This is a genomic window from Rhodococcus sp. 15-725-2-2b (genome assembly GCF_002259075.1).
Classification (GTDB): Bacteria; Actinomycetota; Actinomycetes; order Mycobacteriales; family Mycobacteriaceae; genus Rhodococcoides.
Map to the genome: position 1 here is coordinate 288358 of NZ_NPFL01000020.1, position 177207 is coordinate 465564.

Annotated in this window: 168 protein-coding genes, 2 tRNA genes, 1 other RNA gene and 1 pseudogene (1 of these 172 only partly in view); 56 read left to right on the forward strand and 116 right to left on the reverse strand. The window is 65.7% G+C overall.

The window, feature by feature from the left end:
* Together gatA and gatC are read right to left on the reverse strand one after the other, a co-directional pair.
* Nucleotides 1-1196: the 5' portion of an Asp-tRNA(Asn)/Glu-tRNA(Gln) amidotransferase subunit GatA gene (gatA, locus tag CH306_RS24105; RefSeq protein ID WP_094648114.1), read on the reverse strand. The gene continues 277 nt to the left of window position 1, outside the view; 1196 of the gene's 1473 nt are visible here — the first part of the coding sequence; its start codon is at nucleotides 1194-1196; its stop codon lies off the left edge, out of view.
* Nucleotides 1193-1492: an Asp-tRNA(Asn)/Glu-tRNA(Gln) amidotransferase subunit GatC gene (gatC, locus tag CH306_RS24110; RefSeq protein WP_032397745.1), complete on the reverse strand. Its 300-nt coding sequence runs from the start codon at nucleotides 1490-1492 to the stop codon at nucleotides 1193-1195. Before gatC ends, gatA begins: the two co-directional genes overlap by 4 nt.
* 340 nt (nucleotides 1493-1832) lie before the next feature.
* On the opposite strand from gatC, the gene CH306_RS24115 reads away from it, so the two are divergent.
* Entirely contained in the window at nucleotides 1833-2483 is a 651-nt protein-coding gene (locus CH306_RS24115) for an amino acid-binding protein (protein WP_032397744.1), read from the forward strand.
* A gap of 30 nt (nucleotides 2484-2513) precedes the next feature.
* Here CH306_RS24115 and ligA read toward each other — a convergent pair whose 3' ends face one another.
* The 10 genes from ligA to CH306_RS24165 all read right to left on the reverse strand — a co-directional run bounded on the left by ligA (nucleotide 2514) and on the right by CH306_RS24165 (nucleotide 13402).
* Entirely contained in the window at nucleotides 2514-4664 is a 2151-nt protein-coding gene (gene ligA, locus CH306_RS24120; protein WP_176459312.1) for an NAD-dependent DNA ligase LigA, read from the reverse strand.
* A gap of 55 nt (nucleotides 4665-4719) precedes the next feature.
* Entirely contained in the window at nucleotides 4720-4902 is a 183-nt protein-coding gene (locus CH306_RS24125) for a hypothetical protein (protein ID WP_032398339.1), read from the reverse strand.
* A 73-nt stretch (nucleotides 4903-4975) separates the two neighbouring features.
* Nucleotides 4976-6163 carry a GGDEF domain-containing protein gene (locus CH306_RS24130; protein WP_052050278.1) on the reverse strand — a complete coding sequence of 396 codons (1188 nt, stop codon included), beginning with the start codon at nucleotides 6161-6163 and terminating at the stop codon, nucleotides 4976-4978.
* Between the two features lie 132 nt (nucleotides 6164-6295).
* Complete coding sequence (locus CH306_RS24135; RefSeq protein ID WP_094631808.1) at nucleotides 6296-7315, reverse strand: methionine synthase; 1020 nt, start codon at nucleotides 7313-7315, stop codon at nucleotides 6296-6298.
* Nucleotides 7312-8400 carry a tRNA 2-thiouridine(34) synthase MnmA gene (gene mnmA / locus CH306_RS24140; protein WP_032397742.1) on the reverse strand — a complete coding sequence of 363 codons (1089 nt, stop codon included), beginning with the start codon at nucleotides 8398-8400 and terminating at the stop codon, nucleotides 7312-7314. The genes CH306_RS24135 and mnmA overlap by 4 nt, the downstream gene beginning before the upstream one ends.
* Entirely contained in the window at nucleotides 8400-9638 is a 1239-nt protein-coding gene (locus CH306_RS24145) for a cysteine desulfurase family protein (RefSeq protein WP_052050274.1), read from the reverse strand. The genes mnmA and CH306_RS24145 overlap by 1 nt, the downstream gene beginning before the upstream one ends.
* An 82-nt stretch (nucleotides 9639-9720) precedes the next feature.
* Nucleotides 9721-10641 carry a lysophospholipid acyltransferase family protein gene (locus tag CH306_RS24150; protein ID WP_254924400.1) on the reverse strand — a complete coding sequence of 307 codons (921 nt, stop codon included), beginning with the start codon at nucleotides 10639-10641 and terminating at the stop codon, nucleotides 9721-9723.
* On the reverse strand, nucleotides 10638-11456 hold the full coding sequence (locus tag CH306_RS24155; RefSeq protein WP_094631809.1) for a GNAT family N-acetyltransferase: 819 nt from the start codon (nucleotides 11454-11456) through the stop codon (nucleotides 10638-10640). The genes CH306_RS24150 and CH306_RS24155 overlap by 4 nt, the downstream gene beginning before the upstream one ends.
* A 146-nt stretch (nucleotides 11457-11602) precedes the next feature.
* Complete coding sequence (locus CH306_RS24160) at nucleotides 11603-12559, reverse strand: electron transfer flavoprotein subunit alpha/FixB family protein (RefSeq protein ID WP_032397739.1); 957 nt, start codon at nucleotides 12557-12559, stop codon at nucleotides 11603-11605.
* 42 nt (nucleotides 12560-12601) lie between these two features.
* Nucleotides 12602-13402, reverse strand: coding sequence for an electron transfer flavoprotein subunit beta/FixA family protein (locus tag CH306_RS24165; RefSeq protein ID WP_032397738.1), 801 nt, complete (start codon nucleotides 13400-13402; stop codon nucleotides 12602-12604).
* A gap of 155 nt (nucleotides 13403-13557) precedes the next feature.
* On the opposite strand from CH306_RS24165, the gene CH306_RS24170 reads away from it, so the two are divergent.
* The 3 genes from CH306_RS24170 to CH306_RS24180 are packed head-to-tail and all read left to right on the forward strand — an operon-like array spanning nucleotide 13558 to nucleotide 17197.
* Complete coding sequence (locus tag CH306_RS24170) at nucleotides 13558-14397, forward strand: class I SAM-dependent methyltransferase (RefSeq protein ID WP_094631810.1); 840 nt, start codon at nucleotides 13558-13560, stop codon at nucleotides 14395-14397.
* 23 nt (nucleotides 14398-14420) lie between these two features.
* Nucleotides 14421-15953, forward strand: a complete 1533-nt coding sequence (locus tag CH306_RS24175) for a 1,4-alpha-glucan branching protein domain-containing protein (RefSeq protein WP_094631852.1) — start codon at nucleotides 14421-14423, stop codon at nucleotides 15951-15953.
* Nucleotides 15950-17197, forward strand: coding sequence for a glycosyltransferase family 4 protein (locus CH306_RS24180; RefSeq protein ID WP_094648115.1), 1248 nt, complete (start codon nucleotides 15950-15952; stop codon nucleotides 17195-17197). Before CH306_RS24175 ends, CH306_RS24180 begins: the two co-directional genes overlap by 4 nt.
* An 11-nt stretch (nucleotides 17198-17208) precedes the next feature.
* Here the strand turns inward: CH306_RS24180 and CH306_RS24185 are convergent, their stop codons facing one another.
* Nucleotides 17209-17970: an acyltransferase gene (locus CH306_RS24185; RefSeq protein ID WP_032397734.1), complete on the reverse strand. Its 762-nt coding sequence runs from the start codon at nucleotides 17968-17970 to the stop codon at nucleotides 17209-17211.
* 149 nt (nucleotides 17971-18119) lie between these two features.
* On the opposite strand from CH306_RS24185, the gene CH306_RS24190 reads away from it, so the two are divergent.
* Entirely contained in the window at nucleotides 18120-19442 is a 1323-nt protein-coding gene (locus CH306_RS24190; RefSeq protein WP_094648116.1) for an outer membrane protein assembly factor BamB family protein, read from the forward strand.
* Here CH306_RS24190 and CH306_RS24195 read toward each other — a convergent pair.
* The 5 genes from CH306_RS24195 to CH306_RS24215 all read right to left on the reverse strand — a co-directional run bounded on the left by CH306_RS24195 (nucleotide 19430) and on the right by CH306_RS24215 (nucleotide 24287).
* Nucleotides 19430-20602 carry a THUMP-like domain-containing protein gene (locus CH306_RS24195; RefSeq protein WP_094648117.1) on the reverse strand — a complete coding sequence of 391 codons (1173 nt, stop codon included), beginning with the start codon at nucleotides 20600-20602 and terminating at the stop codon, nucleotides 19430-19432. The genes CH306_RS24190 and CH306_RS24195 overlap by 13 nt on opposite strands.
* 39 nt (nucleotides 20603-20641) lie before the next feature.
* Nucleotides 20642-21700 carry a class I SAM-dependent methyltransferase gene (locus CH306_RS24200; RefSeq protein WP_032397731.1) on the reverse strand — a complete coding sequence of 353 codons (1059 nt, stop codon included), beginning with the start codon at nucleotides 21698-21700 and terminating at the stop codon, nucleotides 20642-20644.
* A gap of 58 nt (nucleotides 21701-21758) precedes the next feature.
* Nucleotides 21759-22538 (reverse strand): enoyl-CoA hydratase/isomerase family protein, encoded by a 780-nt coding sequence (locus CH306_RS24205; protein WP_045195673.1) that lies wholly within the window; start codon nucleotides 22536-22538, stop codon nucleotides 21759-21761.
* Between the two features lie 11 nt (nucleotides 22539-22549).
* Entirely contained in the window at nucleotides 22550-23380 is an 831-nt protein-coding gene (locus CH306_RS24210; protein WP_094648118.1) for an NUDIX hydrolase, read from the reverse strand.
* A 64-nt stretch (nucleotides 23381-23444) separates the two neighbouring features.
* Nucleotides 23445-24287 (reverse strand): ABC transporter ATP-binding protein, encoded by an 843-nt coding sequence (locus tag CH306_RS24215; RefSeq protein WP_094648183.1) that lies wholly within the window; start codon nucleotides 24285-24287, stop codon nucleotides 23445-23447.
* A gap of 31 nt (nucleotides 24288-24318) precedes the next feature.
* Here CH306_RS24215 and glgX point away from each other — a divergent pair, with 31 nt between their 5' ends.
* Nucleotides 24319-26484 (forward strand): glycogen debranching protein GlgX, encoded by a 2166-nt coding sequence (gene glgX, locus CH306_RS24220; protein WP_094648119.1) that lies wholly within the window; start codon nucleotides 24319-24321, stop codon nucleotides 26482-26484.
* 11 nt (nucleotides 26485-26495) lie between these two features.
* On the opposite strand, the pseudogene yczE reads toward glgX, so the two are convergent.
* The 4 genes and pseudogenes from yczE to ctaD all read right to left on the reverse strand — a co-directional run.
* Nucleotides 26496-27251, reverse strand: a pseudogene (gene yczE, locus CH306_RS29960) (membrane protein YczE); the annotation flags it as partial.
* Complete coding sequence (locus tag CH306_RS24230; protein ID WP_094648184.1) at nucleotides 27143-27937, reverse strand: peptidyl-tRNA hydrolase; 795 nt, start codon at nucleotides 27935-27937, stop codon at nucleotides 27143-27145. The pseudogene yczE and the gene CH306_RS24230, both read right to left, overlap by 109 nt.
* A gap of 26 nt (nucleotides 27938-27963) precedes the next feature.
* Nucleotides 27964-29190 carry a phosphoserine phosphatase SerB gene (gene serB / locus CH306_RS24235; RefSeq protein WP_032398333.1) on the reverse strand — a complete coding sequence of 409 codons (1227 nt, stop codon included), beginning with the start codon at nucleotides 29188-29190 and terminating at the stop codon, nucleotides 27964-27966.
* Nucleotides 29191-29335: 145 nt separating this feature from the next.
* Nucleotides 29336-31126: an aa3-type cytochrome oxidase subunit I gene (ctaD, locus tag CH306_RS24240; RefSeq protein ID WP_032397727.1), complete on the reverse strand. Its 1791-nt coding sequence runs from the start codon at nucleotides 31124-31126 to the stop codon at nucleotides 29336-29338.
* A 347-nt stretch (nucleotides 31127-31473) separates the two neighbouring features.
* Here ctaD and CH306_RS24245 point away from each other — a divergent pair, with 347 nt between their 5' ends.
* The 4 genes from CH306_RS24245 to CH306_RS24260 all read left to right on the forward strand — a co-directional run bounded on the left by CH306_RS24245 (nucleotide 31474) and on the right by CH306_RS24260 (nucleotide 34210).
* Nucleotides 31474-32514 carry an ABC transporter substrate-binding protein gene (locus tag CH306_RS24245; protein WP_094648185.1) on the forward strand — a complete coding sequence of 347 codons (1041 nt, stop codon included), beginning with the start codon at nucleotides 31474-31476 and terminating at the stop codon, nucleotides 32512-32514.
* Between the two features lie 4 nt (nucleotides 32515-32518).
* A complete protein-coding gene (locus tag CH306_RS24250) occupies nucleotides 32519-32992 on the forward strand; it encodes an NUDIX hydrolase (RefSeq protein ID WP_032397726.1) in 474 nt (157 codons plus the stop codon).
* Between the two features lie 99 nt (nucleotides 32993-33091).
* Nucleotides 33092-34009, forward strand: coding sequence for an SPFH domain-containing protein (locus tag CH306_RS24255; protein ID WP_032397725.1), 918 nt, complete (start codon nucleotides 33092-33094; stop codon nucleotides 34007-34009).
* 3 nt (nucleotides 34010-34012) lie between these two features.
* Nucleotides 34013-34210: a hypothetical protein gene (locus tag CH306_RS24260; protein WP_032397724.1), complete on the forward strand. Its 198-nt coding sequence runs from the start codon at nucleotides 34013-34015 to the stop codon at nucleotides 34208-34210.
* 24 nt (nucleotides 34211-34234) lie between these two features.
* Here the strand turns inward: CH306_RS24260 and nrdF are convergent, their stop codons facing one another.
* The 7 genes from nrdF to CH306_RS24295 form a co-directional block, all read right to left on the reverse strand.
* Nucleotides 34235-35200 (reverse strand): class 1b ribonucleoside-diphosphate reductase subunit beta, encoded by a 966-nt coding sequence (gene nrdF / locus CH306_RS24265; protein ID WP_008717549.1) that lies wholly within the window; start codon nucleotides 35198-35200, stop codon nucleotides 34235-34237.
* A gap of 161 nt (nucleotides 35201-35361) precedes the next feature.
* Nucleotides 35362-36756: a DUF2252 domain-containing protein gene (locus CH306_RS24270; protein ID WP_094648120.1), complete on the reverse strand. Its 1395-nt coding sequence runs from the start codon at nucleotides 36754-36756 to the stop codon at nucleotides 35362-35364.
* Nucleotides 36757-36823: 67 nt separating this feature from the next.
* Nucleotides 36824-38989, reverse strand: coding sequence for a class 1b ribonucleoside-diphosphate reductase subunit alpha (gene nrdE / locus CH306_RS24275; protein ID WP_094648121.1), 2166 nt, complete (start codon nucleotides 38987-38989; stop codon nucleotides 36824-36826).
* Between the two features lie 36 nt (nucleotides 38990-39025).
* Nucleotides 39026-39487 carry a class Ib ribonucleoside-diphosphate reductase assembly flavoprotein NrdI gene (gene nrdI / locus CH306_RS24280; RefSeq protein WP_032397722.1) on the reverse strand — a complete coding sequence of 154 codons (462 nt, stop codon included), beginning with the start codon at nucleotides 39485-39487 and terminating at the stop codon, nucleotides 39026-39028.
* Nucleotides 39488-39511: 24 nt separating this feature from the next.
* A complete protein-coding gene (locus CH306_RS24285; RefSeq protein WP_032398330.1) occupies nucleotides 39512-39745 on the reverse strand; it encodes a redoxin NrdH in 234 nt (77 codons plus the stop codon).
* A gap of 411 nt (nucleotides 39746-40156) precedes the next feature.
* The gene (ykgO, locus tag CH306_RS24290; RefSeq protein ID WP_032397721.1) at nucleotides 40157-40279 is read right to left on the reverse strand and encodes a type B 50S ribosomal protein L36; all 123 of its coding nucleotides are present in this window, start codon (nucleotides 40277-40279) and stop codon (nucleotides 40157-40159) included.
* Between the two features lie 43 nt (nucleotides 40280-40322).
* Complete coding sequence (locus tag CH306_RS24295) at nucleotides 40323-40889, reverse strand: NAD(P)H-dependent oxidoreductase (RefSeq protein ID WP_045195685.1); 567 nt, start codon at nucleotides 40887-40889, stop codon at nucleotides 40323-40325.
* Between the two features lie 104 nt (nucleotides 40890-40993).
* On the opposite strand from CH306_RS24295, the gene CH306_RS24300 reads away from it, so the two are divergent.
* The gene (locus tag CH306_RS24300; protein ID WP_032397719.1) at nucleotides 40994-41593 is read left to right on the forward strand and encodes a TetR/AcrR family transcriptional regulator; all 600 of its coding nucleotides are present in this window, start codon (nucleotides 40994-40996) and stop codon (nucleotides 41591-41593) included.
* A 9-nt stretch (nucleotides 41594-41602) separates the two neighbouring features.
* Here CH306_RS24300 and CH306_RS24305 read toward each other — a convergent pair whose 3' ends face one another.
* Nucleotides 41603-42385 carry a fructosamine kinase family protein gene (locus CH306_RS24305; protein ID WP_094648122.1) on the reverse strand — a complete coding sequence of 261 codons (783 nt, stop codon included), beginning with the start codon at nucleotides 42383-42385 and terminating at the stop codon, nucleotides 41603-41605.
* Between the two features lie 61 nt (nucleotides 42386-42446).
* On the opposite strand from CH306_RS24305, the gene nadE reads away from it, so the two are divergent.
* Nucleotides 42447-43292: an ammonia-dependent NAD(+) synthetase gene (gene nadE / locus CH306_RS24310; protein WP_094648123.1), complete on the forward strand. Its 846-nt coding sequence runs from the start codon at nucleotides 42447-42449 to the stop codon at nucleotides 43290-43292.
* Between the two features lie 47 nt (nucleotides 43293-43339).
* Here nadE and CH306_RS24315 read toward each other — a convergent pair whose 3' ends face one another.
* The gene (locus tag CH306_RS24315) at nucleotides 43340-43594 is read right to left on the reverse strand and encodes a MoaD/ThiS family protein (protein WP_094648124.1); all 255 of its coding nucleotides are present in this window, start codon (nucleotides 43592-43594) and stop codon (nucleotides 43340-43342) included.
* The gene (moaA, locus tag CH306_RS24320) at nucleotides 43587-44645 is read right to left on the reverse strand and encodes a GTP 3',8-cyclase MoaA (protein WP_094648186.1); all 1059 of its coding nucleotides are present in this window, start codon (nucleotides 44643-44645) and stop codon (nucleotides 43587-43589) included. Before moaA ends, CH306_RS24315 begins: the two co-directional genes overlap by 8 nt.
* Nucleotides 44646-44822: 177 nt before the next feature.
* On the opposite strand from moaA, the gene CH306_RS24325 reads away from it, so the two are divergent.
* The 3 genes from CH306_RS24325 to CH306_RS24335 are packed head-to-tail and all read left to right on the forward strand — an operon-like array spanning nucleotide 44823 to nucleotide 47417.
* Nucleotides 44823-46013: a molybdopterin molybdotransferase MoeA gene (locus CH306_RS24325; RefSeq protein ID WP_094648125.1), complete on the forward strand. Its 1191-nt coding sequence runs from the start codon at nucleotides 44823-44825 to the stop codon at nucleotides 46011-46013.
* Nucleotides 46010-47011 (forward strand): bifunctional molybdenum cofactor biosynthesis protein MoaC/MoaB, encoded by a 1002-nt coding sequence (gene moaCB / locus CH306_RS24330; RefSeq protein ID WP_094648187.1) that lies wholly within the window; start codon nucleotides 46010-46012, stop codon nucleotides 47009-47011. Before CH306_RS24325 ends, moaCB begins: the two co-directional genes overlap by 4 nt.
* Nucleotides 47004-47417 (forward strand): molybdenum cofactor biosynthesis protein MoaE, encoded by a 414-nt coding sequence (locus tag CH306_RS24335; RefSeq protein ID WP_094648126.1) that lies wholly within the window; start codon nucleotides 47004-47006, stop codon nucleotides 47415-47417. Before moaCB ends, CH306_RS24335 begins: the two co-directional genes overlap by 8 nt.
* A 4-nt stretch (nucleotides 47418-47421) precedes the next feature.
* Here CH306_RS24335 and CH306_RS24340 read toward each other — a convergent pair whose 3' ends face one another.
* Together CH306_RS24340 and CH306_RS24345 are read right to left on the reverse strand one after the other, a co-directional pair.
* Nucleotides 47422-48462, reverse strand: a complete 1041-nt coding sequence (locus tag CH306_RS24340) for a CobW family GTP-binding protein (protein WP_094648127.1) — start codon at nucleotides 48460-48462, stop codon at nucleotides 47422-47424.
* 11 nt (nucleotides 48463-48473) lie between these two features.
* On the reverse strand, nucleotides 48474-49556 hold the full coding sequence (locus CH306_RS24345) for an N-acetylmuramoyl-L-alanine amidase (protein ID WP_094648188.1): 1083 nt from the start codon (nucleotides 49554-49556) through the stop codon (nucleotides 48474-48476).
* A gap of 537 nt (nucleotides 49557-50093) precedes the next feature.
* Between CH306_RS24345 and CH306_RS24355 the strand changes: the two genes are divergently transcribed.
* Nucleotides 50094-50438 (forward strand): histone-like nucleoid-structuring protein Lsr2, encoded by a 345-nt coding sequence (locus CH306_RS24355; protein WP_094648189.1) that lies wholly within the window; start codon nucleotides 50094-50096, stop codon nucleotides 50436-50438.
* A gap of 115 nt (nucleotides 50439-50553) precedes the next feature.
* Here CH306_RS24355 and CH306_RS24360 read toward each other — a convergent pair.
* From CH306_RS24360 to prfB, 19 genes are all read right to left on the reverse strand, one after another.
* Nucleotides 50554-50626 (reverse strand) — tRNA-Ala (locus CH306_RS24360).
* Between the two features lie 127 nt (nucleotides 50627-50753).
* The gene (locus CH306_RS24365) at nucleotides 50754-51500 is read right to left on the reverse strand and encodes a DsbA family protein (RefSeq protein ID WP_254924069.1); all 747 of its coding nucleotides are present in this window, start codon (nucleotides 51498-51500) and stop codon (nucleotides 50754-50756) included.
* Nucleotides 51501-51510: 10 nt separating this feature from the next.
* Nucleotides 51511-52764 (reverse strand): MFS transporter, encoded by a 1254-nt coding sequence (locus CH306_RS24370; protein ID WP_371828391.1) that lies wholly within the window; start codon nucleotides 52762-52764, stop codon nucleotides 51511-51513.
* The gene (pgm, locus tag CH306_RS24375; RefSeq protein WP_094648128.1) at nucleotides 52761-54401 is read right to left on the reverse strand and encodes a phosphoglucomutase (alpha-D-glucose-1,6-bisphosphate-dependent); all 1641 of its coding nucleotides are present in this window, start codon (nucleotides 54399-54401) and stop codon (nucleotides 52761-52763) included. Before pgm ends, CH306_RS24370 begins: the two co-directional genes overlap by 4 nt.
* A 71-nt stretch (nucleotides 54402-54472) precedes the next feature.
* The gene (locus CH306_RS24380) at nucleotides 54473-55273 is read right to left on the reverse strand and encodes a DUF1295 domain-containing protein (protein ID WP_094629879.1); all 801 of its coding nucleotides are present in this window, start codon (nucleotides 55271-55273) and stop codon (nucleotides 54473-54475) included.
* Complete coding sequence (locus CH306_RS24385) at nucleotides 55261-56586, reverse strand: SAM-dependent methyltransferase (RefSeq protein WP_094648129.1); 1326 nt, start codon at nucleotides 56584-56586, stop codon at nucleotides 55261-55263. The genes CH306_RS24380 and CH306_RS24385 overlap by 13 nt, the downstream gene beginning before the upstream one ends.
* Nucleotides 56583-57884: an SAM-dependent methyltransferase gene (locus tag CH306_RS24390; protein ID WP_176459087.1), complete on the reverse strand. Its 1302-nt coding sequence runs from the start codon at nucleotides 57882-57884 to the stop codon at nucleotides 56583-56585. Before CH306_RS24390 ends, CH306_RS24385 begins: the two co-directional genes overlap by 4 nt.
* Nucleotides 57881-58660 (reverse strand): DUF1365 domain-containing protein, encoded by a 780-nt coding sequence (locus CH306_RS24395; RefSeq protein WP_094648130.1) that lies wholly within the window; start codon nucleotides 58658-58660, stop codon nucleotides 57881-57883. The genes CH306_RS24390 and CH306_RS24395 overlap by 4 nt, the downstream gene beginning before the upstream one ends.
* Entirely contained in the window at nucleotides 58651-59940 is a 1290-nt protein-coding gene (locus CH306_RS24400) for an NAD(P)/FAD-dependent oxidoreductase (RefSeq protein ID WP_373453539.1), read from the reverse strand. Before CH306_RS24400 ends, CH306_RS24395 begins: the two co-directional genes overlap by 10 nt.
* Nucleotides 59919-60614, reverse strand: a complete 696-nt coding sequence (locus CH306_RS24405) for an alpha/beta hydrolase family protein (RefSeq protein ID WP_094648190.1) — start codon at nucleotides 60612-60614, stop codon at nucleotides 59919-59921. The genes CH306_RS24400 and CH306_RS24405 overlap by 22 nt, the downstream gene beginning before the upstream one ends.
* 115 nt (nucleotides 60615-60729) lie before the next feature.
* Nucleotides 60730-61100, reverse strand: a transfer-messenger RNA (tmRNA) gene (ssrA, locus tag CH306_RS24410).
* 65 nt (nucleotides 61101-61165) lie between these two features.
* Complete coding sequence (locus CH306_RS24415) at nucleotides 61166-62617, reverse strand: SDR family NAD(P)-dependent oxidoreductase (protein WP_254924073.1); 1452 nt, start codon at nucleotides 62615-62617, stop codon at nucleotides 61166-61168.
* A 31-nt stretch (nucleotides 62618-62648) separates the two neighbouring features.
* Entirely contained in the window at nucleotides 62649-63503 is an 855-nt protein-coding gene (locus CH306_RS24420; protein ID WP_094648131.1) for a DMT family transporter, read from the reverse strand.
* Between the two features lie 8 nt (nucleotides 63504-63511).
* Nucleotides 63512-63985, reverse strand: a complete 474-nt coding sequence (gene smpB, locus CH306_RS24425; protein ID WP_032397704.1) for an SsrA-binding protein SmpB — start codon at nucleotides 63983-63985, stop codon at nucleotides 63512-63514.
* An 83-nt stretch (nucleotides 63986-64068) separates the two neighbouring features.
* On the reverse strand, nucleotides 64069-64974 hold the full coding sequence (gene ftsX, locus CH306_RS24430; protein WP_045195704.1) for a permease-like cell division protein FtsX: 906 nt from the start codon (nucleotides 64972-64974) through the stop codon (nucleotides 64069-64071).
* Between the two features lie 66 nt (nucleotides 64975-65040).
* Complete coding sequence (ftsE, locus tag CH306_RS24435) at nucleotides 65041-65730, reverse strand: cell division ATP-binding protein FtsE (protein ID WP_027496574.1); 690 nt, start codon at nucleotides 65728-65730, stop codon at nucleotides 65041-65043.
* A gap of 86 nt (nucleotides 65731-65816) precedes the next feature.
* Nucleotides 65817-66263, reverse strand: a complete 447-nt coding sequence (locus CH306_RS24440; protein ID WP_094648132.1) for a hypothetical protein — start codon at nucleotides 66261-66263, stop codon at nucleotides 65817-65819.
* Nucleotides 66260-67159, reverse strand: coding sequence for a mechanosensitive ion channel family protein (locus CH306_RS24445; RefSeq protein WP_032397701.1), 900 nt, complete (start codon nucleotides 67157-67159; stop codon nucleotides 66260-66262). Before CH306_RS24445 ends, CH306_RS24440 begins: the two co-directional genes overlap by 4 nt.
* Nucleotides 67160-67197: 38 nt before the next feature.
* The gene (prfB, locus tag CH306_RS24450; RefSeq protein WP_032398321.1) at nucleotides 67198-68310 is read right to left on the reverse strand and encodes a peptide chain release factor 2; all 1113 of its coding nucleotides are present in this window, start codon (nucleotides 68308-68310) and stop codon (nucleotides 67198-67200) included.
* 224 nt (nucleotides 68311-68534) lie between these two features.
* On the opposite strand from prfB, the gene CH306_RS24455 reads away from it, so the two are divergent.
* Together CH306_RS24455 and hisN are read left to right on the forward strand one after the other, a co-directional pair.
* A complete protein-coding gene (locus CH306_RS24455; protein WP_094629871.1) occupies nucleotides 68535-69026 on the forward strand; it encodes a beta-class carbonic anhydrase in 492 nt (163 codons plus the stop codon).
* A gap of 58 nt (nucleotides 69027-69084) precedes the next feature.
* Nucleotides 69085-69876 carry a histidinol-phosphatase gene (gene hisN / locus CH306_RS24460; RefSeq protein WP_094648133.1) on the forward strand — a complete coding sequence of 264 codons (792 nt, stop codon included), beginning with the start codon at nucleotides 69085-69087 and terminating at the stop codon, nucleotides 69874-69876.
* Nucleotides 69877-69883: 7 nt separating this feature from the next.
* Here hisN and CH306_RS24465 read toward each other — a convergent pair whose 3' ends face one another.
* A complete protein-coding gene (locus CH306_RS24465) occupies nucleotides 69884-70252 on the reverse strand; it encodes a DUF1304 domain-containing protein (protein ID WP_094648191.1) in 369 nt (122 codons plus the stop codon).
* 143 nt (nucleotides 70253-70395) lie between these two features.
* On the opposite strand from CH306_RS24465, the gene CH306_RS24470 reads away from it, so the two are divergent.
* The 4 genes from CH306_RS24470 (at nucleotide 70396) to CH306_RS24485 (ending at nucleotide 74913) form a co-directional block, all read left to right on the forward strand.
* Entirely contained in the window at nucleotides 70396-71805 is a 1410-nt protein-coding gene (locus CH306_RS24470; RefSeq protein WP_094648192.1) for an acyl-CoA dehydrogenase family protein, read from the forward strand.
* A 45-nt stretch (nucleotides 71806-71850) separates the two neighbouring features.
* On the forward strand, nucleotides 71851-73071 hold the full coding sequence (locus tag CH306_RS24475) for an acyl-CoA dehydrogenase family protein (protein WP_032397698.1): 1221 nt from the start codon (nucleotides 71851-71853) through the stop codon (nucleotides 73069-73071).
* Nucleotides 73072-73256: 185 nt separating this feature from the next.
* Nucleotides 73257-73601 (forward strand): YciI family protein, encoded by a 345-nt coding sequence (locus CH306_RS24480; protein ID WP_032397697.1) that lies wholly within the window; start codon nucleotides 73257-73259, stop codon nucleotides 73599-73601.
* Between the two features lie 16 nt (nucleotides 73602-73617).
* Nucleotides 73618-74913, forward strand: a complete 1296-nt coding sequence (locus tag CH306_RS24485) for an RNA polymerase sigma factor (RefSeq protein ID WP_094648134.1) — start codon at nucleotides 73618-73620, stop codon at nucleotides 74911-74913.
* Here the strand turns inward: CH306_RS24485 and CH306_RS24490 are convergent.
* Complete coding sequence (locus CH306_RS24490; protein ID WP_094648135.1) at nucleotides 74886-75431, reverse strand: GNAT family N-acetyltransferase; 546 nt, start codon at nucleotides 75429-75431, stop codon at nucleotides 74886-74888. The genes CH306_RS24485 and CH306_RS24490 overlap by 28 nt on opposite strands.
* A gap of 51 nt (nucleotides 75432-75482) precedes the next feature.
* On the opposite strand from CH306_RS24490, the gene CH306_RS24495 reads away from it, so the two are divergent.
* Nucleotides 75483-75680, forward strand: a complete 198-nt coding sequence (locus CH306_RS24495; RefSeq protein ID WP_235387136.1) for a hypothetical protein — start codon at nucleotides 75483-75485, stop codon at nucleotides 75678-75680.
* 177 nt (nucleotides 75681-75857) lie between these two features.
* On the opposite strand, the gene CH306_RS24500 is transcribed toward CH306_RS24495, so the two are convergent.
* Both CH306_RS24500 and CH306_RS24505 read right to left on the reverse strand, forming a co-directional pair.
* Nucleotides 75858-76370, reverse strand: a complete 513-nt coding sequence (locus CH306_RS24500; RefSeq protein ID WP_094648136.1) for a putative immunity protein — start codon at nucleotides 76368-76370, stop codon at nucleotides 75858-75860.
* A 110-nt stretch (nucleotides 76371-76480) separates the two neighbouring features.
* Nucleotides 76481-76557 (reverse strand) — tRNA-Met (locus CH306_RS24505).
* 502 nt (nucleotides 76558-77059) lie between these two features.
* On the opposite strand from CH306_RS24505, the gene CH306_RS24510 reads away from it, so the two are divergent.
* A complete protein-coding gene (locus CH306_RS24510; RefSeq protein ID WP_032397693.1) occupies nucleotides 77060-77623 on the forward strand; it encodes a transglycosylase family protein in 564 nt (187 codons plus the stop codon).
* A 152-nt stretch (nucleotides 77624-77775) separates the two neighbouring features.
* On the opposite strand, the gene CH306_RS24515 is transcribed toward CH306_RS24510, so the two are convergent.
* Nucleotides 77776-80736 (reverse strand): UPF0182 family protein, encoded by a 2961-nt coding sequence (locus tag CH306_RS24515; protein ID WP_176459168.1) that lies wholly within the window; start codon nucleotides 80734-80736, stop codon nucleotides 77776-77778.
* 277 nt (nucleotides 80737-81013) lie between these two features.
* Between CH306_RS24515 and CH306_RS24520 the strand changes: the two genes are divergently transcribed.
* Nucleotides 81014-81592 (forward strand): PPA1309 family protein, encoded by a 579-nt coding sequence (locus CH306_RS24520; RefSeq protein WP_094648193.1) that lies wholly within the window; start codon nucleotides 81014-81016, stop codon nucleotides 81590-81592.
* Nucleotides 81593-81605: 13 nt separating this feature from the next.
* On the opposite strand, the gene CH306_RS24525 is transcribed toward CH306_RS24520, so the two are convergent.
* Entirely contained in the window at nucleotides 81606-82631 is a 1026-nt protein-coding gene (locus CH306_RS24525) for a YlbL family protein (protein ID WP_094648137.1), read from the reverse strand.
* Between the two features lie 146 nt (nucleotides 82632-82777).
* Here CH306_RS24525 and CH306_RS24530 point away from each other — a divergent pair, with 146 nt between their 5' ends.
* The 3 genes from CH306_RS24530 to CH306_RS24540 all read left to right on the forward strand — a co-directional run bounded on the left by CH306_RS24530 (nucleotide 82778) and on the right by CH306_RS24540 (nucleotide 86595).
* Nucleotides 82778-84175, forward strand: coding sequence for a zinc-dependent metalloprotease (locus CH306_RS24530; RefSeq protein ID WP_094648138.1), 1398 nt, complete (start codon nucleotides 82778-82780; stop codon nucleotides 84173-84175).
* A 123-nt stretch (nucleotides 84176-84298) separates the two neighbouring features.
* Complete coding sequence (locus CH306_RS24535) at nucleotides 84299-85192, forward strand: hypothetical protein (protein ID WP_032398315.1); 894 nt, start codon at nucleotides 84299-84301, stop codon at nucleotides 85190-85192.
* 92 nt (nucleotides 85193-85284) lie between these two features.
* Nucleotides 85285-86595, forward strand: a complete 1311-nt coding sequence (locus tag CH306_RS24540; RefSeq protein WP_032398314.1) for an ABC1 kinase family protein — start codon at nucleotides 85285-85287, stop codon at nucleotides 86593-86595.
* Between the two features lie 33 nt (nucleotides 86596-86628).
* On the opposite strand, the gene CH306_RS24545 is transcribed toward CH306_RS24540, so the two are convergent.
* The 3 genes from CH306_RS24545 to CH306_RS24555 all read right to left on the reverse strand — a co-directional run bounded on the left by CH306_RS24545 (nucleotide 86629) and on the right by CH306_RS24555 (nucleotide 89666).
* Nucleotides 86629-86949 carry a WhiB family transcriptional regulator gene (locus tag CH306_RS24545; RefSeq protein ID WP_037189857.1) on the reverse strand — a complete coding sequence of 107 codons (321 nt, stop codon included), beginning with the start codon at nucleotides 86947-86949 and terminating at the stop codon, nucleotides 86629-86631.
* Between the two features lie 153 nt (nucleotides 86950-87102).
* Nucleotides 87103-87408, reverse strand: coding sequence for a hypothetical protein (locus CH306_RS24550; RefSeq protein ID WP_032397689.1), 306 nt, complete (start codon nucleotides 87406-87408; stop codon nucleotides 87103-87105).
* 143 nt (nucleotides 87409-87551) lie between these two features.
* On the reverse strand, nucleotides 87552-89666 hold the full coding sequence (locus CH306_RS24555; RefSeq protein ID WP_373453994.1) for an ATP-dependent DNA helicase UvrD2: 2115 nt from the start codon (nucleotides 89664-89666) through the stop codon (nucleotides 87552-87554).
* Nucleotides 89667-89782: 116 nt separating this feature from the next.
* On the opposite strand from CH306_RS24555, the gene CH306_RS24560 reads away from it, so the two are divergent.
* A complete protein-coding gene (locus CH306_RS24560) occupies nucleotides 89783-90052 on the forward strand; it encodes a mycoredoxin (protein WP_032398313.1) in 270 nt (89 codons plus the stop codon).
* A gap of 7 nt (nucleotides 90053-90059) precedes the next feature.
* Here CH306_RS24560 and nudC read toward each other — a convergent pair whose 3' ends face one another.
* Nucleotides 90060-90962 (reverse strand): NAD(+) diphosphatase, encoded by a 903-nt coding sequence (nudC, locus tag CH306_RS24565; protein WP_032398312.1) that lies wholly within the window; start codon nucleotides 90960-90962, stop codon nucleotides 90060-90062.
* A 24-nt stretch (nucleotides 90963-90986) separates the two neighbouring features.
* Nucleotides 90987-92054 carry a potassium channel family protein gene (locus CH306_RS24570; protein WP_032398311.1) on the reverse strand — a complete coding sequence of 356 codons (1068 nt, stop codon included), beginning with the start codon at nucleotides 92052-92054 and terminating at the stop codon, nucleotides 90987-90989.
* Nucleotides 92055-92159: 105 nt separating this feature from the next.
* Here CH306_RS24570 and CH306_RS24575 point away from each other — a divergent pair, with 105 nt between their 5' ends.
* Nucleotides 92160-92546: a DoxX family protein gene (locus tag CH306_RS24575; RefSeq protein ID WP_094648194.1), complete on the forward strand. Its 387-nt coding sequence runs from the start codon at nucleotides 92160-92162 to the stop codon at nucleotides 92544-92546.
* Here CH306_RS24575 and CH306_RS24580 read toward each other — a convergent pair.
* From CH306_RS24580 to CH306_RS24595, 4 genes are all read right to left on the reverse strand, one after another.
* Nucleotides 92509-95922, reverse strand: a complete 3414-nt coding sequence (locus tag CH306_RS24580) for an ATP-dependent helicase (protein ID WP_094648140.1) — start codon at nucleotides 95920-95922, stop codon at nucleotides 92509-92511. The two genes, CH306_RS24575 and CH306_RS24580, sit on opposite strands and share 38 nt — an antisense overlap.
* Complete coding sequence (locus tag CH306_RS24585) at nucleotides 95919-99236, reverse strand: ATP-dependent helicase (protein WP_094648141.1); 3318 nt, start codon at nucleotides 99234-99236, stop codon at nucleotides 95919-95921. Before CH306_RS24585 ends, CH306_RS24580 begins: the two co-directional genes overlap by 4 nt.
* Before the next feature lie 64 nt (nucleotides 99237-99300).
* Nucleotides 99301-99945: a response regulator gene (locus CH306_RS24590; RefSeq protein WP_094632483.1), complete on the reverse strand. Its 645-nt coding sequence runs from the start codon at nucleotides 99943-99945 to the stop codon at nucleotides 99301-99303.
* Nucleotides 99942-101063: a sensor histidine kinase gene (locus tag CH306_RS24595; RefSeq protein ID WP_179272767.1), complete on the reverse strand. Its 1122-nt coding sequence runs from the start codon at nucleotides 101061-101063 to the stop codon at nucleotides 99942-99944. Before CH306_RS24595 ends, CH306_RS24590 begins: the two co-directional genes overlap by 4 nt.
* 136 nt (nucleotides 101064-101199) lie before the next feature.
* On the opposite strand from CH306_RS24595, the gene CH306_RS24600 reads away from it, so the two are divergent.
* From CH306_RS24600 to CH306_RS24625, 6 genes are read left to right on the forward strand one after another with little or no spacing between them, the layout of a single operon-like run.
* Entirely contained in the window at nucleotides 101200-101931 is a 732-nt protein-coding gene (locus tag CH306_RS24600; RefSeq protein ID WP_094648195.1) for an ABC transporter ATP-binding protein, read from the forward strand.
* The gene (locus tag CH306_RS24605; RefSeq protein ID WP_094648143.1) at nucleotides 101928-102704 is read left to right on the forward strand and encodes an ABC transporter permease; all 777 of its coding nucleotides are present in this window, start codon (nucleotides 101928-101930) and stop codon (nucleotides 102702-102704) included. Before CH306_RS24600 ends, CH306_RS24605 begins: the two co-directional genes overlap by 4 nt.
* Nucleotides 102705-102727: 23 nt before the next feature.
* Nucleotides 102728-103504 (forward strand): alpha/beta hydrolase, encoded by a 777-nt coding sequence (locus tag CH306_RS24610; protein ID WP_045199959.1) that lies wholly within the window; start codon nucleotides 102728-102730, stop codon nucleotides 103502-103504.
* Entirely contained in the window at nucleotides 103505-103846 is a 342-nt protein-coding gene (locus CH306_RS24615) for an MGMT family protein (protein ID WP_032397686.1), read from the forward strand. It begins immediately after the preceding gene.
* Nucleotides 103843-104289, forward strand: coding sequence for a PaaI family thioesterase (locus CH306_RS24620; protein WP_045195734.1), 447 nt, complete (start codon nucleotides 103843-103845; stop codon nucleotides 104287-104289). The genes CH306_RS24615 and CH306_RS24620 overlap by 4 nt, the downstream gene beginning before the upstream one ends.
* A gap of 13 nt (nucleotides 104290-104302) precedes the next feature.
* Nucleotides 104303-106087 carry an NTP transferase domain-containing protein gene (locus CH306_RS24625; RefSeq protein WP_094648144.1) on the forward strand — a complete coding sequence of 595 codons (1785 nt, stop codon included), beginning with the start codon at nucleotides 104303-104305 and terminating at the stop codon, nucleotides 106085-106087.
* On the opposite strand, the gene CH306_RS24630 is transcribed toward CH306_RS24625, so the two are convergent.
* The 6 genes from CH306_RS24630 to CH306_RS24655 form a co-directional block, all read right to left on the reverse strand.
* Nucleotides 106041-106769 (reverse strand): sirohydrochlorin chelatase, encoded by a 729-nt coding sequence (locus CH306_RS24630; protein ID WP_094632493.1) that lies wholly within the window; start codon nucleotides 106767-106769, stop codon nucleotides 106041-106043. The two genes, CH306_RS24625 and CH306_RS24630, sit on opposite strands and share 47 nt — an antisense overlap.
* Complete coding sequence (locus tag CH306_RS24635; protein ID WP_094632495.1) at nucleotides 106769-107974, reverse strand: uroporphyrinogen-III synthase; 1206 nt, start codon at nucleotides 107972-107974, stop codon at nucleotides 106769-106771. Before CH306_RS24635 ends, CH306_RS24630 begins: the two co-directional genes overlap by 1 nt.
* Nucleotides 107971-108363, reverse strand: coding sequence for a nitrite reductase small subunit NirD (gene nirD, locus CH306_RS24640; RefSeq protein WP_032398305.1), 393 nt, complete (start codon nucleotides 108361-108363; stop codon nucleotides 107971-107973). Before nirD ends, CH306_RS24635 begins: the two co-directional genes overlap by 4 nt.
* 121 nt (nucleotides 108364-108484) lie before the next feature.
* Nucleotides 108485-110980 carry a nitrite reductase large subunit NirB gene (gene nirB / locus CH306_RS24645; RefSeq protein WP_094632497.1) on the reverse strand — a complete coding sequence of 832 codons (2496 nt, stop codon included), beginning with the start codon at nucleotides 110978-110980 and terminating at the stop codon, nucleotides 108485-108487.
* A gap of 61 nt (nucleotides 110981-111041) precedes the next feature.
* Complete coding sequence (locus CH306_RS24650; protein ID WP_094648196.1) at nucleotides 111042-112445, reverse strand: nitrate/nitrite transporter; 1404 nt, start codon at nucleotides 112443-112445, stop codon at nucleotides 111042-111044.
* A gap of 224 nt (nucleotides 112446-112669) precedes the next feature.
* Nucleotides 112670-113911, reverse strand: a complete 1242-nt coding sequence (locus CH306_RS24655; protein WP_045199967.1) for an MFS transporter — start codon at nucleotides 113909-113911, stop codon at nucleotides 112670-112672.
* 81 nt (nucleotides 113912-113992) lie between these two features.
* On the opposite strand from CH306_RS24655, the gene CH306_RS24660 reads away from it, so the two are divergent.
* Nucleotides 113993-114703 carry a FadR/GntR family transcriptional regulator gene (locus CH306_RS24660; protein ID WP_032397682.1) on the forward strand — a complete coding sequence of 237 codons (711 nt, stop codon included), beginning with the start codon at nucleotides 113993-113995 and terminating at the stop codon, nucleotides 114701-114703.
* Here CH306_RS24660 and CH306_RS24665 read toward each other — a convergent pair.
* The 3 genes from CH306_RS24665 to CH306_RS24675 form a co-directional block, all read right to left on the reverse strand.
* The gene (locus tag CH306_RS24665; protein WP_032398302.1) at nucleotides 114693-115547 is read right to left on the reverse strand and encodes a TIGR02569 family protein; all 855 of its coding nucleotides are present in this window, start codon (nucleotides 115545-115547) and stop codon (nucleotides 114693-114695) included. The genes CH306_RS24660 and CH306_RS24665 overlap by 11 nt on opposite strands.
* A 58-nt stretch (nucleotides 115548-115605) precedes the next feature.
* On the reverse strand, nucleotides 115606-116772 hold the full coding sequence (moeZ, locus tag CH306_RS24670; protein ID WP_032398301.1) for an adenylyltransferase/sulfurtransferase MoeZ: 1167 nt from the start codon (nucleotides 116770-116772) through the stop codon (nucleotides 115606-115608).
* A 93-nt stretch (nucleotides 116773-116865) separates the two neighbouring features.
* Nucleotides 116866-117945 (reverse strand): DUF3152 domain-containing protein, encoded by a 1080-nt coding sequence (locus CH306_RS24675; protein WP_032397681.1) that lies wholly within the window; start codon nucleotides 117943-117945, stop codon nucleotides 116866-116868.
* A 300-nt stretch (nucleotides 117946-118245) separates the two neighbouring features.
* Here CH306_RS24675 and CH306_RS24680 point away from each other — a divergent pair, with 300 nt between their 5' ends.
* Complete coding sequence (locus CH306_RS24680; RefSeq protein ID WP_032397680.1) at nucleotides 118246-118899, forward strand: TetR/AcrR family transcriptional regulator; 654 nt, start codon at nucleotides 118246-118248, stop codon at nucleotides 118897-118899.
* Nucleotides 118900-118972: 73 nt separating this feature from the next.
* On the opposite strand, the gene CH306_RS24685 is transcribed toward CH306_RS24680, so the two are convergent.
* Together CH306_RS24685 and CH306_RS24690 are read right to left on the reverse strand one after the other, a co-directional pair.
* Nucleotides 118973-119200, reverse strand: coding sequence for a DUF3107 domain-containing protein (locus CH306_RS24685; protein WP_032397679.1), 228 nt, complete (start codon nucleotides 119198-119200; stop codon nucleotides 118973-118975).
* A 106-nt stretch (nucleotides 119201-119306) separates the two neighbouring features.
* Nucleotides 119307-120038, reverse strand: a complete 732-nt coding sequence (locus CH306_RS24690) for a ferritin-like fold-containing protein (protein WP_032397678.1) — start codon at nucleotides 120036-120038, stop codon at nucleotides 119307-119309.
* A 284-nt stretch (nucleotides 120039-120322) separates the two neighbouring features.
* Between CH306_RS24690 and CH306_RS24695 the strand changes: the two genes are divergently transcribed.
* Nucleotides 120323-122002, forward strand: coding sequence for a DEAD/DEAH box helicase (locus tag CH306_RS24695; protein ID WP_094648197.1), 1680 nt, complete (start codon nucleotides 120323-120325; stop codon nucleotides 122000-122002).
* Nucleotides 122003-122011: 9 nt separating this feature from the next.
* Nucleotides 122012-123256 (forward strand): Rv3212 family protein, encoded by a 1245-nt coding sequence (locus tag CH306_RS24700; protein WP_094648145.1) that lies wholly within the window; start codon nucleotides 122012-122014, stop codon nucleotides 123254-123256.
* 21 nt (nucleotides 123257-123277) lie between these two features.
* On the opposite strand, the gene CH306_RS24705 is transcribed toward CH306_RS24700, so the two are convergent.
* On the reverse strand, nucleotides 123278-124072 hold the full coding sequence (locus CH306_RS24705; protein WP_032397676.1) for a ParA family protein: 795 nt from the start codon (nucleotides 124070-124072) through the stop codon (nucleotides 123278-123280).
* Between the two features lie 59 nt (nucleotides 124073-124131).
* Nucleotides 124132-125598 carry a DHA2 family efflux MFS transporter permease subunit gene (locus CH306_RS24710; RefSeq protein ID WP_045195748.1) on the reverse strand — a complete coding sequence of 489 codons (1467 nt, stop codon included), beginning with the start codon at nucleotides 125596-125598 and terminating at the stop codon, nucleotides 124132-124134.
* 180 nt (nucleotides 125599-125778) lie between these two features.
* Here CH306_RS24710 and CH306_RS24715 point away from each other — a divergent pair, with 180 nt between their 5' ends.
* Both CH306_RS24715 and CH306_RS24720 read left to right on the forward strand, forming a co-directional pair.
* Entirely contained in the window at nucleotides 125779-126420 is a 642-nt protein-coding gene (locus CH306_RS24715; protein ID WP_094648146.1) for an acid phosphatase, read from the forward strand.
* Nucleotides 126417-126893, forward strand: coding sequence for a GNAT family N-acetyltransferase (locus tag CH306_RS24720; RefSeq protein ID WP_094648147.1), 477 nt, complete (start codon nucleotides 126417-126419; stop codon nucleotides 126891-126893). Before CH306_RS24715 ends, CH306_RS24720 begins: the two co-directional genes overlap by 4 nt.
* Nucleotides 126894-126911: 18 nt before the next feature.
* Here the strand turns inward: CH306_RS24720 and CH306_RS24725 are convergent, their stop codons facing one another.
* The gene (locus CH306_RS24725; RefSeq protein ID WP_045195754.1) at nucleotides 126912-127331 is read right to left on the reverse strand and encodes a hypothetical protein; all 420 of its coding nucleotides are present in this window, start codon (nucleotides 127329-127331) and stop codon (nucleotides 126912-126914) included.
* 159 nt (nucleotides 127332-127490) lie between these two features.
* Between CH306_RS24725 and CH306_RS24730 the strand changes: the two genes are divergently transcribed.
* Both CH306_RS24730 and CH306_RS24735 read left to right on the forward strand, forming a co-directional pair.
* On the forward strand, nucleotides 127491-128444 hold the full coding sequence (locus tag CH306_RS24730) for a diacylglycerol/lipid kinase family protein (RefSeq protein ID WP_032398298.1): 954 nt from the start codon (nucleotides 127491-127493) through the stop codon (nucleotides 128442-128444).
* Between the two features lie 265 nt (nucleotides 128445-128709).
* Entirely contained in the window at nucleotides 128710-128964 is a 255-nt protein-coding gene (locus tag CH306_RS24735) for a WhiB family transcriptional regulator (RefSeq protein WP_032366305.1), read from the forward strand.
* 110 nt (nucleotides 128965-129074) lie between these two features.
* Here CH306_RS24735 and CH306_RS24740 read toward each other — a convergent pair whose 3' ends face one another.
* The gene (locus tag CH306_RS24740) at nucleotides 129075-130553 is read right to left on the reverse strand and encodes a sensor histidine kinase (protein WP_032397672.1); all 1479 of its coding nucleotides are present in this window, start codon (nucleotides 130551-130553) and stop codon (nucleotides 129075-129077) included.
* A gap of 21 nt (nucleotides 130554-130574) precedes the next feature.
* Nucleotides 130575-130790: a biotin/lipoyl-binding carrier protein gene (locus CH306_RS24745; RefSeq protein WP_008717734.1), complete on the reverse strand. Its 216-nt coding sequence runs from the start codon at nucleotides 130788-130790 to the stop codon at nucleotides 130575-130577.
* A gap of 119 nt (nucleotides 130791-130909) precedes the next feature.
* Between CH306_RS24745 and CH306_RS29870 the strand changes: the two genes are divergently transcribed.
* Nucleotides 130910-130984, forward strand: a complete 75-nt coding sequence (locus CH306_RS29870) for a 50S ribosomal protein bL37 (protein WP_370878772.1) — start codon at nucleotides 130910-130912, stop codon at nucleotides 130982-130984.
* A 71-nt stretch (nucleotides 130985-131055) separates the two neighbouring features.
* On the opposite strand, the gene rsrA is transcribed toward CH306_RS29870, so the two are convergent.
* Both rsrA and CH306_RS24755 read right to left on the reverse strand, forming a co-directional pair.
* A complete protein-coding gene (gene rsrA, locus CH306_RS24750) occupies nucleotides 131056-131364 on the reverse strand; it encodes a mycothiol system anti-sigma-R factor (RefSeq protein WP_179272768.1) in 309 nt (102 codons plus the stop codon).
* Complete coding sequence (locus CH306_RS24755) at nucleotides 131361-132143, reverse strand: sigma-70 family RNA polymerase sigma factor (protein WP_230596997.1); 783 nt, start codon at nucleotides 132141-132143, stop codon at nucleotides 131361-131363. Before CH306_RS24755 ends, rsrA begins: the two co-directional genes overlap by 4 nt.
* Nucleotides 132144-132233: 90 nt before the next feature.
* Between CH306_RS24755 and ybaK the strand changes: the two genes are divergently transcribed.
* From ybaK to rsgA, 3 genes are read left to right on the forward strand one after another with little or no spacing between them, the layout of a single operon-like run.
* Nucleotides 132234-132725 (forward strand): Cys-tRNA(Pro) deacylase, encoded by a 492-nt coding sequence (ybaK, locus tag CH306_RS24760; protein WP_094632507.1) that lies wholly within the window; start codon nucleotides 132234-132236, stop codon nucleotides 132723-132725.
* Between the two features lie 6 nt (nucleotides 132726-132731).
* Entirely contained in the window at nucleotides 132732-134048 is a 1317-nt protein-coding gene (aroA, locus tag CH306_RS24765) for a 3-phosphoshikimate 1-carboxyvinyltransferase (RefSeq protein ID WP_094632509.1), read from the forward strand.
* Nucleotides 134000-135034 (forward strand): ribosome small subunit-dependent GTPase A, encoded by a 1035-nt coding sequence (rsgA, locus tag CH306_RS24770; RefSeq protein WP_052050252.1) that lies wholly within the window; start codon nucleotides 134000-134002, stop codon nucleotides 135032-135034. Before aroA ends, rsgA begins: the two co-directional genes overlap by 49 nt.
* A gap of 50 nt (nucleotides 135035-135084) precedes the next feature.
* Here the strand turns inward: rsgA and CH306_RS24775 are convergent, their stop codons facing one another.
* The 5 genes from CH306_RS24775 to CH306_RS24795 form a co-directional block, all read right to left on the reverse strand.
* Complete coding sequence (locus CH306_RS24775) at nucleotides 135085-136335, reverse strand: fatty acid desaturase family protein (protein ID WP_032397669.1); 1251 nt, start codon at nucleotides 136333-136335, stop codon at nucleotides 135085-135087.
* A gap of 122 nt (nucleotides 136336-136457) precedes the next feature.
* Nucleotides 136458-137759 carry a fatty acid desaturase family protein gene (locus tag CH306_RS24780; RefSeq protein WP_032398294.1) on the reverse strand — a complete coding sequence of 434 codons (1302 nt, stop codon included), beginning with the start codon at nucleotides 137757-137759 and terminating at the stop codon, nucleotides 136458-136460.
* Between the two features lie 108 nt (nucleotides 137760-137867).
* Nucleotides 137868-138983, reverse strand: coding sequence for a ferredoxin reductase (locus tag CH306_RS24785; protein WP_032398293.1), 1116 nt, complete (start codon nucleotides 138981-138983; stop codon nucleotides 137868-137870).
* A 124-nt stretch (nucleotides 138984-139107) separates the two neighbouring features.
* Nucleotides 139108-139632: a DUF6912 family protein gene (locus CH306_RS24790; protein ID WP_094648148.1), complete on the reverse strand. Its 525-nt coding sequence runs from the start codon at nucleotides 139630-139632 to the stop codon at nucleotides 139108-139110.
* Nucleotides 139633-139643: 11 nt separating this feature from the next.
* Nucleotides 139644-141089, reverse strand: a complete 1446-nt coding sequence (locus tag CH306_RS24795) for a WS/DGAT/MGAT family O-acyltransferase (protein WP_094632545.1) — start codon at nucleotides 141087-141089, stop codon at nucleotides 139644-139646.
* Nucleotides 141090-141274: 185 nt separating this feature from the next.
* On the opposite strand from CH306_RS24795, the gene CH306_RS24800 reads away from it, so the two are divergent.
* Nucleotides 141275-141850, forward strand: coding sequence for an Rv3235 family protein (locus CH306_RS24800; RefSeq protein ID WP_094648149.1), 576 nt, complete (start codon nucleotides 141275-141277; stop codon nucleotides 141848-141850).
* A gap of 37 nt (nucleotides 141851-141887) precedes the next feature.
* Here CH306_RS24800 and secA read toward each other — a convergent pair whose 3' ends face one another.
* The 14 genes from secA to CH306_RS24870 all read right to left on the reverse strand — a co-directional run bounded on the left by secA (nucleotide 141888) and on the right by CH306_RS24870 (nucleotide 160607).
* The gene (gene secA / locus CH306_RS24805) at nucleotides 141888-144794 is read right to left on the reverse strand and encodes a preprotein translocase subunit SecA (RefSeq protein WP_094648150.1); all 2907 of its coding nucleotides are present in this window, start codon (nucleotides 144792-144794) and stop codon (nucleotides 141888-141890) included.
* Between the two features lie 307 nt (nucleotides 144795-145101).
* A complete protein-coding gene (gene hpf / locus CH306_RS24810; RefSeq protein ID WP_032397665.1) occupies nucleotides 145102-145770 on the reverse strand; it encodes a ribosome hibernation-promoting factor, HPF/YfiA family in 669 nt (222 codons plus the stop codon).
* A gap of 201 nt (nucleotides 145771-145971) precedes the next feature.
* Nucleotides 145972-146655, reverse strand: coding sequence for a ComF family protein (locus CH306_RS24815; protein WP_094648151.1), 684 nt, complete (start codon nucleotides 146653-146655; stop codon nucleotides 145972-145974).
* A gap of 46 nt (nucleotides 146656-146701) precedes the next feature.
* The gene (gene lpqB / locus CH306_RS24820) at nucleotides 146702-148444 is read right to left on the reverse strand and encodes an MtrAB system accessory lipoprotein LpqB (RefSeq protein ID WP_052050429.1); all 1743 of its coding nucleotides are present in this window, start codon (nucleotides 148442-148444) and stop codon (nucleotides 146702-146704) included.
* 35 nt (nucleotides 148445-148479) lie between these two features.
* A complete protein-coding gene (gene mtrB / locus CH306_RS24825) occupies nucleotides 148480-150165 on the reverse strand; it encodes an MtrAB system histidine kinase MtrB (protein WP_032397663.1) in 1686 nt (561 codons plus the stop codon).
* Nucleotides 150162-150839, reverse strand: a complete 678-nt coding sequence (gene mtrA / locus CH306_RS24830; RefSeq protein WP_027496508.1) for an MtrAB system response regulator MtrA — start codon at nucleotides 150837-150839, stop codon at nucleotides 150162-150164. The genes mtrB and mtrA overlap by 4 nt, the downstream gene beginning before the upstream one ends.
* 4 nt (nucleotides 150840-150843) lie before the next feature.
* A complete protein-coding gene (locus tag CH306_RS24835) occupies nucleotides 150844-151509 on the reverse strand; it encodes a dTMP kinase (RefSeq protein ID WP_045195774.1) in 666 nt (221 codons plus the stop codon).
* Nucleotides 151510-151530: 21 nt separating this feature from the next.
* Entirely contained in the window at nucleotides 151531-153015 is a 1485-nt protein-coding gene (gene ahcY / locus CH306_RS24840; RefSeq protein WP_032397661.1) for an adenosylhomocysteinase, read from the reverse strand.
* Nucleotides 153016-153136: 121 nt separating this feature from the next.
* Nucleotides 153137-154240, reverse strand: a complete 1104-nt coding sequence (locus CH306_RS24845; RefSeq protein ID WP_045199982.1) for an alkane 1-monooxygenase — start codon at nucleotides 154238-154240, stop codon at nucleotides 153137-153139.
* Nucleotides 154241-154506: 266 nt separating this feature from the next.
* Nucleotides 154507-156024 carry an amino acid permease gene (locus tag CH306_RS24850; RefSeq protein ID WP_032398289.1) on the reverse strand — a complete coding sequence of 506 codons (1518 nt, stop codon included), beginning with the start codon at nucleotides 156022-156024 and terminating at the stop codon, nucleotides 154507-154509.
* A gap of 150 nt (nucleotides 156025-156174) precedes the next feature.
* On the reverse strand, nucleotides 156175-157404 hold the full coding sequence (gene manA, locus CH306_RS24855) for a mannose-6-phosphate isomerase, class I (RefSeq protein ID WP_082322644.1): 1230 nt from the start codon (nucleotides 157402-157404) through the stop codon (nucleotides 156175-156177).
* Nucleotides 157404-158546, reverse strand: a complete 1143-nt coding sequence (locus CH306_RS24860; protein ID WP_032397659.1) for a hypothetical protein — start codon at nucleotides 158544-158546, stop codon at nucleotides 157404-157406. The genes manA and CH306_RS24860 overlap by 1 nt, the downstream gene beginning before the upstream one ends.
* A gap of 71 nt (nucleotides 158547-158617) precedes the next feature.
* Entirely contained in the window at nucleotides 158618-160000 is a 1383-nt protein-coding gene (locus CH306_RS24865) for a phosphomannomutase/phosphoglucomutase (RefSeq protein ID WP_094648198.1), read from the reverse strand.
* 196 nt (nucleotides 160001-160196) lie between these two features.
* Nucleotides 160197-160607: a DUF3499 domain-containing protein gene (locus CH306_RS24870; protein WP_176459173.1), complete on the reverse strand. Its 411-nt coding sequence runs from the start codon at nucleotides 160605-160607 to the stop codon at nucleotides 160197-160199.
* Between the two features lie 72 nt (nucleotides 160608-160679).
* On the opposite strand from CH306_RS24870, the gene CH306_RS24875 reads away from it, so the two are divergent.
* Entirely contained in the window at nucleotides 160680-161159 is a 480-nt protein-coding gene (locus CH306_RS24875; protein WP_037189920.1) for a metallopeptidase family protein, read from the forward strand.
* Between the two features lie 30 nt (nucleotides 161160-161189).
* On the opposite strand, the gene CH306_RS24880 is transcribed toward CH306_RS24875, so the two are convergent.
* Nucleotides 161190-161423 (reverse strand): WhiB family transcriptional regulator, encoded by a 234-nt coding sequence (locus tag CH306_RS24880; RefSeq protein ID WP_027496498.1) that lies wholly within the window; start codon nucleotides 161421-161423, stop codon nucleotides 161190-161192.
* A gap of 713 nt (nucleotides 161424-162136) precedes the next feature.
* Between CH306_RS24880 and cofD the strand changes: the two genes are divergently transcribed.
* From cofD to CH306_RS24895, 3 genes are all read left to right on the forward strand, one after another.
* Nucleotides 162137-163111: a 2-phospho-L-lactate transferase gene (cofD, locus tag CH306_RS24885; RefSeq protein WP_032397657.1), complete on the forward strand. Its 975-nt coding sequence runs from the start codon at nucleotides 162137-162139 to the stop codon at nucleotides 163109-163111.
* Nucleotides 163108-164478: a coenzyme F420-0:L-glutamate ligase gene (locus tag CH306_RS24890; protein ID WP_094648152.1), complete on the forward strand. Its 1371-nt coding sequence runs from the start codon at nucleotides 163108-163110 to the stop codon at nucleotides 164476-164478. The genes cofD and CH306_RS24890 overlap by 4 nt, the downstream gene beginning before the upstream one ends.
* Before the next feature lie 108 nt (nucleotides 164479-164586).
* Nucleotides 164587-165048: an NUDIX hydrolase gene (locus tag CH306_RS24895; protein ID WP_082074002.1), complete on the forward strand. Its 462-nt coding sequence runs from the start codon at nucleotides 164587-164589 to the stop codon at nucleotides 165046-165048.
* Between the two features lie 13 nt (nucleotides 165049-165061).
* Here CH306_RS24895 and CH306_RS24900 read toward each other — a convergent pair whose 3' ends face one another.
* From CH306_RS24900 to rfbD, 3 genes are read right to left on the reverse strand one after another with little or no spacing between them, the layout of a single operon-like run.
* Complete coding sequence (locus CH306_RS24900; protein WP_032397655.1) at nucleotides 165062-166156, reverse strand: sugar phosphate nucleotidyltransferase; 1095 nt, start codon at nucleotides 166154-166156, stop codon at nucleotides 165062-165064.
* Nucleotides 166146-167057 (reverse strand): glycosyltransferase family 2 protein, encoded by a 912-nt coding sequence (locus tag CH306_RS24905; protein ID WP_032397654.1) that lies wholly within the window; start codon nucleotides 167055-167057, stop codon nucleotides 166146-166148. The genes CH306_RS24900 and CH306_RS24905 overlap by 11 nt, the downstream gene beginning before the upstream one ends.
* A 34-nt stretch (nucleotides 167058-167091) precedes the next feature.
* Entirely contained in the window at nucleotides 167092-167946 is an 855-nt protein-coding gene (gene rfbD, locus CH306_RS24910; protein ID WP_094648153.1) for a dTDP-4-dehydrorhamnose reductase, read from the reverse strand.
* A 442-nt stretch (nucleotides 167947-168388) separates the two neighbouring features.
* On the opposite strand from rfbD, the gene CH306_RS24915 reads away from it, so the two are divergent.
* The gene (locus CH306_RS24915; protein WP_094648199.1) at nucleotides 168389-169813 is read left to right on the forward strand and encodes an LCP family protein; all 1425 of its coding nucleotides are present in this window, start codon (nucleotides 168389-168391) and stop codon (nucleotides 169811-169813) included.
* Nucleotides 169814-169872: 59 nt separating this feature from the next.
* On the forward strand, nucleotides 169873-170598 hold the full coding sequence (locus tag CH306_RS24920; protein WP_032397652.1) for a TIGR03089 family protein: 726 nt from the start codon (nucleotides 169873-169875) through the stop codon (nucleotides 170596-170598).
* Here the strand turns inward: CH306_RS24920 and CH306_RS24925 are convergent.
* From CH306_RS24925 to CH306_RS24935, 3 genes are read right to left on the reverse strand one after another with little or no spacing between them, the layout of a single operon-like run.
* Nucleotides 170586-170975: a hypothetical protein gene (locus CH306_RS24925; protein ID WP_373453995.1), complete on the reverse strand. Its 390-nt coding sequence runs from the start codon at nucleotides 170973-170975 to the stop codon at nucleotides 170586-170588. The two genes, CH306_RS24920 and CH306_RS24925, sit on opposite strands and share 13 nt — an antisense overlap.
* A complete protein-coding gene (gene purE / locus CH306_RS24930; RefSeq protein ID WP_094632527.1) occupies nucleotides 170972-171478 on the reverse strand; it encodes a 5-(carboxyamino)imidazole ribonucleotide mutase in 507 nt (168 codons plus the stop codon). The genes CH306_RS24925 and purE overlap by 4 nt, the downstream gene beginning before the upstream one ends.
* The gene (locus CH306_RS24935; RefSeq protein WP_373453997.1) at nucleotides 171471-172673 is read right to left on the reverse strand and encodes a 5-(carboxyamino)imidazole ribonucleotide synthase; all 1203 of its coding nucleotides are present in this window, start codon (nucleotides 172671-172673) and stop codon (nucleotides 171471-171473) included. The genes purE and CH306_RS24935 overlap by 8 nt, the downstream gene beginning before the upstream one ends.
* 198 nt (nucleotides 172674-172871) lie before the next feature.
* Between CH306_RS24935 and CH306_RS24940 the strand changes: the two genes are divergently transcribed.
* On the forward strand, nucleotides 172872-173432 hold the full coding sequence (locus CH306_RS24940) for a GtrA family protein (RefSeq protein WP_179272769.1): 561 nt from the start codon (nucleotides 172872-172874) through the stop codon (nucleotides 173430-173432).
* 5 nt (nucleotides 173433-173437) lie between these two features.
* On the opposite strand, the gene CH306_RS24945 is transcribed toward CH306_RS24940, so the two are convergent.
* Genes CH306_RS24945 through CH306_RS24960 form a run of 4 tightly spaced genes read right to left on the reverse strand, consistent with a single transcriptional unit; the run spans nucleotide 173438 to nucleotide 176967 of the window.
* A complete protein-coding gene (locus CH306_RS24945; RefSeq protein WP_032397649.1) occupies nucleotides 173438-174757 on the reverse strand; it encodes a sensor histidine kinase in 1320 nt (439 codons plus the stop codon).
* Between the two features lie 6 nt (nucleotides 174758-174763).
* On the reverse strand, nucleotides 174764-175444 hold the full coding sequence (locus CH306_RS24950) for a response regulator transcription factor (protein ID WP_032398281.1): 681 nt from the start codon (nucleotides 175442-175444) through the stop codon (nucleotides 174764-174766).
* 39 nt (nucleotides 175445-175483) lie between these two features.
* Nucleotides 175484-176083 (reverse strand): PH domain-containing protein, encoded by a 600-nt coding sequence (locus CH306_RS24955; RefSeq protein WP_256981248.1) that lies wholly within the window; start codon nucleotides 176081-176083, stop codon nucleotides 175484-175486.
* A gap of 47 nt (nucleotides 176084-176130) precedes the next feature.
* Complete coding sequence (locus CH306_RS24960) at nucleotides 176131-176967, reverse strand: biotin--[acetyl-CoA-carboxylase] ligase (protein WP_045200001.1); 837 nt, start codon at nucleotides 176965-176967, stop codon at nucleotides 176131-176133.
* Nucleotides 176968-177207 lie beyond the last annotated feature (240 nt).

Consider the following 177207-nt stretch of genomic DNA (forward strand, 5'->3'; position numbering starts at 1 on the left):
GCGTCGAAGTCACGGGCGATCAGGGTGCGCACCTTCAGGGCAGAGCCGTAGTAGGCGTCGTAGTATCCCGCGGAGAGGGCATAGGTCCCGATCATGATGCGACGCTTGACTTCCGGTCCGAACCCCTGTGCGCGCGTGGTGGCCATGACCTGCTCGGCGCTGTGTCTGCCGTCGTCACCCGCCCGCAACCCGTACCGCATGCCGTCGAACCGAGCCAGGTTGGACGACACCTCCGACGGAAGAATCAGATAGTAGGCGGCCAGTGCGTGCACGAAGTTGGGGCACGACACCTCGACCACCTCGGCACCGAGTTCGGTCAGTGTCGCCACCGCGGCGTCGAAGGACGAGATGACACCGGGCTGGTACTTGTCCGAGTGCAATTCCTTGACGACACCGACACGCACTCCGGTCAGGTCACCGCGAGCACCCTCTCGTGCCGCCTCGACCACCGGTCGAACTGCAGTCTCCACCGACGTGGAGTCGCGCGAGTCGTAGCCGGCGATGACCTCGTGCAGCAACGCGGTATCGAGCACGGTTCGACCGCACGGGCCACCCTGATCGAGAGAGGAGGCACAGGCGATCAGTCCGTAGCGCGAGACGCTGCCGTAGGTCGGCTTGGTTCCCACGGTGCCGGTGAGCGCCGCCGGCTGGCGGATCGATCCTCCGGTGTCGGTGCCGATGGCCAGCGGGGCCTGGTACGACGCTAGCGCCGCAGCACTGCCGCCGCCCGAGCCACCGGGGATGCGGGTGGTGTCCCAGGGGTTCTTGGTCGGTCCGTAGGCCGAGTTCTCGGTGGACGAGCCCATCGCGAACTCGTCCATGTTGGTCTTGCCCAGCACCGGAATGCCCGCGGCCCGCAGCTTCGTGGTGAGCGTCGCGTCGTACGGCGACATCCACCCGTCGAGAATCTTCGATCCGGCCGTCGTCGGCATGTCGGTCGTGGTGAACACGTCCTTGAGGGCCAGCGGCACGCCTGCCAGAGCCGAAGCAGGTGCGTGTCCGGCGGACAATCCCGCATCGACGTCGGTCGCCGCTGCGAGTGCCTCGGATCCTGCGACGTGCAGAAAAGCGTGCAGGTCACCATCGACCTCGGAGATCCGGTCGAGATGCGCCTGAGTCACCTCGACGGCGCTGACCTCACGCGCATGGATTCGGGTGGCGAGCTCGGACGCGTCGAGCTTCGTCAGGTCGGTCATTCGCTCTCTCCCAGAATCTGCGGCACCGCGAAACGGCCCTCCTCGGCGTTCGGTGCGCCGGACAGTGCCTGTTCCGGCGTCAGGCCTGGAACGATCACGTCGGGACGCGTCACGTTCACGATGTCGCTGGGGTTGGCGGTCGGTGGGACGTCGTCGGTTGCCACCTCCGCCACCGTCTTGACGTGATGAAGAATCGAATCCAACTGGCCGGCGAACTCGTCGAGTTCGGCGTCGCTGAGAGCCAAGCGCGACAGCCGGGCGAGGTGAGCGACCTCGTCGCGGGAGATGTCTGGCACCGCGTAGACCCCTTTCGGACATAGGAGCGGAGCCTGCAGAAGCGGCCCCGTATTCGTGCAGAGCGAACCTCGTGGGTTCGCGAACGCGGTCCAGCCTAGTGCGCAGCATTACGCGGACTTCACTCACGCCTCGCGGCCGCGTGGAGTGTCGGAATTGTCACGGCCCGCGTTGCGCGACGTACCCGACGGGTCGAAGATGCAAGGATTGCTCGCGCCGGGGTGCACAGTGTTCCCAGGAGCGGAGCCTGCCGAACGACCCAAGAGCGGCACGCTACTCGCCAGCAACGACCGATGACGCTGGGGTGGCCGAAATACGCCAGAAGTCGAAAGGGAGCGTGACATGTCCTACCTGCTCCGCGTCCAACTGCCGGATCGGCCGGGCAGCCTCGGATCGTTGGCCGTCGCGCTCGGTTCGGTCGGGGCGGACATCCTCTCCCTCGACGTCATCGAACGCGGTGACGGTTACGCAGTCGACGATCTTGTGGTCGACGTCGCTCCGGGGTCGCTTCCCGACACGCTCATCACTGCGGCCGAGAACCTGACCGACGTTCGGGTCGATTCCATCCGCCCGTACACCGGCGTCCTCGATACGCACCGAGAACTGGAACTGATCGATCGGGTCGCGGCGGCGTCCGACGACCGACTTCAGGTGCTCGTCGACGGAGCCCCCCGCGTTCTGCGGGTGGGGTGGAGCACAGTCGTTGCCACCAACGCACACGGCCCGTTCCGTCTGGTGGGCAGCTCGGGGGCTCCCGAGACGCACGCCGCCGAGCTGCCCTGGTTCCCACTGAACGCCCCTGCCGCTCTGGACTCGGACGCCGACTGGGTGCCCCAGGTCTGGCGGGACATGGACACCAAGATCGCCGCGGCTCCCCTCGGTACCACCGGAACCGTGCTGATGTTGGGCAGGCCCGGGGGCCCGGAGTTCAGGCCCTCGGAGATCGCCCGACTCGGGTATCTCGCCGGCATCGTCGCGACGGTTCTGAACTGACGCGTCCGAACCGACGAGTTCCCGGCCCGATCAGTCCGAGGATTCGGGTTCTGCGTCGGTCGGAGCCACGGCATCGGGGCCCTCGGTCAGAAGCAGGGTGAATCCCTCTTCGTCGAGCACCGGCACGCCGAGCTCGATCGCCTTGTCGTGCTTGGACCCCGGAGCGTCGCCGACCACAACGAACGCCGTCTTCTTCGATACCGAACCTGCAGCCTTGCCACCGCGCAGCAGAATCGCTTCCTTGGCCTCGTCACGCGAGTACGACGTGAGCGACCCGGTGACCACGATCGACAGTCCCTCGAGATTGCGCTCGATGGACGCGTCCCGCTCGTCTTCCATGCGCACGCCCGCGGCCTGCCACTTGTCGACGATGGCGCGGTGCCAGTCGACCTCGAACCACTCGGAGACTGCGGCTGCGATGGTGCCGCCCACCCCGTCGACCGCCGAGAGTTCCTCGACCGACGCTGCCCGGATTCGGTCGAGGCTGCCGAACTCCCCTGCCAATGCGCGCGCTGCCGAGGGACCGACGTGCCGGATGGACAGACTGACCAGCACCCGCCACAGCGGCTGGTTCCGTGCGGTGGCCAGGTTGTCGAGCAACTTTCGACCGGTGGCGGACAACGCCCCGGACTTAGTGCGGAAGATCGCCGTCTTCATCAGATCGTCCTCGGTGAGCGAGAACAGGTCACCTTCGTCCTCGATGGCCCCGGTGGCCAACAGGTCGGATGCGGCCTCGTAGCCGAGTCCCTCGATGTCGAATCGCTGCCGCTCGGCCACGAAGAACACCCGCTCGCGACGTTGCGCCGGGCAGAACTGCGAGTTGGGGCAGCGCAGGTCGGCGTCACCCTCCTTCGCCGGGGCCAGAGGCGTCGAGCACTCCGGGCACTCGGTGGGCATGACGAACTCGGTCTCGGCACCGGTCCTGGCGTCGACGACGGGGCCGAGAACCTCCGGAATGACCTCTCCCGCTTTGCGAATGGTCACCGTGTCGCCGATCAGAACGCCTTTGCGCTTGACCTCCGACCCGTTGTGCAGCGTCGCCAGCGACACCGTCGAGCCGGCCACGAGCACCGGCGTCATGTAGGCGAACGGCGTCACTCTGCCCGTGCGGCCGACGCTGACCCGGATGTCGAGCAGCGTCGTGGTGACCTCCTCGGGTGGGTACTTGTACGCGATCGCCCACCGCGGCGCGCGAGACGTCGTCCCCAGTCGACGATGCAGCGACATGTCGTCGATCTTGACGACCAGGCCGTCGATCTCGTGTTCGACGTCGTGTCGGTGCTGGTCCCAGTAGACGACCTTCTCGATGACGGCGTCGACGCCCTGCACTCGGGTCGTGTGGGTGGAAATGGGCAGACCCCAGGCGCGGAGAGCCTCGTAGGCGTGCCATTGCGACTCGGGCGTGAAACCCACCATGCGACCGAAGCCGTGGCAGATCATTCCCAGACGCCGCTTGGAGGTGACCGCCGGATTCTTCTGTCGCAGCGACCCTGCCGCCGAATTTCGTGGATTCGCGAACGGGGGCTTGCCCTCCGCCACCAGTGCGGCGTTGAGCGCCTGGAAGTCCTCCAGCCGGAAGAAGACCTCGCCGCGCACTTCCAACAGCTCCGGGACGGGGTACTGCTCGCTCCCGGTCAGGGTGTCCGGGATGTCGTCGATCGTGCGCGCGTTGAGCGTCACGTCCTCCCCGGTACGTCCGTCACCTCGGGTGGCGCCGCGCACGAGCGTGCCGTTCTCGTACACCAGATTCAATGCGACGCCGTCGATCTTGACCTCGCACAGATACTCCAGATCCGGCCCTGCTTCGGTCTCGACCCGTTTGGCCCAGGCTCGTAGCTCGTCGTGATCGAACACGTTGTCCAAGCTCAACATTCGTTCCAGGTGGTCCACGGCGGTGAATTCCGTGGCGAAGCCGCCCCCGACGAGTTGGGTCGGTGAATCCGCCGTGCGCAGATCCGGATGCGCCTCTTCCAGCTCGTTCAGCTCGCGCAGCAGGGCATCGAACTCGCCGTCGGACACGATCGGCGAATCTCGGACGTAGTAGCGAAACTGGTGCCCGCGAACTTCCTCGGCCAGCGTCTGCCATCGCTCGCGATCGGCAGAGGACGCAGCATCGAGTTCAACACCGACCGTCCCTGCGCTGTCGTCGGTTCCTGCGGGTGATTCGGTCGGCTCGGGCACGTATCGAAGATTATCCGACCCCACCGACAGTGCCCCATCGGCCGACACCGTGCGGCTAGCGACCCATGAGTCCCAGCAGCAATGTCGCGGCGACGATCGCCACCGCGCAGATTCCGGCGGTCAGAGCGAAGCCGGTCACGAAAGAGTCCGCGTAGATGCCGCCGAGCACGGACGCCATCACCGACAACAGCACTCCGGCGGGTAGTCCACGTCGCTGGGCATCCGATAGCCGATACATCGCACGATCATCGCAGAGGTCGCACCCGAGCACACCGGCGCATCGACGCATCGACGCACGTCGGTTCGAGGCCTCAGATCTCTTCGACGACCAAACTGTTTCCACCGGACTGTTTGGACCGGTACATCGCCGCATCCGCCGTACGGGCTGCTCTGCCGACGACGGACGTACCGACGTCCCACAGAGCCGAGTCCTCGCGCAGCAACGCCATTCCCACGCTGACGGTGACGGGGATGTCGTCGCGGCGGTCCCAGAGGACCCGAACGATGTCGAAGCCGAGATCGACCATCCCCCGCGCATCACCGACCATGGCGACGAGGAACTCTTCGCCACCGGTTCGAGCGAGCACTCCCCCCTGATGCCGGACCACGCGGCGCAGCCGATCTGCGACCCGCACGATCACTTCGTCGCCGCGGCTGTGCCCGAATCGGTCGTTGACGGCCTTGAACTTGTCGATGTCGACAACCAGGAAAGCCATGGACATGCCGCGCTTACCGGCTTCGTGCCACAAGTCCAGCAGTTCACTGTCGATGCCGCGCCGGTTGTACACCCCGGTCAGGGGATCGAGAACCGACCGCTTGGCGTCGTTGGACAGCGTCGTCCAGGCCACCTGAGCGAACACCGGTACTCCCACCGTCGCCAGGAGCAGAACCACCGTCGCCGTCACCACCGCGGGCCCGTCGATGTAGTCCACCTCGTCGCTCGTCACCGACAGGAAGGTGCGGATACCGAAACCGACGATGAACGTTGCGGTCCACACCAGATGCGCCACCAGCAGTCGCGGACTGAGGAAGTAGGTGCAGAACGCTCCTGTGACGGCGAACAACACCGTTCCGATCAGGGACGCGACAGGCGCGTACAGAATCAACACCGAGGTCGTGAGAATGTCCCCGAAGGCCAGGAACGCGACGAAGAACTTCTTTCCCGGGATCGGGCCGAGCACGCACCGGGCGGCGACGAACACCTGAGTGACCAGAACGAAGAGGACCCAGCCGATGGCCGTCGGTCCCTGCGGCCCGAGATCGCTGAACAGCATCAAGATCGAGGTGACGGCGTACATCAGCGTGGCGGTGCCGAACACCACGCGGATGATCCCGGTCAGCGGACGGGTCGATCTGTGATTGATGATCCACTCGAAATCGTGCGGCGCTCGGTACCAGTCGGAGGTGGCCGCGGCCAGTTTCGCCACGAGTCCTCGACGGTGCCTGCCGGAACGCCGGAGGGAGGCGACCTCGTCGAAGTCGCGACCACCTGATGCCATTTCCGAACTCCCGCGTGTTCAACAGACCCCCGACGGCCATGTGAATAGTGTCACACCTGTTCGGCGTCCTAACAGCAGTGGGTTCGATCGGCCCGAAGTCGACAGCGTTTCACTCCGAGCGGCTGTGTGATCTCACAACGAATCGGGGGAATCCGCGAACGCGGCAGCCACGTCGCGGGCGAGTCCTGTTGCGCGACGGGCCCACTCCGGTGTACTTCCGGACAATCCACATGCAGGCGTCACGGAGATATGGGAGGCGAGAATCGATCTGTCGAATCCGAGTCGGTCGATCAACGTGACGCCCGGCTCGGCCAGTTCGCGCCAATGCGGTGGCCGCTCCGGCGTTTCGGACGGAATCAACCCGAGCATCAGTGTCTTGCCGGATTGCAGCAGCTCGCCGACTCCGTCGAAATCGCTGCGGCGCAGCGCAGTCGCGTCGACGGCGACTGCGACCGCGCGCGAACGGCGAAGCAGATCGAACGGAACGTCGCCGGCACAACAGTGGACGGCAACGGGACGATCGATCGTCTCGATCAACGAATCGAGCAGGTCGAGAACATCCGGTTCCGGGACTGCCCGCACAGAATCGAGCCCGGTGATGCCCGTCAGGCTGCCGGCCAGAACGGCTGCGAGACTGGGTTCGTCGAGCTGAACGAGGACGTCGACTCCGAGCCGACGCGTCACTTCCGCGCAGTGCAGGCGCAGTCCCTCGCCGAGGGATTCGGCGAAATGCCGCAGCGCACCGCGATCGGTCAGGGCCCGATGCCCGTGCCGAAGTTCGACCTGCGCCGCCATCGTGAACGGACCGGCCGCCTGGACCTTGATGGTGCGGCCGCTGCCGCGAAGCCCCGACACCTCCCACAGTTCCTCGAGCACGTCGAGGTCCTCGGCCAGGAAATCGGTCGCCCGCCGGCCGGCGAGCATCGGGCGTGGCACGACGCGATAACCGGAGGTGCGCACGTCGAGCTCGACGTCGACCATGATGGCTCCGGTGCGTCCGATCATGTCCGCACCGAGGCCGCGAGCCGGAAGTTCGACGACGTGTGGGAGCTCGGTGAACTCCCCGACGACGACCGCAGCGGCCTCACGGATGTCGGTGCCCGGCCACGAACCGATGCCGGTCGCCAGTCCAGCGAAGACGCCCGGGGTCACTCGCGCTCGGATCGAGTACCCGAGATGGTCGAGCTGCCGATGACGATGTCGCCGTGAATGTCCTTGCGGTACAGCACCGCAGCCTGGCCCTTGGCCACACCGGTCAGTGGAGCCCGCAGTTGGATCTCCATGCCGTCACCCGCTGCCTCGGCGACCGCCTCGGTCAGTCCGCCGTGCGCACGGACCTGGACGACGCACTCGATGGGGCCGGTCGGGGCGGTACCTTCGGTCCATACCGCGCGATCTCCACTGATCGCCCAGACGTCGAGCTTCTGTGCCGAGCCGACCATGACGGTGCCACTGTCGGGTTCGATCGACGTCACGTAGCGGGGACGGCCGTCCGCGGCCGGGCCTTCCACGCCGAGGCCCTTGCGTTGCCCGATGGTGAACCCGTGCACGCCTTCGTGATCGGCCAGTTCGGCTCCGGTCTCGGAGTCGACGACCTTGCCCGGGCGTACGCCGATCCGCGCGCCGAGGAATGCGCGAGTGTCGCCCGACGGGATGAAGCAGATGTCGTGACTGTCCGGCTTGTCGGCGACGGCCAACCCACGCTCGGCAGCCTCCTCGCGAATCTCGGACTTCGGAGTGTCCCCGATGGGGAACATCGCACGCGAGAGCTGGGCCCGGTTCAGCACGGCCAACACGTACGACTGATCCTTGTCCGCGTCCACGGCACGTCGCAGCACTCCGTCGTGCAGTTGCGCGTAGTGCCCGGTCGCGACGGCATCGAAGCCCAGTGCGAGAGCGCGGTCGGCCAGAGCGGAGAACTTGATCTTCTCGTTGCAGCGCAGGCACGGATTCGGGGTCTCACCTGCGGCATAGGACGCGACGAAATCGTCGATGACGTCCTCTTTGAAGCGATCCGCGAAATCCCATACGTAGAAAGGGATTCCGAGTACGTCGGCAGCTCGACGAGCGTCACCGGCGTCTTCCTTGGAGCAGCAACCACGTGAACCGGTGCGCAGAGCGCCGGGAGCGGTCGACAGAGCCAGGTGCACACCGACGACGTCGTGGCCCTCGTCCACGGCACGGGCCGCGGCAACGGCCGAGTCGACTCCCCCGCTCATAGCAGCCAGAACACGCATCAGCGATTTCCTCCTCGAGCTCCGACGCCGGCCAATCCGGCGGCACGAGCGCGTTCGACGACCTGCGGCAGAGCCGCAAGCACAGTGGTGACGTCCGATTCGGACGAGCCGGTTCCCAACGAGAACCGCAGTGATCCGCGGGCGACGGCCGGATCGCACCCGAGCGCGATCAGAACATGACTGGCGCTGGCCACGCCGGCAGTGCACGCCGAGCCCGTCGAGCATTCTATGCCTGCCGCATCGAGCAACATCAACAGCGAATCACCCTCGCATCCGGGAAAGGTGAAGTGCACGTTCCCGACCAGCCGATCGTCGCCTTCCGGCCCGTTGAGGACGGCGTCGGGAACGGCGTCTCTGATCCCGACGATCAACCGGTCGCGCAGTGCTCTCAGTTCGGCGCGGTGCCGCGACGAGTTCTCGACGGTCGTACGCAGCGCAGCCGCCATGGCCACGACGCCCGCAGTGTCCGGAGTGCCCGATCGAACGTCTCGCTCGTGCCCCCCGCCGTGGAAGAGCGGAACGCACGGGACCTGGCGGCCGAGCAGAAGTGCACCGACCCCCTGCGGTCCACCGAACTTGTGTGCCGCGATGCTGAGCGCGGACAGACCGCTCTCGGCGAAGCCGACGGGCAGATGCGGCACCGCCTGGACCGCGTCACTGTGCATCGGAACTCCGTATTCGGCGGCCACGGCCGCGAGCTCGGCGACCGGCATGACGGTTCCGATCTCGTTGTTGGCCCACATCACGGTCACGAGCGCAGTCTCGTCGGCATGCAGGGCCAGCTCGGCGCGCAGCGCGTCCGGAGTGACTCGCCCCTCTGTGTCGACCGGGAGCCAGGTGACGCTCGCACCTTCGTGTGCGACGAGCCACTCCACCGCGTCGAGCACCGCGTGATGCTCCACCGAACTGGCGATGATCCTGGTCAGTGCGGGGTCCGAATCGCGCCGGGCCGCGAAGATGCCCTTGACGGCGAGGTTGTCGCTCTCGGTACCACCGGAGGTGAAGATCACCTCGGACGGGCGCGCGCCGAGGTCCGCAGCGATCGACTCGCGCGATTCCTCCACTCGGCGCCGAGCGGACCGCCCGGAGGTGTGCAGCGAGGACGCGTTGCCCACCGTGGCGAACACAGCGGTCATCGCCTCGATCGCGCTCGGCAGCATCGGGGTCGTCGCTGCGTGATCGAGGTACACCGGTGGCCGCGGCGGGACGGAAGCAGTCGTACTGCGCACTGAAGGCATAACAGGCTAGACGATACCCGCTGCCGTGACCGCGGACCTACCTGCGCGAGGCGGGTCCGCGGTCACGGTGATCGATGCTCGTTCAGGCCGCCGCAACCGTCGGCGGCATCGGCCTGCGTTCGGACTCGGCCATCACCTCGTGCACGGTGGGGTCGAAGACGTCCTTCCCGTATCGTTCCGCAAGCTCCACTCCGTCGCGTCGAATCGCCACCTCGCATCGTCGAGCGAGGTCGCGTCGATCGCCACCGGGTGCCTCCGGGGCGGTGAACTCCACCTCGGCACGCAGGCCTCGCAATCGGAAGATCCGGCCGATGGATGCGCCGATCGTCTCGTCCCCCACGAAGCACGTAGCGGTGGTCTGTTCGCCGGTCCGGTCGAGGTAGCGCAGTCGAATCGGCTGTACCCAGGTCTCCGAATCGATCGCGGCCTGAAGCAGCGCAGGCCGAAGCGAGCCGTACGCGCGACCACACCAGGTGGTGGCTTCGGGGAAGACGACGACCGATCCGCCTGCGCGGACGCGATCGGCCACCTGATCGACGACGCCGGGGAGCTGATGCAGTCGAGCTCGATCGATCGGAAGTACCTTCATGGCCCGCGCGAGGCGGCCGAGCACCGGCCAGTCGATGAGGTCGGCACGCGCGACGAAGGTCGACGGCTGTACCGCAGTGAGTACCACGACGTCGGTCCAGGAGATGTGACCGGCGACGTGCAGTGCGCCTGCAGCGGTTCGGGAGCGTTCCCGCTCCGAGCGGGCGTCGAGCACGGTCAGGTCGATTCCGATCGCGAACAGCAGGGTCCGAGCGCCGATCCGCGTCAGCGAACGGCGAACCCGCGGGAACGGGACCCCGAGGACGACCAGCACCGGCAGTAACCCGAACGCGGCCAGCGCCAGTACGACTCGCAGCACGAGGACGATTCGTCCCACCGTCGGTGGGTTCTTCGGCAGACAGCCGTCACTGCACGGCGACGACGGCATCCACGCGTGCTCGATCGGTCGAGTCACCGGACACCCGACTCGAACGTCGTTGCTGCCGAGCGCAAGCGGTCGAGATAGCGAGTGTTGGCCTCGTGCAGGCCGAGCACCGCGACGAAGTCCGCGACACCGAATTCGGGATCGTGGGCGGGCTCACCACAGATGGAGGCACCGAGCCGAAGGTAGCCGTTCATCAACGGCGGCATCGTCGTTCGCGTCGCGGGTTCGATGTCGATCAGGTCCACCCCGTCGACGACGACCGGAGAGTACGGCCTGACCCGACGGTCGAGCGGCGTGGCGTGCTTGCTCAACAGGCGGTCTCGAACACTGCGAACGTTGGCCCCGATGGGGTCCCCCGGTGCCGACTGCATGGGCACCGACACGCAGCCCATCACCCACTCGTATCCCGTCACATCGAGGTAGTGCAGGATTCCTGCCCACATGAGCCCAAGGACGGATCCGGACCGATGATCGGGATGAACTGCAGCCCTTCCCATTTCGACGATATTCATGCCGACGGGATCGAGTGCGGATATATCGAATTCGGTTGCCGTGTAATACCCACCGGCAGAGACGGCGGCCTGCGGCGGCAACATGCGGTAGCAGCCGACGAACGTGTCGGTCCACTGGTCACGAACGAGCAGGTGATCACAGAATTCGTCGAACCGATCGGCGTCGAGGCCGTCGGTATCGGTGGGAACGGAAAATCCCGGCTCGGAAGCGAACACCTCGTAGCGCAGACGCTGCGCGGCGAGTCGGTGCTCCGGGTCGGTGGACAACACGAGCGAGTAGCGGTCGGTGGCCGGGACGATCGATGCAGTCGAGCTCATGACGGAAGTGGTCATGAGGTGTGTCTAACGATCGGGGAAGGCCACCGGGCATCGTCGGGGAAACGTGTCGGAAGAGTTTGCGTGAACAAGGTTGCGCCGATCGACACGACAGGCCCTCACCGCGCGGGCGGTGAGGGCCTGTCGGGGAACAGCGCTCAGAGCTATCCCTTGTGCTTCTTGACTGCCTCGGTCAGCTGCGGTGCGACGTTGAAGAGGTCACCGACGATGCCGTAGTCGGCGATCTCGAAGATGGGCGCTTCCTCGTCCTTGTTGACAGCGACGATCGTCTTCGAGGTCTGCATGCCTGCACGGTGCTGGATGGCTCCGGAGATACCCAGTGCGACGTACAGCTGCGGGGAGACGGTCTTACCCGTCTGACCCACCTGGAACTGGCCCGGGTAGTAGCCGGAGTCGACAGCGGCGCGCGAAGCACCGACTGCGGCACCGAGCGAGTCGGCCAGCTCCTCGACGACGGAGAACTTGTCGGCACTGCCGACACCGCGTCCACCGGACACGACGACCGACGCCTCGGTGAGCTCCGGACGGTCGCCGCCGACGATCGGGTCACGCGAGGTGACCTTGACGGCCCCTTCTTCCTGCGCGGGGACCTCGACGGTTTCGCGGGTGCCCGCTCCGGCCTTCGGCTCGGCCTCGACTGCACCGGGGCGCAGCGAGATGACCGGAACGTCGCCGTTGGCCTTGGCCTCGACGGTGAACGCGCCACCGAAGATGGAGTAGACGGCACTGCCGTCGCCGTTCAGTGCGACGACGTCGTTGTGGTAGCCCGAGCCGAGGCGTGCTGCGAGTCGACCCGCAACTTCCTTGCCCTCGATCGTGGCTGCGGTGATGATCGCCGCAGGCGAGACCGACTCCGCAAGAGCCGACAGCACGTCGACCTTCGGGGTGACCAGGAATCCGTCGACCGCGTCGGATTCGGCGGCGTAGATCTTCTCGGCACCGGCTTCGGTCAGCGCGTCGGCGACCTTGTCGGTGGTGCCGACCGGGCCGGTGACGACCGCGGACGGCTCACCCAGCGCACGAGCGGCGGTGATCAGCTCGGTGCTGACCTTCTTCAGTGTTCCCTCGACGTGCTCCACGAGCACGAGTACTTCTGCCATGACTTGCTCCTCGTTTGTCTTCGATTGCTCGGTGGGGCGGGATCAGATGATCTTCTGGCCGACGAGGTAGGTGGCGATCTTGTCGCCGCCGTCGCCCTCGTCGGTGAGCCGCTCGCCTGCAGTCTTGGGAGGCTTGGGGGTGGACGACGTGACGGTCGTTCCCGCGTTGTCGACGCCGACGATGCCGTCCTCGACACCGATGTCGGCCAGCGTGATGGTCTGCACCGTCTTCTTCTTGGCGGCCATGATGCCCTTGAACGACGGGAAGCGCGGTTCGTTGATCTTCTCGGTGACGCTCACGATGGCGGGCAACGCGGCTTCGAGGCCGAAGATGCCTTCGTCGGTCTCCCGCTCGCCGGTGACCTTGCCGTCCGCGACGGTGAGCTTGCGCAGCTGCGTCAGGGCCGGGATCTGCAGGTATTCGGCGATGATCGCCGGAACGGCACCGGTGCGGCCGTCGGTGGCCTCGTTGCCTGCGATGATGAGATCGGCCGGCTCGTCGTTCTCGAATGCGACGTTGCCGAGCGCTGCGGCCAGCGCGTACCCGGTCTGGATCGCGTCGGAGCCGTGCAGGGTCGGGTCGTTGAGGTGCACTGCGCTGTCTGCACCCATCGACAGGGCCTTGCGGATGGCATCGGTGGCGCGATCGGGGCCTGCGGACAGAACCTTGACCTCACCGCCCTGGGCTTCCTTGATGAGCAGTGCCTCTTCGACGGCCCGCTCGTTGATCTCGTCGAGGACGGCGTCGGCAGCCTCGCGATCGAGGGTGTAGTCACCGTCGGTGAGCTTGCGCTCGGACCACGTGTCTGGAACCTGCTTGATCAAAACAACGATGTTCGTCATGGGTCTGCGTCGACCTCCTGGTCATGTTCTGCTGATCGTGAGTGTTCTAACGGTTCGTGCAGTTCTACGGTCTGGGACGAGGTTACCTCACCGTAGTTACCCGTGGGTAACATACCTCCCTGCCTGTCCGACCATACATCTGTACCCCGACTGTTATGGAGACCACGTTGGCTTACCTCCCCCGCGTCTCCACTAACCTTTCGTCGGTGAACGATTCATCGGCTCAGGCACCGGCACCGGCACCACTGCCCCTCACCGGGGAGCGCACCGTGCCCGGCATCGCCGAGGAGAACTACTGGTTCCGCCGCCACGAGGTGGTCTACCGCGCACTCGTCGAGCACTGCCGCGACCGAACGGTGCTGGAAGCGGGATCGGGAGAAGGCTACGGAGCCAACATGATTGCCGATGTCGCGACGACAGTCCTCGGTCTCGACTACGACAGGTCGGCCGCCGCGCACGTGCACGCCCGCTACCCGAGGGTGACGATGCTGCGCGGCAACCTCGACCGCCTCCCGGTCGCCGATTCCTCGATCGACGTCGTCGTCAATTTCCAGGTGATCGAGCACCTCTGGGATCAGGGTGCGTTCCTCGCCGAGGTGCACCGAGTGCTTGCGCCCGGCGGCATTCTGTTGATCAGCACGCCCAACCGCATCACGTTCTCGCCCGGACGCGACACCCCGCTCAACCCGTTCCACACCCGCGAACTCGACGCGGCCGAACTCACCGAGCTTCTCGTGGACGCTCGGCTCGAGGTCGACGAAATCACCGGAGTCCGGCACGGACGCACGCTGGCCGCACTCGACGCCAAGCACGGCGGTTCGTTCATCGACGCACAGATCGAACGGGCCCTGGCCGGTGAGCCCTGGCCGGCCGAACTCACCGAGGACGTCGCGGCCATCTCGATCGAGGACTTCGACATCGCCGCCGACCGCATCGACGACAGCCTCGATCTGGTCGCAGTCGCCCGCAAGAGTTCGAGCGCGGTGATCGGGTGACATCCGGTGCCACCGTGCCGGGCATGTTCTCCCTCGTGCTGCACTCCCACCTGCCGTGGCTGGCCAATCACGGGCGCTGGCCCGTCGGCGAGGAATGGCTGTACCAGTCCTGGGCGGACTGCTATCTACCGATCACCGAGGCGCTCGAGCGGCTGGCCGATGACGGCCACGGCAACGTGCTCTCGCTGGGGGTCACCCCGGTATTGGCCGCTCAACTCGACGATCCACACTGCCTGTCCGGAATGCACCACTGGCTCGGGAACTGGCAGCTCAGAGCCCACGAGGCGACAGACCGAGACCTGTCCGTTCGGGAACACCGAGGTTCTGCCGCCGCGCTCGATCGATTCGAGACCCGGTGGCGGCACGGCGGGTCCGCGGTCCTTCGACCGCTGATCGACACCGGAACCGTCGAACTGCTGGGTGGACCCTTGGCGCACCCGTTCCAGCCGCTGCTCGATCCCCGACTCCGCGCCTTCTCGCTCCGAGAAGGACTGCTCGACGCCCACACCCGCTGGGGCACAACGCCCCGAGGGATCTGGGCACCCGAATGCGGATTCACCCCGGGCATGGAAACCGAGTACGCCGCGGCCGGGGTCTCGCACTTCATGGTCGACGGTCCGGCAATGCGCGGAGACACCTCCCTCGGCAGGCCGGTGTGGGACTCCGACGTCGTCGCGTTCGGACGCGATCTCCCGGTCAGCTACCGCGTGTGGTCACCGAAGTCCGGCTATCCCGGCCACGGTTCCTATCGGGATTTCCACACCTACGATCACGCCACCGGTCTCAAACCGGCCCGGGTCACCGGCCGCTCGGTCGCGTCGAACGACAAGGCTCCCTACGACCCCGAACGGGCCGCGGCGACGGTGGACCGTCACGTCGCCGACTTCGTCGATGTGGTGCGCAGGCGGTTGATCTCCGAATCCGAGCGCATCGGACGCGACGCCCTGGTCGTCGCAGCATTCGACACCGAGCTGTTCGGGCACTGGTGGCACGAGGGCCCACAGTGGCTCGGCAAGCTCATGCGCGCGCTTCCCGCCGCAGGCATCACCGTCGGCACGCTGAACGACGCCCGCGAGCAGGGTTACGTCGGGGCACCGCTCGAACTGCAGGATTCGTCGTGGGGATCGGGCAAGGACTGGCGCGTGTGGGCGGGCGACGACGTAGCCGATCTGGTCGCGCTCAATTCCGAGGTGTCCCGGGCCGCTCTCGACGCCGTCGATACCGCCCGAGACGCTCGGCGTCGCGCCGGTGGACCCGAACTACGCAATCGCGTCAACGATCAGATACTGCGTGAGACACTGATGGCCGTGGCCAGCGACTGGGCATTCATGGTCAGCAAGGATTCCGCCGCAGGCTACGCGCGGGAACGGGCGCACGTCCATGCACATGCGCTGCGCGAGATCGCTGCCGCGGCCGCAGCTGGATCACCCGTCCGTGCAGACGAGTTGGCTCGGCAATGGAACCGCGCGGACGGACTGTTTCCTGCGTTGGATGCGCGCCGGCTGCCCGGTGCACACGGTGGCCGCGAGCGAGAAGGTGCAGGGGGGCGTCGATGAAAATCCTGATGGTGTCGTGGGAGTACCCACCCGTTGTGGTCGGCGGACTCGGTCGGCACGTGCACCACCTGGCAACCGAGTTGGTTCGATGCGGGCACGAGGTCGTGGTTCTGTCGCGTCGCCCCACCGGAACCGACGCCGCCACCCACCCGACGTCTCACCACATCGAGGACGGGGTGCTCGTCGTCGCCGTCGCCGAGGACCCGGCCCACTTCGTCTTCGGGGAGGACATGCTCGCATGGACCCTCGCGATGGGGCACGCCATGGTTCGCGCCGGCGTCGCGCTGGGAAAGCCCGGTCTGGGCGACGGTTGGCAGCCCGACGTCGTTCATGCCCACGACTGGCTCGTCGCACACCCGGCGATCGCACTCGCCGAGTTCTACGACGTACCGCTCGTCTCGACCATCCACGCCACCGAGGCCGGACGCCACAGCGGGTGGATATCCGGTCGCGTCAACCGCCAGGTGCACTCCGTCGAGTGGTGGCTCGCCAACGATTCCGATGCGGTGATCGCCTGCTCGACATCGATGAAGGACGAGGTCACCACCCTGTTCGGAGTATCGGAGTCGTCGGTGACGGTGATTCGCAACGGAATCGACCGCTCCACCTGGCACTTTCGGCGACGAGAGCCTCGATCCGAGCCGGCCAAGTTGCTCTACGTCGGCCGCCTCGAGTACGAGAAGGGCATCCAGGATGCCATCGCAGCTCTGCCCCGCATCCGACGGAGCCACCCGGGTACCACCCTGCACATCGCCGGCGAAGGAACACAGTTCGCCTGGTTGGCCGGGCTGGCGCGCACGCACCGGGTTGCCCGCGCTGTGTCGTTTCTGGGCAATCTCGACCACACCGAACTCCTCGGCTGGCTGCACGGAGCCGACGCCATCGTTCTGCCCAGTCTGTACGAACCTTTCGGCATCATCGCGCTCGAGGCCGCGGCCGCGGGCACCCCGCTGGTCGCGTCCACGGCAGGCGGTCTGGGTGAAGCGATCGTCGACGGCGTGACCGGCCTGTCCTTCGAGCCCGGCGACGTCGGCGGGCTGGCCGCTGCCGTGCGGCGCGTTCTCGACAATGCGGACGCCGCACAGGAGAGGGCCGTGGCCGCCCGCGAACGCCTCACCGTCGACTTCGACTGGAAGCACGTCGCCGAGACGACCGCCCAGGTCTATCTGGAAGCGAAACGCAAAGTTCGGCATCCGTTGGCCCGACCGCACATCGTCGAGCGCGCTCTGCCCGGCCGTACCTGAGACCAGCAGGGTCAGTTCTCTCGTGCCGCCTCGGCCTGTCCGAGCGCCTTCTTGCGAGCGATGTCCTCCAGCGCGGCAATGTATTTCGCGCGTTCGGCGGCACCGGCTTCCCAGGCGACCTTGCGATTGCGGACGACCTTGGCCGGGGCACCGACCGCGATGCTGTAATCCGGGATCTCACCCTTGACCACGGCATGGGCTCCGAGCACGCAGCCCCGGCCGATCCGGGTCTCGCGCAGGATCGTCACCTTGGCCGCGATCCACGTGTCCGGCCCGATTCTCACCGGCCCCTTCACGATTCCCTGATCCTTGATCGGCATGTTCACATCGTCCATCCGATGATCGAAATCGCAGATGTAGCACCAGTCGGCCACCAGCGTCGACGCGCCGATCTCGATGTCGAGATAGGTGTTGACGACGTTGTCCTTGCCGAAGACCACCTTGTCGCCGATCCGCAGCGAACCCTCGTGGCAGCGAATGGCATTGCCGTCGCCGATGTGCACCCAGCGCCCGATCTCGAGGCGCGAGAGCTCGGGAGTGGAGTGGATCTCGACGTTCTTGCCGAGAAACACCATGCCCTTGAGGATCACGTGCGGATTGGCCAGCTTGAACTTCGCGAGGCGGTAGTAGCGCACCAGGTACCACGGCGTGTACGCCTTGTTGGCGAGCACCCAGTCGAGGGACGCACGCGTGAGGAACCGCGCCTGGTCGGTGTCGCGTCGTCTCGACCCGCGCCAGCGTGTCCGCAGCGGCGCGTTCCACATACTCGTCATGGTGGTTCACCCTAGTTTCTCGTTCGCCCGCTCTCTGCCGCCACCCTCGCGCGGGCTAGGGTTGTCTGTCGACCGTTGCTCGTCGGCGGAACGAACACAGACGCCCCGGCACCGTGTCGGGCACGGACTCGAGTCATGGGGAGCGATCGATGCGCGGCGTCAGGGCCAACGGTAGGACCGGCAGAAAGGTCACCGCTTTCGCAGCAGCGCTGGCGCTGGTGACCGTGAGCGGCTGTGGTACCGACACCTCGGCGATAGAGCCGCTCTCTCCCGATTCGTGGCCTGCAGCGCACGCAAATTCCCACAACAGCGCCACCACCGGGGTGTCGGTGTCGACCCCACTGTCCCTGGACTGGACGCGCCCCACCGGCGGCACGGTGACCTCCCCGGTGTCCATCGGATCGACCGGTCAGATGTTCGTCACTGCCGCCACCGAATCCGGTTGCAACCTCTTCTCGTTCGAGATCGACTCCGCCCGTAAGCGCTGGTGCAATCGCGTCGGACCGTCCGTCGTCACTGCAACGCCGACGGTCGATTCGGCGATCAACGTCTACATCGGCGACGACGGCGGCATGAACTCGTACAACGACCACGGCCAACTACGTTGGCGCACAACGGTGTACGGAGTGCCCAAGTCCGCGCAGTTCCTCGGGGACGGCAGCGTGCTCTCGATCACCCAGATGGGGCAGGTCAGCGTTCTGGATTCGCAGAACGGGCAACTTCGAGTACCGATTCTCGATCTCGTTCCGACACCGAACTTCCTGACCGACCCGAATTCGGATTTTCTGCCGGTCGATACCGGACTCGACCGGTGCAGCTCGGGCGGATCCGAGTGCCCGGTACCCGCCGCACCCGCCGTCGACGCCGCGACCGGGTCGATCTACCTGACCCTGTGGCGTCCGGGTTCGATTGCACCGCAACTCGTTTCACTGCAGTACGAACGTGATGGCACGCCAGGGCTCGTCGAGCGTTGGTCCTCGGACCTGCTGCCCGCCGGGGTCGCGTCCAGTCCGGTGCTGTCCCAGGACGGATCGACGGTCTACCTGGCCGATGTCGACGGCAGGCTGACCGCGTTCGACACCGCCGACGGGCGACAGAAGTGGACCGAGGGTACCGGCCTCGGCATCGGTGCCGCTCCGTCGATCGCCTCGGACGGCACGATCGTGCCGTCGGGCGGCGACGGCACTCTCGTCGGCTTGCGCGACAACGGAGATTCGGCCGAGCGAGTCTGGGTTCGCGACGACGTTCAACAGGCAGGCACGGCAGCTCAATCCGCCGACGGGCGCGGCCACACCGTCGTGCGTGAGGACGACGGACTGGCGCTGCTCACGTTCGACGCGGCCACCGGTGAGACGGTGGATGTGCAGCCCGTTCCCGACGTCGTCGGCACCACCGTCGGAACGTCGATCGGCCCGGACGGCCAGGTCGTCACCGCGAGCTACCTCGGCGAGATCTTCACCTACACGGGCTGACCGACAGCCCCTGGCGCGCAGACGAACGCCACCGCGGACCGATCGACTCGGGCGATCACCACCGACAGTGCCACGGATCCCCGAAGTTTGAGCTTGGGCCGCAGCAGCGCCGGATCCACGTCGACTCCGCGGACCAGAATTTCCACCGAGCCGCAGTCCATCCGATTCAGTTGTTGCCGAAGCACCTTCTCCGAGAACTTGGCCTGCTCCAGAATCCGAAACCCGCGCACCCCGGCCGGGACCGTGTCGCCGGTCAGATACGCGATTCTCGGATCGAGTTGCCACAGACCGAATCTGGCACCGTAGTGCCGAACCAAACCGGCCCTGACCACCGCGCCGTCGGGATCGACGATGTAGCTGCCTGGGGGCCGAACCGGAATGTCGTCGGATTCCGAATCGGTGATCTCGAACACACCGCCGTCGGACCGAAGGACCGCAGCACGACGCCGAACACCGTTCTCGCTCAACCCTTCCGACCAGAGGCACGCCTCTCGCACTCCCCCGTCCAGCGAAACCACCTCGACCTCACCCGCCCAGTCGACAGAGTCGAAATCCAGACCGGGCGCACATTTGACGACCAGGTCTCGGCCTCGATAGGCGTCGAGCAGGTCCGGTAGCGGTGGTTGCAACGCCGCCGGGTCGTGGCGTCGCCGTCCACCTGCTCGGCGGCCGGGATCGGCGACGACGACGGTGTCACGCGTCGTCGGGGTCAGTGCGTCGGCGCGCAGTACGGTGGCGTCCGGGACGTTGTGTGCGGCCATCCGAAGCCGAATCGGGTCCAGATCGCTGCCCACCGCCAACTCCGCGGTGCCGATCAGGACCGACAGTTCGCTGCCGATCGAACACGTGACATCGTGCACCCGTCGTCCGGCGAGTCGAGCGGCCCGCCTGCGTGCGACGAGCGTCGGCGTTGCCTGCTGCACCGCCTCGTCGGTGACCCACCATCGGTCGGAGTCGAGTAGTTTCACCCGCGCCTTGCGGCGGACGGTCACGGTTTCGATCAGGGCACCCGCGTGGGCGGGGAATCGCTCCCGGATCGAGGAGATGTCTCGCACCGCTGTTCTCGTACCGAATTCGAGGCCGTCCGCAGCGTCGAGTGCCTCGATGCCGACCTCGCTGTGCATGAAGTCGAGGTCGGCATCGGTGAAGTCATATCCCACGGCAGGCCCCGCCGTCGACCCCTGCGGCGTGACTGCCTGTCAATCGCGAGGTGCAGGCTTGGTGCCGGTGATCATCACGTTGTAGAACAGCCCGCGCGGCACCACGTGTTGCAGCACGTTCTCGTCGACCCAGCTCAGTGTCTTCCAACCACCGAAGGCGAACTTGGCCCAGTTCCACCCCAACTTGCCCGCTGGCACTGCGGCCTCGAAGGTCCGCACCGGCCAGCCGAGGAGAGCGGCGGCGAACTCCTCGGTGTTGGCCTGCACGGACTCCGCACCGGCCGAGAGCGCGATGTGCTCGAGATCGGTCGGATCGAACGTGTGCAGGTCGACGACGGCTTCGAGTGCCGCTGCTCGCGAGGACTCGTCGAGCTCTTCCTGTGGCTTGCGCCAGCTCGCCAGGAACGGGAGCTTGGTTGCGCGGGTGGTGGCCTCCCACGTGATGCGTCCGAGCCAGCGTGCGTAGAAGTTGCCGACGGTGGTGGGTTCGCCCGCGAAGACGAAGCGACCGCCCGGCTTGAGCACCCTCAACACCTCACGCAGGGACTGTTCGACGTCCGGGATGTGGTGGAGGACGGCGTGCCCGACGACGAGATCGAACGTGTTGTCGTCGTACGGAATCGTCTCCGCGTCGGCGACGCGGCCGTCGACGTCCAGGCCGAGGTGCTCGGCGTTGCGAAGTGCGACCTTGACCATGCCGGGCGAGAGGTCGGTGACCGAGCCCTTCTCTGCTATCCCGGCCTGCATCAGGTTGAGCAGGAAGAATCCGGTACCGCAACCCAGTTCGAGCGCGCGGCCGTACGGCACGTCGGACTGTGCGGAGGCGTCACCGGAAACGGCCTGATCGAACCTGCCGCGTGCGTAGTCGATGCATCGCTCGTCGTAGGAAATCGACCACTTGTCGTCGTAGGTCTCGGCTTCCCAATCGTGGTACAGCACCTGCGCCAGTTTGGTGTCCGAGCGTGCAGCCTCGACCTGCTCGGCAGTGGCGTGCGGATTCGGGGCGGGATCGACCTGGCGGTCATCGGACTCGGCCGAGGCCAGGGACGTCGAGTTCGAGAGCGAGCGATCGACACCGTCGTGGGGGCTTGCAGTCATCAGGCGAGCCTACTATCCGGTAGCTGTGGAACAACTCTTCTCCGGCCGGGCCGGTGCTTCACCGCCCGGTGAAGGTCGCTTTTCCAGGGCCGTCGGCCACGAACGACGTCATGCCGACGGTGCGATCCTCGGTGGCGAACAGGGCCGCGAACTGCTGGGCCTCGATTCGCAGACCGGTGGTGAGATCGACGTCGAGCCCCTGGTCGATCGACGCTTTGGCCGCTGCGAGCGCTCGCGATGCACCCGTGGTGAACTGCATGGCCCAGGTGCGGGCGGCGTTGTACACCTCGTCCGGCGCCACCACCTCGTCCACCAAGCCGATGCGCAGCGCTTCCTCGGCACCGACGAAGCGGCCGGTGAAGACCATGTCCTTGGCACGGCTCGGGCCGATCAACCGGGCCAGCCGTTGGGTGCCGCCGCCGCCGGGGATGACGCCGAGCAGCACCTCGGGGACACCGAATTTCGCGTTGTCGCCCGCGATCCGACGATCTGCTCCCAGCGCGACCTCGAGCCCACCACCGAGTGCGTATCCGGTCACCGCGGCAACGACGGGCTTGGGAACGGTGCTCAGCGAGCCGAGAGCGGACTGCAGATCCTCGGCGATGGCAGCCATCTCGGCCGCGGACAACGACACCATCTCCTTGATGTCGGCACCGGCCGCGAACACCTTCTCGCCGCCGTACACGACGACGGCCTTGACCTCGGAATTCACGGTGGCCTCACGCGCCGCCGCGCGAATCTCCTCCTGCATCTGCCGGTTCAATGCGTTCATCGGTGGGCGATCCAGGCGGATGGTGCCGATACCGTCCGATACCTCGAGATTCACGAACTCAGCCATGGGCCGAAAGGCTACCGGGCCTCGTCCCGGCGATCGGACCAGGGATGTCGCGTTCCGGCGTAGTAGTCCTCGTCGCCGTCGAAGAGCACTCGTACGGTGCCGTCGTCTCGGGTCAGTACCGGCAGGACCGGGGTTACCTGGCGTTCGTGCGCAACGACCTCCGCGACCGTGTCGAACCGGGACAGCGCATCCAACTGGCTCCAGGTCGGCGGAAGCAGGATGGTGTTTCCGGAGCGCCAATCCGCCAGTGCATCACCGGTCGAGCGCCAGCTGACCGATGCCGCCTCGCTGGTTTCGCCGTCCGCATTCTGGCCCTCGGGCAGCACGGCGACGAAGAATCGGGTGTCGTACCGTCGCGCTTCACCGACCGGAGTGATCCAGTGCGACCAGGGCCGGAGGAGATCCGCTCGCAGTACGAGGTCGTGGGCGGTGAGAAATTCGGCGAACGAGATCTCGCGGCGCTCCAGCCGACCGCGCTCCGCAGCGAACGGAGCGGTATCGGCGACGATCGACTCCGGCGTCGAGCCGGCCAACAGCACCCCGCACTCCTCGAACGTCTCACGCGCTGCAGCACACACCAGGGCCTGCGCCCTGCCCTCGTCGGTTGCGAAGCGCTCGGCCCACCACGACGGCGGCGGACCTGCCCAGCGGACGTCCGCTGCCGCGTCCGCAGGGTCGACGCCGCCACCGGGAAACACCGTCATCCCTCCCGCGAACGCCATGCCGCCGACGCGTTCGAGCAGGAACACCTCGATGCCCGGCCGTGACAGACCGTCACGAATCAAGATGACGGTCGAGGCATCCCGCGCCTGCACGTGATCGGCAGCACCAGTCGAACTCATGAAAGGCAACGTACCGCTGCGCTGCGCAACGCCGTCGCTCGGTCCGCGCTATCGGCGGTGCGTGCTATCGACGGTGCGCGCCGGCAGCGCGGGTTCGCCGCGCGAAGAACCGACCGTCGACGCGATCGAGCGTGATCGACTGGCTGAACGCCTCGGTCAGGTTCTCTGCGGTGATGACGTCGTCGACCAGTCCCTGTGCCACCACCCCGCCTTCCTTGAGCAACAACGCGTGACTGAATCCCGGCGGAATCTCTTCCACGTGGTGGGTGATCAGCACGGTGGCGGGGGCATCGGGATCGGCTGCGAGGTCGGTCAGGCGTGCCACCAGTTCCTCGCGTCCGCCGAGGTCGAGGCCCGCCGCCGGCTCGTCCAGCAAGAGCAGTTCGGGATCGGTCATCAGGGCACGGGCGATGAGAACACGCTTTCGTTCGCCTTCGGACAACGTGCCGTAGGTGCGGGTGGCGAGATGTTCGGCACCGAGGCTCTCGAGCATCTCGACTGCGCGCTCGGTGTCGACCGCGTCGTATTTCTCTCGCCAACGCCCCAGTACCGAGTAGCCCGCGGACACGACCAGATCGGACACGAGTTCGTCGGCCGGAATGCGCTGCGCCAGCGAGGAGGAGGACAAGCCGATCCGCGGTCGGAGTTCGGAGACGTCGACCTTGCCCATGACCTCTCCGAGAACGTGGGCGACACCGGACGTGGGATGGATCTCGGCCGCAGCGATACGCAGCAGAGACGTCTTTCCGGCACCGTTGGGGCCGAGCACGACCCACCGTTCGTCCAGTTCCACCTTCCAGGTGACGGGTCCCACCAGGGTCGCACCGCCCCGGCGGACGACTACGTCGGTGAAATCTACGAGCAGGTCGGGATCCGGTTCAGACACGACGCCTATCTTCTCGCACATCGACCGCGCATTCACGGCAGGATGTGCACGCGTGTCGCCCAATGACGATCTACCCCGCACTTCCCGCCGGACCTCGGACCGGGAATCCGGCGCGAACCCACCCGGATCACCGTTCCCGCTGGGTGCCACTGCACTGTCGACTGGCACTCAATTTGCAGTCCATGCGCCCGAGGCCGATGGAGTCGAGGTGTGTCTGGTCGATCCGGACGGTGGTGAACGACGGGTGGAACTGACCACCCGCACGTTCGGAGTTCGACATGCCTTCGTGCCGGGCGTGCGGCCCGGTGACCGATACGGGTTCCGCGCCCACGGGAGGTGGGATCCGCACTCCGGACGACGGTTCAACGGCGCGAAGATTCTGCTCGATCCCGCAGCACGCCAGGTGTCCGGAACCTTCGGCGACCCATCGGCACTGCTCGCCTACGAGGACGATCCGTTCGGGGCACCCAGTTCTCGAGACTCGCTCGGACACCTCCCGCTCGGAGTGGTCCGCGCGGCCGCAGATCGCGTGGGCCGTCCCGCGCGCCCCGATGTGCCCTGGGACCGAACCGTTCTCTACGAGCTGCACGTGGGCTCGTTCACGGCCCGCAATCCCGCTGTGCCCGAGCATCTTCGCGGTACGTACCTCGGGCTCGCCCAGCCGGCGGTACTCGAACACCTCGCTCGCATCGGCATCACGTCGGTCGAATTGTTGCCCGTACACACCACATTCACCGAACCGGGCGTCCGCGCCCGGGGTATGCGAAACCACTGGGGGTATTCGACGGGTGCGTACTTCGCCCCGGATCCGCGCTTCGCCGCCGTTCCCGGTGCCGAGGTGGACGAGTTTCGCACCATGGTCGACGCGCTGCACGCTGCCGGGATCGAGGTGATCCTCGACGTGGTCTACAACCACACGTGCGAATCCGCGGTCGACGGCCCCTCGATCAGTTGGCGTGGGCTCGATGCGCCCGGCTACTACCTGCTGGACGGACGCGGATCGGACGTCGATCTGACCGGCTGCGGCAACACTCTCGATTCCGCTTCGCCCGCGGTGGTGCGGATGGTGTGCGACAGCCTTCGGTACTGGGTCGAGGACATGGGTGTGGACGGGTTCCGATTCGACCTGGCCAGCACCCTCGGTCGACCCGGTGGTTGGCGATTCGATTCTCGCGCACCGTTGTTGACGGCCGTTGCCACCGACCCGGTCCTGGCTCGGGTCAAATTGATCGCCGAGCCGTGGGACGCCACCGGTGCCGGCTATCAGGTCGGCAACTTCGGAGTGGCGTGGTCGGAATGGAACGATCGCTACCGCGACACGGTGCGACGCTTCTGGGCGGGCCAGCACGGCGTCCGCGAATTGGCCTCGCGCCTGGCCGGTTCGGAAGACCTCTTCGCAGGCAACGGACGCCTGCCGTGGGCGTCGATCAACTTCGTCACCGCGCACGACGGGTTCACCGCCCGAGACCTGGTGTCGTACGAGCGGAAGCACAACGAGGCCAACGGCGAAGAGAACAGGGACGGCACCGACAACAACTCGTCGGTCAACCACGGCATCGAGGGTCCGAGCGAGGACCCGTCGGTCGTCGAGGCCCGGGGACGCCATGTTCGGGCGCTACTGGCAACCCTGACGCTCTCCACCGGTACGCCGATGCTGCTCGCCGGCGACGAACTGGGACACACCCAGGGAGGCAACAACAATGCGTACTGCGTCGCCGAGAACGCTCCGGCGGCAGAGAGCTGGGCCATCGACTGGGACGGCGCGGATCAGAACATGATTCGCTTCGTGGGTCGACTGCTCCGCGTCCGAGCGAGCGCTCCGACCCTTCGTCAGCAGGAGTTCTTCACCGGCCGCGCGACACCGACCGGCCGACCCGATCTGGTCTGGTTCGATTCCGCCGGAATCGAATTCGACACGGACCGATGGAACGACGACTCGGTGCGCACCATTCAGGCCTGGGTGGACGGTTCCGACGTCCGCTCCTACGCCTCCGACGGTGGGCAGGTCGACGACGCGAGCTCGCTCCTCGTGCTCCATTCCGGTGGCCCCGCCGAGATCACTCTGGCGTGCCCGAGTTGGTCGTCGTCGCGGTTCGTTCCGGTCCTCGATTCCTCGTGCGCGGACGGAGTGCCCGCCGATACCACTGCGCTGGAACCGGGTTCGACGATATCGGTGACCGGATCGACTGTCCTGGTACTGCGCAGCGCAGGCAGGTGAGTCATGAACAGTTGTACGAGCGGACCGACTCCGAGCGCATAGAGAACCGTCCCGACGCCGAGCGTCCCGCCGAGCAACCAACCGGTGAGTACCACCGTCAACTCGATTCCGGTGCGGGTCAGGCGAATCGACCATCCGGTCCTGGCCACCAGACCGGTCATCAGTCCGTCTCGAGGCCCCGGGCCCATCCCGGCACCGATGTACAGCGCGGTGGCGAACGCGTTGAGCACGATGCCCGACACCATGGCAACGGTCCTGATCGGGAGTCCGTCGAGATGCGGCAACACCGCGGACGTCGCGTCCACGGCAACGGCGATCACCACGACGTTGCTCACGGTACCCAGGCCTGGACGTTGCCGCAGCGGGATCCACATCAGCAGTACGGCCACTCCGGTGATCGCGGTGATGGTTCCGAAACTCAGCGACAGGTGACGTTCGAGACCCTGGTGGAAGACGTCCCACGGGTTGACGCCCAGTCCACCCGCGATCATCGACGACATCGACGCCCCGTACAGCCACAGCCCCACGTAGAGGGCAGCCAACCGAGCGGGAAGCCGGCGACCGGCGACGACACGACGTGGTGAGGTGAACATGCCTCCAGTCTCGGGGCTACTGGATATGTTCGGCATAGCCACTTGTGCGACAATGGACCCCAGCTCTAGAGAACGGCAATCACCGTGGTCGAACCGGGTGCCACTTCGGTGAAGCCGGCATCCCGCACTGCGACGGCGCGCCCGGCGCGAACCTCGCCCAGTGCACGTGTCCATTGGTCCGGGTTCGCGGATCGGACCGAACATGCGTAGCCGGCCGCGGCCCACTCGCGGCATTCCTCCATGCCCATCGCACCCGCGAGCAACATCGACGCGTGCCCCACCTGAGCGGCCGCCTTGCCCACCGTCATGGACAGGGAAGCGTCGATCCACAGCACAGGGCCTGCCGAGACCGCAGGCTCGTCCTCGGCCGCCACGTCGGTCCCACCGATCTGCAGCCGCTTGATCCGCGGGTCCAGATCTCCGACCCGACCCGGCACGAAGGCGCGGGCCGACGCTCCCCCGACGTCGACCGTCACACCCGGAACGTCCTGCGCTGCGAGCCAGTGTGCACCGCGAGCCCGTCGAGCGACTTTTCGGATCCGAGCCGACGTCCATTCGGTGAAGGCCTCGTTCCACGACGCGCCGACGCCCACCCGTGGGTCCAGGCACAGCGACGCGGTTGCTCTGGCAGCCGCCTCGAGCAACTCGCTACGCCGGGGTGCATCGGATTTGGGGATGTGTAGCACCAACGGCATGGCCAGCACCTGTGACGGATCGGCCGGGTCCTCGGCTCCGCCGTACCCACGAGCGAGCTCGGCATGGCGCGAGGCGAACGTGTTGTCCGGTGAGAATTCCTCGGCCGCCGCCTCGGCACCGCCCAGGTCGTCCGGTCCGGCATCGGTCACCGGACCGTCGGTCATGTCGTCGCCGGTCGTGGGATCGCCGGTCATGGGATCGGGACGCGGCGGACTCCCCCGTCGACCGCGTCCGCAGCTTCGATCTCGTTGCGGGTGACACCGAGTATGAACAGAACCGCGTCCAGATACGGATGCGAGATGGCCGTGTCAGCGATCTCTCGCAACGCCGGCTTGGCGTTGAAGGCGACCCCGAGGCCCGCGGCCGTCAGCATGTCGATGTCGTTCGCTCCGTCGCCGACGGCGACTGTCTGCTCCATCGGCACTCCCGACTGTGCCGCGAACTCGCGCAGTGCCGTCGCCTTCGCAGCACGATCGACCACTTCTCCGATCACCCGGCCGGTGAGCTTGCCGTCGACGATCTCGAGGGTGTTGGCCTTGACGTAGTCGAGTTCGAGTTCGTGTGCGAGTCCCTCGATGACCTGTCGGAATCCTCCGGATACGACGCCGCAGGCGAATCCGAGACGACGGAGGGTACGAATGGTGGTCCTGGCCCCCGCCGTCAGCTCCAGGCTCTCGCCCACTTCGTCGATGACGGATTCGTCCAGCCCTGCCAACGCGGCAACTCGCTGTTCGAGCGACTCCGCGAAGTCGATCTCACCGCGCATGGCAGCTTCGGTGACCGCACGAACTTCGTCCTCTCGCCCGGCACGGGCAGCCAACATTTCGATGACCTCACCCTGGACGAGCGTCGAGTCGACGTCGAACACGATCAGTCGCTTGGATCGCCGTGCGATCCCGCCGCGCTGCACGGCGATGTCGACGCCGATGCCGGCTGCGATTCCCGCAAGGCCGGCACGCAGTTGCACATCGGCATCCGGCGAGGTGTCGGTTGCGGTCACCTGAAGTTCGAGGCCCGTGACGGGATAGTCGGCAATTCCGCGAATGGCGTCGATGTTCGCTCCCTGGCGGGCAAGCTCACGGGAGATGGTGCTGAAGGCACGAGCGGTCACGGGTCGGCCCAGAACGACGACGACGTGGGTGGCCAGGCTCTGCCCGCCGCCCCGCGCGGTGTCGATCTCGACATCGACGTGCACGCCGACCGTCGCCATCGCGTCCTCCAGCTCCTCCTGGAGCGCTTCGGGGTCACGGGGGCAGGACAGGAGAACGCCCAGAGTCAGCCTGCCGCGAATGACAACCTGCTCGACGTCGAGCAGGCTGACGTTGTGCCGTGACAGTGCCGCGAACAGCACCGATGTGACGCCCGGCTTGTCTGGCCCCGTCACCGTCACCAGCACTGCGGTGTCGCTCGAAGTCACCGGATCTCCCTTTCGCACACGGCCAGCGGCCGGATAGGTCTTCGTGTCACCTGTGGTGGACGAGCAAGCCCGAACACGCCACGAGATTGTCGCAAGCGAAGAGCCCCACCCGGTAGCCGGGAGGGGCTCTCGCTGCTGCTGTGGACTACTTGGGGTCCGGGTCTCCGGATCCTTCGTGATCGCTGGTGGCGATCGGAGCCCGGCGGGCCTGTTCGAGGACGGCGGTGGTCTTACCACCGTGCGCTCCCGGCCCGACGTGCGCTTCCGCGCGCATCCGTTCGACCATGTGCGGGTAGTGCAACTCGAACGCCGGACGCTCGGAACGGATCCGAGGCAGTTCGGTGAAGTTGTGTCGCGGCGGCGGGCACGAGGTGGCCCACTCCAACGAGTTTCCGTAGCCCCACGGATCGTCGACCGTGACGACCTCGCCGTATCGGTAGGACTTGAACACGTTCCACACGAACGGCAGTGTCGAGGCACCCAGGATGAAGGCACCGATCGTGGAGATGACGTTCAACTCGGTGAACCCGTCCGAGGGCAGGTAATCGGCGTAGCGACGCGGCATGCCCTCGTTTCCGAGCCAGTGCTGCACCAGGAACGTGGCGTGGAATCCGAAGAACGTCAGCCAGAAGTGCCACTTGCCCAGCGCCTCGTCCATCATCCGGCCCGTCATCTTCGGGAACCAGAAGTAGATGCCGGCGTACGTTGCGAACACCACGGTGCCGAACACCACGTAGTGGAAGTGGGCGACCACGAAGTACGTGTCGGTGACCTGGAAGTCGATGGGCGGCGAAGCCAGCAGAACACCGGTGAGTCCGCCGAAGACGAAGGTGATCAGGAACCCGATCGAGAACAGCATCGGGGTTTCCAGAGTCACCTGGCCTCGCCACATCGTGCCGACCCAGTTGAAGATCTTCACACCCGTCGGCACCGCGATCAGGAACGTCATGAAGGAGAAGAACGGCAGCAACACCGCGCCCGTGGCGTACATGTGGTGCGCCCACACCGCGATGGAGAGGGCGGCGATGGCGATAGTCGCGTAGATCAGACCCGAGTAGCCGAAGATCGGCTTACGCGAGAAGACGGGGAACACCTCGGAGACGATTCCGAAGAACGGCAGCGCGATGATGTACACCTCGGGGTGACCGAAGAACCAGAACAGGTGCTGCCACAACAGCACTCCGCCGGTCGCCGGGTCGAACAGATGCGCCCCCAGATGTCGGTCGGCCGCCAGCCCGAGCAACGCAGCCGTCAGCAGGGGGAATGCCAGCAGGATCAGGATGGACGTCACCAGGATGTTCCAGGTGAAGATCGGCATGCGGAACATCGTCATGCCGGGAGCACGCAGGCAGATCACGGTGGTGATCATGTTGACGCCACCGAGGATGGTGCCGAGACCGCCGACGGCCAGGCCCATGATCCACAGGTCCGCACCGACGCCGGGCGAGTGCAGAGCCGAGGTGAGCGGGGTGTACGCGGTCCACCCGAAGTCGGCAGCACCGCCGGGGGTGATGAATCCGGCCGTGGCGATCAACGCACCGAACAGGTAGAGCCAGTACGAGAACGCGTTCAACCGCGGGAACGCGACGTCGGGAGCGCCGATCTGCAGCGGAAGGATGTAGTTGGCGAATCCGAAGACGATCGGCGTCGCGTACAGCAACAGCATGATGGTGCCGTGCATGGTGAAGAGCTGGTTGTACTGCTCGTTGGACAGGAACTGCATTCCCGGAATGGCCAACTCGGCGCGCATCAGCAGCGCCATGAGTCCACCGATCAGGAAGAACGCGAACGATGTCGCGATGTACATGATTCCCAACACCTTGGGATCGGTGGTCGTCACCGCTTTGTGCAGGAACGACCCCTTCGGTCCCGTCCGCGGCGGGAACGGCCGAGCAGCATCCACCGCGGGAGCGGGCCTAGGCGCTAGGGCAGTCACAGATCCTCCTGATTGCGCGTCGGACCTCGAACCACGAGGCGACGTCATCTAGTCGTGCGCTCCTCGAATCGTAGACCGTCGGACCGACACTTGCCGAACCGGTCCTACCGTGTGTCGTATTGGCCCCGATCGAGCACGCCCACATCGCGCGATCTGCCTGCGCTGTCGGCCTTTCGGACGCATTCGACAACGCTTCGATCGTCGCCGATTCCGGACGCTCGACGGCGTCCGTTCGAGTGTTCTGCGACGGCCGCCTTCCGATACTGTGTGAGACCACCCGACCCGTCGAAGGAAGTCCCGCGTTGCCACTCCACCCACGACTCCCCCGTTCGTGTGCGCCGCGCAGGATGGGCGCCGTCGCCGCCGTGTGCCTTGCCGCCACCATGGCGCTGGTCGGCTGCTCCGATTCCGAAGCGCAGGACGACGCATCCACCATCATCCGCACCACCACGAACATCGCCGGTGCCGGAGTGGTCGGGAACAATCGGGACACCGTGGGACTGTGCCCCGCGCTCGCACCACTCGACCCGACCGGAATCGAGGGTGACACCCGACCCGTGGGACATGCCGAGGGGATCAGCGCCATTCCGGCCGACCCGCAGCGCATCGTCGTGCTCGACGCCGCCGGCCTCGACGCGAGCTGCGCGGTCGGAATCTGGGAGCGGGTCGTCGGAGCGGCCACGATCGACCCCGATTTCCGCGGTGACGGCGATCAACCGCTGTATCTGGGCACCGGATTGGCGTCCGTCCCGTCCGTCGGCCCGGTGGGTGCACCCGACATCGATGCCATCGCCGCCCTCGATCCCGACCTGATCCTGGGTGCCGATTCTCTCGGATCGAACACCTACGACGACCTGACGGCCATCGCCCCGACCGTCTTCACGGCGACCGGACAGGGGTGGAAGGACACGTTCCTGCAGTCCGCGGCTGCGCTCGGTCGCGGCCAGGCAGGATTCGAGGCACTCGCGTCGTTCACCGCGGATGCCGAGCGGGTCGGTCGCGAGATCGACGCCACCCAGACCCAGGCGTCCGTCGTTCGATTCGACGCGGACTCCATCGAAGTGGACGGTCCGAACTCCTTTGCCGGCCAGGTCATCGCCGAAGTGGGTGTCGCGCGACCGCAGAGCCAGCGCGACGCCGATCTCTCGGTCGAGGCGAACGATCTCTCGCCGGTGGAGGGAGACATCGTCTACGTGCGATTCGCAGGCCCCGACGGCGAGACGTTCGGCCGCGAGGTGATGGACAGCGACGCGTGGCACGATCTGGGCTCGGTCACCGACGGTCGTGTGTTCGCGGTGAACGACACGGTGTGGTCCGGCAGTGGGGTCGTCGCGGCTCGGGCGATTCTGGCCGATCTGTCCGCGTCGCTGAACGCCTACGTCTCCTGACGCGATGCCCATTCCCGAATTCGTGCAGGCGCTGCGCAGCGTCGTCGGCACGTCGCCGCTGTGGTTGTCCGGTGTCAGCGCGGTCGTCCTCGACGACGACCGGCGTGTGCTGCTGACTCTGCGCGCGGACAACAACACCTGGGCCGTGGTCTCCGGAATCCTCGAGCCCGGCGAGGAACCTGCTCCGGCCGCCCTGCGTGAGATCGGGGAGGAGACCGGCGTCGACGCCACGATCGTGCGACTGACGAGTGTCGACGTGACGGAGCCGATCACGTACCCCAACGGCGACGTCGCGCAGTATCTCGACATCACGTTTCTTGCTCGGTACACCGGCGGCATTCCTCACGTGGCCGACGACGAGAATCTCGACGTCGCCTGGTTCGCACTCGACGCGCTCCCGGAAAACCTCACGGCCACTTCGCGATTGCGAATCGAGAAGGCCATCGCCGATGAGCCGTCGGCGTGGTTCCGGCGCTGACTCCCCCGCCGAACGACAGTGAGCGGTTCCCAAGATTTCCGTGCTCGTCGATGCTTAATGTGATATCACTTTAGTATCACCATCGAGAGGGAGGTTCTCATGTCCGCACCTGCAACCGTCGCCGAGAAGCCGACGGGTACCCCGACCACCACCATCGCCGAGCGCCCGGGCTGGGATCTGCCCGGCTGGTCGATGCTCGGCATCGGTCTCGCGCTGTTCCTCGGCGGAATCGCCGCGTTCGCGCTCGGACTCGTGTTCACCGTCGTCGCACTGGTCGTGACCGGAGTCGTCCTGTTCGTCCTCTCCTTGCCCGCACTCATGGGCCTGACGCTGGTGCAGCCGAATCAGGCTCGCGTTCTTCAGCTTCTCGGGAGTTCGTACAGCGGCACCCTGCGGACGCCGGGGCTGCGTTGGACCAATCCGTTGACCTACCGCCGGGCCATCTCGACGCGAATCCGCAACCACGAGACCGGCCAATCGAAGGTCAACGACGCCGACGGCAATCCGATCGAGATCTCCGCCATCGTCGTCTGGCAGGTTGCCGACACCGCACTGGCATCGTTCCAGGTCGACGATTACGAGGAGTTCGTCGCCGTCCAGACCGAGTCTGCCGTCCGCCACATCGCCGGCAGCTATCCGTACGACGCCGAAGGACGAATGTCGTTGCGGGAGAACGCCGACGAGATCACCGCTGCCATGTCGGAGGAGGTGCACGCACGAGTGCGTTCGGCCGGTGTCGAGGTGATCGAAACACGAATCAACCGGCTGGCCTATGCCCCGGAGATCGCCCAGGCCATGTTGCGACGTCAGCAGGCCGGGGCGGTCATCGCGGCCCGTCAGCAGATCGTCGAAGGTGCCGTCGGAATGGTGGAGATGGCGCTCGGGAAGCTGGAGGAGAAGCACGTCGTCGAGCTCGACGAGGAGCGCAAGGCCACGATGGTGTCGAATCTGCTCGTGGTGCTGTGCAGCGACCGCGACACGCAACCTGTCGTCAACACCGGATCGCTGTATCAGTGAGCCATGGCCGTCGAACGTAAGAAGATTCTGCTGCGGTTGGACCCAACGGTGCACGACGCCCTCGCCCGTTGGGCCTCCGACGATCTCCGGAGCACCAACGCTCAGATCGAGTTCCTACTGCGTCGAGCATTGAGCGAGCAGGGCCGAATGCCGAAGGATGCACAGGACATTCGCGCGCCGGGACGCCCACCGAAAGAGTGAGCGGCCCGACTCGCGAACGAATCTCTAGAAGTCCCAGTCCTCGTCTTCGGTGTTGACGGCCTTGCCGATGACGTACGAGGAACCCGAGCCGGAGAAGAAGTCGTGGTTCTCGTCGGCGTTGGGTGAGAGCGCCGACAGGATCGCCGGGTTGACGTCCGTCTCGTCCTTGGGGAACAGGCCCTCGTAGCCGAGATTGTTCAGTGCCTTGTTGGCGTTGTACCGCAGGAACTTCTTGACGTCCTCGGTCAGGCCGATCTCGTCGTAGAGGTCCTGGGTGTACTCGACCTCGTTGTCGTACAACTCGAACAGCAACTCGAACGTGTAGTTCTTGAGTTCCTCGCGCTGCGCCTCGCTGACCTTCTCTAGACCCTTCTGGTACTTGTAGCCGATGTAGTACCCGTGCACGGCCTCGTCGCGGATGATCAGACGGATCAGGTCCGCAGTGTTGGTGAGCTTGGCCCGCGAGGACCAGTACATCGGCAGGTAGAAGCCGGAGTAGAACAGGAACGACTCCAGCAGCGTCGACGCCACCTTGCGCTTGAGCGGATCGTCACCGTGGTAGAAGTTCAGGACGATCTCGGCTTTGCGCTGGAGGTTGACGTTCTCCTCGGACCAGCGGAATGCATCGTCGATGTCGCGGGTGGAGCTGAGGGTGGAGAAGATGGAGCTGTAGCTCTTGGCGTGCACCGACTCCATGAACGCGATGTTGGTGTACACCGCTTCCTCGTGGGGAGTGATGGCGTCCGGGATGAGGCTGACAGCGCCGACGGTGCCCTGGATGGTGTCGAGCAGTGTCAACCCGGTGAACACACGCATCGTCAACTGCTTCTCGACGGCGGTCAACGTTGCCCACGACGGGATGTCGTTGGACACCGGCACCTTCTCGGGCAGCCAGAAATTACTGGTGAGGCGCTCCCACACTTCGGAGTCCTTGTCGTCCTGGACCCGATTCCAGTTGATCGCGGAGACGCGATCGATGAGCTTTACCATGGGTGCCTACCTACAGGTCGATGAGCGAGAGACGGGGACGGAGCTACGTGAAAGGCCGCTGATACGAACACTACCCGTTGTGTCCGACAAGTCCGGTAGGCACTACAAAGTGTGCCGGGAGTGTTGCCCGCAGGGATGACCTCTACGGCTGCTTCGGTCGGTCACCACCCCACCGAGCACGGGACGGTTCCGGCCTCGACGGCAGCGACCAACTGCGCATGATCACGCTCGTTCTGATCGGCGTAGGCATGGGCGAACCTCACCATCGCCCGACCGACGTTGTCTCCGCGGCCGAGGTAGTCGGCGATCGCCTCCGCGTCACCACTGCGGGCATGCGCTCGCGCGAGAACTTCACCGCATGCGGTGGCGAATTCGGTGAGGTACGGCCCGATGATCTCGCCGTCGGGAATGACCTTCATGTCACGGAACTGCCGAACGTAGAAGTTCATGGTCCCCACTGCCGTCCATCCCACGAACATGTCGGTCGCGCTCTGCAGCATTCGCTGCCCGTTGACCACGCGGGCACCGTGATTGTCGTACCGGCTCGGTTCGAGAAACTGCTCGAACACCGACGGCCCTGCCTGCTTGATCTGCAGGAAGAACGGATCCTTCGTTCGACGTTCTTCGAGCAGCGCCAGATACACCCGCATTCCGACGCTCCCGACGCCGACCACCTGCCGCACGACGTCGAGAACCCGGAATCTGGTCAGCAGACTCCAGATGTGGTCGTCGACCGACTCGCTGTAACCGGCGATCACCGCCTGCACCAGCTCGATCTGGGAATCACCGACGTGAGTGCGAAAAGGTGCGTCCTCGCGAATCCTTCGACGACCGTCCCTCGTCTCGGTGAACTGGCGGGACGCCCCACGGCTGGTACGACGCTCGGCTTTCGTTTCGATGAGTTTCTCTGCGTGTCGAGCGATGCCCGAGGAGAAGTGACCGAGCAGACCGGCGACGTCGATGCGGTCGTACCAGATGTCGATCTCCGGCGTGCTCGCGTATGCCCTCATCTTTCGGCAGTACGCAGCCGTCATCGCCGACACCGCCCGATCGGAGCGTCGCGCATCGACCCCGTTCTCCCGCCCGAGAACCACGAGAGAGGTCGCCAGCCGTTTGAGGTCCCACTCGAACGGGCCGGGCAGCGTTTCGTCGAAGTCGCGGAGGTCGAAGTACAGGTTCCGTTCGGGAGTGGCCCACAATCCGAAATTCAACACGTGGGCATCGCCACACAGCTGGACCTCGACGCCGGTGTGCGGAGTCGACGCGAGGTCGGCTGCCATCACGGCCGCGGCACCGCGGAAGTAGGTCCACGGCGATGCGGACATTCTCGCGTAGCGGATCGGCAGCAGCTCCGGCACCCGAATGATGTTCTGCGCGAGCACCGTGTCGAGCGCATCGTGACCACGCGAGACCGGATCCCATTCGGCCAACCCGCTGCGGGGTACGCGCCGACGGGCGTGTCGGCCACGCAAGAATTGCTCGGAAGGACGTGCATCCTTCCGAGCAATTCTCACATCGATATCGGATTCGACCTCGTCGTCCGCCTCGGTGTCCATGCCTGATTATGCTCCGCAACGCGCCGCGAGATCGCGGTATCGGCCACAGCTCGACCGACCGGGTCGGCTACAGCATGCAGGACACGCAACCCTCCACCTCGGTGCCCTCGAGGGCCAACTGGCGCAGACGAATGTAGTACAGCGTCTTGATGCCCTTGCGCCATGCGTAGATCTGCGCACGGTTGATGTCGCGAGTGGTGGCGGTGTCCTTGAAGAACAGCGTCAACGACAGACCCTGATCGACGTGTTGCGTTGCGGCAGCGTAGGTGTCGATGATCTTCTCGTATCCGATCTCGTAGGCATCCTGATAGAAATCCAGGTTGTCGTTGTCGAGATACGGAGCCGGGTAGTAGACGCGACCGATCTTGCCTTCCTTGCGAATCTCGATCTTCGACGCCACCGGGTGAATCGACGAGGTGGAGTTGTTGATGTACGAGATCGAGCCGGTCGGCGGGACGGCCTGCAGGTTCTGGTTGTAGATGCCGTGCTCCTGCACGGACGCCTTCAACCTCGTCCAATCCGCCTGGGTGGGAACCGATACGCCCGAGTCGGCGAACAACTTCGCGACCTTGGGCGTGGCCGGCTCCCAGACCTGGTCGGTGTACTTGTCGAAGAATTCACCCGACGCGTACTTGGACTCGGGGAAACCCTTGAAGTACTGACCGCGATCCTTCGCCAGCTGATTCGACGCCTGAAGCGCGTGGAACAGCACGGTGTAGAAGTAGATGTTCGTGAAATCGATTCCCTCGGTCGAGCCGTAGTGAATCCGCTCGCGCGCCAGGTAGCCGTGCAGATTCATCTGCCCGAGGCCGATCGCGTGGGAATCGTTGTTGCCCTGCTCGATCGACGGCACGGAGAAGATGTGCGTCTGATCGGACACCGCGGTGAGGCCACGAATGGCCACGGCGATGGTCTTACCGAAGTCGGGCGAGTCCATCGTCTTGGCGATGTTCAGCGAACCCAGGTTGCACGAGATGTCCTTGCCCACATGGCTGTACGAGAGATCGTCGTTGAACGTCGACGGCGTCGAGACCTGCAGGATCTCCGAGCACAGGTTGGAGTGAGTGATCTTGCCCTTGACCGGATTCGCACGATTGACGGTGTCCTCGTACATGATGTACGGGTAGCCGGACTCGAACTGCAACTCGGCCAGAGTCTGGAAGAACTCGCGAGACTTGATCTTGGTCTTGCGGATCCGCTTGTCGTCGACCATCTCGTAGTACTTCTCCGACACGTTGATGTCGGCGAAGGGCACACCGTAGATGCGCTCGACGTCGTACGGCGAGAACAGGTACATGTCCTCGTTCTTCTTCGCCAGCTCGAACGTGATGTCCGGGATGACGATTCCGAGCGAGAGCGTCTTGATGCGGATCTTCTCGTCCGCATTCTCACGCTTGGTATCCAGGAACTTGTAGACGTCGGGATGGTGTGCGTGCAGGTACACCGCGCCTGCGCCCTGACGTGCACCGAGCTGGTTGGCGTACGAGAACGAGTCCTCGAGCAGCTTCATGATCGGAATGACACCCGAGGACTGGTTCTCGATGCGCTTGATGGGCGCGCCGGCCTCGCGAATATTGCTCAGCAGCAACGCAACTCCGCCGCCGCGCTTGGACAGCTGCAGGGCGGAGTTGATGGAGCGGCCGATGGACTCCATGTTGTCCTCGATGCGCAGCAGGAAGCAGGACACGGGCTCGCCGCGCTGCTTCTTGCCGGAGTTGAGGAAGGTCGGCGTCGCGGGCTGGAAGCGGCCGGCGATGATTTCGTCGACCAGATCGGTGGCCAGAGCCTCGTCGCCGGCGGCCAGCGTCAACGCCACCATGCACACCCGGTCCTCGAAACGCTCGAGGTAACGCTTGCCGTCGAACGTCTTGAGCGTGTACGAGGTGTAGTACTTGAACGCCCCGAGGAACGTGGGGAACCGAAACTTCTTCGAGTACGCGTGGTTGATCAGGAACTTGACGAACTCGCGAGAGTACTGATCCAGAACCTCGGGCTCGTAGTAGTTCTCCTCGACGAGGTAGTCCAGCTTCTCGTCCAGATCGTGGAAGAACACGGTGTTCTGATTGACGTGCTGCAGGAAGTACTGATTGGCAGCCTCGCGATCCTTCTCGAACTGGATCTCACCGTTGGGGCCGTACAGATTGAGCATCGCGTTGAGCGCGTGGTAATCCATGTCGCCGTCGCCGCGGACGGTGGTGAGTACGGGTGCTGCGTCGGTGATGGTCGGTGCCACGGCGATGCTCCTACTGGGTATGTGGGGTGTGGTGCTCTAGTGCGTGTGGGCGGCGCGTCGGACTTCACGTTCCCAGAAGTCCTCCAGCCCCTCGCGGACCCGCACTACGTCCTCGGGGGTGCCCATCAATTCGAATCGGTATAGATACGGAACTGCGCACTTCTGCGAAATGACATCTCCCGCAAAGCAGAACGAGTCACCGAAGTTCGTGTTTCCGGCAGCGATGACAGCTCGGATCAACGAACGGTTGTGCTCGTCGTTGAGAAACTTGATCACTCGCTTGGGGACGTAGTTGGTGTCGCGGCCGGCGTACGTGGTCCCTCCCCCGTACGTCGGCACGATGAGTACGTAGGGAGAGTCGACACGAAAGGTGCCGTTCGGATCACGCAGAGGGATTCGTGTCGCGGGAATGTCCAGCTTCGAGACGAAGCGATGGGTGTTCTCGGACGCGCTGGAGAAGTAGACCAGTGAGTGGGAGGACTGCGGTTGCGAACTCACCGCTCACTCACTCTCTCGTACTGTTCAAGCAGCGTTCGCTGCGAGGGTCTTGATGCGATCCGGACGGAAGCCGGACCAGTGATCGTCGCCCGCGACGACAACCGGAGCCTGCAGGTAACCGAGTGCCATGACGTAGTCACGTGCTTCGGGATCCTGCGAGATGTCGATCACGGAGTACTCGATACCGGCTTTGTCGAGGGCGCGGTAGGTGGCATTGCACTGAACGCAGGCGGGCTTGGTGTAAACGGTGATGCTCATGGTGTCCCTCTTTCCGTTGTCGCCATCGGGTGCACCGACGCGACCGATGTGCTCTGCGTGTGGCACCGAGAACATCTCCCGCTCAGGGCGACTTCGACCTGCTCGAACCCGTTTGTGCACGTTCTTCGAGTTGTGGCCTCTCGGTCGGTCAAACACTACACCTAGTGTCCGACATCTGCCTAGAACACGAGATGTTGCGAACAACATCCGTGGTATTCGCTGGTCACGGCGTTGTCGAGCCACGAGAATCGACCCATATCGGCGTGTCGCACGTCACACCGGCCACGTGTTGTCCATCACAACGAAACTCGGCTTGAACCGTGACCAGTGCCGACGACCGCCGACACTCCCGGACACGACGAAGGACCCCCGGATGTCTCCGAGGGTCCTTCGCGGTCGATCACGCGATCGTCAACGCTGGCGCGCTTTGAACCGCGGTTCTTTCTTGTTGATCACGAACACCGTGCCACGGCGCCGAACGACCTGTGCGCCGGGCTTGTTCTTGAGCGATTTCACCGAGTTTCTCACCTTCATGCAACCAGTCTACATGAAAACGATTATCGAAACCGTGAGATGGTCACGCACTCACGAGATCGTCGGCGGCCTTCACCAGTTCGGCGACGACGTGCCCGATCTCGCCGGAGACCTCGACGTTCTCGCGCGGGTGGGCCGAGCCGAACTTGTCGATGGTTCCACCGATGGAGAGCTGGACGTCCTCGAGGACGGTTCCGCCTGCGATGCGTACGGCCTTGCTGGTGTCCTCGTGCGCCCACTTGGCTCCGTTGCCGCTGGGCGACGCGCTGATCACGACGACCGGCTTGCCCACCATGGCACCCGCACCGTACGGGCGCGAGAGCCAGTCGATGGCGTTCTTCAGCACGGCCGGGATGGTGCCGTTGTATTCGGGCGTGACCAACAACAACGCCGTAGCCTTCTCGGCAGCGGCCCGCAGAGCGAGCGCGGCTGCAGGTGCCGATCCCTCGACATCGATGTCCTCGTTGTAGAACGGGACGTCTCCGAGACCGTCGTACACCACTACTTCGGCACCGGCGGGAGCCACTGTGACAGCAGTCTCGGCGATTCGCTTGTTCACCGACTCGGCGCGCAGGCTTCCGACGAGAACGAGTACATGAGCGTCTGACATGAGGTTATTCCTTCGCAAGTTCGGTTGACGTGATCGTCGGATCAATTCCTACCATGCAAACGGACCGTGGTCCATTTATGTTCCCGGCAAGGTAGGCTTCCACTGTGACCGGCCCGATGCTGCCCATAGCGGGCGAGGAATCCGAACGGTGCGACGCAGCGCGCAACCGTCGCCTGCTCCTCGACGCCGCAACCGATCTGGTGGCGACCGTCGGAGCCGATGCCATCACCATGGACGCCGTGGCGAGCAAGGCCGGAGTGGGCAAGGGCACAGTGTTCCGTCGCTTCGGGAACCGGGCCGGGCTGATGCGCGCGCTGCTCGACCACACCGAGAAGAAACTGCAGCACTCGTTCATGTTCGGCGAACCCCCGCTGGGTCCGGGTGCCGACCCCATCGATCGTCTCGTCGCCTTCGGCCGAGCTCGACTCGAATTCGTCAACGTCCAGGGGGAAGTGCTGCGCGCCGCGGAGAGCGCCGACGACGCGCGATACTCCGCCCCGGCGCACATGGTCAACTTCACCCACGTCCTGTCGCTGCTCCGCGCAGCCGAGGTGGACGGGGATCTCGAATTGCTCGCGTACTGGCTGCTCACACCGCTCGAAGCCACGCTGGTACTCCACCAGTACCGAGACCTGGGGATGCCGATGGATCGCCTGGCCGACGGCTGGGAAGATCTGGTACGCCGAGCAACTCGCACTCGGTAGATCCTTCGCTCACAGCCCGACGACGGCCCCAGCCGCCGCGTGCAGCGCCGTGCCGTAGGAACGGCCGTGACCGGCAGCATGAACTGCGAGTGGATGCAGCTGATGCACGGCCGTGCGCTCGCGCCACCCGGATCGCAGCGGCCGTACCGTCTCGTAGCCGCCGACGACGGCGTCGAGGTGGGCGCAACCGAACAGCGCCAACATCGCCAGATCGGTCTCGCGGTGCCCACCGTGCGCCGCCGGGTCGATGAGCACCACTCCCGCGTCGGTCCAGAACACGTTGCCGTTCCAGAGATCACCGTGAATACGGCTCGGCGGCTCTGCATCGTCGAAGTCGCCGTCCGCGATACGTCGGCACGCCGACTCGACGATCGCCGCCTCCCCGGGCGTCACAGTGCCCGCGTCCTGCGCGATCGAAAGAAACGGCAACACTCGTTCTGCGGCGTAGAACGCTCCCCATGAGGTGTGCACTGTGCTGGTCATGGGCCGAGCACCGATGAACAGCTGACCCGAGAAGGCGACGCCGTCGGCATCCACCGGTGGCGTACCGAACCCGGCGGCTCCGGCGGAATGCATCGCGGCCAGAGCGCGGCCGAATCGTTCGGCTGCGCCCGGCGTGGGGCGGGCCGCAATCAGCCGCTCGAGTTCGATGTACGTCCGGCCGTGCCCGAGGACTCCGACGACAGGGGCCGCCGCGTCGCCGAGCCACCGAAGCCCGGCGGCCTCGGCCGCGAAGAAATCGGGATGCGCGTGCGGGTTTCGCTTGACGAAGGTGTCGGAGGATCCACTCACGTCCGTCGACACTACGCACGGCGCGAAGCACCACACCGGCACCCGTCATTAGGATGACGTGATGGGACACATCAACTCGGAATTGCGCTCGGGGATCATGCGCGAGCTGGCCGTGCAGTCGACCATCGACCCGATCACGGAGGTCCGCAGGCGCGTGGACTTCCTGAAGGACTACCTGACGTCGACCCCGGCCTCGGGCTTCGTACTCGGCATCAGTGGCGGTCAGGACAGCACGCTCACCGGCAAGCTCGCCCAACAGGCAGCGACGGAGCTCCGAGCCGACGGACACGAGGCCGAGTTCGTCGCCGTTCGACTCCCCTACGGCGTGCAGGCCGACGAGGCCGACGCATCGATCGCGCTGAAATTCATCGATCCCGACCGCACGGTGACGGTGAACATCAAAGCCGCTGCCGACGCCGCAGCGGCCGCGACGGCGGAGGCACTCGGTGGTACCGAAATTCGAGATTTCGTCCGCGGCAACATCAAGGCGCGCCAGCGCATGGTCGCGCAGTACGCCCTTGCCGGCGAACTCGGTTACGTCGTCGTCGGCACGGACCACGCCGCCGAGGCGATCACCGGGTTCTTCACCAAATTCGGTGACGGCGGGGTCGATCTGACTCCGCTCACCGGGTTGAGCAAACGTCAGGGTGCAGCGCTGCTGCGCGAACTGGGAGCCCCGGAGAGCACCTGGCGCAAGATTCCCACCGCCGATCTCGAAGACGATCGACCCGCGCTACCCGACGAGGAAGCGCTGGGCGTGACGTACGAACAGATCGACGACTACCTCGAGGGCAAGGACGTCACCGAGGAGATCGCCGACAAGCTGGAGACGATGTTCCTCGCAACTCGGCACAAACGCACGGTGCCCGTGACGCCGTTCGACGATTGGTGGAAGAGGAGCAGCTGAATCCTGCGCCGCCACCTGCCGGTGGCGGCGCGGCGAACCGCGTGCGCTCAGCCGCCTGCGAAGGGTGGCAGTACGTCGACCCTGCCGCCGATCACGCGCCCGAGATCGCGGGTGAGATCGTCTCCGACCAGGTAGGCCGACACCCTGAGTATCGGCTCCATCGGCGCGCCGTGCCGGGACAGGATCAGCTCCCGCAGATCTGCGAGAGTGGCTCCGATCGGTACGGTCAGGTACTCGGACTCGCAGTGCGACGCGTCGACCGCTGCAGCGAAGTACCGCACCTCCACCTGGGTCTCACCCACCGATGGCTCCCATGCTGCGAGTGGGAGGTACGAAGCCGTCGGCGTCGATGCCGTGACCCGCCCACTTGTTCCACATCGCCCCACGCCACACGGCTGCCAGTTCGTCGTCGGTGGCACCGCCGCGCAGAGCTGCCCGCAGATCGGTTTCGTCGTCGCTGAACAGACAGGACCGAATCGTTCCCTCTGCAGTCACTCTGGTGCGGTCGCAATCACCGCAGAACGAGCGGGTCACCGACGCGATGATGCCGACGGTGGCGTCGGTACCGTCGACACTCCATTCCTCGGCCGGGGCGGAGGGATCGACGCGCCCCACCTCACGCAGGTCGAACTCGGTGGACAGTTCGTCGAGCAGGGTCTGGGCATCGATCATGTTCGCGCGGGCCCACTCGTGGTCGGCGTCGAGCGGCATCTGCTCGATGAAGCGCAGAGCAACGCCTTCGTCGAGGCACCAGCGCAGCAGATCGACGGCACCCGACAGGGTGTCGCGCATCAGAACGGCGTTGACCTTGACCGGCCCGATCCCGGCACGCTGCGCTGCCCTGATTCCGGCGAGCACCGACGGCAGCCGATCTCGTCGGGTCAAGCGCGCGAAATCCTCGCGGTCGACCGAATCCAACGAGACGTTCACTCGGGTCAACCCGGCGTCCGCCAACGACTGTGCCCGATGTTCGAGACCGACGGCGTTGGTGGTCATCGACAGCGGCACACCGTCCGCGACGTCGGCGCACAGCCGCAGAATCTCGTCGAGATCGCGGCGCATCAACGGCTCGCCTCCGGTGAAGCGCACGTCCCGAATACCGAGCAGGCGTACCGACACCGAGACCACTCGGGCAATCTCGGCGGGTGTCAGCAGCGCCGCAGCCGGGATCGCCGGAAGGCCTTCCTCGGGCATGCAGTAGGTGCAGCGCAACGAGCACTTCTCGGTGATCGAGACGCGCAGGTCGCGGGCCACTCGGCCGAAACGATCGATCAGATGCGGCACGTCCGGCCGGTCGGACACGGAGTTCGCACTGCCTGCCGCCGAACCCGTGGCGGTACCGAACCCGGGAATGCCCAGCGAGGTGACACTGTCCACCGTCACCTCGTACCTCGTCTCCGTCGAAAATCACGTCTGTCGTAGATGTGTCTACCCATTATGCCGCAGCCCACACCGAGTCGACGGACCGGCGTGCTTAGGATTGGCACCCATGACGGTTGAGCACACGCACGCGATCACTGGATCCGCACGGTGACCGCTGTATCGGTCCAGGAACACGCCGCCGCGGTCGACACTCTGCTCGCGGCGCTGACCACGAGAACAGCTCAGCGAATTGCTCTCGACAACGCGCTGGGACGCGTCTCGTTCGAGGACGTACGGTCCCCGGTCGATCTGCCCCTGTTCCGCAACTCGCAGATGGACGGCTACGCCGTGGATTCGCGATCCGTGTCCACCACCCCGGTGACGCTTCCGGTCTCGACGATCATCGCCGCAGGCCCGACGGAATCGGCAGTGCTCGCCTCGGGCAGTGCCGCCAAGATCATGACCGGTGCCCCCATTCCGGACGGAGCGGACGCCATCGTCCCCGTCGAAGACACCTCCGTGGCGGCGGAAGGTTCGGTGACGATCCACAAGAGCCGCGCAGCAGGTGCATTCGTACGCGAACAGGGAAGCGACGTGCGGGTCGGAACAGTCCTCGTCGAGTCGGGTCGAGTGCTCGAACCCCGCCACATCTCCGTTCTCGCTGCCGTCGGCTTCGGTGAGCTCGAGGTCCGCTCACGTCCTCGTGTGGCCGTCGTGACCACCGGTGCCGAGCTGGTCGACGCCGGCTCGACGCTGACGCCCGGTCAGATCTACGACTCGAACGGGATCACCCTCGCCGCACACCTACGCGCCAGCGGTGCCGAGGTGGTCTCCGTCGCGCGCAGCTCGGACGAGCCGAGCCGCTTCCGCGAGATCCTCGACGCGGCAGCGGAATCGGCGGAGCTGATCATCACGTCCGGCGGAGTGTCGATGGGCGACTTCGAAGTGGTCAAGGACGTGCTCCGACCGCTCGGCGGCAATTTCGGATCGGTTCGCATGCAGCCGGGCGGACCGCAGGGCATGACGCTGTTCGACGGTGTTCCCGTGCTCAGTTTTCCCGGCAATCCCGTCAGTACCGTCGTCTCGTACATCATGTTCGCGCGCAACATCGTTCGGCGAGCGGCCGGCCTGCCTCCGGTGCTCTCGACCACTGCGGCCCTGCACGAATCGATCGTGTCACCGCCCGGTAGACGACAGTTGCTCCGAGGCCGAATGCGCGAGGACGGTCGGGTGGAGCTCGTCGCCGGCCCCGGCTCGCACCTGGTCGCCGCACTGGCATGGGCCGATGTGTTGATCGACATCGATTCCGAGACAACCGAACTCGCTGCAGGATCCGACGTGGAGGTGTGGCCGCTGTGACCACCGATGCCCAGCTGTCTCATCTCGACGATCAGGGCCGCGCCCGCATGGTCGATGTGGCGCACAAGAAGGAAACCTCGCGCACGGCCGTCGCCGCCGGTGAGTTCGTCACCACTGCCGAGGTCATCGCCCTCGTACGTGCGGACGACATGCCCAAAGCCGACGTCCTCGCCACCGCCCGCATCGCCGGCATCTCGGCAGCGAAGCGGACATCGGACCTGATTCCGCTGTGTCATCAGCTCGCCCTCTCCTCGGTGAAGATCTCGTTCGGGTTCACCGAGTCGTCCATCACGGTCGAGGCCACCGCCCGCACCACCGGACGCACCGGGGTGGAGATGGAAGCACTGACCGCGGTCGCCGTCGCGGGCCTGACCCTGCACGACATGGTCAAGGCCGTCGATCCCGGTGCCACCATGAACGGCGTCCGGTTGCTCACGAAAGACGGCGGCAAACACGGGCATTGGCAACGGGACGGTGCGGAGGGCGCCGACGAGGCTGCGGGTGATCCCGTGTTCGAGTCCGCACGGTCCGCAGTGGTTCTGGTGGCCTCCACCGGCGGCGCGCGCGGAACTCGACCGGACACCACCGGCCCCGCCATCGCCACCTGGTTGACCGATCGAGGCTTCGCCGTGCGAGGCCCACTGGTCTACGCCGATGCCGACATCGCGGCCGGACTGCACGACGCCCTGCGCGGCGGACCGTCGTTGATCGTCAGCACGGGCGGAACCGGGGTGTCCCCCACGGACGCGACCCCGGAGGCGACGGCGGCACTCCTGGACATCGACATGCCGGGGATCGCCGATGCGATCCGCACCCGCGGAACATCCGCGACGCCTCATGCGGTGCTCAGCCGCGGTGTCTCGGGTCTGATCGGACGCACGCTCGTCGTCAACCTGCCGGGCTCACCGGGCGGTGTGAAGGATGGACTCTCCGTCCTCGACCCGCTCCTCGACCATGTACTGGCACAGATCGCCGGAGGAGGCCCCCACGATGAGTGAACTCGTCGCACGAATTTCCAGTGAACCGTTGAGTACCGCCGAAGTCGAAGCAGCGGTGCAGGATTCGCGACACGGAGCGGTCGTGCTGTTCAGCGGAATCGTTCGTGACCACGACGGCGGACATGCCGTGGAAACCCTCGAATACCGAGCCCACCCCGACGCGGAACGCTTCCTGAACCGATGCTGCTCGGAGGTATCGGCAGAGACCGGATTGGCGGTCGCCGCAGTGCACCGCGTCGGCGATCTCCGGGTCGGCGACCTCGCACTCGTCGCCGCCGTCGGCTCGGCTCATCGCGCCGAGGCATTCGAAGCCTGCGCGCGACTCGTCGAGCGCATCAAGGCCGAGGTCCCTATCTGGAAGCGTCAGGGATTCGAGGGCGGACGCACCGAGTGGGTCGGGCTCTAGCGAGCTAACCGGTCTCGAGGTAGCGATGGACCGGAAGCATCGCAGAGGCGTCGTCGGGGTCGTCCGGTCCTCGCACACACGCGCGCAACCGCTGCTCGACGGCCGAGGCATCGAGATCGCTACCGATCAGCACCAGTGAGGTCTGCACGGGCTCACCCCTCGACCACGACGCGACCTCGAATCGAATGTGTCGACCCACCGTGTGCACGACGAACTTCTGGGTGTGGCCGGCGATGCCGAAGTGTACGAATCCCTTGATGCGGTAGAGATTTCCGGAAGGATTCTCCAGGAACTCGATCAGTCGCCGGGGTTCGACGGGATCCGTACTGACGAACTCGGTGTGCGAGTACTGCGCGTGCAGGTGACGATCGTGGTCGTGATCGTGGTTCTCCCGAAGTAGTTCGTCGAACGACAGCTGCACCGCCATTGCCGAATCCACCGACCGATCCTCGCGCCGATCGAACAGCAGCAGCGGGTCGACGCGACCGAAGGCAACGGGTACGACGGGCACATCTGCGACGACGGCCTGCACCGTCGAGCGCACCGCGGAGCGTTCGGACTCGGTCACCGCATCGGACTTGTTCAGCACCACCAGATCGGCCAGTTGCAGGTGCTGGTCGATCTCTGGATGCCGCGCACGCGTCTGCGGGAACTCGACCGCGTCGACGACCCCGACGAGCCCGCCGTAGACGATGAATTCGTTCTCGCTACCGCGGACCATCCTGATGAGGTTGCGGGGTTCGGCCAGACCGCTGGCCTCGACCACGATCACGTCGATGGCGGACCGGCGGTGTGCGAGGACATCGAACATCGCGTCCATATCGCTGATGTCGACGGCGCAACAGATACAGCCGTTGCCGAGGGAGACCATCGAATCGACCTGGCCGGCCACGAGCATCGAATCGATGTTGATCGCCCCGAAGTCGTTGACCACAACACCTATTCGGATGCCGGAATCGTTGCGCAGCAGGTGGTTCAGGAGGGTGGTCTTACCCGCGCCGAGAAAGCCGGCCACTATCACCACCGGAATTCGTCGACGCGCCACGGCGTCCGAGACTACCGGTCGGCGAGAATCTGCTTCAGCAGGCCTTGCGCGAACGTGGACACACTGCTCACGTTGCCCGAGGTCGCCAGTCCTTCCAGGCCGTCGACGCCGAACGAGTCGACGTACGGCGACACACTCTCGAGCAACCGGGACAACGCGCTGCGTCCCTCGGCCGTGGGGCCAACGCCGCCGGGTGCCGTTGCGGCGGTGCCGGTCGTCGCAGTCGGGTCAGGGGAAGCGGGTGTCGTGGTGGCGGCAGACGCCGGCGTGGTGGCGGCAGTTGCTGACGGGGACGGGGTTTCGGCCCCGAGAAGGTAGTCGATGATTCCCGTCGAGATGGCGATCGCATGCTTCAGCTGACCGTCCGAGCTCTCGAGAAGAGCTGCGTCGTCGGGGTTCGATCCGTTGCCCATCTCGACGAACACGAGGGGCACCGTGGTCAGTGCAGGCCCGGCGACATCGGATCGCTCCTGTATCCCGTTCTCGACTCCCGCATAGTTGGCAGGCTCGAATCCGGCCCGCACATAGGAGTCCCGCATCAGCGTCGATGCCGAGCGTCCGCCCTCGGACTGGGCAGCGTCGGCAGCCGCGTTCGGAATCGGCAGCGTGGGCACGATCAGATGGAAACCGTGCTTGTCGGCATCGGTCGTCGTACTCGTGGAGTCCGCGTGGATACTCACGGCGACGTCGGCCCCGGACTCGCCGGCCGCCCGCGCCCTGTCGTCGACGCATCCGCCCCATCCGGTGTCGTCTGCTCGACTCGTCTTCACCGTCGCACCCAGACTCTCCAGGCTCGATCGAACGAGTTCGCTGACTTTCCAGTTGATGGTGTGCTCGGGCACACCGTCCAGGGTGGTCATGCCGGTGGTCTGACAATCCTTGGTGCCGCCGCGCCCGTCGTCCACCTGCCGCTGCAGATTCTCCGAATGTGCGGTGCCCTGGTGGCCCGGGTCGAGGAACACCGTCTTTCCGGACAGTTCCGTACTCGCGGCAGGTGCCGTGTCTGCCGGCGTCGCACTGGCCGGTACGGACGCGAGTACCCCGGCACCGAGAATTCCGGCGCACATCAGCGCCGTCAGTGCCGACCTGGTCATCGGTGCAGATTTCATATGGTCTGGCGCAACGGTGGTACTCGCTGCGCAACTCCCCTTTCGGCCCCTCGGACACCGCTGATCCGAACGGGTCACCGCATCACGGGACTCCACACGTCACAACAGACACTTGCGCATCAAGTGAAGCAGATACCGCGATCGACGAGTATCGAGTGATCTTTCGTTAGTAAAACGATTGCGTTTCGTGACCGATTCGTAGCCCGAGGCCACCGATCCAGAGTGGTACCGGCACATCGTCGCTCGATCGCACTCGAACCGACCCAATGGATGGCACTACCAATTCGAACCGGACGGTTCGTCTTTCTCTCGGATAACGACGAACACCGATCGCCGAGAGAATGCCACGGACAATCACCTCGTCGGTTTCGGAGAAGAGGCGAGCCGATATCTGTGGGAATTCTGCGAAACGCGTAACAATCCCACGACCCGCATGGATGAACACAATGTTCAGCCGTATAGTCGCATCAGTTCGATCTGGACATCCCCGCATCATCCCCTGCATCATTGGAGAGCTTCAGCATGGCCAGAAAAGTCTATGTGCAACTTGTCGATGACATCGACGAAAAACCGATCGAATCCGGTGGCGAACACATAACCTATTCGGTCAACGGAGTCAGCTACGAAATCGACCTGAGCGACAAGAACGCGAAGGAATTTCACCGCAAACTCGACTATTACATCGAGCACTCCACCAAGGTCGGTGGAAAGCGAACGAAGAAGTCGAGCGCCCCCACAACCGGTGCCAAGCGCGACGCCAATCAGACCAAGGCCATCAGAGAATGGGCCAAGGCGAACGGACACAACATCTCGGCCCGCGGCAGAATTCCCGCCGAGGTCGAGCAAGCATTCGACGCCGCGCACTGAGCTGACGACAGTCGAGTCGGCATCCCGGCACGACGCCCGGATGCCGACTCGGCGGTCGGTGTCACCGAAACACAAAAAAGCGCCGCCCGGGGGCGACGCTTTTTCTTATTCTCGGTGGAGCTAAGGGGACTCGAACCCCTGACCCCCACACTGCCAGTGTGGTGCGCTACCAGCTGCGCCATAGCCCCGAGTTACTGCGTGCTCCCGCTCATGCGGTTGCTCGAACGAAGTTACACCATCGGTCGCAGCAGCAACAAATCACCTGGTGCAGCCGGTACCGAATCCTCGACGACCGGCCGCACGAACGCCCCCAGATCAGTTGATCGACGCCAGCCATTCCGAGTCACCGAGCGCATCGACAACCTGACCGTCGACGAGGACTCCTGGTGTTCCGCGGGCACCCGACGCCGCCAGCGCATCCCGTCCTGTGTTCGCATCCGCCACTGCCGTCTCGCGCTGCGCACCGGCGGAGATGCAGTCCGTCGCCAGATCGCTCGCTCCTGCGGATCGAGCGAGTTCTGCGAGTTCGGCATCGGTCCGGTCGGAGTCGCTTCCTTCTTCGGGGCGAAATTCCGGGTCGAACAGCCCGGCATGAAATGCGGAGTAGACCCGCGCGTTCTCCGTCGCTGCCACGCAGTGCGACGCCGCAACGGCACGCGTCGAATAGTCACCGGACGCCGATTGTGGATCCAGGAAATTGACCAGGTGGTAATTCACCGAGACGACGCCGTCGTCGATTTTCTGAGCCAACTCCTGGCCGTGTTTCACTTCGAGGTCGCCGCAGAACGGGCACATCGGATCCTCGAAGACATCGATGACTCGCTGCGCTTCCGGACGCGACAGCTGAACCACCCCGTCACCCGGCAACGACAATTCGACCGCCGGATTCTTGACCGTTCCGTAGCCGTCGTTGCGTGGAGCGTCGCTTCCGCTCTGCCACATGATCGCCACCCCGATGACGACCACCACTACGACGAATGCGATGCCGCCCAATACGTAGGTCATCGTGTTCGAGGTTGCCTCGGGTGTGTGTTTCGTACTGGATGTCTTCTTCTGGCTCACACAGCGAATACTACGGTTGCGTCGGTCGGGTGCGCTCGCGCCCGAGCGTGTCCGGAACTCGCGACCACCACAGTCCTGCCAGGAGAAGCAGCGCGCCCGTCACGGCGAATGCCGGACCGAACGAGACCTGTTCGACGATCATCCCGGCGACGATCGGGCCGATGACCGCGCCGACATCGGATGCCATCTGGAATGCAGCCAGCACGGGCCCACCGCGCGCCTTCGAGCCGATCACGTCCGCAACCGAGGCCTGCTGGGCGGGGCTCATCAGACCCGATCCGATTCCGGCGATCAGCGACACCACGAGAAACAGCACGGGATCGTGGACGTACCCCATCACGACGGTTCCCAGCCCGCACACCGCCAGCCCACCCACCATGAACGGCTTGCGTCCGCGCACGTCGGACAGGCGGCCTGCACTGGTGAGCACCAGGGCATTTCCCACTGCGAACACGGTCAGCGCGATACCGACGAACACCTCGGATCGCTGCATCGCCTCGACGACGAACAACGGCACCAAGGCCACTCGAACACCGAACACTGCCCACCCGTTGGCGAAATTCGACGCCAACGCAGCCCGATACGACGGGATCCGCAGCGCGGCGAGCAACGACATCGTGGGTGGTGCCGAACCCTTCTCCGGCTTGACGAGGTCGGAGTTGCCCAGGGTGAAGTACACGACGGCCGCCGCGATCACGAGCGCTACGGCATAGATCACGAACGGCACCCGCAGCCCGAATCCGACGAGAGCGCCGCCGACGAGCGGACCGCCGATGGTTCCCAGTAGGAACGCGGTCGCATAGAGGCCGGAGATGCGGCCCCGACTGGTCGCAGGGCTGATCCTGATCAGCAATCCCAGTGCCGACACCGAGAACATCGTCGAGCCGATGCCGCCGAGTCCTCGAAACACCAACAGCTGCCAGTACGTCTGAGCCAGCGCGCAGGCGCCGGTGGACACCGCAACGATGAGCAGTCCGATCAGGTAAACGGGCCGCTCGCCGAGCCGCTGCACCAGAGCACCACTGGCGGGCGCGAACAGCAACCGCATGAGAGCGAACGCACTGATGACCGCCGACGCCGCCGTGTATCCGACGCCGAATTCCCGGGCGAACTGCGGCAGAGCGGGCGCGACGATACCGAATCCGAGCGCGATGACGAACGCCGCCGATACCAGTACCCAGATCTCCGGTGGGAGCTTGCCTCCGGGTCTGAATGCGGGCTCGGGAGCCGAACTGTCGTGGTCGGATGGAGGTGAGTCGGTCACGAGCTCTCGAGTGCGGAGGACACCAGCTCACGTGCGGCGGCTTGAACCCGGGCCAGATGGTCCTCGCCCTGGAACGACTCCGCGTAGATCTTGTACACGTCCTCGGTTCCGGACGGGCGCGCAGCGAACCAGGCGCTCTCCGTCGTCACTTTCAGACCACCGAGGGCCGCTCCGTTGCCGGGAGCCTCGGTCAGCGTTGCCGTGATCGGTTCGCCCGCCAGCTCGGTGGCGGTGATCTGATCGGGCGACAGCTCGGAGAGAACGGCCTTCTGCACGCGGGTGGCAGGTGCATCGACGCGGGCATACGTCGGATCGCCGAACTTCGCGGTGAACTCGGCGTAGCGCTGCGACGGCGTGGATCCGGTGACAGCGGTGATCTCGGATGCCAGCAAAGCCAGCACGATTCCGTCCTTGTCGGTGGTCCAGACGCGGCCGTTGTGTCGGAGGAACGACGCTCCGGCGCTCTCCTCACCGCCGAATCCGAGCTCGCCTGCGAGCAGACCGGGGACGAACCATTTGAAACCGACCGGCACCTCGAGCAGACGACGGCCGAGACCCGAGACGACCCGGTCGATCATCGACGAGCTCACCAACGTCTTGCCCACTGCCGCCGTGGGCGACCAATCGGGTCGGTGGGTGAACAGGTAGTCGATGGCGACGGCGAGAAAGTGATTGGGGTTGAGCAGGCCACCGTCGGGAGTGACGATGCCGTGTCGATCGGAGTCGGCATCGTTGCCCGTCGAGATGTCGAACCGATCGCGGGCAGCGATGAGCGAGGCCATCGCGTTCGGCGACGAGCAGTCCATCCTGATCTTGCCGTCGGTATCGAGAGTCATGAAGCGGAATGTGCCGTCCACCAACGGGTTCACCACGGTCAGGTCGAGATTGTGCCGCTCGGCGATGGCATCCCAGTAATCGACACTCGCTCCACCCAACGGATCTGCTCCGATACGCACTCCGGCCGCGCGGATCGCGTCGAGATCGAGCACGTTCGGTAGGTCGTCCACGTAGGTGCCGAGGAAGTCGTAGCGAGAGACGCTCCCCGCGAACGCCTGGGCAAGGGTCACCCGCTTGATGCCCGAAATGCCATCGCGCAGAAGCTCGTTGGCGCGAGCGGCAATGACCGATGTGGCATCGCTGTCGGCCGGACCACCGTGCGGAGGGTTGTACTTGAATCCGCCGTCCCGCGGCGGATTGTGCGAGGGAGTCACCACGATGCCGTCGGCCTTCGCCGACGGCCCGGACTCGTTGTGGCGAAGAATTGCGTGGCTGACGGCAGGGGTGGGCGTGTACCGATCGCCCGAATCGACCAGTACGTCGACACCGTTGGCAGCCAACACTTCCAACGCCGTCGTCCAGGCGGGTTCGGACAGAGCGTGAGTGTCCCGACCGATGAACAGCGGGCCTGTGATGCCCTGTGCGGACCGGTACTCCACGATCGCCTGCGTCGTCGCCACGATGTGCGCCTCGTTGAACGCCGAGTCCAGACTGGACCCTCGATGTCCGGAGGTGCCGAACACCACCTGCTGACTCGGTTCCGACACATCGGGAACCCGCGAGTAGTACGCGGTCACGAGCTGCGAAAGATCCACCAGATCCTCCGGCAGTGCAGTGGTTCCAGCTCTCTCGTGCGCCACGATGCGCCTCCTCGTTGATCGACGAAACCGAACTTCTCGACCAACCCTAGCGCCGCCCCCGCACCCGTGAGCTACTTGCTGTGCTGCTTCGGTGGCCGCGGGAGGAAATAGCTCGTTCGCTGCTGGTATTCGCGATACCCCGGTCGCTTCTCCATGCTGCGCTCGAGCAACCGTGCACCGGTGGCGAACACCAGGAAGTACGTCATCGCGATGGGCGAGAGAAGCGTGAACACCCCGGGCCACGCCGACGCCGAGACGAGGAACAGTCCCCACCAGACCGCCGAGTCGCCGAAGTAGTTGGGGTGCCGCGTCCAGGCCCACAGACCCCGGTCCATGATCCGGCCCTTGTTCGAGGAGTCGGCCTTGAAGGCTTTCAACTGCGCATCGCCCACTGCCTCGAACGTCCATCCGAGAATCCAGACCAGTACTCCGAGCACGACGACCGGCAGAACGGATCCGTGTGCGACAGCGGATACCTGCAGCGGCAGGGACACGAACCACAATGCAACCGCCTGCGTCAGGTAGATCTTCCGCAGGGCGTACAGGGTTTCGTTACCGGGGGCCTTGGCGAGCATCTCGGTGTAGCGCGGATCTTCGCCGTGCCCGCGCGAGCGTCGAAAGACGTGCACGGCAAGGCGAAGCCCCCACACACCGACCAGGACGAGCAGTAGTAAGCGACGCCACAGTTCACCTGTTCCGGTCGCAGCCGAGATCAGGGCGATCAGAACGAATCCGCCGCCCCACGTCACGTCCACGACGTTGTGGCGTCCGATACGCGCGCCGATGAGGGCGGTGACGATCATCAGGACAGCGGTACCGCCGAGGCTCGCCAGCGATACGGTCAGGAAGTCGGACCAGTTCACCGCGGGCACACCCACACCGGTCGAACCGGTTCCATCTCGGACGGTCCGCTCCCGGACCGGACCGCCAGAATCTGATCGACGCCCATCCTGTTGTCCCGGAACGCCATTCCACCGCCGATCAGGTACAGCCGCCACACGCGAGCGACCTCCTCCCCGACCATCGCCACCACGTCGTCGAAGCGTGCCTCGAAGCGCTGGGTCCAGACGTCGACGGTCCGCACGTAATGCTCCCGGAGGGCGTGGACGTCGCGAACCTCGAGTCCGGCCTCCTCGATCATCGCGACGGTCCGCCCGACCGGGCGCATGTACATGTCCGGCGCGATGAACGATTCGATGAATGCTCCGCCGCCGGGGTTGTCGCCTTCCCTCCGCGACATCTGTTGGATCAGCACGCGGCCGCCGGGCTTGACGTTGGTATGCAGGGCGGCGGTGTAGGTCGGGTAATTGGCCTCCCCCACATGCTCGCCCATCTCGATCGACGCCACCGCGTCGAAGGGCCCGTCCGGAATCTCTCGATAATCCTGGATTCGGATCTCGACGCGGTCCTGCAGTCCTCGGTCGGCGATGCGCTTGTCGATGAAGGCCTTCTGCTCCCGGGAGATCGTCACTCCGACGACCTTCGCTCCGTACTCCTGTGCCGCGTGCAGGCTCAGGGATCCCCAGCCGCAACCGACGTCGAGAAAGCGTTGCCCTACGCGCTTGTCGAGGCCGATCTTTCGACATACGAGGTCGAGTTTGTCGCGCTGAGCGTCGTCGAGGGTGTAATCCGGTGAATCGGAGGTCCAGTACGCCGACGAGTACGCCATGTGCGAATCGAGGACCAACTCGTAGAAGTCGTTCGACAGGTCGTAGTGGTGACTGATCGCAGCGCGGTCGCGGAGCACCGAGTGCAGCCGCCCCTTCACCGAGGCCTGCGACACGGGCGGCGGCAGCGGACGGCCGAACACCCCGAGATCCTTGGCCAGTTTCGCCAACCGTAGTAGCGAGGCCGGTCCCGGACGGATCGCCGAGAGTCGACGCTCACGCACCACACCCCAGACGTGATCGAGAGCCGCGGCGAGGTCGCCGTCGACGTCCAACTCGCCGGTGACGTATGCCTGCGCAGCACCGAGTTCACCGGGGCTCCACAGCAATCGCCGAAGAGCGCTCGGACTGCGCAACAGCACCCTCGGTGCCGAGGCATCGCCTGCGACGGATCCGTCCCACGCCTGCAGCCGAACGGGAAGTGGACCACCCACCAGGGGTTCCACCAACTCGGCAATTCGATGCGCAACACCGACTCGTCGATCGGTCCGGTCCACGGAGAGTGTCGAGGTGGTCATCGGTTGTCCCTTCGGTCGAGCACGATCTGTTGAACATCGAGGTACCCGGATCTAAACCCGGCCTCCGAGTAGCACAGGTAGAAGTGCCACATCCGTGCGAACACCTCGTCGAAACCGAGCTGCTCTGCCTCGCTGCGGTATTCGCGGAAACGCCTGTCCCACAGCGCCAGGGTTCGCGCATAGTGATCACCCATGGACAGTCGCTCCCGTACCCGAAGCGAGGTGCTCTGCTCGGTGACCTCTTCGATGGCTCGCACCGACGGCAGGAACCCGCCGGGAAAGATGTACTTGTGTACCCAGGTGTACGTGTTTCGAGTAGCCAGCATTCGGTCGTGCGGCATCGTGATGGCCTGCAGGGCAACTCGACCACCCGGCGCGAGCAACGAGTCGATCGTCTCGAAATACGTTGCCCAGTATTGATGCCCGACGGCCTCGATCATCTCGACCGACACGATCGCGTCGTACTCGCCGTCGACCAAGCGGTAGTCGAGAAGATCGATCCGGATTCTGTCCGCGTAACCGGCAGCGGCACAGCGCTTACGCGCCAGCTCCTGCTGTTCGGTCGACAGTGTCACCGACCGTACCGTCGCACCACGAGCGGCCGCACGAATGGCCAGCTCGCCCCATCCGGTGCCGATCTCGAGCACTCTGGTTCCCTCTCCGACGCCCGCGCGGTCGAGAAGCCGATCGATCTTGCGGCGCTGAGCGTCGGCGAGCTCCGCACTGTCGTCTCCGCTCCCCGATTCGGCGAACAACGCACTCGAGTAGGTCATCGTCTCGTCGAGGAAGAGTTCGAAGAGATCGTTCGACAAGTCGTAGTGGCGCGAGATGTTCGATCGCGTGTTCTTGGTCGTATTACGCTCGCTCCGTGGGGGTTTCGGAATGTACAGCCCTCGGAGTCGCTGCAGCGACTTGGGAATCAGCGACGCCATTCGCCGGGCGAAGACCTCGAGCACAGCAGTGAGGTCCTCGGCATCCCAGTCACCGGCCATGTATGCCTCACCGAATCCGATGAGTCCGCTGTCCCCGACCCGTGCGGCGAAGTCGTGTGGCCGATGGACGGTCATCAACGGTGCCTCGGCCGAACCGGCACCGATCACCTCGCCGTCGGGCATCGCGACCCGAACCTGCAGGCGTGCCACCGCACGGCGAAAGAGAAAGTCGGCCACGGGTGCGGCCACCGCAACCTTTGCACCACCGGGAACATGGGCGATCTGGGGCCAGACCTGCGGATCGACCAGCGGGCTCGGACCACCGACCGGGTTCGACACCGAATTGGATTTCGACACAGTAGTCATCTGTTGGCCCCTTGCTTCTGGGATTTTCGTGCCCCGGGAGGGGCAGGTTTCTGCACGATCTTCAGCCCCCGCGCCCAGAGCCGAATCCCTTGCCATCGGATCTGTACCACCACTCGTAGCGGCGCAATCGGGATCTCGACTGCAGTGCGAAGAATCGACTGCGTCGTCACTTCTCGTCGACGGCCGTCGACGGTCGCCACGAACGGGGGCTGACCGGCGCGTTCGAGGACGATCGAGAGCCGAAGCGCGGCGTCCGGCTCGGGTAGCAGCATGGAGTATTCGCCGTCGACGTCGTTGAACGGAGAGACGTAGAACTCCTTGGTCGTACGGGCCGCGCCGCGATGATCGGTGTGCACCAGGTACCGGTATCGCTCGCCGTAGGTGTTGTGCACCTCCGCGACGACGCAGCGGAGCTCTCCGTCGTTGTCGTGACACCAGTACACACTCAGTGGGTTGAAGGTGTGACCGAACACCCGTGCGCTCGCCAACATCGTGATCCGTCCGCCGCCGAGATCGATACCGTTCTCCGCCAGGAACGCATCGACGTTCTGGCGAAGAGTGGCGTCGGGGTCACCGAGGTGGTCACGGGAGTCGAACGAGGCCAGTGGTCGCAGTATCCGGGGCAACTCGGGAAGCGCGTCGAGGTCGACGAACCAGCTGTAGCTCCGGTACGAGAACGTGTTTCGAATCGGCGCGCGCCGAACGTGGTCGATTCGAGTGCGATACAGAGCCGCCCCGTGCGCGCGGGTGGCCGGCAGAAGAGACGTCAGAGCCACGTGGCACCCACCCGTTGCGCGGCCCGCGCACCCGAGAGCGCACCGTCCTCGTGAAATCCCCAGCCATGGTAAGCACCGGCGAATGCCACGGTGTCGGTGTCCAATTCGGGAAGTCGACGCTGCGCTGCAACCGATTCCGGGGTGTACTGCGGGTGTTCGTAGGTCATCTCGTCCAGCACCCGACCCGGGTCGATACGATCCGCTCCACCGAGGGTGACCAGCATTCTGCGATCGGTCTCCCCCAGGCGTTGCAACCTGGTCAGGTCGTAGCTGACCAGCACCCGGTCGGGTTTGGCCGCGCACGACGGGAGGTGATAGTTCCACGACGCTCGCGCCCTCGTGTTTTTCGGCAGTACCGACGAATCTGTGTGCAGTTGCGTGTGATTGGTCGAGTACGGCATCGCTCCCAGGATGCTGTGCTCGAGCGCAGTCGGTTCTGCGAGCATCTTCAGCGCGGCACCGGGGTGCACCGCGATCACGGCAGCGTCGAACGTACGCAGGTCGTCGCGGGCGTCTCGGATCTGCACGCAGTCCTCGGACCTGTAGACCGCGTGCACGGGGGTATCGAGCAACACCTCGTCGATGTGCCGAGCAACCCGCCGAACGTATTCGATGGATCCACCGGTGACGGTGCGCCAGGTGGGAGAGCCGGTGACGGTGAGCATCCCGTGGTGCCGAAGAAAGGTGAAGAGGTAGCGAGCCGGGTACGCGAGAGCAGTGTCCGGATTGCACGACCACACCGCGGACACCAGCGGCGTCATGAAGTGTGCTTCGAAGTACGCCGAGAACGAGTGCTCTGCGAGAAACTGCGCGAGAGTCGTCTCGGACTCCACCGGTTCGGAACTGTCCAGCAGTTCGTTGGCCAGGCGATGAAAACGCTTGACGTCGAGCAGCATCGAGACGAATCGCGGCTTGAACACCGCTGTGCGTTGCGCGAGGATTCCGCGCATGCCCTGGCCGCCCGAGTATTCGAGGCCGCACCCGTCGCACCGCACGGACATGCTCATGTCCGAATCCTGAGTAGGCACCTCGAGCTCGTCGAACAGTCGAAGCAGCGTCGGATATGTCCGGTCGTTGTGCACGATGAACCCGGTGTCGACGCCGACGCGGCCATCGGGTCCGTCCACGTAGTGGGTGTCCGCATGGCCGCCGAGGCGGGAGTCCGCCTCGTACAACGTCACCGACGACGTCGACGAGAGCGCGTACGCCGCCGTCAGACCGGCAACACCGCTCCCCACCACCGCGACCCGGCGCCGCGTCACGATTGCCTGCCCATGCAGTCGGCCGGCGCATCGGCAGCGATACCGAGAACGAAGTCCCGCGTTGCCCTGGACCAGACCCGCGGATTGCGCAGCATGAAATGCCCACCCGGCACCGAGAGGTAGCGAGCGTCCACCCCGCGCGCCGCCGCACGTTCGGTCGCCCGGCGGGACGTTCGAGGATCGGTCCACCTGTCGGCAGTTCCGTGCATCACGAGCAGCTTCCTACCCGGTTCGAACGCATCGACCTCCGTGCCCTCCGGCCACCACGGAGCCAGGGCCACGACACCCACGATCTTCTGGGTCGTTCCTGCCGGCTCCACTCCTGGGATGGAAGGATCGTCGACCAGTGCAGCGGCGGTGCGGCCACCCATCGAATGGCCGACGACCACCACGTGAACGTCCGGGTACTCGTCGTGAATTCGGTTCAGGGCCCATCGGGCGTCCTCGACCGGAGACCGTTCGGGCGCGTTCCAGCCCCGGAACCGGTACTGCAGCTGCTGCACCGATACGCCGCGTGTACGGCCGACGCGCCGAAGCATCCAGGTGAACGTCCACATGCGCAGACCGGCCAGGTGCCACGGCCGACTGCGGGCCCGGCTCACGTCTTTCCCGCCGCCGAGGACCAGCACGACCAGTGACGGCGCGCGCACCGGTCTGCCGGTATGCAGAACTGGGGTGGGCTCGTTGCTCATGACCACTATTCGACACCGCGGTCGCTTCGGGTTGGATGGGTTCGACCGAGTCGATTGTGACCTGGCCGACAAAGAAGAAGACCGGGCCGAGAGTATCTCTCGGCCCGGTCTTCGTCGGTGGAGCTGCCGGGAATCGAACCCGGGTCCTCTGCTGCATTGCCAGGGCTTCTCCGTGTGCAGTCCGCTATGCCTCTACTTGGATCTCCCGATCTCGCGAACAAGTCAGGATGACGATCCCAGCCACTGTTTGATGTTCCTCATCATCCCGCGGCCGGATGAATCGGTGAGCCCTCTAGCTGATGCCAGTACCCGGGCCGAGGGCAAGCCCGGACTGACAGACACGCAGTCGCTACTTAGGCAGCGAGTGCGTAGTCGCGCTGATTGGAATCGGCGCTTATAAGGTTGCGATGACGCTTACGGTGGTCTCTCGCCTGCACCGACACGCTTCCCCTGACTCAACATACAAAGTCGAAACCGTTCAGCCCCGTATGTTCCCGAACACCGTGCCCGGGCTGTTCAGTGTAACGCCTCCCCCGGACACATTCATTCCATTAACGGCCGACTCGGCGATCCGCAGAATTCGAGGCAGCGTCGGCGTCGACTCGTTGCACCACCGTGCGCAGCATCCGACGGGCCATCACCAGGCGTACGGGCAGCGAGGCGTACCAGACCGCCCGGCCGGCCAGTCCACGAGGGAAGAACACCAACCGCTGCTCGATCGTCGGCTGCTTCGCAGTTCCCCCGACCGTCAGGTCCAGCCAGGCCTCGCCGGGAAGTCGTGTGGAGGACTTGAGCCGCGTGGTGTGCTCGGTGCCCGACGCGGATGCGTCGGGTCCGGTGACGTCGCGATGCCAGCCGGTGAGAACGTCGGCGTCGGCCAATCGTTCGAGTGCAGGCCTGATCGCGGTCGACTGCGCTGCACTGCGGGCGACCCGGGTGTCGGTGTAGACGACCTCGCCTGCCCAGGTCGGATCCGAAGGCAACGGATCCGACGGTGCCGCGGTACCGGTGGCATCAGTCCACCGAGTCTCCACCTCGCCGTCGTCGATCTTGCGCAGCGCCAATCTCACGGAATCGCGGTAGCCGGTCAGGCCGTCCTCCGGGCGCGGGACGACGGCATCGATGTCCATCTCGTGACCGATGGCGTCGTATTGCAGTGATTCGATGAGCGGCATCGCCAGCCCGCGCGGAATGGGAGTCACCAGCCCGATCCAGTGACCGGCCAGTCGCGGAGTCAACACCGGGAGCACGATGATCCGACGCTGCCGCAGACCCGCGACGTCGGCATAGATGTTCATCATCTCGCCGTACTGCATGACATCGGGACCGCCGATGTCGAACGTCCTGGATTCGGTGATGGGCGCACTCGCGGCACCGATCAGGTAGTGCAACACGTCCCGCACAGCGATGGGCTGGATGCGATTGTGTACCCACCGCGGTGTGGTCATCACCGGAAGCCGATTGGTGAGGTGCCGGATCATCTCGAACGACGCCGAGCCGGATCCGATCACGACACCGGCCTGCAGAACGATCGTCGGGACTCCCGAGTCGATCAGAATGCGTCCCACCTCGGCACGCGACTTCAGGTGCGGCGAGAGTTCACCGGTCGGCGGATGCAACCCGCCGAGGTAGACGATGCGCCCCACACCGCATTCCGCCGCCACGGCCGCGACGTTCTCGGCGCTGTCGCGTTCGGTGTCGGCGAAATCCGAGTGCCCTGCGGTGCCCATCGAGTGCACCAGGTAGTACATGACGTCGACTCCGCTGAGCGCTTCCTTCAACGATTCCCGATCGCTCAGATCGCCCTGCACGATCTCGACATCGGTCGCCCACGGCACGGAGTCGAGCTTGGCGGGCGTGCGTGCCAGCACGCGGACCGTGTACCCCTCGTCGAGCAGTCGCGGGGCCAGCCGACCGCCCAGATATCCCGTGGCACCGGTGACGAGGACGCGCGGCGACTTCTCGGGCGCGGCGGTGTCGGAGGCAGAGTCGAAAGCTGTCATAACCGGAGTCATTACCCCCGGGCGGTGCGGTTCAACCAGAGAGCGCGATCATCGCGATCGCACCGAGCGCCAACGCCATTCCGATCTTCTGCAACATTCCCACTCGCTCGCCGAGCATCACCATCGCCAGCAGTACCGTCGCCGCCGGATACAGCGACGCGATGACACTGACCAAGGAGAGCAGACCACCCTGATAGGCGTAGATCATCGCCGCGTTGGCGACGACGTCGAGCACGCTGACGAAGGCCGCGAGTTTGAGCACGCTGCCGTGCGGCGGTGCGAAGTGGCCGGAAGCGAGGGCCACGATCCAGACCACCGCGGTCGCGGATGCGCGCGATGCCGCCAGCGGCCACAGCCCGCTGCCGTCGCCGATCCGGTGCAGAAAGATGAATGCGAACGCGAACGTCACCCCCGAACCGACCGTCAACCAGGCGACTGTTCGGGTGAACTTCATCTCGCGTCCGCCGGCCACCTCGCCGGTCACCTCGTCCGGAGATTCTCTGCTCACCAGCACCACGGCCACCAGTGCTACGGCGATACCGACGAACGCGATGATTCCGGGACGCTCTCCCATGGACAGCCCCACCAGGACCGGGATCCCGGCGACCAGGACGGCGGTGACCGGTGAGACCACGGCCATCGGCCCGGCAGCGAGGGCCAGGTAGAACCACCACACCGCAACGCCACCGGCGACACCCGAGGCCAACCCCCAGAGCATCGCCGGGAGCTCGATCGTGCCGCCGACGAAGGGTGCGACGAGCAGCACGATCATCAGCGACAGGGGGTAGGACACGATGACCACCCGGAGGGCGGCGACTCGGCGGGATGCGACTCCGCCGACGAAATCGCTCACTCCGTAGCCGACGGCGGCTACCAGGGCGAGCAGTACAGCGGTCAGCGCATTCCCTTCACGCGACGACCGAGCTCGCGAGTGACCTCGCGTTCGGCGGTGCGCTTGGCCAGCGACTGTCTCTTGTCGTAGTCCTGCTTGCCCTTGGCCAGTGCCAGCTCGACCTTGACCTTGCCGTCGGAGAAATACATCGACAACGGCACCAGCGTCAGATTTCCCTCTTTGACCTTGCTTGCCAGGCGATCGATCTCGCGGCGATGAAGGAGCAGTTTGCGGTTTCGCCGCGGCGCGTGGTTGGTCCAGCTCCCGAGCGTGTACTCGGCGATGTGCAGCCCGCGCAGCCAGATTTCACCGTCGTCGACGGTCGCGAAGGCGTCGACCAGTGAGGCCTTACCGTCGCGCAGACTCTTGACCTCGGTACCGACGAGGGCGACTCCGGCCTCGAGGACGTCGAGTATGGAGTAGTTGTGCCGCGCCTTGCGATTGGTCGCGATGGCCTTGCGGCCCTTCTCTCTCACTGCAGGGCCCTTTCTCGAGCATGCGCCGCGTGGATCGGTTCCACGGGCAACCGCTCCAGCATAGAACCGAACGGCAACCGAATTTATTCGCGCACGTACAACCGCAGCGTGATGTACGCCGTCACCGCAGCCATGCCCACTCCCACCAGTGCGAGGAACGGCGAGACGAGCAGAACGTCACTGTTCGATATTCGGGCCAGAATGTTGGCCTGATACACATCCGACAGAACGTCGTCGATGAACATGTTCTTCGCGGTGAACAGGCCGGCGATCGCGAGCGCCGAGCCGATCAACGCCGCCACCACCGCCTCCAGGAGGAAGGGCAACTGCGTGTACCACCGAGTGGCACCGACCAACCGCATGATGCCCACCTCGGTTCGTCTGGTGAACGCAGCGATCTGAACCATGTTGGCGATCAACAGGATTGCCGCGATCGCCTGCACCGTGGCGATGGCGAAAGCCGCGTTGCGCACGCCGTTGAGGACACTGAACAGACGCTCGACGAGATCGCGCTGATTGAGAACGCTCTGTACGCCCGGTCGATTCTCGAAGTTGTCGTTGATGACCCCGAACCGTTCGGGATCGCTCAGACGCACCTTGAACGACGCGGGAAAGCTGTCGGCACTGACCAGTTCGGCCAACTCCGGCTGATCCTTGAACACGCGTTCGGTGGCGTCCTTCACCGCATCCTCACGATTGAGGTACTGCACCGAGACCACCGACGGAGTGTTCTCCAGATCCGATCGCAGGGTGGCGCAAGTCTCCTGCGCACAATCGGCGTCGCTCGCCGAGATGTCGTCGGTGAGGAAGATCTGCACCTCCACCCGATCGAGGAAGATCTGCTGAGTCTTCCCCGCCATCTGGACCACGAGCAGGCCACCGCCGAACAGGCCGAGAGAAATTGCGGTCGTCAAGATCATGGCGATCGTCATGGTGATGTTGCGGCGAAGTCCGGTGAAGACCTCGCTGAAGATGAAACTTGCGCGCATCGCGGAATCCGAGCCCTTCGATTCGTTCGGTCGTGACGTCTGTGCGGTCCTGAGTCGGCGGCGGCGTCAGCGACCGACGCCGTAGACCCCGCGGGCCTCGTCACGAACGACTCGTCCGTTGTCGAGTTCGACGACGCGTCGGCGCATCGAGTCGACGATGTGGTTGTCGTGGGTGGCCATCAGCACCGTGGTTCCGGTGCGGTTGATGCGCTCGAGCAGCAGCATGATGTCCTGGCTGGTGTCCGGATCGAGGTTTCCGGTCGGCTCGTCCGCGAGCAGCACGAGTGGACGATTGACGAACGCGCGAGCGATCGCCACCCGCTGCTGTTCTCCACCGGACAACTCGTTAGGCAGACGATCCGACTTACCGCCGAGTCCCACCAGGTCGAGAACTTCGGGAACGGTGCGCTTGATCATCGAGCGCGGCTTGCCGATCACTTCGAGAGCGAACGCCACGTTCTCCACCACCGTCTTCTGCTGCAATAGGCGGAAGTCCTGGAACACGCAGCCCATGCTCTGCCGCAGCCGGGGGACGCGTCGGGCCGCCAGTCGGTTGACGTGGAAATCGGCGACGTGGATGTCGCCGGAGGTGGGCGTCTCCTCCTTGAGGAGCAGCCGCATGAACGTCGATTTGCCCGAACCGGACGGACCGATCAGGAACACGAACTCACCCTTGTCGATGGAGACCGTCACCTTGTCCAGGGCAGGCCTGGTGGAGGTCTTGTAAGACTTGGAGACATTCGAGGTGCTGATCACGGGTCGCCAGTGTAGTCCTTACCGTCCGGTAACCGCCGGAACCGAGGGAGCACCGCGGCGAGTCCCGAGAGACGGTAAAGGATGCCTCAGCGAGACGACGTCGGCGCAGGCTGGCTGGGTATCAGCGACTGAATCACCGGTGGCAGCGGGACACCGAACGGCGCGGTGGTCGTCGACGGCAGGGTCGTCGTGGTCGCCGGCTGCCCTGATTCGTCGACGCTTCCCGATCCGTCGGGATCGGTGGTGGCGGTCGGAGTGGGTGTGACGGTGGTACTCGAATAGGTCGGTTCCACGGTTTGCGGCTGGGTGTAGGGGGTGAGTTCGCCCGGGTCCACGGCAACCGGGCCCTGGATACGTTCACTGTCCCTTTCGGCGATCTCTGCACTGATCTGGCCGTACCACAGACCGGTGAGCACGAAGCAGATCCCGAACGCGACTGTGGACGTGCGGACGCGGCCGTTGATCTTGGCCGGAATGCGCCACTGTCGCCAGTTCCGCTGCGGCCGTTCGGTTCCGGTATCGGGCGTATTCATCGATCCTCCGTCCGATCTCGTCCCGACGCTTCCGGCGCGACCCCGGCCGTACTGACGTCGGGAGCAACGCTGATGCCCTCGGGTCGCAGCGCGGCGGCCACTCGGACTCGAAGTTCTCGTCCTACCTGGAACTGCTTACCCGGCAATGTTCGCGCAACGAGGCGGACGTTGACCTGTCCCACCTCGATGCTCTCCACACCCATCACGGTCGGTTCGTCGAGCAACAGCGGACGCAACCGAGCGTCTGCGAACGCGTCGCGGCCGACCGATCGGAGCAGCGCGTTCACCTGGGTGAGATCGGCGGTGCTCGGCACGGGAACGTCGACGACGGCGCGCGCCCAATCCTTCGACAGGTTGATCGCCTTGACGATCTGCCCGTTCGGCACGGTGATGACCTCACCGTCGACGCTGCGGACCCGGGTGACGCGCAGTGTCACGTCCTCGACCGTGCCCTCGGCGTCCTCGGCAGAACCGTTGACGGCGATCTGCACGACGTCACCGAATCCGTACTGACGTTCGGTGATGATGAAGAACCCGGCCAGAATGTCCTGGACCACGCGCTGAGCACCGAAGCCGAGCGCTGCGCCGATGACCGTCGCGGGTGCCACGAGCCCGCCGACGCCGAATCCGAAGCGACGCAGCACTTCGATGGTGACGAGGATGTAGATGAGGGTGACCACGACCCAGGTGATGACCTGTGCCAGCGCGTGCCGATGCTTGGCGGCCTCGGACCGCACGAGCGCATCGCTGTGCTGGTAGTTCTGATCGATTCGGGCCGTGATGCGGGACCCGGTCCAGGTGACGAACCGCGCGGCCAGCATTCCGCCCAGGATGTACAGCACGATCCCGAGGGCGTTCAGCTTCAGGTCGAGCGTCGGGTTCAGCCAGCTGGTCATCGGAACGACGGAGCGGATCCTGCGCAATGACCGGTCATCTACTGCTCCCCTCGCATTCGCCAACGAATTCCCGATTCCAGGAATCCGTCTATGTCCCCGTCGAGAACTGTAGACGGATTGTTGACTTCGTACTCGGTACGCAGATCCTTGACCATCTGGTACGGGTGCAGAACGTACGAGCGCATCTGGTTACCCCAGGAGCTACCGCCGTCACCCTTGAGCGCATCCATCTCGGCACGCTCTTCCTTGCGCTTGACTTCGAGCAGCTTGGCCTGCAGCACCCGCATGGCCGAGACCTTGTTCTGCAGCTGAGACTTCTCGTTCTGGCAGGTCACCACGATCCCCGTCGGGATGTGCGTCAACCGAACGGCGGAGTCGGTGGTGTTGACCGACTGCCCACCCGGACCGGACGAGCGGTACACGTCCACGCGAATGTCGTTCTCCGGGATCTCGATGTGGTCTGTGGTCTCGACGACCGGAAGCACCTCCACCTCCGCGAAGGAGGTCTGGCGACGACCCTGGTTGTCGAACGGGCTGATCCGCACCAGCCGATGCGTCCCCTGTTCCACCGACAACGTGCCGTACGTGTACGGAGCCTTGACCGCGAACGTCGCGCTCTTGATACCGGCCTCTTCGGCGTAGGACGTGTCGTAGACCTCGACGCCGTAGCCGTGCTTCTCGGCCCAGCGGATGTACATACGCATGAGCATCTCCGCCCAGTCGGCCGCGTCGATTCCGCCTGCACCGGAACGGATGTTGACCAGTGCGTCGCGTGCGTCGTACTCACCGGAGAGCAGGGTCCGCACTTCCATGGCTGCGATGTCCTCCCGGAGCGCGGCGCGTTCGGCGTCGGCGTCGGCGGTGGCGGATTCGGCTGCCTCGCCTTCTTCACCCTCGGCGAGCTCGTACAGAACCGGCATGTCCTCGAGGCGCTGCCTGAGTTCTTCGACGCGGCGAAGCTCGGCCTGCGCATGGGACAGCTGGCTGGTCACCTGCTGCGCGTGTTCCTGGTCGTTCCACAGGTCCGGCGACGCCGCCTGATGCTCGAGTTCGTCGATGCGTCGCCGCAGTTCCTCGACGTCGAGCACCGACTCGACGGTGGACAGAGTGGTGTCGAGCTCGGCCAGGTCTGCAGAAACGTCGGGATGCACGAGAGTCAAGGTTACCGGCACGCGAACCCGAACCCGACCGCCCCCGATTCCCCCGGCCCCCACGAGCCGAACGGACACCGACGTCGAGGGTTCGAACCGCGCAGATTTCAACTCTCGTCAGGCCATCGGTGGACTGCTAGCTTTCGGCTCATCGACATATTCGCATCTCGACATGCCTGCCACCGCCCGGTGCCGGCCACACCCGCAGTACACAGGAGCGTCGCATGACCGTCACCGACCAGTACCTCGAGAACAACAAGGCGTACGCCGCGACGTTCGACGGTCCCCTGCCGTTGCCGCCGTCGAAGCACGTGGCAGTGGTGGCGTGCATGGACGCCCGACTCGACGTCTACCGCATCCTCGGTCTCCACGACGGCGAAGCACACGTGATCCGCAATGCGGGCGGTGTCATCACCGATGACGAGATTCGCTCACTGGCCATCAGTCAGCGCCTGCTCGGCACGAAGGAGATCATCCTGATCCATCACACCGACTGCGGCATGCTCACCTTCACCGACGACGAGTTCAAGAAAGACCTACAGGACGAGACGGGCATCAAGCCACACTGGGCTGCCGAGTCGTTCACCGACTTGGACCGCGATGTTCGCCAGTCGCTCGCTCGCATCGAGCAGAGCCCGTTCGTCACGAAGCACGAATCCGTTCGAGGCTTCGTCTTCGACGTCGCAACCGGAAAGCTGAACGAAGTCACCGAATAGGCCCGACCACCCATGTCGCCGCGTACGAGCAGCCCGTGCGCGGCGATAGTCTTCTCCGGTGACCGATTACTCCTCCGATCTTGTTCTCGCCCTCACTCTCGCCGACGAGGCGGACGCCATCACACGCCGACGATTTCTCGCCATGGACCTGTCGGTCGATTCCAAGCCGGATCTCACCCCGGTGTCCGACGCGGATCTGGCTGTCGAGACGGCAATCCGCAACTCGCTGGGTGCGCAGCGCCCCACCGACGCATTGCTGGGCGAGGAGTTCGGCGGTACTGCAACCTTCAGCGGACGCCAGTGGGTGGTGGATCCCATCGACGGCACCAAGAACTTCGTCCGCGGCGTGCCCGTCTGGGCGACCCTCATCGCGTTGCTCGACGACGGCGTACCGCGAGTCGGAGTCGTCAGCGCGCCTGCCCTGAACCGACGCTGGTGGGCCGCGAGCGATCTCGGAGCATGGACGGCGTCCGACGGCGGCACCCCGCGCCCGATCGAGGTCTCGAAGGTCGATTCGTTGGCGTCGTCGAGTCTGAGCTTCTCCAGCCTGTCCGGCTGGGCGGATCTGGGTACCAGGGATCGGTTCCTCGATCTGACCGACGCCGTGTGGCGGGTGCGCGGCTACGGCGACTTCTTCTCGTACTGCCTGGTCGCCGAGGGGGCAGTCGACATCGCCGCCGAACCCGAGGTCTCACTGTGGGACCTGGCCGCGCTCGATGTCCTGGTGCGCGAGGCAGGCGGCGAGTTCACCGCGCTCGACGGCACCGCGGGCCCACACGGTGGCAGTGCCGTGGCCACCAACGGCCTACTGCAGCACGCGGTCCTCGAGCACCTGTCCCCTCGGGCCTGACACTCGCTTAGAGAACTGCAGCCACAACCAGCGCGATCAGCGGTGTGATGCCCTGAACGAACGCCGCTCGAAAGTACTTCGCGCCACCGGTCGCGAGCACGAGTGCCGCGCCGACGATACTCGCGCAGGCGAAGTACACGACGGCGTCGCCCGCGGAGCCGCCCACGACGAGGCCGACCACGATGCCGATGGCCAGGAACAGGTTGTAGAAGCCCTGGTTGAAGGCCATCGGTTTGACGACGTCGGCGTCGTGCTGACTGGCGACGCCGAAACGCGACCATACTGCGGGCCTGGACCAGGCCACGCTCTCCATGACGAAGATGACGACGTGGAGGGCCGCGGCGAGGCCGGCGAAAACCTGGGCGATCGGATGCACCGGATCAGCGTGCCACATCCAGCCCGGCCTGGCGTGATGCACTCGGCAACGACTCGGCTCGGTGCGTGAACTTACTCGATAGTAGACAGCTATCTTACTCGGGAGTAAGATCTGTGGAGTCCGTGACCGACGCCGAGGAACTGGTGATCATGAGCAAGCAAGACAGTGTGGTCGACGCGAAGGCCCCCAAGGTGCCCCGCGATACTTCTGCGGTTGGCCTCAACCCGTTCAAGAGGGATGCGATCGGAACCGCGATGCGCGTTCTGACCGCCATCACCGGATCCGAACTGGCGGAGAAGTACAACCTTCGTCAGACGATCGACCGGGTGACGTACGAGAGCACCAAGACCGGGTTCAAGACTCTCGGCGCGGCAAATCGCACGTTCGCCAAGGTCACCGGTGGCGGTAAGCCCAAGCGTCTCGACGACGGTGCCGCCAAGAACCTGAGCTACTTCGACCTGACGCCCGACGACGAGCAGCGCATGATCGTCGAGACGGTCAAGGAGTTCGCCGAGGAAATCCTCCGGCCTGCCGCATTCGATGCAGACCACAACGCGTCCTCGCCCGAGGACCTCGTGCGTCGCTCCGCCGAACTCGGCATCACCCTCATCAACGTTCCCGAGGAGCTCGACGGCGCTGCCACCGAGCGCGGGGCCGTCACCAACTCGCTCGTCGCCGAGGCGCTGGCGCACGGCGACATGGGCCTGGCCCTGCCCATCCTCGCCCCCTCCGGCGTCGCCGTCGCGCTGACCCAATGGGGAACGGACGCACAGCAGAAGACCTACCTGCCCGCGTTCGTGGGCGAGAAGGTTCCGAACGCTGCGGTGGTCGTCAACGAGCCCCGCGCGCTCTTCGATCCGTATGCGTTGCAGACCAAGGCCGCTCGCTCCCCCAGCGGCTACAAGCTCAACGGCGTCAAGAGCCTGGTGCCTGCTGCAGGCAGCTCCGAGCTGTTCGTCATCGCCGCAGAACTCGAAGGCCGCCCGGCATTCTTCATCGTCGAGTCCGACTCGAAGGGTCTCGTCGTCGAGGCCGATCCGAGCATGGGGCTGCGTGCTGCCGGACTCGGTCGCCTGATCCTGACCGACGTCGCAGTTCCCGAGTCGGCATTGCTCGGTGACGGTGACGCGGACCAGCGGGCCGCCGAATACAGCGCTGCCATCGGTCTCGCACGACTGGGCTGGGCGTCGCTGGCCGTCGGTACGAGCCAGGCCGTGCTGGACTACGTCGTCCCCTACGTGAACGAGCGTGTGGCCTTCGGCGAGCCGATCAGCAACCGCCAGGCCGTGGCCTTCATGGTCGCCAACATCGCCATCGAGCTCGACGGCATGCGGTTGGTGACGCTGCGCGGCGCTTCGCGGGCCGAGCAGGGACTGTCGTTCGCCCGCGAATCGGCGCTCGCGCGTCGACTCGCCTCCGAGAAGGGCATGCAGATCGGTTCCGATGGCGTTCAGTTGCTCGGCGGTCACGGCTTCACCAAGGAGCACCCGGTGGAGCGTTGGTACCGCGATCTGCGATCCGTCGGCGTCGCCGAAGGCATCGTTCTCATCTAGCCGTCCGCCCCCGAATTCCATGGCACTCACCCAAGGACACACACCATGATCAATCTTGAACTTCCCAAGAAGCTTCGGGCGCAGGCGAATCAGGCTCACCAGGTCGCTGCCGAGATCTTCCGCCCGATTTCCCGAAAGTACGACCTCGCCGAGCACGAGTACCCGGTCGAGCTCGACACCATGGCGTCGATGGTCGAAGGCATGTCCGACGCCGGTGGCGAAATCGGCGGAGCCGCCGGTGGCCGCGAGAAGGACAGCGAGTCGGCCAAGCCCAGCAAAACCGCGAACGCCAACGGCGGCAACATGTCTGCCCTGGTGAACGTGATCGAGACCTGCTGGGGCGACGTCGGCCTGACGCTGTCGATCCCCTACCAGGGCCTGGGCAACTCGGCCATCGCAGCCGTGTCCACCGACGAGCAGCTCGAGCGCTTCGGCAAGGTGTGGGCCTCGATGGCCATCACCGAGCCCAGCTTCGGCTCGGACTCCGCAGCGGTGACCACCACCGCCGTCCTCGACGGTGACGAGTGGGTACTCAACGGCGAGAAGATCTACGTCACCGCCGGTGAGCGTTCCACCCACATCGTCGTATGGGCGACGGTCGACAAGTCGCTCGGCCGCGCGGCCATCAAGTCGTTCGTCGTTCCGCGTGACGCACCGGGCCTGTCGGTTGCACGTCTCGAGCACAAGTTGGGCATCAAGGCGTCCGACACCGCTGCGCTGCTGCTCGAGGATTGCCGCATCCCGAAGGACAATTTGCTCGGCACCGCCGAGGTGAACGTCGAAAAGGGCTTCGCAGGCGTCATGCAGACCTTCGACAACACCCGCCCCCTGGTGGCCGGTATGGCCATCGGTGTGGCGCGGGCGGCGCTCGAAGAGCTGCGATCGATCCTGGTCGATGCCGGAGTCGACATCTCGTACGAGACACCCGCCTACAACCAGCACGCGGCGGCCGCAGAGTTCCTCCGCCTCGAAGCGGACTGGGAAGCAGCGCATCTGCTCGCACTGCGGGCAGCGTGGATGGCCGACAACAAGGAGCCCAACTCGCTGCAGGCGTCGATGTCGAAGGCCAAGGCGGGCCGCTCGGCAGTCGACATCACCCTCAAGGCAGTGGAACTCGCCGGTACCTACGGCTACTCCGAGCGCCCGCTGCTCGAGAAGTGGAGCCGCGACTCCAAGATTCTCGACATCTTCGAGGGAACTCAGCAGATCCAGCAGCTGATCGTTGCTCGTCGAGTACTCGGGAAGTCGTCCGCAGAACTGAAGTGATACCTGGCTCGTCGTCGAGCCGAGATGTCGCCGCGAAACGGCATCGGACCCCGCGTCCGATGCCGTTTTTCGTGCGTCGGAAAGAAAAATTCCGGGAGGGTGTCGATATCGTGGTCTGCCGGACGTCGTCATCGTGAACGGCGACTCGCGCCGCGACAACGAGGTACCGAACCCAGGAGCGCACCATGAAGTACATCCTCTTGATCAACGCCGACACCACGCCCGGAGCAGCACCGGGCTGCAGCAGTGTCGAGGACTGGATGACCTACGAGAAAGAGATGAAGGAAGCCGGCGTCTTCGTCTCCGGGTACGCCATGGCCGATCTGACGACCGCCACCGCGGTGCGCGTCGATCCGCGCACCGAGGTACGGACCGTCACCGACGGCCCGTACGCCGAGTCGCACGAGGTTCTCGGCGGCTACGACGTGATCGACGTCCCCGACCTGGACGCGGCACTCGAGTGGGCGGCCCGATGCCCGGGCTCCAAGGACGGCGGCGCGGTGATCGTGCGGCCCCTTGCAGAATTCTGACCGGCGCAGTCCCGCCATGCAGGATTCCTCGGTGAACGAGTCGGGGGTTCATCGAGCGCTCGAATCGGTTTTCCGAGCCGAGCGCTCGATTCTGCTCGCCTCGTTGGTACAGCGGTACCGCGACCTCGACCTCGCCGAGGAAGTGACCTCGGACGCCATCGAGTCGGCCCTCAAACACTGGCCGGTCGATGGCGTCCCGTCACGGCCGGGGGCGTGGCTACTCACCACTGCCCGCCGGAAGGCGGTCGATCGGCTGCGCCGCGATCAGAGCCTGGCCGCCAAGGTCGGAGTGTTGCAGGCGGATACGGATCGCAGCGAACCGAGCAGCCCGAATTCGCTCGACGATGCTCTGCCCGACGACCGGCTGCAGTTGTTCTTCACGTGTGCACACCCGGCGCTTGCGGCCGGTGACCGACTCGCGTTGACGCTTCGATGCCTGGCCGGTCTCGGTACCGGCGAGGTGGCCCGTGCGTTGCTCATCCCTCCGGCCACGGCGGCGCAGCGAATTGTGCGGGCCAAGAACAAGATTCGGGCCGCACGGATTCCGTTTCGCCTCCCGGGCCCGGACGAGCTGGCAGGCAGGGTGCCGATGGTGCTCGAGGTGGTCTATTCGATCTTCACCGAGGGCTATTCGGCGACCTCGGGTGAGAGTGTCGGGCGAGTCGATCTCGTCTCCGAAGCCATCGGTATGGGACGACTTCTCCACACCGCACTGCCGACCGAGCCCGAGGTGGCAGGCCTGCTGGCGTTGATGCTGCTCATCGACGCCAGACGCGACGCTCGCACCGACTCGGATGGTGACATCGTGCTGTTGGCAGATCAGGACCGTGGACTCTGGAACGCCGAGATCATCGCCGAAGGGACGGAACTCGTGGTCGAGGCCCTCAGCGGCGGCCGGGGCGGTCCGTACGCCGTGCAGGCGGCCATCGCTGCGCTGCATGCAGAATCACCCGACACCGACAACACGGACTGGCCCCAGATCGTTGCGCTGTACGACGTGCTCATGACACGGACACCGAATGCGATTGTCGCGATGAACAGGGCTGTCGCACTGGCGATGCGCGACGGTCCCGAGCCCGGTCTGCGCGAGCTCGACCGGCTTGCCGACGAGGCGTCGTTGCGCCGATATCATCCGCATCCCATGGCGAGAGCCGATCTGCTGCAACGACTCGACAGGTTCGAGGAGGCGGCGGTGCAGTATCGCCGTGCGTTGGATTTCGCCCGAACCGCACCGGAGAAACGCCTGCTCCGACGTCGGCTCACGGAAGTGAGCACCTGCCGCGGTCAGGCCGACAGAACCGCGCCCACCTGATCTGCCGTCAACGCACGGTCCGCGTACACCACGCGAATTGCGTCGACATCCGGATTGCCGACGTCGGGTCCGCGGGTGATCAACTCCAGGCCTGCGCGTTCGGCCACCCGCGCCGACGCGACATTGTGTTCGAGCAGGTATGCCACGATCGGCAGTTCGGGCTCGGTTCGGTGCGCGCACTCGACTGCGATCTCACACATCTCCGCGGCATACCCGTTGCCCTGCGCGTCGGGATGGAGGCGATAGCCGAGATTCCAGAAGGCGTTGCGGCGCTTCGAACATCCGCCGTAGCCACTGAGCGTGTGGCTGCCGCGCTCACGAATCATCCAGGTGGACAATCCATCCCGCCGCCACTGCTCCGACCAGCCCTGCACCATTCGTTCGGTCACGCCGGGATCGGTGTGCCGCAGGCTCGGAAAGTGGGTCCACGACTGCGGGTCGCTGCAGATCGCGTACAACTCATCGAGATCGGCGACGGCCGGCTCGTCGAGGTCGAGACGCGAGGTTCGTATTCGCACACGCCGGATCCTACGGGGAGGAAATCTGGTAGACCGGTGGTACGGAATCGAGTGAAGGGTGTGACCGTCATGGCCGAGTGGGTCAAGAAGATCGAAGAGAACGCGAAGGGTCTCATCGCCGAGGCCGAACAGGAGTTGACGGCACTCGAGGGCGTGGACACGGTCGACCTCACCGCCGACGCCTCCGAGGACGGCGAGGATTCCGACACGGTCACCAGTGACGATGCCCGCGAGCAGGTTTCGGACTGAACCGACGGTACCCAGTCGTCACGGCCGGACCACGACGACACACGATCGGTCGGTGGACGTCGATCGGAATCATCTGTCGCACACCAGGTTTCGCCTCGGCGACTACGCACCCGACGCGGGATGTCCACCGTCGCGGCACTGTCCGAAATGCTCGAACACACCGACCGGTAGCCGGGATCAGTCGAACACGGACCAACAGATGCTGTTTCTTCTCTTCTGGTCTTCCAACACCAGCCGGCGCACGCTTTTCGGAAGCCGGTCACGCTGCCACTCGAGCTCTTTCCTGCCTGCACTCGTCTCTCGGCCTGCAGGTGCAGCCGCCCGCGCTGCCTTGATGGCGTAGGCGGCTGCTCCGAGGTCGTGTTCGGGTACGTGAGCCACGCAGGCTGCCTGGCCCGCGGCGTACGCGGCGAAGCGAGAGCAACCGACGAGCGGCCGTGCTGCTCCCATGGCGTGGCCACCGAGGGCGCGGGTGGCCATCATCGCGAGTTCGCCGCGCACCCACGCACGGGTGGCCTCGATCGCCTCGCGTGGTCGCGGGTCGACGGGTCGGACCGTCTCGAACAAGTGGAGGACGTGTTCCGCACACTCGGCCGCCCAGAGCGCGAGGCTCCGATGGTCGTCTTCGGACAGAAGTCCGCCGCGCTGCACGGTGATGAGGCGAGGGTCTCGGACGGCGGGAAGAATCACACGAGTCGTCCTTTCGACGGTATCGCGTTCGCCCTCGGGCCGAACGGGCCGTTTCTGCACATACGAGAATACGAAAAAGACCCAGGACATAGGTCCTGGGTCTTCGTCAGTGGTAGCGGGGACAGGATTTGAACCTGCGACCTCTGGGTTATGAGCCCAGCGAGCTACCGAGCTGCTCCACCCCGCGTTGCAACTACGAAGTTACTACCGTGCGTACGGCCAATGCAAATCACGTGACTTCCGAGCGCTGTCACCCGCTCGACGAAGTGCACCGCGGCAGGTTGTGGCTCGCGCTTATCACGGTTCAGGCGGCTCGAAATAGTGCTCCGCGTCTCTTTTCGTGCGTGTTTCGAGTCACATAACGGTCGGGTTACGAAGTAGAAACATTAGCGCCACGACCGGGCCTGAGCTGGCGAAATACCCCTTGGAGTCCCAGTATGTGGACATCTGCTGTCCCATTCCTGCTCAGTGACGGTGAGCAGATCCTCGACTACCTTCACGGGCGGCCCTAAACCGCTGGGCCTGCACCACCCCGCCGCTTCCTTCGCTCTGCCCCGCGGGTGTGGTCCCCAATACGTACGGGGGCAGAGCCGCGACGATACGAAGTGCCTGGTCACGAACGCCGTACATCCCGGCGAGGTGATTGCAGGCCAGTCGCGCCAGTCGAGCGCGGAGAGGATTCACCCCGCATGACCACACAGAACAATTTCGGCAAGCGCGCTCTCGGATTGGTCGCCATCGCAGGTGCCGCCGTAGCGATCCCCCTCGGCGTTTCAGCCGGAACCGCCAACGCAGCCTCGAACAACTGGGACGCAGTCGCACAGTGCGAGAGCGGTGGCAACTGGAGCATCAACACCGGAAACGGCTACTACGGTGGCCTGCAGTTCTCGCAGAGCACCTGGACGGCCAACGGCGGAACCGGATCGCCGGCCAACGCATCCAAGGCCGAGCAGATCCGCGTCGCGGAGAACACCCTGCAGAGTCAGGGACCGGGCGCATGGCCCGTGTGCGGTCAGCAGCTGACCAAGGGTGCCTCCACTCCCGAGCCCGAGGCAGCTCCCGCACCGGCTCCGCAGCCAGCTCCCGCACCGGCACCGGCACCGGTCGTGGCCCCCGAGGCCGCAGCAGCCACGCAGGCTGCACAGGGCGTGTTCGACGCGGCGTCCAAGCTCGCCGACCAGTACGGCCTGAGCACTCAGTTCCAGCACCTCGTTGCAGCGAACGCCCCGGTGCTCGCGCCCATCGGACGCTGATCACCCAACAGTTCGTCGAACTGCCTCTCACGTTGCCTCGTATCTCACGCGCGAGCAGGTGACGAACGACGGAAGGGCCGCCTCACCATTCGGTGAGGCGGCCCTTTCGCTCGTATCGACCGGTTCGGGTCAGCAGACCTGACCCGACCCGATCAGTTGCCGGCCCGGTTGTACGTGTCGACCGCGGTCTGCAGGTTCTCGAGCGCAGTGCCGAGTTCCGCCAGATTTCCGCTCTGCTGCGCAGAGCGCACAGCGGAGAGTGCAGCGTTCAAACCGGAAACGGCAGCATCCCTCGTTGCCGAACCGCCGGTGGCGGGGGCAGGAGTTGCCGCAGGCGTGCCACCGTCGGACGGCGCGGTTTCGGGAACAGCGCCGGGCTGCGTATTTCCGTCGGTCTCACCGGGTGCGGTGACCGTGCGTCCGGCACCCGCTCCGAACACCTGCTCGATGGCCTCGGGCAGTGTCGCGGCATACCCGACGCGGCCCTCGTACGAGACGAGTACTCGAATCAACTGCGGATAAGCGGACGCCTCGTTGGTTCGAGAGGCGTACACCGGCTCCACGTAGATCAATCCACCGTTGCCGACCGGAAGTGTCAGCAGGTTGCCGAACTCCACGGTGTTCTCACGGCGCACGATGCCGAGACTCTCGGATACGTCCGTCGTGGTCGTCATCTGGTTCTGCACCTGATTGGGACCCTGCGTCGACGTATCGGTCGGCAATCGCAACACGGTGATCTTGCCGTAGTTCTCCGGGTCCGAATCCGCACTGACGTACGCGCCCAGCACCTCTCGGCGATATCCGACCAGCGCACTGGTCAGCTGGAACGACGCCTGATTCTCCTCGTTGGAGATGTCGGATGCGACGACGTAGTACGGAGGCTGCTTGGCCGCGGTGTTCTCTGCGGTCGGATCGGTCGGAACTTCCCAGAACGCGTTGTTGGTGAAGAACTCTCGCGGATCGTTGACGTGGTACTTGGTCAGCAGTTCACGCTGAACCTTGAACAGATCTTCCGGGTAACGGAAGTGATCACGAAGCTCGTCGGACACCTGGTCCTTGGGGATGACGGTTCCCGGGAACACGCCTTCCCATGCCTTGAGCACGGGATCGTTCTCGTCCTGCTCGTAGAGCTTGACGGTGCCGTCGTAGGCATCGACGGTGGCCTTCACCGAGTTTCGGATGTACGACACCTCTCGGCTCGGCAGCGCTCGTGTCGTCGTCGACTCGATGCTGTCGGCCGTGGCGTCCTCGAGCGACATCCGCTGGGCGTACGGGAAGTTGTCCAGCGTGGTGTACCCGTCGATGATCCAGACGAGCTTGCCCTCGACGATCGCCGGGTAGGTCGATCCGTCGGTGGTCAACCACGGTGCGACCTTCTGAACGCGGTCACGGGGGTCACGGTTGAACAGAATCTTCGACTCGTCGCCGATCACGCTGGAGAACAGGATGTTGCGCTCGGCGTACTTGCTGGCGAAGACGAGCCGGTTGAAGAAGTTGCCGACGTCGACACCTGCTGCACCGGTGTAGGTGTAGCTCTTGCTGTCGGTGTCGTACTCGCGAGGCTCGCCGGTGGAACCGACGATCGAGTAGTCCGCGTCGGAGTTCGCGATGACCGGGCCGAAGTAGATGCGCGGCTGGTCCAGGTCGCCGGGCCCGTCCTTTCGGATGGTGCCCTCGGAGTCGTTCTCGATCCAGTTGACCTGGTAGTTCGGGTAACCGCCGCGCCCGCCGCTGGATTCGTCGGCGACGGCCTCGTCGACGGAGTTGGCCGGCGCTGCGACGAAACCGTTGCCGTGCGTGAACACGGTGTGGCGGTTGATCCAGTCTCGCTGGTTCGCGTCGAGGGTCTGCGGTGAGATCTCACGAGCAGCAACGACGTAGTCCCGCAGGTTGCCGTCGGCATCGGGATACCGGTCGACGGCCAGAGTGTCGGGGAATCCGTAGAAGTTACGGATCTGACGCTGCTGGGTGAACGTGGGCGCGAGGATGTTCGGGTCGAGCAGACGGATGTTGGACATCGTGGCCGACTCCGACGCCACCTCGCCGGGGCTCAACGCCGCCTCACCGGAGTAGTTCCGATAGGTGACCACGTCGTCGGTCAGTCCGTACGCGGCTCTGGTGGCCGCGATGTTCCGCTCGATGTACGTGCTCTCCTTGTCCGCCGCGTTCGGGCGCACCGAGAACTGCTCCATCACCATCGGCCAGACGGCACCGATCAGGATCGACGAGAGCACCAGCAGCGCAGTGGCCAACGCCGGAATTCGAAGATCACGCAGGAAGATCGCTGCGAAGAACGCGATGGCACAGATCACGGCGATCGCGAGCAGGATCAGTTTGGCCGGCAACACCGCATTGATGTCGGTGAAGCTGGCACCGGTGAACGTCGGTTCTTTCCGACTGCTCGACAGCAGGGTGTAGCGGTCGAACCAGTACGCCACGGCCTTGAGCAGAACGAAGCTGCCCGCCAGGACGGCGAGCTGGATCCGCGCTGCGCGAGTGAGGGCTCCCTCACGTCCGGCGAGCCGGATTCCGCCGAATACGTACTGCGTCACCAAGTTCGCGAAGAACGCGACCAGGACGGCGACGAAGAGCCAGTTGAGGATGAATCGGTAGAACGGCAGATCGAACGAGTAGAACCCGACGTCGAGATTGAACTGTGGATCGGTCATCCCGAAGTCCCCGCCGTGCAGGAACAGCTGGACCGTCACCCAGTTGGTCTGGGCGATCATGCCGGAGAGGAAACCGAACACCACCGGAATTCCGATGCCGAACAGGCGCAGACGGCTCATCACCGTGGTGCGGTACCGCGCAATCGGATCGTTGGGACCGGCGACCGGAACGAACACCGGCCGATTGCGGTACGCCAACAGCAGTGCCGCGAAGACGATGAGTCCGACGACCAGGGAAACGACGAGGAAGATCACCAACCGCGTCAGCAGAGTGGTGGTGTACACGCCACGGAAGTCGACTTCGCCGAACCACAGCCAATTTGTGTACACGTCGATCAGACGGGGACCGATGAGTAGCAAACCTGCTGCCACCAAGGCCAATACGAGCAAGATCCGGCTTCGCCGCGACAAGGACGGCATACCGGTGGGGGGCCTCATGCCCACGTGCCACACTCCAACTTCGGGCGGCGCCGATCGGCACCGCAGATGACTTCGGCGATGCACTCAGTGTGCACCGCATGTCCGTTTCGCCCTACTGTACGTACGTTGATCCTACGGCTGCGACAACCGTACTGCGGCCACTGCCGAACCCAGGTCAGGAGCGTCGCGTCGAACAGAACCATCGGAATGCGAGGATAGTGCGGTGAGCAACGACAGCAACGGACTGCCCGGCAGAGACGATTTCGGAAGCGAGTTCGACCCGGAGTCGGGTGGGCAGGACGTGGCGGAGGCTCTGGCTCGATGTGCCCGCGAGGTGGCGGATTTCGTCGACGCGGGCGGATGGCACCAGGCCCCGCAGATGTTCGCGTTGGTGCCGACCGCAGCGCTCGCCGCGGCCGAGCCCGGCCTGCTCGACGATCTCGCCGACGGTGCCGCACTGACGCCGATCCAGCAGCACTCGCTGCCCGAGGACATCACCGGCGGCTCCCCCGCCCTGGACGAGTTCCTCGCCACCTCCACGTGGCCCGAGGGTGTGGTCGGATGTGCCCTGGTTCAGGAGATTGTCGTGCTTCCACCGACTGCCGAATCGACCCTCGACGATGCCTTGATGCCGTTGCTCGCAGATCCCGATGCAGCCGACGAAGCCGCACGCTCGGCCGCCGAGAACCATCCCGAGAAACGGGATGCTCGGTTGATCGTCGCGGTGCTCAAGGACGGCCCGTCCCTGACGTTGCTGCAGTTGCACCCGGACGAGGACGCCGATCCCTTCGCGCCCATCGACCTTCGCATCGCCGAGGATCTGGCCCCCAACGTCGTGCACGGCCTCTACGCAACGTTCGACGTCGTCGACGACGACTAGCGGCAGGGCCCGGTCAGCTGCAGGACGGCGCGTCGCCGCCGGAGCCGATCGCCTGCAGAGCGTCGACAGCACTGTCCAACGATTCGACGCGCACCAGACGCAGTCCGTCGGGAACGTTCTGTTCGGCTTCACCACAGTTGGCGTCCGGCACCAGGAACGTGGTCGCACCCGCTTCGCGAGCCGCGATCAGCTTGTAGGGAATGCCGCCGATCGGCCCGACGGTACCGTCGGCGTCGATCGTTCCGGTGCCCGCGACGAACTCACCGTTGCTCAGCTCACCGGGACTGAGCTTGTCGACCACGGCGAGGCTGAACATCAGTCCGGCCGATGGACCGCCGACGTCGGCGAGGTTGAACTTCACGTCGAACGGCACGTCCGGCTGCTCCTCGGGCGTGACTCCGAGGTATCCGAGGGATGCATCGTCGGGCCGAGCACCGAGCACCACTGCGCTGGTCTGCGTCGACCCGTCTCGCACGTACTCGATGTCGAGAGAATCGCCCGGCGCTCTCGAACTGACGGCCTCACGAACGGCCGATGCAGTCGCGACGGGCGTGCCGCCGACCGACACCAGCGTGTCCCCCACATTCAGCACGCCTGCAGCGGGGCCGTCCTCGGCCACACTGGCCACCGCCAGTGACACGGGGAGATCGAGATGGTGCAGAGCAGCCAGTTCGGCGCTGGATTCGGACTGCTCGAAATCCGCCTGATTGCCCTCCTGCACTTCTTCTTTCGTCATGTCCGGCGGATAGACCTCTTCACGCGGGACCAGGCCTTGGCGTCCGCTCGCCCAGAAGCCGAGAGCCTCGAACAGATTGAGCTGATCACGCACGGCCACGGTCGTCATGTTCAAGTGACCCGCCGTCGGGTCGACCTCGGTTCCGTCGATCTGCACCACGGGCACCCCGTCGACGTCGCCGAGAGTGTTGTACGTCGGTCCGGGGCCGAGTGCGGCGAAGGGAACGGTGACGACCGAGCCGGTGACGCCCAGCACCACCACGGGCACCAGCGCAGCGACGAGAGTGGCGATCCTTCGGTTCACTCCGTAGACACTAGATCCGAACGAAGTCCACGGTGCAGACCGCCCCTACCGAGTGCGTCGGTGCCGACTTCGCACGGGTCCGACTGTTCGCCGTCAGCGTGACGATCCACCACTCTCTCCGTTCTCCGGGCTTGTACCGTTGAGTCATGAGCAATTTTGGTTTCGGTGCCCCCGACGACGACTCGGACAAGAAGAAGGATCCGGACGACTCCGGCAACCCTGCCGGCTTCGGGTTCGGTGCGGAGGGCTTCGACCCCGCACAGCTGGGCCAGATGCTCACCCAGTTCGGCCAGATGCTCAGCGGAATGGGAGCTGCGGGCGGAACCGGTTCGGGGCCGGTGAACTACGACCTGGCCAAGCAGCTGGCACGCCAGCAGATGGGCGATTTCAGCCCGGTCTCGGCGGGCGAACGGGAGGCCGTCACCGACGCCGCGCACCTCGCCGAGCTGTGGCTGGACGGGGCGACGACGCTGCCTGCCGGTGCCACGAAGACCGTTGCCTGGACACCGGTCGACTGGCTCGACAACACGATCGACACCTGGAAGCGCCTGTGCGACCCCGTCGCCGAGCAGATTTCGGGGATGTGGACATCCGGACTGCCCGCCGAGGCCCAGCAGATGGCCGGGCCGATGATGGGCATGCTGACGCAGATGGGCGGGATGGCGTTCGGCTCGCAGCTCGGCCAAGCTCTCGGCCAGCTGTCCAAGGAGGTGCTGACGTCCACCGACATCGGCCTGCCCCTCGGACCGTCGGGGACGGCGGCGTTGTTGCCGTCGGCCATCGCGTCGTTCAGTGAAGGGCTCGAGCAGCCCGACCGTGAGGTGTTGGTGTTCCTCGCCGCTCGTGAAGCCGCCCATCAGCGGCTCTACAGCCACGTCCCGTGGTTGCGGCAGCGGGTTCTGGCCACCGTCGAGGAGTACGCCCGCGGCATCAGGATGGACTTCTCGGCCATCGAGGAGGCCGCCGCAGGACTCGACCCGTCCGCGTTGACCGATCCGTCGAAGATCGAGGCGATTCTGCAGCAGGGTGCCTTCGAGCCCCAGACGACGCCGGAGCAGAAGCACGCACTCGAGCGTCTGGAGACACTGCTCGCCCTGGTCGAAGGATGGGTCGAAACGGTGGTGGCGGCCGCTCTCGGCGATCGTCTGCCCGGTGCCGTCGCACTCGGCGAAACCATCCGTCGCCGCCGGGCGTCGGGAGGCCCGGCCGAACAGACCTTCGCGACGCTGGTCGGCCTCGAACTGCGCCCCCGCAAGGTCCGCGAAGCAGCCGATCTGTGGCGTCAGCTCCTCGCCGCCGCCGACATCGAGGGGCGTGACGGCGTGTGGGCACACCCCGATCTGCTGCCCGACTCGTCGGATCTCGACAATCCCGCGGCGTTCATCGACCGAGTGGTCGGTGGTGGAACATCGAACTTCGACGACCCGATCGCGCAGCTCGAAGCAATGGAGGCCAAGGAGGCCGAAGAGCGCGCCGAGCGCGCTGCGGAGAACGACGACAAGGGCACCGACGACGGTCCCGACAGAGGTTCATCCACAACCTGACCCGGGCGGTGTCGCACCGCTTCGATCCAGCTCGTCGAACGCCTGCTCGGAGGCCCTTCCACCCTGTGGATAACGCGCTCCGAGTGGGCGTTCTTCGCGGTTTGGGCTGCCAGAGTGTGTTTCATGATCACACCGACAGTTCGACTCGATCCTGCGGTGGCAATTCTGCCGCGGCGAGACGGCACAGTTCAGTTGGGTTGGAATCCCGAGACCAGCGTCGTCGTCACTCCACCTCCCGGCACCGAGCCGGGCTCGATACTCGACATTCTCCGACTCCTCGCCGCAGGCCACTCCAGACCGCACATCGTCTGTCACGCAATGACATTGGGAATGTCCGCCAATCGGACATCGGCGATGCTCGGCGAACTGGAGGATTCCGGGTTGCTGCTGCACGGCACGAGCGAACCGGTCGTGTCCGACGCCTCACCGGGTGCCTCGCAGGCCGGATCGGGGGCGGTGAAGACCGTCCACCTGGTGGGGCGAGGCCCGATCTCCGACGCGTTGGCCTCCGGTCTGAGTCGTACCGGAGTGACGGTGAGTCGGACGAGTCTGACTCCGACGCGCTACCCGCACTCGGTGGTGAAGTCCTGGAACTACGACGTCGTGGTGTTGGCCGACGATCTGGTTGCCGAACCTCGATTGGTGACCGATCTGGTGCGCCTGCGCACCCCACATCTGCAGGTGCGGCTACGAGACGGCAAGGGGATAGTCGGTCCTTTCGTGGTGCCCGGTCGGACCAGTTGCCTGCGGTGTGCCGATCTGACGCGCTGCGACTTCGAGCCCGAGTGGCCACATCTGTCCGCTCAACTGCTCGGCACGGTCGGCCAAGCCAGCAGCGCGACGGTGTTGGCCACGGCAGCGTTCGCGTTCGCTCAGTTGGAGAACCTCATCGGCCGTTCCGACGCCGCGCTCCCCGAGACCGCCGACTGCACCATGGAGCTGGACTTCGCGGCAGCCGGAACCACCGTGCACAAACGGCTGTGGTCCAAGCATCCGCACTGCGATTGCTGGCACTGACGAAACTCACCGAACGCGAGTTCACCTCGACCGACAGCGGTCGGTGCGGGGCGGTCCGAGCAATTGTCGGAAGGTTCAGCCATGATGGAGCTGTGTCTGACATACCGCGCCGTGGATCGACTCGTACTGCAAAACTGGCCAGCATTCCCCTCGGAATGGCCGGTCGTGCTGCCGTCGGGTTCGGCAAGAAGCTCGCCGGCGGCAATCGCGACGAAATCGACGCGGACATGGCCGCCAAAGCAGCAGAACAGCTCTTCTCCGTCCTCGGGGAACTCAAGGGCGGTGCCATGAAGCTCGGGCAGATGCTCTCGGTGATGGAAGCGGCCGTTCCGGAGGAGTTCTCGGAGCCGTACCGCGAGGCGCTGACCAAGCTGCAGGCGCAGGGACCGCCCATGCCCGCGAAGACCGTGCATCGGGTGTTGGACCAACAGCTCGGAACTGCGTGGCGGTCGCGTTTTCTCGATTTCGACGACACTGCGATCGCCTCGGCCAGCATCGGACAGGTGCACCGAGCTACGTGGTCGGATGGACGCGATGTCGCGGTGAAGATCCAGTACCCCGGCGCGGACGACGCATTGCGCTCCGATCTCAAGACGCTGAACAGGTTCGCAAACCTGTTCAGCACGGTGCTCGCGGGCACGGACGTCAAGCCGGTGCTCGAGGAATTGACGGCTCGTACCGAGGACGAGCTCGACTACCGCATCGAGGCGGCGAATCAACGTGCCTTCAGCAAGGAATTTGCGGGCGATCCACAGTTCGCCATTCCCAAGATCGTCGCCAGTGCACCCAAAGTGGTTGTCAGCGAATGGATGACGGGTCGGCCGCTGGCCGATGTGATCGCGAACGGAACGGCCGAGGAACGCAATCGGGCGGGCGAACTGCTCGCACTGTTCGCATTCGTCTCTCCGGCGCGGGCGAAGTTGTTGCACGCCGATCCCCATCCGGGCAATTTCATGATGCTCGAGGACGGACGCATGGGCGTCATCGATTTCGGTGCCTGCGCTCCGATGCCCGACGGCCTCCCTCCGGTTCTCGGCAGAATGGTCTCGCTCGCGCGTGACGAGAAGTTCGACGAACTCGTGGTGTTGTTCACCGAGAGCGGCTTCGTGGTGCCGGGCCGAACGGTGACGCAGAAGGAGATCGAGGACTATCTACGTCCGTTCACCGATCCGATTCACACCGAATCGTTCCATTTCACCAGGGCCTGGTTGCAGAAGGCTGCGGGCACCGCCGCGGATTTCAACAGTGCGCAGTTCCGCACCGTTCGTGCGTTGAACATGCCTGCCGAGTACGTGATGATCTTCCGAGTGCTCGGTGGGCTGGTCGGTATCTGCGCGCAATTGGACGCCTACGCGCCGTACATGGCCATTCTCACCGAGTGGCTGCCCGGCTTCGCCGACTGATCGTTCGGCGAAACCGGGCACCGGTCTCGGACATCATGCTGCGTTCTTCCGCGGCCGTCCTCGGGGACGCTTGCGGGCGATGACGACACCCTGCTCGAGGATCTCACCGCCCCACACGCCCCACGGCTCGGCTCGGTCGAGGGCCGCGCTCAGGCAGGTACGCCGGATGGGGCACTCGGCGCACAGCGCCTTCGCCTGCTCGAGTTCGGCAGGGGTGTCGGCGAACCACATGTCGGGGTTCGCCGCTCGGCAGGGCACCGACAGTGCCAGCTCGACCGATTCGGTCGAATACTGTGCAGCGTAGGCACTCTCGGACTCTGGTCGGCATGTCGTCCGGATCGTGGCGGTTGACACGTCGGTCTCCTCTACTTTTCGTGCGGCGTCGTTATCGGTTCGAGGGGTGATGCGAACCTGTCGGCCTCACGCTCGGATAGAGGAACTACCTGAACGAGAAAGGCCACGGTCCGCGAGTGCGGGTCCGTGGCCTGGTGGGGCTTGTCGAAGCGTCTACCGACAGTGAAGTCGGTGTCTGCTGTCGAGCACGGACGCACGTGGTGCGCGGTGACGTCGGGCTGCCTGAGCAACGGCTTTCGCTCCTGGTGCCAGGGCGACCTGGGCGGAATTCGAACCCGAGGCCGCGTATGCGGACTCGTCGATGGGGCCGAAAGCGGAGGAACGAATCCACGTCTGCGCAACAGAGCCTGCGGCGGCGGCATGAGTGCCGAGGGGGGCAACTCCGAAGGGTGCCGTGCCGAGGACAGGGCTGAACGCGACGGTTGCGTGGGCAACGGCGGCGTGCAATGTGTTGATCATTTTCTTCAGCTCCTGTTCTGGTCTCGTCGGCGGATGGGACAGTGCGCGATCTCCCGCGGCACGTGAAACAGACTAAGCCCCCCGCCGATATCTGCACAAGTTATTTTCTACCTGCGGTTTCGCGGAAATTCTCACCCTCTGCGTCACGTGTCCGAGGCCCGCACGACGGTGAGGACCTCTTCGCCGAACCGCTCCAGTTTCTTGGCCCCGATTCCCGGAATCGCCACCAGCCCACGCTCGTCCTGCGGTTGCTGCTCCGCGATGGCCGTCAGCGTGTTGTCGCTGAAGACCACGTACGCGGGCACCTTCAGTTCGCGGGACTTGTCCAATCGCCACGACTTCAGCGCATCGAGCAGGGCGATGTCGACGTTCGACGGACAACTGTCGCACCGACCGAGCATGGTCGCGGACGTGCCGATCAACGGCTTGCCGCACAACCGGCACTTGGGACCGGACTTCTTGGCAGCAGGCGCGGCGATACGCGACGCGGGTGAGTCCTCGGGAATCAGACCGTTGAGAAACCTCGACCGTCGCCGTGATTTGCGTCCGCCCTCGTTGCGGGCGAGTGCCCAGGACAGATGCAAGTGGACACGGGCGCGCGTGACACCGACGTAGAGCAGCCTGCGCTCCTCCTCGACGGCTGCCTCGTTGTTGGCGCTGGGGTCGTTGCCGATCGCGTGCGAGATCGGCAGAGTGCCGTCGGCGAGACCGACGATGAACACCGCGTCCCACTCGAGTCCCTTCGCCGCGTGCAGCGAGGCGAGCGTGACGCCCTGCACCGTCGGTGGATGCCGAGCCTCGGCGCGTGCTGCGAGCTCGCCCAGCAATTTGTCGAGAGTCAGGTCGGGCTCGTGCACCAGCAGCTCCTCGGTGAGCTGCACCAGACCACCCAACGATGCCCACTTCTCGCGGGCCTGCGCACCCGTCGGCTCGGTGGCAGTCAGGCCGAGCGGAGCCAACACCGCTCGCACCAGAGCCGGTAGCCCCTCGCCCGCCTGCGCGCCGTCGGGCAGATCGTCGCGACCGCCTGCCTGCCGCAACGCGTTGACACCCTGCCGCACCTCGGGTCGGGTGAAGAACCCTTCACCGCCGCGCACCTGGTAGGGGATCTTGAGCTCGGTCAACGCCTGCTCGTGTGCCTCGGACTGAGCGTTGATGCGGTAGAGGATCGCGATCTCGGCCGGTTCCACGCCCTTCGAGATCAACCTCTTGATCGCTCGCGCCACGCCGTCCGCTTCCGCCGGCTCGTCGTCGTACTCGAAGAACTCCGGTTCCGGACCCGGCTCGCGCTGACCGATCAACTGCAGTCGGGTGCCTGCGATGCGACCGCGGGCGGCTCCGATGACGCGGTTCGCCAGCGACACCACCTCGGGCGTCGAACGGTAGTCGCGCTCGAGCCGAACCACGGTGGCCTCGGGGTACTTCCGTGAGAAGTCGAGGAGATACCGCGGAGATGCACCGGTGAAGGAATAGATGGTCTGGTTCGCGTCACCGACGACGGTGAGATCGTCACGCTCACCCACCCAGGCGTCGAGCACCCGCTGCTGCAACGGCGTCACGTCCTGGTACTCGTCGACGACGAAGCAGCGGTAGCGCTCGCGGAACTCGTCGGCCACCGACGAATGTTCTTCGAGCGCGGCGGCCGTGTGCAGCAGAAGGTCGTCGAAGTCGAGCAACATCCCGTCGCCGCCGCGTGACTTGAGTTCCTCGTAGCCGGCGTACACGGCGGCGACCTTGGTCGCGTCCATCGGAACGTCACGGCGATTGCTCGCCGCGATGCGCGGATAGTCCTCGGGTGCGATCAACGATCCCTTGGCCCATTCGATCTCTCCCGCGAGATCCCGGATGGCGTCGGTCGACGTGGACACCCCGGCGCGGTTGGCCGCCTGCGAGACGACGGTGAACTTGCGATCGAGAAGCTGCCATCCGGTGTCGCCGACCACCTGCGGCCAGAAATACTTGAGCTGACGCATGGCCGCGGCGTGGAACGTCCGAGCCTGCACCGGAGGGCCGTCTCCCCCGACACCGAGCTCACGCAAGCGACCGCGCATCTCGCCGGCCGCGCGCGCAGTGAACGTCACTGCGAGCACCTGCCCCGAGGACACGTGCCCCGCCGAGACGAGGTGGGCGATGCGTCGGGTGATCGTGCGAGTCTTTCCCGTGCCCGCACCCGCCAGGACGCAGACCGGGCCGCGGGGAGCCAACACTGCCGCGGATTGCTCCGGATCGAGTCCGGCGGTCATCGCGTCGTCAGCCATGAGGTCCATTGTGTCAGTGCCTACCGACAGCTCCACCCGGGGCCGAACCGGGTGTCCGACGGCCGATGCGGGTGTCGGCCGGAACAATCGCGTCGGCGCTCCTGTTGACTGTTGGCGTGACCACTACCGAGAACACCCCACAGACCCCGGCCGCGCTGACCGTCTACTCCACCACGTGGTGCGGTTACTGCCGCAGGCTCAAGACCCAGCTCGACCAGGCCGGAATCGAGTACGCCGAGATCGACATCGAGCAGAACCCGGAGTCGGCCGACTTCGTCGGCAGCGTGAACAACGGCAACCATGTGGTGCCGACCGTGCTGTTCGCCGATGGGTCGACGGCCACGAACCCCACTCTGGCCGAGGTCAAGCGCGCGCTGTCGCTCTGACCGACCGTCAGGCCGACGCCGCCCAGGCCTCGAGCATTCCGCGCGCGATGGAGATCGAACCTGGGAGCAGCAACCGTGACGTCGAATCCGATCCCCAGTCACCCAGTTCGAGCGCTGCGACCACCTCTGCTCGGTCGAACCAGTGGGCCTCGGCGATCTCGCCGTCCTGAAAGTGCAACGGTTGCTGCGGGTCGGCGACGGCGGAGAATCCGATCATCACCGAACGCGGAAACGGCCAGGGCTGACTGCCCAGATATTCGATGTCGGAGACGTCGAGGCCCACTTCTTCCCTGATCTCCCGAGTCACACAGGTTTCCAGCGACTCACCGGCCTCGACGAAACCCGCCAGCACCGAGAATCGACGCTCGGGCCACGCAGGTGCTCGGGCCAGCAGCACTCGATCGCCACCGTCGTGAACCAGACAGATCACCGCCGGATCGGTACGAGGGAACTCCTCGTGACCGGTCGACGTGCTCGTCCTCGACCACCCCGCGCTCGACGGAACTGACGGCGCACCGTCGAGGGAACTGAACTGTGCGCTCGCATGCCAGTTCAGGATCGCCAGGGCTCCGGTCACCATCGACAACGCGTCGCTGTCGAGGCGATCACCGTCGGTGCGCAGGTCGCCGAGGGTGCCTGCAACCACCTCGACCCGCCTGGCCCACAGGTGTCGATCGCCGTGAATTCCGAGAAAGACCGCATCGGCCGTCGGCTCGGCGGCGACGTCCGCGGCGGAGCCGAGCACCAGGCCGTGCTCGTCCACAGGGAATCGGCCTCTGCCGTCCACGTTCAGGATTCGAGCTGTCGGCCAACCCGCTGTCAATGTTGCGGTGTCTCGGCGCAGTTCCTCTGCCCTGTTCAGTGGCGATCGGGACAGTCGAGGTGGGTGAGCGAGGTGGAATTTCGGCACGCGCACGACCCTACTTGGCCGGGACTAGTCGCCCACGCGACGGATGTACAGCAATCGATCGGATGCCTCGACCGCATCGACTTCCGGGGTGCCGACTCGGAACAGTTTGCCGCCCCGCACCACTCCGAGGACGATGTCGGTGAGGTGCCGCGGAGAACCGCCCACCTCGTCACGCTCGACTTCGCGTTCGGCGATGGCGAAGCCCGCCTCCGGGGTCAACAAATCTTCGATCATCTCCACCACGGACGGGGTCGACGTGGCGATGCCGAGCAGACGTCCCGCGGTCTCCGAGGACACGACGACCGAATCGGCACCGGACTGACGCAGCAGGTGCGTGTTCTCCGCTTCCCTGATGGCCGCGACGATCTTTGCTTTCGGAGCGATCTCGCGTGCGGTCAGAGTCACCAGCACCGCGGTGTCGTCCCGGTTGGTCGCCACGATGATGGCCGCCGCATGCTGGGCTCCGGTGAGCCGGAGCACGTCGGACTTGGTCGCCGACCCGTGCACGGTGACCAAGCCCAGGGCCGATGCGGCGTCGAGTACCGTCTGATCGGTGTCGACGACGACGATGTCGGACGCCGAAACACCGTCTCCGAGCATCGCGTCGACTGCGGTACGGCCCTTGGTGCCGAAACCGATGACCACGGTGTGATTGCGCACGCTGCGTCTCCATCGCTGAATTTTGAATGCCTGCCGGGACCGCTCGGTGAGAACCGACAGCGTTGTACCGACCAACAGAATGAGGAACAGGACCCGAAGGGGTGTGATGACCAGGATGTTGACCAGGCGCGCCGACGGACTCATCGGTGCGATGTCACCGTATCCCGTCGTCGACAACGACACCGTCGCATAGTAGAACGCGTCCAGGAAGGACAGTTCGCCGTTCTGGTTGTCGCTGTAGCCGTCTCGATCGAGATAGACGACGAACGCCGCGAGGAACAGGATTCCGAGCGCCATCAGCACCCGCTTGTAGATGGCGCGCCACGGACTCGACTCCAGTTCCGGAACCCGCAGCACTCCGACGAGCGCGAAGTCGGGCTTGTCGGTCAGCGCGCCACTGTCACTCAGGCGCGCTCGCAACCTACCTGCCACGTCGTCCGCCGAGGGGCTCACCGAAGTCGAGATCATTCACGGCACGCAGCGTAACCCCATGCCAGGCTTCTGTGCCGACGACGCCGGGTGTGGCACGGTATGGGCATGACACAGAGATCGAGTCAGGCGGCCGCACTGCGCCTCGCCGGACTGCTCGCCGGAGCCGGAGTTCTGCACTTCGCCACCCCGAAGTTCTTCGATGCCCAGGTACCGACGGCCCTGCCCGGCTCGGCGCGGACCTACACGCAGGTCTCCGGCGTTGCCGAACTCGCCGTGGCCGCAACGCTTGCCGCACCGCGGACCCGTCGACTGGGCGGTGCACTCGCGGCCGCGCTGTTCGTCGTGGTCTTCCCCGCCAACCTCAACCTGGCGTGGAAGTACGTGCAGAGCCCGAAGACCTCGCCGGCTCTCAAAGCAGCGATGATCGCCCGACTGCCGATGCAGATTCCACTGGTCACCGAGGCTCTGAAGGCTCGTCGGAACGCACCCTGACCCCCGGTTGCTCGGGCCCGGCCGGGCCTTCCAGGAGTTGGGCCAATTCTGTTGCGTCCGGAAGGTTTTCGGGCGAAATGGTGTGACCACTGCGTACGTAGTGGAACGCCGCGCGCACTCGGTCGAGCGGTACCGGTTCGCTGCGCCCGATCGACATCAGCTCGGCCCACGCCAGCCGATAGGCCGCGAGCTGCATCGCCACCGCCCGCTGCTCCGACGCCGTCGGCTCGGCACCGGTTTTCCAGTCGACGACGGTCCAGCCGCCGTCGGGGTCTGCGAACACGGCGTCGATACGTCCTCGCAGCACCGTTCCCGCCACGGACGTCTCGAACGGCACCTCCACTTCGACGGGGCTGCGGAGCGACCACTCCGAGTCGAGAAACGCCTGCTGGAGGGTTTCCAGGTCCACGTCGGCCGAGGCTCCGGTGTCGGCCGACCCCGGCAGTTCGTCCAGGTCGAGCAGTCGGGTCGCACCGAAGCGCCGCTCGATCCAGGCGTGGAACGCAGTTCCCCTGCGGGCCAACGGGTTCGGCGGGAACGGCAGCGGCCTGCGTAGGCGCGACGCCAACGCGTCGGGGTCGGCCGCGAGGTCCACCAGCTGTGTCACCGACAGGTTGCCGGGCAGAGCCACGTCGACTCCTGCGACCGATCTCGCGGCCCGCTCGGCCAGCAGAGTGTCGACGTCCGCGGCCCAGTTCTCGGGGTCCTCCCGAATTCGATCATCGGTGCCGTCGTCTTCGCTCGGTGCGGCCGAGATGTCTGCCAACGCGCGCAGTACTTCCTGCACGCCGCTCTCGATCGCTCCTCGTCGTGGACCGAGTGGATCGCGCGGCCAGGACGCGGTGTGCGGCACGGCCCCGAGTGGGTTCGACGCCCCGTCCTCCGGGGCCGAGGCCCACTGCTCGATCACCGCGATGTCGGCGAACTCCTCGACGTGCGTGTGCAACTCGTCGAGAAATTCCGACGGCCCACGCGGCTTCGTGGCGCTCTCGTCCCAGTGATGCGCGGATACCAGCAGCACCCGTTCGGTTCGGGTGAGTGCCACGTAGAACAGTCGGCGATCCTCGGCGAGCCGACGCCTCGCCAACGCATCCTTGTGACTCTTGACTGCGTCCTCCAGGTCCTTGCGATTGTGGAGCCCGTCGAGTTCGAGGACCGGAACCCCTTCCGAGCCTTCGCCGTCGAGCGCGCGGTCACCGCGCAGAGACGGCGGCAGCTCGGCCATCGCCCCGAGCCAGGTCGAGGAGGCGTTCGAGGAGGGGAACACACCCTTGGCCACGTGCGGGACCGCCACCACCTCCCATTCGAGGCCTTTCGCGGAATGAACGGTGAGCACCTGCACGCGATGGGGAGCGACCTCGACCTCACCGGGGGCGAGGCCGTCCTCGACCGTCTCCGCGGCGGCGAGGAACGACAGGAATCCGGTGACCGTGGCGGTCGGATTGTCGGCGTAATCGGCCACCACATGGGCGAATTCGTCGAGATGTTCACGACCGACCGCGCCGTCGGTGCCGAACGGCGTGCGAGCCTGAGCCTCGACACCGATACCCATGATCCGCTCGATGTCGCCGACCAACTCCGTCAGAGGTTGACCGATTCGGTCGCGTAGCAGGTGGAGCTCACCTGCCAGGGCGACGATCCGGCGGTGCCCCACCTCCGAGTACCGCTCGGCCGGACCGGGATCGGCTATCGCGTCGGCCAGACCGGCCTGCTCCGACTGCTCGCCGGGCAGAGCGCTACCGAGCGCCGCCTCGAGCGCCTGTGGGTCGTCGACGCGTCCGGTGGTGCCGTAGCCGCCGCGGATCTCGAGCTCTCGGGCGCGCTGGGAGAGTGCCCGCAGATCCGTCGGCCCGATCTGCCACCGAGAGCCGGTGAGGATGCGCATCGCCGAGCTACCGGCAGTGGGGTCGGCCACCAGTCGCAGCATCGCGATGATGTCGGCCACCTCGGGAACGTGCAGCAATCCACCGAGCCCGACGACCTCCACCGGTAGTCCGCGACTGCGCAGCACCTCCGCGATCGGCTCGGCGTCGGCGTTGCGGCGCACCAGAACCGCGGCGGTGGGCGGCATGCGATCCTGCTCGAGAGCGGAGCGGTACTCCCCCGCGATCCGGTCCGCGATCCACTCTCGTTCGTCCAGCACGGTGTCGGTGACGGCCAGGCGAACATCACCGGGAACCGCACCGGGGCGAGCCCGCAGAGTCGGCACCGGCACGCCGACGCGACGCAGTGGGTCGGTGATCAGGTTGGCCAGCGTCAATGCCTCGGGCGGATTTCGCCAGCTGGTGAGCAGCTCGAGCCGAGGTGCGGGGCTTCCGTCGGCATTCGGAAAATCGGTGGCGAACCGCGGCAGATTCGCTGCCGATGCGCCGCGCCACCCGTAGATCGACTGCATCGGGTCGCCGACGGCGGTCAGGGCCAACTGCGGGTCGCTGCCGGAACCGAACAGGGACGACAGCAGCACACGCTGAGCGTGTCCGGTGTCCTGGTACTCGTCGAGCAACACGAGCCGGAACCGTTGCCTCTCGGCGATTCCCACCTCGGCATGCTCGGCGGCGACCCGCGCCGCCATCGACATCTGCGAGCCGAAATCCAGTGCGCCCTCGCGACGCAGAGTCTGCGCAAGCCGTTCCACCAACGGCAGCAACCCGATTCGTTGATGCTGCGCGTCGAGAATGTTCAGCAACTCCTTGGTGGGCCCGCCGCGTTGTCGTGGCCCCGGCCCGAGAGTGTGCACCAGTTTCTCCAGTTCCACGTGCGCGTGGCGCAGATCCTCGGGATCGACCAGATGCTCGGCCAATTGACCGGAAAGCGCGAGTACGGCCTCGGTCACCGACGTGGGGTTGCGGTCGGTGTCCAGGTCGCCGTCCCAGGTACTGACGACACGGTGTGCCAGCTGCCACAGTTCGGTTTCCGAGAGCAGTGTCGCGGACGGTTCGATCGGCAACAGCAAGCCGTGCTCGGTGAGCAGGCGGCCTGCATAGGAGTGGTAAGTGCTCACTTCCGGCTCGGCACCGAGGATTCGCTCGCGCAGCGCCAGACTCGGATCGAGTGCACGCACCAGATCGGATCCGGCCAGCCGAGCCAGCCGAGCTCTGATCCGAGAGGTCAACTGCTGTGCGGCTTTTCGAGTGAAGGTCAGACCCAGAACCTGGTCGGGGTCGACGAAACCGTTGGCCACCATCCACACCACACGGGCCGCCATGGTCTCGGTCTTGCCCGCACCTGCTCCCGCGACGACGAGCGTCGGGCCGGGCGGGGCGGCGATCACGGCGGCCTGTTCGTCGGTCGGTGGATGCTTCTGCCCGAGCGCCCGGGCGAGCTCGACCGGCGACACCAGTACCGAACCGGTCCGTGTCTTCGTCGATGTCGTCATTGCTCGGTCACCTGCCTACCCGTCTCGTGTGCCGGACAACTGGACTTGACCGGGCAGTGCCTGCACCCGTCGTTGACACGCGCCTCGAACGTCGGTCCCTGCGTCGCCGATGCGGCCTGGTGCACGGTGTCTCGCCACTCCTCGAGCTTCTCCGGTGTCGGCACGTCCTGGACGCGCTGCGTCGCCCCGTCCTTGTTGTGAGGCTTGGCCACGAACACCAGCCGCGCTCCGCCGGGCTCGCCCGCAGGCTCGCCCTCGATCGCACCGGCTGCTGCGGCGACCTGGTAGGTGGCCAGCTGATGGTGGCCCTGGGCATCCTCCTTGGACATCACGGTCTTGGCCGTCTTGACGTCGATGATCACCGGCCGGCCGTCCGGGTCGTGCTCGAGTCGGTCGATGCGGCCACGCAACGCCACCGCCGGTTCGTCCTCCGACCGAGCGTCGAGTATGCCGTCGACGCGCACTTCGACTCCGGCCTCGGTGAGCTCGCCTCGACTGCCCTGCAGCCAGGTCTCGAAGGTCTCGAGCATCGCCCCGGTTCGGTCGAGCTCGTGCCGCGAGTACCACTGCGATCCGAGATCGACTGCATCCCAAGCTGTTTCGAGGGCACGACGGAGTTGCTCCGGTGGTATCCGACCGGCCACTGCCTGGACGAGAGTGTGCACGAGCGTGCCGGTGACCGCATGGGTGTTGGTGCCGTCGTTGCCGCCGTGACGTTCGAGCATCCACCGCAGCGGACAGGTGGTGAGTTGTTCCACCGTGGACGGCGACAGCGGCACCGGACCGTCGCCGAGCTGCCACAACGGCGCGTCGGTACTGGGCCCTGCCACCCCGAACCACTCGTCGGGATGGGCACCTCGGACACCGGCGTGGGCGAGAGTGGCCAGATGCCGGGCCGCTCGAGCTCGCTTGTCCGGATCCTGCTCGGCGACAACCGGATCGCACACCACACTCCGCAGTTCGGCCACCAGCATCGGCAGCGCCAACACTCGGTGTGCGGTCTCGGGCCCGGGGAGCTCGGGTACGAGATCCGACTCACCTCCCGCGTCGACGCCGCGGAGTTCGTCCACGAATCGCGACCGGACCAGATCGGCATCTCCGGTACTGGAATCGACGGCGGTGACGAGCAAGGTCGATCGAGCGCGACTGCACGCCACCAGAAACAGGGTGCGCTCCTCGGCCAGCAACGGTGCCGACTTCGACAGTCGCCCGTCGAGCGCCGCGGCCGCGTCGACCTTGCCGGACGCGAGGTCGACCAGGGTGTCGGTGCCCAGGAGACTGCCGCGTGACCGCAGACCCGGCCACAGCCCTTCCTGCACCCCGGCAACCGCGACGAGCTCCCATTCCCGACCCGCGGCAGAATGCGCGCTCAGCAGCGTCACCGCGTCGGCCCGAACCGTGGCACGGTGTGAGTTGAGAGTGGGGATCTCCTGCTGCGCAATGTAATCGAGAAATCCACCGATCTGCGCCCGGGGCAACCTGTCCACGTATGCCGCCGCCGCGTCGAACAACGCCACCACCGCATCCAGGTCGCGGTCGGCCTGAGCACCGGCCGAGCCACCCCAGGCGGACGCCGCGGCCCACCGCCGCTCGAGTCCCGAAGCCTGCCACGCCGCCCACAACACGTCCTCGACCCCGCGGCCCGTGCGGGCGAGAGCCCGCGCCTTCCGGATGACACCGAGGGCTCTGCGCAACGGGGCGGACTCGACGTCCGACAGTCCGTTCGTCCACCCGGCACTCCCCCGAGCGTCGTCGGTGAGTACGACTCTGAGCAGCTCCGCCGAGTCGCGCTCGCCGCCCGATGCGAGCTCGAGCCTGCGCACGCCCCGGCGAAGTCGCCGCAGACCCACCGGGTCGGCTCCGCCGATCGGCCCGGAGAGCAACGCGAGTGCATCTTCACCGTCGAAGCTCGGGTCGGAGATCGCCCGCAGTACCAGCAGGAGACCCACGGCCCCGTGCTGGCGGTGCAACGGTAGCTCCGAGGTCGGGGTGATCATCGGAACCCCTGCCCCGTGCAGCGCCCTACGCAACGGTGCGAGGGTGCGCGGTACCGACCGCACCACGATCGCCATCTCCGACCAGGGCATGCCGTCGATCAGGTGGGCCCGACGCATTGCGTCGGCGATGATCGCCGCCTCCTTCGCAGGCGAGGACACGACGTGCACCCGCGCTGCCGGCGCTCCGAATCGGGCCCTGCCCACCGGTTCGGGGCAGCGGTGGCGACCGAGGCCCGGCAATCTTCTCGCCACGATGTCGGTCAGCTCGGCGACCTCGGGCACGGAGCGGTAGTTGCGTGTGAGCACAACGCGGCGCGGCGAGCCCGCCTCGACCAGATCGGCCACGAAAGCGGGATCGGCACCACGGAAAGTGAACACGGATTGATCGGGATCCCCGGCGACGACTGTCGATTCGGTGTCGGTGCCGATCAACCGAACCAGCTGCGCCGTTTGCGGATCGAGGTGCTGCGCGTCGTCGACGACGAGGTGCCGAATACGCGCGCGTTCGCTGCGCAACAGTTCGGGATCGGTGGCGAACGCCATGAGCGCGGCACCGATCAGCTCGGCGGCGTCCAGACCAGGAGCCGTGGCTCCCGCCGCCTCCACTCCCACAGCACCGCGCAGCAACATGGCCTGCTCGTATCGGGCAGCGAACCTCCCGACGGCGACCCACTCGGGCTTGCCGTGCTTGCGGCCGAGTTTGATCAGGTCTTCCGGTCCGATGCCGCGTTCGGCGGACCTGAGCATCATGTCTCGCACCGCAGTGACGAATCCCGCGGTGCCGAGGGCCGGACGCAGCCGCTCCGGCCAGTCGACCGCCCCGTCCTCCAGATCGCCGCGCAGCATCTCGCGCACCACGGCGTCCTGCTCGGCACCGGTCAGCAATCGCGGTGGCGGATTGCCGTACAGCGAGGCCTGCAGCCGCAGCACCGCGAAGGCGTAGGAGTGCACCGTGCGCACCAACGGTTCACGCGTCGCCCGCAGTGCGTGATCGCCGCTGAACAGACCCGAGGTGATGACCTCGCGCACCGCGGTTGCCGCCCGTTTGGACTGGGTCAGTACCAGAACCGACTCCGGATCACCGGTGACGATGCGCGAGACCGCGTAATCGGCGACGAGCGAAGTCTTACCCGTGCCGGGACCACCCAGGATCTGCCATGGATTCCATCGCGGCGCACCCGACGCGGCCGCTGCTGCCGCGTCGGGAGTCGACGACAGCAGCCGAGCTGCCGGGCCGGTCCACTCCCGTGCCGGGCGAGCCATCTTGGGTGCACGGACGAGAGTGACCGTCGCGCCGTGTCTGCCGTCCGAGCTCATGACACAGATGCAATCACGAGCCACCGACAGACCGACCGTCGCCCGGACGGAGCCTTGGACACGTTCAGTCGAGCAGCCCGTCGCGCAGCGCACGCAGAACTGCGCTGGTCCTGTCGTTCGCACCGAGTTTGAGAATGGCCGAAGACATGTGGTTCTTGACGGTTCCCTCGGCCAGATGCAGTGCGTCGGCAATCGATCTGTTGGTGTACCCGCTTGCGACGAGCCGTAGGACGTCGATCTCGCGGGCCGTGAGGGTTTCGGCGACTCCGACGTCGCTCGCGCCGTGTTTTCCGGTCCGAAGAGCGTTCAGCAATCTTTGAGTAATGGCAGGTTGTGCCAAGGTGCGCCCTGCCGCGAGTTCACGTACGGCACCGCCGAGCCGCTCGAAGGTCACATCCTTGAGCAAATAACCCTTCGCACCCGCACGCAGTGCCCCGAGGACCAACTCGTCGTCGTCGAACGTCGTCAGCACCAGGACCGGAACCCTGATTCCTCTGTCCTGCAATGCCCGCAGCGTCCACAGTCCGTCGAACCGCGGCATGCGTAGATCGAGCAACACCACATCGGGAGGATCGAGTTCCATAGACGCGACCGCAGCAGCGCCGTCGTCCGCCTCACCGGTCACCTCGATGTCGGGGTCCAGTTCGAGAAGGCTGCGGATACCCTGCCGAACCAGAGTGTGGTCGTCGACGATCAAGACCGAGATCACGGTGCCGGCACCGTTGCATGGACCGCGAACCCGCGTTGGACCGAAAACGTGACCGTGCCGCCCAGTCCTTCGATGCGTTCTCGGATTCCTTTCAGACCGTGCCCCGGCTCGAAATCGGGCGACACCCGGCCGTCGTCGCGCACCGAGACCGACAGCGCACCGGTCGGATCCGACGTCACCTCTATCCACATCTCGTCGGCGTTCGCATGGCGAATTGTGTTGGTGATCATCTCCTGCACACAGCGCACCACCGCCAAGCCGCGAGCTTCGTCGACCCGCATCTCGGGATCGACCGTCAGATGCACAACGGGTTGGGGCAGCTGCGCAACCAGACGATCGAGTGACTCCCCCAGCACCGGAGTCCTGCTGCGCACCTCGCCGACGGTCGCACGGACGTCGGCGAGGAGGTCACGTGCGATGGTTCGAGCCCGAACGACATGCTCGCGCGCGGGCTCGGCGACCTGATGGGAGGCTACCTCTAGTTCCAGGCTCAGTGCTGTGAGTTGGTGACCGAGCACGTCGTGCAACTCTCGCGCGATTCTCAATCGCTCGTCGGCCCGGGAGGAATCGTCCAACAACGCACTGGCGGTGCGCAGTTCGGCGTGCGCGGCCGCGAGTTCCCGACGCAACCGAGACTGCCGCAGCTGCGCGGTCACCGACAACGCACTGGCCACCTGCAGCGCTCCGTAGATCGACGCGATCAGGACGATCTCCGAGATCCGTCCACCCCGGATCGCGACCGACACCCCCACACAGCAGGTGTAGATCGCAACGATGACCGCCACCGCCGAGGCGGACACCCGATACACGGCGAACGTCGAGGTGAAGACCAGCAGAATGGGCAACCAGCCTGCAGTCGGGGCGGTCAGCACCAGAATCGGTGCCAGCACCACCTGGGAGCCGAAGCATGCGCGCACGGGACGATCCGGCAGCCGGTCTTCCCACCACATGCCCGCGGTCTGCGCGAGCAGGAAGGCCGCGAACAGTGCCGCCCAAACCGAACGTGGAACCGAGAGCTCGTCGGCGATCGAGCGATCGAAGACGACGAGAGCGCCCATCGCGACCGCGAGCGCGGACACGAACGCACCGGCCAGAACGTCGGGTCCGAGGCGTGTCATTCTGTCGACCCTATCGTCAGGTCCGCCCTCACACCCCTGCCGAAAGTCACGATCGCCATCGGTGACCATCGGCACCTGTGCGCAGGCCAGGGCGGATCTAGCGTCGAGATCGACACCATCGAGAAGGGAACATCGGATGGCAGCGATCGACGTTCGAGACATCACCCAGCGCTATCGGGGGCGCACCGCCGTGAAAGGCGTCAGCCTCGCGATCGCCGAAGGCGAGACGCACGGCCTGCTCGGGCGCAACGGAGCCGGCAAGACAACCCTGGTCGAAATCGTTGCGGGCCTTCGTAAGCCGAGCTCGGGTTCCGTGCGAGTTCTGGGACTCGACTCCGTCGCCGATCGCGATCGTGTGCGAGCCGTTCTGGGGGTGCAGCTGCAGTCCAACGATCTTCACGCCTCGCTCACCGTCGCCGAACTGGTTGATCTGTTCGCCTCCTTCTACCGTCGACCTGCCGATCGAGGCGCTCTCGTCCGTGCGGTGGGCCTGCACGAGCACCGGCGGGTTCGGTACGAGCACTTGTCCGGAGGCCAGCAACAGCGGTTGTCAGTGGTCCTCGCCCTGATCGGTTCTCCTCGGGTCGTCGTGCTCGACGAGCTCACCACCGGACTCGATCCGGACGCCCGACGCACCGTGTGGCGACTGATCGAGGACCTCCGCGCAGACGGTGTCACCATCCTGTTGGTCAGCCATCATATGGACGAGGTACACCGCCTGTGCGATCGCATCACCGTCCTCGATCGCGGGGCCGTCGTGGCCACCGGCACACCGGAATCTCTGATCGCCGACGCCGGCCTCGGAGGCGACCACCGAGCCACACTGGAGGACGCATTCCTGACGCTGATGGAACGGCATTCGGCATGACCGCGTACGACATCCACGCTGCACCTCGTCCGGGCCTGCGCGCCACCGGCGCACTGGTCGGGGCCGAAATGCGCATGGTCATCCGGGACACGGCCGGCCTGATCGTCCCCATCGCCCTCCCCGTGCTCGTACTGGTCATGAACGGCTCGGGTGCTTCGGCGGAGATCGTCGGTCCGGGCGCGATCACCGCGTTCGATCGGTTCGTGCTGCCGCTTACCCTGACCATGATCGTCGCCGTCGTCGGGATCGTGAACATGCCGAGCTTTCTAGCGCTGTATCGCAAGTCCGGCGTGCTGAAGCGACTGTCGACGGCACCGATCCGACCGGCGCAGGTGTTGGCTGCGCAGGTGATCACCAGCGCCGTCCAAGCGACACTCGGAATCGGTATCGCTCTGTCCACCGGCACCCTGCTCTTCGGCATCACGCCACCGCACAACCCGATCCTGGTTGCGGCCATCGTGGTGCTCGGTGCCGCGGCGATGTACTCGCTGGGGATCGTGGTGGCTGCCGTCGCACCCACTGCGAACTCGGCCGTCGCGATCGGTCTGACTCTGTTCTTGGCTCTCGGTGCCACCGGCGGACTGTTCGGACCGGTCGCGGATCTACCTGGGCCTGTTGCGGTGGTCGGCGAGTTACTTCCTTTCGGTGCCACCGTCACTGCGCTTGGATCTGCCTGGGCCGGAACGCCTGTCGACATCGGCGGACCCATCGGGCTCGCGATCGCGGTCATTGCCGGAACCGCGTGCGCGATCCGGTTGTTTCGCTGGTCCTAGCGCGATGCGGCATAGTGGTCGACGTGCCCGAGTTGAATCTGCATACGTTCGGACCCGCAGACGGTCCCGAAATCCTTGCCGTCCACGGTGTGACCGGCCACGGTGCCCGCTGGTGGGATCTCGCCGAGAATCACCTGCCCGAGGCCCGAATTCTGGCTCCTGATCTGATCGGCCACGGCTATTCTCCGGCCACGCCGCCCTGGGACATCGACGCACAGGTCACGGCGCTGAAGGCCGTATTGGACGCCCACGCGCGCGGTCCGGTCGTGGTGCTCGGGCATTCGTACGGCGGCGCGTTGGCCGTGCACCTCGCACAGAGGTTCCCGGACGCGGTGCGGGCGCTGGTTCTGCTCGATCCCGCGATCGCTCTGCCGCCGGACGAGCTGCTCGAGGTGGCCGAGGCCACAGCGAAGTCCCCTGACTACACCGACGCCGACGAGGCGCGATCGGAGAAGATCCACGGGGCGTGGGCTGACGTGCCCACCGAATTGCTCGACCGCGAGGTCGCCGACCACCTGGTCCCCGCAGAAGGCGGAAAGGTGGCGTGGCGAATGTCGATTCCGGCGATCGTCGCGACGTGGGGCGAGCTCGCTCGTCCGATCGTGGTACCCGCCGAGAGCGTCCCGACCATCGTGGTTCGGGCGATGCGCGTCGAACCCCCTTATGTCACCGACGAATTCCTTGCTGCACTGCGAGAGAAACTCGGTGAGAACCTGCGTACCGTCGAGCTGGACTGCGATCACATGGTCGGCCAGGCCAAGCCGGTCGAGGTCGCCGAACTGGTGCGATCTGTGCTGTAGATGGCCCCGATCACCGAAGCCCAGGTCGAAAGGGTTCGCGCGCTGGTCGCGTCGATCCCCCCGGGATTCGTTGCCACCTACGGAGACATCGCGGCTGCCGCGGACCTCTCCAGCCCCCGCATCGTCGGCTGGATCATGCGCACCGATTCAGCGGACCTGCCTTGGCATCGAGTCCTCGGCGCGAGCGGAAAGCCGGCCCCGCACCTTGCCGCGAGACAGCTCGCCGCCCTGGCCGACGAAGGCGTGCCGAGTCAGGACGGGCGCGTGCCGTTGACCTCGATTCGGTTCGACTTCGGGGCGCTCCCACCCCCGACTGCGCCGACCACTAATCTCGGAGAATGAACATCAGGGACGCGTTCGAGCAGTTCGATCCACGCCCCACGGCGAAGTTCGCTCTGTCGAAGGCCAGCAGCTTCGTCGCGTCCGCCGGTCTCGTCGTCGACGAGGTCTCGGGCACCAGGGTTGCGGGGCACATCGATTTGACGGACGAGCACTTCACGCCGTGGGGCGTCGTCCACGGCGGCGTCTACACCACTGCCGTCGAGAGCGCCGCCAGCATCGGTGCCAGCGAGGCGGTCAAGGATCGCGGTGAATTCGCAGTCGGCGTACACAACGGCACCGACTTTCTGCGCGCCAGCAAGGGCGGTCGCGTCGACGTTGTCGCAGAACCGTTGCAGCAGGGCCGCGTTCAGCAACTGTGGCTGGTCACGATCACGGCCTCGGACAGCGGCAAGACCATTGCGCGAGGGCAGGTTCGCCTGCAGAACGTGCCGCTGCCGACATGACCGAGCTCGCACCGTGACACGGCCGGTCTGCGACGCGATCGTTCTCGCCGGCGGCCGAGGGTCGAGGATGGCAGATCCCGAGCACCCCGCTGCGTCGGAGGGCGTCGACAAGCCTGCCCTGACCGTCGGCGGACGTCGCATGGTCGACATCGCCGTGGACGCGGTATCGAGCTGTCGCAGAACGGTTCTCGTGGGTCCGCTCCGAACCGGAGTGCCCGAGCACGTGGTGCAGACTCGCGAGTCGCCCGCAGGCGGTGGGCCCGTCGCCGCCCTCGCCGCCGGACTGAAGTCACTCGACTCCGCAGAGTCGGAGGGCACCGCAGATCTGGTGGTGGTTCTCGCGTCGGATCTGCCCTTTCTCGACGCCGCGGCGGTCGAATCGCTGATCGGTTCCATATCCCACTCGCGCACCGACGCCGTCTTCGCCCGCGACGATCACGGCCGCACCCAGTTCCTGCTCGGCATCTGGCAACTGTCTGCCTTGCGCTCTGCTGTGGCACAGCTCGATTCGGTGGACGGCGCACCGATGCGCAGAATCGTTCCCGCGGAACACACGGTCATCCCGATGTCCGGCATCGAGGACTGCGATACCCGTTCCGATCTGCTCGCGGCCCGCCGCGCCGCGCAGCTGCCCGAGACGTTGGAGGTCGGCGACGCGCTCGAGCGAATTCGGCGTCGACTCGCTCCCCTGCCGGTCCATCGAGTCACGGTGCGGGACAGTGTCGGAACCGTTCTCGCGGAACCACTCGTGTCCCGGACCGCATTGCCAGCAGTCGACATCTCCGCGATGGACGGCTACGCCGTCTGCGGCACCGAACCCTGGACGCTGCGGTCCGACATCGCGTACGCCGGAAGCTCGAACATCGCCGAACTCACCGACGGTACGGCGGTGCGCATAGCGACCGGAGCCGCGCTTCCGCCCGGAGCGACGTCGGTGGTTCGCGACGAACACGTGATCCGCGAGCCCGACGGGTCCGCTCGGCGAATGCCGACGGCCCCGCAGTCCGACGACACGCGTCGACGCGGCGAGGACTGGCTGCCCGGCACAGAACTCGCCGCAGCAGGCACCCCGATCGATGCCGCGGTACGGTCGCTCGCCGCCAGCGCCGAGGTGTTCGAGATGGCGGTTCGAGGCCCGGCCCGCGGGCGAGTTGTCATCAGCGGCAACGAGATTCGATCCATCGGACCACTCGCCCCCGGCGAGACGAGGGACGTTCTCGGATCGGTACTGCCGGAGTACCTGGCACACTGCGGTATCACCGTCGTCGATGTGACGCTGCTCGACGATACCGCGACGGGGTTTCGAGACGTGCTGACCCGCACCGAGGACGTGGACGTGATCATCGTCGTCGGGGCAACCGGAGGCGGGGCCGCCGATCAGCTCCGCACGACCCTCGTCGGCCTCGATGCGGAGACCGTCGTCGGGCGAATGCGGATGCGTCCCGGGGGTTCTCAGATCACCGCGGCTCTGCCCGACGGCACGGTGGTGCTCGGCCTACCCGGCAACCCGCTCGCCGCCGTCGGCACCGCGATGCTCACCGCACCCGCCATCGTCGACGCCCTGACCGGGAGGACGGTGCGCCCATCGCGGATCGGCCTGTTGACCAATGCCGCCGAGGTTCGGTCCTCGACTCCTCGCATCGTCCCGGTCACCGCGGACGGCACGCGGTGGCGAGCAGATACCCAGGTCCGCACGGCACATCTGGCTCACCTCGTCGGCCGCGACGCACTGGCGGTGATCCCGGCCGAGGTCAGCGCCGACGAGCCGGTGACAATTCTTCCGTTACCGCACCACTAGATTCACCGAGAGAGCGAACACCCTCGCGGTAGCGCGCGACCACGAGATCGACGATCGCGGCATGCACTCCGAGCGGTTCACCGACGCCGTCGGCACCGACGTCGGCCAAACGGGTGTGAAAGAGCCCGCGCGCCAACAGATACGACGCCACGAACACCCGCGCATGCCCGTCGTCACGCAGAGTCGACACCGCGTCGGACACGGTGGGGGTACTGGTGGCGACGTAGCCGATGCGGACCGGAACCCGGGCGACGTCGGTCAGCATCGCTGCCGCGCGCCGATGTTCCTCCAACGCACGAGCGTCCGACGATCCTGCGGCAGCGAGCACGATACTGTCACCCGCCTGCCAACCTGCATCACGCAGTCGGTCGACCATGACCTCGGCCAGCACGTGGTCGGGTCCGAGAGCGCGGGTGACCGCGACCGAGGTGTGAGCGCTGTCGGCGATCTCTCGCGGCACATCGGTGTGCACGTGGTAGCCGGACGCAAGGAAAGCCGGAACCACCACCGCCGACTCGGCGGTGTCGCGCAGCACCTCGGCCGGAGACGGCCCGAGAACGTCGACGAACGCCACGCGCGTGGTACCGATCTGCGTCGACACGGCATCGGCGAGTGCGGCGATCATCTCGACACCACGGGGGTTTCGGGTGCCGTGTGCAACCAACACCAGAGTGGGTGTCATCAGTACTTCCCTCCTTCGACGACGGCCGAACGCGAGGCCGATTCGTCGGAGTCGCAGTCCGTTTCGGTCTCGATGTGATCGAGTGCGATGCGATAGCCACGCTTGACCACGGTCTGGATCGCCTTCGGCGCGCCCAGCGAGGATCTGAGTCTGGTCATCGCGGTTTCCACCGCATGGGTGTCGCCGCCTCCGCCGGGCAGTGACGCCAACAGGTCCTCGCGGGAGACGACGCGTCCGGGATTGCGGGCCAACGTCTTCATCAGCGCCATGCCTGCCGGCGACACCGGTCGAACTTCGCCGTCGACCACCACGCACTTACCGCGGACGCTGACCACGTGTCCGCCAGCGTGCAGCCGGCCGGTTCGCCTCGGCAGCTCCTCGGCGATGTGCCGCGCGAGTGCCCCCAGACGCGCCCGTGCGGGCTGGGTGGTGGCCACGTTCAGTTGTTCCAGGGGCGCGGCCGTGACCGGCCCGACACAGGCCGCCAGCACCCTCGATCTCATCGATTGCAGCAGGGGTTCGAGCACGCCGTTCTCGTCGGCGCGCATCAGCATCGACGCCACCGCCGGTGCCGAGGTGAAGCTGAGGGCATCGAGCTCGCCGACGACGACGGCTTCGATCATCCGGTCCATCGGGCTCTGGTCGTCGGGCGCCGTCCAGCGGTACACCGGCACCGGAACCACTTCGGCCCCTGCGCAGCGCAACACCTCGCAGAAGTCGGGGACCGGCTCCCATTCGGTGGTCGCGCCGTGCAGCTGCACCGCGACGCGTTTACCCTCCACCCCTTCGGCGAGCAGATGTTCGAGTACCTCCGCCGAGGACTCCGAGGCGGGCGACCATTCCTCGCGCAGATCGGCCGCTCGAATGGCACCCTTCGCCTTCGGCCCACGAGCCAGCAGGCGTGACGCGCCGAGTGCGCGCCCCAGTTCTTCGGCCTGCCCCCACCCGTCCGCTGCCTCGATCCAGCCACGAAAGCCGATTCCTGTTGTGGCAACGGTGATCTCGGGCGGATCAGCGATGACGGCGGCGGTGACGCGTTCGAGTTCGGCGTCGTCGGCCAAAGGGATGATGCGGATTGCAGGTGCATGCATCACGGTGGCACCGCGCCGCTCGAGCAGAGTCGCGAACTCCTCGGCCCGACGCGACGCCGTGATTCCGACCGTGAACCCGGCCAGAGGCAGTGCTGCCCCGGCGATTTCGCTCACGTAGATCCGCCGCGGACGAGCACGACGCCTTCGACACAGGAGACCTCGAAGGATCCGAGGGTGACCTGCGGGTCGTCGAGGCAGCGCCCGTCGGCCAGGGAGAAGACCTGCTTGAGCAACGGCGACGCGACGGTGGGTTCGCCTCCGCGGTCTCCCACCAGTCCGCGTGACATCACTGCTGCGTGTCCGTACGGATCGATGTTGCCCACCGCGAACAGTCGTCCGTCGTCGAGCAGGAACAGCGCCGCCTGGGTGCCACCTCGCAGGAGCACCGCCACTCCGCGCCCCGGAATCAGTGCGTCGAGTGTGCAGGCCGGGGTCCAATCACGAGCGATGCCGTTCGGTACCGCTGTTGGTGACTTCACTGTTGATGAATCGATGACAGTCATGGCGCACCTCCTGATCAGCTATTCCACGTTGCTTGTGTTTCTGGCCCGTTAAGTCGCGATTACTCGTCTGTGCACATGCACTCAGTCTCGTGACCTGCCGGTTGTCAGCTCCTTCGGCGGTTCACGCGCCGATGCGCGGCATTCCCATCAGCACGGGTACCTTGCGTGCCCCGGACTCGTCGAACGCGATGGTTGGGTCCGCCTCGTCCGGGGCGTTGACGAAGGAGACGAATCGACCGAGTTTCTCGTCGTCTTCGAGCACACCCGCCCACTCGTCCTTGTACCCGGCGACGTGGCGTTCCATGTCGGCCTCCAGCTCCGCACCGATGCCGAGGCTGTCGTCGCACACGACTGCTCTGAGGTGGTCGAGGCCTCCATCGAGCGACTCGAGCCACGGCGCTGTGCGCTGCAACCGATCGGCCGTACGCACGTAGAACATGAGGTAGCGGTCGATGTAGCTGACCAGGGTGGCATCGTCGAGGTTCGAGGCCAGCAGCTGAGCGTGCTTGGGTGACTGACCGCCGTTCCCGCCCACGTACAGATTCCAGCCGCCTTCCGTCGCGATGATCCCGACGTCCTTGCCCCGAGCTTCGGCGCATTCGCGCGCGCAGCCCGAGACACCGAACTTGATCTTGTGCGGCGATCGCAGACCCCGGTAGCGGTTCTCGAGATCGACGGCCATTCCCACCGAGTCCTGGACGCCGTAGCGGCACCAACTGGAGCCGACGCAGCTCTTGACCGTCCGCAGCGACTTTCCGTACGCCTGGCCCGATTCCATACCGGCGTCGACGAGGCGCTTCCAGATCGCCGGTAGCTGCTCGACGCGGGCACCGAACATGTCGATGCGCTGGCCTCCGGTCACCTTGGTGTACAGCCCGAAATCGCGGGCCACCTCACCGATGACGATGAGCTGCTCGGGCGTGCACTCGCCTCCTGGCATCCGGGGCACCACCGAGTACGTGCCGTTCTTCTGAATGTTGGCCAGGAAGTGGTCGTTGGTGTCCTGCAGTGACGCCTGCTCGCCGTCGAGAATGTGATCCGAGGACGTCGACGCCAGAATCGATGCCACGACGGGCTTGCAGATGTCGCAGCCGGTTCCGGTGCCGTACTTGGTAATCAGCGACGAGAAGGTGCGGGTGTTCGTGGCCCGAACGATCTCGAACAGCTCGGCCCTGGACTGAGCGAAGTGCTCGCACAACGACTTCGAGAGCACCACCCCGGATGCTGCCAGCAACGACTTGATGGACGGCAGGCATCCACCGCAGGTAGTGCCCGCAGTGGTGCAGCTCTTCACGGCCGCCAGATCGCAGGCCCCGTCGGCGATCGCCGAGCAGATCGCCCCCTTGCTCACACCGTTGCACGAGCAGATCTCGGCGTCGTCGGGCAGCGCACCGATACCGACCTGTTCGGCTGCCGGTGAGATCAGGGCACCCGGGTCGCCGGGCAGTTCCCGTCCGACGAGCGGACGGAGCAGCGAGTAGGCGGAGGCATCGCCGACGAGGATGCCCCCGAGGAGAGTCTTCGCGTCGTCGGTCACGACGAGTTTGGCGTACGTGCCCTTGGGTGCATCGCTGAACACCACCTCGAGCGCACCGGGAGTGGCCGCCATGGCGTCGCCGAAACTCGCGACGTCGACGCCCATCAGCTTGAGCTTGGTGGACATGTCGGCACCCGGGAATTGCGCTGCGCCACCGAGCAATCGGTCGGCCACCACCTCCGCCGTCGAATATCCGGGAGCGACCAGGCCGTAGCACCGGCCCTCGACGGCGGCACATTCACCGATCGCGTAGACGGCCGGATCGGATGTACTGCAACCGATGTCGACCATGATGCCGCCGCGCTCACCGACCTCGAGGCCGCTCTCGCGTGCCAGTCGGTCCTGCGGACGAACACCGGCGGAGAAGACCAGCAGCGCGGCGTCGATGCTGCTGCCGTCGCTAAGTTCGACCGTCAGACCGGCGCTGTCGTTCTCGGAGATCGACGACGTGCCCACTCCCACATGTACGTTCAACCCGAGTTCGGTGACGAGGCGAGCCAACAGCGCGCCGCCGCCCTCGTCCACCTGCAACGGCATCAGCCGTGGAGCGAACTCGATGACGTGCGGGGTCATCCCCATCTTCTTCAACGCATTCGCCGCTTCGAGACCGAGGAGGCCACCGCCGACCACCACACCGACGGCTCCGGGGCCCGCGGCGTCGGCGCGAGCACGAATCCTGTCCAGATCGTCGAGGGTGCGGTAGACGAAGCACGCGGGCAGGTCGTGACCGGCGATCGGCGGGACGAACGGGTAGGACCCGGTGGCGAGGACGAGAGCGTCGTAGTCGACGGTGTCCCCGGCCGAGGTCACGACAGTGCGATGGTCACGGTCGATGCGCTCTGCACGTACTCCGGTGCGCATCTCGACGAGTGCGTCACCGGGATAGTCGTTGCCCGCCAGCGCGAGTTCCTTGTGGTCCCACGCACCGACGTAGGACGACAGTCCCACCCTGTCGTATGCCGCCAGTGCCTCCTCGCACAGGACCGTCACCTTCCACTCGGCCGCCTCGTCGCGCGCACGCAGCGCTTCGACGAATCGGTGTCCGACCATCCCGTGACCTACCACTACCGCGTTCTTCATTGCGGGTCCTTCCGATCTTCGTTGCCGTGCAGTGCGTTTCGTTCTTGCCGGTGCCGGAACCTCAGACGGCTACCGGAGCGTTCGCATCGGCGGAGTCGGTCTTGCGGAGGTAGATCGCCCAGGTGACGATCGCGCACACGACGTAGAAGCCGAGGAACACCCAGAACGCCGTCGTGGCGGACTTCGCGGTACCCGAGTACGACGCCCGCAGCACCAGGTTGATTCCGACGCCGCCGAGAGCGCCGATAGCACCGGCGATGCCGATGAGTGCGCCGGACATCTTGCGCGACCAGTGCTGCTGTTCGTCGGCCGTCATACCCTGCAGTGCAACCGATTTGGCTGCGAAAATCGCCGGGATCATCTTGTAGACCGATCCGTTTCCGATGCCGGAGAGCAGGAAGAGTGCGATGAATCCGACGACGAAGAGCACCATCACCGTGCCGCTGGCCGCCCCGGGAGTCGAATCGTCCCAGGTACTGGCCGCGACCAGAATTCCGGTGGCGAACGTCATGGCCACGAACGTGTACAGGGTGATCTTGCCGCCACCGATCTTGTCGGCGAGCTTGCCGCCGAACGGACGCGACAGCGATCCCAGCAACGGTCCGATGAAGGCGATCTGAGCGGCCTGCAGCGATGCCTGCGCCTGCAGAGCGGGAGTCGAGGGGCCGCCGTCGGTGAGTCCGGCGAGGAAGTTGATCTGCAGTACCTGGCCGAACGCGAAGCTGAAGCCGATGAACGATCCGAACGTGCCGATGTACAGGAAGGCGATCCACCACGAGTCCGAGAACTTCAACACGTCGATCATGGAGCGGCCGTTGGTCTTCTGGTTGTCGAGGTTGTCCATGAACAACGCGGCACCGACGGCGGCCACCGCGATGAAGACGAGATAGACGGCGCACACGATCTCGGGAGCGGCGTTGCCGATGGTGGCGATGACCAGCAAGCCGATGAGCTGGATGACAGGCACACCGATGTTGCCGCCGCCCGCGTTCAGGCCGAGCGCCCATCCCTTCTCGCGTTGAGGATAGAACGCGTTGATGTTCGTCATCGAGGATGCGAAGTTTCCGCCGCCGAGTCCGGCGAACGCCGCGACGATGATGTACGTGGTGTACGACGCCGGGTTGAGCATGAAGTACATCGTCAGCACGGTGGGGATCAGGAGCACCAGAGCACTGAAGATGGTCCAGTTACGCCCGCCGAACTTGGCCGTGGCGAAGGTGTAGGGAATCCGCAGGATCGCGCCCACGAGTGTGGGGACGGCCACCAGGAAGAACTTGCCCGCCGCGTCGATGCCGTAGACCGACATCGGCATGAACAGCACCATCACCGACCAGATCGACCAGATCGAGAATCCGACGTGCTCGGCGATGACCGACCAGATCAGATTGCGCTTGGCGATCTGCTTGCCACCTGCCTCCCAGGCCTCGACGTCCTCGGAATTCCAGTGCGCGATGTGATGGTTCACGGAGACGGGAACTGTTCCGGGTGGAACTGTCGCCGTGGTGGCTGAGCCGGCATCTGCCGAAGCGCTGCGAGAAAGGCTGGTCACGTGTGGCCTCCTGATCGGTGTGTGAACCGAACATAGGAAAGCCATGTTGCAGCGGCGCTGCGTGCGGTGACTCGCTGATTAACTCGGTCTCACGCGCCCACCGGCACCGTCGTGAGATGACGCGTCGACGTCGACGTGCGTCACCAGGTGTCTTCGAGCATCCTCGGTCGGCAGCACAGGAACCCTCCGACCAGCAGAACTGCCACGCATCCGGTGAGCAGTATCAACGGAAGTCCCCATCCACCGGACCGCGTGTGCAACAGCCCGAACAGAATCGGACCGGTCGACGACACCACGTAGCCCAACCCCTGGGTGAATCCCGACAGCGAGGACGAGCCCACCGCAGTGCGCGTCCTGAGGTTGATCAGCGTCAGCGACATCGGGAAGGTCATCGTGCCCAGCCCGACCAGACACACCCACAGGACCGTACCGGCCGTCGGCGACCAGTGCAGACCCGCGAAGCCGCCGAGATAACACGCCGCTGCGACCACCACGATGCCGTAAGGGTTGCGCACCCGCGCGCAGAGAGTGGGTGCGGCCAGCGACGTGATCAGGCCCATCGCCCCGAATGCGGCCACCGACGCACCCGCAAGGGCTTCGCCGATACCCGCATCGATCAACAGCGTCGGCAGCCACGTCAGCATCGCATAGGTGATCGTGGACGTCATCGCGAACATCAGGACCATCCCCCACGCCAGCGAGGACCGGTGGATTCGGCCGCTCGGCTCCACGTGCACCGCGTCCGATCCGGCCTCGGCCGTCACATCCTTCTCGTCGTGGCCGCGTCGGGCCACCACGACACCGAGCCACGGCAGTGCTGCGGCCAGGCCGACGACCGCCCAGATTCCGATGGACAGCCGCCACCCGTGGGCGTCGGCGACGGGGACCGCCAGCAGAGGCGGCACCATGGTGCTGACCTGCAGGGCGCAGATGTAGATGGTGCTCACCACGGCGAGCCGGTCGGAGAAGTAGCGTTTGACCAGCGGCGGGATGACGACATTGCCGATGCCCATGCCTGCGAGGGCGATCGCGGACAGCGCCAACAACGACGCGGTGTTCGGCGCGAACGCGCGGGTGGCCATACCGATGGTGGTCAGTGCCATGGCCAGCAGAGCGGCCCGCTCGAGCCCCGTGCGCTTGGCGAGAAACGGCGTTGCCAAACCGAACACTGCGAACATCGCGGGAGGCAACATGCCCACGATGCCGATCACCGTGGCACCGAACTCGAGGTCGGTACCGATTCTGCCGAACAGCGGGCTGATCGAGGTCACGGCGGCGCGCAGAGTCAATGCGGACAGAATGATCGCGGAGAAGACCAGAATTCGCCCGCGCAGGAGGGAGGTACCGACGATTCGGCCGGCGGGGACGGTGGGCGCACTCACCGCGCAATCATAGGATGACCGGATCATTGGGTGCAAAGTACTACTATCGACGCTGCAATGTCCCCGGCATGAGGAGCCCACGTGCGGCAGGTCCAGCGATCGAGCCTGATATCCCAGGTGACAGCTGCACTGCGCGAGGAGATCACGTCGCAGCGATGGCCGGTGGGTACCCGGATTCCCACCGAACCCGAACTGTGCGAGATGACCGGTACCGGGCGCAACACCGTGCGCGAAGCAGTGCAGGCACTCGTCCATGCAGGCATGGTCGAACGCAGACAAGGTTCGGGCACCTTCGTCATGACGTGCTCCGACCTCGGCGGGACACTGGGTAAGTACTTCTCGGACGCCCGGCACCGCGACGTCACCGAGCTGCGCGAAACCCTGGAGGTCACTGCGGCGGCACTCGCAGCCGACCGACGCGACGACGCCGACATCCGCGCCATGCTGGGTGCGCTGGCCGATCGCAACGCCGCGTGGTCCGACGACACCCCGCTGGCCGATGCCGTTCGGATCGACGCACGGCTGCATCGCGCCATCGTCGCGGCCAGCCACAACGCCATCTATCTGGAGTTCTACGATTCGCTGCTGCCGGTGATCCACGACGCCATGCGACATCACGCGATCGAGCACGACGACGATTACATCGACGAACACACCGCACTCGTGGCGGCGGTCATCGACGGCGACGCAGCCCGTGCGATGCAGGCCGCCAGGTCACTGTTCCACGAACTCTCCGAATCGCCGGCTCGTGCGGTGGAACTATCAGCTCGCGCAGCGGATCTCACAGAATGAGGCGCACCAGATCTGCTGTTCGCGCCAAGCCCGGGAAGGCCTCCGACGTCGATCGCGGGTGAAGCGCGTGGACTGCGAGACGAAACATCAACGCACGCAACAGCATCTGCGGCCATTCCGGAAGATCGTCCCAGCGGCCGACCAGACCGTCGTCGGCGTCACCCCAGGAAAGTGCGTCCACCACGGCCACCCCGGCAGCCCAGGGCGCGGGACGCCAGTACGGGGTGATGTCGCTGATCCCGGGGGCCTCGCTTCCGGAGAACAGAACCGTTCCGAACAGATCGCCGTGCACCAACTGGTCGGGTGATTCGACGGGCTTGCGTAGTGTCGCAAGCTGTTTGACCAATTCCAGACTGCTCTTGCCGTCACTGGACGACGGCTCGGGTGCGCCTGCACCGCGGGCGGAGCGCAGCGGGACCGCCTCCCAGGCAGCCCTGTCGGCAGCCACGAACACGTCCACGTCGGCCCACGGGGCCACGGGAGGCTGAACCAGAAATCGGGGTCGCTCGAGTTGAGCGGTCGCCGCGTGCAACCGCATCGACAACGAGATCACCTCGTCGTGGCGGGGCTCCGGCTCGCCGGCGACGAACGTGTCTGCGCGCCAGCCCGACACGACGTATCGGCCGTCGGTCGAACGCACGGGACGGGCGAGACGAACCCCATCGACGGTCAACGTCTCGCGTACCTTGGCCGACCACGCGGCTCGGGCATGGTCTGCCACCGGAGACAGGACGACGTCACCCAGACGCCATCCACCGTCCCAGTCCGCACCGAGCGGTGCAGGCTCGACATCGCGCAGCCCGAACGTAGAGATCACGTGCTGAGGAGGTTCGACAGAGCTCACGAACGTCACGCTACCGTCGATCGCGGCACCACTGCGGACGACGCGCACACGGACCGCATCAGTACATGGGCAAACCGGGATCGATCTGCTTGGCCCACTCCACTATTCCGCCGTGCAGATGGGCGGCATCGGAGAAACCGGCACCGACGAGGGCCGAGAGCACCTCCGCGGACCTGATGCCGGTTTTGCAGTAGAGCACGATGGGAATGTGCTGCGGAAGCTCCGCCATCACCGCGCCCGACAGGATTCGATCCTTGGGAATCGAACGCGCACCGTCGATGCGGACGATGTCCCACTCCACCGGCTCGCGCACGTCGATGAGGGCGATCTCGCGTCCGGACTGCATCAGTGCGTGCAGCTCCGCCGGGGTGATCGATTCTCCGGTGGATTCGGTGGCCGGGACCACTCCGCAGAATGCCTCGTAATCGATCAGCTCGGTGATCGGCGTTCGATGCGGATCCCGAGTCAGGCCGACGGTTCGGTAGTTCATCGCCAGCGCGTCGTAGATCATCAATCGACCCAGTAACGTCTCGCCGATTCCGGTGATCAGCTTGATGGCCTCGGTCACCATGACCGACCCGATCGACGCACACAGCACCCCCAGCACCCCACCTTCGGCGCACGAGGGCACCATGCCCGGCGGCGGAGCCTCGGGGTACAGGTCGCGGTAGTTGATGCCTGCGTCACCGGGCGCGGCGTCCCAGAACACCGACACCTGCCCCTCGAACCGGTAGATCGAACCCCACACGTACGGGATGCCGACCAGGGCGGCCGCGTCGTTGACCAGATATCGGGTGGCGAAATTGTCGGTCCCGTCGAGGACGAGGTCGTACTGCCGAAAGAGTTCGAGCGCGTTCGAGGAGTCGAGTCGAACACGGTGCAGCGCCACCTCGACGCCGTCGTTGAGTTCGAGAATCGAGTCCCTGGCGCTGTCGGCCTTCGGACGACCCACGTCGGATCGGCCGTGGATGATCTGCCGTTGCAGATTCGACAGTTCGACATCGTCGAATTCCACGATGCCCAGGGTGCCGACACCGGCGGCTGCGAGGTAGAGCAGCGCGGGTGAACCGAGCCCCCCGGCACCGACGACGAGCACGCGTGCGTTGCGCAGTCGCTTCTGACCGTCCGTTCCCACATTGGGGATGATCAGGTGCCTGCTGTACCGGGCGACGTCCTCGGGAGTCAGTTCGCCCGCGGGTTCGACCAGAGGGGGGAGATGGACCACGACGCAGCGACGCTCCTCGACTCGACACGACGACCGAATACCCGGCACGCCACGTTCGAATCTAATCCCCCGGCCCGTCCCGAACCCAGCCGATCAGCCTCGGGGGTAGGGCCACGGATTGAATCGGCACGTCTTGCCGTCCATCGGAACGACTCCCGCGGGGTCCAGTCGCGCGATGTCGTCGTTGGACGTCCCGAACGTCTGCTGCATCATCACCGGAGCCAGCCCGCCGTCGGTCTCGCACGGTTGGTGCTGTTGGTAGCCGATCGCGTGGCCGACCTCGTGATTGATCTGGTACTGGCGGTACGAGCCGATGTCGCCCTGGAACGAGATCGCTCCACGCACCCACCTCGGCTCGTTCAGCACCACTCGCTCGATGCCGGGGTTGTAACAGGAGACCTCGAGCTGGATGTCGTAGCCACAGGCCTGGCGGATCGACAATTGCGACGTCAGCGAGATCCTGAAGTCGGGATCGCCCTGATCGATTCGACGGAATCCGAACCGTGGATCGTTCGTCCAACTCTTGGGGTTGGCGAGGGTCTGATCCACCAATCGGCCGAACGACTCGTCGCCGCCGAACCCGACCGTGTCCACGCCGTCCTCCACCTCGACCGTGTAGGTGAACACCCGCTCGGTCCCCTGACCCACCTGCTCGGTGGTGCCCGGCACGGTGTGCCACGTTCCGGCCCCCTGCACCGCGAACGGACCACCGTCGGGTAGTTCACCCGAGGAGATCGATTCCGCGAAGTTGCCGTCGGCCTGCGGCGGCACGCCGATGACTCCGGTGCCCGAGGTCGTGTCCGCACTCAGGGTGCCGAATCCGGGATCGACATTGGTGGACTGCGCGGCGGTGCCGGTGACGGGGTCACCGGTACGCACGGCATCGAACACGACGAGCGCGGTCACCACGATCAGAATCGGAACCGCGTACGCCCGCCAGCCGTATGTGGACGCGAACTTTCCGAGCTTGCTCTGTTTCCTGATATCGCGATCCGGTCTGGGACTGCGTTGCTTGACCTCGCGTTGCGTCGGGTCCCACTGCGCGCGGAGCGGTTGATGCGACCCACGACTTCCCACGGTGCGTGGGAAGTCGTCCGACCGATCGTCGTAGCTCTCGCCGACGCCGCCCGACTGCACACCACCGCGGATACGCGGCCCGCCTCGGTCAGTCACTCGATCACGATCTCACAATCCTCACCGCCCGCTGCTCGGCACGCCGATACCGGGAACGGAACTATCGGGTTTTCGGTACGAAAACATCGTACGAACAAACCGCTCGACATGATCCGGTATTGCCCACTTTTCGCAACGGTCCCCCAGGATCCCGTGAGTGTGGGCAGCCACGAGTATCGTTGCCCGTGATCTGCGCTACGAACGGTCCGAACCGACGGCCACCCGCCGGAAGTTCATGCCGGACCGTTCGTTGTCGAACCAAGACGAGCGCAGCTGTCGACGCGGATGGGAACATAATTGATGACAGATCTCGACGACCGGCGGTCTTCCGACCGGCCGGCCACCACCGGCAATCGCCGCGGCGCACGGTTGCCGCGCGATGCCCGTCGGGCGCAACTGCTCGCTGCTGCGAGCGAAATATTCGTGACCCGCGGATATCACGCATCCGGAATGGACGAGATCGCCGAATGCGCCGGTGTCAGCAAGCCGGTCCTGTACCAGCACTTCCCGGGAAAACTCGAGCTGTATCTGGCGGTGCTGCAGAGCTACGTGGACACCCTGATCGCGGGAGTCCGTCAGGCCCTGCGCTCGACCACGGACAACAGGCAGCGCGTTCGCGCCGCAGTGCTGGCGTTCTACGACTTCGTCGACACCGACACACAGGGCTTCCGCTTGGTCTTCGAGTCCGATCTGATGGGCGACCCGCAGGTCAATGCGCGCGTCGAGCAGGCGACGGAAGCCTGCGTCGACGCCGTCTTCGACCTGGTTGCTCACGACTCCGGACTCGATCCGTACCGGGCCCGCGTACTGGCTGTCGGCCTGGTCGGTGCCAGTCAGTTCACCGCTCGGTACTGGCTCGAAGCCGACCGGCCGATCTCCAAGGAAGACGCCGTCGACACCACGGTGTCGCTGGCCTGGGGCGGTCTGTCACACGTTCCCCTGCAGGCACCGTAGGGAACGGACCCACGAACGCAACACGCCCCTCACTCGATCCGAGTGAGGGGCGTGTTTTTCGTTCCGCGCGGTCTCAGGCGGTCGCGAATCCGACCTTGCGAGCATCGGACGGACCGATCTCGACGTACGACACCTTGGAAGCCTGAATCAAGAACTTGCGTCCCTTCTCGTCCTCCAACGACAGCACTCCGTCCTTACCGGCGAAGGCGGTCGATACGAGCGCTTCGACCTCGGCTGGGGACTGCGTGCTGTTCACGACGAGCTCACGGGAACTCTCCGAAACACCGATCTTGACCTCCACGGTCAACCTCCGAACTCTCGACAACTCTGCTCACGCCAGGCTAGTGCAGAGGTGTCGCCCCGGATGCCCGACGCCCTGTGCTGTCAGCGAACAGCGCCCAGTGCGGTCAGTCCAGGCCGAGTGAGGACATCCGCTCCGCATGCTGTTCCTGCATGCGATCGAACAGTGCGACGACACCGTTGAGGTCTCCCGACGCGGTGATGACGAGATCGGTCAGCGACTCGCGGCGAGCGAGCACGAACTGCGCCTGGGTGATGGCCTCACCGAGGAGACGACGACCCCACAGCATCAGTCGTGCTTTGTCCTGCGAGCTGGCGCGAACCCGGTCGGAGACCTCGTGCACCACGAACTCCGAGTGTCCGGTCTCGGCGAGCACGTCTCGAACGATCTCGGCCACGGCCGGGTCGAGACTGTGCGCGATCTGCCGGTAGAAATCGGCCGCGATGCCGTCACCCACGTAGGCCTTGACCAACGACTCCAACCACGTCGACGGCGTCGTCGACTCGTGGTACTCGTCCAGAGCGCGAACGAACGGATCCATCGAGGCGTAGACATCGAGACCGCGATCCGACAGGGCTTTCTGCAACGTCTCGAAGTGGCTCATCTCCGCAGCCGCCATGCTCGCCAGCGCGACGCGACCCTCCATGGTCGGAGCCATTCGAGCGTCCTCCGCCAGGCGATAGAACGCCGAGATCTCGCCGTAGGCGAGCACCGCGAACAGATCCGGAATGCCGGGGTGATCGTGCGCGATCGCCGGGTCTACCCGGTCCGTTTCCGGCGACTCGACGACGGTGGTGGGTGAAACTGCGGACGACGGCTCCGACGAATGGGCTCCCATGCGGCAATCGTAGTCCGGTGTCGGACCCGTCGTCTCGGCGCGCGCCGGACCTGCCGCGACCTGCCGACAATGGAGAAATCCGTTCGGCAAGCTACCATGGTGCTCGATCGTCGCTCGCGGACCGATGAAACGGACCGAAGAAGCACGCGACGGTCATCGATAATGTGTGCGCACCTGATCCGGGTCGCCTCGACAGCTTCGCCGCAGCGGACATCGCAGTCCGCGGCCGCGCTGAGGCTGACGGCGACATCACATCGGATCGAGGGCATCGACTTCGGCCGGCAATAGGCCTATGCCCTTCCTCGTGCGCACTTTCGAACACGAGGAAGGCCAGTCCCCTGAGCAAGACAGTCATCGACCAAGAGTCCGACACCGGCGACACCACGGTGTCGGCGCACGTGGACGACACGCACGTACCTCCCACTTTCGCCGAGCTGAACGTGGACCCCACCATCGTTCGCGCGCTGTCCGAGATGGGAATCGAGCGCACGTTCGCCATTCAGGAGTTGACGCTGCCGCTCGCCATCGCGGGCGACGATCTCATCGGTCAGGCACGCACCGGAATGGGCAAGACGTTCGGCTTCGGTGTGCCCCTGCTGCACCGACTCGCCACCGACAACTCCGGCACCTCCCCACTGGACGGCACCCCCCGCGCCCTGGTGATCGTGCCGACGCGTGAACTGTGCGTGCAGGTCAGCTCCGACCTCGAGAACGCGTCGAAGTACCTCAGCGGCGCGAACGGCCCCGTCAAGGTGCTCTCCATCTACGGTGGCCGTCCGTACGAGGCGCAGATCAGCGCATTGCAGAACGGCGTCGACGTCGTCGTCGGCACCCCGGGCCGACTGCTCGACCTCGCCAAGCAGAACCACCTGATCCTCGGCAAGGTCGGGGTCCTGGTTCTCGACGAGGCCGACGAGATGCTCGACCTCGGGTTCCTCCCCGACATCGAGCGCATCCTCGGCATGGTCCCCGACAAGCGTCAGACGATGCTGTTCTCCGCCACGATGCCCGGCCCCATCATCACTCTGGCCCGCACCTTCCTGACGCAGCCGACGCACATCCGCGCCGAAGAGGCGGAGTCCTCGGCCGTGCACGATCGCACCGCCCAGCACGTCTACCGGGCCCACGCCCTCGACAAGGTCGAGATGGTCGCCAAGGTCCTCAAGGCCGAAGGTCGCGGCGCGACGATGGTGTTCACCCGCACCAAGCGCACCGCGCAGAAGGTCTCCGACGAGCTGGCCGAGCGCGGCTACTCGGTCGGCGCGGTCCACGGAGACCTCGGCCAGGTCCAGCGCGAGAAGGCTCTCAAGGCTTTCCGCACCGGCAAGATCGACGTGCTGATCGCCACCGACGTCGCGGCCCGAGGAATCGACATCGACGACGTCACCCACGTCATCAACTACCAGTGCCCCGAGGACGAGAAGACCTACGTCCACCGCATCGGCCGCACCGGCCGTGCAGGGCGCACCGGTATCGCCGTCACCCTCGTCGACTGGGACGACATCCCGCGCTGGCAGTTGATCGACAAGGCTCTGGGTCTGGGTATGCCGGATCCGGTCGAGACGTATTCGAGCTCGCCGCACCTGTTCTCCGACCTCGACATCCCCACCGATGCCACCGGCACCGTGCGCAAGGCACCGTCGCGTGCCCCGGAGAAGACGGACGACGACGGCGAGACGAATGCCGCAGCGCCTGCGGCCGACGCGTCGTCGACGACGAAGCCGCGCCGCTCGCGCAGTCGCAGGCGCACCCGCGCAGGGCAGGACGGCGACAACGCCGCAGGCTCTGCCACCACCACGAACGAATCCACCTCCGCCTCGGATTCGGTTGCCGGACAGTCGGATACGACCGACACAGCGACCACCGACACGGCCACCAAGACTGCCCCGCGCCGCCGTAGGCGTCGTCGCCCCAGTGGATCGTCCGCCGATGCCGGACCGTCGACTGCGAGCGCATCGGAGTAACCTCCCGCCGTGCTGGCTCCAGAACGTCGGACGAGAACCGACCTCGTCGTCGCCGCCGTCATCGCAGTGGTGGTGGTCGTTGCCGCGAGCATCGCCTGGTTCACCGGTGATGCTCGCGGAACCACATCGATCCCGGCCGAGGAGCCACTGCCTCGAGCCGAACCCGCCGCCGCGGTGCCCACGACGCTCACCGAACTGTGGCGCGCACCGAGCGCAGCGACGGATTCGACGCGAACCCCGTTTCCTGTCGTCACCGGATCCACGGTGGTCACCGCCGACGGGGGTGCCGTCCTCGGCCGCGATCCACGGTCGGGCGAGCAATCCTGGTCGTACACACGCGATCTCCCGCTCTGCTCGGTGGTCGCGTCGTGGAACACCGCGGTCGCGGTCTACCGCGACGGCCGCGGCTGCTCTCAGGTCACCGAACTCGACGGGGCCACCGGAGACCGCAAGGCGCAGCGCACGTCCGACGCCGACGATGCGGTCCGCCTGTCCTCCGACGGCACCTACGTGACATCGAGGGGCGACACCCGCATGGAGCTGTGGCGGTCGGACCTGGTGCGCACCCTCGAATACGGCCGAGTGGACGCCCCGGTCAATCCGGGAAGTCAGCCGAGAACCGGCTGCACATTGCTGTCCTCGGCGTCGACGAACTCACGAACGGCCGTGCTCGAACAGTGCCCGGGAGAGCCCGCCGCGCGATTGTCGCTCATCAATCCTGCCCCCAAGGACGCCAGTGAACCCGAGGAGTACGGGTCAGCGGTGGTACCGGAACTCGTTCCCGAATCCGACACACCGACTGCCGGGCGGATCATCGCGATCACGGGCAGCGTTGTCGCGCTGTGGATCCCAGCGAACAACGGCGCGCCCGATCGGGTGGGACTGTACGACGACGCGGCCGCGAGAACCTCCGAATTCGCTCTCCCCGGAGGCTCCTCCCCTACCCCGAACTTCCCTGCAACGAAAGCAGGTTCGGTGCTCACCTGGTTCACCGGCGCGGGAGTCCAGGCGTTCGATCCCGACAACCTCGGCCCTCTGTGGACCGTCCCCGGAGCCCTCGGGAACGGCGCGGTCATGGCCGGACGACTCCTCGTACCCGTACCCGACGGCATATCGGTGGTCGATCTCGCCACCGGTGTTTCGACGGCCGACATTCCGGTCGACCGAGGCGATTACGACGGCCCGATACAGATCTCGGTGATCGGCGACGTGGTCGTCGAGCAACGCGGTTCCGACGTGGTCGCTCTGGGCTGACTCGATCTCAGGGGCTTCGTACTACTCCGCCGGATCGTAGGTCTTCAGATCGGCTTTGCCGTCCCAGTGCGCCAGCAGATTCTCGGCAAGTTCTCGATAGGCCTGCGCGCCCTTGTTCTTTCGGCCCGAGAGTACCGTCGCGCCGGATGCACTGGCCTCCGCGAAGCGCACGGTCCGCGGAATCGGCGGCGCGAGCACCGGTAACGAATAGCGATCCGAGACATCGCCGAGCACGTCCCTGCTGTGCGTGGTGCGAGCATCGAACAGTGTGGGAAGGGCACCCAGAAGCGTCAGATCGGGGTTGGTGATCTGCTGCACCTCGGACACCGTTCGCAACAACTGACCGACCCCTCGATGCGCGAGGGTCTCGCACTGCAGGGGCACCAACACCGACTGCGCGGCGGTGAGGCCGTTGAGGGTCAGTACCCCGAGCGACGGCGGACAATCGATGACGACGACATCGAAATCCTCGAGGATCGGTGCGAGGGCCCGCTTGAGGGCGAATTCGCGACCCGCACGCATCAGCAGCAACGCTTCCGCGCCGGCGAGATCGATCGTCGCAGGCAGCAGCACGATTCCTTCCGCGGTCTCGATCAGGACGTCCTCGACCTTCGCATCCCCGGTCAGCACTTCGTGGACCGAGGAATCGAGCTTGTCCGGGTTGTGCCCGAGCGAGAACGTCAGGCAGCCCTGCGGGTCGAGGTCGACCACCAGGACGCGTCGATCGAGAGCATGCAGCGCAGCCGCGAGCGAAGCCACCGTGGTGGTCTTGGCGACGCCGCCCTTCTGATTCGCTACCGCGAGAATTGTCGTCACGGCCCTGATCCTTGCTTACATCGAGCCGATGAGCGAGGGTTCGGCATCTCTCGGGCGCGTCAGTGCATCGCGATCGGTGCCGCGGACCGCTCGGTGACGTGCTTCGTTCGGGGCAGGAAGAAGGCGGGGACGAACGTGGCGACGATCAGAATCAGCGCGACCATGAAGGTGGTTCCGAACGCCCTGGCCGAGATGTCGAAGGCCTCGACCTGGCTGGTCGCCGTCGATGCGGGCTTCTGCTGAGCGGTCAACACCACCGACATCAGCGCAGTGCCTATGGAACCGGCCGCTTGCTGAACGATGTTCATCAACGTCGAGCCGCGGGCAACCGTGTCGTCGGTCAGTGTCTGCAGCGCGGCCGTCATGATGGGCATCATCGTCGAACCGAGGCCGAGACCCATGACGAACAGTGCGCCGATGAGCAGGGTGTAGGACGTGTCGGTGCCGACCTGGGTGAACACCGCCATCCCTGCGGTGATGAGCACCATTCCCGCCAGCACGATCCTGCCGGGACCGAACTTGTCGGCGATCACTCCGGCGATCGGCATCGCGATCATCGCGCCGATGCCCTGCGGTGCGAGCAGCAGCCCGGCAGTCAACGTCGTTTCGCCGCGAAGCAGGAAATAGCTCGGGAACAGCAGTCCCGCGCCCATGAAGGCGACCATGAACAGCGTGGTGGTGATCACGGCCACGGTGAGCGATCGGTTCGCGAACAGCCGTAGATCGATCAGCGGATGCTGCACACGCAGGGCATGAAAAACGAACAGGACGATCAGCACGAGCCCGACGATGACCGGGACCAGTACCTTCACCGCGAGAACGGTTTCGGTTTCGACGACCGAGGACGCGCCGTAGAGGAACAGGGCGAGGCCGGGCGAGAGCATCAGCATGCCGCGGAAGTCGAAGGATTCGGACGGAGTCGGGTTGTCCCTGGGAAAGATCACCACGGCCGCGATCAGAGCGAGTATGCCGATCGGCAGGTTGATGAGGAAGATCCAGTGCCAGCTCGCTGCCTCGATCAGCCAGCCGCCGAGGATGGGCCCTGCGATGGGACCGATGAGCATCGGAACACCCAACACGGCCATCACCCGCCCGATTCGCTCGGGACCGGCGGCGCGCGTCATGATCGTCATGCCCAGCGGCATCAGCATGCCGCCGCCGAGACCCTGCAACACCCGGAAGGCGATGAGCGAGGTGATGTCCCAGGCGAAGCTGCACAGCACCGAACCGAGGACGAACAGCACCAGCGCGGTGATGTAGAGGCGCTTGGTCCCGAACCGATCGGCAGCCCAACCGGTCAGAGGTATGACGGTCGCCAGAGCGAGCGTGTAGCCCGTCATCGTCCACGCGGCGTTGGCGTAGGTGGTGTCGAACACGTCGGTGAACGTCCGGAGTGCGACGCTGACGACGGTGACATCGAGAATCGACATGATCGCCCCGAGCACGACGACACCGGCGATCTTCAGCAACGCGCCGTCGAGCTTCTCCGGAGCATCGGACGACGCGGGCTTCTGCAGGTCGGTCATGGTTCTCCAGGAGATGAGAAGGAAGTGTGAGGCACGACGGGAAGAGCTGTGTTGCCCGAGGCAGCGAAGATTCGCCCCGAGAGTAACCGGCCGGTAGGTCCGTACTCAATCGACAAATCGGACACATCCGCAGGCCACCTATGACAAGGGCCACATCCCGAGAGCGGGCATGATCGTTCCATGACAACACACGGCGGCGTCGAGGCCGGCAGAGTCGTTCTACTTCGGCACGGTGAGACCGAATGGGCGCTTGCCGGCAAGCACACCGGGAACACCGACGTCCCTCTCACGAGTACCGGCGAGCGACAGGCCGTCGAGGCCGGATCGCTCCTCCGACTCCTGAAGCTGCGCGATCCCCTGGTGATCACGAGTCCGCGAGAGCGCGCCCGTCGAACTGCCGAGCTCGCAGGCCTGGAGGTCGACCGGACGTGGGATGCGTTGTCGGAGTGGGACTACGGCGACTACGAGGGCATCACCTCGACGCAGATCCACGAGACGGTGCCGCACTGGACCGTCTGGACGCATCCGTGCCCGGGTGGTGAGTCCATCGGAGACATCGCTGTGCGCGTCGAACTGGTGCTTTCGGTGGTGCTGCCACTGTTGAGCGGCCGCGACGTCGTGTTGGTCGGCCACGGCCACTTCTCGCGCGCGCTGATCGCCGGCTGGACAGAGGCCGCCATGACCGAGGGCAAACGCTTCGCACTCTCACCCGCCGCGTATTCGTTGCTCGGTTTCGAGCATTCGTTTCGCCAGCTCGTTGCGCACAACGTGCACCCGTCGATTCTCACCGCTGTCACGGCACCGAAAGGAAACCCAGGATGATTCGCCGCGCCACCGAGGCCGATGTTCCCGCCGTCACTGCTCTCGTGCACGAACTGGCCGCGTACGAGAGGTCGTCCTCGCTGTGCACCGTTCGAGACGAGCAGCTTCGTTCTGCGCTGTTCGGGGCGCAGCCGTCGGTGTTCGCACACGTCGCCGAGCACGAGGGGATGGTGGTGGGGTGCGCGCTGTGGTTCTTGAACTTCTCCACGTGGGACGGCGTCAACGGAATCTATCTGGAGGATCTCTACGTGCAGCCCGCCGCGCGCGGAGAAGGCCTCGGAACGGCACTGCTCGCGGCGTTGGCTGCCGAATGCGTCGATCGGCGGTACACGCGTTTGGTCTGGTCGGTTCTGGATTGGAACACCCCGTCGATCGGGTTCTACCGATCACTCGGAGCAGAGCCGCAGGACGAGTGGACCACGTTCCGCCTGACCGAGACGGCATTGGCAGAGCTGGCCACCCGGGCGCGTTGAACGACCACCTCGGCGGAATCAGTCGTCGACGTCGCTGTATTCGGCGGCCATCCACCGAGAGGACGGCGGGCTGAACAGCAACACGAGCACGCCGACGACAACTACTCCGAGAGCGATGCCGTAGGCGGTTTGATGCGATCCGGTCAACAGTGACCACACGACGGGCAGCAGCAGCAGCTGTACGACGGTGGCGATGGACCTTCCCCAGCGTTTTCCGAGTACCAGGGCGATGCCCGCCGCCCCGACTCCGATACCGAGGACACCGAACCATCCCGCGGTGCCGTAGCCGTTGGCCACGGCGTTGTCCCCTTCTCCGGAGAACGCTCGGACGAGAAGAACGACGGCGGCCACCAGCGACGCCACGCCTTGCGCTGCGACGAGCGCCCCGGCGGATCGGAACGTGGCCGGCGGGGTGAGGTTCTCGGGTGAGGTGGACACGCGACCAGCCTAGGCAACCGGGAGTGGAGCCTGCGGAACGACCCGAGGTGACGGGAGTGGAGCCTGCGGAACGACCCGAGGTGACGGGAGTGGAGCTTGCGGAACGACGCAGGTGACCGGAGTGGAGCCTGCGGAACGACCCCGTTAGTGTCAGTGCTCGTGCGTGCGCTGCTGATCGTCAATCCCAATGCGACTTCTACGACGGCTGCGGCTCGGGATCTGTTGGCTCATGCGTTGTCGAGTCGGGTGCGGGTGACGGTTGCGCAGACGACTCATCGTGATCATGCGTCGGAGCTTGCTCGGGGTGCCCGTGAGGACGGGATGGGTCTGGTGATCGTTCATGGTGGTGACGGGACGGTCAACGAGGTGATCAACGGGTTGCTCGGGGTGCCGTTGCCGACGTCGATGCAGGCGGTGACGATCGGTGCGATTCCGCCGATTGCGGTCGTTCCCGGTGGTAGTGCGAATGTGTTCGCTCGCTCGCTGGGTATCGAGGCGGATCCGGTGGCGGCGACGAATCAGTTGATCGGCCTGCTCGATGCACGGGCGCGGCGGACGATCGGGTTGGGGCACTGCGACAACCGTTGGTTCACGTTCAACGCGGGTATGGGTCTGGATGCGGACGTGTGTCGGGCTATCGATGCCGGGCGCAAGGACGGCAAGCCGGTGTCTGCGACGCGTTATGTGCGGTCGGCGGTGCAGGAGTTCTTCAAGCACAAGCGGCAGCCGGCTCGGTTGACGGTGGAGGTTCCGGGTCAGGATCCGTTCGAGGGTGTGCACTATGCGTTCGTGTCGAATTCGAGTCCGTGGACGTATTTGAACGAGAGGCCGGTGCACACCAATCCGGGTACCGGTTTCGATTCGGGTCTTGGAGTGTTCGGCATGCGTTCGACTGCCTTGCTCCCTACCTTGCGGGTGTCTCGCCAGTTGCTGGCCAAGGGCGCAGAACCGAAGTCGCGCAAGCTGATTCGGATCGATGATGTGCCGAGTGTCCGAATTTCGTCGGCGGAACCGGTCGGTTTGCAGATGGATGGCGACTATCTGGGCGAGCGCACGGAAGCGGAGTTCTTCTCCACTCCCGACGCGCTCGAAGTGGTCGCGCCGGGCAGGTGAGGGCCGCCCGTCCTGGGCATATGCGGCAACACACAGCGCTGTTCTGGAGAAACCACGAGCGAAATCCGTTCACTCGGGGTACAAAGGAGCGCAGAAGGCTAAAGCGAGCCTAACAGAGTGAGCTTGACCACGGTCACGCGCGTACCCCTTGACTTCACCTGAGTTCGTGAAAGCATTCACAAGCAACAGTGCGGAAACATTGGTTACCCACTCGTGAACAGAAGAGAAACGAAACGGCGCTTCGGCGCCCGGTAAGGAGCAGAGGATGGACTGGCGCCACAAGGCAATTTGTCGCGATGAAGATCCGGAACTATTTTTCCCGGTGGGAAACAGTGGTCCGGCGCTCGCGCAGATCGCCGATGCCAAAGTCGTCTGTACTCGGTGCCCCGTCACCGCTGAATGCCTGTCCTGGGCACTCGAATCCGGCCAGGACGCAGGAGTATGGGGCGCAATGAGTGAAGACGAGCGCCGTGCTCTCAAGCGACGCAACGCACGTACGCGCGCACGCAGCTCCGTCTAGGACGCACACGCAGCAATCGGCAAGGCTCGGTACCCGCTCAGCGGATACCGGGCCTTCTGCGTCCCACGGATCCTCGGCGGGCTCGTTACACACTGTTCACCGAACGTGCATCAGGCCCTCGGCACACGCCGTCCCAGAGGAACTCTCAACATCGCGTCGGTTCCCCCTCCCGCCGCCGGATGCAGACCGAGCGATCCGTTCAGCTCCACCGATACCAGCGTGCGCACGATCTGCAGTCCGAGACCGTCCGAGCGTTCCAGGGAGAACCCCGTGGGCAACCCGCGCCCGTCGTCGTGGATGACAACATCGAGCCACTTCGCGGACCGGTCCGCTCCGATTCGGACGACACCCGCAGAACCGGCGTCGAATCCATGCTCCATCGCGTTCTGCACCAGCTCCGTGAGCACCATCACCAACGGCGTCGCCCGTTCGGCCGAGAAGACTCCGAGTTTGCCCTCGCGCACCACTCGAACTCTCGGGTTGACCGTCGCTATGTCCAACATGATGGGCACCAGACGATCGACGATCTCGTCGAGATCCACTTCCTCGTCGACCGACATCGACAGCATCTCGTGCACGAGTGCAATGGACGTCACCCGACGAACCGACTCGGACAACGCCGTCCGCGCTTCCTCGTTCTCGAGTCGACGAGACTGCAGCCGGAGCAGCGCCGCCACCGTCTGAAGGTTGTTCTTCACCCGATGATGGATCTCTCGGATGGTCGCGTCCTTGCTGAGGAGGGCTCGATCGCGTCGCTTCACCTCGGTGACATCGCGGATCAACACAGCCGCACCGGCCGACCTCCCCCGGGGCTGCAGAGCCAACGTACGCACGAGAACGGTGGCACCGCGTGCATCGACCTCCATCCGGTGTCCCACGTTGCCGCTGAGCGACGATCTGATGTGGTCGGCCACTTCCTGTGAGTCGAACGGGTCGGTGACCAGAGATCGCGTGACCGACGCCAGATCTCGACCGGACAACTCCGTCGTCAGTCCCATCCGGTGGTACGCCGAGAGGGCGTTGGGACTGGCGTAGTCCACCCGCCCCTCGGTGTCGACGCGAATGAATCCGTCGCCCGCTCGCGGGGACGAGTTCACATCGGTCCGCTCCTCCGGGGTGGGAAACGTCCCTTCGCTGATCATCAGACACAGGTCGTCGGCACATTCCCGATACGCGACCTCGAGGGCACTCGGTGGTCGAAGCTGCGCGGGATTGGTGTCTCGGGTCAGCACCGCGATGACGTGCTCCCCGCAGCGCACCGGAATGCTCTCGGTCCGGGTCACCACCCCTCCGTGCACTATTTGCCGCTGCTGCAGCGCGACCATCACGTCGGGGTGCTCGGACTCGGAGATCGTCGTTCCCACGATGTCGTGCGTGAAGACCGTGGGCGCAGTGGTCGGCCGGCACTGAGCCACACACAGCACGTCGGCAGTCCCACTGGCCACGTCGTCGGTGCCGACCCACAGCAGCACGTCGGCGAACGACAGGTCGGCCAGCAGCTGCCACTCCCCCACGACGCGTTGCAAGTGGTCGACCGCGACACCGGGGAGGTCGGTGTGCTCGGCCAGAAGGTCACTGAGGGTCGACACGACAGCTCACGTGATCACTGCTCAGGACACGACGGCGATGAGGTCGCCCTGCTGAATGACGTCGCCCACCGCGACGTCAACCGATGTGACCGTCCCTGCCGTCTCGGCCAGCACGGGAATCTCCATCTTCATCGATTCCAGGATGACGAGGGTGTCACCGACCTCGACTGCGTCGCCTCGGGCCACGACCACCTGAAACACCGTGGACACCATCTCCGCACGAACGTCCTCGGACACCGGCGAACCCCTCTCTCACGTCACCACGAACTGCGCGGACCACCCACCGGAGGCCAGGCCCGTCACAGTAAGCCAATCACACGTGGGAGACTGTAGTGAACAAACGAGAGGAGCCCATCATGGGAAAGCGTGGACGTAAGAAGCGTGCTCGTAAGGGCAACAAGGCCAACCACGGCAAACGTCCGAACAGCTGACGATTTGCCACAAGCGACGAGGGGCCGAGAAGCTACTGCTTCTCGGCCCCTCGTCGTCGTACGAGCTGTGGTTATTCGGAGTCGGTCTGACGAATCAACACCGTCCGTCGGATCTCGACGCTCAGTCGCTCGCGCAACCCGGCCGGTGCCTGGTCTCCCCCGCATTTGCGCGAGATGAGCCGCTTGACCTTCTCTTCGATTCCGTATGCCTCGAAGCAGGATCCGCATTCGTCGATGTGCTTCTGCAGACGGGTCCGGCTCGCTTCGTCGCATTCGTTGTCGAGCATCACCCACACGTCCGCGATCACCGCCGAGCAGTCGAGACGCTCGAACTGTGCGTCGCCTTCGTCCCCGCCGTCGATCTTTCCGGTGCCCGTCACTGGACTACCTCCTGCTCGTGCCGGTCGACTGCGCCGTCCCGGTTGAATCCGCGCTCCCGTGCAACCCCGGCCAGCAGGCCTCGCAGTTGCTTGCGTCCGCGGTGCAGACGCGACATCACCGTGCCGATGGGCGTACCCATGATCTCGGCGATCTCCTTGTACGGGAATCCCTCGACGTCGGCGTAGTACACAGCCATCCGGAATTCCTCGGGAAGAGACTGCAGCGCGGCTTTGATGTCGTCGTCCGGCAGCGCGTCCAGAGCTTCCACCTCGGCGGATCGCAACCCTGTCGACGTATGTTCGGCGGTGGCGGCGAGCTGCCAGTCACTGATCTCGTCGGTGGGGTACTGAGCGGGCTGACGCTGCTTCTTGCGATAGGAATTGATGTAGGTGTTGGTGAGAATTCGGTACAGCCATGCCTTGAGGTTCGTGCCCTCACGGAACGATCGGAACGCCGAGTAGGCCTTGACGAACGTCTCCTGAACCAGATCCTCGGCGTCGGCAGGGTTACGCGTCATTCGCAGAGCTGCGCCGTAGAGCTGATCGAGCATCGGCAACGCGTCGCGCTCGAAGCGCTCGGTCAACTGAGCCTCGGTCTCGGCAGCCCTGCGCTCCGCGATCGCCTTTTCGTCGTCCACGTCAGCGACGGGATTGCTGGCTTCTGTCACGCTGATCCCTTCGATAGCTTCCACCGCCCAGGCTACGGCGCCCGTAGTCGGCTTCTGCGAAGAGATCACCCCCTTCAACACGAGGGGACGTCCCGCGGTCAGCACTGCCATTCGTCATTCCTTCCGCCTGCATCCGTATCTGTCGTTACACAACACGGCGTCGTCCCGTCGTGTTCCCGCTCGGTCGCTAGAGTCCGGTGAATGGCTGCGTCCACACCCGCTCTCGCGCTGCTCACCGCACGAAAGGTGGCGCACACCGTGCACTCGTACGACCACGATGCTCGGGTGCAGTCCTACGGCGAGGAGGCAGCCCGGATACTCGTCGAACGGCTCGGCGTTCGACCCGAACAGGTCTTCAAGACGCTCGTCGTGGAACGAGCAGATCGCTCGCTGGCGGTGGCGATCGTTCCGGTGACGGCGATGCTCTCTCTCAAGGCCGCGGCCGCTGCGCTGTCCACCAGGAAGATCGCGATGGCCGACAGGGCTGCCGCCGAGCGGTCCTCCGGGTACGTCTTCGGCGGCATCTCACCACTCGGACAACGCAGATCCCTGCCCACCGCGATCGACGACTCGGCTCTCGGCTTCGAGACGATTCTGTGCAGCGGAGGTCGCCGGGGACTGGAAATCGAACTCGCGCCAGCCGATCTCATCGGGCTCACCCGTGCCACAACCGCGCCCATCGCCGCGCGCTGACATCGAATGAGAGAAGATGGACCGGTGAGCAATTGGACAGCCCCAGCCGCCGTCGCACCCGTCGACGCGACAGTCACTCTGCCCGGATCGAAATCGATCACCAATCGCGCACTGATCATCGCCTCGCTCGCCTCCGGCTCGTCGACGATCACCGGTGCTCTGCGCAGCCGTGACACCGATCTCATGATCGACGCCCTGGCAACCTTGGGGATCGAGATCATCGCCGCGGACGACGACAGGACGGCGTTGCGCGTGACTCCCGCTCCGTTGCACGGAGGAGCCGTGGAGTGTGGTCTGGCGGGTACCGTCATGCGCTTCGTGCCGCCCCTGGCTGCCCTCGCCGCGGGCGAGGTGTCGTTCGACGGCGACGAACAGGCTCGCATTCGTCCACTCGACACCATCCTCGACGCCCTGCGTGCGGTGGGGGCCGAGATCGACGGCAGCGCTCTGCCGTTCACGATGCGCGGCACCGGTTCGCTGCGCGGCGGATCGGTCGACATCGACGCCTCGGGTTCCTCGCAGTTCGTCTCGGGTCTGATGCTCTCCGCGGCGGCGTTCGACGAGGGAATCGAAATCCACCACATCGGCAAGCCTGTTCCGTCCATGCCGCACATCGACATGACCGTGGACATGTTGCGGCGCGCCGGCGTCCGAGTCGATTCCCCCGAGTCCGGTGGTGACGCGAACACCTGGCGGGTGCACCCCGGACCGGTCGCGCCGATCGAGTGGATCATCGAGCCGGATCTGTCCAACGCCACCCCTTTCCTCGCTGCAGCGGTGGTGACCGAAGGCCGAGTGCGCGTGCCGAATTGGCCCGAATCGACCACCCAGCCCGGCGATGCCTTCCGCGAGATACTCACCCGGATGGGCGCTCGAGTCGACCTGACCGCAGGCATCTTGACCGTCGAGGGCCCGGATACGTTGCGCGGCATCGATTTCGATCTTCACGATGTCGGCGAGCTGACCCCGACGGTCGCGGCACTCGCCGCACTGGCCGAAGGTCCGTCGATTCTGCGTGGCATCGCCCACCTGCGGGGCCACGAGACCGACCGACTCGCCGCACTGACAACCGAGATCGTCCGACTGGGTGGGCGCGCCGTGGAAACGGACGACGGCATCCGCATCGATCCGGCTCCGCTGCACGCAGGCGTCTGGCACTCGTACGCCGACCACCGGATGGCCACCGCGGGCGCAATCGTCGGACTGCGTGTCCCCGGGGTCGAGGTGGACGACATCGGTACCACAGCCAAAACTCTGCCCGGTTTCGAGATGTTGTGGGACGCAATGCTGTCCGCGTCGACACCGAGCGGGGTCGGCTCCTGACCGCGCGCCGATACGACGAGTCCGACGTTCGTATCCGACCGGGCAAGAGTTCGCGTCCACGGACCAAGACTCGACCCGAACACAACGACGCCGAAGCAGGCATGGTGGTGTCCGTCGACCGCGGCCGATGGGGTTGTGTGCTCGGCGGTGACCCGGCACGGCCGGTGGTGACGATGCGTGCCCGCGAGTTGGGCCGTACTCCGATCGTGGTGGGCGACGAGGTCGGCATCGTCGGAGATCTGTCGGGCAAGGTCGACACTCTGGCCCGAATCGTGCGCGTCGCCGAGCGGCGCACGGTGTTGCGGCGCACGGCGGACGACACCGATCCGTTCGAGCGGGTGGTGGTGGCCAACGCCGACCGGCTGCTCATCGTGGCCGCGCTCGCGGACCCGCCGCCTCGGACCGGTTTCGTCGAGCGGGCGCTGGTGGCTGCGTACGTCGGCGGACTCGAACCGGTCCTGTGCCTGACCAAGAGCGATCTGGCCGACCCCGAGGAATTCACCGCGGCCTTCGCCGATCTCGACGTCCCGGTGGTGTTGGCAGGCCAGTCCGAGGACCTCACCGAGCTGACCGCGATGCTGACCGACAAGGTGACGGCGCTCATCGGACACTCGGGCGTCGGAAAGTCCACGCTCGTCAACAGGCTCGTGCCCGACGCATATCGCGCCACCGGTGTGGTCTCGGGCGTCGGGAAGGGCCGTCACACCTCGACGCAGTCGGTGGCGCTCCCTCTGCCCGGCGGCGGCTGGGTGGTCGACACTCCCGGTATCCGGTCGTTCGGACTGGCGCACATCTCCCCCGAGAACGTCGTCGCAGCGTTCTCCGATTTGGCCGACACCATCGAGAACTGTCCCCGAGGATGCACCCACCTCGGCCCACCCGCCGATCCCGAGTGCGCTCTGGACACCTTGACCGGAGACGCAGCCCGACGCGTCGCGGCCGTGCGTCTGCTCCTCGAAGCCGTTCGAACGAACGAAGCCTGGTAGCAACCCCCCTTTCGGGGTCGGTTGCCACCAGGCTGCACGCCGTTCGGAACTTACGCGGCCTTGCGGACCAGGCTGCGAATTCCCTTGCGCTTCTTCGTCTCTGCGATGGCGGTGCGGAGACCGCGACGCTTGCCCGTTTCGGGATCGACGGTGAACAAACCGGCCGGAGCATCGGCCCACTTGCGCTCGGACGCAGTCTCGGGAGCGTCGTCACTGGTCGCCTTCAGGTACTTGTTCGGCAGCGACAGCTTGGCGATGGTTCGCCACGACAGGAAGTACTGGTGGACGATCGAGCCGGTCGTGTACGGCAGGTCGTACTTCTCGGCCAGTTCGAGCACTCGAACCTTGATCTCGCGCAGGCGGTTACTGGGCAGATCCGGGAACAGGTGGTGCTCGATCTGGTAGCACAGGTTGCCGCTCATGAACTCCATGACGGGGCCCGCGTTGAAGTTCGCACTGCCGAGCATCTGACGCAGGTACCACTGACCCTGAGTTTCGCCCTCCATGTCGGACTTGGTGAACTTCTCCGCACCGTCGGGGAAGTGGCCGCAGAAGATGACGGTGTTGGTCCACACGTTGCGGATCATGTTGGCGGCGATGTTCGCCGTCAACGTGCTCTTCCAGGCGGGACCGGTCAGCAACGGATGCAGGACGTAGTCCTTGCCGATCTGCTTGCCGACCTTCTCGAGCACCTCGCGCCGCTTCTGCTCGAATTCCTCACGCGGCACTCGACCCTTGGCGACCTTGCCCAGTTCGAGGTGCTGAAGCGCCACTCCGTACTCGAAGAACAGCTGCAGCAGCAGGTTGTAGACGGGGTTGCCGATGTTGAAGGGCTTCCACCGCTGATCGCGGGTGACGCGCAGCAGACCGTAGCCGACGTCGTCGTCCATGCCGAGCACGTTGGTGTACTTGTGGTGAATGTAGTTGTGCGTCTGCTTCCAGTGAGCGGACGGCCCCGTGTTGTCCCACTCCCACGACGTGGAGTGGATTTCCGGGTCGTTCATCCAGTCCCACTGGCCGTGCATGACGTTGTGGCCGAGCTCCATGTTCTCGATGATCTTCGCGACACCGAGCATGGCGGTGCCGACGAGCCACGCCGGACGACGACGGCTGGCGAAGAGCACGGCCCGGCCACCGATGTCGAGGGATCGCTGCAGGCGGATCGTGTTCTTGACGTACCGGGCGTCGCGTTCACCGCGGGACGCTTCGATGTCACGCCGGATGGCGTCGAGCTCGTGGCCCAACGCCTCGATGTCGGCATCGGTCAGATGCGCGTATTCTTTGACGTCCGTAATCGCCATGGGAAACAACCTCCTGGCAGTCGTGAACACACAGCTCGCGTATCAGGCCATGTGTGATTCCATCACCTACCGTATCGTAACTTACGGTTCCGTAGGTTAGCGCCGGGAATGTGTGTGACGATTCACAACGACGCGCGGTCGCCCGATCGACGAAGGGCCTTGGCCTGACGCCTGGCTTCCTTCTTGGCGTTGCGCAGGCTCACACGCGCCTCCTGCATCGCCGACCGCAGACCGCGGCGCTGCCCGGTCAGCGGATCGATCCGAAGAGCATGAACGGCAGGCGAATCCCCTACGCGCCACCGTCGCTCGGAGGACGTCTCGGGAGCGTTGTCGGACGTGGCACGCAACCACGAGTCGGGCAGCGACAGCTTGTGAATGGTCCGCAGCGCCAGCAGGTACTGCTTGCCGAGCGACCCCGTGGTGTACGGCAGGTCGTACTTCTCGCACAGAGCGTGCACCTTCTCGGCGATCTCCGAGTACCTGTTGCTCGGCAGATCCGGGAACATGTGGTGCTCGATCTGGTAGCAGAGGTTGCCGCTCATGAACGCCATGACCGGACCGGCGTCGAAGTTCGCACTGCCCAGCATCTGACGCAGGTACCACTCGGGTCGTGTCTCGGTCTCGAACTGGCCGATCGTGAACTTCTCTGCCCCGTCGGGGAAGTGACCACAGAAGATCACCGCGTACGCCCACAAATTCCGGACGAGGTTGGCCGTCGCGTTGGCGGTCAACGTCGACTTCCACGCCGGACCGGACAGTGCCGGGAACAGCACGAAATCCTTGCCGACCTGCTTGGCGATCTTGCGCGCGAAGGCGCGGGTCGCCGGAGACTTCAGCAGGCCCTTCTCGTCCTCGCCGTCCAACTGCTTCTGCGCGTCGTAATCGTGCAGCGCGATGCCCCACTCGAAGGTGGTGGCCAGCACGATGTTGGCGAGCGGCTGAACGAGGTTGATCGGCTTCCACGGCTCGTCGCGGGTCATCCGCAGGATGCCGAAGCCGATGTCGTCGTCCATGCCGACGATGTTGGTGTACGTGTGGTGCGAGTAATTGTGGGCGCGTTTCCACTGCTCCGACGGACCGGTCTGATCCCACTCCCACGAGGTGGAGTGAATCTCCGGATCGTTCATCCAGTCCCACTGCCCGTGCATCACGTTGTGGCCGAGTTCCATGTTCTCGACGATCTTGGCGACACTGAGCATCGCCGTACCCACGAACCAGGCCGGCCGATACTTGCTGCCGAGCAGCACCGCACGGCCACCGAGCTCGAGCAGCCGCTGCAGTCTGATCGTCCGACGGATGTAGGCGGCATCGCGCTCGCCGCGGCTGTCTTCGACGTCTCGACGAATCGCATCCAGTTCACGACCGAACGCTTCCATGTCCGCTTCGCTGAGATGAGCGAACTCTTTGATGTCGGTGATAGCCACCGGGTCCTCCAACAGTTGAGTGCAGTGCCCGAAATATCGGGTTTCGACGTGGGCAACCTACGTAAGCGTAACCGAACAGTCTGAGAAGGCGGTGTGCGAAAAACAGACCTACAGTTCCAGTGTGCAATCGCCCGCAGCAGCGGAAATGCACGTCTGGACGCGGTCGCCCTCACTGTGTTCCTTACCGGAACGAAGGTCGATCACATGCCCTGCCGTCAACGGGACAACGCACGTCTGGCAGATACCCATCCGGCAGCCGAACGGCATCTGAACGCCGACGTTCTCACCGGCTTCGAGCAGGCTGGTCGCGCCGTCGACGGTGGTCTTCTTGTCCGATTTGGAGAAGGTGACGGTGCCACCTGCACCGGAGGTGTCGGCGCGCGAGATCTCGAACCGCTCCAGGTGAAGCCGGTCCTCGATCCCCTCGCGTTTCCAAGTCTTCTCGATCTCTTCGAGCAGAGCTGCAGGCCCGCACGCCCAGGTGTCACGCGTGCGCCAGTCGGGATAGAGCTCGTCGAGCGAGGCGAGTGCGAACTTGCCGTCCGACCGCGTCAGTTGCACGTGCGAGGTGAAGTTGGGATGAGACTTCTCCAGCGCGGCGATCTCGGCGGCGAACATGACTTCGTCCTCGGTGGGTGCCGAGTGGATGTGCACGGTGTCGGGCATGTCGCCGTGCCGATCCAAAGCCCGCAGCATCGAGATGATCGGGGTGATGCCGCTGCCTGCCGTGACGAACAAGATCTTGTTCGGCGGCGGCACGGGCAGCGCGAAATTGCCTTTCGGGGCGGCCAGCCGAACGATGGTTCCCTGCGGGACACCGCCGACCAGGTGTGACGAGAGGAAGCCTTCCGGCATCGCCTTGACGGTGATGGAGATCAGCTTGTCCTCCCAGTTCGGCGGAGAGGTCAGCGAGTAGGACCGCCAGTGCCAACGCCCGCCGAGGTGCAACCCGATCCCGATGTACTGGCCGGGCCGGTAATCGAAGTTGAAGCCCCAACCCGGCTGGATCACCAGGGTCACCGCCGTCGCGGTTTCCTTCTCCACTCGCACGATGCGACCGCGGAGTTCGCGTGCGGACCAGAGAGGATTCGCCAGATGCAGGTAGTCATCGGGCAACAAGGGAGTGGTGATGCGGGTGAAAGCACCACGCACCATGTTCAGTCTCGGACGCTTGGGGGCCGATACTCCGGCCGCCGGAGCCTCCAGCCACTTCTTCAGATCCATCGGGTGTTCCATCCCCTCGATCGAGATACTGAACCGCTTGCGGTCATCGAGGTTACGCTACCGTAGGTTCGGGTCAGGGAACATCTGCGCCGATGTGAATCGTGCCCGAGCGAACACGGCCGAGTCACAGCAGTTCGAGCAGAAACGACAACTCTTGCGGGGCGTACCACGCGAGCGTGTGATCCTCGGCGTCGCCGAGCACGAACTCCGCGTCCACGTCACCCATGTCCGCGGCATCGACGGCAGCGACGGCCTTGGCCACCGCCGATTCGGCCCCTTCGAGATCGACGTGGACCGACGCGACCTGATCCATCCGCAACGGTTCCGTCAGCCGGACGACGGCATCGTCGAGATCGGGGCGCAGAGTGGGATCGTCCACATCGGCCGCGATCACCGCCCGCCGGTACACCACCCCTTCGGCGACCGTACCGGTATCGCTCTCGTCGTCGACGGCGGCGGCGATCAGTCGCAGAGAGGCCCGCGCGGCCTCCCCCATCGCCACCTCGGCAAGCTCCTCGTCGTCGCCGGACGAGTACGCCTCACGCAGCGTCGGTGTCACCGCGAAGGCCGTGCGCGAGACCGGGCTGAACTCGCCCTCTGCCGACAACACTTTCAAGAACTCCAGCGTCGCCGGAACGTAGACACGCATTGCAGAAGACCTCACACTCTCGATTCGTTGCTGGCATCGACCAACTCTTCCAATGCCTCGTGCAGAAGCGCCGTGACGACGTCCACGTCGGGCATGGCACCTCGATCGGCATTGAGCCCGAAGAACACGTAGCCGTCGTAGGACGTCAACCCGATGCTCATCGCCTGGTTCTCGAACAGCGGCGACACCGGATACATCTCGAGCATGCGCGCACCACCCACGTACAGCGGGAACTGGGGTCCTGGCGCGTTGGTGACGATCAGATTGAACACCCGCTGAGAGAGCCTGCTGCCCGCCCGCGCGCCCATCGCGTGCAGGCTCGCAGGCGCGAACCCGGAGATGCGCATCAGTGTCTGTGCGGTGACTCCGCGACTCTGCTTGGCATGCGCCTCGGTGGCGTGCGCAATGTGCGAGAGCCGCACCACGGCATTCGATTCACCGACGGGCAGGTCCACCAGAAACGACGAGACCTCGCTGCGATCGTCCTCGGCCGGCTCGACCGGCCGCTCGGCCGCATCTCCGAAACCGACCCGATCGGCCGAGACGTACACCGACATGGGCACCATGGCCCGCACCGTCGAGGAGGCCGTGACGGGCTCTCCCCGAGAGAGCAGCCAATTGCGCAGTGCCCCGGTGACGACAGCGAGCACCACGTCGTTGATCGAGCAGTCGAACCTGTTGTGGATTCTCCGGTAGTCGGCGAGCTCGGTCTTGGCCACCGCGAATCTGCGGTTTCGCGAGATCGGGGCGTTCAGCGGACTCGACGGCGCGCTCTGGGTCGCGGTGCGCAGAACCGCCGCGACCTTCGCTGCGGCACGCACTGCCTCGCCCGCGACACCGGCAGCCCCGCGGACCGCACCGCGCAGAGCCTCGACGCTCTCCCCAGGACGTACCACCAACTCGGTCAGAGCATCGATGACCAACGCCGAGTCCTTGGGCTCGCGCGCAGGCATCCAGAGTTCCTCGGCCATCGGCGGCGGATTCTTGCTCGCATCCAGAATGACCTGACCGATGTCGAGTGCGTGTTCGCCGTCGACCAAGGCCGAGTGTGACTTGGTGAAGATCGCGAAGCGATTCTTCGACAGGCCCTCGACCAGATACATCTCCCACAGCGGCCGAGTGCGATCGAGTGGGCGCGAGGTCAGTCGCGCGATCAGATCGTGCAACTGATCGTCGGAACCAGGCTTCGGGAGCGCCGACCGGCGAATGTGGTACGTGATGTCGAAATCCGCGTCGTCGACCCACACCGGCCTGGCCAGACCGAAGGCGACCTCACGCACCTTCTGCCGATACCGGGGAACCAAGGCCAATCGTTGTTCGACCAACGACAGCAGTCGGTCGTAGCTGAATCCGCTGCGCGGAGTCCGAAAGATGGCGAGCGACCCGAGGTGCATGGGGCTGCTACTGGCCTCGAGAAAGTAGAACGACGCATCCTGCGCTGTCAGCCTGGTCGCCATCGCGTGTTCCAGTCCCCGTCCTCGCGTGAAGTACGCGCCGATTCCTGTGGCCGAGCGCGCAGTGTGCTCGAACATAGAGTACGTGGCGGGCCGATGTCGGTCTCGGGGTCGGTCGTGGACCGTATCGCGGGCCGATCCGGGGTACCGACGGGAACCGAACGCGCTCTCGGACCGTCAATGACGGTGTGAGCGTCATCGAATCGAACGACCCGCCGGACATCTCCGACACCTCGGCCCCCGGCCCCCGAGTCCGCGCCGAACATCATTGCTTTCTCTCGCGTGCCGCTCCGTTCGAACCGCCGCTCTGCACCGGTGCCGTACACACGTGGGATCCGGCGTCGGCCACCGAACCGCCGCCGGCTCTGCACCGACCTTCCGTGCGCAGCAACCGTTCTCGACCGCGCGTCGAGCCCTACGGCCGGCCACCGGTACCCGCCGATGCACGGTCGAGTGCCGACCGCGCCATGCGCATGATGATCGAGGTCATCGATCGACGACGCAGCGCAGACCAGCTGTCACCGTTGTTCACCGCCTCGATGGTCGACCTGGTGCGGACCATCGTGCGGAACCCGCCGCCCGGCAGACGACTCGGATTCGCTGCCGTGCGTCGAGTACACGTGGCGTATCGATCGGACGTCTCCGCGGAGATCTTCGGCTCTTACACCCGCGGTCCACGCACGTTCGCCTTCGCCGGCCGAATCGAGCTGGCGATCGACCCGCGCCGGCCCGGGTGGACGGTCACCTCGCTACGAGTGGGGTGACGGTCGCCTCGCCCGGAGGCGACGCGACCGTCGTGGACTATCTCTTGCGCTTGGAGCGAGCTGCCTTCTTGGGTGCCTTGCTCTGAGTCCTCGCGGCTTCGCGACGCTCGCGGCGGGTGCCTTCGGCGGCGGACTCGCTGCCGGACGGGGACGGACCGGAACGGCGAACCGCAGTGCCACCGCCCTCGGCCGGACCGGAGAAGGTCAGTCTCTGCTCGTCCTGGTCGTCGAGACCCTTCGCCCGCAGAGCCGAGGGCACTGCGGGAGCGGCGGGTGCCGGAGCAGTGGGTGCCGGAGCCGTCGGTGCGGGTGCCGTCGGTGCCGGTGCTGCGGCGGGTGTCGGTGCCGGTCGGCCGGAGCCCACCGGCGAGGACAGTCCTGGAGCCACGGCGAGACCTGCCGAGGCCGCGGGCCCCGCCGGAGCCGGTGTCGCCTCGACCTGAAGGTTGAACAGGAAGCCGACCGACTCCTCCTTCAGGCCGTCGAGCATGCCCTGGAACATGTCGTAGCCCTCGCGCTGGTATTCGACCAGCGGGTCACGCTGCGCCATCGCACGCAGGCCGATGCCTTCCTTGAGGTAGTCCATCTCGTAGAGGTGCTCGCGCCACTTGCGATCGAGTACCGACAGCAGCACTCGACGCTCGAGTTCACGCATGCCGTTCTCGCCGGCGATTCCGTCGATCTCGGCCTCGCGGGTGGCGTAGGCCGATCGCGCGTCCTCGAGCAGCGCCTCACGCAATTCGTCGCGGCTCAGGTCGTCCTTCTCGCCGTCCTCGTTCTCGCCGACGAGCACCTTGTGGTCGATTCCCACCGGATAGAGAGTCTTCAGTGCGGTCCAGAGCTGCTCGAGATCCCAGTCCTCGACGTAGCCCTCGGCCGTCGCACCGTCGACGTAGGCGGTGATCACGTCGGTGATCATGCCCTCGACCTGGCCCTCCATGTCGGCACCTTCGAGGATCCGGCGACGCTCCTCGTAGATGACGGTGCGCTGTTGGTTCATCACCTCGTCGTACTTGAGAACGTTCTTGCGGATCTCGAAGTTCTGCTGCTCGACCTGCGTCTGAGCGCTCTTGATGGCCTTGGACACCATCTTGGCTTCGATCGGGACGTCGTCGGGCAGGTTGAGCCGGGTCATGATCGATTCGAGTGCACCACCGTTGAATCGACGCATCAGTTCGTCGCCGAGCGAGAGGTAGAAACGCGATTCACCCGGATCACCCTGACGACCGGAGCGGCCTCGAAGCTGGTTGTCGATCCGGCGCGAGTCGTGTCGCTCGGTACCGAGGACGTACAGCCCACCGGCCTCGCGCACGGTATCGGCATCGGCCTTGACCTGCGCCTTGACCTCTTCGAGCGCAGGCTCCCACGCGGCCTCGTACTCTTCCGGGGTCTCGACCGGGTCCAGACCCTGCTTCCTCAGTTTCAGGTCGGCGAGAATGTCCGGATTGCCACCGAGCACGACGTCGGTGCCGCGGCCGGCCATGTTGGTCGCGACGGTCACCGCGCCCTGCCTGCCCGCCTCGGCGATGATCGTCGCTTCCTGCTCGTGGAACTTCGCGTTCAGCACGTTGTGCGCCACGCCGCGCTTGGTGAACTGCTTCGACAGGTACTCCGAGCGCTCGACGCTCGTGGTGCCGATGAGGACCGGCTGGCCCTTCTCGTGCCGCTCGACGACGTCGTCGACGACGGCGTCGAACTTCGCTTCTTCCGTCTTGTAGATCAGATCGCCGTTGTCCACGCGGACCATCGGACGGTTCGTCGGAATCGGAATGACGCCGAGACCGTAGATCTGGTGCAGTTCCGCGGCCTCGGTCTCGGCGGTACCCGTCATGCCCGAGAGCTTGTCGTAGAGACGGAAGTAGTTCTGCAGGGTGATGGTGGCCAGCGTCTGGTTCTCGGCCTTGATCTCCACCTTCTCCTTGGCTTCGATCGCCTGGTGCATGCCCTCGTTGTAGCGGCGTCCCACCAGGATGCGGCCGGTGAACTCGTCGACGATGATGACCTCACCGTCGCGGACGATGTAGTCCTTGTCCTTGGTGTAGAGCTCTTTGGCCTTGATCGCGTTGTTGAGGTAGTTCACCAGCGGGGAGTTGGCGGCCTCGTACAGGTTGTCGATGCCGAGCTGATCCTCGACCAGTTCGACGCCCGCCTCGTGGACACCGATGGTCCGCTTGCGGATGTCGACCTCGTAGTGGGTGTCGACCTTGAGCATCGGCGCGATACGGGCGAATTCTCCGTACCACTTGCTCGACGCGTCGGCGGGTCCGGAGATGATCAGCGGCGTGCGGGCCTCGTCGATGAGGATCGAGTCGACCTCGTCGACGACGGCGAAGTTGTGACCGCGCTGCACGAGGTCGTCGAGCGAGTGCGTCATGTTGTCGCGCAGGTAGTCGAAACCGAACTCGTTGTTGGTGCCGTAGGTGATGTCCGCGGCGTATGCGGCACGGCGTTCCACCGGGGTCATGCCGGAGAGAATCACGTCGACCGAGAGACCGAGGAAGCGGTGTACGCGGCCCATCCACTCCGAGTCGCGCTTGGCGAGGTAGTCGTTGACCGTCACCACGTGCACACCGTCGCCGGAGATGGCGTTGAGGTAAGCGGGCAGAACACAGGTCAGGGTCTTGCCCTCACCGGTCTTCATCTCGGCGATGTTGCCGAAGTGCAGGGCGGCTCCACCCATGACCTGAACGTCGAAGTGTCGCTGCGACAGCACCCGCCAGGACGCCTCGCGGGCCACGGCGAAGGCCTCGGGCAGGAGCTGATCCAGGGTCTCGCCGGCGGAGTACCTCTCCTTGAACTCCGCGGTCTTGCCGCGCAGTTCGTCGTCGGAGAGGCTCTCGACGTCCGGAGACAGGGTCGAGACGTGGTCGGCGATGCTCTTGAGCCGCTTGACCATGCGACCTTCACCGACACGGAGCAGCTTGGAAAACGACAGCGACGGCACGGGCTTTCTCGTCCTCGATCCTCGGTTCACGGGTACTGGTACGAACAACACTGCATACTGCACGAGCTCACGGGTTCGTCACCACGACTTCTGCGTGACGGGTAACCCGAACGCGTCCATGGTAGGCGGTGTCGCTGCGAACCCGGCAGCCCGACTGTCGGTCGTCGGAGATCGTCGATCGACCATTCGGACAACACCGACACAGCACTGCAGGCTCGACGTGGGGATCGAGTCTCCGGTGTCGAGCCTGCAGCGGTGAAAAGATTTCACGGACGGCGAACGAGTCGCGCCGCCTCGAGCGGTCCGGTCAGGTGAGTCTGATCAAGCCGTAATCGAAGGCGTGCCGTCGGTACACGACCGAGGGACGATCGGTTGCGCTGTCGTGGAACAGGAAGAAATCGTGACCGACGAGTTCCATCTCGTACAGTGCGTCGTCGACGCTCATCGGTGCAGCCGAGTGGATCTTGGTTCGCACGATGTGCCCGGGACCGCTCTGGTCGTCCTCGAACGAGTCGAGTTTGATCTCGGGATCGAGAGCCAGCGTGTCGTCCTCGGCGAGTTCGGCAGTGGCCTCGGCGACGGACACGGGTCTCTTCTCGCCGTAGTGGACCTTGCGACGGTCCTTGGTGCGCCGGAGTCTGCTCTCGAGTTTCGACGTCACCGCTTCGAGTGCGGCATAGAAACTGTCGGCACACGCTTCGGCTCGAACGACCGGGCCCTTGCCCTTCGCGGTGATCTCCACGCGTTGACATGCCTTGGCCTGGCGGCGATTTCGTTCGTGCTGCAGTTCGACGTCGAACAGGTAGATGGAGGGATCGAAGCGCTCGAGGCGAGCCAATTTCTCGGAGACGTATATCCGGAAATGATCCGGTATCTCGACGTTGCGGCCCTTGACCACAACGTCCGCATTGCTCTTGGCCGGTTCTTCCGAGGGCTTCTCGTCGAAGAAAACCGAGGCTTGTGAAGGGGTCGTCACGCGTACCTCCCGATATCGGCCACGCCCACTGTTGGACGTGGCAAGTGTGCATGCCGAATGGGGAACCTTCCGGCATCTCGAGTCCGGGGCATCACCTCACATCCGGTCCAGTTGGGGCGTGTCCGCGACGTTAGTCGGTCATCGACTCGTGTGCCACCGTTCACCCCGAATTGGTTGTCGGCGTGTCCCTCCACCTCACCGTCACGCACTGGCCACCACCAGCGCGCCGGCCACCGGGACCCCGAAATCGGTTAGTACTCTTGCCGATTCGGCCAAGGTCGCGCCGGTGGTGACGACGTCGTCGACGAGCAGAACGGTGAAGTCCGCCGACTCCGTCCCACGTGGGCCGGTTCGCGGGCGAGTCACCCCGACGGCCTCGATCCGGCCCGCCACGTTGTGCTGCCGTTGCCCGGCCGACAGTCCGACCGAGTCGCGGACCGCGCCGCTCATGCGGAGCACCTCGGGAACGAGCACTCGCTCCGGTGCCAACTGTTCGGCAGCGATCCGAGCGCATCGCAGAACGGGATCACCCCCGCGAACGCGCGCCGCCCGAGCCCGAGAGGGCGCGCAGATCAGAATCAGCGAACCGAGCTCGGGAGGATCGATCTCACCTGCGTCACGCAGATGTCCCACGGCCCCGGCGAGCGCTCGCCCGAAGGGCCGGGCCACCGACCGTCGACCTCGCTCCTTCAAGGCGATCACACCACTGCGACGCGGCCCGGTGTACGTACCGAGGGACCAGCACGGCACGCCGGGATCGACTCGTGGACGAACGGCGATGGGCGGGACGAACAGGGCCAGGGAACACCCCGGGCACCAGTGCTCCCCCGGCACACCGCACCCGGCACACTCGAGAGGCAGAATCAGATCGAGGAGCGATCGCATGGACGGGGAGTCTGCCCGGGCCCACCGACAGACGTCTGCGGCCCCGTCAGCCGGGCAGAATCGGCACCGCTTCGACTCCGGTCAATCCGGTGACCTCGCGCCAGTACCTGTCGCCGACCGGATCGGTGTTGTTGAGCGCGAACACGGCCCGCGCGTCGGCCACGTACTCCGTTTCCGGTGAGGCGTCCACTGCCAACACCGGAGTGGTCAGGTTGCGTGAGGGCAGCGGATCCATCCGGGATCCGTCGACGGTCACCTCGACCACCGGTGTATCGGTGGCGACCCGTGCGATCACGATCGTGTCGCCCGTACTCCAGTCCAGACTCGTGGCGTCACTACCGAGTCCGATGGCCACGGCCCTCGGCTCGGTCAGGGAGTACACGCCCGAGGGCTCGCGCACCACCGTCGCCACGTACACGACGCCGTCGACGATGAGCGCCGCTCGCACCCCGTCGCGGGCCAGTCGCAGTTCGGTGATCCGATTGCCGAGTGTCGTGACGGCGGTGGCCTCGACCGGGATCACCGACACCTGACCGGTGGATGGATCGCGGGCGGCCCGGATGACGTTGGTGCCGTCGATCACCGCCCACGCCGCGTTGTCGTCGGCTCCCCAGGTGGGACGCGTGATCGATTGCCCCTCGGCCACGGGGAACGCGCCACCGTCGTAGCTACCGACCATGAGCGTGCTCGACGGCGCAGGGGCGGGCCGTCCGGTGTCCGCGACACCTGCCACGAGGGTGCCGTCGTTCGACAGCGCCACCGAACGCAGGTTGCGGGCCTGCCCGAAGTACCCGGGAGCGGGGGTGGTCTCCGCCTCGTCGACGCGGAGCAATGTGCCGGAGGCGAGTGCGTGCAGCCCGATGCTGTCGTCGGTACCGCCCAGCGGATCGAACGCGTCGACGCCCGCGGTCGTCCACCCGTCGGGCTTGGTCGTGTCGATGGGTTGACCGTCGGCGAGCAACACGTACGGCCCTGCCACCTCCGCCGAGGCGAGAGTCCAGATCACTTGAGCGGCAAGCAGTTCGCGATCGCGGTCACCCTTGTTCTGCAGGCCACCGAAGTCGATCTTGATGCCGCCGAGTCCCACCCCCACCTGCGAGGTCTGGCCGTCTGCCTTGGTGATGGGCCCGCGAATACTCACATCGTCGGACAGTTCGTTGCTCACCGCGGCCGCCAGCGCCGACTTGGGGCCGTCGATGAGCAGCTGCACGAGCTGGTTGGCGAGCTGGTCCTGCGATCCGCTGGTCCACCGCACGTCGGGCACGAGTACGCCACCGAGCGGATCCACGAAGTAGAGCGATCGCTGCTGATAGGTGTTCAGAAATGCGGATCGATCGATGACGACGCCCGGCGGCAGTTTCGAGATCCGCCACTGACCGTCCACTCGGGCCATCTCGATCGCGGCGTCGACCGTGTCCGAGCCGGCCTGGTACTCGCCGCCGGAGGCCAGCATTCCCGCCGTCGTCGAGCGGATGGTGAACTGCGCGGTGTCCGCAGTTCGTGGACCGGACAGGGTGTCGATCCGGTCCGCTACGACCGTCCGTGCGCCGTCGTCCCACGTTCCCGACGCCTCCTCGGTGAGAAACTGCCGGGCGGCCTGATGCCTGTTGGCCGAGACCGCGCTGGCCTCGAAGAAGTCGTCGAGCAGGCGATCGGGCTCGCGTCCCGGCTCGGGGGCCGGGGCGCTGGTCGGCACGGCACCGGCGGTCAAGGTGCCGATGGCCTGAGGGCTGGACGACTCAGGCAGGCTGGCGCAGCCGCCGACGAGGGCGACGACGAGCGCGCACATCGCCAGCACCCGGGTGCTGCGACGACACGAGAAGATCACGTCGCGGGCTCCGACGCGGATGTCTTGGGTGCGGTGATCGCGGGAATCGGTTGTCCTTGTGCGAATTTCCTGGTGCTGGGTTTGAGGGGCAGTGGGGATCCGATCACCTTGTGCCCGCGCACGAGCGGCAGGGTGAGTCGGAAACATGCGCCTTCGCCCACTGCTCCCCACGCTTCGAGCTTACCGTCGTGCAGGCGGGCGTCCTCGACGCTGATGGCCAGCCCCAGGCCGGTGCCGCCGGAACGTCGAACGCGGGAGGGATCCGAGCGCCAGAACCGGTTGAACACCAGCTTCTCTTCGCCCGGTCGCAGCCCGACTCCCTGATCGCGCACCACGAATGCTGCCGCGTCGGCGTCCGAGCGCAGCCGCAGCAGGACCGGCTTGCCCTCGCCGTGGTCGAGTGCGTTCGCCAGCAGATTGCGCAGGATTCGTTCCACCCGTCGGGGGTCGACCTCGGCGATCACTGCGGTCTCGGGCATGTCGACGATCACTTCGGTGCCGGTCTCGCGGGCCAGATGCCGCACGGTCGACACCGCCGCTCGGGCGCACATGCGCAGGTCGAGCTGTTCGGCGGCCAGTTCGGCCACGCCCGCGTCGTGGCGGCTGATCTCGAGCAGGTCACCGAGCAGGGTCTCGAACCGATCGAGCTCGTTGACCAGCAACTCCGACGATCGCTTGAGTGCAGGCTCCAGGTCGTCGCTGGCGTCGTGAATGAGGTCTGCGGCCATCCGAACGGTGGTCAGCGGGGTGCGTAGTTCGTGGCTGACGTCGGAGGTGAATCGGCGCTGGAGATTACCGAATTCCTCGAGCTGGGTGATCTGTTTGGACAGGCTCTCGGCCATCTCGTTGAACGACATCGCGAGTCTGGCCATGTCGTCCTCGCCGCGGACCGGCATGCGTTCCTTGAGCCTGCCGTCGGCGAATCGCACCGCGATCCTGGACGCCGAACGAATGGGCAGAACCACCTGCCGCGCGACGAGCATCGCGATCGCCGCGAGCAGAACCAGGAGCACCACCGCGCCGATGAACAGCGTGCCGCGAACGAGCGAGAGCGTGCGATCCTCGCTGGCCAGCGGAAAGATGAGGTAGAGCTGCAGGGCCGAGATGTCGGATCCGGTGGGCGATCCCATGATCAGCGCCGATCCGGAATACCCGCCGTCGCTGTCGGTCACCGTGGCGTACTGCGAACTGATCAGGCCCTTCTTGACGAAGTCGCGCAGACTGTTCGGGATCTGATCGACCGGACCGACGGACGCCTCCGCTCGGGTGGCATCGCCCTCCACGATCAGGACCGGATCGAACGATCCCGCCGACCCGGTGGTCGACGCCGCGTCCAGATCCTGGTTGGTCAGTGCCGCCCTGGCCCGTTCGAGTCGTGTCGCGAGCCCGCTCGAATCGTCGGCTCCGGCGAGGTTGCCCTCGACGGTGGTCCGCGAACGGTCGAGCTCCTCGGTCGCGGCGGACAACTTGGCTTCGAGCAGTCGATCGGTGATCTGGCTGGTCAACACCACACCGAGGATGAGAATGACCACCAGGGACAGCGTGAGCGTCGACACGACGACGCGCAGCTGCAGAGACCGTCGCCAGGCATGGCCGAGCGACGTACTCAGCGAACGAAACCAACGCAGTACCGGTGAGAATTTGCCGTTGATCCGCCGCCGAGAATGGGAGAAACGGATCACGGCGGTCCGGCCTTGTAGCCGACCCCCCTCACGGTCAACACCACCTCGGGGTTCTCCGGGTCCTTCTCCACCTTGGCGCGCAGACGCTGCACGTGCACGTTGACCAGTCGGGTGTCGGCCGCGTGGCGGTAACCCCAGACCTGTTCGAGCAACACCTCTCGAGTGAACACCTGGCGAGGTTTGCGGGCAAGCGCCACGAGCAGGTCGAACTCGAGGGGCGTCAGGGAGACGAGTTCGTCGCCGCGACTGACCTTGTGGGCCGGCACGTCGATGACGATGTCTGCGATGGACAGCAGTTCGGCGGGTTCGTCCTCGGTCCGACGCAGGCGCGCACGCACCCGAGCGACCAGTTCCTTCGGCTTGAAGGGCTTCATGATGTAGTCGTCCGCACCGGACTCGAGACCCAGGACGACGTCGACGGTGTCGGTCTTGGCCGTCAGCATGACGATCGGCACGCCCGAATCGGCACGAAGGACGCGGCAGACGTCGATGCCGTTCATTCCGGGAAGCATCAGGTCGAGCAACACCAGGTCCGGCCGATTCTCGCGTACGGCAGCCAGAGCTTGGGTGCCGTCGCCGACCACGAAGGGCTCGAATCCCTCACCGCGCAACACGATGGTGAGCATCTCCGCCAGAGCCGAATCGTCGTCCACAACCAGAATCCGAGGCTTCATGGTCCTATGGTGTCACTTTCCGAACCCCTGATGGCTGATTGAACATGTCGGCGGCGAGTCGATCGGGGTCGACGTCGGCGGTGACGACCCGCCACGGCGACACCCAGTGCGATGCAGCGAGGGTGCTGTACGCAGCCGAGGTTCGGCTCTGCAGTGAGCTGTCGCGCTCGTAGGAATCCCGGGTGCGAGCGGCGTCCGCACTCTCCCGGGCCGCAGCACGCTCGGCGGCCAGCGCCACCGGGACGTCGAGGAGAATCTGGACATCGGGAACGGGCACCGCGAATCGGTCGAACTCGAGCGACCTGATCCATTCGACGGCCTCGCCGTCGGCGGACTGCTCGAGCCGAGCGGCGGTGTAGGCGGCGTTGGATGCCACGTACCGATCGAGAAGAACGATGTCTTTGTCCGAGAGCAACTTTCGGATCTCGTCGCCCGCGTCCCGGCGATCGAGAGCGAACAACAGGGCCATCGCGTGCACACTGCCTGCGGTGTCGCCGTGTTCGCCGTGCAACGCCTCCGCAGCCAGATCGGCGTGGATCGATCGGTGGTACCGGGGAAACCCGATGCGCTCGACCGACAGGCCGTCACGTTCCCACGCCGAAACGAGCCGACGGGCGAGCGTGTTCTTGCCCGCTCCGTCGACTCCTTCGATGACGAACAGTTTTCCCACTACCGGACCTGGCCCCGTCGGTCAGTAGCGGTAGTGCTCGGGCTTGTACGGGCCCTCGACGTCGACGCCGATGTACTCGGCCTGCTCCTTGGTGAGCTTGGTGATCGAACCACCGAGCGCTTCGACGTGGATGCGGGCGACCTTCTCGTCGAGGTGCTTGGGCAGGCGGTAGACCTCGTTGTCGTACTCGTCCGGCTTGGTCCACAGTTCGATCTGAGCGATGACCTGGTTGGAGAAGCTGTTGCTCATGACGAACGACGGGTGTCCCGTGGCGTTGCCGAGATTGAGCAAGCGGCCCTCGGACAGGACGATGATCGAGTGCCCGTCCTTGAACTGGTACTCGTCGACCTGCGGCTTGATGTTGATCCGCGTGACATCGGGAGCCTTCTCCAGCCCGGCCATGTCGATCTCGTTGTCGAAGTGGCCGATGTTGCCCAGGATCGCCTGGTGCTTCATCTTGCGCATGTGCTCGAACGTGATGATCGACAGGTTGCCCGTCGAGGTGATCACGATGTCGGCCTGCTCGATGAATTCCTCGACCGTGCGCACGTCGAAGCCGTCCATCAGCGCCTGCAGCGCGTTGATCGGATCGGCCTCGGTGACGGTCACACGCGCACCCTGGCCCTTGAGCGCCTCGGCGCAGCCCTTGCCCACGTCACCGTAGCCGCAGACCAGCACGGCCTTGCCGCCGATCAGGACGTCGGTGCCGCGGTTGATGCCGTCGATCAGCGAATGCCGGGTGCCGTACTTGTTGTCGAACTTGCTCTTGGTGACGGAGTCGTTGACGTTGATGGCCGGGAACGTGAGCTCTCCGGCGGCCGCGAACTGGTAGAGCCGCAGCACGCCGGTCGTGGTCTCTTCGGTGACACCCTGAACTGACTCGGCGACCTCGGTCCACTTGGACTTCGATGCCTCGAGCGAGCGACGAAGCAGGCCGAGGAACACCTTGTACTCGTCCGAATCGTGATCGTCGTCGGTCGGCGGTACGACGCCTGCCTTCTCGAACTGCGCGCCGCGCAGTACCAGCATCGTGGCGTCGCCACCGTCGTCGAGAATCATGTTGGCGGGCTGCTCGGGCCAGGTGAGCATCTGCTCGGCCGCCCACCAGTACTCTTCGAGGCTTTCACCCTTCCAGGCGAACACCGGGACGCCCTTGGGCTCCTCGACGGTGCCGTAGGGCCCGACGACGACGGCCGCTGCCGCGTGGTCCTGGGTGGAGAAGATGTTGCACGACGCCCACCGAACTTCGGCACCGAGTGCAACCAGGGTCTCGATCAGCACGGCTGTCTGCACGGTCATGTGCAGCGATCCCGAGACTCGCGCTCCCTTGAGCGGCTGCACGTCTGCGTATTCGCGGCGCAGCGCGATCAAGCCGGGCATCTCGTGCTCGGCGAGTCGGATTTCCTTGCGGCCGAATTCCGCGAGCGACAGGTCTGCGACCTTGAAGTCGATTCCACCGCGGCGATCCACGGTGAGTGCCGATCCTGACGTAACTGAGGTCGTCATCTTGCCTCTCCTGTTGACTGAGTATCTGTTCCCAGGCTATCGGGTCCGCGCGGCGGCACCACCGGCTGCCCGAGCGAGCAGGAGTGGAACCGGCGAATCGACCGACCGTCGAGAACCCGCTCTACCCGTTTCGTCCGGCTCGCGCCAGGATTCGAGCCCGTTTTCGGGGCAGGATGTTCGCGCGGGCGATATCTCCCTGGTAGTGCGCCGATACCCGCGGATCCATCACCCGACGCCACAGCGGCGGAATTGCGGCGAGGATCACCATCGACGCGTAGCCGGCGGGCAACTGCGGGGCCTCGTCGCAGGAGAGCAGGGTCTGATATCGCTTGCCCGGATTGGCATGGTGGTCGCTGTGCCGCTGCAGGTGGTACAGAAATATGTTGGTGCAGATTCTGTCGCTGTTCCAGCTGTGGCGGGGCGAGCACCGAACGTATTTCCCGCGATCGTTCGTTTCGCGGAGCAGGGCGTAGTGCTCCACGTAGTTCACCATCTCGAGCAGGACGAATCCGACGACGGCCTGCACCAGAAGATACGGCGCGATGGACCAGCCGAACACGATCAGCAACGAACCGAACAGCACGACACTGAGCAGCCACGTGTGCAGCAGCGCGTTGGAAGGGCTGGCGACCGAGCGGCCCTTGCGCCGGAGTCGTTGCGCCTCGAGTTTCCAGGCGGAGGCAAGGCCGCGGATCGTGCTGCGCGGCACGAAGGTCCACACACTCTCGCCCAGTCGTGCGCTCGCAGGATCCTCCGGCGTCGCCACCCGGACGTGGTGACCGCGATTGTGTTCGACGAAGAAGTGTCCGTACAGCGTCTGGGACAGGGCGACCTTGGCCAACCAGCGCTCGTGCTGCTCGATGCGATGGCCCAGCTCGTGAGCGGCGTTGATGCCCGTGCCTGCCACCAGGCCCACCGTGACCGCGAGGCCGATCTTGTCCACCACGCTCAGATCGCCGTAGGCCCACATCCAGCAGGCGACGAAGAGTCCGACGAACTGCACGGGCAGAAACAGATACGTACACCATCGGTAGTACCGATCGTTCTGCAATTTTTCGCTGGCCGACGCATCCGGATTGTGTCCGTCCTCGCCCGCGATCAGATCGATCACCGGAATGATCACGAAGAACACCAGCACGCCGCTCCACCAGAAGAGCGGCATGCCCGTCCAGTAGACCAACTGCGACGGCAGTAGCGCCGACGCCGGGGCCAACAGCCCCAGCATCCACAGATAACGTTTGTTGTCCTGCCAGCGAACCGACCGTTCACTGGCCTTCGAATCCCGCCCCCCGAAAGCGACACCCGAATCCTCCGTAGAAGTGATTCGGCCGTCCACACTCACTGTTGCAACACCCTCTCATCGAACTTTTTGAGTCCTCCAAGTCTGTTTTCGAGGGTATAACATTCCCGCGGTCTGATGTGACGCTATCTAAATTCGCCGCACAATCGCTGGTCAGCGGTCATGAACGCCCAGCGCTGTCACTGCACGGGTCAGCGCTCGGGCTTCTCGGTCCTGGACTTGCCTGCTTCTCGCAGCCCCATCACCGAGTGACGCCTGCCGTACAGGACGTAGATCACGACGCCTGCGGCCATCCAGACCAGGAACCGCAACCACGTCTCCACCGACAGGTTGAGCATCAGCCACAAGCAGGCCAGGACGGCGAGAATCGGCACCAAGGGAACCCACGGCACCCGGAAGCCACGCTCGAGGTCGGGTCGAGTCCGGCGCAGAACCAGCACACCCGCGGACACCAGCACGAACGCGAACAGCGTGCCGATGTTCACCATCTCCTCCAGCGTTCCCAGCGGAACGAAGGCAGCGAGGAGACCGACGATGACACCCACCAGAATCGTCGTCCGAACCGGCGTGCCCTTGCTTCCGGTGTGTGCCAGTCCCCGCGGCACCAGTCCGTCGCGCGACATCGCGAAGAGCACTCGGGTCTGCCCCAACATCAACACCATCACCACGGTCGTCAGACCGGCGAGGGCACCGAACGAGATGATGTTCTTGGCCCAGGTCAACCCGTTCAGCTCGAACGCCGTCGCCAGCGTGGAGCTGTCGCCGGCCAGATCGGTGTACTTGACCATTCCGGTCAGCACCAACGTGACGGCCACGTAGAGCACGGTCACGATCGCGAGCGATCCGAGAATCCCGCGCGGCAGTGCCTTCTGGGGTTCCCTGGTCTCCTCCGCGGTCGTGGCGACCACGTCGAAACCGATGAACGCGAAGAACACCAGTGACGCCGCAGCCAACAGTCCGTACCAACCGAAGGTGCTGCCGCCGGCACCGGTGACGAACGAGAACAGCGACTGGTGCAGCCCCTCACCGGTCGACGCAGGCTCCGACGGCGGAATGTAGGGATCGTAGTTGGCGACCTTGATGTAGAACGCGCCGACGACCACGACGAAGAGAACGACGATGACCTTCACCGCGGTGATCACCAGCGACACCCGTGAGGACAACTTGGTACCCGACGCGATCAGCACCGTCAGGACCACCACGATCAGCAGTGCGCCCCAGTCGAAATTCAGAGAACCGATCTCGAGCACCGGAGCGGACGTACCGAGCAGATCGCCCAGATAGAGCGACCATGCCTTCGCCACCACGGCGGCTGCGAGGCCGAACTCGAGGATCAGATCCCATCCGATGATCCATGCGATGAACTCGCCGAACGCCGCGTACGAGAACGTGTACGCACTTCCCGCCACGGGCACCGTCGACGCGAACTCCGCGTAGCACAGCGCCGCGAGGCCACAGGCGATCGCCGCGAGCACGAAGGCCAACGACACAGCCGGTCCCGCAACGTTTCCTGCGGTCCGCGCGGTCAGGGTGAAGATGCCGGCACCGACGGCGACGGCGACGCCGAACACGGTCAGATCCCAGGATCCGAGTTCTTTCCGAAGTTTCGTGTCCGGCTCGTCGGTGTCCTCGATCGACTGCTCGATCGATTTGGTCCGGAACCAACCCGTCGTACGTGGGGTCTTCGCGGGCCGGTCTGCTCTGGTCATCGGGTCTCCGTATCGCCACTTCACATCTACCGACGGATCACCGAACTCATCCGTCACTACGATTCACTGTGGCATCAGACTATTGCCTACGGGCACGCCATCGGACCGATCTCACGGTTCGAATCGGCAGACGCTCCGTGAACGCGCGATCTACAGGCGGCCAACGGAGGCCACGAACACCTCGGCCTCGCCCGAATCGGCGGTCACGGTGACGGATTCGTCTGCAGCGGGTATCCATGCCGAGCTGCCCTGGGGCACGGTCAGCTCGAACTGTCGGTCTGCGGTAGCGGCGACGACGGTGCCACTCGTGCACAACAGAATTCTCGGGCCGGAGCCGGGAACGGCGACCGTCTCCCCCGCCGCAACCGCAGTCCGACTCAGCGCGAATTCCGGTGCAGGCGTCGGATACAGATAGGTCGGTCGATCGTCGACACCCGGAGTGATGGGCGAGATGTCGGCAGGCTCGAAATCGAGCACCCGCAACAGTTCCGGGACGTCGACGTGTTTGGGGGTCAGTCCGCCGCGGAGCACGTTGTCGGAGTTCGCCATGATCTCGACCCCGGTGCCGCGCAGGTACGCGTGCAGATTTCCGGCGTCGAGGTACAGACCCTGGCCGGGAGTCAGGTTCACCCGATTGAGCAGCAGCGCCGCGAGCACTCCGGCGTCACCGGGATACGACTCCCCGAGCTCGAGCAGAGTTCTGGCCTCGGCGGCGAATCGTCCACCGTCCGTGCGTGCGGGACCGGAGAGATAGTCGATGCATCCTTGGGCGACGGCAGGCAACATGTCGTCGAGTGCCTGCCCGGGCAGCGTGATCCACGAGGTGAACACGGTGCGCAGCCCCGAGGCATCGGGCTGGGCGGCCAGCAGAGTTCGATACCCGCTCAGGGCGGGGACGGCCAACGCGTCGAGCAGTTCGACGGTCTCGGTCGGACGCCGGAAGCCTGCCAACGCCTCGAATTCCGTGAGCGCGACGATCAGTTCGGGCTTGTGGTTCGGATCCCGGTAGTTGCGTACCGGAGAGTCGATCGGGACACCCGCGGCGTTCTCGCGTGCAAAGCCTTCACGTGCCTGAGCACTGCTGGGATGCGCCTGCAGAGACAAGGGCTCTTCCGCGGCAAGCAGTTTCAGCAGGTACGGCAGGCGTGACTCGTACTGCTGCGCGGAGCCACCGAGATGAGTACCCGGATCGTCGTCGATCAGCGTGAGCAGCGGGGTGCTGCCGCCCTCGTGCACCACATGCGCGGAGTCGGCCGGATGAGCGCCGAGCCAGATTTCTGCCTCGGGATGATCGGACGGCACCGGGCGTCCCTGAATTCGAGCCAGAGCGGTTCGCGAACCCCATGCGTAGGACCGAACCGCGCCTCGCAAGAGCTGCACTAGCTACCGCCCATCAACAGCAGATACGCGGCAGTGGTGTCCAACCGCGTGGCCAACACGGACATCGTGTCGAGCACCGAGAGTCTATCCGGATCCCGCACCGGTGGGGGGCCGTCGAATTCGGAACGTGCGTGCTCGCCACCGAACAGCGCCTCGCTGGAATCGGCGAGTAACATTTCCGACTCCGGTACACCTGCGATTCGTCGTTCGGTCATCGCACGATCGACGTCCGAGGCCACCACGACGACGCGCATCGGCAGCGCAGGCGGTGGTCCGTCGAGCTGCTCGTCGTGAAAGAACGAGTCGAATGTCTGTGATGTGCCGGATGATTCGACGACGGACGCCCGAATGGATGCGGCAATGACGTCACCCAATTCCCCCGCACCGACGACGACACCCGCCACGCGCAGCAGCACCTCGCTGCCGTGCCGAGCGACCTCGACCGCGGCAGGACTGCCCCCGGTCAGCACGACGCGTCGACCGTTCAACCCACTGGCGAGGGCCTTGGCCGGATTGTGGAACATCTCGTTGGACGGGCTGTTCCTCACCGCCTCCGCGTCGAGCAGGTCAGCAAGACGAGACAAATTGGGCAGCAACGTCTTCCACGATCCGCCGGCAACCGCACCGAGTACCGCGACGAACGCCGCGAGGTAACGCATCAGTGCGTTGTGGTCACGAACCGCGATTCGCGGCGGCAACCACATGACCCTGGCTCCCCGGACGGCACGCAGCGGCCCCTCCTCGGGGGCAACCACCACGACCTCTGCGCCACGCCGGGATGCCGCGTCGACCGACTCTGCCAGCCGCGGATCCCCTGCGTCGTCGCCTGCCACCACCACCACGTCGAGTGGGCCGATCCACGGCGGGGTACCGGTGCTTCGCACGAGGGGGACGCCGAGGCGGTCACCGAGCGCAGCGACCAGCAGTGACGCTGCCCGACTGCTCCGCCCGTCGCCGGTCACGATCACCACGCTCCGGGGACGCAGATCGGCCAGCCGGGCGAGGACCGACTCGTCGACCGCGGTCGCGACGGCACGAACCTGAGCGCCCGCCAGCGCTGCGCTGCGCAAGGAGCCCTCGCGATCGGCTGCGATGAGAGCATCCGAATCGTCGAGATCGACCAGAGACGACACTGCCGTCATGGCTGCGACACCTCCCCTTACCTCACCCGCTCGAAACGTCTGCATACCCACTCACGGGCCCTCGGTAACCACTATTCCAGTCCGGCGCGAACGATGCTCAAGATCTCCGTCGAAAGTGCGTCGACTTCTTCGCGGGTCCGCGCTTCCACATTGAGTCGAAGCAGGGGTTCGGTGTTGGATGCCCGCAGGTTGAACCAGCCGCCGTCGGCCAACTCGACCGTCACGCCGTCGAGGCGGTCGATTCCGGCGGTCCGATCGGCGAACGCCGCGAGCACGGCCTCGGTCCGTTCGGCTGCGTCACCGACCGTCGAGTTGATCTCTCCCGACGCGCTGTAGGTCTCGTAGGTGGACATCATCTCCGACAAGGGGCGATCCTGTGCACCGAAAGCCGCGAGAACGTGCAGCGCAGCGAGCATGCCCGAGTCCGCTCCCCAGAAATCACGGAAGTAGTAGTGCGCCGAGTGCTCGCCACCGAAAACGGCTCCGGTGTCGGCCATCTGCTGCTTGATGAAAGAGTGGCCGACGCGGGTGCGGACCGGCGTGCCACCGAGCTTCTCGACCAGCTCAGGTACCGCACGGGAGGTGATCAGATTGTGGATGACGACCGCGCCCGGCTCCTTGGCCAGCTCGCGCTCGGCCACCAGGCAGGTCACCGCCGACGGTGACACCGGGTCGCCCTTCTCGTCGACGACGAAGCACCGATCGGCGTCGCCGTCGAAGGCAAGGCCGATCTCGGAGCCGGTCTCGACGACGAATCGCTGCAGGTCCACCAGGTTCGCCGGGTCGAGTGGATTGGCCTCATGATTGGGAAAGCTGCCGTCGAGTTCGAAGAACAACGGTTCGATCGTCACCGGCAGCGGCGCGAACACGGCGGGCACGGTGTGCCCGCCCATGCCGTTGCCTGCATCCACCGCGATCTTCATGGCGCGAATCCCCGACAGATCGACCAGTTCGCGCAGGAACTGCGCGTACTCGGTCAGCACGTCACGAGACGTCACGGTCCCGGCGGGGCCGTCGAACTCCGGTACCCCGTCCACCAATTCGGCCTTCACCGTGGCCAGACCGGTGTCCTGGCCCACGGGCTTCGCACCGGCGCGGCAGAGCTTGATCCCGTTGTACTTCGCCGGGTTGTGGCTGGCGGTGAACATCGCTCCCGGGCATTCGAGCAGGCCCGAGGCAAAGTAGAGCTGATCGGTCGACGCCAGGCCGATGTGCACGACGTCGAGCCCCTGAGCGGTGACGCCGTCGGCGAACGCACGAGAGAGTGCGGGCGACGAATCACGCATGTCGTGCCCGATGACCACCGAACGCGCGGCCCCCGCCTCGTCACGAACCAATCGAGCGAACGACGCACCGACGTCGCGCACGAACGCCTCGTCGATCTGCTCACCCACGACGCCTCGGACGTCGTAGGCCTTGATGACGGCGTTCACGGATTCTGCGGTTCGGGCCACGAAGATTCTCCTGGTGATCGTTGTCGACGACGCCGCACATCGGCGTCGGAAATCGAGCGTCGGTAGCGGTGCGATCCACACCAAGTATCGGCTGAACCTTGCGGTCCGTTTCTGTCCTGCTCCCCGAACCTTGCCAGACGGCAGACGGACCGGCCAGTCGGACCGACGGACGCCACACTCGGTGTCCTCGGGCGGCTCAGGACGTGGGGTCGGGAAGAACTCGGAGGTGGCCGCGCCTGCCCGTTCGGACGGCCGGAGCGGATCGGCGTTCGGTCTCGGACGGCCGGGAGATCGAGCGATCGGAGCTCTCGCGATCCTCGGATCGGACGCGATCGCCGCGACCCGCTTCGCGTACGGCTTCGGCGAGGGCCGTCAGATCGTCCTCGTCGGGGCTCGACGTCGAGTAGCCGCCTTCGTAGCGCACCAGTTCCCAGCCCTTGGGAGCGGTGGTGGTCGACGCGTGCACCTCGCACAGATCCCAGGAATGCGGTTCGTCGACTGTGGCCAGCGGTCCGACGACCGCGGTGGAATCGGAGTAGACGTATGTGAGCGTCGCAACGGCAGAACGGTTGCAACCAGGCCTGCAGCAGCCACGCAGTGATCTCACGAGTGCAGAGTATCCGGTGGGTGCAACCGACCGAACGACCGACACACCGGACGAGCGCGATAACCTCCCCGTATGCCTCGTTTCTCATCCGCGCGCCGGATCACTTCTCGGTCCGTGGCCCGACACGGACGCGGCGTCCGCGGACCGGTTCTGCCCGAGGACATCCCGGCGCGGCGCTCACGGGCGGAGAAGTTCGACCGGCTGGTGCTCGAGGCGTTCGCGCGGATCGATCATCGGTGGCACGAGAAGCTCTCGAAGCTCGACATCGCCGTGGACGAGGTACCCAAGATCAGGGCGTTGGATCCGGAATCGGTGACGTGGCCACCCGAGGTGGTGGCGGAGGGTCCGGTACCGCTCTCACGCCTGGTACCCGCCGGGATCGACAAGCGCGGGGAGACGACACGCGCCAGAGTGGTGCTGTTTCGGCGGCCGTTGGAACGACGCGCCAAGCATCCGGAGGATTTGGAGGATCTGTTGTTCGAGGTTCTGGTCGAGCAGGTGGCCACGTATCTCGGCATCGACCCGGACGAGGTCGACCCAGCCGGGGAGTGATCGACCCGTCGGGAGACCGACCCGAACTGCTCAGCCGATTCCGCGCTTGAGCCTGCGACGCTCCCGCTCGGACAGCCCGCCCCAGATGCCGAATCGCTCGTCGTTGGCGAGCGCGTATTCGAGGCACTCGTCCTTGACCTCGCAGCCGAGGCAGATGCGCTTCGCCTCGCGGGTGGATCCGCCCTTCTCCGGGAAGAAGGCCTCGGGGTCGGTCTGCGCACACAGGGCGCGTTCCTGCCACTGGTCCTCGATTTCCTCGAACATCTCGTCGAAACCCGCGACGAGACTGAGGAACGGCTTGGCCGGTGGAACCGACTCGGCGACGAACGGCATCGAGTCGACGTCGGAATCCGAATCGAGTTCAGCGTCGGCGTCGATGACGTCGACTTCGTCGGTCTCGTCCGTCGGGACGACGTACGCAGAACCCGCATCGATCGAGACGCTGGAATCTGCGCCGATGCCGGACTCGGTTTGCGGCGCGTCGTCGACAGCGCTGAGATGTGCAGTGGGTCCGCCCCGCTGATCACGTGTCACGTGCTGGTCATACATCGCTTCCGCCTCCTCACCTGTGGTAGCGCAGATACTTTCGGTCCTCGTGTTCTCGAATACCTTGCCCCGCGCGGTCATTCGATCGAGCTGGTCCAACGTGCCGGATCCGACTCTCGACCTCTACTCGACGTCCAGTCAGGGACGAACAGGAAGGGAACGAGTGTTCGAAACCAGGTTCGCCGCAATCGAACTCGTGCTGCGAACACTGAATGACATACCTGTGATTAGACACGTCCAGGTGTGTCGCGGTCAAGCCGATCGAGCAAATCCAATACCATCACATGCCCGAAATCGGCGCTCTCCCCGAATCGAAGCCCGTCCCGTGCGTGTCGCATCGGTTCTGGCACGCGCAAACCGTCCACACGGACGTTGCGGCACGGGGTGGGCGCTCACCCCGTGCCAGCGCAACCCCATTAGGCTCGCGTGTTGTGAAAGTTACTGTTCTGGTCGGCGGTGTCGGTGGCGCTCGGTTTCTGCAGGGCCTGAAAACGTTGTTCGGCGACGAGCCCGAGCACGAGATCACCGCCGTGGTCAACGTCGGCGACGACGTGTGGATGCACGGACTGCGCATCTGCCCGGATCTCGACACCTGCATGTACACCCTCGGCGGCGGAATCGACACCGATCGAGGCTGGGGTCGGATCGCGGAGACCTGGAACGCTCGGGACGAGTTGGCAGCCTACGGTGCCGATCCCGACTGGTTCGGACTCGGCGACCGCGACATCGCCACGCACCTGATCCGCAGTCGTATGTTGCGCACCGGCTTTCCGCTGTCCGCCGTCACCGAAGCTCTGTGCAACCGTTGGCAACCGGGAGTCCGGCTGCTGCCCGTCACCGACGATCGCTCCGAGACCCATGTCGTCGTCACCGATCCCGACGACCCGAGCGGCGAGCAGCAGCGCGCAATTCACTTCCAGGAGTGGTGGGTTCGGTATCGCGCACAGATCCCGACCCACAGCTTCGCCAACATCGGAGCCGAACAGGCAACTCCGGCACCGGGAGTCGTCGAGGCGATCACCGAGGCCGATGCCGTCGTCCTCGCGCCGTCCAACCCGGTGGTCAGTGTCGGTGCGATCCTCGCAGTGCCGGGTATCCGCGGTGCGCTTCGCACGACGGATGCCAAAGTCGTCGGCCTGTCCCCCGTCGTCGACGGTAAGCCGTTGCGCGGCATGGCCGACGAGTGCCTGTCCGTCATCGGAGTCGAGACCACGGCGCAGGCGGTGGGCCGTCATTACGGAAGCCGGAGCGGTACCGGCATTCTCGACGCATGGCTGGTGCACACCACCGATACGGCGGTCGTCGACGGAGTGGACGTGCAGTCGGTTCCGTTGCTGATGACCGACCCCGAGACCACTGCGGTGATGGCACGCACTGCACTGCGCGCAGCCGGACTCGACCTGTGACCGACTCCCACACCACACACACCGCACCGAGTGATCACGCGCCCGGCGGGGCCATCGAAATTTTTCCGGTGACCGGGCTCCCCGAGTTCCGGCCGGGCGACGATCTCGCTGCGACCGTCGCGGACCGTGCGCCGTGGTTGCGTGACGGCGACATCCTCATCGTCACCAGCAAGATTCTCTCCAAGGTCGAGGGCCGTCTCGTACAGGCACCTCGCGATGCAGACGAGCGAGATGCCGCCCGCAGAGTCCTGGTGGAACAGGAAGCCGTACGCATCGTCGCCCGCAAAGGCCGCACCCTCATCACCGAGAATCGACTCGGCATCGTGCAGGCCGCGTCGGGAATCGACGGCTCCAACGTCGACGGCGGCGAACTGGCGCTGCTGCCCGAGAACCCCGACGCCAGTGCCGCAGCACTCCGCACTGCCCTCGGGTCGCTACTGGGGGTGACGGTCGCCGTGGTCGTCACCGACACCATGGGGCGGGCGTGGCGGATCGGCCAGACCGACGCCGCCATCGGAGCGGCGGGCCTCGGCGTCGTACATGCATACGCCGGAGCCGAGGACGGCCAAGGGAACGAGCTCGTCGTCACCGAGGTCGCGATCGCCGACGAACTCGCTGCCGCAGGCGATCTGGTGAAAGGCAAGCTGGGTGGGGTTCCGATCGCCGTGGTGCGCGGACTGACTCCGGTCGACGACGGTTCCACTGCCGCAGCCCTCCTGCGCGGTGGTGAGGACGATCTGTTCTGGCTCGGCACCGCCGAGGCACTCGATCGTGGTCGACGCGAAGCCCTCCTGCTCCGACGGTCGGTGCGCTCGTTCACCGACGAACCCGTCGATCCCGACTCCGTTCGTGCTGCCGTGTCCGATGCCCTCACCGCCCCTGCTCCGCACCACACCCGTCCGGTCCGCTTCGTCTGGGTCAGGACACCCGCGCTGCGCCGCCGGCTGCTCGAGGCGATGCGAGAGCAATGGCGAGCCGACCTGACCGCAGACGGCCTGAGCGAGGAGCGAACAGCAGCACGACTGAGCCGCGGCGACATTCTGTTCGACGCTCCGGAGATCGTGATCCCGTTCTGTGTGCCCGACGGCGCACACTCCTACCCCGACGAGCGGCGACGGGCGGCGGAGGACACGATGTTCACCGTCGCCGTCGGCGCGGCCGTACAGGGTCTGCTCGTCGCTCTCGCGGTTCGTGACCTGGGCAGCTGTTGGATCGGCTCGACGATCTTCGCGGCCGACACCGTGCGCGCCGAACTCGGCCTGCGAGCGGATTGGAAAGCCATGGGGGCCATCGCGATCGGGCACTCCGCCGAGCCGCTGACCGTGCGGGAGCCAGTGGTGCCCGGCTCCTCGCTGCTGGAGGTCTGAAGCGTGTCGGCGGCGACGCCGCGTCGTTCGACCCTGTGGAACTCGGTCGGCACGGCCCTGCACGGATGGGCGCCCTCCGACTCGGGAGACGAATCGCTACGGCACACCATGCTGGCGTTTCTCGACAGCAATCCCGACGCCTGCCTGCGCGCCAACCGGGCCGGACACTTCACCGCGTCCTCGTTGGTGCTCGACGCATCGGGAGCCCATGTGCTGCTGACGCTTCATCCGAAGGTCGGTCGGTGGATTCAACTCGGTGGCCACTGCGAACCGACCGACGAGACCGTGGTCGACGCCGCGCTGCGGGAGGCCACCGAGGAATCCGGGATCGCCGATCTGACCATCGATCCGATACTGCTCTCGGCGCACACCCACCCGATCACGTGCTCGCTCGGCGCACCGACGCGGCACCTCGACCTCAGATTCCTGGTCCGGGCCCCGGACGGCGCGCGAGCGGTCCGCAGCGAGGAATCGACGGATCTGCGCTGGTGGCCGGTCGATGCATTGCCCGACGACGCCGAGCGAGAGACGATCGACCACCTCGTCGCACTCGCTGCCCGCCGCCGCTGACGGCGAGCACGCCTCAGACGTCGGTGGAGAAGCGGACTCCACCGTCGGGCAACTTGACCCCGGGCCACACGCGCGCGCCACGGAGCAACTCGCAGCGAGCACCGATGTCGGCACCGTCTCCGATGACCGCGTCGCGCACCAGTGCGCGAGGTCCGATACGGGCCCCGAAGCCGAGGATGGATCTCTCGACGACGGCCCCTGCTTCGACGATCGCACCGTCGAACACGACGGCCCCGTCGAGGCGGGCACCCGCCCCGATCTCGGCACCGCGTCCGACGACGGTTCCACCGATCAGCAAGGCACCCGGGGCCACGCCTGCACCCGGATGAACCAGTGATTCGCCGCGATCACCATGCAGTGCAGGCGACGGCGCGATGCCGCGAACCAGATCGGCCGAGCCCTTGACGAAATCCTCCGGTGTTCCCATGTCGCGCCAGTAGGCACTGTCGACGTGCCCGTAGACCTTCTTGTCCTCGGCCAGCAAGGCGGGGAACACCTCTCGCTCCACCGACACCGGGCGATCGGACGGAATGGACTCGATGATCTCGCGCTTGAAGACGTAGCAGCCCGCGTTGATCTGATCGGTCGGCGGATCCTGAGTCTTTTCGAGAAACGCTGTCACCCGGCCTGATTCGTCCGTCGGTACGCAACCGAATGCGCGCGGGTCACCGACGCGAACCAGATGCAACGTGACGTCCGCATCGGTGGTTCGGTGCGTATCGAGCACCGCTGTCAGATCGGTGCCGCCCAGGACGTCGCCGTTGAAGACCATGACGTTCTCGGCGCGCAGACGTGGCAGTACGTTCCTGATACCTCCACCGGTGCCCATCGGCTCGGTCTCGAAGACGTACTCGAGTTCGATGCCGAGCGACGATCCGTCCCCGAAATGCTGCTCGAACACTTCGGCTTTGAACGATGTACCGAGAACCACGTGCTCGATGCCTGCGGCCTTGATGCGCGCCAGCAGGTGCGTGAGGAACGGCAACCCAGCGGTGGGGAGCATCGGCTTGGGTGCCGAGAGCGTCAGCGGCCGGAGCCGAGTTCCCTTGCCGCCCACCAAGATGACTGCGTCGGTACGTGCGGCACCCGATGTGGAACTATCCGACATGTCCAGCCTCTGTTCTCTCGTCCGATACTCGTCCGTCAACTGCCCGCGCCCGAAGCGCTCCGGCCACAACGATCTTCGAGCGAAGACCGAGACCTGCGCGCAGGGCCCATCGTAAGGGAGCCTGCCACGTCCGGTCGTGCCGATCGGCCTGGAAGCGGTACGCGCTGGTGTGATGTGCCGGCAACATCACTTCCGGATGCCGTCCTGCCGCATGACCTTTCGAGTGGGTCACCTCGACATCGGGAACGTAGACGTTGTGCCAGCCCGCTCTTCCGAGCCGGTCGCCGAGATCCACGTCCTCCATGTACATGAAGTAGCGCGAGTCGAATCCACCGATCGAGTCGAATGCCGAACGCCGCAACAACAAGCACGATCCCGACAGCCACCCCACCGGCCGCTCGCTGACCGTCTCGTTCTCCTGGCGATACCGCCGAGTCCACGGGTTCGTCGGCCACAGCTTGCCCAACACCGCATGGCCTGCACCGGACGTGAGATCGGGCACCGACCGTGCCGACGGGTAACGCGAGCCGTCGGGCTCACGAATGAGCGGTCCGAGGGCACCCGCCCGTGGCCAACGCGCCGCAGCGTCGAGCAGGCCGTCGAGGGATCCGGGATGCCACCGCACGTCGGGGTTGGCCACGACGACGAACTCGACGTCGGGGTCGATCTCGGCCACCGCGCGGTTGACCGCTGCGCCGTAACCGATGTTCGCTCCGGTTCGCAGCAGTTCCGCCTCCTCGAACGCGGCCTCGGCTGCCTCGGGCGTGCCGTCGACCGAGCCGTTGTCCGCCATGATCACCCGAAGGGGACGCGTCGTCGCCTCACGCAGAGACGTCAGGAACTGGTCAAGGTATTCGCCGGGTGAATAGGTCACCGTCACCACGGCCAGCTCGGAACTCACGCGGGCAAGACTAGCCCGATCTCGCGTCCGACCCTCATGTCGACTGCGTCAAGGCGGCCGCCAACGCGTCCGACCACGGCCGCGCCGGGGTCAGACCGGCATCGACCCATGCAGTCTGTGACAGCACCGAGTACGCGGGCCGAGGTGCCGGAACGACGTACTCGGCGCTCGAGCACGGCTGCACTCGCTCGGGATCGGCACCGATGCCCGCGAACACCGCGCGTGCGAGGTCGAACCAGCTGGCCTGCCCCGCATTGGTGTAGTGCAGCGTTCGACCGCGCACAGCAGGATCGGCTTCGAGCTCGAGCAGGCCCGACGCCAGATCGTGAGCGAACGTGGGCGACCCGATCTGGTCGTCGACCACCGAGATCGTCTCGCGCTCACCTTCGAGTCGACGCATCGTGGTCACGAAATTCTTGCCGGTGTTGTCGTACACCCAGGCGGTCCGCACGATCACGGCCTCGGGCAGTTCCTCGTGCACCGCGAGCTCGCCTGCGAGCTTGGTGCGTCCGTACGCCGACTGCGGTGCGGTCTTCGCATCGACCTCGTACGGTTCTGTTGCTGTGCCGTCGAACACATAATCGGTGGAGACGTGGATCAACCGAGCCCCGACACGCCCGCAGGCGCGCGCGAGATTTCGAGGGCCGTCCGCGTTGACCGCCGATGCCCGTGCCTCGTCGGTCTCGGCGGCATCGACCGCGGTGTACGCGGCACAGTTGATCACCGTTGCCCCCGCTGTCACCGCCGCAGCCACGGCGTCGGGGTCGGTGATGTCCAGGTCGGCGGAGGAATATCCGAACACCTCGACACCGTCACCTCGTTCGGCGGCCAGAGACATCACTCGGCGGCCCAACTGGCCGTGTGCACCGGTCACCACGATCGCATTCACGGTTGCCAAGTGTGGCACGCCGCGTTCGCTTCGGCGAGGCAGCGACCGGTGCCAAGTAACCTTCGAACGGCGGGGGGAACAACGAAGTAGGCGGGTGTCTCAGACCGGCCGGAAACGAGAGAGGGTCGTCACGGTGCCACGAGATCCAGGCACGCCCGGAGGTGAGCGCACTTCCCCGCCGAGGCGGAGCGCTCCCCGGCGACCCGACGGCCCCCGAGCGCGCACCGCGGGCCGCCCCACCGATCGCGGGGACGCTGCTCACCGATACGGCGACGACGAACTCCGCGGAGAAGGCAGACGGAGAACTCGCAGCGAACGTGCGGACAGATCGCGCCGGCCGGAACGACGCAGCGCTCGCGGTGGCGTCGAGCAACCCGAATCCGACGGCAGGTCGCCTCGCGTCGGCGGTACCCGCTGGCCCGCGACGCACGTCGCGGTCGCGGTGCTCTCGATCCTGGTTCTGCTGGTGACCGGTTTCGCTTGGCGCAGTGTCGACAGCCTGCGCTCGAACATCGCCACCGCGGGTGGTCTCGGTCTCGGCGGAGCCGCCGACGGTGCCGTCGACATTCTCATGGTCGGCACCGACAGTCGTACCGACGCCCACGGCAACGCGTTGTCCCCCGCCGAACTCGCGTCTCTGAACGCAGGCGAAGAGGTGGCGTCCAACACCGACACGATCGTGCTGATCCGCGTCCCGAACGACGGTTCGTCGGCCACTGCGATCTCCATCCCGCGAGACTCGTACGTCGAGGTTCCCGGTATCGGGATGTCGAAGATCAATGCTGCGTACGGCGCGACGAAGGAGAACAAGCGGCTCGAATTGGTGGAGCAGGGTGTCACCGACGCCGATGCCGAATCACAGGCCACCGAGGCCGGGCGCGAGGCCCTCATCGACTCCGTCGCCAACCTCACCGGCATCACCGTCGATCACTATGCCGAGGTGGGTCTGCTCGGCTTCGTGCTGCTGACAGATGCCGTCGGCGGCGTCGAGGTGTGTCTGAACAACCCTGTGCAGGAACCACTGTCGGGTGCGAACTTCCCGGCGGGCGAGCAGAATCTTTCCGGTTCGCAGGCTCTCAGTTTCGTCCGACAGCGGCACGATCTTCCCCGCGGAGACCTGGACCGCATCGTGCGCCAGCAGGTGTTCATGGCCTCGCTGGTGCGAAGTGTGCTCAGCGCCAAGACACTGAGCAACCCCGCGAAACTGGGCCAACTCAGCACCGCGGTTCAGCGATCGGTGACGCTCGATTCCGACTGGGACATTCTGCAGTTCGCCACCCGCCTGCAGGATCTCGCAGGCGGCAAGGTCAAGTTCGAGACGATCCCGGCAGTCGACATCAATGCGTCGACCGACTATGGCGAATCGATCGTGCAGGTCGATCCGGCCGCGGTGAAGAAGTACGTCGAAGGACTGCTCGGCGACGACAATTCGGCGGAGGTTAACGCCGAGGAATCGGACGCACCGGTTGTCGATCCGTCGACGGTGACGGTCGACGTCGCGAACGACAGCGGGATCGACGGACTCGCCAACGGTGTCGCCGGCTCGCTGACTGCACTGGGATACGTCGACGGCACCATCGGAAACTACGAGGGCACGTCGATTTCCGCGAGCCGTATCCAGGCTGCCGATGTGGACAGCGATGCCGCGCGTGCCGTGTCGGCTGCCCTGGGCGATCTGCAGATCACCGCCGACGACTCGCTGCCTGCGGACACCGTGCGCGTGGTTCTCGCGAACGACTACGCGGGGCCGGGCTCGGGGCAGGCCGCGACTGCGGAAACCATTGCTCCCGAATCGGGTACGGCGGTTCCCGAGGCACCGGCGGCTCCGATCGACGCCGGTTCCACCGGTCCGATGTGCGTCAACTGATCGGTGCCGCTCGCCGAGCGTGTGAATCGGTGGCGTCGAGCGTCATCTAGGGTGCTGGGGTGGCTTCGAATCTGACTCAGACCCTGCTCGACCCGATTCTCGCCGCCGATCCGGCCGGTCCGCGCGTGACGTTCTACGACGATGCGTCCGGTGAGCGGGTCGAGGTGTCGGCGGTGACCCTCGCGAACTGGGCCGCCAAGACCGCCAACCTGCTGCGCGACGAGTTCGCCTTCGAGGTGGGTGGCAGGGTGAGTGTGCTGTTGCCCGCGCACTGGCAGACGGCTGCGGCGCTGCTGGGAGTCTGGTGGGCAGGCGGCGAGGTGGTCATCGGGGCCGACGACTCCGCGGACGTGGCGATGGTGTCGGGCGATCGGCTCGACGAGTCTCCCGAGGCGGACGAGGTGTTGGCGTTCTCGCTCGACGCGTTCGGCAAGGCGGTTCCCGATCTGCCGATCGGCATGACCGATTACGCGACGTCGGTGCGGGTTCACGGCGATCAGTTCAGGGTCGCGGGTTCCGCGAGCGCAGGCGCGGCACTGGACGGGCGTTCGGTGGACGAGGTGCTCGCTGCCGCTCGTGAGCGAGCCGACGCACGGTCGTGGACGGCCTCGGACCGGATCGCCTCCAGCGCGTCCTGGAACACGGCCGACGAGCTGATCGACGGTCTGCTCTCGGTTCTCGTCGTCGGCGCGTCACTGGTTCAGGTGGCCAATCCGGACGAGACGAAGTCCCAGCGGCGGGCCGAGACCGAAAAGGTCACCGCCACCGCTGCTCAGCCGGGCTGACGGTAGCCACCGTCGGCGAGTCCGGCCTCGATCTCGTACTTGTTCGTCGGGCCCGGATGCCGCGCTTCCTCGGCGAGGTAGCGGAACGGGAAGGTGAGCCCGAAGTTCGCCCATTGGTCTGCGTGTACGGCCTCGTGCCGCAGAACCCGACGGGCGGTGTTGCCCTTCGTCAGATAGGCACCGCCGAATGTCGTTCCGCCGCGGCCGAATCCGCCGCGCAGCCCGGTGCACACGAACAGGGAGAATTCGTCGTCGAAGCGCGCGGTACCGCGCCAGAGCCGGGCATAGAGCAAGGCCAGCCGTGTCACGAGCATGGACTGCCGGCTACCGCGACCTGCGCGCTCGATCTGCTCGCTGCGTGACACGGCTGCGCTCACCCGAGCAGAGTGGTGCGCAGCGCTTTGTCCTTCTCCAGCACCATGGCCTCGAGCGAGGCCTGGAACGCAGCCATCCGTTCTTGCAGAGCCGGATCGGATGCACCGAGAATTCGGACCGCGAGCAGCCCTGCGTTGCGTGCACCACCGATGGAGACGGTGGCCACGGGAACACCGGCGGGCATCTGGACGATCGAGAGCAGCGAGTCCATACCGTCGAGGTACTTCAGGGGCACCGGAACGCCGATGACCGGCAGCGGCGTCGCCGACGCGACCATGCCGGGCAGGTGGGCCGCTCCCCCGGCACCGGCGATGATCACCCGGATCCCGCGGCCTGCGGCCTCGCGCGCGTAGTCGAGCATGCGCTGCGGGGTGCGGTGCGCCGACACGACGCCCACCTCGAAGCGAATCCCGAACTCCGCCAGTGCTTCTGCTGCTGCTTCCATGGTGGGCCAGTCGGAATCGCTGCCCATGATCAGGCCTACGGCAGGAGTGTTGTCAGTCATCGTGCGGGTCCCATCCGTCGGTCCATTCGGCGTGCGACATCCAGTGCGCTGCGCGTTCGGCTCGGTCGCGCACCGCGGCCACGTAGGCGGGGTCGGTGAGCGAACCCGATTGCGCGCCCAGGATGTTCACGTGGCCGATCTTGCGATCCTTGCGCTCGCCCTTGCCGTACAGGTGCACCTTCGCATCGGGCATGCGGGCGAACAGGTGATGCAGCCGCTCGTCCATCGTCATCTCGGGGGCCTCGGGCGCGCCCAGAATGTTGGCCATCACCGTCACCGGAGCGAGTGGATCGGTGTCGCCGAGCGGGTAGTCGAGTACCGCGCGGAGGTGCTGCTCGAACTGCGAGGTGCGACACCCGTCCATGGTCCAGTGCCCGGAGTTGTGGGGGCGCATGGCGAGTTCGTTGACCAGGAGCTTGCCCGAGGTGGTCTCGAACAGTTCGACAGCGAGGTCTCCGACGACGCCGAGCGCACCGGCGATGTCGAGCGCGAGCCTGCCTGCGAACGTGGCCACGTCCTCGTCGAGGTCGGGAGCAGGTGCCAGCACGACGGCGCACTGGCCGTTGCGTTGCACGGTCTGCACGACGGGCCACGCGGCACCCTGGCCGAACGGCGACCGCGCGACCATCGCCGACAGCTCGCGGCGCATGGCGACCTTCTCCTCGACCATGAGCGGTACACCCAGGTCGAGTTGGGCCGTGACGATCGCCTCGGCTTCCTCGGCGTCGGTCGGCATCCAGACGCCGCGCCCGTCGTAGCCGCCGCGAACGGCCTTGAGCACCACCGGCCACCCGTGCTCGTCTCCGAACGCAATCGCGTCCTGCGCCCACGAGACCTCGGCGTAGGCGGGACCGGGCGCGCCGAGTTCGGCGAGCTTGCGGCGCATACGAAGTTTGTCCTGGGCGAAGATCAACGCACTCGGTGGCGGTTGCACGTTGACGCCTTCCGCCACGAGAGTCTCGAGGTGCTCGGTGGGCACCTGCTCGTGGTCGAAGGTGAGAGCGTTGGAACCGGTCGCGGCCGTGCGGAGCGCATCGAGGTCGTCGTGCTGCCCGAAGACGACGTCGGGGCTGACCTGAGCTGCCGGCTCGTCGGCACCCGCGGCGAGGACGCGAAGAGTCTGTCCGAGTTCGATGGCGGACTGGTGAGTCATTCGGGCGAGTTGCCCGCCGCCGATCATCGTCACCACGGGCATTCCGGTCGACGACGGGCGCGCAGCGGTGGGGCGCGGTTCGGTACCTGTCACGGCTCACCATGGTGTCATGTCGCGCGCATTCGGTCCGAACCGGCGTCCGGCCCGCCGGGCCACTTGCTGGGCGAGGACCTGTGGAAACCCTGATGATCGGAGCCTCGGTTCGGCGAATCCGGGGTGGGTTTCGTAGACTTCACCGTTGTGCCGACGATCGCAAGCGTGCTCCAACGCTTACCCACGCCCATTCGGGACCTCGCGATCCGGCACAGTGAGCTGATCAAGTTCGCCATCGTCGGTGGCACGACGATGGTGTTCGACCTCGTCATCTTCTACTCGCTGAGCCTGACGGTGCTCGAGCAGAAGCCGGTGATCGCCAAGATCATCTCGGGTGTTCTCGCCACCCTGCTCAGCTACTTCCTCAACCGCGAGTGGGCATTCAAGCATCGCGGCGGACGCGAGCGGCACCACGAGGCACTGCTCTTCTTCGCGATCAGCGGCATCGGCGTGCTCATCGCAGCCGGTCCCCTGTGGATCGCGAACAACGTCTTCGACATTCGCGACACCAGTGAGTCGCTGACCACGGTGGTCATCATCGACTTCGTCCTCAACTACATCATCGGCAACCTGCTGCAGATGGCATTCCGGTTCTGGGCACTGCGCCGCTTCGCCTTCCCCGAGGACAACGCGCGCACCATCTTGGAAGTGGACGCCGAACGCAACGAGGACCCGACCGACGCCGCGGACGCACTCGACCTTCCCTGAGACGATCAGCGCGGCTCGCGCCGAGGCACGGCAGCCGACGGTTCACGCCACGCAGGCAGGAAGACCGAGAAGAGCGCCGGACGGCGGCGCTGCAGTTCCAGCCTGCCACCGTCCGCCTCGATCAGCGCCCGGGCCAGCGCGAGCCCGACACCGGTGGAACCGGCTCCCGAGAATCCACGGTCGAAGATGTGCGGAGCGAGTTCGTTGCTCACCCCCGGTCCCTCGTCCGAGACCTCGACACAGACCAGTCGTTCACGGCGTCCCTCGGTGCTCTCGACCGCCGAGACGGCCCGAACCGCCACCGTGCACGCGCCTTCTCCGTGCACCAGAGAATTGTCCACCAGAACCGAGACCGCTTCGCGCAACCGCGAGCCGGTCACCGAGGCCTTCAGGTCCGCATCACCCTTGAGCACCAGGGTCCGCCCCACGTCCTCGAAGTTTCGCTGCCACTCGACGACGGTGCCGATCAGTTCCTCGACGACCGAGACCTCGTGCGCGTCGGCAGCGCCGTCACTTCGAGAGGATCGAACGAGCTCGTCGATGGCGAGGGTCAGTCGGTCCACCTGATCCATCGCCTCATTGGCCTCGTCGACCACTGCCGGATCCGGGTGCGTGGAGATCTCGTCCAGACGTAGACGGACGGCGGTCAGACGGCTGCGAAGCTGATGCGAGACATCGGCGACCAACGTGTGTTCACGTTGCAGCCGCCCGGCGATCTCGACGGTCGCCGAATCGAGAACCTCCGAGACCCGATCGAGTTCTGCGATGCCGTGCCGTCGTGGGTCCGGCCGAAAGTCGCCCTCGGCCAGGCGGGCGGCGCGCCGCGCCACATCCTGCAACGGGTCGGCCAGCCGCTTGGCCGTCGCTACGGCCACGACGGTGCCTGCCATCGCCGATGCGAGAACGACGAGAGTCACCGCTCCGAGCGCCTGGCGCTGAAGGGAACGCATGTCGTCGGACGGAACTTCGAGGCGAAGCGAACCCGAGGTACCCATCGACAGCGATTCGACGAGCGGTCGAGGCACGGACGACTGCCCGATGTCCGCGCGCGATGCGGCATCCTCGGGGGTCGGGTAGATGACCACGAGCCGGCCACCCTGTGGGATCGCCAACCGGAGCGAGCCGATATCGAGCTGGCCCTCGATCAGCCCCGCCGACCCTTCCTGCGAAATGATCTCGGCCGCCATTCGATCCAGGCGTGCCTGCAGGTCGTTGCGGGTGAAATCCTCCACCCACAACCACGCGGTGTACATCAGGGGCAGACCGAGCAGCAACGCCGTCATGACGACGACAGCGAGAATCGAGACCAGAATCCGGCGCCGCATCGACCGCTAGTCGCTGTTGATACGGAAGCCGACGCCGCGCACCGTCGCGATACGACGCTCGGCCACGGGTCCTTCGTCGCCGATCTTGCGACGCAGCCAGGACATGTGCATGTCGAGGGTCTTCGATCCGCGCAGCTCCGCGTCGCCCCAGACCTCACGCAGGATCACCTCACGAGAGACGACTTGGCCCGCATGGTCGAGCAAGACCTTGAGCAGCTCGTACTCCTTGTTGGCCAGAGATATCTCGGTGCCGCTGACCAGGACGCGTCGAGCAGCGGGTTCGAGACGAATGGCACCGACCTCGATCGGGGAATCCTCCCCGGCACCACGGCGGCGGAGCAACGCACGTACGCGGGCCATGAGCTCGGCGAGCCGGAAGGGCTTGCCGACGTAGTCGTCGGCCCCGGCGTCGAGACCGACCACGAAGTCGACCTCGTCGGTTCGCGCGGTGAGCATGAGTACGGCGACCTCGGATCGGTTGGCACGCACCTGCCGACACACTTCGAGGCCGTCCATCCCCGGCAGGCCGAGGTCGAGTATCAACAGGTCGAACTTTCCGTCCAGCGCGCGCTGGAGGGTTGCGGGGCCGGTCTGTTCGACGGTCACCGTGTAGCCCTCGCGTCCGAGAGCTCGGGACAGGGGCGCAGCGATGGCTTCGTCGTCTTCGGCAAGCAGCACGTCGGTCACATCGGTCACCATACGGTTCGAAGGTGAGAACAGCCTGTGTTACCTGCGTTTCCCGGCTCGCCAACCTGGTTTGGACTCGACAGCCGAATCCTCGGGAATCGGCTCGAACGCTCCCTGCAGGCCGTGCACGGATTCCCGGCGGTACTCCATCGAGTCGAATACCTGCTGGTAGAGCAGGGAATGCACGCGTTGTACGTGCGGAATGTCGTCGAATTCGAGCGGATCGTCCGATGCCGAGGCGATGATGAGCGTCCCGGTTCGCAACATCCGGTCGAGGAGTCCGTGGCGAAACTGCACGTTGCTGATTCGGCTCATCGGAATGTCGATGCCGGAGTGAGTGAGCACGCCCTGTCTGATCAACACTCGCCGGTCGGTGACGATGAAATGCGTGCACTTCCAGCTGATCAGCGGCACCAGGCACCGCCACACGACGATCGCCGCCCACAGCACCGCGGTGGCGATCATGGCGACGTTCGCGGCGGTCGATTCGAGCCGCGCACTCGCGACTCCGAGACCGACCCCTGCCAGGCCGGTGACCAGAACGAATGTCACCGACGGCAGGACGAGCATCTTCCAGTGGGGGTGATGATGAAGCAGGAGCTCTTCCTCGTCGGCCAACGCGTCCTGTGGGTAACCCACGTGCACTCCTGACTACTCGCTTCGACTTCCGTCGAGTCGATATGGTCTCACGAGAGGGGTCGGAGATGAGTGACATCACCGGCGGCCACGGCCAGCACCGACGGCGCGTCGGACCCTTGCTGCTCGACCTCGATCACGATCCGGCCGTGCTCGTCGACGTCGATTGCCGTTCCCACCTTCTCGTCGCCGCCGGGCAGATCGACTCGTACACGCTGCCCGATGGTGCCGCACCTCTCCCGGTACCGGTGGACGAGGGCGTCGGTGTTCCAGTTCGAGTCCCGCCACGAGTCCACCTCGGCGGCCATTCCCCGCAGGATCGCCCGAACCAACGTGTCGCGGTCGAGAACCGCAGCCCCTTCCAGCGCCAGTGACGTCGCCGTGGGCACCGGCAGCTCGTCGCTCGTCATCGACACGTTCACTCCGAGCCCGATGACGACGGTGGGCGAGGGCCCGTGCGCGGCGACCTCGGCCAGGATGCCCGAGACCTTCTTGCCACCGATGAGGACGTCGTTGGGCCATTTCAGTCGAGCATCGACTTCACCGACGGTGCGCAACGCGTCGACCAGTGCGATTCCGGTCATGAGCGATACCCACCCGAGCACGGCCGGATCGATTCCGGGGAACTTCAGCAGCATCGACACCAGAATCTGCGACCGGGGCACCCCGGAGAACGGTCGCGCGTGCCTGCCGCGTCCGCTGTCCTGATGTTCGGCGATCAGTGCCGTCCGGTCCGCGTAATTCGCTGCGCCCGCGATCAGGTCCGCGTTGGTCGAACCGGTTTCCGCTACCACGTCCACCCGAGACCAGGAGGCCTGCGGGCCGTCCACCAGTGCCCGGCGAAGCGCGCGAACGTCCAGTGGTGGGCGATCGAGGTTTGTCCACATACGCACCAGCATATGGGCTCGGCGACAGGCCCAGGGCCTGCCGCGAACCACCCTCGGTCGGGGCGCAGATCACACTCGCAGTTAAAGTAGTGCCCCATGACCAGCGTCCAGGATTCCACTGCACACGGGTCGGCCGAAGCCCCCGATATCCATACCACTGCGGGTAAATTGGCCGATCTTCGTAAACGTCTCGCGGTTGCGGAGATTCCGTCCGGTGAGGCAGCGGTGGACAAGGTCCAC

Coding starts and splice junctions, on each gene's coding strand:
- CH306_RS24480 (WP_032397697.1), top strand. CDS start 73,257: ATGAAGTACATCCTCTTGATCAACGCCGACACCACGCCCGGAGCAGCA.
- CH306_RS24945 (WP_032397649.1), bottom strand. CDS start 174,757: ATGCGGCGCCGGATTCTGGTCTCGATTCTCGCTGTCGTCGTCATGACG.
- CH306_RS24550 (WP_032397689.1), bottom strand. CDS start 87,408: ATGATCAACACATTGCACGCCGCCGTTGCCCACGCAACCGTCGCGTTC.
- aroA (WP_094632509.1), top strand. CDS start 132,732: ATGAGAGAAGATGGACCGGTGAGCAATTGGACAGCCCCAGCCGCCGTC.
- CH306_RS24335 (WP_094648126.1), top strand. CDS start 47,004: ATGAGTGAACTCGTCGCACGAATTTCCAGTGAACCGTTGAGTACCGCC.
- CH306_RS24285 (WP_032398330.1), bottom strand. CDS start 39,745: ATGAGCATCACCGTTTACACCAAGCCCGCCTGCGTTCAGTGCAATGCC.
- CH306_RS24900 (WP_032397655.1), bottom strand. CDS start 166,156: ATGTCGGATAGTTCCACATCGGGTGCCGCACGTACCGACGCAGTCATC.
- CH306_RS24860 (WP_032397659.1), bottom strand. CDS start 158,546: ATGACGGCAGTGTCGTCTCTGGTCGATCTCGACGATTCGGATGCTCTC.
- CH306_RS24475 (WP_032397698.1), top strand. CDS start 71,851: ATGATCAATCTTGAACTTCCCAAGAAGCTTCGGGCGCAGGCGAATCAG.
- CH306_RS24125 (WP_032398339.1), bottom strand. CDS start 4,902: ATGTATCGGCTATCGGATGCCCAGCGACGTGGACTACCCGCCGGAGTG.
- ybaK (WP_094632507.1), top strand. CDS start 132,234: ATGGCTGCGTCCACACCCGCTCTCGCGCTGCTCACCGCACGAAAGGTG.
- CH306_RS24710 (WP_045195748.1), bottom strand. CDS start 125,598: ATGACCGACCTGCAGAAGCCCGCGTCGTCCGATGCTCCGGAGAAGCTC.
- ahcY (WP_032397661.1), bottom strand. CDS start 153,015: ATGACGACCTCAGTTACGTCAGGATCGGCACTCACCGTGGATCGCCGC.
- CH306_RS24415 (WP_254924073.1), bottom strand. CDS start 62,617: ATGACAGCTTTCGACTCTGCCTCCGACACCGCCGCGCCCGAGAAGTCG.
- CH306_RS24555 (WP_373453994.1), bottom strand. CDS start 89,666: ATGGCTGACGACGCGATGACCGCCGGACTCGATCCGGAGCAATCCGCG.
- CH306_RS24355 (WP_094648189.1), top strand. CDS start 50,094: ATGGCCAGAAAAGTCTATGTGCAACTTGTCGATGACATCGACGAAAAA.
- ykgO (WP_032397721.1), bottom strand. CDS start 40,279: ATGAAGGTGAGAAACTCGGTGAAATCGCTCAAGAACAAGCCCGGCGCA.
- CH306_RS24390 (WP_176459087.1), bottom strand. CDS start 57,884: ATGACTACTGTGTCGAAATCCAATTCGGTGTCGAACCCGGTCGGTGGT.
- purE (WP_094632527.1), bottom strand. CDS start 171,478: ATGACTGACAACACTCCTGCCGTAGGCCTGATCATGGGCAGCGATTCC.
- CH306_RS24185 (WP_032397734.1), bottom strand. CDS start 17,970: ATGACGAGTATGTGGAACGCGCCGCTGCGGACACGCTGGCGCGGGTCG.
- CH306_RS24445 (WP_032397701.1), bottom strand. CDS start 67,159: ATGACCAGCTGGCTGAACCCGACGCTCGACCTGAAGCTGAACGCCCTC.
- CH306_RS24785 (WP_032398293.1), bottom strand. CDS start 138,983: ATGGATCTGAAGAAGTGGCTGGAGGCTCCGGCGGCCGGAGTATCGGCC.
- CH306_RS24755 (WP_230596997.1), bottom strand. CDS start 132,143: ATGGCAGTGCTGACCGCGGGACGTCCCCTCGTGTTGAAGGGGGTGATC.
- nirD (WP_032398305.1), bottom strand. CDS start 108,363: ATGACTGTCATCGATTCATCAACAGTGAAGTCACCAACAGCGGTACCG.
- CH306_RS24270 (WP_094648120.1), bottom strand. CDS start 36,756: ATGGACACCGAGGCGGACGACGAGGTCGAATCCGATATCGATGTGAGA.
- CH306_RS24205 (WP_045195673.1), bottom strand. CDS start 22,538: ATGGCTGAGTTCGTGAATCTCGAGGTATCGGACGGTATCGGCACCATC.
- ftsX (WP_045195704.1), bottom strand. CDS start 64,974: ATGCGCGCAAGTTTCATCTTCAGCGAGGTCTTCACCGGACTTCGCCGC.
- CH306_RS24620 (WP_045195734.1), top strand. CDS start 103,843: ATGAACATCAGGGACGCGTTCGAGCAGTTCGATCCACGCCCCACGGCG.
- CH306_RS24170 (WP_094631810.1), top strand. CDS start 13,558: ATGGAGACCACGTTGGCTTACCTCCCCCGCGTCTCCACTAACCTTTCG.
- CH306_RS24215 (WP_094648183.1), bottom strand. CDS start 24,287: ATGTGCGAGAAGATAGGCGTCGTGTCTGAACCGGATCCCGACCTGCTC.
- mtrA (WP_027496508.1), bottom strand. CDS start 150,839: ATGAAGCCTCGGATTCTGGTTGTGGACGACGATTCGGCTCTGGCGGAG.
- CH306_RS24615 (WP_032397686.1), top strand. CDS start 103,505: ATGGCCCCGATCACCGAAGCCCAGGTCGAAAGGGTTCGCGCGCTGGTC.
- CH306_RS24575 (WP_094648194.1), top strand. CDS start 92,160: ATGACACAGAGATCGAGTCAGGCGGCCGCACTGCGCCTCGCCGGACTG.
- CH306_RS24440 (WP_094648132.1), bottom strand. CDS start 66,263: ATGAATACGCCCGATACCGGAACCGAACGGCCGCAGCGGAACTGGCGA.
- CH306_RS24715 (WP_094648146.1), top strand. CDS start 125,779: ATGACAACACACGGCGGCGTCGAGGCCGGCAGAGTCGTTCTACTTCGG.
- mnmA (WP_032397742.1), bottom strand. CDS start 8,400: ATGCGTGTTCTGGCTGCTATGAGCGGGGGAGTCGACTCGGCCGTTGCC.
- CH306_RS24680 (WP_032397680.1), top strand. CDS start 118,246: ATGACAGATCTCGACGACCGGCGGTCTTCCGACCGGCCGGCCACCACC.
- nrdF (WP_008717549.1), bottom strand. CDS start 35,200: ATGGTAAAGCTCATCGATCGCGTCTCCGCGATCAACTGGAATCGGGTC.
- CH306_RS24775 (WP_032397669.1), bottom strand. CDS start 136,335: ATGGCGATTACGGACGTCAAAGAATACGCGCATCTGACCGATGCCGAC.
- CH306_RS24530 (WP_094648138.1), top strand. CDS start 82,778: ATGAGCAATTTTGGTTTCGGTGCCCCCGACGACGACTCGGACAAGAAG.
- CH306_RS24210 (WP_094648118.1), bottom strand. CDS start 23,380: ATGAGTTCGACTGGTGCTGCCGATCACGTGCAGGCGCGGGATGCCTCG.
- CH306_RS24535 (WP_032398315.1), top strand. CDS start 84,299: ATGATCACACCGACAGTTCGACTCGATCCTGCGGTGGCAATTCTGCCG.
- CH306_RS24165 (WP_032397738.1), bottom strand. CDS start 13,402: ATGACGAACATCGTTGTTTTGATCAAGCAGGTTCCAGACACGTGGTCC.
- CH306_RS24875 (WP_037189920.1), top strand. CDS start 160,680: ATGCCTCGTTTCTCATCCGCGCGCCGGATCACTTCTCGGTCCGTGGCC.
- CH306_RS24880 (WP_027496498.1), bottom strand. CDS start 161,423: ATGTTCGAGGAAATCGAGGACCAGTGGCAGGAACGCGCCCTGTGTGCG.
- CH306_RS24960 (WP_045200001.1), bottom strand. CDS start 176,967: ATGTGGACAAACCTCGATCGCCCACCACTGGACGTTCGCGCGCTTCGC.
- CH306_RS24130 (WP_052050278.1), bottom strand. CDS start 6,163: ATGGCATCAGGTGGTCGCGACTTCGACGAGGTCGCCTCCCTCCGGCGT.
- CH306_RS24175 (WP_094631852.1), top strand. CDS start 14,421: ATGTTCTCCCTCGTGCTGCACTCCCACCTGCCGTGGCTGGCCAATCAC.
- CH306_RS24815 (WP_094648151.1), bottom strand. CDS start 146,655: ATGCGATCGCTCCTCGATCTGATTCTGCCTCTCGAGTGTGCCGGGTGC.
- CH306_RS24845 (WP_045199982.1), bottom strand. CDS start 154,240: ATGCTGGGGCTGTTGGCCCCGGCGTCGGCGCTACTGCCGTCGCAGTTG.
- CH306_RS24630 (WP_094632493.1), bottom strand. CDS start 106,769: ATGACACCCACTCTGGTGTTGGTTGCACACGGCACCCGAAACCCCCGT.
- CH306_RS24580 (WP_094648140.1), bottom strand. CDS start 95,922: ATGACGACATCGACGAAGACACGGACCGGTTCGGTACTGGTGTCGCCG.
- CH306_RS24295 (WP_045195685.1), bottom strand. CDS start 40,889: ATGTCAGACGCTCATGTACTCGTTCTCGTCGGAAGCCTGCGCGCCGAG.
- CH306_RS24600 (WP_094648195.1), top strand. CDS start 101,200: ATGGCAGCGATCGACGTTCGAGACATCACCCAGCGCTATCGGGGGCGC.
- CH306_RS24850 (WP_032398289.1), bottom strand. CDS start 156,024: ATGACCAGAGCAGACCGGCCCGCGAAGACCCCACGTACGACGGGTTGG.
- CH306_RS24245 (WP_094648185.1), top strand. CDS start 31,474: ATGGGCGCCGTCGCCGCCGTGTGCCTTGCCGCCACCATGGCGCTGGTC.
- CH306_RS24250 (WP_032397726.1), top strand. CDS start 32,519: ATGCCCATTCCCGAATTCGTGCAGGCGCTGCGCAGCGTCGTCGGCACG.
- CH306_RS24260 (WP_032397724.1), top strand. CDS start 34,013: ATGGCCGTCGAACGTAAGAAGATTCTGCTGCGGTTGGACCCAACGGTG.
- CH306_RS24455 (WP_094629871.1), top strand. CDS start 68,535: ATGACCGTCACCGACCAGTACCTCGAGAACAACAAGGCGTACGCCGCG.
- CH306_RS24200 (WP_032397731.1), bottom strand. CDS start 21,700: ATGACTGCAAGCCCCCACGACGGTGTCGATCGCTCGCTCTCGAACTCG.
- CH306_RS24895 (WP_082074002.1), top strand. CDS start 164,587: ATGCTGGCGTTTCTCGACAGCAATCCCGACGCCTGCCTGCGCGCCAAC.
- CH306_RS24190 (WP_094648116.1), top strand. CDS start 18,120: ATGCGCGGCGTCAGGGCCAACGGTAGGACCGGCAGAAAGGTCACCGCT.
- CH306_RS24595 (WP_179272767.1), bottom strand. CDS start 101,063: ATGACACGCCTCGGACCCGACGTTCTGGCCGGTGCGTTCGTGTCCGCG.
- CH306_RS24345 (WP_094648188.1), bottom strand. CDS start 49,556: ATGACCAGGTCGGCACTGACGGCGCTGATGTGCGCCGGAATTCTCGGT.
- CH306_RS24690 (WP_032397678.1), bottom strand. CDS start 120,038: ATGGGAGCCCATTCGTCGGAGCCGTCGTCCGCAGTTTCACCCACCACC.
- CH306_RS24155 (WP_094631809.1), bottom strand. CDS start 11,456: ATGACCACTTCCGTCATGAGCTCGACTGCATCGATCGTCCCGGCCACC.
- CH306_RS24160 (WP_032397739.1), bottom strand. CDS start 12,559: ATGGCAGAAGTACTCGTGCTCGTGGAGCACGTCGAGGGAACACTGAAG.
- CH306_RS24385 (WP_094648129.1), bottom strand. CDS start 56,586: ATGACCACCTCGACACTCTCCGTGGACCGGACCGATCGACGAGTCGGT.
- CH306_RS24145 (WP_052050274.1), bottom strand. CDS start 9,638: ATGCCTTCAGTGCGCAGTACGACTGCTTCCGTCCCGCCGCGGCCACCG.
- CH306_RS24115 (WP_032397744.1), top strand. CDS start 1,833: ATGTCCTACCTGCTCCGCGTCCAACTGCCGGATCGGCCGGGCAGCCTC.
- CH306_RS24790 (WP_094648148.1), bottom strand. CDS start 139,632: ATGCGTGTCTACGTTCCGGCGACGCTGGAGTTCTTGAAAGTGTTGTCG.
- CH306_RS24485 (WP_094648134.1), top strand. CDS start 73,618: ATGCAGGATTCCTCGGTGAACGAGTCGGGGGTTCATCGAGCGCTCGAA.
- CH306_RS24405 (WP_094648190.1), bottom strand. CDS start 60,614: ATGAGCAACGAGCCCACCCCAGTTCTGCATACCGGCAGACCGGTGCGC.
- nirB (WP_094632497.1), bottom strand. CDS start 110,980: ATGAAGAACGCGGTAGTGGTAGGTCACGGGATGGTCGGACACCGATTC.
- CH306_RS24605 (WP_094648143.1), top strand. CDS start 101,928: ATGACCGCGTACGACATCCACGCTGCACCTCGTCCGGGCCTGCGCGCC.
- CH306_RS24720 (WP_094648147.1), top strand. CDS start 126,417: ATGATTCGCCGCGCCACCGAGGCCGATGTTCCCGCCGTCACTGCTCTC.
- CH306_RS24585 (WP_094648141.1), bottom strand. CDS start 99,236: ATGAGCTCGGACGGCAGACACGGCGCGACGGTCACTCTCGTCCGTGCA.
- CH306_RS24510 (WP_032397693.1), top strand. CDS start 77,060: ATGACCACACAGAACAATTTCGGCAAGCGCGCTCTCGGATTGGTCGCC.
- CH306_RS24735 (WP_032366305.1), top strand. CDS start 128,710: ATGGACTGGCGCCACAAGGCAATTTGTCGCGATGAAGATCCGGAACTA.
- CH306_RS24230 (WP_094648184.1), bottom strand. CDS start 27,937: ATGACCGACGGTCCGGTGACCGATGCCGGACCGGACGACCTGGGCGGT.
- CH306_RS24180 (WP_094648115.1), top strand. CDS start 15,950: ATGAAAATCCTGATGGTGTCGTGGGAGTACCCACCCGTTGTGGTCGGC.
- CH306_RS24935 (WP_373453997.1), bottom strand. CDS start 172,673: ATGCCCGTGGTGACGATGATCGGCGGCGGGCAACTCGCCCGAATGACT.
- nadE (WP_094648123.1), top strand. CDS start 42,447: ATGGGACACATCAACTCGGAATTGCGCTCGGGGATCATGCGCGAGCTG.
- CH306_RS24255 (WP_032397725.1), top strand. CDS start 33,092: ATGTCCGCACCTGCAACCGTCGCCGAGAAGCCGACGGGTACCCCGACC.
- CH306_RS24795 (WP_094632545.1), bottom strand. CDS start 141,089: ATGGCGACCAGGCTGACAGCGCAGGATGCGTCGTTCTACTTTCTCGAG.
- lpqB (WP_052050429.1), bottom strand. CDS start 148,444: ATGTGCGCGCTCGTCGTCGCCCTCGTCGGCGGCTGCGCCAGCCTGCCT.